The organism is Glutamicibacter sp. JL.03c (genome assembly GCF_025854375.1).
GTDB lineage: Bacteria > Actinomycetota > Actinomycetes > Actinomycetales > Micrococcaceae > Glutamicibacter.
Genome location: NZ_CP107575.1, coordinates 2,582,294 through 2,812,979, shown reverse-complemented (window position 1 = coordinate 2,812,979; position 230,686 = coordinate 2,582,294). Strand labels below are relative to the sequence as shown.

General features: G+C 61.1%; 206 protein-coding genes, 1 tRNA gene and 2 riboswitches (2 of these 209 cut by a window edge). Of the genes, 116 read left to right on the top strand and 91 right to left on the bottom strand.

The window, feature by feature from the left end; translation table 11 throughout:
* The 3 genes from OF385_RS13005 to OF385_RS12995 all read left to right on the top strand — a co-directional run.
* Window positions 1–55, top strand: the end of a protein-coding gene (locus OF385_RS13005) for a sarcosine oxidase subunit alpha family protein (RefSeq protein WP_264275733.1). 2,843 nt of this gene lie to the left of the window's left edge; only the last 55 of its 2,898 coding nucleotides appear in the window; its start codon lies beyond the left edge, outside the window; it ends in the stop codon at window positions 53–55.
* Window positions 48–650 carry a sarcosine oxidase subunit gamma gene (locus OF385_RS13000; RefSeq protein WP_264275732.1) on the top strand — a complete coding sequence of 201 codons (603 nt, stop codon included), beginning with the start codon at window positions 48–50 and terminating at the stop codon, window positions 648–650. The genes OF385_RS13005 and OF385_RS13000 overlap by 8 nt, the downstream gene beginning before the upstream one ends.
* A gap of 363 nt (window positions 651–1,013) precedes the next feature.
* The gene (locus OF385_RS12995; RefSeq protein WP_264275731.1) at window positions 1,014–2,912 is read left to right on the top strand and encodes a BCCT family transporter; all 1,899 of its coding nucleotides are present in this window, start codon (window positions 1,014–1,016) and stop codon (window positions 2,910–2,912) included.
* Between the two features lie 25 nt (window positions 2,913–2,937).
* Here the strand turns inward: OF385_RS12995 and OF385_RS12990 are convergent, their stop codons facing one another.
* Both OF385_RS12990 and OF385_RS12985 read right to left on the bottom strand, forming a co-directional pair.
* On the bottom strand, window positions 2,938–3,171 hold the full coding sequence (locus tag OF385_RS12990; protein ID WP_264275730.1) for a hypothetical protein: 234 nt from the start codon (window positions 3,169–3,171) through the stop codon (window positions 2,938–2,940).
* Window positions 3,172–3,175: 4 nt separating this feature from the next.
* A complete protein-coding gene (locus OF385_RS12985; RefSeq protein WP_264275729.1) occupies window positions 3,176–4,357 on the bottom strand; it encodes a S8 family serine peptidase in 1,182 nt (393 codons plus the stop codon).
* Between OF385_RS12985 and OF385_RS12980 the strand changes: the two genes are divergently transcribed.
* Genes OF385_RS12980 through OF385_RS12970 form a run of 3 tightly spaced genes read left to right on the top strand, consistent with a single transcriptional unit; the run spans window position 4,356 to window position 6,233 of the window.
* A complete protein-coding gene (locus OF385_RS12980; protein WP_264275728.1) occupies window positions 4,356–4,529 on the top strand; it encodes a hypothetical protein in 174 nt (57 codons plus the stop codon). The genes OF385_RS12985 and OF385_RS12980 overlap by 2 nt on opposite strands.
* 39 nt (window positions 4,530–4,568) lie before the next feature.
* Window positions 4,569–5,774 (top strand): NAD(P)/FAD-dependent oxidoreductase, encoded by a 1,206-nt coding sequence (locus OF385_RS12975; protein ID WP_264275727.1) that lies wholly within the window; start codon window positions 4,569–4,571, stop codon window positions 5,772–5,774.
* Between the two features lie 30 nt (window positions 5,775–5,804).
* Window positions 5,805–6,233, top strand: coding sequence for a universal stress protein (locus OF385_RS12970; protein ID WP_264275726.1), 429 nt, complete (start codon window positions 5,805–5,807; stop codon window positions 6,231–6,233).
* Here the strand turns inward: OF385_RS12970 and OF385_RS12965 are convergent.
* Entirely contained in the window at window positions 6,230–6,553 is a 324-nt protein-coding gene (locus OF385_RS12965) for a CHY zinc finger protein (RefSeq protein ID WP_264275725.1), read from the bottom strand. The genes OF385_RS12970 and OF385_RS12965 overlap by 4 nt on opposite strands.
* A 170-nt stretch (window positions 6,554–6,723) precedes the next feature.
* Here OF385_RS12965 and OF385_RS12960 point away from each other — a divergent pair, with 170 nt between their 5' ends.
* Together OF385_RS12960 and OF385_RS12955 are read left to right on the top strand one after the other, a co-directional pair.
* Window positions 6,724–8,103: an MFS transporter gene (locus OF385_RS12960; RefSeq protein WP_319019119.1), complete on the top strand. Its 1,380-nt coding sequence runs from the start codon at window positions 6,724–6,726 to the stop codon at window positions 8,101–8,103.
* Window positions 8,104–8,296: 193 nt separating this feature from the next.
* A complete protein-coding gene (locus tag OF385_RS12955; protein WP_264275724.1) occupies window positions 8,297–8,845 on the top strand; it encodes a hypothetical protein in 549 nt (182 codons plus the stop codon).
* Here OF385_RS12955 and OF385_RS12950 read toward each other — a convergent pair.
* Window positions 8,811–9,734, bottom strand: coding sequence for a LysR family transcriptional regulator (locus OF385_RS12950; RefSeq protein WP_264275723.1), 924 nt, complete (start codon window positions 9,732–9,734; stop codon window positions 8,811–8,813). The two genes, OF385_RS12955 and OF385_RS12950, sit on opposite strands and share 35 nt — an antisense overlap.
* A 138-nt stretch (window positions 9,735–9,872) precedes the next feature.
* Between OF385_RS12950 and mmsB the strand changes: the two genes are divergently transcribed.
* From mmsB to OF385_RS12925, 5 genes are all read left to right on the top strand, one after another.
* Entirely contained in the window at window positions 9,873–10,796 is a 924-nt protein-coding gene (mmsB, locus tag OF385_RS12945; RefSeq protein WP_264275722.1) for a 3-hydroxyisobutyrate dehydrogenase, read from the top strand.
* Between the two features lies 1 nt (window position 10,797).
* Window positions 10,798–11,892 (top strand): alcohol dehydrogenase catalytic domain-containing protein, encoded by a 1,095-nt coding sequence (locus OF385_RS12940; RefSeq protein ID WP_264275721.1) that lies wholly within the window; start codon window positions 10,798–10,800, stop codon window positions 11,890–11,892.
* Between the two features lie 16 nt (window positions 11,893–11,908).
* On the top strand, window positions 11,909–12,973 hold the full coding sequence (locus OF385_RS12935) for an ROK family transcriptional regulator (protein WP_264275720.1): 1,065 nt from the start codon (window positions 11,909–11,911) through the stop codon (window positions 12,971–12,973).
* 68 nt (window positions 12,974–13,041) lie between these two features.
* Window positions 13,042–13,851, top strand: a complete 810-nt coding sequence (ppgK, locus tag OF385_RS12930) for a polyphosphate--glucose phosphotransferase (RefSeq protein WP_264275719.1) — start codon at window positions 13,042–13,044, stop codon at window positions 13,849–13,851.
* Between the two features lie 7 nt (window positions 13,852–13,858).
* Window positions 13,859–14,674: an HAD family hydrolase gene (locus OF385_RS12925; protein WP_264275718.1), complete on the top strand. Its 816-nt coding sequence runs from the start codon at window positions 13,859–13,861 to the stop codon at window positions 14,672–14,674.
* A 22-nt stretch (window positions 14,675–14,696) separates the two neighbouring features.
* Here OF385_RS12925 and OF385_RS12920 read toward each other — a convergent pair whose 3' ends face one another.
* The 3 genes from OF385_RS12920 to OF385_RS12910 form a co-directional block, all read right to left on the bottom strand.
* On the bottom strand, window positions 14,697–15,863 hold the full coding sequence (locus OF385_RS12920) for an amidohydrolase (RefSeq protein WP_264277932.1): 1,167 nt from the start codon (window positions 15,861–15,863) through the stop codon (window positions 14,697–14,699).
* A 71-nt stretch (window positions 15,864–15,934) separates the two neighbouring features.
* Window positions 15,935–16,654, bottom strand: coding sequence for a hypothetical protein (locus OF385_RS12915; protein ID WP_264275717.1), 720 nt, complete (start codon window positions 16,652–16,654; stop codon window positions 15,935–15,937).
* Window positions 16,655–16,676: 22 nt separating this feature from the next.
* A complete protein-coding gene (locus OF385_RS12910; RefSeq protein ID WP_060702519.1) occupies window positions 16,677–17,417 on the bottom strand; it encodes a DUF5058 family protein in 741 nt (246 codons plus the stop codon).
* A 221-nt stretch (window positions 17,418–17,638) separates the two neighbouring features.
* Here OF385_RS12910 and OF385_RS12905 point away from each other — a divergent pair, with 221 nt between their 5' ends.
* The 3 genes from OF385_RS12905 to OF385_RS12895 all read left to right on the top strand — a co-directional run bounded on the left by OF385_RS12905 (window position 17,639) and on the right by OF385_RS12895 (window position 23,256).
* Entirely contained in the window at window positions 17,639–19,093 is a 1,455-nt protein-coding gene (locus OF385_RS12905) for an amidase (protein WP_264275716.1), read from the top strand.
* A gap of 235 nt (window positions 19,094–19,328) precedes the next feature.
* Entirely contained in the window at window positions 19,329–20,270 is a 942-nt protein-coding gene (locus OF385_RS12900) for an Lrp/AsnC family transcriptional regulator (RefSeq protein WP_264275715.1), read from the top strand.
* Window positions 20,271–20,535: 265 nt separating this feature from the next.
* Window positions 20,536–23,256: an aminotransferase class I/II-fold pyridoxal phosphate-dependent enzyme gene (locus OF385_RS12895; RefSeq protein ID WP_264275714.1), complete on the top strand. Its 2,721-nt coding sequence runs from the start codon at window positions 20,536–20,538 to the stop codon at window positions 23,254–23,256.
* An 81-nt stretch (window positions 23,257–23,337) separates the two neighbouring features.
* Here the strand turns inward: OF385_RS12895 and OF385_RS12890 are convergent, their stop codons facing one another.
* The 5 genes from OF385_RS12890 to OF385_RS12870 all read right to left on the bottom strand — a co-directional run bounded on the left by OF385_RS12890 (window position 23,338) and on the right by OF385_RS12870 (window position 30,568).
* Window positions 23,338–24,567, bottom strand: coding sequence for a serine hydrolase domain-containing protein (locus OF385_RS12890; RefSeq protein ID WP_264275713.1), 1,230 nt, complete (start codon window positions 24,565–24,567; stop codon window positions 23,338–23,340).
* Entirely contained in the window at window positions 24,557–26,182 is a 1,626-nt protein-coding gene (locus OF385_RS12885) for a biotin carboxylase (protein WP_264275712.1), read from the bottom strand. The genes OF385_RS12890 and OF385_RS12885 overlap by 11 nt, the downstream gene beginning before the upstream one ends.
* A 216-nt stretch (window positions 26,183–26,398) precedes the next feature.
* Window positions 26,399–27,802: an NAD-dependent epimerase/dehydratase family protein gene (locus tag OF385_RS12880; protein ID WP_264275711.1), complete on the bottom strand. Its 1,404-nt coding sequence runs from the start codon at window positions 27,800–27,802 to the stop codon at window positions 26,399–26,401.
* A gap of 163 nt (window positions 27,803–27,965) precedes the next feature.
* Window positions 27,966–29,471 (bottom strand): sodium/proline symporter PutP, encoded by a 1,506-nt coding sequence (putP, locus tag OF385_RS12875; RefSeq protein WP_264275710.1) that lies wholly within the window; start codon window positions 29,469–29,471, stop codon window positions 27,966–27,968.
* Between the two features lie 134 nt (window positions 29,472–29,605).
* Window positions 29,606–30,568: a LysR substrate-binding domain-containing protein gene (locus tag OF385_RS12870; RefSeq protein WP_264275709.1), complete on the bottom strand. Its 963-nt coding sequence runs from the start codon at window positions 30,566–30,568 to the stop codon at window positions 29,606–29,608.
* 226 nt (window positions 30,569–30,794) lie between these two features.
* Here OF385_RS12870 and OF385_RS12865 point away from each other — a divergent pair, with 226 nt between their 5' ends.
* Complete coding sequence (locus OF385_RS12865; RefSeq protein WP_413468002.1) at window positions 30,795–34,313, top strand: proline dehydrogenase family protein; 3,519 nt, start codon at window positions 30,795–30,797, stop codon at window positions 34,311–34,313.
* Window positions 34,314–34,378: 65 nt separating this feature from the next.
* Here OF385_RS12865 and OF385_RS12860 read toward each other — a convergent pair whose 3' ends face one another.
* The 5 genes from OF385_RS12860 to OF385_RS12840 form a co-directional block, all read right to left on the bottom strand.
* Window positions 34,379–34,978: a hypothetical protein gene (locus tag OF385_RS12860; protein WP_264275708.1), complete on the bottom strand. Its 600-nt coding sequence runs from the start codon at window positions 34,976–34,978 to the stop codon at window positions 34,379–34,381.
* 57 nt (window positions 34,979–35,035) lie between these two features.
* The gene (locus tag OF385_RS12855; protein WP_264275707.1) at window positions 35,036–36,208 is read right to left on the bottom strand and encodes an ABC transporter permease; all 1,173 of its coding nucleotides are present in this window, start codon (window positions 36,206–36,208) and stop codon (window positions 35,036–35,038) included.
* Complete coding sequence (locus OF385_RS12850; protein ID WP_264275706.1) at window positions 36,205–37,086, bottom strand: ABC transporter ATP-binding protein; 882 nt, start codon at window positions 37,084–37,086, stop codon at window positions 36,205–36,207. Before OF385_RS12850 ends, OF385_RS12855 begins: the two co-directional genes overlap by 4 nt.
* Window positions 37,087–37,165: 79 nt before the next feature.
* The gene (locus OF385_RS12845; protein WP_264275705.1) at window positions 37,166–37,831 is read right to left on the bottom strand and encodes a response regulator; all 666 of its coding nucleotides are present in this window, start codon (window positions 37,829–37,831) and stop codon (window positions 37,166–37,168) included.
* Window positions 37,828–39,048: a histidine kinase gene (locus OF385_RS12840; RefSeq protein WP_264275704.1), complete on the bottom strand. Its 1,221-nt coding sequence runs from the start codon at window positions 39,046–39,048 to the stop codon at window positions 37,828–37,830. The genes OF385_RS12845 and OF385_RS12840 overlap by 4 nt, the downstream gene beginning before the upstream one ends.
* 297 nt (window positions 39,049–39,345) lie before the next feature.
* On the opposite strand from OF385_RS12840, the gene OF385_RS12835 reads away from it, so the two are divergent.
* Window positions 39,346–39,897, top strand: coding sequence for an acyl-CoA thioesterase (locus OF385_RS12835; RefSeq protein ID WP_264275703.1), 552 nt, complete (start codon window positions 39,346–39,348; stop codon window positions 39,895–39,897).
* A gap of 2 nt (window positions 39,898–39,899) precedes the next feature.
* On the opposite strand, the gene OF385_RS12830 is transcribed toward OF385_RS12835, so the two are convergent.
* Complete coding sequence (locus tag OF385_RS12830; RefSeq protein WP_264275702.1) at window positions 39,900–40,511, bottom strand: phosphoribosylanthranilate isomerase; 612 nt, start codon at window positions 40,509–40,511, stop codon at window positions 39,900–39,902.
* Window positions 40,508–41,494: an acyl-CoA thioesterase gene (locus OF385_RS12825; protein ID WP_264275701.1), complete on the bottom strand. Its 987-nt coding sequence runs from the start codon at window positions 41,492–41,494 to the stop codon at window positions 40,508–40,510. Before OF385_RS12825 ends, OF385_RS12830 begins: the two co-directional genes overlap by 4 nt.
* A gap of 89 nt (window positions 41,495–41,583) precedes the next feature.
* Between OF385_RS12825 and OF385_RS12820 the strand changes: the two genes are divergently transcribed.
* The 3 genes from OF385_RS12820 to OF385_RS12810 are packed head-to-tail and all read left to right on the top strand — an operon-like array spanning window position 41,584 to window position 46,890.
* Window positions 41,584–43,326: an ABC transporter ATP-binding protein/permease gene (locus OF385_RS12820; RefSeq protein ID WP_264275700.1), complete on the top strand. Its 1,743-nt coding sequence runs from the start codon at window positions 41,584–41,586 to the stop codon at window positions 43,324–43,326.
* Window positions 43,323–45,083, top strand: coding sequence for an amino acid ABC transporter ATP-binding/permease protein (locus tag OF385_RS12815; protein ID WP_264275699.1), 1,761 nt, complete (start codon window positions 43,323–43,325; stop codon window positions 45,081–45,083). The genes OF385_RS12820 and OF385_RS12815 overlap by 4 nt, the downstream gene beginning before the upstream one ends.
* 40 nt (window positions 45,084–45,123) lie before the next feature.
* Window positions 45,124–46,890 (top strand): FMN-binding glutamate synthase family protein, encoded by a 1,767-nt coding sequence (locus OF385_RS12810; RefSeq protein ID WP_264275698.1) that lies wholly within the window; start codon window positions 45,124–45,126, stop codon window positions 46,888–46,890.
* On the opposite strand, the gene OF385_RS12805 is transcribed toward OF385_RS12810, so the two are convergent.
* The 4 genes from OF385_RS12805 to OF385_RS12790 form a co-directional block, all read right to left on the bottom strand.
* Window positions 46,887–47,951, bottom strand: coding sequence for an enoyl-CoA hydratase/isomerase family protein (locus tag OF385_RS12805; RefSeq protein ID WP_264275697.1), 1,065 nt, complete (start codon window positions 47,949–47,951; stop codon window positions 46,887–46,889). The two genes, OF385_RS12810 and OF385_RS12805, sit on opposite strands and share 4 nt — an antisense overlap.
* A 57-nt stretch (window positions 47,952–48,008) precedes the next feature.
* The gene (locus OF385_RS12800; RefSeq protein ID WP_264275696.1) at window positions 48,009–48,914 is read right to left on the bottom strand and encodes a LysR family transcriptional regulator; all 906 of its coding nucleotides are present in this window, start codon (window positions 48,912–48,914) and stop codon (window positions 48,009–48,011) included.
* A 46-nt stretch (window positions 48,915–48,960) separates the two neighbouring features.
* Window positions 48,961–49,221, bottom strand: a complete 261-nt coding sequence (locus OF385_RS12795) for a hypothetical protein (RefSeq protein WP_264275695.1) — start codon at window positions 49,219–49,221, stop codon at window positions 48,961–48,963.
* A gap of 134 nt (window positions 49,222–49,355) precedes the next feature.
* Window positions 49,356–49,832 (bottom strand): Lrp/AsnC family transcriptional regulator, encoded by a 477-nt coding sequence (locus OF385_RS12790; RefSeq protein ID WP_413468000.1) that lies wholly within the window; start codon window positions 49,830–49,832, stop codon window positions 49,356–49,358.
* A 244-nt stretch (window positions 49,833–50,076) separates the two neighbouring features.
* Between OF385_RS12790 and OF385_RS12785 the strand changes: the two genes are divergently transcribed.
* Entirely contained in the window at window positions 50,077–51,315 is a 1,239-nt protein-coding gene (locus OF385_RS12785) for an MFS transporter (protein ID WP_264275694.1), read from the top strand.
* A 54-nt stretch (window positions 51,316–51,369) separates the two neighbouring features.
* On the opposite strand, the gene OF385_RS12780 is transcribed toward OF385_RS12785, so the two are convergent.
* The 3 genes from OF385_RS12780 to OF385_RS12770 form a co-directional block, all read right to left on the bottom strand.
* Window positions 51,370–52,362 (bottom strand): LLM class flavin-dependent oxidoreductase, encoded by a 993-nt coding sequence (locus OF385_RS12780; protein WP_264275693.1) that lies wholly within the window; start codon window positions 52,360–52,362, stop codon window positions 51,370–51,372.
* A 123-nt stretch (window positions 52,363–52,485) separates the two neighbouring features.
* The gene (locus OF385_RS12775; protein ID WP_028268826.1) at window positions 52,486–52,689 is read right to left on the bottom strand and encodes a cold-shock protein; all 204 of its coding nucleotides are present in this window, start codon (window positions 52,687–52,689) and stop codon (window positions 52,486–52,488) included.
* A 293-nt stretch (window positions 52,690–52,982) separates the two neighbouring features.
* Window positions 52,983–54,500, bottom strand: a complete 1,518-nt coding sequence (locus tag OF385_RS12770) for an MFS transporter (protein WP_264275692.1) — start codon at window positions 54,498–54,500, stop codon at window positions 52,983–52,985.
* Between the two features lie 129 nt (window positions 54,501–54,629).
* On the opposite strand from OF385_RS12770, the gene OF385_RS12765 reads away from it, so the two are divergent.
* Both OF385_RS12765 and OF385_RS12760 read left to right on the top strand, forming a co-directional pair.
* Complete coding sequence (locus tag OF385_RS12765) at window positions 54,630–55,187, top strand: TetR/AcrR family transcriptional regulator (protein WP_264275691.1); 558 nt, start codon at window positions 54,630–54,632, stop codon at window positions 55,185–55,187.
* A gap of 13 nt (window positions 55,188–55,200) precedes the next feature.
* Complete coding sequence (locus OF385_RS12760; protein ID WP_264275690.1) at window positions 55,201–56,457, top strand: CynX/NimT family MFS transporter; 1,257 nt, start codon at window positions 55,201–55,203, stop codon at window positions 56,455–56,457.
* Between the two features lie 5 nt (window positions 56,458–56,462).
* Here OF385_RS12760 and OF385_RS12755 read toward each other — a convergent pair whose 3' ends face one another.
* Both OF385_RS12755 and OF385_RS12750 read right to left on the bottom strand, forming a co-directional pair.
* Complete coding sequence (locus tag OF385_RS12755) at window positions 56,463–57,119, bottom strand: trimeric intracellular cation channel family protein (protein WP_264277929.1); 657 nt, start codon at window positions 57,117–57,119, stop codon at window positions 56,463–56,465.
* A 62-nt stretch (window positions 57,120–57,181) separates the two neighbouring features.
* Window positions 57,182–57,721 carry a DUF1697 domain-containing protein gene (locus OF385_RS12750; RefSeq protein WP_264275689.1) on the bottom strand — a complete coding sequence of 180 codons (540 nt, stop codon included), beginning with the start codon at window positions 57,719–57,721 and terminating at the stop codon, window positions 57,182–57,184.
* 74 nt (window positions 57,722–57,795) lie between these two features.
* Between OF385_RS12750 and OF385_RS12745 the strand changes: the two genes are divergently transcribed.
* Window positions 57,796–59,745 (top strand): S9 family peptidase, encoded by a 1,950-nt coding sequence (locus OF385_RS12745; RefSeq protein WP_264275688.1) that lies wholly within the window; start codon window positions 57,796–57,798, stop codon window positions 59,743–59,745.
* A gap of 11 nt (window positions 59,746–59,756) precedes the next feature.
* On the opposite strand, the gene OF385_RS12740 is transcribed toward OF385_RS12745, so the two are convergent.
* Together OF385_RS12740 and OF385_RS12735 are read right to left on the bottom strand one after the other, a co-directional pair.
* Window positions 59,757–60,158, bottom strand: coding sequence for an RNA-binding S4 domain-containing protein (locus OF385_RS12740; protein WP_264275687.1), 402 nt, complete (start codon window positions 60,156–60,158; stop codon window positions 59,757–59,759).
* A gap of 40 nt (window positions 60,159–60,198) precedes the next feature.
* A complete protein-coding gene (locus tag OF385_RS12735) occupies window positions 60,199–60,504 on the bottom strand; it encodes a hypothetical protein (protein ID WP_264275686.1) in 306 nt (101 codons plus the stop codon).
* Between the two features lie 144 nt (window positions 60,505–60,648).
* On the opposite strand from OF385_RS12735, the gene OF385_RS12730 reads away from it, so the two are divergent.
* From OF385_RS12730 to OF385_RS12720, 3 genes are all read left to right on the top strand, one after another.
* Window positions 60,649–63,069, top strand: coding sequence for a Tex family protein (locus OF385_RS12730; RefSeq protein WP_264275685.1), 2,421 nt, complete (start codon window positions 60,649–60,651; stop codon window positions 63,067–63,069).
* Window positions 63,070–63,214: 145 nt separating this feature from the next.
* Window positions 63,215–63,715 (top strand): ferritin, encoded by a 501-nt coding sequence (locus tag OF385_RS12725; RefSeq protein WP_061954119.1) that lies wholly within the window; start codon window positions 63,215–63,217, stop codon window positions 63,713–63,715.
* Window positions 63,716–63,915: 200 nt separating this feature from the next.
* Entirely contained in the window at window positions 63,916–64,527 is a 612-nt protein-coding gene (locus tag OF385_RS12720; RefSeq protein ID WP_264275684.1) for an SH3 domain-containing protein, read from the top strand.
* 3 nt (window positions 64,528–64,530) lie between these two features.
* Here the strand turns inward: OF385_RS12720 and OF385_RS12715 are convergent, their stop codons facing one another.
* Window positions 64,531–65,196 carry a LuxR C-terminal-related transcriptional regulator gene (locus tag OF385_RS12715; protein ID WP_264275683.1) on the bottom strand — a complete coding sequence of 222 codons (666 nt, stop codon included), beginning with the start codon at window positions 65,194–65,196 and terminating at the stop codon, window positions 64,531–64,533.
* Window positions 65,197–65,594: 398 nt separating this feature from the next.
* Here OF385_RS12715 and OF385_RS12710 point away from each other — a divergent pair, with 398 nt between their 5' ends.
* From OF385_RS12710 to OF385_RS12700, 3 genes are all read left to right on the top strand, one after another.
* Entirely contained in the window at window positions 65,595–69,614 is a 4,020-nt protein-coding gene (locus OF385_RS12710; protein ID WP_319019113.1) for a choice-of-anchor G family protein, read from the top strand.
* 120 nt (window positions 69,615–69,734) lie between these two features.
* Window positions 69,735–70,490: a DUF5819 family protein gene (locus tag OF385_RS12705; protein WP_264275682.1), complete on the top strand. Its 756-nt coding sequence runs from the start codon at window positions 69,735–69,737 to the stop codon at window positions 70,488–70,490.
* Window positions 70,481–71,554 (top strand): HTTM domain-containing protein, encoded by a 1,074-nt coding sequence (locus OF385_RS12700; RefSeq protein ID WP_264275681.1) that lies wholly within the window; start codon window positions 70,481–70,483, stop codon window positions 71,552–71,554. Before OF385_RS12705 ends, OF385_RS12700 begins: the two co-directional genes overlap by 10 nt.
* 82 nt (window positions 71,555–71,636) lie before the next feature.
* On the opposite strand, the gene OF385_RS12695 is transcribed toward OF385_RS12700, so the two are convergent.
* From OF385_RS12695 to OF385_RS12685, 3 genes are all read right to left on the bottom strand, one after another.
* A complete protein-coding gene (locus tag OF385_RS12695; protein ID WP_264275680.1) occupies window positions 71,637–73,019 on the bottom strand; it encodes an NAD-dependent succinate-semialdehyde dehydrogenase in 1,383 nt (460 codons plus the stop codon).
* A 271-nt stretch (window positions 73,020–73,290) separates the two neighbouring features.
* Window positions 73,291–74,373: an L-glyceraldehyde 3-phosphate reductase gene (gene mgrA, locus OF385_RS12690; RefSeq protein WP_413468158.1), complete on the bottom strand. Its 1,083-nt coding sequence runs from the start codon at window positions 74,371–74,373 to the stop codon at window positions 73,291–73,293.
* Between the two features lie 298 nt (window positions 74,374–74,671).
* Window positions 74,672–74,809, bottom strand: coding sequence for a hypothetical protein (locus OF385_RS12685; protein ID WP_264275679.1), 138 nt, complete (start codon window positions 74,807–74,809; stop codon window positions 74,672–74,674).
* 156 nt (window positions 74,810–74,965) lie between these two features.
* Here OF385_RS12685 and OF385_RS12680 point away from each other — a divergent pair, with 156 nt between their 5' ends.
* Together OF385_RS12680 and hrpB are read left to right on the top strand one after the other, a co-directional pair.
* Window positions 74,966–75,751 (top strand): alpha/beta fold hydrolase, encoded by a 786-nt coding sequence (locus tag OF385_RS12680; RefSeq protein ID WP_264275678.1) that lies wholly within the window; start codon window positions 74,966–74,968, stop codon window positions 75,749–75,751.
* Window positions 75,748–78,318 (top strand): ATP-dependent helicase HrpB, encoded by a 2,571-nt coding sequence (gene hrpB / locus OF385_RS12675; RefSeq protein ID WP_264275677.1) that lies wholly within the window; start codon window positions 75,748–75,750, stop codon window positions 78,316–78,318. Before OF385_RS12680 ends, hrpB begins: the two co-directional genes overlap by 4 nt.
* Window positions 78,319–78,383: 65 nt before the next feature.
* Here the strand turns inward: hrpB and OF385_RS12670 are convergent, their stop codons facing one another.
* Both OF385_RS12670 and OF385_RS12665 read right to left on the bottom strand, forming a co-directional pair.
* Complete coding sequence (locus OF385_RS12670; protein ID WP_264275676.1) at window positions 78,384–79,616, bottom strand: acyl-CoA dehydrogenase family protein; 1,233 nt, start codon at window positions 79,614–79,616, stop codon at window positions 78,384–78,386.
* Window positions 79,617–79,714: 98 nt separating this feature from the next.
* Window positions 79,715–80,404, bottom strand: coding sequence for a TetR/AcrR family transcriptional regulator (locus tag OF385_RS12665; RefSeq protein WP_264275675.1), 690 nt, complete (start codon window positions 80,402–80,404; stop codon window positions 79,715–79,717).
* 158 nt (window positions 80,405–80,562) lie between these two features.
* Between OF385_RS12665 and OF385_RS12660 the strand changes: the two genes are divergently transcribed.
* Window positions 80,563–80,994, top strand: coding sequence for a hypothetical protein (locus OF385_RS12660; RefSeq protein ID WP_264275674.1), 432 nt, complete (start codon window positions 80,563–80,565; stop codon window positions 80,992–80,994).
* Between the two features lie 105 nt (window positions 80,995–81,099).
* Complete coding sequence (locus OF385_RS12655) at window positions 81,100–81,282, top strand: hypothetical protein (RefSeq protein ID WP_264275673.1); 183 nt, start codon at window positions 81,100–81,102, stop codon at window positions 81,280–81,282.
* A gap of 86 nt (window positions 81,283–81,368) precedes the next feature.
* Here OF385_RS12655 and OF385_RS12650 read toward each other — a convergent pair whose 3' ends face one another.
* Window positions 81,369–82,814, bottom strand: coding sequence for a DHA2 family efflux MFS transporter permease subunit (locus tag OF385_RS12650; RefSeq protein WP_264275672.1), 1,446 nt, complete (start codon window positions 82,812–82,814; stop codon window positions 81,369–81,371).
* Window positions 82,815–82,875: 61 nt separating this feature from the next.
* Complete coding sequence (locus tag OF385_RS12645; protein ID WP_264275671.1) at window positions 82,876–83,874, bottom strand: PhzF family phenazine biosynthesis protein; 999 nt, start codon at window positions 83,872–83,874, stop codon at window positions 82,876–82,878.
* A 228-nt stretch (window positions 83,875–84,102) separates the two neighbouring features.
* On the opposite strand from OF385_RS12645, the gene OF385_RS12640 reads away from it, so the two are divergent.
* Complete coding sequence (locus OF385_RS12640) at window positions 84,103–85,197, top strand: mechanosensitive ion channel family protein (RefSeq protein WP_264275670.1); 1,095 nt, start codon at window positions 84,103–84,105, stop codon at window positions 85,195–85,197.
* 89 nt (window positions 85,198–85,286) lie between these two features.
* On the opposite strand, the gene OF385_RS12635 is transcribed toward OF385_RS12640, so the two are convergent.
* Both OF385_RS12635 and OF385_RS12630 read right to left on the bottom strand, forming a co-directional pair.
* Window positions 85,287–85,931, bottom strand: coding sequence for a YqaJ viral recombinase family protein (locus OF385_RS12635; protein ID WP_264275669.1), 645 nt, complete (start codon window positions 85,929–85,931; stop codon window positions 85,287–85,289).
* Between the two features lie 64 nt (window positions 85,932–85,995).
* Window positions 85,996–86,256: a thioredoxin gene (locus OF385_RS12630; RefSeq protein ID WP_264275668.1), complete on the bottom strand. Its 261-nt coding sequence runs from the start codon at window positions 86,254–86,256 to the stop codon at window positions 85,996–85,998.
* Between the two features lie 129 nt (window positions 86,257–86,385).
* Here OF385_RS12630 and OF385_RS12625 point away from each other — a divergent pair, with 129 nt between their 5' ends.
* The 3 genes from OF385_RS12625 to OF385_RS12615 all read left to right on the top strand — a co-directional run bounded on the left by OF385_RS12625 (window position 86,386) and on the right by OF385_RS12615 (window position 89,698).
* Window positions 86,386–87,126 carry an ABC transporter ATP-binding protein gene (locus OF385_RS12625; protein ID WP_264275667.1) on the top strand — a complete coding sequence of 247 codons (741 nt, stop codon included), beginning with the start codon at window positions 86,386–86,388 and terminating at the stop codon, window positions 87,124–87,126.
* On the top strand, window positions 87,123–88,448 hold the full coding sequence (locus OF385_RS12620) for an FtsX-like permease family protein (protein WP_264275666.1): 1,326 nt from the start codon (window positions 87,123–87,125) through the stop codon (window positions 88,446–88,448). The genes OF385_RS12625 and OF385_RS12620 overlap by 4 nt, the downstream gene beginning before the upstream one ends.
* A gap of 191 nt (window positions 88,449–88,639) precedes the next feature.
* Window positions 88,640–89,698 (top strand): ABC transporter substrate-binding protein, encoded by a 1,059-nt coding sequence (locus tag OF385_RS12615; protein WP_264275665.1) that lies wholly within the window; start codon window positions 88,640–88,642, stop codon window positions 89,696–89,698.
* Window positions 89,699–89,701: 3 nt separating this feature from the next.
* Here the strand turns inward: OF385_RS12615 and OF385_RS12610 are convergent, their stop codons facing one another.
* Window positions 89,702–90,496 carry an MBL fold metallo-hydrolase gene (locus OF385_RS12610; protein WP_264275664.1) on the bottom strand — a complete coding sequence of 265 codons (795 nt, stop codon included), beginning with the start codon at window positions 90,494–90,496 and terminating at the stop codon, window positions 89,702–89,704.
* A 20-nt stretch (window positions 90,497–90,516) separates the two neighbouring features.
* On the opposite strand from OF385_RS12610, the gene OF385_RS12605 reads away from it, so the two are divergent.
* Genes OF385_RS12605 through OF385_RS12595 form a run of 3 tightly spaced genes read left to right on the top strand, consistent with a single transcriptional unit; the run spans window position 90,517 to window position 94,559 of the window.
* The gene (locus OF385_RS12605; protein WP_264275663.1) at window positions 90,517–91,566 is read left to right on the top strand and encodes a FecCD family ABC transporter permease; all 1,050 of its coding nucleotides are present in this window, start codon (window positions 90,517–90,519) and stop codon (window positions 91,564–91,566) included.
* Window positions 91,567–91,592: 26 nt separating this feature from the next.
* The gene (locus OF385_RS12600) at window positions 91,593–92,651 is read left to right on the top strand and encodes a FecCD family ABC transporter permease (RefSeq protein ID WP_264275662.1); all 1,059 of its coding nucleotides are present in this window, start codon (window positions 91,593–91,595) and stop codon (window positions 92,649–92,651) included.
* 3 nt (window positions 92,652–92,654) lie between these two features.
* A complete protein-coding gene (locus OF385_RS12595) occupies window positions 92,655–94,559 on the top strand; it encodes an SIP domain-containing protein (protein WP_264275661.1) in 1,905 nt (634 codons plus the stop codon).
* A 107-nt stretch (window positions 94,560–94,666) separates the two neighbouring features.
* Here OF385_RS12595 and OF385_RS12590 read toward each other — a convergent pair whose 3' ends face one another.
* A complete protein-coding gene (locus tag OF385_RS12590; RefSeq protein ID WP_264275660.1) occupies window positions 94,667–95,125 on the bottom strand; it encodes a MarR family winged helix-turn-helix transcriptional regulator in 459 nt (152 codons plus the stop codon).
* Window positions 95,126–95,228: 103 nt separating this feature from the next.
* Between OF385_RS12590 and OF385_RS12585 the strand changes: the two genes are divergently transcribed.
* Window positions 95,229–97,073: an ABC transporter ATP-binding protein gene (locus OF385_RS12585; protein ID WP_264275659.1), complete on the top strand. Its 1,845-nt coding sequence runs from the start codon at window positions 95,229–95,231 to the stop codon at window positions 97,071–97,073.
* Here OF385_RS12585 and OF385_RS12580 read toward each other — a convergent pair.
* Window positions 97,070–97,555 (bottom strand): MarR family winged helix-turn-helix transcriptional regulator, encoded by a 486-nt coding sequence (locus OF385_RS12580; protein WP_264275658.1) that lies wholly within the window; start codon window positions 97,553–97,555, stop codon window positions 97,070–97,072. The genes OF385_RS12585 and OF385_RS12580 overlap by 4 nt on opposite strands.
* A gap of 206 nt (window positions 97,556–97,761) precedes the next feature.
* Here OF385_RS12580 and OF385_RS12575 point away from each other — a divergent pair, with 206 nt between their 5' ends.
* Window positions 97,762–98,871, top strand: coding sequence for a glutathione S-transferase C-terminal domain-containing protein (locus OF385_RS12575; protein WP_264275657.1), 1,110 nt, complete (start codon window positions 97,762–97,764; stop codon window positions 98,869–98,871).
* Here OF385_RS12575 and OF385_RS12570 read toward each other — a convergent pair.
* Window positions 98,868–99,173, bottom strand: coding sequence for a hypothetical protein (locus OF385_RS12570; RefSeq protein WP_264275656.1), 306 nt, complete (start codon window positions 99,171–99,173; stop codon window positions 98,868–98,870). The two genes, OF385_RS12575 and OF385_RS12570, sit on opposite strands and share 4 nt — an antisense overlap.
* Window positions 99,174–99,290: 117 nt before the next feature.
* On the opposite strand from OF385_RS12570, the gene OF385_RS12565 reads away from it, so the two are divergent.
* Window positions 99,291–100,205 carry an RNase H family protein gene (locus OF385_RS12565; RefSeq protein ID WP_264275655.1) on the top strand — a complete coding sequence of 305 codons (915 nt, stop codon included), beginning with the start codon at window positions 99,291–99,293 and terminating at the stop codon, window positions 100,203–100,205.
* An 80-nt stretch (window positions 100,206–100,285) separates the two neighbouring features.
* Here the strand turns inward: OF385_RS12565 and OF385_RS12560 are convergent, their stop codons facing one another.
* A complete protein-coding gene (locus OF385_RS12560) occupies window positions 100,286–101,737 on the bottom strand; it encodes an APC family permease (RefSeq protein WP_264275654.1) in 1,452 nt (483 codons plus the stop codon).
* 263 nt (window positions 101,738–102,000) lie between these two features.
* On the opposite strand from OF385_RS12560, the gene OF385_RS12555 reads away from it, so the two are divergent.
* The 10 genes from OF385_RS12555 (at window position 102,001) to OF385_RS12510 (ending at window position 115,924) form a co-directional block, all read left to right on the top strand.
* Complete coding sequence (locus tag OF385_RS12555) at window positions 102,001–103,161, top strand: serine hydrolase domain-containing protein (RefSeq protein ID WP_264275653.1); 1,161 nt, start codon at window positions 102,001–102,003, stop codon at window positions 103,159–103,161.
* Between the two features lie 48 nt (window positions 103,162–103,209).
* Window positions 103,210–103,998, top strand: a complete 789-nt coding sequence (locus OF385_RS12550) for an SGNH/GDSL hydrolase family protein (RefSeq protein ID WP_319019112.1) — start codon at window positions 103,210–103,212, stop codon at window positions 103,996–103,998.
* Window positions 103,999–104,099: 101 nt separating this feature from the next.
* A riboswitch (glycine riboswitch) is annotated at window positions 104,100–104,197 on the top strand.
* A 165-nt stretch (window positions 104,198–104,362) separates the two neighbouring features.
* A complete protein-coding gene (gcvP, locus tag OF385_RS12545) occupies window positions 104,363–107,209 on the top strand; it encodes an aminomethyl-transferring glycine dehydrogenase (RefSeq protein WP_264275652.1) in 2,847 nt (948 codons plus the stop codon).
* Between the two features lie 12 nt (window positions 107,210–107,221).
* A complete protein-coding gene (gcvT, locus tag OF385_RS12540; protein ID WP_264275651.1) occupies window positions 107,222–108,349 on the top strand; it encodes a glycine cleavage system aminomethyltransferase GcvT in 1,128 nt (375 codons plus the stop codon).
* A gap of 60 nt (window positions 108,350–108,409) precedes the next feature.
* Window positions 108,410–108,790, top strand: coding sequence for a glycine cleavage system protein GcvH (gcvH, locus tag OF385_RS12535; protein WP_264275650.1), 381 nt, complete (start codon window positions 108,410–108,412; stop codon window positions 108,788–108,790).
* The gene (gene glyA / locus OF385_RS12530) at window positions 108,790–110,112 is read left to right on the top strand and encodes a serine hydroxymethyltransferase (protein WP_264275649.1); all 1,323 of its coding nucleotides are present in this window, start codon (window positions 108,790–108,792) and stop codon (window positions 110,110–110,112) included. Before gcvH ends, glyA begins: the two co-directional genes overlap by 1 nt.
* Before the next feature lie 187 nt (window positions 110,113–110,299).
* On the top strand, window positions 110,300–111,709 hold the full coding sequence (locus tag OF385_RS12525) for an L-serine ammonia-lyase (protein WP_264275648.1): 1,410 nt from the start codon (window positions 110,300–110,302) through the stop codon (window positions 111,707–111,709).
* A 416-nt stretch (window positions 111,710–112,125) separates the two neighbouring features.
* Entirely contained in the window at window positions 112,126–113,481 is a 1,356-nt protein-coding gene (mgtE, locus tag OF385_RS12520; protein WP_264275647.1) for a magnesium transporter, read from the top strand.
* A 62-nt stretch (window positions 113,482–113,543) separates the two neighbouring features.
* Entirely contained in the window at window positions 113,544–114,653 is a 1,110-nt protein-coding gene (locus OF385_RS12515) for an NADH:flavin oxidoreductase/NADH oxidase (RefSeq protein ID WP_264275646.1), read from the top strand.
* Between the two features lie 140 nt (window positions 114,654–114,793).
* Entirely contained in the window at window positions 114,794–115,924 is a 1,131-nt protein-coding gene (locus OF385_RS12510; protein ID WP_264275645.1) for a hypothetical protein, read from the top strand.
* Between the two features lie 77 nt (window positions 115,925–116,001).
* On the opposite strand, the gene OF385_RS12505 is transcribed toward OF385_RS12510, so the two are convergent.
* A complete protein-coding gene (locus OF385_RS12505) occupies window positions 116,002–117,174 on the bottom strand; it encodes a CPBP family intramembrane glutamic endopeptidase (protein WP_264275644.1) in 1,173 nt (390 codons plus the stop codon).
* A 165-nt stretch (window positions 117,175–117,339) separates the two neighbouring features.
* Here OF385_RS12505 and OF385_RS12500 point away from each other — a divergent pair, with 165 nt between their 5' ends.
* The 3 genes from OF385_RS12500 (at window position 117,340) to OF385_RS12490 (ending at window position 120,776) form a co-directional block, all read left to right on the top strand.
* On the top strand, window positions 117,340–118,563 hold the full coding sequence (locus tag OF385_RS12500) for a YibE/F family protein (protein WP_264275643.1): 1,224 nt from the start codon (window positions 117,340–117,342) through the stop codon (window positions 118,561–118,563).
* 69 nt (window positions 118,564–118,632) lie between these two features.
* Window positions 118,633–119,637, top strand: coding sequence for a metal ABC transporter solute-binding protein, Zn/Mn family (locus OF385_RS12495; RefSeq protein ID WP_264275642.1), 1,005 nt, complete (start codon window positions 118,633–118,635; stop codon window positions 119,635–119,637).
* 20 nt (window positions 119,638–119,657) lie between these two features.
* Window positions 119,658–120,776, top strand: coding sequence for a CDP-glycerol glycerophosphotransferase family protein (locus OF385_RS12490; protein WP_264275641.1), 1,119 nt, complete (start codon window positions 119,658–119,660; stop codon window positions 120,774–120,776).
* A 5-nt stretch (window positions 120,777–120,781) separates the two neighbouring features.
* Here OF385_RS12490 and OF385_RS12485 read toward each other — a convergent pair whose 3' ends face one another.
* The 5 genes from OF385_RS12485 to OF385_RS12465 all read right to left on the bottom strand — a co-directional run bounded on the left by OF385_RS12485 (window position 120,782) and on the right by OF385_RS12465 (window position 126,642).
* Entirely contained in the window at window positions 120,782–122,275 is a 1,494-nt protein-coding gene (locus OF385_RS12485) for a gamma-aminobutyraldehyde dehydrogenase (protein ID WP_264275640.1), read from the bottom strand.
* Window positions 122,276–122,295: 20 nt separating this feature from the next.
* Window positions 122,296–122,664, bottom strand: coding sequence for a cupin domain-containing protein (locus tag OF385_RS12480; protein ID WP_264275639.1), 369 nt, complete (start codon window positions 122,662–122,664; stop codon window positions 122,296–122,298).
* A complete protein-coding gene (locus OF385_RS12475) occupies window positions 122,664–124,109 on the bottom strand; it encodes an NAD(P)/FAD-dependent oxidoreductase (RefSeq protein WP_264275638.1) in 1,446 nt (481 codons plus the stop codon). The genes OF385_RS12480 and OF385_RS12475 overlap by 1 nt, the downstream gene beginning before the upstream one ends.
* Window positions 124,110–124,316: 207 nt before the next feature.
* A complete protein-coding gene (locus OF385_RS12470) occupies window positions 124,317–124,745 on the bottom strand; it encodes a hypothetical protein (RefSeq protein ID WP_264275637.1) in 429 nt (142 codons plus the stop codon).
* Window positions 124,720–126,642 (bottom strand): primary-amine oxidase, encoded by a 1,923-nt coding sequence (locus OF385_RS12465; protein WP_264275636.1) that lies wholly within the window; start codon window positions 126,640–126,642, stop codon window positions 124,720–124,722. Before OF385_RS12465 ends, OF385_RS12470 begins: the two co-directional genes overlap by 26 nt.
* A gap of 123 nt (window positions 126,643–126,765) precedes the next feature.
* Between OF385_RS12465 and OF385_RS12460 the strand changes: the two genes are divergently transcribed.
* The 4 genes from OF385_RS12460 (at window position 126,766) to OF385_RS12445 (ending at window position 131,370) form a co-directional block, all read left to right on the top strand.
* Complete coding sequence (locus OF385_RS12460; protein ID WP_264275635.1) at window positions 126,766–127,353, top strand: TetR/AcrR family transcriptional regulator; 588 nt, start codon at window positions 126,766–126,768, stop codon at window positions 127,351–127,353.
* A gap of 111 nt (window positions 127,354–127,464) precedes the next feature.
* Window positions 127,465–128,388 carry a helix-turn-helix domain-containing protein gene (locus OF385_RS12455; protein WP_264275634.1) on the top strand — a complete coding sequence of 308 codons (924 nt, stop codon included), beginning with the start codon at window positions 127,465–127,467 and terminating at the stop codon, window positions 128,386–128,388.
* Between the two features lie 114 nt (window positions 128,389–128,502).
* Entirely contained in the window at window positions 128,503–129,933 is a 1,431-nt protein-coding gene (locus OF385_RS12450) for an APC family permease (RefSeq protein WP_264275633.1), read from the top strand.
* A gap of 24 nt (window positions 129,934–129,957) precedes the next feature.
* Window positions 129,958–131,370, top strand: a complete 1,413-nt coding sequence (locus OF385_RS12445; protein ID WP_264275632.1) for an aldehyde dehydrogenase family protein — start codon at window positions 129,958–129,960, stop codon at window positions 131,368–131,370.
* A gap of 69 nt (window positions 131,371–131,439) precedes the next feature.
* On the opposite strand, the gene arr is transcribed toward OF385_RS12445, so the two are convergent.
* Complete coding sequence (arr, locus tag OF385_RS12440) at window positions 131,440–131,850, bottom strand: NAD(+)--rifampin ADP-ribosyltransferase (protein ID WP_264275631.1); 411 nt, start codon at window positions 131,848–131,850, stop codon at window positions 131,440–131,442.
* 140 nt (window positions 131,851–131,990) lie between these two features.
* Between arr and OF385_RS12435 the strand changes: the two genes are divergently transcribed.
* Complete coding sequence (locus OF385_RS12435) at window positions 131,991–132,803, top strand: shikimate 5-dehydrogenase (protein ID WP_264275630.1); 813 nt, start codon at window positions 131,991–131,993, stop codon at window positions 132,801–132,803.
* A gap of 93 nt (window positions 132,804–132,896) precedes the next feature.
* Here OF385_RS12435 and OF385_RS12430 read toward each other — a convergent pair whose 3' ends face one another.
* The 6 genes from OF385_RS12430 to OF385_RS12405 all read right to left on the bottom strand — a co-directional run bounded on the left by OF385_RS12430 (window position 132,897) and on the right by OF385_RS12405 (window position 138,467).
* Entirely contained in the window at window positions 132,897–133,061 is a 165-nt protein-coding gene (locus OF385_RS12430; RefSeq protein WP_264275629.1) for a hypothetical protein, read from the bottom strand.
* Between the two features lie 63 nt (window positions 133,062–133,124).
* Window positions 133,125–133,529, bottom strand: coding sequence for an HtaA domain-containing protein (locus tag OF385_RS12425; protein ID WP_264275628.1), 405 nt, complete (start codon window positions 133,527–133,529; stop codon window positions 133,125–133,127).
* Entirely contained in the window at window positions 133,504–133,980 is a 477-nt protein-coding gene (locus OF385_RS12420; RefSeq protein WP_264275627.1) for a hypothetical protein, read from the bottom strand. Before OF385_RS12420 ends, OF385_RS12425 begins: the two co-directional genes overlap by 26 nt.
* Window positions 133,981–134,168: 188 nt before the next feature.
* Window positions 134,169–135,530 (bottom strand): FAD-binding oxidoreductase, encoded by a 1,362-nt coding sequence (locus OF385_RS12415; protein ID WP_319019110.1) that lies wholly within the window; start codon window positions 135,528–135,530, stop codon window positions 134,169–134,171.
* A gap of 59 nt (window positions 135,531–135,589) precedes the next feature.
* On the bottom strand, window positions 135,590–136,957 hold the full coding sequence (locus tag OF385_RS12410) for an aspartate aminotransferase family protein (RefSeq protein ID WP_264275626.1): 1,368 nt from the start codon (window positions 136,955–136,957) through the stop codon (window positions 135,590–135,592).
* 7 nt (window positions 136,958–136,964) lie between these two features.
* Window positions 136,965–138,467 carry a CoA-acylating methylmalonate-semialdehyde dehydrogenase gene (locus OF385_RS12405; protein ID WP_264275625.1) on the bottom strand — a complete coding sequence of 501 codons (1,503 nt, stop codon included), beginning with the start codon at window positions 138,465–138,467 and terminating at the stop codon, window positions 136,965–136,967.
* 126 nt (window positions 138,468–138,593) lie between these two features.
* Between OF385_RS12405 and OF385_RS12400 the strand changes: the two genes are divergently transcribed.
* Together OF385_RS12400 and OF385_RS12395 are read left to right on the top strand one after the other, a co-directional pair.
* Complete coding sequence (locus tag OF385_RS12400) at window positions 138,594–140,111, top strand: PucR family transcriptional regulator (protein ID WP_264275624.1); 1,518 nt, start codon at window positions 138,594–138,596, stop codon at window positions 140,109–140,111.
* A gap of 72 nt (window positions 140,112–140,183) precedes the next feature.
* Window positions 140,184–141,902 (top strand): HNH endonuclease signature motif containing protein, encoded by a 1,719-nt coding sequence (locus tag OF385_RS12395; protein WP_264275623.1) that lies wholly within the window; start codon window positions 140,184–140,186, stop codon window positions 141,900–141,902.
* A 10-nt stretch (window positions 141,903–141,912) separates the two neighbouring features.
* Here OF385_RS12395 and OF385_RS12390 read toward each other — a convergent pair whose 3' ends face one another.
* The 3 genes from OF385_RS12390 to OF385_RS12380 all read right to left on the bottom strand — a co-directional run bounded on the left by OF385_RS12390 (window position 141,913) and on the right by OF385_RS12380 (window position 144,981).
* The gene (locus tag OF385_RS12390) at window positions 141,913–142,971 is read right to left on the bottom strand and encodes an ImmA/IrrE family metallo-endopeptidase (protein ID WP_264275622.1); all 1,059 of its coding nucleotides are present in this window, start codon (window positions 142,969–142,971) and stop codon (window positions 141,913–141,915) included.
* Window positions 142,972–143,137: 166 nt separating this feature from the next.
* Complete coding sequence (locus tag OF385_RS12385) at window positions 143,138–144,517, bottom strand: aspartate aminotransferase family protein (protein ID WP_264275621.1); 1,380 nt, start codon at window positions 144,515–144,517, stop codon at window positions 143,138–143,140.
* Window positions 144,514–144,981, bottom strand: a complete 468-nt coding sequence (locus tag OF385_RS12380) for an Lrp/AsnC family transcriptional regulator (RefSeq protein ID WP_264275620.1) — start codon at window positions 144,979–144,981, stop codon at window positions 144,514–144,516. The genes OF385_RS12385 and OF385_RS12380 overlap by 4 nt, the downstream gene beginning before the upstream one ends.
* A gap of 214 nt (window positions 144,982–145,195) precedes the next feature.
* Between OF385_RS12380 and OF385_RS12375 the strand changes: the two genes are divergently transcribed.
* From OF385_RS12375 to rpsN, 8 genes are all read left to right on the top strand, one after another.
* Window positions 145,196–146,422 (top strand): ABC transporter substrate-binding protein, encoded by a 1,227-nt coding sequence (locus tag OF385_RS12375; RefSeq protein WP_264275619.1) that lies wholly within the window; start codon window positions 145,196–145,198, stop codon window positions 146,420–146,422.
* A gap of 32 nt (window positions 146,423–146,454) precedes the next feature.
* Window positions 146,455–147,588 carry an ABC transporter ATP-binding protein gene (locus tag OF385_RS12370; protein WP_264275618.1) on the top strand — a complete coding sequence of 378 codons (1,134 nt, stop codon included), beginning with the start codon at window positions 146,455–146,457 and terminating at the stop codon, window positions 147,586–147,588.
* Window positions 147,585–148,487 carry an ABC transporter permease gene (locus tag OF385_RS12365; RefSeq protein ID WP_264275617.1) on the top strand — a complete coding sequence of 301 codons (903 nt, stop codon included), beginning with the start codon at window positions 147,585–147,587 and terminating at the stop codon, window positions 148,485–148,487. Before OF385_RS12370 ends, OF385_RS12365 begins: the two co-directional genes overlap by 4 nt.
* Before the next feature lies 1 nt (window position 148,488).
* Entirely contained in the window at window positions 148,489–149,283 is a 795-nt protein-coding gene (locus tag OF385_RS12360; RefSeq protein WP_264275616.1) for an ABC transporter permease, read from the top strand.
* Window positions 149,284–149,422: 139 nt separating this feature from the next.
* Window positions 149,423–149,923, top strand: coding sequence for a MarR family winged helix-turn-helix transcriptional regulator (locus OF385_RS12355; protein ID WP_264275615.1), 501 nt, complete (start codon window positions 149,423–149,425; stop codon window positions 149,921–149,923).
* A 328-nt stretch (window positions 149,924–150,251) separates the two neighbouring features.
* Entirely contained in the window at window positions 150,252–150,488 is a 237-nt protein-coding gene (gene rpmB, locus OF385_RS12350; protein ID WP_022874360.1) for a 50S ribosomal protein L28, read from the top strand.
* Between the two features lies 1 nt (window position 150,489).
* Entirely contained in the window at window positions 150,490–150,660 is a 171-nt protein-coding gene (gene rpmG / locus OF385_RS12345; protein WP_022874359.1) for a 50S ribosomal protein L33, read from the top strand.
* A gap of 3 nt (window positions 150,661–150,663) precedes the next feature.
* Window positions 150,664–150,969, top strand: coding sequence for a 30S ribosomal protein S14 (gene rpsN / locus OF385_RS12340; protein ID WP_022874358.1), 306 nt, complete (start codon window positions 150,664–150,666; stop codon window positions 150,967–150,969).
* A gap of 69 nt (window positions 150,970–151,038) precedes the next feature.
* Here rpsN and OF385_RS12335 read toward each other — a convergent pair whose 3' ends face one another.
* The 3 genes from OF385_RS12335 to OF385_RS12325 are packed head-to-tail and all read right to left on the bottom strand — an operon-like array spanning window position 151,039 to window position 154,079.
* Window positions 151,039–151,626 (bottom strand): DUF1992 domain-containing protein, encoded by a 588-nt coding sequence (locus OF385_RS12335; protein WP_264275614.1) that lies wholly within the window; start codon window positions 151,624–151,626, stop codon window positions 151,039–151,041.
* Window positions 151,623–152,141 (bottom strand): GNAT family N-acetyltransferase, encoded by a 519-nt coding sequence (locus OF385_RS12330; protein ID WP_264275613.1) that lies wholly within the window; start codon window positions 152,139–152,141, stop codon window positions 151,623–151,625. Before OF385_RS12330 ends, OF385_RS12335 begins: the two co-directional genes overlap by 4 nt.
* Window positions 152,142–152,156: 15 nt before the next feature.
* Window positions 152,157–154,079 carry an FAD/NAD(P)-binding protein gene (locus OF385_RS12325; RefSeq protein WP_264275612.1) on the bottom strand — a complete coding sequence of 641 codons (1,923 nt, stop codon included), beginning with the start codon at window positions 154,077–154,079 and terminating at the stop codon, window positions 152,157–152,159.
* A gap of 286 nt (window positions 154,080–154,365) precedes the next feature.
* Here OF385_RS12325 and OF385_RS12320 point away from each other — a divergent pair, with 286 nt between their 5' ends.
* The 16 genes from OF385_RS12320 (at window position 154,366) to OF385_RS12245 (ending at window position 171,624) form a co-directional block, all read left to right on the top strand.
* Window positions 154,366–155,391, top strand: coding sequence for an amino acid ABC transporter permease (locus tag OF385_RS12320; protein WP_264275611.1), 1,026 nt, complete (start codon window positions 154,366–154,368; stop codon window positions 155,389–155,391).
* The gene (locus OF385_RS12315; protein WP_264275610.1) at window positions 155,388–156,194 is read left to right on the top strand and encodes an amino acid ABC transporter ATP-binding protein; all 807 of its coding nucleotides are present in this window, start codon (window positions 155,388–155,390) and stop codon (window positions 156,192–156,194) included. The genes OF385_RS12320 and OF385_RS12315 overlap by 4 nt, the downstream gene beginning before the upstream one ends.
* Before the next feature lie 25 nt (window positions 156,195–156,219).
* The gene (locus OF385_RS12310; protein WP_264275609.1) at window positions 156,220–157,182 is read left to right on the top strand and encodes an ABC transporter substrate-binding protein; all 963 of its coding nucleotides are present in this window, start codon (window positions 156,220–156,222) and stop codon (window positions 157,180–157,182) included.
* On the top strand, window positions 157,182–158,267 hold the full coding sequence (locus OF385_RS12305; RefSeq protein ID WP_264275608.1) for an LLM class flavin-dependent oxidoreductase: 1,086 nt from the start codon (window positions 157,182–157,184) through the stop codon (window positions 158,265–158,267). The genes OF385_RS12310 and OF385_RS12305 overlap by 1 nt, the downstream gene beginning before the upstream one ends.
* Complete coding sequence (locus tag OF385_RS12300; protein WP_264275607.1) at window positions 158,264–159,295, top strand: LLM class flavin-dependent oxidoreductase; 1,032 nt, start codon at window positions 158,264–158,266, stop codon at window positions 159,293–159,295. Before OF385_RS12305 ends, OF385_RS12300 begins: the two co-directional genes overlap by 4 nt.
* A complete protein-coding gene (locus OF385_RS12295) occupies window positions 159,292–160,620 on the top strand; it encodes an LLM class flavin-dependent oxidoreductase (protein ID WP_264275606.1) in 1,329 nt (442 codons plus the stop codon). Before OF385_RS12300 ends, OF385_RS12295 begins: the two co-directional genes overlap by 4 nt.
* Window positions 160,617–161,588 carry a transporter substrate-binding domain-containing protein gene (locus OF385_RS12290; protein WP_264275605.1) on the top strand — a complete coding sequence of 324 codons (972 nt, stop codon included), beginning with the start codon at window positions 160,617–160,619 and terminating at the stop codon, window positions 161,586–161,588. The genes OF385_RS12295 and OF385_RS12290 overlap by 4 nt, the downstream gene beginning before the upstream one ends.
* Window positions 161,589–161,610: 22 nt before the next feature.
* Window positions 161,611–162,606 (top strand): SDR family NAD(P)-dependent oxidoreductase, encoded by a 996-nt coding sequence (locus OF385_RS12285; RefSeq protein WP_264275604.1) that lies wholly within the window; start codon window positions 161,611–161,613, stop codon window positions 162,604–162,606.
* A gap of 174 nt (window positions 162,607–162,780) precedes the next feature.
* Complete coding sequence (locus OF385_RS12280; protein ID WP_061954273.1) at window positions 162,781–163,065, top strand: HU family DNA-binding protein; 285 nt, start codon at window positions 162,781–162,783, stop codon at window positions 163,063–163,065.
* A gap of 272 nt (window positions 163,066–163,337) precedes the next feature.
* Entirely contained in the window at window positions 163,338–163,622 is a 285-nt protein-coding gene (locus tag OF385_RS12275) for an HU family DNA-binding protein (RefSeq protein ID WP_013349906.1), read from the top strand.
* A 152-nt stretch (window positions 163,623–163,774) separates the two neighbouring features.
* A complete protein-coding gene (locus OF385_RS12270) occupies window positions 163,775–164,383 on the top strand; it encodes a hypothetical protein (protein ID WP_264275603.1) in 609 nt (202 codons plus the stop codon).
* A gap of 44 nt (window positions 164,384–164,427) precedes the next feature.
* Window positions 164,428–165,036, top strand: coding sequence for a copper resistance protein CopC (locus OF385_RS12265; RefSeq protein WP_264275602.1), 609 nt, complete (start codon window positions 164,428–164,430; stop codon window positions 165,034–165,036).
* 407 nt (window positions 165,037–165,443) lie between these two features.
* Window positions 165,444–167,498: a bifunctional copper resistance protein CopD/cytochrome c oxidase assembly protein gene (locus OF385_RS12260; RefSeq protein ID WP_264275601.1), complete on the top strand. Its 2,055-nt coding sequence runs from the start codon at window positions 165,444–165,446 to the stop codon at window positions 167,496–167,498.
* On the top strand, window positions 167,491–168,234 hold the full coding sequence (locus OF385_RS12255) for a hypothetical protein (protein WP_264275600.1): 744 nt from the start codon (window positions 167,491–167,493) through the stop codon (window positions 168,232–168,234). Before OF385_RS12260 ends, OF385_RS12255 begins: the two co-directional genes overlap by 8 nt.
* Before the next feature lie 125 nt (window positions 168,235–168,359).
* Window positions 168,360–170,264, top strand: a complete 1,905-nt coding sequence (locus tag OF385_RS12250; RefSeq protein WP_264275599.1) for an NHL domain-containing thioredoxin family protein — start codon at window positions 168,360–168,362, stop codon at window positions 170,262–170,264.
* Window positions 170,265–170,373: 109 nt separating this feature from the next.
* Window positions 170,374–171,624: an MFS transporter gene (locus OF385_RS12245; RefSeq protein ID WP_264275598.1), complete on the top strand. Its 1,251-nt coding sequence runs from the start codon at window positions 170,374–170,376 to the stop codon at window positions 171,622–171,624.
* Here the strand turns inward: OF385_RS12245 and OF385_RS12240 are convergent, their stop codons facing one another.
* From OF385_RS12240 to OF385_RS12205, 8 genes are all read right to left on the bottom strand, one after another.
* Complete coding sequence (locus OF385_RS12240) at window positions 171,625–172,647, bottom strand: hypothetical protein (RefSeq protein ID WP_264275597.1); 1,023 nt, start codon at window positions 172,645–172,647, stop codon at window positions 171,625–171,627.
* 63 nt (window positions 172,648–172,710) lie between these two features.
* Window positions 172,711–174,249: a DUF853 domain-containing protein gene (locus OF385_RS12235; protein ID WP_264275596.1), complete on the bottom strand. Its 1,539-nt coding sequence runs from the start codon at window positions 174,247–174,249 to the stop codon at window positions 172,711–172,713.
* Between the two features lie 18 nt (window positions 174,250–174,267).
* Window positions 174,268–175,035 (bottom strand): amino acid ABC transporter ATP-binding protein, encoded by a 768-nt coding sequence (locus OF385_RS12230; RefSeq protein WP_319019106.1) that lies wholly within the window; start codon window positions 175,033–175,035, stop codon window positions 174,268–174,270.
* Window positions 175,022–175,687, bottom strand: a complete 666-nt coding sequence (locus OF385_RS12225; protein ID WP_264275595.1) for an amino acid ABC transporter permease — start codon at window positions 175,685–175,687, stop codon at window positions 175,022–175,024. Before OF385_RS12225 ends, OF385_RS12230 begins: the two co-directional genes overlap by 14 nt.
* Window positions 175,688–175,769: 82 nt before the next feature.
* Entirely contained in the window at window positions 175,770–176,591 is an 822-nt protein-coding gene (locus tag OF385_RS12220) for an amino acid ABC transporter substrate-binding protein (protein ID WP_264275594.1), read from the bottom strand.
* 87 nt (window positions 176,592–176,678) lie between these two features.
* The gene (locus tag OF385_RS12215; protein ID WP_264277923.1) at window positions 176,679–177,608 is read right to left on the bottom strand and encodes an AEC family transporter; all 930 of its coding nucleotides are present in this window, start codon (window positions 177,606–177,608) and stop codon (window positions 176,679–176,681) included.
* A gap of 69 nt (window positions 177,609–177,677) precedes the next feature.
* Window positions 177,678–177,748: transfer RNA gene (locus tag OF385_RS12210), tRNA-Gly, on the bottom strand.
* 95 nt (window positions 177,749–177,843) lie between these two features.
* Window positions 177,844–178,335: an SseB family protein gene (locus OF385_RS12205; protein ID WP_264275593.1), complete on the bottom strand. Its 492-nt coding sequence runs from the start codon at window positions 178,333–178,335 to the stop codon at window positions 177,844–177,846.
* Between the two features lie 111 nt (window positions 178,336–178,446).
* Between OF385_RS12205 and OF385_RS12200 the strand changes: the two genes are divergently transcribed.
* Both OF385_RS12200 and OF385_RS12195 read left to right on the top strand, forming a co-directional pair.
* The gene (locus OF385_RS12200; protein WP_264275592.1) at window positions 178,447–180,153 is read left to right on the top strand and encodes a fumarate hydratase; all 1,707 of its coding nucleotides are present in this window, start codon (window positions 178,447–178,449) and stop codon (window positions 180,151–180,153) included.
* Window positions 180,154–180,333: 180 nt separating this feature from the next.
* The gene (locus OF385_RS12195; protein ID WP_264275591.1) at window positions 180,334–180,675 is read left to right on the top strand and encodes a hypothetical protein; all 342 of its coding nucleotides are present in this window, start codon (window positions 180,334–180,336) and stop codon (window positions 180,673–180,675) included.
* A 6-nt stretch (window positions 180,676–180,681) separates the two neighbouring features.
* Here OF385_RS12195 and OF385_RS12190 read toward each other — a convergent pair whose 3' ends face one another.
* Window positions 180,682–181,548 carry a D-alanyl-D-alanine carboxypeptidase family protein gene (locus tag OF385_RS12190; protein WP_264275590.1) on the bottom strand — a complete coding sequence of 289 codons (867 nt, stop codon included), beginning with the start codon at window positions 181,546–181,548 and terminating at the stop codon, window positions 180,682–180,684.
* A 215-nt stretch (window positions 181,549–181,763) separates the two neighbouring features.
* On the opposite strand from OF385_RS12190, the gene dcd reads away from it, so the two are divergent.
* The gene (gene dcd, locus OF385_RS12185) at window positions 181,764–182,345 is read left to right on the top strand and encodes a dCTP deaminase (RefSeq protein WP_264275589.1); all 582 of its coding nucleotides are present in this window, start codon (window positions 181,764–181,766) and stop codon (window positions 182,343–182,345) included.
* 63 nt (window positions 182,346–182,408) lie between these two features.
* Here dcd and OF385_RS12180 read toward each other — a convergent pair whose 3' ends face one another.
* On the bottom strand, window positions 182,409–183,713 hold the full coding sequence (locus tag OF385_RS12180; RefSeq protein WP_264277922.1) for an MFS transporter: 1,305 nt from the start codon (window positions 183,711–183,713) through the stop codon (window positions 182,409–182,411).
* 246 nt (window positions 183,714–183,959) lie between these two features.
* On the opposite strand from OF385_RS12180, the gene OF385_RS12175 reads away from it, so the two are divergent.
* From OF385_RS12175 to mnhG, 6 genes are read left to right on the top strand one after another with little or no spacing between them, the layout of a single operon-like run.
* A complete protein-coding gene (locus tag OF385_RS12175; RefSeq protein ID WP_264275588.1) occupies window positions 183,960–186,929 on the top strand; it encodes a Na+/H+ antiporter subunit A in 2,970 nt (989 codons plus the stop codon).
* Window positions 186,926–187,375 carry a Na(+)/H(+) antiporter subunit C gene (locus tag OF385_RS12170; protein ID WP_022874324.1) on the top strand — a complete coding sequence of 150 codons (450 nt, stop codon included), beginning with the start codon at window positions 186,926–186,928 and terminating at the stop codon, window positions 187,373–187,375. Before OF385_RS12175 ends, OF385_RS12170 begins: the two co-directional genes overlap by 4 nt.
* Window positions 187,372–188,976 carry a Na+/H+ antiporter subunit D gene (locus tag OF385_RS12165; protein ID WP_264275587.1) on the top strand — a complete coding sequence of 535 codons (1,605 nt, stop codon included), beginning with the start codon at window positions 187,372–187,374 and terminating at the stop codon, window positions 188,974–188,976. Before OF385_RS12170 ends, OF385_RS12165 begins: the two co-directional genes overlap by 4 nt.
* 8 nt (window positions 188,977–188,984) lie before the next feature.
* On the top strand, window positions 188,985–189,617 hold the full coding sequence (locus OF385_RS12160) for a Na+/H+ antiporter subunit E (RefSeq protein ID WP_264275586.1): 633 nt from the start codon (window positions 188,985–188,987) through the stop codon (window positions 189,615–189,617).
* Entirely contained in the window at window positions 189,614–189,880 is a 267-nt protein-coding gene (locus OF385_RS12155; RefSeq protein ID WP_264275585.1) for a monovalent cation/H+ antiporter complex subunit F, read from the top strand. Before OF385_RS12160 ends, OF385_RS12155 begins: the two co-directional genes overlap by 4 nt.
* Window positions 189,880–190,284 (top strand): monovalent cation/H(+) antiporter subunit G, encoded by a 405-nt coding sequence (mnhG, locus tag OF385_RS12150; RefSeq protein ID WP_264275584.1) that lies wholly within the window; start codon window positions 189,880–189,882, stop codon window positions 190,282–190,284. The genes OF385_RS12155 and mnhG overlap by 1 nt, the downstream gene beginning before the upstream one ends.
* 52 nt (window positions 190,285–190,336) lie before the next feature.
* On the opposite strand, the gene OF385_RS12145 is transcribed toward mnhG, so the two are convergent.
* Window positions 190,337–190,588 carry a DUF4235 domain-containing protein gene (locus OF385_RS12145; protein ID WP_022874319.1) on the bottom strand — a complete coding sequence of 84 codons (252 nt, stop codon included), beginning with the start codon at window positions 190,586–190,588 and terminating at the stop codon, window positions 190,337–190,339.
* A 73-nt stretch (window positions 190,589–190,661) separates the two neighbouring features.
* A riboswitch (TPP riboswitch) is annotated at window positions 190,662–190,785 on the top strand.
* A 64-nt stretch (window positions 190,786–190,849) separates the two neighbouring features.
* On the opposite strand from OF385_RS12145, the gene OF385_RS12140 reads away from it, so the two are divergent.
* Together OF385_RS12140 and OF385_RS12135 are read left to right on the top strand one after the other, a co-directional pair.
* Window positions 190,850–191,470 carry an ECF transporter S component gene (locus OF385_RS12140; RefSeq protein ID WP_264275583.1) on the top strand — a complete coding sequence of 207 codons (621 nt, stop codon included), beginning with the start codon at window positions 190,850–190,852 and terminating at the stop codon, window positions 191,468–191,470.
* Complete coding sequence (locus OF385_RS12135) at window positions 191,467–193,794, top strand: ATP-binding cassette domain-containing protein (RefSeq protein WP_264275582.1); 2,328 nt, start codon at window positions 191,467–191,469, stop codon at window positions 193,792–193,794. Before OF385_RS12140 ends, OF385_RS12135 begins: the two co-directional genes overlap by 4 nt.
* Here OF385_RS12135 and OF385_RS12130 read toward each other — a convergent pair.
* Complete coding sequence (locus OF385_RS12130) at window positions 193,791–194,666, bottom strand: aminodeoxychorismate lyase (RefSeq protein WP_264275581.1); 876 nt, start codon at window positions 194,664–194,666, stop codon at window positions 193,791–193,793. The genes OF385_RS12135 and OF385_RS12130 overlap by 4 nt on opposite strands.
* Window positions 194,667–194,920: 254 nt before the next feature.
* On the opposite strand from OF385_RS12130, the gene cls reads away from it, so the two are divergent.
* Window positions 194,921–196,330, top strand: a complete 1,410-nt coding sequence (gene cls / locus OF385_RS12125) for a cardiolipin synthase (RefSeq protein ID WP_413468157.1) — start codon at window positions 194,921–194,923, stop codon at window positions 196,328–196,330.
* Here the strand turns inward: cls and pabB are convergent.
* From pabB to OF385_RS12105, 4 genes are all read right to left on the bottom strand, one after another.
* Window positions 196,317–198,332, bottom strand: a complete 2,016-nt coding sequence (gene pabB, locus OF385_RS12120) for an aminodeoxychorismate synthase component I (protein WP_264275580.1) — start codon at window positions 198,330–198,332, stop codon at window positions 196,317–196,319. The genes cls and pabB overlap by 14 nt on opposite strands.
* Window positions 198,319–198,828, bottom strand: coding sequence for a low molecular weight protein-tyrosine-phosphatase (locus OF385_RS12115; protein WP_061954316.1), 510 nt, complete (start codon window positions 198,826–198,828; stop codon window positions 198,319–198,321). Before OF385_RS12115 ends, pabB begins: the two co-directional genes overlap by 14 nt.
* A 90-nt stretch (window positions 198,829–198,918) precedes the next feature.
* Entirely contained in the window at window positions 198,919–199,542 is a 624-nt protein-coding gene (locus OF385_RS12110; protein ID WP_264275579.1) for a LysE family transporter, read from the bottom strand.
* Window positions 199,539–200,189, bottom strand: a complete 651-nt coding sequence (locus tag OF385_RS12105; RefSeq protein ID WP_264275578.1) for a MarR family winged helix-turn-helix transcriptional regulator — start codon at window positions 200,187–200,189, stop codon at window positions 199,539–199,541. Before OF385_RS12105 ends, OF385_RS12110 begins: the two co-directional genes overlap by 4 nt.
* Here OF385_RS12105 and OF385_RS12100 point away from each other — a divergent pair.
* From OF385_RS12100 to pulA, 3 genes are all read left to right on the top strand, one after another.
* Entirely contained in the window at window positions 200,183–202,312 is a 2,130-nt protein-coding gene (locus OF385_RS12100; protein ID WP_319019104.1) for an MMPL family transporter, read from the top strand. The two genes, OF385_RS12105 and OF385_RS12100, sit on opposite strands and share 7 nt — an antisense overlap.
* A 293-nt stretch (window positions 202,313–202,605) precedes the next feature.
* Window positions 202,606–204,153, top strand: a complete 1,548-nt coding sequence (locus OF385_RS12095) for a DEAD/DEAH box helicase (protein ID WP_264275577.1) — start codon at window positions 202,606–202,608, stop codon at window positions 204,151–204,153.
* Window positions 204,154–205,111: 958 nt separating this feature from the next.
* The gene (pulA, locus tag OF385_RS12090; protein ID WP_264275576.1) at window positions 205,112–208,105 is read left to right on the top strand and encodes a pullulanase-type alpha-1,6-glucosidase; all 2,994 of its coding nucleotides are present in this window, start codon (window positions 205,112–205,114) and stop codon (window positions 208,103–208,105) included.
* Here the strand turns inward: pulA and OF385_RS12085 are convergent.
* Entirely contained in the window at window positions 208,102–208,449 is a 348-nt protein-coding gene (locus tag OF385_RS12085) for a hypothetical protein (protein WP_264275575.1), read from the bottom strand. The genes pulA and OF385_RS12085 overlap by 4 nt on opposite strands.
* Window positions 208,450–208,622: 173 nt before the next feature.
* On the opposite strand from OF385_RS12085, the gene dnaK reads away from it, so the two are divergent.
* The 6 genes from dnaK (at window position 208,623) to OF385_RS12055 (ending at window position 214,531) form a co-directional block, all read left to right on the top strand.
* A complete protein-coding gene (gene dnaK / locus OF385_RS12080) occupies window positions 208,623–210,476 on the top strand; it encodes a molecular chaperone DnaK (RefSeq protein ID WP_264275574.1) in 1,854 nt (617 codons plus the stop codon).
* Between the two features lie 13 nt (window positions 210,477–210,489).
* Window positions 210,490–211,071 (top strand): nucleotide exchange factor GrpE, encoded by a 582-nt coding sequence (locus OF385_RS12075; RefSeq protein ID WP_264275573.1) that lies wholly within the window; start codon window positions 210,490–210,492, stop codon window positions 211,069–211,071.
* An 85-nt stretch (window positions 211,072–211,156) separates the two neighbouring features.
* Window positions 211,157–212,131, top strand: a complete 975-nt coding sequence (locus OF385_RS12070) for a DnaJ C-terminal domain-containing protein (protein WP_264275572.1) — start codon at window positions 211,157–211,159, stop codon at window positions 212,129–212,131.
* Between the two features lie 117 nt (window positions 212,132–212,248).
* Window positions 212,249–212,677 (top strand): heat shock protein transcriptional repressor HspR, encoded by a 429-nt coding sequence (locus OF385_RS12065; RefSeq protein ID WP_319019103.1) that lies wholly within the window; start codon window positions 212,249–212,251, stop codon window positions 212,675–212,677.
* A 1-nt stretch (window position 212,678) separates the two neighbouring features.
* Complete coding sequence (locus tag OF385_RS12060; RefSeq protein ID WP_264275571.1) at window positions 212,679–213,515, top strand: helix-turn-helix domain-containing protein; 837 nt, start codon at window positions 212,679–212,681, stop codon at window positions 213,513–213,515.
* Between the two features lie 26 nt (window positions 213,516–213,541).
* The gene (locus OF385_RS12055) at window positions 213,542–214,531 is read left to right on the top strand and encodes a proline dehydrogenase family protein (RefSeq protein WP_264275570.1); all 990 of its coding nucleotides are present in this window, start codon (window positions 213,542–213,544) and stop codon (window positions 214,529–214,531) included.
* Here OF385_RS12055 and OF385_RS12050 read toward each other — a convergent pair.
* Together OF385_RS12050 and trmB are read right to left on the bottom strand one after the other, a co-directional pair.
* The gene (locus tag OF385_RS12050) at window positions 214,528–215,154 is read right to left on the bottom strand and encodes a GNAT family N-acetyltransferase (protein WP_264275569.1); all 627 of its coding nucleotides are present in this window, start codon (window positions 215,152–215,154) and stop codon (window positions 214,528–214,530) included. The two genes, OF385_RS12055 and OF385_RS12050, sit on opposite strands and share 4 nt — an antisense overlap.
* 50 nt (window positions 215,155–215,204) lie before the next feature.
* Window positions 215,205–216,062, bottom strand: coding sequence for a tRNA (guanosine(46)-N7)-methyltransferase TrmB (gene trmB / locus OF385_RS12045; protein ID WP_264275568.1), 858 nt, complete (start codon window positions 216,060–216,062; stop codon window positions 215,205–215,207).
* 125 nt (window positions 216,063–216,187) lie between these two features.
* On the opposite strand from trmB, the gene OF385_RS12040 reads away from it, so the two are divergent.
* On the top strand, window positions 216,188–216,598 hold the full coding sequence (locus OF385_RS12040) for a YccF domain-containing protein (protein WP_413467995.1): 411 nt from the start codon (window positions 216,188–216,190) through the stop codon (window positions 216,596–216,598).
* A gap of 72 nt (window positions 216,599–216,670) precedes the next feature.
* On the opposite strand, the gene OF385_RS12035 is transcribed toward OF385_RS12040, so the two are convergent.
* On the bottom strand, window positions 216,671–217,855 hold the full coding sequence (locus OF385_RS12035) for a TerC/Alx family metal homeostasis membrane protein (RefSeq protein WP_264275567.1): 1,185 nt from the start codon (window positions 217,853–217,855) through the stop codon (window positions 216,671–216,673).
* Window positions 217,856–218,605: 750 nt separating this feature from the next.
* Window positions 218,606–219,103: a DinB family protein gene (locus tag OF385_RS12030; protein WP_264275566.1), complete on the bottom strand. Its 498-nt coding sequence runs from the start codon at window positions 219,101–219,103 to the stop codon at window positions 218,606–218,608.
* A gap of 169 nt (window positions 219,104–219,272) precedes the next feature.
* Between OF385_RS12030 and clpB the strand changes: the two genes are divergently transcribed.
* Window positions 219,273–221,861 (top strand): ATP-dependent chaperone ClpB, encoded by a 2,589-nt coding sequence (clpB, locus tag OF385_RS12025; RefSeq protein ID WP_264275565.1) that lies wholly within the window; start codon window positions 219,273–219,275, stop codon window positions 221,859–221,861.
* A gap of 69 nt (window positions 221,862–221,930) precedes the next feature.
* On the opposite strand, the gene OF385_RS12020 is transcribed toward clpB, so the two are convergent.
* Entirely contained in the window at window positions 221,931–222,599 is a 669-nt protein-coding gene (locus OF385_RS12020) for a septum formation family protein (RefSeq protein WP_264275564.1), read from the bottom strand.
* 222 nt (window positions 222,600–222,821) lie between these two features.
* On the opposite strand from OF385_RS12020, the gene OF385_RS12015 reads away from it, so the two are divergent.
* On the top strand, window positions 222,822–223,040 hold the full coding sequence (locus OF385_RS12015; RefSeq protein ID WP_060703458.1) for a DUF3073 domain-containing protein: 219 nt from the start codon (window positions 222,822–222,824) through the stop codon (window positions 223,038–223,040).
* Between the two features lie 191 nt (window positions 223,041–223,231).
* Window positions 223,232–224,122, top strand: coding sequence for a Sir2 family NAD-dependent protein deacetylase (locus tag OF385_RS12010; protein ID WP_264277917.1), 891 nt, complete (start codon window positions 223,232–223,234; stop codon window positions 224,120–224,122).
* A gap of 68 nt (window positions 224,123–224,190) precedes the next feature.
* On the opposite strand, the gene purM is transcribed toward OF385_RS12010, so the two are convergent.
* From purM to OF385_RS11985, 5 genes are all read right to left on the bottom strand, one after another.
* Window positions 224,191–225,330: a phosphoribosylformylglycinamidine cyclo-ligase gene (purM, locus tag OF385_RS12005; RefSeq protein ID WP_264275563.1), complete on the bottom strand. Its 1,140-nt coding sequence runs from the start codon at window positions 225,328–225,330 to the stop codon at window positions 224,191–224,193.
* A gap of 76 nt (window positions 225,331–225,406) precedes the next feature.
* On the bottom strand, window positions 225,407–226,930 hold the full coding sequence (gene purF, locus OF385_RS12000) for an amidophosphoribosyltransferase (RefSeq protein ID WP_264275562.1): 1,524 nt from the start codon (window positions 226,928–226,930) through the stop codon (window positions 225,407–225,409).
* A gap of 104 nt (window positions 226,931–227,034) precedes the next feature.
* Entirely contained in the window at window positions 227,035–227,361 is a 327-nt protein-coding gene (locus tag OF385_RS11995; RefSeq protein ID WP_157379059.1) for a hypothetical protein, read from the bottom strand.
* A gap of 4 nt (window positions 227,362–227,365) precedes the next feature.
* The gene (locus OF385_RS11990) at window positions 227,366–227,746 is read right to left on the bottom strand and encodes a sterol carrier family protein (RefSeq protein ID WP_081638022.1); all 381 of its coding nucleotides are present in this window, start codon (window positions 227,744–227,746) and stop codon (window positions 227,366–227,368) included.
* Between the two features lie 81 nt (window positions 227,747–227,827).
* Complete coding sequence (locus OF385_RS11985; protein ID WP_264275561.1) at window positions 227,828–228,757, bottom strand: asparaginase; 930 nt, start codon at window positions 228,755–228,757, stop codon at window positions 227,828–227,830.
* 181 nt (window positions 228,758–228,938) lie between these two features.
* Here OF385_RS11985 and purD point away from each other — a divergent pair, with 181 nt between their 5' ends.
* Both purD and OF385_RS11975 read left to right on the top strand, forming a co-directional pair.
* On the top strand, window positions 228,939–230,225 hold the full coding sequence (gene purD, locus OF385_RS11980) for a phosphoribosylamine--glycine ligase (protein ID WP_264277916.1): 1,287 nt from the start codon (window positions 228,939–228,941) through the stop codon (window positions 230,223–230,225).
* 15 nt (window positions 230,226–230,240) lie between these two features.
* Window positions 230,241–230,686, top strand: partial view of a phosphoribosylaminoimidazolesuccinocarboxamide synthase gene (locus OF385_RS11975; protein ID WP_264275560.1) — the 5' end (the start) only. The gene runs 460 nt beyond the window's last position; only the first 446 of its 906 coding nucleotides appear in the window; it begins with the start codon at window positions 230,241–230,243; the stop codon falls past the right edge of the window.

The following is a 230,686-nucleotide window of genomic DNA, read 5'->3' as shown; positions in this document are numbered from 1 at the left end:
CACCATCGCAGAAACCGTCCTCTTCGACCCGGAAGGAAGCCGTCGTGATGGCTAGCAACACCCTGATTGATTCCCGTCGTTCCCCAGCAGCCCACCTGCAGCAGCTCATGGCCGAGGCCAGCGCCGCCGGTGGATTGGCCCTGGGCGAGGTCGCCTTCACCACGCAGATCTCGGTGCGTTGCGCCCCGGGCAGCGCCGGCTACGAGGCGCTGGCCGCCGCTACCGGCGTGGGCCTGCCCAGCAAGGTTGGCCAGGTCGCCGGCGAGGTCAATGGCGTAGGCGTGCTGTGGCTCGGACCGGATGAATTCCTGGTCACCGCGCCGGAAGACACGACCCTGGTGGCCAAGCTGGAGCAGGCCCTGGGCCAGGCCCCGGGCCAGGTGGTGGACCTGTCGGCCAACCGAGCCGTGCTGGAACTCTCCGGCGCCAAAGCGCCACTGGTGCTGCGCAAGAGCTGCCCGGCCGACCTGCATCCGCGCAGCTTCGCGGTGAACCAGGCGATCACCACCTCGCTGGCTAATATCCCGGTGCTGCTGTGGCGTACCGGTGAAGAAAGCTGGCGGATCATGCCGCGTGCTTCCTTCACCGAGCACACCGTGCACTGGCTGATCGATGCGATGCTGGAATTCGCTTCGGATCCCGTTCGCTGACCCGCACGCCGCCCGCGCACCGCGCCCGCCGCCGAATACTTACCGTTTTGTTATATTCCGGTTCGTCCAGGGTGGCGGCGAGTGCGCGGGCGGCTGCGCGCATTGTTCGGCCAGGGCCGCCCGGCGGCCCGAGGCCCCAGGCATAACTCCTAGTCATAACCTGTGAATGGGCTATGGGCGAGTTGCGGCGCCCCGTCGAATCCTGACCTGTTCGCTGACCTGCCCCGAATGAGCAGGGCGGCATTGGAGGCGGCCCCGGCGGCCCGCGGCCCGCCCTCGGCGAGGGGCAGGTTGTTGCATCTGGCCTCTGAAGCAACAAGGCTAGTGCGTAGCAGAACTTTTTCTACGCGAAGGATTGAGCAGATGACGCAGGACGAAGAAGGAGTGCAGCGCGAGCAGGCCGCGGGGCTGCTCCACGAGGAGGCGCTGCTGGAGCCATCGCCCCACACGGCGCCAATCCCGGTGCACATGCACATCGCAGAGGATGATACCGATGAGCAGATCACCGCGAAGCTGCGCCGGCAGGGCGTGCGGCTGGGCAAAGGGGGGATCGCCCCGGCGGTGTTCTGGCCGGCCATGATCGTGATCGTCGCGGTGACGATCTTCGCGGTCCTGCTGCCGGACTCGGCCGAGAAGACGTTCACCTCGGTGCAAAACTGGATTGTCACCAACCTCGGCTGGTACTACATGCTGGTGGTCGGCGGCTTCGTGGCCCTGGTCATCGCCATTGGCTTTTCCAAGCTCGGACGGGTGACCCTGGGCAATGACGGCGAGAAACCCGAATTCGGCCTCTTCAGCTGGTTCGCCATGCTCTTCGCCGCCGGCATGGGCATCGGCCTGGTGTTCTACGGGGTGGGCGAACCGCTGATGTATGCCACCGTGGATCCCAAGCCCGGCTGGGAAGGCACCCAAGCCGAGCTCTCCGGCCTGGCCATGGCGCAGACCTTCATCCACTGGGGCCTTCATCCTTGGGCGATTTATGCGGTGATCGGCCTGGCACTGGCCTACGCGATCCATCGCCGCGGCCGACCGGTCTCGATCCGGTGGGCCCTGGAACCGGTGCTGGGAAGCCGCGTCAAGGGCTGGCTCGGCGACGTGATCGACGTGCTGGCGATCTTCGGCACCGTCTTCGGCGTGGCCACCTCGCTGGGCCTGGGCGTGCAGCAGATCAGCTCCGGCATGGCCGCCATCGGCCTGGTCGACACCGTGGACAATACGCTGCTGGTCATCCTGATCGTCGTCATCACCTTCCTGGCCACCATGAGCGTTGTCAGCGGCCTGGGCGCGGGAATCCGCTGGCTGTCCAATATCAACCTGTCCGTGGCGGGCCTGCTGATGATCAGCGTGCTGCTGATGGGGCCGACCCTCTTCCTGTTCCAGAACTTCGTGCAGTCCCTGGGCGTGTACCTGGCCAACTTCATGAACATGACCTTCGACGTGGGCGCCTTCCAGCGCGGCGAGGAAGCGCAGACCTGGTTCTCGAGCTGGACCATTTTCTACTGGGGCTGGTGGATCGCCTGGGCACCGTTTGTCGGCATCTTCATCGCCCGCATTTCCCGCGGGCGCACGGTGCGCCAATTCGTCACCGGCGTCCTGCTGGTGCCCACGATCGTCGGATTCCTGTGGTTCTCGATCCTCGGCGGCTCGGGGCTCTACCGGCAGTTCTTCGGCGCCGGGGACATGGTCCAGGACGGGGCGGTCTCGGCCGAGGGATCGCTCTTCCAGATTCTGCAGAACCTGCCGCTGGGGTCCATCCTCTCGGTGGTGGCGATCATCCTGGTGGCCATCTTCTTCATCACCTCCTCGGACTCGGGCTCGCTGGTCGTTGACATGCTCGCCTCCGGCGGGCACCCCAACCCGCCGGTATGGTCCAGGGTGATTTGGGCCGGACTGGAGGGCGTGCTGGCTGCCGCCCTGCTCGTGGCCGGCGGATTGCAGACCCTGCAAGCCGGTTCCCTGGCCACCGCGCTGCCCTTCAGCGTCATCATGATCCTGATGGCGGTCGCCACGATCAAGGGGCTGCGGTTTGAACACCGGAGCATGGAGCAGCTGGAACAGAAGCGGCGCCTGGCGCGCGTGACCGAGCATATTTCGGACGAGCTCTGGGGCACGCTGGAGGACCAGCCGGAGCTGCGCAAATACGTCGACGACCGGATCGACTACCGGGTCACCCGCACCCGCGGCCTGTTCGGGCGACGCGAGGAGGGGAGCGCGAAAGCGCCCTCGGCCAAGCCAGGGCACTCCCGGGACGCCGGGTCCTGATCAGCGCCGCGGACCCCCAGGCGGGCTAGTGGCCATCGCCTAGCGCCCTGTAGGTTTGCTGGGCGTCCACCGACTCGACCGCGTCCAAGGCGCGCACCGCCATGGCCGCCTGCTCGCTGCCCTCGCCAATAATCTGGCCGAGGGCAGCGAGCACCTGTTTAACCCGCAGGCCGTGGTCCTTCAGCTCATCCACGATCGATTCGGGCGGCACCGTGGCCACCACCGTGATGACGTAGATCTGCACCTGGGCACCGGACATGGTATTAGCCTTCCGTGCTGGCCGGGGCCTGGGCCAGCCCGGCTCCGGCATCCTCGGCGGGCAGCGGCACATCGCGTGCCGTGGCCACCAGCTTGTCCCACAATTCCTGGGCGCGCAGGCCGGTGGATTCGGCCAGCAGCGCGGCCACGCCGGCTACGTGCGGGGTGGCCATCGAGGTGCCGCTGATGGTGTTGTAGCGTTGCGCGCCGGGCCACGAGGAGTAGACGTCCACGCCGGGGCCGGCGATATTGACCTCTCCGCCCTCGGCCTGAAGGGCCTGTGCGGAGAAGTCCGCGACGGCCAGCGTCGAATCCAGCGCGGCCACCGCCATGATGTAGGGGCTATTGGCCGGGGCGCCGACAAATCCGGGGTTCCCGGCCGAGCGCTGGGCGTTGTTTCCGGCCGCCGCGATGATCAGCGAGCCCAGTTCCAGGGATCGGCGTCCGGCGGTGACATAGGGCGGATGCACCGTGCGCACATCGGCGCCCAGGGACATCGAGATGATCTCGCATTTGCTTTCCAGGGCCCAGTTGATGCCGGCCAGGATAGTCGAGTCGGAGCCTGAGCCGTCGGCGCCGAGCACCTTGCCGGCGAAGATATTGGCCTCGCTGGCCACGCCATAGCCGGGACCCTGGGCGGGGGTGCGCGGTCCGCAGGAGCTGCCGATGCAGTGGGTTCCGTGGCCATGGCCATCGGCGGCATCCTCGCCTTCGACGAAGGACCTGGTGGTGACGCTCCGGGAGGCGAAGTCCGGGTGGGCGGCGTCGAATCCGGTATCCAGCACCGCAACGTTGATGCCCTTGCCGGTGTAGGAGCTCAAGTCCGCGCCCACCGCCTGCAGGCCCCAGGTGAACTTGTCGGTATCCGTGTAGGAGTTCGCCTCCGAGGCGGTTTCGGGCAGGATCCGGTAGACCAGTTCCGGGACGACCGATGGCGGCAATTGATGCCCGGCGCAGCGTTGGCGGAAGTCCTCGAGCTGGTCGGCCTTGCTGGTGACCACGGCGATGCCCAGCGCCGGGTAATACTCGCTGATCGAATAGCCCTGCTCGCTCAATAGCTGCGGGACCTGCTGTTCCCGGGCCTGGGCGGCGATGCCGGGGACAGTGGCATCGGGCGCATCGAAGATGAGGACAAAACGGCCGGGGACTTCGGTGGCTGACGTGCTCGGTGCATGGGTGCTGAACATGGCTGGCTCCTTGCTGGCTCGGGGACGCGGCCCTTTCGGGTACCTCGCACCCTACCGCCGGGAGGGGACGGTATGGGTCCAAGCCGGGGGATTGCCAGGCAATTCACCCGGTGCGATGAGCGAATCCAAGGAGCATCGCCAGAGCCCTTGCCAGCGCACCCCGGCCGTGTAACGATCGGATGACAAGGACTTCATGAGCCGAGGGGCACTAATGGAATCAATAGTCGTGCTGGGTGCCGGGCTGGCCGGCGCCACGGCAGTCACCGAGCTGCGCGATCGGGGATTCACCGGGCCGATCACGCTGATCGGCGAGGAATCGGAACTGCCCTATGAGCGTCCGCCGCTCTCCAAAGGCTACCTGCAGGGCAATGAGGAGCCGGAGAGCTTCACGGTGCATGATGCCATCTGGTACCAGGAGCACAAGGTCGAGCCGCGGCTTGGCGTGGCGGCGATCAGCATCGAATCCGCCCGGCGCCAGGTGCTGCTCGCCGATGGCAGTGCGGTCGACTACGACCAGCTGGTGCTCGCCACCGGATCGCGGGCGAATCTCGGCGGCGATGCGCCTCTGGCCGGCTACGACCTGCCCGGGGTGCACACCTTGCGCAAGCTTTCCGATGCCAAAGCGCTCAAAGCCGACATCACCGACGGGGCGCGGGTCTCCATTGTGGGTTCCGGCTGGATCGGCATGGAAGTTGCCGCCAGCGCCCGCCAGCTCGGGGCGCGGGTCACCGTATATTCCACCTCCGAGGTTCCGCTGGCCGCGGTATTCGGCCAGCGTTTCGGGCGGCACCTGCTCGATCTGCATCAGCGCCACGGGGTGGATGTGCGCACCGCCAAGGTCCACGGCATCGAACAGGCCGACGGGCATTTGCAGGTGCTCTCGTCGGCCGGTTCCTCGCCGGCCGACGTGGTCCTGCTGGCCATCGGCGCCGTGCCCAATCTGCAGCTGGCCGAAACGGCGGGGCTCGACGTGGACCAGGGGGTGCTGGTGGATGCAACCCTGCGCAGCAGCGACCCGCGCATCCTGGCCATCGGCGATATCGCCCAGGCGATGAACACCCGGCTAGGACGGCGGGTGCGCGTGGAGCACTGGGATAACGCCATCCGGCAAGGCAAGCTGGCCGCCGCCACGCTGCTCGGCGGCAGCGAATCCCATGATTGGTGGCCGTACTTCTTCACCGACCAATTCGAACTGGGCATGGAGTATGTCGGGCACAGTGCCCCAGGGGACGAGACGGTGATCCGCGGTGACGTGGACAGCGGCGAGTTCCTGGTCTTCTGGCGCAATTCGCAGGTGGTCACCGCGGCGGCCAATGTGAATATCTGGGATGTCAACGATGAACTGCGCGCAGTGATAGGGCGGGAACTCTCCGCCGAGCGCCTGGCGGATCCGAAGATCGAACTCGCTGACCTGTAATCCAAGCCGAGAAAGGGGCAGGTGCCGACGATGAGTACCGTGGTTCTGGGAGTAGAGCAGGGCATGGAGCCAGGCGTGCTCACTGCCGCCGCACAACTGGCGCGCGATCTGAACGCCCGATTGATCTGCGTGCATGCGCTCAGCGGCCGATATGTGACCGAGAAACTGGCCGACGGGGACCTGCTGGACGCGGCGGAACCGGTGGGGGAGGACCTGGCGTGGGAGCTGTCGCTGGCGATCACCGGCGTGAGCTTCGAGAGCTACGCCATCGCCGGGGACCCGGCCAAGGTGCTGGCCGTGGTGGCCGAGCAGCAGGACGCGCGGATGATCGTCGTGGGCACCCGGCGCGCGGGATTGCGCCAGAAGGTCGCCGAACTCCTCGACGGCTCGATTGCCCTGGCGCTGGCCCAGAAGCAGCATCGGCCGGTGCTGGTGGTTCCGCTGCGCGATGCGGGCTAGAACTCGAAATACAGGTGCGCGTGGGCCGAGCAGCCCGGGTTGAACAGCGCCTGGCAGTGCGGGCAGCTGGCGGCGCCGCGGTACTCGTTCACGCTCAGCTCGGTGCCGCAGACCCCGCACAAAACCGCGGGCTCATCGAAGCGGCTGGCAGGCCACACCTGGGCCGGGTGGCCGGCCAGCTCGGCATGGCATTGGTGGCAGGGGTAGTAGGTATCGCAGCAGAAGTGCCTGAGCGCAATCACGTCGCGCAGCTGGTGGTAGTGCGCGCACCGGGTCTGCCCATCCATCTGCACGCCGAGCAGTTTCACCGAAGCTGTCATCAAGAATCCTGTTCGCGGTTGCCGGCATGTGCAAAAAAGCACGCCGAATGTGCACAATCTGTGTCCCACTATGCACCGTTTCGGCTATCTTTGGCGATGTGATCCGGGTCATACTCGCTGTTGAGGGCTAGTTCCAACGGGGGAACTGGCAGGGCGGAAGGAACCCCACAGTGGTCAGTGAAACGTCATCAAAGTCCGAGCGCAAGGGATTGCGCCGGGTAGTCGCGGCCTCCATGGCCGGCACCGTCGTCGAGTGGTACGAGTTTTTCCTCTACGCCACCGCCGCGACCCTGGTCTTCAACAAGATCTTCTTCCCGGACAACGGCAACGACCTGGACAACATCATCAAGGCCTTTCTGACCTATGCGGTGGGCTTCATCGCCCGGCCCATCGGCGGCATCGTCTTCGGCCACTTCGGCGACAAGTACGGACGCAAGCACCTGTTGCAGGTGGCGATCGTCCTGGTCGGCGCCACCACCTTCCTGATGGGCTGCCTGCCGACCTTCGACGCGGTGGGCTACGCGGCTCCGATCATGCTGGTCATCCTGCGCTTCCTGCAGGGCTTCGCGGTGGGCGGCGAATGGGGCGGCGCGGTGCTGCTCGTGGCCGAACACGCGCCGAACAAGGAACGCGGCTTCTGGGCCTCCTGGCCGCAGGCTGCAGTCCCCGTAGGCAACCTGCTGGCCACGGTCGTGCTGCTGGTGCTCTCCTCGACGCTCAGCGAGGAAGCCTTCCTGGCCTGGGGCTGGCGCGTGGGCTTCTGGCTGTCGGTGGTGATCGTGATCGTCGGCTACTACATCCGCACTCGCGTATCCGATGCGCCGATCTTCAAGGAAGCCAAGGCCGAGCTGGAGCAGAACGCCGCCGCCGGCTACGGTGTGGGCGAGGTCTTCAAGCGCTACCCGCGCGGCGTCTTCACCGCCATGGGCCTGCGCTTCGGTGAGAACATCATGTACTACATGGTCGTGACCTTCTCCATCACCTACATGGCTACCCAGCTGAAGATGGTGACCTCCACAATCCTGGGGCTGATGCTGATCGCCCACGTCATCCACGCGATCCTGGTGCCGCTGGTGGGACGGTTCACCGATACCCGTGGACGTCGTCGGGTCTACGGCACCGGTGTCATCCTCATGATGGTCTGGGGCGTGGCGGCCTTCCCCATGTTCAACACCGCCAACCACGGGATCATCCTTGCCGCCATCGTTCTCGGCCTGGCCGTGCACGCACTGATGTACGCCGGGCAGCCGGCAATCATGGCCGAGATGTTCCCGACCCGGATGCGCTATTCGGGAGTCTCCCTGGGCTACCAGGTGACCTCGATCGTCGCCGGTTCCATGGCGCCGATCATCGCCACCTGGCTGCTGAAGGTCTACGGATCCTGGGTTCCGGTGGCCGGCTACATCGTCTTCGCCGCGCTGGTCACCCTGGTTGCAGTCTTCTTCATGCGCGAAACCAAGGGCATGGACCTGTCGGCCATTGACGAGGCCGACCGCCTCTCCGCCAGTGGCGAGGTCGAAGCGGCCAAGCACCTGAAGATGCAGAAGTAATCACAGAGACCAGAAAACTCGACAGTGGCCAGCCCAATTGGGTTGGCCACTTTCCTGTCATGCGGCCCGGAGCAATGCCCGTTCGCACACTGCAAGACCGGGCAATAGATGTTGGCAGCTAGCCACATCTGCAGAAGTTTTGTTCCGCCATAGACTTGTCCTCAAGAGGTCGATATACAGGGCAGGAGCATCCATGCAGCCGTGCAAATTGCACATTACAGGTGGCAGCGGGAGTGGAACCACCACACTGGGCCGGGCTATCGCCGATGCCTGGGCGGTGCCTCATGCGGATTCGGATGACTACTTCTGGGCGCCAACCGACCCGCCCTACACCCGGCAGCGGAACCCGGCGCGGCGCGTTGAGCTGATGCTGGAGGTTTTTGCGCGGCGTTCAGCCTGGGTGCTCTCCGGGGGCATCAATGGCTGGGGAGACGAGATCCTGCAACGCTGCGACGCGGTGGTATTCCTCAGTCTGCACGCCACCGAGCGGCTGCAGCGAATTGAACAGCGCGAGAGGATCCGCAGGCGCGGCGAAGAGATCAATACCGAAGCCTTCGGCGAATTCCTGGGCTGGGCCAGCAAATATGATGATCCAGAATTCAGCGGGCGCAGCCGAGCACGGCACGAAGCCTGGCTGGGCACGCTGCAGCTGCCAGTGCTGCGGCTCGAGAGCTCGCGCAGCGTGCAGGCCCTTTGTGATCAGGTGCTCAGCTGGGAGCCTGGTCGGCAACGGGAAGAATGAACCAGTCGCCATGGGCCGCCGCATCATTCAGCGCCCGCACCGTGGCCTGGACCGCCTTGCTGCGCAGCGCTTCCTCGCGGCCCACGAGCCAGTATTCGGAAAGATAGCTGAACTGTTCGTGCAGGACCGGTATCAGATTCGGATAGTGCTTGGAGAGGAAGACCGGCAGCAGCCCGAGCCCGGCATGATTCATCGTTGCCGCGTACTGCACCGCAATGCTGGTGGAGGAAATCGCGCGGTGCATCGGCGGCAGGTGGCTGGTCGCCTCATCGAGCTTGTCCACGGTCAGCGCCGTGTCGATGTAGTAATTCAATCTGTGCCCGGCCAGATCCGAGAGCTGCTGCGGGGTGCCGTGGGCTTCAAGATACTCGGCTGTGGCATATAGGCGCAGTTCGTAGTCCATGAGCTTGGTGGACGCCGCCTTGCGCACATTGGGCTGCCCGATGACGATTTCCAGATCCATGCCGGTGCGGGTCTGCCGGGCGCGGGTGGTTTCCGAGACGATTTCGAACACCAGCTGCGGGTGCTTGGCCTGCAACTTCGCCAGGGCCGGCGCCGCCAAATGCGCGCTGAAAGCATCGGGAGCGGCCAGCCGCACGTGCCCGGACAGCGTTGGCGAGTCGTCTTCGGTGCTGATCGCGGCCACGGCCTGTTCGATGGCTTCCGCGCTGGCCATGGCCCGGCGGCCCAGGTCGGTCAGCTCCCAGCCATTGGGGGTGTGGGTGAGCAGGTGGCCGCCCATCGCCTTTTGCAGTGCATCAATGCGCCGGGAGATCGTCGAATGGTTCACCCCGAGGACCGCTGCCGCCGCGGTATACCGGCCCAGGCGGGCGACGGTGAGCAGGGCGATCAGGGATTCGAGGTGGCGGTAATCGATCGGGCGGTCCATGACACCAGTCTGCCATGTCGAGTGTGCGCTGGCGCACACCATGCTTGCGCAATTGGCTTGCCGTGAAGCATTGAGCGGCCGCCAGCCAAGAACCTACGCTGGCCTGAGCAGAGAAAACTCAATGGCGAGGGGACAATGATGAGCAGCTACGCATGGATCGGCTTGGGCAATATGGGCGGGCCAATGACCGCCAACCTGGTCGCGGCAGGGCACGCCGTCAGGGGCTTCGACCTCAACGAGCAGGCCTGCGCCGCAGCGGCCGAAGGCGGCGTGCAGATCGCAGGGTCCATCGCCGAAGCCATGGACTCGGTGGATGCCGTCTTCACCATGCTTCCCAAGGGCCAGCACGTGCGCTCGGTCTACGAAGGGGAGGCCGGGATCTGGGCCCATGCCACCGAACGGATGCTGCTGATCGATTCTTCCACGGTGGACATCGAAACCTCTCGCTATATCCATGAAGGATCCGCGCAACGCGGGCTGGACTTCGTGGACGCCCCGGTATCCGGCGGGATCTCCGGAGCGGCCGCCGGCACCCTGGCTTTCATGCTCGGCGGAGAAGCGAAGCTCATGGAGCGCGCCACCGGGTACATCGCCCCGATGAGCGGACGGACCATTGTCGCCGGGGCCGCCAGCATGGGCATTGCCGCGAAGATCTGCAACAACATGATGCTCTTCATCGATCTGATGGCCAGCGCCGAAGGATCGCAGCTGGCCGAAAAGCTCGGACTGGATCCCAAGGTGTTCTGGGAGATCGCCTCGGTCTCCTCCGGGCGCTCCTGGGCGCAGCAGACCTGGTACCCGGTCCCGGATATCATCGACACCGCCGCAGCCAACAAGAACTTCGAAGCCACCTTCCGCACGGACCTGGCGCGCAAGGACGTGGGATTGGCGCTGGACGCCGGCCAGAGCACCGGGGTGCGGCTGCCGGCGGCGACCCTGGCCAAGGAGCACTTCGACGAACTGATCGCGCAGGGACTGGGGGACAGGGACTGCTCGCTGATCGTCAAGAACCTGCTGCCCGATGAAAAGGTCCACGGCTGGGACCCCGAGCAGGCAGGCTAGCATGCTGATTCAGGCTGCCGTCCTCGAACAGCGGGAGAACCAGCGACCCTATGCCGAGCACCGGCCACTGGCCCTGCGTGCAGTGCAGCTTGATGGCCCCGGGCCCGGCGAGGTGCTGGTGCGGATCAACGCTGCCGGGCTGTGCCACTCTGATCTGTCGGTGATCGACGGGAACCGGCCGCGGCCGGTGCCGATGGTGCTCGGCCACGAATCGGCCGGCATCATCGAACAGGCCGGTGAGGGAGTGGATCTTGCCGTGGGGCAACAGGTCATCTCGGTGTTCCTGCCACGCTGCGGGCACTGCTCCGCCTGCGCCACCGGCGGCAAGCTGCCCTGCATCGCAGGCACCGAAGCCAATACCGCCGGAACACTGCTCACCGGCGCTCGCCGGTTGTCGATGGACGGTTCGCCGGTCCACCACCATCTGGGCGTATCGGCCTTCGCTGATCATGCGGTCATGGATGCGCGCAGCCTGGTTCCCGTCGGGCGGGACGTGCCGCCGGAAGTCGCCGCGGTGCTCGGCTGCGCGGTGCTCACCGGCGGCGGGGCGCTGCGCAATGCGGCCCACGCCGGCGGAGTCGAGGACGTGGCCATTGTAGGTCTGGGCGGGGTCGGCATGGCTGCCCTGCTGGTCGCCGTCGGGCAACGCACCACCGGCAAGATCCTGGCCATCGATGCCAATGAGGACAAACTGGCCACAGCGCTGGAGCTGGGCGCCGACGAGGCCTGCACGCCCCAGGATCTCGCCGGCCGCGGCGCGCAGATCGTCATTGAAGCGGCCGGGCACCCGCGCGCCTTCGAAACCGCGTTGTCGGCCACCGGGGTGGGCGGGACGCTGGTGACCGTCGGGCTGCCAGCGCCGGGGGCGATGAGCAGCATCGAGCCGCTGGCGCTGACCGCCGGGGCGCGCACCATTATCGGCAGCTATATGGGATCGGCCCTGCCAGCCAAGGACATTCCCTACTACGAGGAACTCTGGCGGTCCGGAAGGCTGCCGGTCGAGAAGCTGGTGCGCACCCGGCCGATGGCGCAGATCAATGAGGCGCTGGATGAACTGGCCGAAGGGCGCTCGGTGCGCCAAGTCCTGCTGCCGTGACCAGTAGGATTGAGGGGTGACTGATTCGACCGCTGGCCCACGGGCACTGGCAACTCTGACCGATATCCGGGTGTTCGACTACCTGTGCGCCGCCCCGGCCACACGCACCCAGATTTCTGCGGACCTGGGGATTTCCAAGCCCACCGCATCCCAGGCGATTTCCCGCCTGCAGGAGAATGGGTTGGCCACCGCCATCGACCGTCCGGTCGAAACCAAGCGCGGCCGGACCCCGGAACGCTATGCGCTGCGCAGCGAGTTCGGGCACCTGCTGGCTCTCTGCCTGCAGGCCGAGTCCCTTCAGGTCAGGGCCACTGATCTTTCCGGTGCCATTGTGGTGGACCGGCTTTACCCGTTGACCCCGCACAGCAGCGCCGCCGAAGTGGAGAAGATGGCGGCCACCGAAATCGCCCGGGTGCGCAAGCAATTGGGTTCCCCGCTGCTGGCGGCCGCGGTCAGCCAGGCGGCTCCGGTGCTGCGCGAAGAGGCTGAACGCGTGGTGCCCACCGTGATTTTCCCGGCCTCAGGGGCCAACCTCGCCGGGCTTTTTGCCGCTGATATCCCCGTGGTGCTGGATAACGACGTGAACTGGATGGCCGTGGCCGAAGCCGGCGATACCGACGGCTCGTTGATGATGTTGTACATCGGCGCCGGCCTGGGTGCCGGTTTGGTGATTGATGGAAAGCTGCACCGCGGACGCCACGGCACCGCCGGCGAGCTGGAGACCCAGCTGCTCGGGGATCAGAACCTGCGCGAGATTCTCGGCGAGGTCGGCATGTTCCAGACCCGCATCCTGTGGGAGCGCCTGGCCGATCAGCGGACCTGGCCGGTATTCTTGAAGCCGCTGAGCCAGGTGCTGGCCAATCTGGTCGGCTTCGTGGACCCCCAGCAGCTGGTGGTCACCGGTCCCGCGGTGACCGCTCCGTTGTGCGAAGCGCTGGCTGGCGAGGTCAATGAGCGCTTGCTGGTTCCGGTCACGGTGCGCCCGTCAACCCTGGGCGCCCAGTCTGCCGCCCATGGCGCGATTGCCGGTGCCCGAGAGATCGCCTTATCTAATCTTTGGGAAAACTACCGCGAACGTTGACCAAACGCCGGAAGCTTTATATCGTAAAGAGTCCTTAAAATTTCTTTGCAACGCTGGGGAGAATCCTGATGGCAACATCTGCCGCATCGGCATCCAAGTCGCAGTTCGCTGCCATCGGCCTTGACATGGGCGGATCTTCGATCAAGTACGCTCTGGTCGGAACCGACGGACAGCTTGTCGAAAGCACCCTGGACAAGGCGACCACTCCAGAAGGCGCTCATCCCGACGCCGTCGCCGAAGTCATGGCACAAATTATCCGCGATCTCCAGGAAGCCACCGGTGAAGACCTCGCCGGCATCCCGGCCGGCGTGACCGTGCCAGGCATCGTCATTGACGGCGTCGTGCATTCGGCTGCCAACATCGACAAGGCCTGGATCGGCCTGGATGCCACCGCCATGCTCAGCAAGGTGCTGGAGCGCGAAGTCCACCTGCTGAACGACGCTGACGCCGCCGGCGTTGCAGAGGTCTACGCGGGCGCCGGCTCCAAGAACGGCGTGCCGCTGAAGGGCAGCACCTTGCTGCTGACCCTGGGCACCGGCATCGGCTCCGCATTCTTCCGCGATGGCGTGCTGTTCCCGAACGTCGAATTCGGCCATCTGGAAATCGACGGCTTCGACGCAGAGAGCAAGGCCGCCGCGCGCGTCATGCGCGAAGAAGACTTGAGCTGGGACGAATACATCGCCCGCTTGCAGCGCTACCTCTCGCACGTGGAATTCCTGTGCAGCCCTGACTTGATTGTCATCGGCGGCGCAATCTCCGAGGACCACGAGCACTTCTTGCCTAAGCTGGACTTGCGGGCAAAACTCGTTCCCGCAGAATTCAACAACGCCGCCGGGGTGTTGGGCGCCGCACAGCGTGCCATGCATCCGGGCAATTAGGAACCACATGCATACGGTTGACCCGAACGCCCAGATCAAACTCGTTGCTGTCGACATGGACGGCACCTTCTTGGACGGCGACGGTCAAATCCCCGATGAATCCTGGGGCGTGATCGACCAGCTGCAGGCCCGCGGCATCAAGTTCGTGCCGGCATCGGGCCGGCAGTTCGCCACCCTGCGTGAACAATTCGCCCAGCTCGGGGAAATCGCCATCATCGCCGAAAACGGCACCGTGGTGATGGATGGCGAAAACGAAATCTATTCCAACATCATCGACCGGGCGTCGGTAGGCAAGGTCATCGACGCCGTGCGCCAACAGGGCGCGCTGGATGCCGGACTGGTGCTGTGCGGACGGCGCACCGCCTACGTGGAGCGCCAGGACCAGAAGTTTGCCGACGCTGTCGCCCCGTACTACCGGGCGGTGCAGGTGGTCCAGGACCTCGACGACGTCGAGGACGAAATCATCAAGATGGCCGTGAACGTGGGCACCAGCCAGGTCCGGGAAATGGCCGCAGCGCTCGACGTGCCCCTGCAGGTAGTGATCTCGGGAAGCCACTGGGTCGATGCCATGAACCACGGCGTGCACAAGGGGCTCGCCCTGGGCGCACTGCAGAAGGAGCTTGGCATCGGGGATGACGAAACCGTGGTGTTCGGCGACTACCCCAACGATCTGGAAATGATCAAGGCCGCCACCTATTCCTTCGCCATGGCCAATGCCCACCCGGAGGTGGCCGCGGCGGCAAACTTCACCGCCCCGGCCAATACCGAGCATGGTGTATTACAGGTGCTGCGCGCCTATCTTGAAGGACGCACCCAGCTGTAGCAGGCAGCGGATTTCCGGCGAGCTACCGAGCCAGGTAGTGCCCCAGACCGGCCAAGGCGGCGCGGACCCCGGTGGCCAGGGACAGCTCGTAGTCTGGCAGGAAGAAGGGCGAGTGATTGACCGGCGGAGCCTCGTCACGTGCGAGAAACCCGCCAAAGAACCAGTACACATAGGGAACCGAGATTTCGTCGCCCAGCGCGCCGAAGTCCTCCGAACCCATCGCCGCGGGCAGATCTGCGACCTGTTCGCCGCCCAGTTCGCCGATGAGCGCCTGCTTGACGCGCTGCGTGTGCTCGGGGTTGTTGTGCAGCTTGGGGAAGGAATTCAGGGCTTCGATCTGAGGTGCCGGCGCGTCCGACGCGGCCGCTTCTGCTTGAACGATGCGAGCGACTCCGTCCAGCAGCTGGGTGCGGGTTTCCTCATCGAAAGTCCTGATATTCAAGGTGAATTCCGCGCGGTCCGGAATGATATTCTCTTTCAGCCCGGCATGGAAGGATCCGCAGGTAAGCACCGCGGGAGACTGCGGGTGGCGTTCACGCGAGACCAGGGACTGCAGGCGCGCGATCGTATATGCCCCTTGGACGATCGGATCAATGGAGTCCTGCGGCTGTGAGCCGTGGGACTGCTTGCCATGCAGTATGACTTTCAACGAATCAGCCATCGCCATCGCCGGACCACTGGTCAGCCCGACTGTGCCGGCAGGGAAGGGGAAAACATGTTGCCCGAGGATGATCGATGGCTTGGGGGCCTTGTCCCATAGTCCGTCATCGAGCATTGCCCTGGCCCCGGCGCTGGTTTCCTCGCCCGGCTGGAAGATCCAGACGATGGTTCCGCTCCATGCGGCAGTTTGCTCGGCCAGCCGGGCGGCCGCGGTCAGGGCCGCTGTGACGTGGGTGTCGTGGCCGCAGCCATGCATCACAGGCACATCGGTGCCGTCGGCCAGTCGTCCGCGAGCCGACGAGGCGTAGTCGGCCCCCGTATCCTCGGCAATGGGCAGGCCGTCGGTATCGGCTCGGAAAGCGACGACCGGGCCTTCGCCATTGCGCTGGATGCCGACCACCCCGGTTCCTCCGCAGAGGAAGTTTTCGATGCCCAGGGCATCGAGCTGCTGGCCGATATAGGCGGCCGTCTGGTGTTCTTGCATGGACAACTCCGGGTGGGCATGCAGATGCCGGTACATCTGATGCATGTGCGCAGCCTGCTCGGCGGTCAGGGCGGTCTGCAAGGCAGTGGCGGATTCGGTATTCACGATGACTCCTCTTAGTCGGCAGCGGGGTTGTGGATTGCTTTGCGGTCCCGCACGATCCAGGAAACGATGATCGAAAAAAGCACCACGAGTGCCGTTCCGAACAGGGCCAGGGATGGAAGAAGCGGGATCACGACGAAGTACATGATCAGCGAGAGCGCAATGGCCACGATGGTGGGGCGAACCTGCTTCATGGCGACAATCGCCTGGACCAGCACCGCGCCCATGAGCGAGGGAAGGATATAGACGCGGGCAACTTCGATCATTTCTGTGGGGATGACCGATACGAGCCAAGAGCCGAAGATTCCGACGAACACCAGGAGGCTGGTCAGGTGCACGGTAGCAGCTCCGCCGATGGCCATCACAGCAGCCAGATCGCCGCGGCGGGTGCCAGGCTTGGCATCGATCGCGGACTGGGCCACGATGGCGGCCGGGAGCAGCTTATTGGAAATATTGCCGATCATGAAAGCCTGGTACATCGCCGCTGATCCGAGAATCGGGAAATACGTCAGCGGCTCGACAATCCAGAAGACACCGAAGGTGGCCGCGACCGCAGCCAGGGCAACCAAGAGCATCGAAGGACTGATCTGGAGCCCTGAGAAGAAGACGAGGTAGATGGGGCCGAGCAGGGAGAGGATCAATCCCGCGGTCATGGTCAGCGACCCGTAGCGCGTGGTCTGGCTCTCGAAACGGGCCATCGAGGCATCGGCGTTGGTCAATGTTGATGTGCTCATGAGTTCTGTCCTTTCATGCCGGCTATGCGGTATGCATCAGATATCCGGCGGTTATGGAGATCAGGATCGCGAATCCCAGGGCCCATTCCTTGAGCCATTTGGCATGGAGCACTTTGGCGAGGAACAGGAAGAAGGCCATTGAAGCTGCCGAGATCAGTACCAGCATCATGTGGATGCTGGACTTGGGGATTTCAGCAATGGTCAGCATGCTGAAGGCTCCAAGCAGAGCCGCCGTGGGGATCAACGCCATTGCTGCCGGATTGCGCTTGGCCAAGGATTTGCCGCCGCGCTTCAATACCGGAGTCAGCAGCAGGGTGCAGAGCATCCACATGGCGCCCGAAAGGCTCATGGCCATGAAGGCCACTGCAAAAACCTGCTGGGTGTAGTTCTCCCCGCCGAGAATGGCTCCCATGGATTGGGCCGCGAGATTAGCGCTGGCCGTTTCCGTGGAAGCCGAACCGATCAGCCCGATGCGAACGAGGACCGCTGGTGTACCGAAAAGTGCCAGCAAGGCGATAGCCACCAGGACCACTGAGAGGGAAGGCCCGATCGATGCGACGGCACCGGCACGAAAGGCTTCCTTGACTTCGCGCACTGGCATATCCACATGTGGTGCCGCGGCCTTGGCGGCTCGGACGTAGAGGATGGTTTGAATGAAGATCACCGCAAAGACGCCCAGGGCGCAGAACCACAGGAAAGGGTTGTTGGCGATAGCCAGGATGTCGGTTGATCCTGGATCTCCGGCTGAAAGCGGGAAATGCATCGGAACTCCTTAGGATTTGGTTGCTTGGCGTGATGCGCGTCTCATTTCAATCAAGGTTCCCTGCAGGGTGTTCCTTTGGCAAGGAATGTGTGAATCGGCCATATTTTTGGCCAAATACCCCAATCTGGAAAGTTTTCGCGGGATCTATTCCGTTTACGGTCAGCATAAGTGGATGATTGTGGCACAAATCGCAATATCGAAACAGCTAGGTGGAAACGGTCATGAACGAGATTCAACAGTTGAGCGCAACCGAATTGACGGGGAAGATCCGCAGCCGCGAACTTTCGGCCCGTGAAGCCCTGGAGAGCCATATCCAGGCTATTGGGGAAGTTAATGCCCAGATCAACGCCGTGGTCATCACGGATTTTGATCGCGCGAGAACACTTGCGGCGGCCGCGGATGAGGCGACTGCCAGAAATGAGCCGACGGGGGTGCTGCATGGTTTGCCCATGACGCACAAGGACACGTTCAATACTGCTGGCCTGCTCTCTACCCAGGGTTCGCTCGCATTGAAGGACAACGTCCCGGAGCACGACGATCTGCAAATCGCCCGACTTGCCGCCGCAGGTGCGATCAGGACCGGTAAGAGCAATGTCCCGGAGTTCGGTGCAGGATCGCATACCTTCAACGAGGTCTACGGCACCACCACAAATCCCTATGCCGTGGATCGATCTGCGGGCGGTTCCTCAGGGGGCGTTGCCGCCGCAGTAGCTGCCCGGATCCAGCCACTCGGAGACGGTTCTGACATGGGCGGTTCCTTGCGCATTCCCGCGAGTTTCTGCAACGTCATCGGCTTCCGCCCTTCATACGGGGTGATCCCCTTGGAAGCGCCATCCAATGGGTACTCGTGGCTAGCGCGCTCTGGGCCCATTGCACGCACCGTGGAGGACATCGCGCTATTCATGCGGGCCAGCACCGGTGATGCCCTAATATCGACCCCGAACAAGCTGGCTGCAGGTGATTTCAAGACGCCGATCCCGGATTTGCGCGGGGTTCGAATTGGCTACAGCTTCGACTTCGGAATCGGCGTCCCGGTGGAGCGCGAAGTCATCGAGGTCCTACAGCGACAGCTGTCATTGTTCGAGCTGGCTGGCGCCATTGTGGAGGAGGCCTGCATAGATTTTTCGGATGCAGACGAAGTCTTCGGCAACGTCCGCGCCTTCGACTTCGCAACCAATCTCGGTGGCCTGGTCCGCAGCCATGAATCGCTGATCAAGCCAGAAGTCCTCTGGAACGTGAAGAAGGGGCTGGATCTTGACGCTGCGGCCATGATTTCAACCATGGCGGCTCGCACCCGGCTGGAGCAGGCAGTGCAGAACTATTTCTTGCGCTACGACCTGTTTCTCTCCCCGGCCGCCCAGGTCCTGCCTTTCGATGCCACCGAGCGCTGGCCCGAGCGGATTGCCGGCACCCAGGCAGAGACTTACCTGGATTGGATGCGCTCGGCATGCCTGCTTTCAGCCACGGGTTTGCCGGTCATATCCATGCCCGGCGGTTTCACCGATTCCGGGCTTCCGGTGGGATGGCAGATGGCCGCGAATCACTACCACGATGTCCAGCTGCTCGATTGGGCCGCCGGATACGAGGAACAGGCCGGCTTTGCAGAGCAGCTGCCACGCCTGGTGGCTGATCCGGCATCGGTACCGGTCAATGAAATCAAGACCGCAACTTTCTAAGGGCAAGCTAGTGAAAGGCAGGCCGCGCGGCCAATGCACATTCCGTAGAGGGCTATTGCTGCCGGCAGGTTTCGCATGCGCGAACTGTGCACTGGTCAGCCACGACCAAGTCCAAACGTGCAAGGATTGAGCAAGTGAGGGTTTCACAAGGGCATTCTGCAAGCGCTGCTTCAAGCGGACGCTGTGGGCAATCCGCAGGCAAGGATGCCGGGAGAAGGCGAAGGGAGCAGGAGCGATGATTGAGCTCAGTACGGTTCAGCGCAGAATCATAGCTGCGCTCCAGGTGGATGGGCGCGCCACGTGGAGGAAGATTGCTACAGCCCTGGATTTGCCCGAACGCTCGGTATCCCGGCACGGTGCATGGCTGCTCGAGAACGGGCTGGTCACAGTGGCAGGCATCCGCCACCGTGAGCACTCGTTGCTCATCGCCTGCGCCTGCACTCCCGGTGCAGGCCGGATCGCGAGCGCATCGCTGTCCTCGCGGCCAGATACGAGTTTCGCCTATCAAGTCACTGGCAGGGAAGACCTCATAGCGGAAATGCACTACTCCGGAGATGTGACGGAGGTACTGACCCTGGAACTTCCTGCCACGCCCGGTGTTTCGTCGATCGTCGTATACCCGATATTGAAATACTTCAAAACCATTCGAGGATGGCGCCTGGGTTCGCTGAGGCCCGCAGAAGAAGCGGCGCTTCAAACGGGTCCAGATGTGACTAGCTGGCAGATCCAGCCGAGCCTGAACCCGAAGGACGAACAGATCATCTCCGCCTTGCAAGAAGACGGCAGAGCGAGTTTTGAATCAATTGCCCGGCGAGTAGCCATGAGCGAGACTTCGGTGGCAAGGCGTATCGACTGGCTGCTGTCAACGGGACAAATATCAATTCGTGCCCTCGTGGAGCCATCCGTGGTTGGCCTTGCCATTGAAGCAATGCTATGGGTTTCTACAACATCTGCAGATGTCGAGAGGCTGGGCCAGCATCTGGCCACGCGCCCAGAAGTGCGCTATGCGGCGGCCGTGGCGGGGGACTGCCAGCTGGTGGTTGACGTGACAGTTGCCAGCCATGCTGAGCTCTACGAATTCATATCCGGCATTGGCTGGGCAGACGCGAGGGTCCAGATCAAGACGTCTTTGGTCGTGGACGCGCGAAAACGTGGCGGACGCCTGATCGGCAAGTGATCTGGGAGCCGGAACCGAACCCCGGAGCGGGTTCGGAGTTAACCTGGATTCCAACTGCCGGTGAGTCATATTTCGCTGTTGTTCGCCGCATGTGTAAATGGCAGATGAACTTTTTGGGACGGCTATAGGCAATCTGCGTAATATGCCAATTTACGTCTTGCTACCGCCGGGTAGTGACATACTCTCGCTCTATTGAGTGCTCTGAAAACCACTCAGAGGGTTAACAACCAGTTAACCACGCAGGGTGAAAGGAATACCGGCAACCGTGAGCAAGAGGTTGACCTTCGGGAAGAACCAAGCCGTCGCTACACCAGAAAGCGCATGGCGGAAACGCAAAGACGCGTGGGAACACCTCGGCTATGTGCTGAGCGAGATATCCTCCGAACATCAGGACGCCCCTGGCCGCAAGGAACATGAATTGGAAGCAGGCCGGCTGCTGGGGCTTTTGGCTTCTATTGAACCCTATTGGGCCAACCCCGGACTGGACTATTTCAACGACGTCGCAGCTCTGATGTCCGACGGCCACTACGCGGATGCGCTGCAGCTGGTGTACCAAGCCAACCAGTCATTCAGGACCATCACCCAGTATGTCGATATGGACGGGCACGAAGGTGCCCAGACCGAACAGGAAGAGCTGGGAAGCACCACCCCGGGGGGCCCCAAGCCCTATGTGCCGATGGTGGAAATGCTCTTGCTGGATAACGGGCCAGCCGACGAGATTCAGCGATTCATCGAGGAATTGGCAGCGCAACGACAGCGTACGGACCCCTTCCATTACAACTTTGTCGTGGTGCCCAGCGTCGAGGATGCACTGGCCGCCGTGCTGATCAACCCCAGCATCCAGGGCATGGTGCTCACAGCCCGCTTTGAACTGGCCACCCGGCGCCGCCTCTCCTCGACTCTGCACAAATTCATCACCAATCGCACCTCCGGCTACTTCGAATCCACCCGGCAGATCCAGCGCCTGCTGGATCTGGAAGAGATCATGGATAAGCTGCATCCACAGATCCCGGTGTATCTGATGGCCGGTGTGGCGCTGGAATCCATTGCCCACGAAATCACCGGGCGGTTCCGCCGCATCTTCTCCCGCAACGACGGCATGGACCTGCACCTGTCGATCATTGCCGAAGTGACCGAGCGCTACCACACGCCGTTCTTCAACGCCTTGCAGAAGTACGCCAGGCGTCCCGGTGGCGTCTTCCATGCCATGCCGATTTCCCGCGCGGGGTCCGTGCAGAATTCGCCATGGGCCAGGGACTTGGTGGACTTCTACGGGAAGAACCTGTTGCTGGCCGAAACCTCGGCCACCTCAGGCGGCCTGGATTCCCTGCTCGATCCGCAGAGCTCCATCAAAAAAGCCCATGAGCTGGCCGCCCGGGCCTTTGGCAGCCACCGCACCTACTTCGTCACCAATGGAACCTCGACCGCCAATAAGATCGTGCACCAGTCGATCCTGGCACCCGGGGATATCGTGCTGGTGGACCGCAACTGCCACAAATCCCATCATTATTCGCTGGTTCTGGCCGGTGCCCACGTGAGCTATCTTGAGGCCTACCCGCTGAACGAGCACTCCATGTACGGGGCTGTGCCTTTGCGGGAGATCAAGGCCCGGCTGCTGCAGCTGCGCCGCGAAGGATTGCTGCACAAGGTCAAGATGGTGACGCTGACCAACTGCACCTTCGACGGCATCATCTATGACCCGCGGCGGGTCATGGAAGAATGCCTGGCGATCAAACCTGACCTGGTCTTCCTCTGGGATGAAGCCTGGTTCGCCTTTGCCAGCTTCCACCCGGTCTACCGGCAGCGCACCGCGATGAGCGTCGCCACCGTGCTCGAAGCGGAGATGGAAACGCAGGAGTATCAGCAGCGCTATGCGCAGCAGGTCCTGAGCCTGCCGGAGCCTGGCACCATTGATGCCCCGTGGAACGACGAAGCGTGGCTGGACGCCCGTTTGATTCCAGATCCCGGGCAGGTCCGATTGCGCGTGTACTCCACCCAGTCCACGCACAAGACACTGACCTCGCTGCGCCAGGGTTCCATGATCCACGTCTTCGACCAGGACTTCGCGATGCGCAATCTTAATGCCTTCCGCGAAGCGTACATGACCCACACCTCGACCTCCCCGAACTACCAGATCCTGGCGTCCCTGGACATCGGCCGCCGCCAAGCGGAACTGGAAGGCTATGCGCTGGTGCAACGCCAGGTGGACCTGGCGCAGTCCATTTGCCGGGCCATGGCCCGCAATTCGCTGCTGGGCAAGTACTTCAGGATCCTGGATTCCAAGGATCTGGTTCCTGTCGAATACCGTTGCTCCACCAGTGCGACGCCGGTGCGCGACGGCTTGGCCGCCTGGGATGAGGCCTGGCAAAAGGACGAATTCGTGGTGGATCCATCGCGGCTGACGCTGGATATCAGCAGGACCGGGGTGGACGGGGATACCTTCAAGCACCAGTACCTGATGGATGGGCATTCGATCCAGGTCAACAAGACCAGCCGCACCTCGGTGCTGCTGATGACCAACATCGGAACCACGCGTTCGGCGGTAGCGCACCTGATCGAGGTGCTGGTGAAGATTGCCGAAGAACTCGAGCGCAAGAAGCGACTCGACGGGCGGGTGCTGGCCATGGGCAAAACGGTGGACCAGAGCCAGGTGTGCCTGCCTGATTTCAGCTCCTTCGCTCCGGAATTCGATACCGGAGGAGGCAGCGGAGATCTGCGCAAAGCCTACTACCTGACGTATCAAGACCCTGCCACGCACTTCCTGTCATCGGCGCAGATCCGTGGCAGGATCCTTGCGGGGGAGCAGATCGTCTCGGCGGTCTTCGTGACTCCCTACCCGCCCGGATTCCCCGTGCTGGTGCCCGGACAGGTGGTCACCATGAACATTCTCGACTATATGGACCGATTGGATACCCGTGAGATCCATGGCTACCACCAGGATCTGGGATATCAGGTGTTCACACATGTTGCCTTGGCTGAACTGTAGCCTGAGGAACCATCTGCAGACGGCAAGAAACGGACAATGCACCCACACGGTGGGTGCATTGTCCGTTGGAAGAGCTGGCCGTTATTCGCGCGTTGCCAGATAGTTGGAGACCGCTTCAAAGGCCCTGATTGTCGGAAAGAGCTTTGAGGCATCCTGGGGCAAGGGCCAGCTGGAGAGCTTGACCGCAACCAGCTTGGTAGCCGGATCCATGTAGATCATCTGGCCGTGGATGCCCAGTGCCACGGCCGCATTCGTGGCCGGGTTGGGGAACCAGATCTGGTTGCGGTAGCGTCCGCCGGGCATCATGTTGTCGCTCGGCGATTGGGCGAAGGCCTGTTGCTGCAGCGGGTCTACGTCGAAGGTATCGGCCAGCCATTTTTCCGAAATGACCTGCTTGCCGGTCAGGGCCCGGCCTCCGTTGACATACATATGCCCGAAGCGGGCCAGATCGCGCAGCGTGGCATTAAAACCTCCATCGAACATGCCGGTGCCGAACTGGTCTACACCCATCACCAGGTCTTGCTGGGCACCGATTTTCGACCAGATGTAGTCAGAGAGCAGTTCCTGCATTGGCGCGCCGCCCACCGATTCGAGCACCCAGCCCAGCACGTCGGTTTCGCAGGAACGATACTCGAATGCGCCGCCGTGCTCCGACTTGGACTGCAAGGTCCGCAAGAATTCGTACATGCCGATCGGACCCACCTTTCCATGGGCCGGCGCCCAGCCGATGGCCTCTTCGAGCAGGCGGACTTCGGCGCCCGGATCAAGGTACTCTTCGGAGAACTTGATGCCCGAGCGCATATCCAGGATGTCGCGCACCCGGGCTCCGGCGTAGCCGCTGGTGGCAAGCGCCGGGACATAGGTGGTGACCTCTTGCTCGGGATCAAGCAGGCCTGCGTCGATAAGCGCACCGGCCAGGGTGCCGACCACGGTCTTGCTCACCGACATCAGCAGATGGTCCGTCAGCGAGGTCATGGTGTTGTAGTACTTTTCCCAGAGGATGCGGCCATTGTGCATGATGAGCACCGCGTCGGTATTGGTCGCATGCATCACCCCGCGCACGGTCAGCGCAGGGTCGGTGATGCTGGCCTTCGCTACTTCCAGCTTGCCCATTTTCTCTTCGGCCAAGTGCAGTTTCACTATAGGGCCATCACCGCGGGAAACCTTCACAGTGGGGTGGATGCGGGCGATGTTCTGGAAGGAGCGCTTGATGTTCTGCGGGTACTGCCAGTTGGCGATATTCAGCGCCTTGCTGGAGTCCCCGGAGGCTTGTGCCGACTGTGGCGCGGCGTCGGTGGCCTCAGTTGCCATGCTCTGCCGTTGGAACGTCAATGCCCTTGTACTGGGAGCGGATAGAGGAGATGAAGTGCTTGGCGTCGATGCTGAGCTTGGTCTTCTTCTTGCCTTCGTATTGCAGTTTGGCCTTGGTGACCAGGACCCCAAGGTCGGCCCCTTTCCAACGGTAGTCTTCTACGCCGTAGATGCGCAGGAAAAATGCTTCTTTGTGGGATTGCAGTTGGTGCCAGTCCAGGGCGGCGCGGGAGAACTGGAGCTTGCCTCGCGAGTCGAGGAAGTATTTTCCGGTGCGGGGAGCATGGGTGATGTACTGGAGAATGTCATCGGTTTCCTTGATGATCATGTGGCTCCAGACATCGGCACCGCTCATCTCCTCCCACCGTTCGTTGATTTCGTCAACATCCAGCTCGAATTCGACATCCAGGAATTCAAGAAGGTGGAAGAGGAAGAGCGGCACGTCGGCATAGGCCCCTGCGGTGACGTTGGTGATGGCGCTGGCTCCGGAGATCCGCGGATTCAGCTCCCCGAGGTAGACCTCGTCGGTGTCGGTATCCACCAGGACATCGACTTCGAAGAACCCGCGGTAGCCGGCGGATTCCAGGCCGTTGCCGACCTTGCGGACCAGATCGATGGTGCGTGAACGCTGCGAATCGGTGAGCACATCAGGGTGCATCTCGTTTCCGCACCAGCCGCCCTTGTATGGGGTCAGCTCCTTGTAGCCGGCGAGTTCGGTCAGGATCGGGCCGACTACGGTGCCGCAACCGGTGAGCACCGCTTCCACCGCGACCGGCTGGTTATTGATCCGCTTCATCACCTTGAGCTCTTCTCCGATGATGTTCTTGGAATAGTGCTTCCACTGCTGCGGTGAGTCGATGAAGAAGGTGGTCTTTCCCGAATCGCCGTACGGCGTCTGGACGACCAGATCGTCACCCAGCCCTGCTTCATCAGCCAGAGCCATGAGCTCTTCGTAGCTCGAGGCCTTGCCCAGGATGTTGGGGACTGACGGGGCACCGGCGGCGTCGCCGAGCTTGGTGGTGACAATCTTCGAGTCCAGTTCCTCCCGCAGGGCGGCGGAGGGCAGGATCAGGTCATAGCCCAGTTCCTCGCAGATGGCTTCGGTGTCCTCGTCGAAGAACACCATGGCTATTTTGGGCCGCGGCCCGCCTGGGGTGCACTGGGAGTCGATGTATTCGCGAACTTCCGGGTTTTCCAGCAGCCAGTTGTTGATCTCTTCGGCGCTCTGGAATTCGATGTAGGGTTTCTCGGCTGGAGTGAAGACGCGAGGGTGGTGGCCATCCCAGCCGTCGTAGTAGGTGATGTAGCTGAACTTGCGGACCCAGCGGTCAAGGCCGAGCAGGTTGACCGGGGTGGCACCGAGGAAGAAGATCGGGGTTTTGTTGGTGCGGAAGAAATGGCGGACTTCGCTCATGTTCTTCAGTTTGCGTTCAAAGGGCAGGACCTTGTTGGAGATCGCCTCTGGCATTTCCTGGTTGTAGGCGGCATCAACAGCCACGTTGGCGCTCAGATGATCTGTAGCGGTGCGTGCTTTGTGACGCAGCTTGTCCAGGTCGCTTGGCTTGGGCATGCGGGGACGAGAAGCCGGGGCGTGGGCTTCAAGGATATTGGCCATGATGTGTTGCTGTCCTTTGAAACTGTCCGATGGAGGTCGAGGGCACGACAGAATGCGTGACAGTTTCATGCTCAAGGCTGTTCGTGAGCAACAGAGACTTTTGCGATGAACGCGCGGTGAACATTGACCCCGCGCCGTGGTATTTGGCCTATGACCAGGCGAAAGTCCGGGGTGTGGGGTCAATGGGCAGGTAAGGTTACCGACTATTTCAACCGTCTAGCCAGCGATGGTTGCCGCGAAATCCGTTTCCCGGAATTCAAAACCGGCTTGGGCCAGGACTTCGCTGGTGACTTTTCGTCCGGTCAGGGCCACACGTGCATTGGAACCCATGGCAGCGGCGCCAATCCTGGGCAGGACGGACCCGGTTGGCAGGCCTGGCAGTCCGGCGATGGAGCGAAGGGCGGCCATGACTTCGGTGTTCCGCAATGGCCAGGGACTGGTTCCATGAACCAGGCCTGCCGGGATCTGTGGCTCTTCGAGTCCAAGCATGCAACGGATCAGGTGCAGCCAATCCTGCAAGCCGATCCAGCTGAACCACTGCTGGCCGTTGCCCATCGCTCCGCCCAGACCGGTGTTCACCAGCATGTTCAGGGGGCCGAGCAACGGAGCATCGGGGTGCATCACCAGCGAGGTGCGCAGGATGTAGCGTTGCTCGGCGTTCACCTCTGCTTCACCAAAGGCCTGCTCCCAAGCCGAAGCGACGCCGGTCATTTCGGGCAGCGCGCGGTGGTCGCTGGGGATGGGGCTGGACTCGGTCAGCTCGGCTTCGCCGGCATCGCCGAAGATCGCGGTGGTGCTCGATTGGATCCAGGTGGCCAGCTTCGGTGCCGAGGCTGCGGCCTGCGCCAGAGCCTGGGTGGAGGTCACTCGCGAGTCGGTGAGGGCCGCGATGTTTGCCGGGGTATTGCGTTTGTCCACGCGCTCGCCGGCCAAATTGATCAGGTGAACCGGGTGGTCGCTGCGCAGTGCGCCGGTCCATGGGCCTTGGTGCACGCCGTCCCAGATGAACTGTTCGGCAGGGAAATCGGCTTCCGCATTGCGGGTGAGCACCGCTACGGACATGCCTCGGCAGACCAGATCGGCGGCGAGGTTGCGGCCAAGGAATCCGCGGCCGCCGGATATCACGATCTGTGCATCGCGCTTGCGGTGGGCGGTGGGCGCAACGATCTTGTAGAGCCTTGCCGCTGCCACGGCGAAATCCTTGCACAAGGCGTTGGCTACGGTGAACTTGAACGCCGTGGTGCCGGGACCGGAGAGCCGGACGGTGAAGTGCACCAGGCAGCCATTCTCGTGTTCATCGACCTGCCAGCGCAGCGTCATCTCGCCAGCTGGCTGTGGCTGGGTGACCTCGATCATGCGCGTTTGATGATTGCGCCGGGTGATGGTTGCCGACGGTGCGGTGTTGCGGTGCAGCGCACCGAAAACCTTGCCGGGTGGCAGGAGATCCACCTTGGTGCCAACGCCCCGCTGGTCATCGTGGACGATAAAGCCGTCAAAGCTTTTCATCCAGAGGCCGGTTTGCGAGAGGTTGCCGACAATGGAATAGACAGCTTTGGGATCTGCGGCCAGGAACTGGGTTTCGGTGCGCTGCCAGTGGGTGAATTTATTCTGGGTGCTCATCGTGGTAGTTCCTTCCAGCTCGGGACATCGGGCATAGCTCAAGGCTACTGTGCCCAGGACGGTTAATCAGGTGCGACATCGAGGCCTGCGGGGTATGAAAAAAGCTTCCCGCTGCTGCGTACCAGTGCGGTGTGCAGCTGCGGGAAGCTTGATCGGTGGATTCCTAGGCGGTGACCTTCGAACCGACTTCCTTTTCCATCTCGCTGAATTCTGCGTCGATGGTCGGGTTCGGACGGTAGGTGGCTCGCGAGACGAGCCAAGCAACCACCAGGGCAACGATGAAACCTGGAACGATTTCGTACATGGCCGAGGAGAGCGGCTTGATGTTGCCCCAGATGAAGACCACGACGGCACCGGACACCATGCCGGCAAATCCGCCAACGGCAGTGAGCTTGCGCCAGTACAGGGCAAGCAGGACGATCGGGCCGAAGGCGGCGCCGAAGCCGGCCCAGGCGAAGGACACGAGCTCCAGGATCGAGGAGTTCGGGTTCAATGCCAGCACCGCGGCAATGATCGCGATCAGCAGCACGCCGGAACGGCCCAGGTTGACCAGTGCCTTCGGCGAGGCCTTGCGTCCAGCGATGTTGTACAGGTCTTCTACCAGGGCCGAGGAGCAAACGATCAGTTGCGAGGACATGGTGGACATGATCGCTGCCAGCACTGCGGCCAGCACCAATCCGGCAATCAGCGGGTGGAAGAAGGTCTGGCTCAGCAGCAGGAAGACGGTTTCGCTCGTCGACTTATCCAGTGGATTGTCGGCGAAATGGGCGACGCCGATGAACGCGGTGAGAATAGCGCCCAGGGACGTCAGGAACATCCAGCCAATGCCGATGCGGCGGGCGGTCTTGGCTTCAGCCGGGGTACGCAACGCCATGAAGCGCACGATGATATGCGGCTGGCCGAAGTAGCCAAGGCCCCAGGCGGCGGTGGAGAAGATAGCCACGGCGGCGAGGATTGCGCTGTTGTCATTGAAGGACGAGAACAGGTTGAACGCATCGGCGTTGATTTCGGTGATCTGGGACCCGATATTTCCCACGTTGCCCATGTTGATCACGGCGACGATCGGCACGGCGATCAGCGCGAGGAACATCAAGACGCCCTGGACCATGTCGGTCAGCGAAGCTCCGAGGAAGCCGCCGAACAGGGTGTAGAGCAGGGTAATGACGGCAACGAAGAACATGCCGGTGAGATAGGGCCAGCCGAAGGAGGCCTCGAAGAACTTGCCGGCGGCTACCATGCCCGAAGAGACATAGAAGGTGAAGAACACCAGGATGATTACCGCAGAGCCGATGCGCAGCAGGTGCGCGTTGTCCTTCAGCCGCTTCTCGAAGAAGCTCGGGATGGTGATGGCGTTCTCCGAGATGGCAGTGTAGGAACGTAGTCGCGGAGCGACATACTTCCAGTTCAGCCACGCGCCGATGAGCAGGCCGATGGCGATCCAAGCCTCGTGCAGGCCGCCGAGGTAGATGGCGCCAGGCAGGCCCATGAGCAGCCAGCCGGACATGTCGGAGGCGCCGGCCGACAGTGCGGCCACCCACGGTTTCAGGCCGCGGTCGGCCAGCATGTAGTCGTCAATATTGTTGGTGCGGCGATACGCGACATAGCCGATGCCAAGCATGGCGGCCATGTAAATTGCGATCGCGATCATCTGGAAAGTCTGGTCGGACATTGTTCCTCATTACCGTTGCTGTCCCGAATCGTTGACGTGATCCGGAACTCGGATTCAAGTGGTGCGAGTCACCACTATGACACGAATTCTGCGCTTTGTCGCAAGTGCCATAACTGTCTGGAGTGTGCGTTTTCCTAATCGACCGTATCGAAGTCTTTGGGTGTAGCCAAAATTACCGAGTCATCTGCATCACTCATTCCCGGCTGTGCATGCAGCATGTTGCGCACCGCCTGAATCCCGGGTGACTTGGTCGAAGAGTGGCGCATCGCGGTGAAGATGGTGCGGGCCGGGGCACCGGGCAAATCCACGGTGCGCAGCGTGTCGAAGTTCGAGCGCAGCACCAGATCAGGGAGCATGGCCACGGCATTTCCGGTCTGTACCAATTCCACGTGGGCTTGCAGATCGGCGGTTTCGTAGCGCAGATCAGGTTCGAAGCCTGCCAGGCGGCACGCTTGCAGGGCCCAGTGGCGGCTGGCTGCCCCGTCGGGCTCCACCACCCAGGGCAAGGTGGCGGCGTGTTCCAGCAGGGTGACCCGGTCGAAGTCCTCGTTGCCTTTCGCTCCGCGTGCCGGCAGGGCGAGGCGGATGGGGTCGTGCGTCAGCACGCGCCGGTCGAGGCTGGCGTAGTGCGGAGCCGAGTGCCCGGAATACTGCTCGGCCACCACCAGATCGAAGCTGCGGCTGCTGGTTTCCTGCAGGGCGTCGGCCGGTTCCTGCTGGCTCATTTCCACGCGCAGTTCCGGGTATTTTTCACGCAGTTCGCGCAGCACCGGCGGCATCAGGGCGAGCATGGCGGTTTGGAAAACGGCCAGCCGCACGGTGCCCGCGACCTTGGACATGGTGCCGGCGAGATCCGCTTCGGCGTGCTCCATGGCCTCGAGCAGGGTTTCGGTGTGGGCGACCAGCAGCTGGGCCTGGGCGGTGAGCTTCAGTGTGCGTCCCGTGCGGCGCAGCAGGGGGACGCCGACTTCGGCTTCCAGCTGGCTGAGCTGCTGGGAAACCGAGGAGGGGGAGTAGCTCAGGGAATCGGCCACTTCGGCGATGGTTCCGCGGATGCTGAGCTCCCGGAGAAGTCGAAGTCGTCGCAGTTCAAGCACCGGTTTTCCGCCGTTTCTTTGGGAGGTTTGTGACCTGCCTCAATACTTTAGCAAACCCGAACAAATATCTTCGGTTTTGTTCGCTTTTGCTTAACGCAACTTAGGTTCATACTCGAATTTGCACACAGCTTTTTTGCACGGAAATCAGCGTCCGAAAAAGCCATAACGACATCAACGTTCGGTGCCGAACCTAGACTGAATAACTTTGCATCGAAGGGACCACTAAGTGTCTTCACTCTCCACCCCGCACACCGTGCCAGCAGCAGTAGATGCTGCGGGCAACCCGCTTACTTCTCCAGCAGACCTTGCCGAAGATGTCATCGCGTTGGTGCGCCGCTGGCTCACCGAGGCATCCGACTATCCTGTTGATGCCGCGGCCGCCCGACTGGCCGGTGTGCTCAAGGATCCCAACGGCTTGGACTTCACCGTGGGATTCGTCGACGGAGTCATCCGCCCCGAAGACCTGAGCGTGGCGGCCGCCAACCTCAAGAAGCTGGCCCCCAAGGTTCCAAGCTTCCTGCCGTGGTACATGCGCAAGGCTGTGGGCCTTGGCGGTGTCATGGCACCCGTAGTTCCGCAGGTGGTTGTTCCCATCGCACGCAAGGTCCTGCGCGAGATGGTGGGCCACTTGATCATCGATGCCTCCGACGCAAAGCTCGGCGGAGCCATCAAGAAGATCAAGCGCGAAGGCGTCAACCTGAACGTCAACCTCCTGGGCGAAGCCATCCTCGGCCAGGGCGAAGCCGCCCGCCGGCTCGAAGGCACCACCGCACTGCTGGCCCGCGACGACGTGGACTACGTATCCATCAAGGTTTCCTCGACCGTGGCCCCGCACAACCACTGGGCCTTCGACGAAGCGGTGGAGCACATCGTCGAGAAGCTCAGCCCGCTCTACGAGCTGGCTGCACGCAGCCCCAAGAAGAAGTTCATCAACCTGGACATGGAAGAGTACAAGGACCTGGAGCTGACCATCGCGGTCTTCACCCAGATCCTCTCCAAGCCAGAATTCAAGGATCTGCCCGCCGGCATCGTGCTGCAGGCCTACCTGCCTGACGCCCTGTCCGCCATGATCGAATTGCAGCAGTTCTCCGCGGCCCGCGTAGCGAAGGGAGGCGCGCCAATCAAGGTGCGCGTCGTCAAGGGCGCCAACCTGCCAATGGAAACCATGGAAGCCGATATCCACGGCTGGCCACTGGCTACCTGGCACAGCAAGCAGGATTCGGACACCAGCTACAAGTCCGTCCTGGAATACGCGCTGCGCCCGGACCATGTGAAGAACGTGCGCATCGGCGTCGCCGGGCACAACCTCTTCGACGTGGCGCTGGCCTGGCTGCTGGCCAAGGCGCGCAACGTCACCGACGGCATCGAATTCGAAATGCTTCTGGGCATGGCCACCGGCCAGGCCGAGGCGGTGCGCCGCGAAGTCGGCTCCCTGCTGCTCTACACCCCGGTAGTGCACCCGCAGGAATTCGACGTGGCCATCGCCTACCTGATCCGCCGCCTCGAAGAAGGCGCCAGCCAGGAAAACTTCATGTCCGCGGTCTTCGAGCTCTCCAAGAACGAGCAGCTCTTCGAACGCGAGAAGAACCGCTTCCTCGCCTCCCTGGCAGCACTGGGCAACGAGGTTCCGGCACCGCACCGTGTGCAGAACCGCCAGGTCCAGGACCCGGCACTGGCACAGGCCATCGAAGGCTTCGCTGAAGGCTCCACCGAATTCTTCAACACCCCGGACACCGACCCGGACCTGGCGCAGAACCGCACCTGGGGCCGTGAGATCCTGGGCAAGATGGAAGCCTCGCCTCTGGGCAAGGACCTGGTGAAAGCCAATACCATCAACGCAGCGGGCGAACTGGATGAAGCCATCGCCATGGGCGTGGATGCTTCGAGCGGCTGGCAGGCACTGGGCTCGGCCAAGCGCGCCGAGATCCTGCACCGCGCAGGCCTGCTCTTCGAAGAGCGCCGTGCCATGCTGCTCGAAGTCCTTGGCTCGGAATGCGGCAAGACCATCGACCAGGGCGACGTGGAGATCTCCGAAGCCATCGACTTCGCCCACTACTACTCACTGCTGGGCCGCGAACTGGACGAGGTGGATGGCGCAAAGTACGTACCGTCGAAGCTGACCGTGGTGACCCCGCCATGGAACTTCCCGATGGCCATCCCCGCCGGTTCCACCCTTTCGGCCCTGGCCGCGGGTTCAGCTGTGATCATCAAGCCGGCAACCCAGGCTGCCCGCGTGGGTTCGATGATGGTGCAGTGCCTCTGGGATGCTGGTGTTCCCAAGGACGTGCTGCAGCTGGTCTTCGTCGGCGATCGCTCGCTGGGCCAGCAGCTGGTTTCCGATGAGCGGGTTGACCGCTTGATCCTCACCGGCGGCTACGAAACCGCGCAGCTCTTCCGCTCCTTCCGCAAGGACCTGCCGCTGCTGGCAGAGACTTCGGGCAAGAACGCCATCATCGTCACCCCGCACGCCGACTTGGATCTGGCCGCGCGCGACGTCGTGCAATCGGCCTTCGGGCATGCCGGGCAGAAGTGCTCGGCGGCTTCGCTGGTGGTCCTGGTCGGCTCCGTGGCCGATTCGCGCCGCTTCAACAACCAGCTGATCGACGCGGTGAAGTCGTTGAAGGTCGGCTATCCCTGGAACCCTGAATCGCAGATGGGCCCAATGATCGGCGAGCCGGGCGAGAAGCTCAAGCGAGGTTTGACCACCCTGGGCGACGGCGAGCGCTGGGCCATCGAGCCGAAGCAGCTTGATGATTCGGGCAAGCTCTACTCGCCAGGCGTGCGCTATGGCGTGCAGCGCGGCAGCGAGTACCACTTGACCGAATACTTCGGCCCGATCCTGGGCGTCATGACCGCGCAGAACCTGGAAGAAGCGGTACAGATCGTCAACGAGGTGGATTACGGGCTGACCTCGGGCCTGCATTCGCTGGATCGTGGCGAGATGGCCTACTGGCTGGATAACATCCAGGCCGGCAACATCTACGTGAACCGTGGCATTACCGGTGCGATCGTGCAGCGACAGCCATTTGGCGGTTGGAAGAAGTCGGCCATTGGCGCTGGCACCAAGGCCGGTGGCCCGAACTACCTGATCGGCATGGGCAGCTGGGTTGATGCCCCGGTCAAGGACACCGCGTCGCTCTCGCGCTTTGACGAGCAGCTTCTCGCAGCCGCCGAGCTGGATCAGTCGCAGGCGCAGTGGCTGACTTCGGCCCTGGGCAGTGACAAGTACTGGTGGAACACCGAGTTCAACCAGGCCAAGGATCGCTCGGGATTGATCGCCGAACGCAACGTCTTCCGCTACTGCTCGGTGGATGTCGCCGTCCGCTTCGAGCAGGCTACCAGCGGCCAGGGCCTGGCCGAGGCCTTGCGCGTGGTGGCCGCCGGTGTGACCGCCGGTTCGCGGGTGCACCTGTCCTTGGACGCTGATCTTCCACGCGAACTGCGCAACCTGCTGGCCGAGCACTCGGTCACCGTGGTGCGTGAGAACGCGGAGCAGTTCGCGGCCCATGCTGCCAAGCTGGCTGCAAAGACCGGTCCGGATTCGGCTGCCCGCATCCGTTTGATCGGCGGATCCGTGAAGGACATTGCCGAAGCCACCGACGGCAAGCCGGATGTCGCCATCTATGCTTCGCCGGTGACCGCGTCGGGTCGCGTTGAGATGCTCCCATTCCTGCACGAGCAGGCAGTGTCGATCACCGCTCACCGATTTGGCACCCCGAACCACCTGAGCGACGGCCTGGTCTAGTCGCCGGGTTAGACAGGTGCAGCCAGCATTCCTTCTCCAAGGAATGCTGGCTGCATTTTTGCCCGCTACTTCTTGGCGGTCTGGTATTTGCGTACGAGGAAATCGGCCGCGGCAGACAGCAGGGCAGGAACGAGATAGCGTCCCATAGTTGCTATGACGAAAGCCGGGAGCGATCCCTGCTCGGAGGTGATGGACGCCTGGGCGACGAATCCCATGCCGATGGCCGAGACGATGCCGGTGATCCAGCCGGCCAGTGAACGCGAGCGCAAAACGAACCAGCCCACCAAGGCGAGCAGCGGCAGCAGCAGGCCCCATACCGTGAAGTATCCGGCATACTGCCCGGTGAGGTCCAGGGCCGACACCATGAACCAGTCGCCGTATTCGACGGAGTCGATCACCGGCAGTTTCAGCACTACGTCCAGGATCTGCGAGAGCAGGACCAGGGCCATGGCAAAGATCTTGGTGTCGGTGCGTCCTGGCAGGAACCAGAAGCTGGCAATGGCCAGGACGCGGATGGCCCACAATGCCATGATGATCAGCAGGCTTCCACCGGTGATGTAGTGGGCGGTGGCCAACACGGTCGAGCCAGCGATGCAGACGATTAATAGGAGCCATACGCCGATTAGTCGGGCAGGCAATTGCAACAGTGGTTTTTCTTCGCTCACTGGGTCAAGTCTAGTAAGGGCGGCTGTGCAAGCGCTGTTTCGACGATCGCGACGAGTCTAGACTTCCAGCTTCATCGCTTTGCGCAGGGTCAGGGAACCACCGGTGTGCATCACCGCCCGGCGATAGATTTTCTCTGCAAAGAGCAATACTGCCCAGCAGGCGGCCAACAGGATGGCTAATGAAAGGATTGGCTCCCACAGGGCAACCTCGCCGGATAACAACCTGATGGGCATGGCAACGGATGAAGCGATAGGAACATAGGAGGCCGCAACCAAGAAGCCGTCCTTGGCGTACAGGCCGATGAAAAGGACCGCAATGAGCACAGTGACCACCGGGCCACTGGATTGCTGCAGGTCCTCGGTTCTCGTTGCCAGCGATCCAAGGGCGGCCCAGATGCCGGCCAAGACCAGGAACCCGCCAAAGAAAAAGACCGCAAACCATCCAGCAACCCGCGAAACAACACCGAGGAACGGGATCTCCAAGGGCGACAGATACGCTGCCAACAGACCAACGCTGAGGAAGACCAAGAGCTGGATCATCGCCAGAATGACATTTCCAACGATTTTTCCGGTCAGCAATTGGCGTAGCCGGATGGTGCTGGCGAGGATCTCCACCACACGGTTCTGTTTCTCTTCAATCACGGAATTAGCGATAGGCATGCCGAAGAGCAACGCGGCCATGTAGAAAAGGAAGGAAAAAAGGAATCCCATGGCCCTGACCATTGAATTCCGGTCGGCATCACCTTGAAGCTGGGAAACTTTCAACGCATCTGCAGAAGGCAGGCTCGCGGTATCCAGCCCCGCGGATGAAAGTACCTGATCAGTAAGTATCGTGTCGACACTATCGGCAACCAGTTGGCGAAGCTGATCATCAACTTCGTCAAAGCCGGTCAGCGAATAGGCTTGTCCCTCATTGCTGCTGGAGAGCATCGCGTCGAGATCACCGTCGCCAAGTTGTTGCCGTGCTTCTTGCTGGGTTGATTGGGCAATACGCAGCGAAACATCTTCGGGTTTGTCCTTCTGGAGTTGGGTAAGCACTTGATAGCTGGACTCATCGGTAGCTGTTACCGAGAATTCTGCACTACGGCTGCCGAGAATGCTGGAGACGACAATCGATCCGATGATGACCACCAATGTGCCAATGGTGGTGATGATGAAAGCTTTGTCGCGTAGTTTTGTTTCGACTTCTCGCAGGGCGACGATCAGCCATGCCGGGGTAGCGGTATTCATCGGATGATCTCCCTGTAGACGTCAGCCAATGAAGGACGATAGATGGAGAACTCGGTTACGGTACCGCGTTCCATGGCTCGTGCGAGTATTCGTTGTGCTGTGGTTTCGGAATCAAAATTGACCAAGGCATCGGGGCCGGAAATGTCGAGCACGCTGACACCCGGTTCGCCGCGTAGCCAGCCTGCATCGGAACCCAAAGAAATGCGGTGGCGCGAGGCCTGCGACGAGCGTAGGTCATCGGCTGAGGAGTCAGCCAAAATCTTCCCGTTCTGAATGATCACCAAGTGGTCCACTAATACGTCTAGCAGATCCAGCTGATGTGATGAGAAGAGAACGGGAACGCCACGCGAAGCGTAGTCGCTCAGGATTGAGCTCATGGCATCCACGGCAATGGGATCGAGCCCGCTGAAGGGCTCATCCAGAATCAGCACATCAGGTTCATGCAAGAGCGATGCCGCCACCTGAACCCTTTGTTGATTGCCCAATGACAGCGACTCCAGCTTGGCCTTGGCCCGGTGCTCCAGGCCGAACCGCGACAAGAGCTCCATCGCGCGCGAGCGGGCAGGGGTTCTTCCTAATCCGTGCAGCTGGCCCAGATAAACGAGTTGATCAATGACAGGCTGTTTGGGGTAGAGTCCTCGCTCTTCGGGCATGTAACCGAAATTCGGTCGTGTATCCGTGGACAGTTCAACGCCGTTGAGGGTGACTGTGCCTGTGTTGGCCGCAAGCAAACCCATGATGATGCGCATGGTGGTGGTTTTGCCGGCTCCGTTGGCGCCAACGAATCCGGTTAGGGCACCGCCGGGTACGGTGAAGCTGACATCTTCTAGTACCTGGAGGTCCGAGAACGATCGTGACACGTTGTGCAACTCAAGCATGATTTCCTCTGCCGAATAATCCTTGTACTCATCAGCTTAGAAAATGTGCCAGGCCAAATGATCAATCTGAAGGTTCAAACTATCGGATGAGTCCGGCTCGGTACGCAAAAAGAACTCCTTGGACACGATCGCGCAGGTGGAGCTTGGCCAGGAGATTCGACAGATGCGTCTTGACTGTGGCTTCGGACAACGACAACGAGGTAGCAATTTCCTGATTGTTTTTACCCTTGGCCAGTTCTCCGAGAACCTGAAGCTCGCGTTCGGTAAGCTCCCTCAACCGCCTGGATTCAGGACTTGAAGATTGTTCGGCCACGTAGGCGGCCTTGGGGGTTCGTCCTCTGATGAGCTTCAAAGTAACCTCGGGGGAGAGCAGCCCGTTGCCGGCGGCCACCTGATGCACTGCATGGATGAGCGTCTCGGGTTCACTATTTTTCAGCAGGAATCCGCTGGCTCCGGCATCCATGGCATCGAAGAGATAATCGTCGCGATTGAAAGTCGTCAGAACGATGACCTTGGTGTCGGTATGGCCGATGATCTTGGCCGTAGCCTCGATGCCGTCCATCTGCGGCATTTGAATGTCCATCAGCGCCAGTGTCGGATTCAGCGACTGGATCATTTCAACACCTGCTGCGCCATTTTCGGCAGTGCCCACCACTTCGATGCGATCGTCTGTTTCCAATATGAGTTTGAGGGACGAGACGATCAACGGCTGATCATCGCAAATCACTAGTGAAATCTTGCTCATGGCATTGTCCTTGAATCTGTTTGTGTGACAACTCGAAGCCTGGCCCTGGTGCGCCAGCCACGCGGAATACGCGGTCCGATTTCTACCAGGCCGTGGTGCAATTTCGCTCGTTCCCTGATGCCTCGCAATCCGAACCCGCTGCCAGACGACTCTGGCCGCGGGCGCCCATCGTCCGTCACTTCGACTTCAACCCACGCGCCTTCCTCATCCGATCCTGTACGCACAGACAATGTGGCCGTATGCGCCGTGGAATGCCGGCGCACGTTAGCCAGCGCCTCGCCGCTGATGCGATAGAGAGCAAGCGAGAGGCCAGCGGGCAGGTGATCAACGAAACCGGCTTCATGTTCATCGCGTGAAAGAACTACCGTCAATCCGTGAAGCTTGTTGGCAGTCACCAGTTCTTCTATACGAGCCAGGGAGGGTTCAGGGGTCCGGATTCCGCCTGCGGATTCTGCAGCGTCCTCATTTATGTCGTTTTCACGCAGCACCCCGAGCAATGAGCGGGTTTCCTGCACCGCGCTGCGCGCGGAGGCTTCGATGCCGCGCATGAGCTCCAGGGATTTTCCGGGATCCCGGTCATGTACGAGGCGCGCGGCCGAGGCCTGTACGCCCACCGAAGCGATGTGATGGGCGATGACATCGTGCAATTCGCGGGCGATGCGCAGCCGTTCCTCGTTGACTGCTCGATCAGCTAATTGCTGTGCCTGGTCTGCGATGCGCTGGGCCTGTTCCTTGACGATTTCGTTGGAGTAGGCATTGGACCAGCTGATCAAGCCGAGAAAAATTGCGCCACCGAAGTACATCAGATTCATGAGGAAGCTGTAGAGGGAATAGGCGATGTCCGCGGGTAAGAGTCCTGCAGGGTCATCGACCATCCTCATTCCGGTTGCCGCGAAGAGATCCGAGGTGAAGAGCGAAACGACAATCCACACAGCCATGGCCAAAAGCACAACGGTCATCGAGATCCATAGGGCCCGCCGGTTCTTCGCCCACGTCACTGCGGTGTAAATCCCCAAGAAGTAGGCGAGCTGGGCGCAGAGCTGCGCGCCGATAGTGTATGTCTCTGAACCGCTGCTGGCAATGAAGGCGACGGAACCGACCAGCATCATCGGAACGGGCCAGCGTCGGCGGAACATGAGGGGAAGAACCAATGCCGACAGGATGAGGAAGGCAATCGGGCGCTGAACCGCATCTTCCTTTTCGGTGAGTGACAGCACGAGCTCTTGCATCAGTAAGGCTAGAAGGAGAAATGCCAGCGCGAGAATCATGTCCCTGCGCAGGCCCTTCCCTGCCGGGGTAGGGCGTTCCCAGTCTGCTGGCGGTAACGAAGGCAGGCGCCGCTGCAATGTCTCGGGAAGTCTGCGCATCAAGTTCCTCGACGAAGTTTAGGGAGGCTGGCACTTTGACCATACCGCTTTGTCACAGTGCGGGCATGATCCGCGAGAACTACGTCAAAGGTTGAGCGGACGGAGCGCGGACTAGGCAGAAAAGTTACCGGGCGGTAATGTGATGGTATGCACATGATCTTCCGAATACTCATGGTCTTTTTGAACAGCAAAAAAGCCACCAGACTTTCCATGTTCGACACCAGCTCGGTAACGATGCGGGCCACCCTGACCGACATCGACTTCGCTGGTCATATCAACAACGGAATGTACTTCTCGATCTTCGACCTCGGCCGGTTTGATCTGATGTTCCGTTCCGGGGTCTGGGACGTCATGCGCAAGAACAAATGGACCCCGGTGGTGCAGACCGAAACCATCACCTTCCGCAAATCGGTGCGTCTGGGCACCAAGTTCACTCAAGAGACCCGACTGCTGGGACTGGATGACAAATGCATCTACTTTGAACAGCGCATAGTGGTCAACGGCGAAATCTATGCCCGCGCATATATCGCCACCCGCATGACCTCTAAGAAGGGCGCAGTATCAAACGAAGAGATCCTGGCCGCGGTGGGGCTGGACGTTCCTGAAGACCGGGTAGTTCCAGAGTGGCTTCACCAGTGGCGTGAACAAGGTGCCTTGCCAGGCTCGCGCAAGCCTGCCCCGCACAACTGGATCAGCTGAAACTAGGCGCCCTTGGCGGTGTCGACAAACTGGGCAATCAACGCAGGATCCTTGACGCCTCGTGAAGACTCCACCCCTGAGGAGACATCTGCTCCCGTCGCAGCGGAGAGCTCCAGTGCCTCCACGACATTCTGCGGGTTCAGCCCGCCAGCAACCAGCCACTGTCGCCCAGCGGCCAGATCTCGCACCGCTGCATAATCCCAGCTCTGGCCGCTGCCGGGAACCGACGCATCGATGAGCAACAAGTCTTCGCCCCAATCGGCGAAGTCTTCAGGGTTTGCATCGCGGCGCACCGCTCGGATGACTTTGAAGCCGGCATCATGAGCTAGCTTCACATCATCAGCCGTACGCTGACCGTGCAGCTGTACCCAGCCCACCTTCGCTGTCGTGGCGCGTGCGAGCACAGTCGGCAGATCCTCGGTATGGAATACCGCGACGGTGGCAACACCTTCGGGCACCAAGGCAGCGAGCTGTGCAGCCTGCTGCGGGGTTACTTCTCGGGCACTGGTTGTGAGCACAAAGCCGATAGCGTCCGCGCCATGCTGCATCGCGACCCGGACATCCTGCGCAGTGGAAAGCCCGCAGACTTTCACAAACGGCACGCGATCACTCATGAGGCGCTCGAATCTACAAGGTGCACCGGGGTGTACCCGCCAGGTGCATTCGCCCGGATGGCCACCAATTCACGGGCATGATCCCACAAGCGCTGATCCTCGGTGCTGACCGGAACCCATGGCTTCACCGGAACTGCGGTGCCGGTCTTGTCGCGGGTCACCATCACGGTCAGGCAGTAGGTGGTCAGGTTCATTTCGCGGGTTTTCGGGTCACCGGAACGCACATGGACAGCGATGTGCATGCCCTTGTTGCCGGTATAAACCAGGCGTGCTTCCACTTCTACCAGATGCCCGATGAGCAATGGACGGTAGAAGCGAATGCCGCCAGAGAAGACCGCGACCGTCTCCTGCTGGCAGTACCGCGCAGCACACAGCTCGGCGGCCTCGTCAATCCACTTCATCACCATGCCACCATGGACCTTGCCGCCCCAGTTCACATCGGTGGGCGAGGCCATGAAGCGCAGGGTCACGCGCTCAGCGGTGCCCTCATCCGTGTACTGCTGGTCCTTCATGGACGCCACGATCTGTTCACGGATATCAATGCGGGCCAACGCATTATCGCGAAGCTCGATTTCCCTAGCCGTGCCAGGGGTGAAACTCGGAACCGCGGTCGGCTTGCCCTGATCATCCACGGCCACAAAAATGACCAAGCAATTGCTGGAAGCCACGGGGCGCAACTCCCGAGGATCCTGGAAAGTCACCTCGGTTTGGATGTGCATGGAGCTGCTGCCGGTGTACACCACAGAGGCCTTGACCTCGACCAGATCACCGGAATGAATGGGATCCGCGAAATGGATATTGCCCACGTAGGCGGTCACGCAATAGTTGGACGACCAGCCCACGGCGGCCGCGTAAGCGGCCTTGTCAACCCACTCGAGAACGGTGCCTGCAGGAACGTTCCCGGTGACATCAACGTCGGTCGGGGCCGCGAGGAATCTCAGGGTGACAGAATGGGGGCGCTGTTTTAGCTCCGAAGTGCTCATGCCTTCCAGTTTCGCCTACTTCCCGCGCCACCGGCAATGTGTGACAAACACCCTGCAGGTCGAGGGCTGATCTGTCCTAGGATAGGGATGTGCGTAGGGTCTTTGGAATTTTTTCGGCAGCAACAGCAATCGTCGTGGCGCTCAGCCTGATTGCCGCGGCCGGATCCGCAGGACTCGTCGTGCTGCTGGGCCAAGGGTTTGATCGGCTGCACACCGGCGCTTCGCTCGATAGCCAGTGGTACATCGGAGTCGTTGGCGAATTACTGGCTCTGCTCGTCGCGACGTTCTTGATTCCCATCGTGATCTCCCACGACAGCCAGGCCCTGACCAGCTTCCACCGCTCCAAATTGCTCAAGCAGTACCTGTCGATCGGGCCGTTGGCCGTTCGCCGTGCGGGCGAAGGCGAGCTGGTGCACGCAGCCATGGATTCGGTGGAACGCTCGGTGAAGTACCGGTCCAGCTTCATCGGACCAGCCAGTGCCGCGGTAGCCACCCCCGTTTTGATCCTGATCTTTATTGCGCTGTTCATTGATCCGCTCAGCGCGATACTGCTGCTCATCCCCACCGCCTTCGTGCCGGTGATCGTGGTGGGCTTCCAGCGTCGGTTCGGGGGAGCGAACGGGGAATACCGCAGGGCCCAGGGCATTCTCTCGGCCACGTTCCTCGACGCGCTGCGTTCCTTGAACATGCTCAAGTTCAACGGCGGCAGCACCTGGATGGGCCAAGCCATCAACGCAGCCACCGAGCGCGTGCGCCAACAAGTGATGAAGCTGCTGGCCAGAAACCAGCTGATCCTGCTGGTCATCGATTCCAGCTTTGCTGTGCTGCTGTTGGCCATCGCCTCGCTGCTGGCCTGGTGGCGCGCCAGCAGCGGTGCCATCACCCCGGGCTCAGCCGTGGCTCTGGTCATCCTCAGCTACTTGATGCTGGCACCGGTGAACTACGCGGGCAGCTTCTTCTACATCGGCATGACAGGCAAGGCAGCCGAGAAGAAACTGGCCGAAATCGAAGAAATCCCGATGCACCCATCCATGGCCAACCCGTTGCGCGTGGACCTGGGAGCCAACGGGTTATTCATTGAGAATCTGTCTGCCAGCTATAACGGAACCGACCGGGCATTGGAGGATATCAACCTGCAGTTCCCGGCGGGATCCCGCACGGCCATCATCGGCGCCTCCGGCAGCGGCAAGAGCTCGTTGATCCGGGTGCTCCAAGGCCAGCTTGAATCCACCAGCGGGCTGATCCATGATGGCCGGCAGCCCATGGGGCCAGCCACCCTCAAAGCCAATAGCGCCGTCGTTGAACAGCACGCCACGCTCTTCGGCGTAAGCCTGCGAGAAAATCTCCAGCTGTCTGCACGGTCCGCTACCGATGAGCAATTGCGCTCGGCCATCACCCAAGTAGGGATGGACTCTTGGTTCCACGCGCAATCGCTGGGCCTGGACCAGCAACTAGGCGAAGGCGGCGCCCGGCTCTCCGGCGGCCAAGCCCAGCGGCTTTCGCTCGCGCGTGCTCTGCTGGCCAACCGGCCAATCCTCCTGCTTGATGAACCCACCAGCGCGCTGGATGTGCATAGCGAAGCGGGCATCATCCAAACCCTGCAAGACCTCGACCCATCCACCACTATCATCACTGTCACCCACCGGCTGGGATTGCTTTCCGACTATGACCGGGTGGTGGTGATGGACCACGGGCGAGTCATCCAAGCCGGGGCGCGCGAAGAACTCCTGGGCCAACCCGGCTACCTCAAAGATGCCGTAGAGAAGTTGAACCATCGCACCGCGCAGCTGCAATCCGGCGGACTGTCTTCACTCGGGGAGGGGCACGCATGAGCAGCGAAAGGAAGCACACCGTGGCGAGCGTCTTCTGGCTCATCGGAACCACCAGGGACTTGCTCGCTCCATTGGCCATGGCCAGTCTCTTCTCCTGCTTGACTCGACTGGTCTCCTTGAGCATTTTTGTCCTGGCCGGCATGGGCCTGGTGCGCGTACTGGGATTCCCGGGCATGGGCCTGCTGCAGTCAGTGGGCTGGGGTTGGCTCATCGGATTGATCTTCCTGCTCGGACTGGCCAAGGGAGTCCTGCGCTATCTGGAGCAGTATGTCGGTCACCGGGTGGCGTTCTTGTCCCTGGCGCGACTGCGCCGACGCATGTACGCGGCTTTCGAACGGCAGGCCCCCTTCACCGCGGCCACCAAGAATTCGGGAAACCTCCTTGCCCGGGCGACGAGCGACATCGATAAGGTCGAGGTGTTTTTCGCCCACACCCTGCCACCTGCCGTATCAGCGGTCGTAGTCAGCGCCGTGACCACATCGGCTGCCTGGATCCAGTTCGGCCAAGAGCCAGCACTGGTCGTGCTCGGCGCATATGTGCTGATCGGACTGGTCATTCCGGTCGTGGGCGTGCGCAGACTGCGGCACAATGCGGCGAAAACCGCAGCGGCTCGTGGCGCACAGAACCAGTTGCTGACCGAAGCCATGGCCGGCGTGGAAGTCCTGCACAACTTCCACGGAGGCAACGAGACCCTGGCGCGCCTGCGTGAGAGCACCAGCGCTGCCGGCGCCGGCGTGGTGAGCACCGGCAAGATCACCGCGGTTCGTGCCGCACTGACCCAGCTGGTGATCTGGGGCAGCCTGCTGGCGCTCTTCATTCTCTTGGGCACCCAAGGCCAGTTCGGCGCGCTGGTCGTTATGGCTTGCGCCCTGGTGCCTTCCTTTGAAGCGGTCCGCGCGGTGGACGGGTTCATTCTGGGGCTGCAAGACTCGCTGGCCAGCGCTCGCCGGCTGCACGCCACGGCTACCTTCAAACCTGCAGTTGCTGATCCCGCGCACCCGCAAGCTTTGCCCGACGCCGGAGAGCTGGTCATTGAAGATCTGTGCATCAGCTATGGACCAAACACCGTGCTGCAAGGGGTAAATCTGGCCGTGAAGCCAGGTGAAGTGGTGGCGCTGGTCGGCGCGAGCGGCTCAGGGAAATCATCGCTGGCCGCAGCCTTGGTGCGAGCTATCGAGCATACCGGCGCCATCGGCTTTGGCGGTGTCGACATCACCGAGACCAGCTTGGAAGAACTGCGCCGAAAGATCATCCTGGTCTCCCAGGACTCGGTCACCGTGCGTGGCACGATACGCGACAACCTGCTGCTTGGCCTGAAGGGGATCAGCGATGACCAGCTGGTAGCAGTGTTGGAGGAGCTGGGCCTGGGCAGCTGGCTGAGCCGGCAAAAGGCGGGCCTTGATACCCGGCTCGGGGAGCGCGGCGCCAGGATTTCCGGTGGCCAGACCCAACGCCTGGCCTTGGCCCGGGCACTGATCCGCGAGCCGGCCATCCTGGTCTTGGACGAATCTACCAGCGCCCTGGATGCACAAAGCGAACAACTGGTATTGCAGGCGATTGAACGCCGCCGCCAGGAGGCAATGGCAGTGGTGATGATCAGCCATCGCCTGGCAACGGTTGGACAGGCCACCACGATACTGGTCCTTGATGAAGGCACGGTCGCCGAACGTGGCCACAGCTCCGAGCTGCTGGCGAACACCGATTCGCTGTTCTCGCAGATGGCCATCCGCGAGGTGGATCGGATCCTCCCGGGCTAGTCGCCTGACAAGGCGGCGCTGAGCTACTAGGCTCGGCATCATGATGCGAATAGTAGTTCTCCTGTTCCTCGGCGTCCTCGCCACCGGGTTCGTCGTCACCGCGATCCTGGCCGGTACTTCTGGCGGGTGGGTCTGGTGGATCCTGGTGGCATTGACCGGACTGCTGGTACTGCTCGGGATCCGTGACCTCGTGCAGAAAAAGCATGCGATCCTGCGCAACTTCCCGATTGTCGGGCATGCCCGCTACCTCTTTGAGTTCATCCGCCCGGAAATCCAGCAGTACTTCATCGAGCGGAACACCGATGGCAAGCCCTTTGACCGGGACACCCGTTCCCTGGTGTACGCACGGGCCAAGGGCGCCGACAGCCATAAGGCCTTTGGCACCGAGCGCGATGTGAACGCCATCGGCCACGAGTACCTTTTGCAATCGGCGGCCCCGGTGGCACCGCCCACCAGCCAATTCCGGGTGAAGGTCGGTTCCAGCCAGTGCACCCAGCCCTATGAGATTTCACTGATGAATATCTCGTCCATGAGCTTCGGCGCGCTCTCGGCCAATGCCGTCTTGGCGATGAACAAGGGCGCGGAGATGGGCGAATTCGTCCACGAAACCGGTGAAGGCGGACTGACGAAATATCATCTGGAATACGGTGCGGACCTGTTCTGGGAAATCGGTTCAGGCTATTTCGGCTGCCGAACCACGGACGGCCGGTTCAACCCGGAAACCTTCGCGGCCAAGGCCAAGCACGAGAACGTCAAGGGCATCACGATCAAGCTCTCCCAGGGCGCCAAGCCCGGCCTCGGCGGCGTGCTGCCAGCGGCCAAGATCACGGCGGAAATCGCTGAAGCCCGTGAGGTGCCGATGGGGGAGGACTGCATCTCGCCGGCCAGCCATGCCGAGTTCTCCACCCCGCGCGAGCTGATGCACTTTGTCGCGCGCCTTCGCGAGCTCAGTGGCGGCAAGCCCGTGGGCATCAAATTCTGTGTTGGTTCGCGTACCGATGTCATGGCCATCTGCAAGGGCATGCTGGAGACCGGTATTGTTGTGGACTTCATTACCGTAGATGGTGCAGAAGGCGGCACCGGTGCGGCACCGCTGGAGTACGAGGACCATGTGGGTGCCCCGCTGACCGAAGGGCTGATGCTGGTGCACAATACCCTGGTCGGCGCCGGGCTGCGCGATGAAATTCGATTGGCCGCGGCAGGCAAGATCGCCAGCGGCTCGGACATCATCAAGCGGCTGATCCAAGGCGCGGACTTCACCTTCTCGGCCCGCTCCATGATGATGGCTACCGGGTGCATCCAGGCGCAGCAGTGCCATACCAACCATTGCCCTGTAGGGGTGGCTACCCAGAACAAGCGCCTCATGCGGGCCCTGAACGTGCAGGACAAGGGACACCGCGTCTACAATTACCACCGGCTGACGGTCACCGAATCCGCCCAGATCATGGCTTCCATGGGCCTGACCAGTCCGAACCAGCTCACTACGCGCATGCTCCGCCGACGGGTGAATCTGCAGTCCACCCGGTCCTATGCTTCGCTGTTCCACTGGCTGCGTCCCGGTGAATTATTGGATGATGCCCCAGGGTCATGGAAAGAGGACTGGGACGAAGCCGATGCGGACCACTTCGGCGAGCATGCACCGTTGCACTTTGCAGAACCACTGGGCGTCGGCATTGAGCCAGCCAGGGTGCGCGAGCCGCAGGATGCAATCAGCGCACCGCGCATAGAACCAAGGGAATCGGCCAAGGTCCGTCCGGTGCATTCAGATGTCACCCGGCCCGAAGGCAGGCCAGGGGCCGATAACTAGAGCTGGGACCCTTCGGCCAGGGATCGCAATTCGTACTGGTCCACCTCGCTCATTAGTGCTGGCGACCACTGCGGGTTGCGGTCTTTGTCGATCACCTGGGCGCGAATGCCTTCGGCAAGATCCGGCTGGTGCATCAGGTAGCCTGCCATGCGCAGTTCCCGGTCCAGGGCCGAACGCAGGTCTTGGTCGGAGCGTGCCTCGCGCACCGTGTAGAACGCGGAGCTGACACTGGATGGCGAGTTGGCCAACAGCGTTGCGGCGGACTGCCGGGCTGCGGGGTGCACCATCTGCTCGAGGCGTTCGAGGACCTGGGCAGGGGTATCGGCGCTGAAGGCATGATCCACCCATCCCTGGCTCAGCTCCAGGGCATAGGATTCCTGTGCGCCATGCAGCACTTCGATGGCAGAGATGATTTCACTGGCGGATAATCCCACGAATTCATCGAGCTCGTCGAGGATGCTTTGTGCGAAAGAATCTGTGACCACCACATCCGCAAATCCGAGATAGACCGCGTCAGCTCCCTTGAACGAGGAGGCGCTCATGGCGAAGTATTCGCCGAAATGCCCCGGAGCGTTGGCCAGCAGGTGGCTTCCGCCGACATCGGGGGTGTAGCCGATCTTGGCTTCTGGCATGCCCATGGTGGCGCTTTGGGTTACCAGGCGCACCGGCGCGTGGGATGCCAGTCCCACCCCGCCGCCCATGGTGATGCCGTGGGCCAAGCTGATTAATGGCTTGGGATAGGTGGAGATCAGGTAGTCCAGATCGAATTCCAGCGACAGGAGATCGAGGAACTCCTGGTGCTTTCCGGTAGTGACGGCGCGATGGAAATCAGCGATGTCCCCGCCAGCGCAGAAGGCCCGCTCGCCTCGGCCGGTCAGCAGCACCAGCGAAATCGAGGAATCCCCGGCCCAGGAGCTGAGCACGCGGGTCAGTTCCGTGAGCATCCCCAAGGTCAGCGCGTTGAGCTTCGCCGGCCGGTCCAGCTCAATGTGGCCGATGGGGCCATGGACTCGGGAAACGATATTTGTTGCCGGATCGGCGGGCGCGCTTGAGCGTTCCACGGATGGCTCCTCAATAATGTTTAGGCACCGTCGGTGCCCGACGGAAATGATTCGGGTCTACTGGGCCAGGATCTGGGCCAGCCGGTCGAGCACCAGGGCGACCTTAGGCTTCTTCGAGTTCTCTGGCTTCAACGCAAAGATGGAACGTGCCAGGCGGATTTCCGGGGCATCGATAATGCGCAGGCCTTCGGGTGCATTGGCCATGGCCAGATCAGGGACCAGGGCGGCGCCCAGCCCGGAGGAGACCAAGCTCAGCGAGGCGTTGAAGTCGTCGCAGTAGGCCGCCACTTGCGGGTGGATGTTGTACGAGGAGAACAGCCTGGAAATCAGCGTTGCATCCGAGGTTCCGGGGTGGTGGAAGATCCATGGCCACTCGGCCAGCTGGTCCACGGTGAGCTGGGAGTCGTCGGCAATCGGCCACGAAGCGGGGATCACCACACGGAATTGGTCATCGCCCAGCCAAGTGCGTTCCAATGAGGCTGGCCACGACAGTCCGCCGGGTCCTACCTGGAAGATCAGTGCCAGATCAAGGTCTCCACCGGTGCCGAGACCGGCGACGGTCTGCTGGGGTTCACCGATCCATAACCTGAGGTTGATCCCCAAGGATGCCCAATCCGGGGCTTTGAGGATTTGCGGCAAGGCGTAGGTTGCCAGCGAGGGGAAAATGCCCAGCTTGATTTCTTCGAGGTCTGTGGCGTCGGTGGAGATGGTGGCGACGTCAGCCATGAGCGCGTCGAGGTCGGTGAGCACGCGCTTGGCGTGGCGCACCATGCGCAGGGCTCCCGGTGTGGGGGTGATCGAGCGGGCGCCGCGGACAAAGAGCGTGGTCCCTGTGCTTCGTTCCAGTGCTGTCATCTGCTGGGATACAGCACTGGCCGTGTAGCCGAGGCGGGTAGCGGCCGTGGCAAAGGAGCGATGCGCCACTACTTCGAGCAGAGTGCGCAGATGAACTGGATTAATCACTTCTAAAGTCTATGGCCTTTAGCCCAAGTTTTGCTTAGCCGGGAGGCTAGTCTTCATCATCGGGGTCGTACAGGTCTTCGTCCTCGTCTTCTGAATCATCGCCGCGGAATTCATTATCGAGGTCGTCTTCGGTTTCCAGATCGTCATCATAGAGATACTGGCGCTTGGCTAGCGGGTCCTTGTTGCGCATGGTCTCGGGCATGTCGCTGGAGCCTTCGTACGCTTGGGAGTCGCGGCCATCATCTGGCTCATAAATGTCGTTGCCGAATTCCGGAGCGAACTCTGTCGGTTCAAAATCTCTGCTCATGACGTACTCCTTCGCTGATACGAGGGATCCGCCGTCGAAGTCGGGGGATTCTCCTCGTGACTTCTCGTAGCACCAGCGTAGGACCGTAAAACTCTAAACGAAAGTCTTGTTTTATTGGGCAGGAAGTGAATGGCTTATTGATGATCATGCTCGGAATAGTGCTCCAACAATGGAGAGGCACGGTAGGCCAAATGCGTGTGCAACGCGAAGGTCGTTTCCGAACGAGTGACTCCCTTGATGCGCAAGATCTGGCGCAGCGCGGACTGCAACTGGTGGGTGTCGGTGGCAATCAGCCGGACCCAGACATCTCCGCGTCCGGAGGTTTCATGGATTTCCAGGACGTTGGGGATCTGCCGCAGCGCGGTGATCACGGTATCTAGGTCCCGGTGATTGACTTCCAAGGTGACAAAGGCAAGCACGTCATAGCCCAGCTTGCCGAGGTCGATATCGCGGCCGCCATCACGCAGGATCTCCGAACGCTGCAGCCGGCGCAACCGGGACTGCGCCGTGTTGCGGGCAATGCCGACTTCATCAGCCAATTCAGAGATCTGGATGCGCGGATCCTTGATGAGGGCGAGCAGTACTTTGAGGTCTACGTCGTCTAATCGCACTATATGCTCACTCCTGGTGCTCTCGAAGGCCAGTATTTTGACCAAACTGCTCAAATCCTAACAAGAAATCACACGGCTTGCTTTGGGAGGAGGGATATTAGTGGAAGAACGATCTGTTGCAGTAGACAAACTCAAGCAGAACGCTCAAATCACCGGTGGGGCAGCGAGTGGCCCCACCGGTAAAAAACTTCTCAGGACGATCCTGGACGCCAAGGCCTCACCTACTTTGAAACCGGGAGTGAACGTGTCTGTCATCAGTGAACTGCGCATGCAGCCCATGCAGCATCGCGCCCTCTCCTGGAATCCGGGATTGACCACACGACTGGTTATCACCGTAGCGGTAAGCTTCCTGCTATTGGTCGGCGCCAACCTCGCCACCCCGCTGTACTCGGCCTTGCAAGCAGAACTGCACCTGGGCGCGATGGGAACGACCATCGCCTTCGCCAGCTACGTGTGCTCGCTGATGTTCTTCTTGTGCACCGTGGGCCACTGGTCCGATCACATCGGACGCCGAGCCGCGCTCGTGATCGCGGTGCTGGTCTCCTTGGCCGGCACCTTCGTCTTCGGCTCGGCCTCCAATCTCATTGAGTTGTGCCTGGGCCGTGGACTCCAGGGAACCGGTGTGGCACTGGCAACCGGTGCCAGCGCAGCGGCCCTGCGCGAGCTGCTGCCTTCCAAGCCAGAGTGGGCCTCTAGATTCACGCTCCTTGCTTCCTCCGGCGGCGTGGCTTTCGGCCCGGTCTTGGGCGGCTTGCTGGCCAACCTGCCAGGCGGACGCAGCACTGTCTTCATGCTGCAAGCCGTGCTGCTGGTTTTGGTGATGGTTCCGCTGACCACCCTCCAGGCCCGGCCGGCGATCGCCATCGCAGAACGCGGCCAGCGCGGCAAGGCCCTGGCCCCGCGACGCTTGGGTATTCCCAGTACTGCACGCTCGCAGTTCTGGCTTGCTGCCTTGGTGGGTTTCTTGAGCTTCTCAATCTTCGGGTTTGTGCTCTCCCTTGCCCCCGGATACCTTGCCCAGGCCTTCGACCTGGATGCCCCGTGGGTCATCGGACTGATTGCCGGCCTGCCGCTGGGAATCTCCGCGCTTTCGCAGGTGGTGGTGCGTGGCGGCGCGAAGCTCTTGCCGGTAGGGCTGGGTCTGATGGCCATTTCCACCGTGCTCTTGGCGGTAGCCGCCGAACAGAAGCTGCTGGTTCTGGCTTTGCTGGCCATGGTGCTTCTTGGCCTGGGCCAGGGGATGAGCTTCCGGACCGCTTTCGCCACTGCAGTGGACGCCGTCAGCGACCGCCAGCACGCACAAACCGTATCCACCATCTATCTGGTGACCTACCTGGGCAGCGCGGTTCCCGTGATCGCCTTGGGCTGGGCGGTTGGAGTCTTCGGCCAAGAGATCAGCATCCTGGTTTTCGCCATCTGCTGCTCGGTTTTGGCTGCCGTCCTCGGATTGTGGGCTGTCATGTCCCAGCGAACCAAGAACTAGCCTTAATGCAGTTGATCCCGGCACCATGTGCCGGGATCAACTGCATTATGGACTTTACTTGGCTGCTGCCAGTGCGCTGGCTTCAGCGGTGATCTTGACCGAAGCGAGTCGATCCTGCTCTTCGGTCGGGTAGTGGATGGTGATCAGTTCATCCGCCTGGGCTGCCGTGGCGAAGTGCCGAAGGTAATCAGCCACCTGCTCTCCAGTGCCTACGGCGGTGTAGCGCATCATGTCCAGGATCTGCTCCGCCTGTGGAGTATCCATGAGCATATCGACTTCCGCTTCAGTGAATTCCTTCTTGGCGTTGCGGCCGAGGAAGCTGGCCACGCGATGGCGCTTGGCCACGTTGAGAACCTCGTGGGCCTTCTCGGCGGTTTCCGCTGCGGCGACACCCACACCGGCAATCACATACGGCTCGGAGAGCTGGTCCGATGGGGTGAACTCGTCGCGGTAGACGCGAATCGCTTCATGCAGCGCGGCAGGTGCGAAGTGCGAAGCGAAGGAATAAGGCAGGCCGAACTGGGCTGCGAGCTTAGCGCCGAAGAGCGAGGATCCCAGAATGTACAGCGGAACGTTGGTTCCGGCACCCGGGGTAGCCTGGACCGTGGGCACGCGGGATTCGCCAGCCAGGTAGGCTTGCAATTCCAGCACGTCGTGCGGGAAGGAGTCAGCGGCCGAAGGCTCACGGCGCAAAGCGCGCAACGTGGTCATGTCGGTGCCCGGCGCGCGGCCCAAGCCAAGGTCAATGCGATCACCGTAGATGGAGGCCAGGGTGCCGAACTGCTCGGCGATCACCAGCGGGGAGTGATTTGGGAGCATGACGCCACCGGAGCCCAGTCGGATGGTTTCCGTGTGGTGAGCTACGTGGCTGATGACCAGCGAGGTGGCGCTGGAGGCGATGGTCGGCATGTTATGGTGCTCGGCGTACCAGACACGCTCGTAGCCATGGCGCTCAGCAGTTTGGGCCAAACGGACGGAGGACTTGAATGAGTCGGAGATTGTCTGCCCGGGAGCGACCGGGGCAAGATCCAGAATAGAAAGCTTCACGTTTAATGTAACCAGCGTGTGCAACGAAGTATTCCGGACGTGACCCCCTGAAAGCAAAAAGATGGTCACCCGCGGTGCGGATGACCATCTTTTGAAAAGTCAGGCGTTAGCCAAAGACCTTCTTTAGAGAGCGCGGATGTCTGCAGCCTGCAGACCCTTTGGACCCTCTACAACTTCAAACTCAACCTTCTGGCCTTCGTCCAGGGTGCGGAAGCCCTGGGTCTGGATGGCGGTGAAGTGAGCGAAGACATCTGGATCTCCGCTGTCTGGAGCGATGAAGCCGAAGCCCTTTTCAGCGTTGAACCACTTTACGATTCCGGTTGCCATATTACTTTTTGGTCCTTTCAGACGTTTCTCGCCGATGGTGTTAGCGAGCTTGGTTGTAATCTACGCAATTGCTGGCATCCATGGCGGATGACAATCCTTGCGAAGCAGCCAAGTCATTCACTTCACGTCTAGAAGGGGCTCGCGTCAACCGAGGTGGTTCGACATTCACAAACTTCTAACGGGTACTTCGCGAATTACTTTGGAACTACAGTGCCTAGCCTACGTGTTTGCCGTCAACAATTGAATAACTTTGACTCAATTAATCAAAAATTTGGGTAAGTGCTTTGCGTAGTTCACCGAATTGCCGGTTTGATGACGCGAAATACGAGAACTGCGGCCACCAATGACAAGGCGGCGGCGATACTCGAAGTAAGCAGTACGCCATGATCGAAGGCTTGCGCGGCCGACTCGATGAGTGCCTGGGCATCACTGCCGCCCAGAGAAGAAGCCACCTGATGCGCTCCGCCCAGGGTTTCGCCAGCCAGCTCGGCCTGTGCCTGGCTCAACGAACCAGGCACCAGCAGCCGCGCGGAGTATACGGAGTTCAAGATGGTGCCCAGCACGGCAACACCCAGAACCGAACCGATCTCGTAGGCCGTTTCCGAGATGGCCGAAGCGGCACCAGCCTTCGAGGCGGGAACGGCTGCCAGCGTCATGTCATTGGACAAGGTCTCGGTCATGCCGATCCCGGTGCCCAATACTGCGAAGGCCACCATGAGCATAACTGCGTTCGAACCTTCGCCCGCCACCATGACCAGGGTGTAGGCGATGGCGGAGAAGATCAGTCCCACGGCCATGATGTTCGGTGATCCGAAGCGGCGCGAGAGCCCTACCGCGATCAATCCGAAAAGCATGGTGAGCACCAAGCCCGGCGTCATCCATAGCCCCGCTTCAATCGGGCTCAGCCCGGCGATCAGCTGCAGGTGCTGGGAGACGAAATAGATGAAGCCGACCAGCGAGAACACGCCGATCAGGTTCACCATCAGTGCGCCGGAGAATGCTGCGTTCTTGAACAGGCGCACATCAAGCATCGGGGTTCCCTGCTTCAGCTGGCGCTGGACGAAGGCGACACCGCTGATCCCGGCCACCGCCACGGAACCGAGAACGACAAACCACGGTGCGGTAGCGAAGGTCTTGATAGCATAGGTGAAAGGCAAGAGGGTGAGAATGATCAGCACGATGGACAGCGGATCAACACGCCCCGGATCCGGGTCCTTGGATTCGGGAACCAGGATCAGCCCGCCGATGAGCAGTGGCAGGAGCATCGGCACGGCCATCAAGAAGACCGAGCCCCACCAGAAATGCTCCAGCAGCAGTCCGCCGACAATCGGGCCGAGGACCGCACCGCCGGAGAAGGCTGCCGCCCAGACGGCGATGGCGGTGCGGCGTTCGGTGGCGTCGGGGAAGATGGTGCGGATCAGCGACAGGGTTGCCGGCATCAGCATGGCGCCGAAAATGCCCAGCAGGGCACGTGCTGCCACCAGCTGGTTGGCGTCGGTGGCGAAAGCGGCGACCGCTGAGACGAGGGCGAATCCCGTGGCGCCGATCAACAGCAGGCGGCGTCGCCCGATGCGGTCGCCGAAGGATCCCATGGGGACCAGCAGGCCCGCGAGAACGAGCGGGTAGATGTCGATGATCCACAGCAGCTGGTTGCCGCTGGGGGAGAGCGCGGAGGTAATTGCGGGCACTGCGAAGGACAAGACGGTATTGTCTACGGAGATCAGCAGGACCGGGAAGATGAGAACAGCTAACGCCGCCCAACGGCGCGGCTTGCTGAGAACCGTGGCGCGTTCGGAGATGTTTGAGCTCATGACTTTCACCCTTGGGGTTTCGTAATTGGACGGTGGTGATGACCACCTCCGTTAACTGTACCGTCTGGACGGTACAGTTACAATTGACGATAAGGTTAATTCGATCACCACCTAACGGAACGGAGAGCCATGGCCCGCCCACCTGCTGCCCGCGGCAAAGTGCTGGACGCTTATATTTCGCTATTGTGCGAAGAAGGGGAGCGCGCAGCCACGCTCGATGCCACCGCAGCACGCGCCGGAGTCTCGAAGGGAGGCCTGCTCTATCACTTCGCTTCCAAGGATGCCTTGGCTGATGCCGTCATCGAAGCCGCCGAAGTGCATATCGCCAGGGATGTGGAAGCCATGTGCAGTGCCACCGAAGGCGGCGCCGCCTACTTCATCCGCACCAGCGCAGAAGTCGATACAGAGCTGGACCGCCACCTGGTGGCCCTGCACCGGCTGGCCCAGGCCGGTGTCAAGAATGCCACCGAGAAAATTGAAAGCACCAATGAACGCTGGTACCGGGGAATTCTCGATGATGTCGGAAGCAAGGACCTGGCGCATCTGGTCATGCTCACCGGCGAGGGGCTCTACGCCGAGCTCTCTCTTCCGGGCACGTGGTACCAACGAAATTTTGATGGTGAGCTCGATCGGTTACTACAGTTGGTCTCGACACTAAAAAAGTTGGGGAATCTCAACGAACACTGAGCAGGAAGATTCAATGGCGAAAGACAGCGTTGCTACCCCCATCCGCGGACGGATAGGAGCGCTTCTGGGCATCCTGCTGTTGGCCCTTTCCCTGCGAGCTGCCGTGGTCTCAGTGTCGCCCTTGCTGGCCCGCATTGAAGCCGACATTCCTTTTACGGAGTTCACCACGGGCCTTCTGGCCATGCTCGCCCCGATCGCCTTTGCGGTCTTCGGATTGCTCACCCCGCGCCTGATCAAATCCTTTGGCCTGGAAAGGACCCTGATCATTTCGCTCGCGCTGGCCGTGGTGGGCCAGCTGGCCCGGGTCTTCATGCCAGAGGTGTATTCGTTCCTGGCCTTGTCCATCGTCACCCTCGCCGGCTACGGCATGGGCAACGTGGTGCTGCCGCCGTTGGTGAAGAAATACTTCCCCGAGAAAATCGGCTTGGTCACCAGCGGCTACGTCACGATGCTGGCCATCGGCACCTGGATGGCACCACAGTTCTCCGTGCCCCTGGCCAACCTGAGCAACTGGAAGATCTCCATCGGGTCCTGGGCTGTGCTCTCGGGCATTGTATTGATCCCGTGGATGGTGCAGCTATTTGCTGATCGCGGTATCACCCGCGCGGAACACCCGGTGAACGCCAGCGGCGACGCACATCCCATCGCCAAAATCAATCCGTGGAAGTCTAAGGTCGCCTGGGGCCTGGCCATCTACCTGGCAGGCAACTCGGCACAGACCTACGTGTACTTCACCTGGCTGCCGCCTTATCTGCAAGACCGCGGTCTGGACGAACTGGCCGCAGGCAATATGCTCGCCCTGTTCGCCATCCTCGGGTTGCCCGTGAGCCTGCTGGTTCCGCTGTGGGTCCCACGGCTGAAGAACCCGATCTTCGCAGTGCTGATTTTCACCGCCTGCTGGATCACCGGACACCTGGGCATCTTCCTGTCGCCAACCCACAACACCGCCCTCTGGGTCTGCGCCGCAGGCCTGGGCCAGGGGACTTTCGCGATCGCGCTGCTGATGATGAACCTGCGTTCACGCACCACCTACGGCTCCGGCGTGCTCTCCGGCTTTGCCCAGGGTTTGGGCTACGCCGGCGCTGCTATCGTGCCGATGCTCTTCGGCGTGGTGCAGAAAGCCACGGACTCCTGGGGCGCGGCCTTTTCCATGTTGGCTGGCTGCCTAGTAGTCATGCTCATCGGCGCGGTTATCATCAACTCGCCGCGCACCATCGAGGATGATTCTCCAAGTACCGAAGACCTCGGCAAGCTCGAACGCATAGACTAGGCGGTTCAGAAGTGGCGCTGCGGCCCATCGGGAGCCGGTGGGTTCTGCTTGGCGCGATGCCAGTGGCCTGCCGCCAACGGCACTGACCAGCCGAACCGCAGCGACAGCACACGAATGAGGAACGCGAGGCCGGCGATTCCGGCTCCCAGTCCAACACCCATGATTCCCGCATGCCAGGCAATAACCGTCAGCCCGGAACCCACCATGGCAGCGAGCACGTAGATATCGCGCGGGTTGAACAAATCCGGAGTCACGTTGGAAATCACGTCTCGCATCAAGCCTCCGCCAACACTGGTGATTACTCCCAGCAGCACCGCGGTCACTGGATTGAACTGATGCTCCAAGGCCTTCAGCGTTCCGGTAACGCAAAACAGTCCGAGTCCGGCAGCATCAAATAGCTGGACCAGGCGATGCAATTTCTGGACTGCTGGCGTGAATGCGTAAACGCACAGGGCCGCCAGGACCGGCGGGACAAAGTAGATGGGGTGTTCAAAGGTCGCGGGCGATTCATTGAGAATCAAATCGCGGACCACGCCGCCGCCCAAGCCGCACACCCCTCCCAAGAAGGCTGACCCCAGGATATCGAACCCTCGGCGGGCCGCCATCAACGATCCCGCCACGGCAAAGAAGAAGATGCCGACGAGTTCAATCATGATGTACATTCCAGTGCCCCAAGCGGGTCGGCGACGTGTGGTCAATGCCCAATTATCACCCGAAATGGCAGCTAGCGAAGAATCTTCGCGATTCTGACCATGGTGTTGTGGTTGCGCGTGGTCAGCACCCGCCGCTTGGCCTGGGCTTGCACCAGTTTCGCGACCTCATTGGCAGTGCTGGTCCCTTTGGCGACGATCCACTGCACTGCGCGCCCCGTGACCAGGTAAGGGTACGGCACGTCCAAGCCAGCTATTGCCTCCCCGAGTTCCCGGGCGTCCAGCGGACTGGCGCACAGCGTGAGATATCCGTGATGCTGTTCGACTGGTTCAGGCAATGGCAGGCCAAAGGGCCCGGCCAATTCCTCAATCTCTTCCTGGGTGAAAACCAGGGTGGGGATCTCCCGATGGTAGTGCTCACGCAGCAGCCCATTGCATTGCTCTTGGACGACCGAGGGATCATCATCCGCGGAGTTGAGGACTGCATTCCCGCTGGCCAGCAGGGTGGTGACCTCGCTGAAACCGCCCTGCTCAAGCAGCTGGGTGAGGTCTTTCATCAGGACCTTCACGCCACCGACATTAACGCCTCGAAGAAAGACGGCATACTTGTTCATCGTTTATCCCAGCTCTACTGAATCATTCTTCGGAAGGGTCGTTCTCGAACTCAAAGATCGCTAGGATCAAGAATATGCCTATGCACTTGCCTTTCGGATCCTGGCCATCATCAATCTCCGCTCAAGACGTAGCAGCAGGGACAAAGCCATTGGGAGGCGCCTGCTTCTATCAAGACCACATCATTGTCCAAGAAGGACGGCCAGCCGAAGGCGGGCGCATTACGCTCGTCGAATACAGCACCGATGGCCAGCAGGGCAAGGAACTGATCCCTGCACCGTACAACGTGCGCTCGCGCGTCCATGAATATGGAGGCTCCAGCTGGAAGCTCATTGATTCGCACACCGGCATGATCGTCTTCGCCAACTTCGCAGACCAGCGCGTGTACACGGTGCACCTTGGCCAAGGCGAGCCAACCCCGGTGACCCCCGAAAGCACCGTTGAGGGCGATCCGAAATTGCGCTTCGCGGAATTCACCCGTGGACCCGAAGGCAGCGTGCTGGCCATCATGGAAGATCTGCGAGAAGAGCCCGTACGCCATATCGTGCAGATCCCGCTTGACGGCAGCGCGGCCCAAGACGCTGCCAACATCCGGATCCTGAGCGAAGCGGCACGATTTGTGGCCGCTCCGCGGCTGAACCCCAGCGGTGACAAGCTGTCCTGGATCAGCTGGGATCACCCGAATATGCCGTGGGACTCCACCTACCTGCACTTGGCCGAAGTTACCGACACCGGGATCCTGGCCAGCAAGATCATTGCCGGCGGCGCAGAAGAGTCGGTGATGCAGCCGGAATGGCTGGACGATGATCGGCTGGCCTTCATCTCCGATGCCAGTGGCTGGTGGAATCCCTACGTATACCAAGACGAATCATCCCGCACTACCCGCCTGGTCGACCGCCCTGCGGAATTCGCCGGACCCCTATGGCAGGTCGGCACCAGCTGGTACTTGGTGGAAAACCCCCACACCCTGCTGTGTTCCTACGGGACAGGGACGACCTCGCTGGCCCGAGTGCATTCAGATACCGGGGGACTTGATGACCTTGACTTGCCTTTCACCCGGGTTCGGCCATTTGCAATCAGCAACGACTGGCTGTTGGCAGGAACCTCGTCGATGACCCACGGCGAAGAGATCACCCTGATCAATCTGGAGACCCTTGAACACCATGCGGTGACCCGGTCCATTAGCGACCTTCCGGACCCTGCCATGCTGCCCTCCGTCGAGGAATTCGAATGCAAGAATCTCGCCGGGCAGTCTGTGCACGCCCTGCTGTATCGTCCAGCCCAAGATGGCTACGCCTGGTCGGAAGATGAACTGCCGCCGTTCGTGACCTTCGTCCACGGAGGACCAACGAGCCAGGCTTCTGCAACTCTGAGCGCCACGGTGGCCTATTACACCTCGCGTGGCATTGGCGTAGTGGACGTGAACTACGGCGGTTCCACCGGCTACGGGCGCGAGTACCGCAACCGCCTGCGTGGAGCATGGGGCGTCGTGGACGTCTCTGATACCGTGGCAGTCATCGACGCACTGGTAGCCCAGAAGATCGCTGACCCCGCACGCATTGGCATCGAAGGCGGCAGCGCCGGCGGCTGGACCGTGCTATGCGCGTTGACTTTCTCGGATGTCTTCACCGCTGGCATCAGCCGCTACGGGGTTTCGGATCTGGTCGGACTGGTCCAGGACACCCACGACTTCGAATCCCAGTACATGTTCTCCTTGGTAGGCCCGTACCCCGAGGCCGCCGACCTCTACGAGAAGCGCGCACCGATCAACCACGTTTCAAAGATCTCCTGCCCGGTACTGCTGTTGCAGGGAGACGAGGACAAGGTGGTGCCTCCGGCCCAATCCCAGGTAGTCGCTGATGCGCTCGCCGAACGCGGAATCGCCCATGCGTACATTCTTTTCGAAGGCGAACAGCATGGCTTCAGAAAGTCGGAAAATATCGTGCGGGCGCTGGAAAGTTCCCTGGCTTTCTATGCGCAGATCTTCGGTTTCGAGACGGACGTGCCCGCTATCGATCTGTCCTAGGACGCGGGGAACTACAGCTCGGTGTCCGGTCCCTGCCAAGAGGTACGCAGGCGATCCATTTCGCGGCGGTCCTTCTTGGTGGGGCGCCCGGCGCCGCGTTCGCGCACCGGTACTTGCGGAATGATGACCCGTTCGCGAGGCGGCGTGTGGTCCAAATAGCATTTGGTTGCTACCGGCGCTGAGACGCGTTTGGAAAGAAGCCCGGTGACTTCCAGATCGCGGTCAAAACCGTCCTTGCGGACACGGATGCGGTCACCGGCAACAACGGTCTGTGACGCTTTGACCGGGTCACCGTTTAAACGAACATGTCCGGCACGACAGGCCGCCGTTGCCGCGGAGCGCGTTTTGTAGATTCGCACGGACCACAACCAGGCATCAAGCCGGACCTTGCCGCTGGTAGGAATTTCAACCATATGAAAAGTCTAGAACATCACAAAGGTGGCCAGATTCCTCTTAGTTCTCGCCCGCGGTGGCGTTGTCGCAGGATTCCTTGAGGCGGTCCTGCAAAGCCACGGGAGCCTGGTCACCGGCGTCGGCCAGATCATTGAGCACCTGAACCATCTCGTCAGGCAACCCGCCGCCGTCCACGGATTTCACAATGGAAGACAGAACGCGAAGCTCGCTGGAATCAATGGTGCCATCCTGCACCGGAGCGCAGGCCTGGCGGACAATTTCCTTGCTGGCTGCATCGGTGAGCTGGTCGGCTGCATTCGACGCGGTGTCCTGGACGACCGAGCATCCGGCGCTGAGAAGCGCCACCGATGTGATTGCAAACAGCGTTGCTGCTTTTCGAACTTTAACTTTCCCCATGGAACTAAATCCTAACCATTAATGATGAATTTCTGCTGAACGCCAACCGAGTCGATCATCTGAACTTCGCAGCCCGTGAGGCACAATGGTTCGGTGAGTAGCGAGCAGAAGAACACCGCCAATGACCGTGCCACCCAAGAGCGGATTATCGCCCAGCTGGCGCAGGAACTTTCCACTGAATCCACGGTTGCCACATGGCAGATCGAGGCGGCCGTAGAACTGCTCGACTCGGGATCAACTGTTCCGTTCATCGCTCGTTATCGCAAAGAAGCCACTGGCATGCTCAGCGACAGCCAGCTGCGCTTGCTCGAAGATCGCCTGCGCTACCTTCGCGAGTTGGAAGAGCGCCGGGCCGTCATCCTCGAAGCCATTATCGAAGGCGGCAAGCTCACCGATCAGCTCTCCACCGCCATCGCGGCAGCCAGCACCAAGGCCGAACTTGAAGACATCTACCTGCCCTTCAAATCCAAGAGGCGAACCAAGGCGCAGATTGCCCGAGAAGCAGGATTGGAACCACTGGCAGACTTGCTGCTTTCCGTTCCCGACACCGACCCGCTTCAGGCATCAGCCAGTTACCTCAATGCCGAGGCAGGATTCGCCACCGAATCAGACGTGCTTTCCGGGGCACGCTCCATCGTGACCGAACGCGTCTCCCAGGACGTTGTGCTCGCAGGCGAGCTGCGCGAGCGACTGTGGCGCAACGGAAAAATCAGCGCCAGTGTTTCCAGCACCGCCAGCGCGGAGGGCCAGGGCAAGTACTCCGACTACCTCGACTATGTAGCCAACCTGGACCGCCTGCCATCACACCGTGTTCTGGCACTGCTGCGAGGCGAGCGCGAAGGCGTGCTGAACCTGCAGCTGGCTGAAGCAGATCCCCGCGATGAAGACGCCTTGGCCCAGGCACGCCAGGGCTATGAAAACGCGATTACCGCATCTCTGGGCCTGAACGTGCCTGCCGGCGCGGCAACGGCGTCCTGGATTTCCCAAACCGTGCGTCTGGCATGGAAAGCCCGATTGCTCACCCGCTTCGAATCTGACCTGCGTTCACGGCTCTTTGAATCCGCGGAAGATGAGTCGGTGAAGATCTTCGCAGCGAACCTGCGCGACGTCCTGCTGGCTGCTCCGGCGGGCAACAAGGCAGTTCTTGGCCTGGATCCGGGCCTGCGTACCGGCGTGAAGGTAGCGGTTGTTGATCTGACTGGAAAGTCGGTAGAGACCGCCACGATCTATCCGCATGCCCCTGCCAAGAAATGGGATGAGTCAGTAGCGATCTTGGCCCAGCTGGCCAAGAAGCATGGAACAACGCTTATCGCCGTTGGCAACGGCACCGCGGGGCGTGAAACCGATCGTCTGGCTGCCGAAGTCATCAAGGTCCTGGGCGGTCAGGGCATCAGCAAGGTCATCGTATCGGAGGCCGGGGCATCTGTGTACTCTGCATCCGAGCTGGCCAGCCAGGAACTTCCGGACATGGATGTTTCCCTGCGCGGTGCGGTGTCGATTGCCCGCCGCCTCCAGGATCCACTGGCAGAGCTGGTCAAGATCGATCCGAAGTCCATTGGCGTCGGCCAGTACCAGCACGACGTCACTGCTTCGAAGCTGGACCGCGCTCTGGATGCCGTGGTGGAGGACTGTGTGAACGCCGTAGGCGTGGACGTAAATACGGCATCTCCTGCATTGCTCGCCCGCGTCGCTGGTGTTGGTCCGCTGTTGAGCCGGAACATAGTGGACCACCGCAATGCCAACGGACCCTTCGCAACGCGCAAGGACCTGCTGAAGGTGCCACGTTTGGGAGCCAAGGCTTTTGAGCAGTGTGCTGGCTTCTTGAGGATCACCGGCGGCAAGGAAACGCTGGATGCATCTTCGGTCCACCCGGAGGCCTACGCTCTGGCGAAGACGCTGCAGCAGACCGCTGAGGCACAGGGACGCCGGCTGGAGGAACTGAAGCCCCAGGACTTTGTCACTGAGCAGTTCGGCGAGCCAACCATTCGTGACGTGATTTCTGAATTGCGCCGTCCGGCACGAGATCCACGAGGCGAGTTTGTCACCGCTTCGCTGAAGGAAGGCGTGGAAACCATCAGCGACGTCAAGCCGGGCATGATCTTGGAAGGCACGGTTTCTAACGTCGCGGCCTTTGGCGCCTTTGTTGATTTGGGTGTCCACCAGGACGGTCTGATTCACGTTTCTGCCATGAGCACCAAGTTCATCTCTGACCCGCGTGAAGTTGTCAGCTCAGGACAAATCGTCAAGGTCAAGGTCTTGGAAGTCGACACCGCGCGCAAGCGCATTTCACTGACCTTGCGTTTGGATGATGAATTGCCAGTGGCAGGTGAACAACCTTCCAAGGGCGGCGCTTCGCGGGAACGACGCAATGCCAATGGCGGGGGATCCAGCGCGCATGTCGCGCACAACCGCAACGGACAGAATCGCAAGCAAGGTGGATCAGAGCGCAAGCCGGCGGCTCCTGGAAATACGGCTATGGCTGAAGCACTGCGTCGTGCAGGGCTGAGCCGGTAGAGTGCGGCTTGTTCGGTTTACCTAACCTTCTTTAGCATCGGCTGGGTTAACCTGCAGTCAACGTGGGATGATTCCCTAATTCGGGTTGGACTAAGTGTGTCCAAACTTCGGTGACAAGTTGGCAAAAGAGTCCTAGTCTAAAGACATGGAACTTACAGGAAAACTGGCAGAAGCCTTCAGCACCCAGGTAACTCTCGAACTAACCGCAGCGACGGTGTACCGTCAGCTGGCAGTTGAAATGGACGTCATGAGCCTTCCCGGCATCGCGGGCTGGTTCCGTGCGCAAGCTGGCGAGGAAATCGTCCACGCGGAAAAGTTCATCACCCACATGACCGACCGTTCGGCTCACCCGAAGATTGGCGAGCAGCCAGCACCGGAAGTGAACGTCAAGAACGTCGCCGACGCTTTTGCCGCTTCGCTGGCCCACGAGCAGAAGGTCTCCGAAGCAATTCGCGAGCTGTACCGCCTGGCTCAGACCGAAGGCGACATCGACTCCCTTCCATTGCTGCACTGGTTCATCGACGAGCAGATTGAAGAAGAGGCAACCGTCTCCGAAATCCTGGATCGTGTGAAGCTGATTGGCAACGACGGAAGCGGCCTGCTGCGCCTGGATGCAGAGCTCGGCTCGCGTTCTTCCGACGACTAATAGACAACGAAGCACGCATCTTCTAAAAATGGAATAAACTTAGGGAAGCAACCGGTGGTTGCTTCCCTAAGTTTTTTATTGAGGTGGTCGTGAACCAAGTGGGCTTACCACAAAAATCGGCATTAGCGTCGTCTGTAACCCTGACACACCGGACGACTGCCTCGCTCAAACTGCGCACAGGCGCAGGCCGGCACTACGTAGTGCAGAGCAACCTCGCCCACGGTACGGAACTTGCCCTCATCGAAGTCAACGGCTCATGGGCGCATGTGTTCGTTCATGGCACCTACGGATGGCTGCCGAATATCTACCTGGAACCGATTCCCGCCGTCTTTGATGAACCAGTCGTTGCCGACGAGGAACACGAATACGCTGAGCCTGTGCTCTCGCGCTATTCGCTGATCGAGGCCACTCACGTTACGACGGCTACGCTCAACCTGCGCAAGGGGAGCGGAACAGGCTACCCGGTACTCAAGGTGATCGACCAGGGCAGCAAGGTCCGTTCGATGCTCCAGCAGGGACTATGGTCGCAGGTCCAAGCGGGCAAGCTCCTGGGCTGGGTCCCGAGCATGTACCTTCAGGAAATTCCAGCGCGTCCAGCCCGCGGAGGTTTGATTGCGGTACCTAATCAGCGCGCGCTGACCACCATCCGGCTTAACGCCCGTCGAGGTCCAGGGGACCACTATTCGCTGGTGCGCATTCTGCCGGCTGATACTGCTGTGGTGATTGTGGCTCGACAGGGCGCGTGGCGGCAGATTGACCGTGATGGCGAGGAAATGTGGATCCCCGCCAGCCAGCTGCGTACGGTTTATTAAGGCTTATGCAATCTTGAGGTCCGCCGAAGTCACGAGGCCCGATTCAGCAGCGATAACGGCCAATTGAACCCTATTCTTAACCCGCAGCTCATCCATGACCCGTGCCAAGTGGAGTTTGACTGAACCTTCAGACAAGTGCGCGAGTCGCGCGATCTGACCATTGGTCAATCCTGCTGCAACGAATCGAACTAATCCAAGATCACGTTCTCCAAGCCTGCGGAATGCCTCTTGATAGATCGATCTCCGGGATATTTTCGACGTTGGCTCCCAACCATCCGTAGGTGGTGCGAAAAGTTGGTACCCTGCGACCAGCATACGAAGGGCACTTGGCAATTCTGAGCTGATCGAGCTCTTGGAAATCATTCCAGAGCATCCAGCCTCATAGGCGTGTGCGATTTCATTGCGGTTGTAGCGCGCTGCCATGACAACTACTTTGGTTTCTGGCGTCTGCCTGGAAATCTCGTTGACTGTGCCATAGAGATCGAGCCCGTCAAGAGCTGCCTCAAGGAGAACGATCTCGGGTTGCATTTCCACGGCCGCCGTCAAAGCCTCTCCGAGGCAATTGGTGACTCTCTCAAGCTCAAAATCGTCGGCTTCGGCTAGTACCCCAGAAATACCTACGCGTGAAAAGTAGTCACTATCGGCAAGATGAACGCGGATACGCGACATTAGTTATTCCTTCTCCTAAACGCGGAATTTGACCCTTTAATGCATTAGCCGTGCAAAATAGTTGCCGGTAATCAACTGTTGAGCTCAGTTTATATCCAGTCAGCCAAGTTGGTTGGCCTACTAGGTAACATATGACACCTTGCATCCAGTTTCAATGAGCAAAAAAAGTAAATAATTAGGTCAGAAAGCAAATTGCCTTGGATTTCTGCAGAACTTGGATAATAAATTACTGCCCAGTATGACCTAATGGCCAAGAATATTGGCCGCGAGGTCAGGAACTCTGACCTGAGTATGCAAAGAAATGGCTGAAAGAAACCTGTGAGGCATGCTGAGCGCTCCATAGAGTCGAAAGTGGACTTAATTCAAGGGTTCTAGACCACAATCAACATTGGAGGACAGTGGTGCAAGCTAGTAAATTGCCACCATCTAAAGGAACCAGCCGTCGCACGGCGCGTCGAGTTCTTTCTGGAGCGGTAGTGGCCAGCCTATTCGTGGCTCCGACCGTGACAGCTGCTTATGCGGCACCTAGCGATGACGCCGAGGCTCTTGGGCGAGTTCTCGATCTAAATCTTCTAGATATTCCAGTTGCCGATGCGGGGTTCGCATACGCGGGAAATCCTAGTTCGCCGGCTGCTAAGTACAACCCGCTCAATGCGCAGGCCTTGGGTGCATTGAGCCTGGACCTGGGTTCGGGGCTTAGTAGCCTTCCGCTTATCAATGCCGATGGCTCAGGTCTTCTGACCTTAGGTGATGCTGGATTGCTCAACTCATACGCTGAGGCACCAAGTGCCACAAGTGCGAAGTCTGCAGCCGGTGCAGTTAGCTCCGACGGTACGATTGCGGTCGATTCGTCAAACACTGGTGATTTGACCGCAAACGTTGATCTGACCAGACTATTGGATCAGCTTCAGGTTAGCGGTCTCACCGACCAGCTTGTAGACGAAGCATCTCTGGAAATCGGAGCTCTTGGCTCGAAAGCTGACAAGACCGACGGTACTTTGTCTACTGATTACTTGGTCGCCGGCGCCACCGCTACTGTTAGCAGCCCTGCAGTAGGCGGTCTCACCAGCTCGCTCGGAACTGTCGTCGATGATCTGGGAACTACTCTTAACACTGCGCTGTCCTCCGACGGCGTGCTTGGCACAATTACCTCGGGGCTTGGTGCAATCGATATCGATCTGAGTCCCCTTGCTCGTATCGGTGTAACTGACTCGACCGTCGCTCTTAATGGCGTTGATGCTGCGCTGCAGCAAGTCAAGGATGACGTGCTTACGGGCGTAATTACTTCCGATACAGGCTTGGTTAGCATCGATCTTGGCACCGGGGACATCAGCGTTGACCTTTCTAAGATCACAACCGGTGGACTCAACGGTAAGCCCGCGAATTACGAAGTTCTAAGCACGACCGCGGTTCAGGAAATCTCGGACGAGATTACTCTCGCCTTGGGCAATCTGGTTACAGATCTTCGTAACAGCCTGGTTGCAGCACTCGATCAGATCGACATCGTGGTGAACCTCGGTTTGGAAGCTAGCTTGCTAGTGCCACTTGCCGACGGTACCGCAACTGTCGAGGGCAGCGTTGCAAGCTTCTTGGGTCTAGTATCTGCACAGCCAACTACAAACGTTGATTTGGATTTGGCAGGCCTGAACTTAGGCTCGTTGATCACACCGCTAACTGCAGGCGTCGTGGATGTCGTCGGTGATGCATTGGGTACCGTTGTGAACCCGGTTATCGACGGGTTGCCAGCAGTTATCACCGGCGTCGTTGATGGTGTCACCGATCCGCTGGAGCCGGTAGTTGAAGGTGTGCTCAATGAAATCGTTGAGATCACCGTCAACGAGCAAGGCACGACGGCTATTGATGATCCAGATAGCGATCCTGACTCCACTGAGGAAGGGGATTTTGTTACCGCACTCTCGGTAGAACTACTGCCAGCAATGGGCGACGCAGCGAACAAGGTATCTTTTGCTCGCTCGGAAGTTCGTGCATTGGACGAGGCACCTACTGAAGCTGCGGTAGTCATTGAGACTCCGACCGAGGGACAGGAATTCACCGACGGTGATCCAGTCGTTGTATCCGGTACTGCAGAGCAAGGCAAAACTATTACCGTGACTATCGACGGAGACGCCTCGACAGCTCAGGAAGTCATTGTCGGTGATGACGGTAAGTGGTCTGCTACGTTCGAAGGTTTGACTGAAGGTACTCATACTGCTGTAGCAACTGACGGTGATGACGATGCAGAGTCCACCGACGAAGTTACTTTCGAAGTGGTCCCGGCCAACACGGCCGACAACACAGCTGAGAACACTGACGCAAACACGGATGCGAATACTGACGCAAACACGGATGCGAACACTGACGCAAACACGGATGCGAATACTGAGGTGAACTCGGCTGAGAACACTGCAGAGAACACTGACGCAAACACGGATGCGAATACTGACGCAAACACGGATGCGAATACTGAGGTGAACTCGGCTGAGAACACTGCAGAGAACACTGACGCAAACACGGATGCGAACACTGACGCAAACACGGATGCGAATACTGAGGTGAACTCGGCTGAGAATACTGACGCAAACACGGATGCGAATACTGACGCAAACACGGATGCGAATACTGACGCAAACACGGATGCGAATACTGACGCAAACACGGATGCGAATACTGACGCAAACACGGATGCGAATACTGACGCAAACACGGATGCGAATACTGAGGTGAACTCGGCTGAGAACACTGCAGAGAACACTGACGCAAACACGGATGCGAATACTGACGCAAACACGGATGCGAATACTGACGCAAACACGGATGCGAATACTGAGGTGAACTCGGCTGAGAACACTGCAGAGAACACTGACGCAAACACGGATGCGAATACTGACGCAAACACGGATGCGAACACTGACGCAAACACGGATGCGAATACTGAGGTGAACTCGGCTGAGAACACTGCAGAGAACACCTCGGATAACACGAGCGACAACACCTCGGACAACACCGAGCACCCAGTGGTGACGGTGCTGCCGAACGACGTTACTGAGGGTGATGACGTCAGCGTTATCGGTGACAAGTTCACACCAGATGGAAACGTAAAGATCATCGTGCGTGACCCGAACAACGGCGAAGAGTCCGTGCGCGAGGGCGAGGCAATTGTCGACGATAAGGGCCACTTTGATTACAAGTTTGATACCAAGGGCTTGCCAGAAGGTATCTACACCATTGAGGTCACGGATGAAGAAACTGGAAAGACCTTTACTGAGTACTTCCAGGTAAAACCGCAGGATGCCGTTGAGAACCAAGTTAACATCGACATCACGCCGAACCGAATCATCAAGGGTGAACGAGGAACCGTAACTGGTAAGGAGTTCACTGCAAACGGCGAAGTCAAGATCGAGCAGACCCCACTGGGCGAGACAACGTCAACCCTGGCCAAGGCTTTGGCCGCATCGCTACCGGACAATGCTACTGCCGACGACAACGGCGACATCAGCTTCGAGGTCGATTCCACTGACCTTGAACTTGGTAACTACCTGATCGTAGCTACTGACGTTGAGACTAACGCCTACAGCTTCACCACGTTCACGGTTGTGGCTGACGATTCGACTGAAGCGAATACTGCAGACAACACCGCAGAAAACACGGATGCGAATACTGACGCAAACACGGATGCGAATACTGAGGTGAACTCGGCAGAGAACACTGCAGAGAACACTGACGCAAACACGGATGCGAATACTGACGCAAACACGGATGCGAATACTGACGCAAACACGGATGCGAATACTGACGCAAACACGGATGCGAATACTGACGCAAACACGGATGCGAATACTGACGCAAACACGGATGCGAATACTGACGCAAACACGGATGCGAATACTGACGCAAACACGGATGCGAATACTGACGCAAACACGGATGCGAATACTGACGCAAACACGGATGCGAATACTGACGCAAACACGGATGCGAATACTGACGCAAACACGGATGCGAATACTGACGCAAACACGGATGCGAATACTGACGCAAACACGGATGCGAATACTGACGCAAACACGGATGCGAATACTGACGCAAACACGGATGCGAATACTGACGCAAATACGGATGCGAATACTGACGCAAATACGGATGCGAATACTGACGCAAATACGGATGCGAATACTGACGCAAATACGGATGCGAATACTGACGCAAATACGGATGCGAATACTGACGCAAACACGGATGCGAATACTGACGCAAACACGGATGCGAATTCGACCGACAACTCCGAGAATGACAATTCCAAGAACGGCGGCCTTGCGGACACCGGTTCTAACGGAGCTCTCTGGATTGCTGGAGGCGCACTGGTTCTGGTACTGCTCGGAGCCAGCGTTGCTGCGATCGCTCGAAAGCGTTCGGCATAGTCAAAACGACGCTGTAGTCAGAAATAGGAGGGGCATCATTGCGATGCCCCTCCCATTTCGTATTCGTGTCGCAATCGTAAGAAGACGCACGAATGTTGAAGATTCGGAGACAATGGCCTGATGAGGCAACAAAAAACTAAGCCGAAACTGTTTACAGTCTTCGTGTTACTTATTGCGGGATTGGCTGCGCTAGGACATATTGGTGCTACTTTGGCTTTCACAGGCCCTTCGACGCCAATAAAAACGTCGCTACAACCGCAATTGAATAAATACTTCCTCGGTCCTTTAGATCAAGGGTGGAGCTTGTTTGCTCCGGGACCTTATTCGCAAGACGAATACTTCACAATGAGAGCCTGTCTTTCTTCGGCCGAAGTCTGTGCCAAAGGCAGCGCGGGCGGCGCAGAATTCACAGAATGGCGTGATGTCACGGCAGAAGAAATGAAAAGCCGTGCTGGAAATATGTTTGCTAACCGTGAAACGAAGCAATCCAAATCGATCCACGGTCGATTGTGGAGCGCGGCCTCAGATCTCAGTTCAAGCGCTCGCAAACAGATCGGCAACCCGTATGTTCTGGGCACGCCGGTCTTCGGGGTTGACCTTAATTCAGCTGAAGCACGGAAAAAGTACTCTTCCTCTGAACTGAGCAATCTTCGATCTTATAAAAGAATGGAAGATACTGCAGTCGGATTCGCATCCTTATACGCAATTGAACAATGGGGCGGTGCATCTATGGTGGAGATCAAGCTGCGTCGTGAACCGATAGTTCCATTTGCACAACGGCATGATGATCAAGCCACGACGAAGACTCGCGAAACCTACATCGGTTGGCGCGACGCTAAGAAATTTGATGAATCGACGGTGTCAGTATGGAGCTAAAACAACAGCAGGTGGAAAGCCCATCGATACGAGCTTGGGTAGCGAAGAATAAACGCTTCGGTACTGATGCAGCGGGTTGGATTTACCGATGGTTTACTGAAATCCGACAGGCATCCTACGGTTTGGCAGTGATGAGAATTGCTTCAGGACTGTTTATATTGGGCTGGCTGCTCTTCAACATTCCCGTGGCCGCAAAGATTTGGGGGCCTGGCTCGGCCTACTTAGAGCCTTATCGTTCAGTCCTTGGGTATAAGTGGCCGTTAGATATTCTTCGCGACGCTGGTGTCGGATTTTTTGTTTTCTGGTACGCAGCGGCAATTTTTCTGGCTATCCTATTTGTTGCTGGTTGGCAGACCCGAATCGTCACACCACTATTCTTCATTTTTTATACCGCGATCAATGCCCAAAATACTCCGATTTCTGATGGTGGAAACTACTTCATCAGGATCATGCTGATCTACCTAATTTTTGCTGATCTATCTAAGCGCTGGTCGATTGATTCATGGCTGCGCCGACGTAGAGGCAAGAAGAGGCGTGAATTTGAAGTCGTTACGGTGCTTCATAACGTTGCCCTGTGCATGATAGTCGCGCAGCTTTGCCTCGTATATCTTGAAGCTGGGCTTTACAAGGTCCAGGGTGATCTTTGGCAAAACGGAACCGCTATGTACTATCCCGTGAATTCCGAAGCTTACGGAATTTTTCCTTGGCTCAGCGGGCTGATCACCGCCAACTCTTGGATTGTTTCACTGATTACCTACGTGACAGTTATTGCTCAGATCGCATTCCCGTTCATGCTATTCCACAAGATTAGTCGACGTATTGCCTTGGTGATGATTCTCGGTATGCACATCGGAATTGCAGTGGTCATGGGTCTACCGTTCTTCTCGGGAATCATGGCTTCAGCAGATGCAGTGCTCGTATCTAGCGCCACGTGGATAATTATTCAGAAGTGGCTTGCAGCTAGATGGAAGTCGATTTCTCCCTTCAAGAAATCGCCTCAGCCGGTGCAAGAGCTGGACGAAATCGCAGATGATGAATCTGAAAAGGCATCAGCAACAGTTTGATGAACGAACAAGCAGCTGGGAGCCAGTCCAAATTGGACGGGTCCCCAGCTGCTTGTCATCAAGGCCTAAATGCTTCAGAACATTATTCGCCTACGTAGAACAGGCGCTTGTTCACGAATTCGTCCATGCCCAGCGGGCCAAGCTCGCGGCCAAAGCCTGAGCGCTTGACGCCGCCAAATGGCATTTCAGCACCTTCGGCGCTGGCCACGTTGACGTTGGTCATGCCGGACTGCAACTTCTGGGCAACCTTGGAAGCGCGCTGCACATCGGTGGAGTGAACGGAGCCACCCAGGCCGTAAATGGTGTCGTTAGCCAGTTCGGTTGCTTCCTCGTCGCTGCTTACCTTGTAGACCACTGCTACTGGGCCGAAGAGCTCTTCGTAGTAAGCGCGCATGTCCTTGGTGATGCCGGTGAGGACTGCAGGGGAGTAGTAGGCCGATGGTCCGTCGTGCAGTACGCCGCCGGCGTGCAAGGTCGCACCCTTGGAGACAGCATCCTGAACCTGTTCATGCAAGGACTCTGCTGCCTGGCGCGAGGCCAGGGGAGCGAAGGTGCCTTCAGCCTCTTCCATTGGATTGCCTGGCTTCAATCCATCGGCACGCTTTGTCAGTTCTGCAACGAACTCGTCGTAGATGTCTTCCATGACGATCATGCGCTTGTTCGAGTTGCAGGCCTGACCGGTGTTATCGATGCGGTAGCCCCATGCGGTATCTACGATGCCTGGGACGTCATCAGAATCCAGGACAACGAACGGATCGGAACCGCCCAATTCCAGCACAGCCTTCTTCAGGTTGCGGCCAGCCTGCTCACCGATGATAGCGCCAGCACGCTCGGAACCGGTCAAGGAGACACCCTGGATCCGCGAATCGGCAATGATGGTGGAGATCTGGTCGTGGGTGGCGAAGACGTTGTTGTAAACGCCTGCTGGCACGCCTGCCTCTTCCATGATTTCCTGGATGGCCAATGCAGAACGAGGGCAGGACTCCGCATGCTTCAGGATGATGGTATTGCCCAGCATCAGGTTAGGAGCTGCGAAACGAGCTACCTGGTACAGCGGGAAGTTCCAAGGCATGATGCCCAGCAGTGGACCAACTGGGCGCTTCTGTACGACAGCCTTGCCTCCGGAGAACGACTTGATCTCCTGATCCGCAGCGAGGGTTGGGCCCTCGGTTGCGAAATATTCGAAAATCTCTTGGCAGAACTGCGCCTCGCCCACTGCTTCAGACAGCGGCTTACCCATTTCTGTGGTCATGATCTTGCCAAGTTCATCAGCGCGCTCGGCGAAGAGTGCTCCGACCTTGGAAACAATCTTAGCGCGTTCGTTGATGTCGACGTCCTGCCATGACTCGTAGGCGGACTGAGCGGCGGCCAGCGCCTGCTCAACTTGTTCGTCGGTTGCAGCGTCGAATTCCTCGACGACGTCGCCGGTAGCCGGGTTCAAGACCTTATAGGTTGGGGCGCTCATCAATGCTCCTGTCGTTTGTGCAGATTGGTCAGCGTAAGCCTGTATCTTGACGCTATCGAACTTGAATCAATAAATGAATGTAATTCACTTCATTATGCGTCTTCTTCGAGCTTATCCTCAGAAACGACTTTGAGCCAGTATGAAGAAGCAATCTTCGCCCGCGGAAAACAAGCTGTGGTTTCAAGCAAAAGCAAAGCCGTGGTCTTCCCATTGAAACGTGGGAAGACCACGTTTGGTGCAACCCCGTCAGTAGGCTGGATTCACTGCATCATCAGCTGATTGCCGAGGCGCGCCACCAGTCGATGCCCGCATCGCCCTGGGTGATTTCGGTAATCTCGGACAGTTGCGCTTCGCTGAATTCCAGGTTGCCCAGAGCGCCCAAGTTTTCATCCAGCTGCTTGGTGGATGAGGCACCGATCAGTACCGAGGTTGCAGCGCCATCACGAAGCAACCAGGCCAGTGCCATCTGGGCCAACGATTGCCCGCGCTTCTGTGCGACCTCGTTCAGGCGGCGTACCTTGGTCAGGTTCTCTTCGGTCAACTGGCTTTCCAGCGAGCGACGGCCGCCCTGGCGTTCAACGTTCGTGGTCGAAAGGTACTTGTCGGTGAGCAGGCCCTGAGCCAATGGGGTGAACGCAATCGTGCCCATGCGTTCTTTCTCCAGGGTCTGCAGCAAGCCGTGCTCAACCCACGGATTGAGGATGTTGTACGAAGGCTGGTGAATGACCAGTGGCGTACCGAGGTCATCAGCGATCGCCTTGGCCTGGGCGGTTCGTTCTGCCGAATAGGAAGAAATGCCAACGTAGGTGGCCTTGCCCTGGCGCACTAGGGTGTCCAAGGCTCCTATTGTTTCTTCCAATGGTGTCTTGGGGTCAAAACGGTGGGAGTAGAAGATGTCCACATAGTCCAGGCCCATCTTTTCTAGTGACGCTTCGCAAGAAGCCAGCAGATACTTCCGGGAACCGAAGGTGCCGTACGGGCCTGGCCACATGTCGTAGCCCGCCTTGGAAGAGATGAGCAGCTCGTTGCGGTAGGGCTTGAAATCCTTGCGCATCATGCGCCCGAAGTTCTCTTCCGCAGAACCAGCCGGTGGGCCATAGTTATTGGCCAAGTCGAAGTGGTTGATGCCGTTATCAAAGGCATGGCGGAGAATTTCACGCTGGCTGTCGAACGGCCGGTTATCTCCGAAATTCCACCACAGGCCCAACGACAGTGGAGGAAGGCGCAGGCCCGAATCTCCAACGCGACGGTAGCCGAAGTGTTCATAGCGATCGGCCGCAGCGGTATATGGACGGTGCAATTCCTTGGTAGCTGGCATTCGTTCGTATTCCACGAGACACCTTTCTGGCAGCATCAGTGCTGACTGAGTGGAGGTCAAAGGGCTTCCACCTCAGAATATGCCAGAAAATGACTCGGCCAACGTTACGTCTGGGCAAATCTGCTATGTGCGTAACGCGAAAACAATTACAAGGAGCCGAAGCTGATTAGCGGAAATTTAAATGAAGAACCGATCCGTCAGGCCAAGGAGGTAACGCCTGTGCGGATCGGTTCTTCTAGATCACTCGCACCTTGAGAAGGTATTAACCACACTAGGAGCCGAGCCTTGAAACAAGCTGAGTGCGCCGTGTGTGGTCGCCTAGGAAGTTGATTGCCTAGTAATTCGACGGAGGATCGGACGCGGGAAATGACTCGTCTTCCCATTCTTCGACAAGTGCTTCGTCGTGCTCGTCGCGGAGCTTCTTCTCTTCGTCGGGATCTACCGGCTGCCCATTGGTTGCTTGTGCGTTCATGATCTTCCCCCTTTGGAGCTATCCAGACCACTTTTGATGGCGGTGGCCTCTTCGCATGCTTTCAGTCTTCACCCATAATCGGGCATTGTCGATAGCTTTGGGCGAACTAAGATTTCACCTTCGTGATGGATAAGGGATTTAATCAGAAACATGCCGATGATCAATAATCCCCTTGATGGTTCCAACATCTTTTTCGATGATGACCGAGCCGACGGGGAGCCCATCCTGTTCCTTCACGGATCAGCCCTGTCCCGTTCTATTTGGCGAGGTTTGGGCTACACCAAGGTGCTGGGCGAGGATCATCGGACGATTCGCATGGACTTGCGCGGTCACGGCAAGTCGGCGAAGTCGCATGACGTGGCCGATTACACCATGGACAAAGTGGTCAGCGATATCCAGGCAGTCTTGGAACATCTGGGCCTTGAACGGGTGCATATCGTGGGCTATTCCTTTGGCGCCCGCACGGGCTTGCATCTGGCCATGACTCATCCAGAGCAAGTGATCTCGCTGATCATGCTCGGCGGAACTTTTGAAATTACCCCGGGTGAAATCGGCAAGCTCTTCTTCCCTGGATATCTGGAGGTCTTGCGTCGTGGAGATATTGAAGGATTCGTCTCCGGTCAGGAGGCCAACGGCAAGCTGGACCCGGCAACACGACTCGCCTTCAAGTCCAATGACCCGCTGGCGCTAGCCGCTTACTACGAGGCGGCTGAGACGCTGCAGAATATTGATCTCGCAGACCTGGCCAAAATCAGGATTCCAACGCTGATGCTCATTGGCACACGCGATCAACCGAGATTTGATCAGAACAAGATCATGGTCAGGGCCATGCCGAAAGCACGCATGGTCGCGCTGCCGGGGAGGACCCATGGCAGCACCTTGTACCCGATCGAGCCGATTGTCAGCGCTATCCGCTCGTTCTGGTCCGGACGCCAGGCATGAGCAAGGAAGCATTCGATCTAGACTGGATCTCCGCCGGGCTGGCCTTCGGGCCTAGCCGGGATGACCTGTACAAAGCTCTCGTCGAAGATCCCTCGGGCCCGTTGGTCATCCAGGCTCCGCCGGGGTCCGGCAAAACCACCGTCGTCCCTCCAACGGTGGCCAATGCGCTAGAAGAATCAGGACTGACCGGAAAAGTCATCGTCACCCAGCCACGCCGTGTGGCCGCCCGAGCCGCCGCCCGACGACTGGCGTACCTGGATGGGTCGGAACTTGGCGAGCACGTCGGTTTCGCAGTGCGCGGGGAACGCAAAAGCTCGGCAAGTACCCGGGTTGAATTTGTCACCGCGGGCTTGATGCTCCGCAGGCTGCTGGCAGACCCGGACTTGGATGGTGTTAGCGCTGTCATCATCGATGAAGTACACGAGCGTTCCATCGACACTGATTTGCTGCTGGCGATGGTCAAGCAAGTCAGCGAACTGCGTGATGACCTCTGCCTGGTTCTGATGAGCGCAACGCTGCATGCCCAGGAGCTGGCGGAATTTCTTTCGACAGAAAAACCGGCGCGAGTCTTCAGCGCGCAAACTGCCCAGTACGATGTCGAAGAAATTTTTGAGAGCTACTCATCAACGAGAGTCACTGAATTCGGAATCAAGGACGACTACCTGCGTCATGTCGCCGCTGTTAGCGTGCAGCATTCGGCAAGAGCCAATGCGGCAAGCCAAGATCCCGTCGATACCTTGGTGTTTGTGCCGGGCGTGCGAGAAGTCGAACGAGTCTGCGCACAGATCAACGCCAGCGGACTGTCCGCTCAGGCATTGCATTCCCAGATCTCTTCAGCGCAGCAGGATGCGATTCTCAATGAACCAGCCGCTGGCAGTCCGCCTCGAATCATCGTCTCGACGTCCGTCGCGGAATCCTCGTTGACGGTACCTCGCGTCCATCTGGTCATCGATGCCGGCTACGCGCGCGAACCACGGCGCGACACCTCGCGTGGAATGTCCGGGCTGGTCACGGTGGTGGCCAGTCGTGCCACGGCAACCCAGCGAGCCGGCCGTGCCGGACGACTTGGCCCGGGACTAGTGGTGCGCACCTTGGATCCGAAGGCCTTCGCCGCGGCCCCTGCCCATGCCACTCCGGAAATCCGCACCGGTGACCTGATCTCGGCCGGACTTGCTTTGGCGGCGTGGGGAACCCCCCGGGGAGAAGGGCTGGATCTTTGGGAAGTTCCGCCAGCGTCCACTATGGCCAGCGACGAGCTAGTGCTCAAGAGCCTGGGTGCCGTTGACGGCTCGGGACGTATTACAACCTTGGGCGAGCAAATGGTCAAGATTCCCTCCGACCCACGAGCCGCACGCGCGCTGCTGGAAGGCGCGCCGCTCTTCGGTGCGCGGCCGGCAGCACAGGCGGTAGCATTGCTGGCCAGCTCCGAGCGCATTAGCAGCGCGGACATGCAAGAACTCTTTGCCGCGATACGCAAGGCATCCCACCCGGGGCATCGTGCCTGGAAGCAGGAGGCAGAACGTCTGGAGAGGATGGTAGCCAGCCAAGTGCAAGGCCAGCGGGGTGCCTCTTCTCCAGTGGTCGCGCCAATCGAGGCTCTATCCGGCATCAGCGCTCTTGCATATCCGCAATGGGTGGCCCGCCAGGTTGGACACAATGAATACCTCCTGGCGTCGGGAACGCGAGCGGTACTTCCGCGCGGGAGCCAGCTGGTCCACGAGGAATACCTGGCTGTTGTCGAAGTGGCCAGGACAGGTAGCAAGGCGACAATCCGGCGGGCCATCGGCATCGACTTGCCCATGGTGCTTGAGCTCCTCCCGCAGCTGCACGAGAGCGAAGAAACCGCCGAGTTCATGGACGGAAAAATCAGCGCCCGGAAAGTCGACCGCTTTGGCGCAATTGAACTGTCTTCCCGTCCCATCAAGGCAACTGAAGAACTGGGAATGAAAGCAGTCCAGCTAGCGGTACAGGACCAAGGGCTGGAATTCTTCGGCGAGCAGGAAAGCTTTGAGGCCTTGCGCCGCCGCATGGCAGCGGCCTATCGCTTGCTGGGGGAGCCGTTCAGAGCGGTTGATGAGCAGGCCTTGATAGAACGGGCGCAAGAGTGGCTGCAACCTATTTTGCGCCAAGTCGCCCAGGGCAAAAATGCAGCCAAGACTGATCTGTATTCTGCCTTGCGCACGTTGTTGCCATGGGAGCATGCCCACGATTTCGATTCGCTGGTTCCACAGCGTCTAGAGGTTCCATCCGGGTCCAGGATCATGATTTCCTACCCTGCCGTTGGAGAGGCCGGCCCAGCGGTCGTGGCCGTCAAGCTCCAGGAGTGCTTCGGCTTGGCTGAATCACCGCGTCTGGTTCGAGGGAAACTGCCTGTGCAATTCCACCTCCTATCACCCGGCGGTCGTCCACTGGCGGTGACCGATGATCTGGTGTCTTTCTTCAATGGTCCGTATGCCCAGGTACGCTCCGAAATGCGTGGGCGCTATCCGAAGCATCCTTGGCCGGAAAATCCGTGGGAGCACGTGGCCACGGCGAAAACGAAAAGCCGCCTCAACCAGCAGTCATGAGTAACGAAGGGTGTGGTCCCGGCCAACGGCCGGGACCACACCCTTCAAGCTGTGCCTAATGTTCATTAGGCGAAGGCGGAGAACCCGGTGATGTCACGGCCCATGATCAATGCCTGGACGGTCTCGGTCCCTTCATAGGTGTGGATCGCTTCCACATCAGCGAAGTGGCGGGCTACACGGTTGCTGGTGAGAATGCCGTTGCCGCCCAGCAGGTCGCGGGCATTGGAAGCAATGGTGCGGGCCGTACGGGTAGCGGTGTACTTGGCCAGTGATGCCTGCGGCCCGGTTAGCTCTCCGGAGGTCTCGCGCTTGGTCGCTTGCATCACGAGCACCTGAATGGTGGCCAGCTCGGACTGCATCCGGGCCAGGCGTTCTTGGACAATCTGGCTGGCGGCCAGCGGGCGGCCGAACTGCACGCGCTGCTTGGCGTAGTTCACTGCCGACTCGTAGCATGCGGTGGCATGTCCGACGGCGGACCAGGCGACGCCGAGACGGGTGGCGAACAGGACTCGGGAGGTGTCCTTGAAGCTGGTGGCCTGTGGCAGCACGTCCTCGTCGGGAACGAAGACGTTCTCCATGCGGATATGCGCTTGCCAAATGGCGCGCAGCGATAGCTTGTTCTGGATGGTGGTAGCGCTATAGCCTTCAGCATCCTGATGCACCACGAAGCCGCGGATCTTCCCTTCATCATCACGTGCCCAGACGATCGAGATGCCGCCGATGGAGCCGTTGCCGATCCATTTCTTTTCGCCGCTGATCCGATACCCGCCCTCGACTTTCGTCGCGCGGGTTTCCAATGACACCGAGTCGGAGCCATGGGTTGGCTCGGTCAACGCAAATGCGCCAGGCAGTTCTCCAGCTAGCATCGGCATGGCGTACTTCTGGATCTGTTCCTCGTTGCCGCAGAAGAGGACAGAGCGCAGAGCCAAGCCGCCCTGCACGCCAACGATGGTGGCGACGGATCCGTCACCACGCGCCATTTCCATATTCACCAGACCGGCAGCCAGTGGAGTCATCTTTTCGTAGGAATTCAGGTTCATGCCGTCACGCAGCAGGTCTGCCTCGCCGAGCTTCTTGATCAAATGGAGTGGGTAGTCTGCCCTATCCCAGTATTCGTGAATGTCCTTTTTGACTTCTCCCACGACGAATTTGCGGGCCTTGTCACGCCAGGCAAGATCCGCGGCATCCATGTCGGCAAAGATTCCTGTGGGGTCAATGTTGACCTCTTCTGCCCATAGGTCGTATTCCGGTTCAACTACACCGCTGGGAAATTCCAAACCGGTAGACTGCTCGGTCATCTCAGGCGCTCCAAATTGGCTAGAGTGAAAACTTTCATCTCCAGCCTAATGGAACGCAGTTTCATGTCAAGAGACTAGGTTTCATTTCTCGTGGGTGCCTACCTACTGCGGTCCTTCAAGGCCGCTGAAACGGCCTGCAGAATCGCCTGCTCATCGGCACCCGAATCCAAGACTGAAACAAGTACCGTGGGCGCAGGGGAAGCGGCTTCCATGCCAGCGCCCTCAGTGCCCAGCAAATCGGCAAAGCGTTCCAGGAACAGGCGGACATCATGTGCCAGCTTGCTGCGATCGGTGATATTCGGATCCTTGATCCACGTTCTCAGGTGGTCATTGTGGATGGCCACGAGCCCTGCGCTGACACCGAGACACAAGGACTTTTCCGACGCGGTGCTGGCAAGGTTGCGACGGGCCAGGAAATCATAAAAAGCTCGTTCGTACCGGTGGGTCGAGACCAGTTCGCGTTCCCGCAATGACGGAACAGAGGAAAGCAGCTTGTGGCGCAGCCGGGCGCCTTCCGGGTTGACCGTGTACTGGTCGAACACGACATGGGCGGCGTCAATCAAGGTGGAGATCGCATCAACGGAAGAAGCTGCCAGCGTGGTCTGAACGTGGGTGATGATCATTTCCTGGTCCGCAAAAACCATGTTCTCCTTGGAACCGAAACGGCGGAAGAACGTGGAACGCGAGATCCCTGCCGCAGCTGCCAGCTCATCAACACTGGTGGCATCAAAGCCCTGGGAAATGAGCAGATCAAGTGCGGCCGGAGGTACAGCGGAAGAGGCGATCATGATTCACGAATTTAGCACGATTCTCAGCTCCGGAATCTTGGCGAGCGCTGAGCGCGCCGCTGAAATGATTGTGAACTACCACCGCCATGACTACGCTGAACAGCAGGGCGTTCTTTTCCAGAACGCGTTTTTACCATTGGAAAGAGAAGTGAGGGCCCATGGGAATCTCGATCGCAAACGCCGCACTCCGATTAGTCAGCGGCGCATTCATTCTCAACAGCGGAATTAACAAGCTGCGCATTGATGAGGCCAGCGCGGCCGGCCTGCAGCAGATGGCATCCAATGGCGTGCCGCAACTGGGCGAACTAGAGCCAGCAGTCTTCGGCAAGCTCCTGTCCGTCTCGGAAATCTCCCTGGGCAGCGCGCTGCTACTGCCTTTGGTTCCATCGCGCTTGGCAGGTATCGCATTGGGCGCTTTCTCTGGCGTGCTGCTTTCCTCATACCTGCGTACACCGGGCATGACCGAGTCCGACGGCGTCCGCCCAACTGCTGATGGAACTGCGTTGGCCAAGGACGCATGGCTGGCCGGCATCGCCGTGGCACTGATTTTTGGCCGCAAGGCAGCAAAGAAGACCAAAAAAGACAAGTAATCTTTGCGCCATGGCCTAGCCCAGCACGCAGACCGAAGTAAGTTGATCCTGAAGACTGCGGTTTTCAGTGGTCGAATTTTGATAACAAGCTAAAGGGAGAACCACATGAGTTTCTTGGATGACGCAAAGAAGAAGCTGGGCGAAGCAGTCGAGAGCGCCAAGGAGTTCGCTGGCGACGCTACGGAGAACATCAAGGAACTTGCCGCTGATGCTCAGGAGAAAATCGGCGAGAAGGTCGATGAATTCAAGAACAACGACGACAACGACGGCCCTGCCGACCAGGCCTAAATAGCTAGAATGAACCCTGGTTTGGTCAGTTCAACTGAACTGACCAAGCCAGGGTTCTGGCGTATCTGGCGTCTGGAAATGCGCTGCTAGGCCCTTTTGCCGGGGCTCAAGAACGCCACAACGATCACCGCGGCGACAGCAACGAAGCCAGGCAGAAGCAGTGCCTGTCCAAGACCAACCGACGTCGCTTCCATCATCGTTGCGGGGTCCTTGGAGCCAGCCTTTTCGATTTGCGCCTGGATGCGCGAATCCATCATGACGGCGATGAGCGCGGAACCTAGCACTGAACCGATCTGGCGGGTGGTGTTGTAGATGCCGGATCCGGCACCCGCATCGCGTGGCGTCAGATCCCGGGTGGCTGCCAAAGACAGCGAAGGCCAGATCATGGCCGAGCCAATACCCTGAACGGCCGATGGAATCAGCAAGGTCCACAAGGCGATGTCTGCATGCATCATGAAGGCATAGACCACAGTGGCGCCGCCAAAGAGCAGGAAGCCGGGCACCGCCAAGACGCGAGGGCTGAGCTTGTTGACCATCTTGCCCAAACGCGGAGCGATGAAAATACCGACCACTGCCATCGGGGAAATCATCAAGGCCGACTCTGTCGGGGTCAGGCCGCGCACGTTCTGCAGGAAGAACACCATGGGCAAGCTGATGGTGGCGATAGTCAATCCCATGAAGGTGATGGCCACATTGGCTAGCGAGAAATTGCGCACCGTGAATAGGCGCAGCGGGACGAGCGGTTCCGACTTCGTCTTGCTCTGCCACCAAACGAAGACAGCCAGCAACAGGATGCCGCCGATAATCAGGTGCCAGGATCCCAAGGGGCCAATGAATGGCTCCCAATTCGTCGAGTCGCCTTCCTGGATGCCGAAGACGAGGCAGAACATGGCCACCGCCGACAGGGCAACGCCAACCCAGTCGAAGGAGTGCGCCTGGGGTTCCAAGCGCGGAACAAACTTGAAGACCATCACGAGGCTGAGCACGGCGATGGGCAGGTTGATGAAGAAGATCCATTCCCAGCCCACTGAGTCCACCAGCAGGCCGCCGGCAATCGGGCCGATCAGCGACGCGATACCAGCGACCGCGCCCCACAGGCCCATGGCCGCGCCACGGTGCTGGTAGGGGAACAGGCGGGTAATCATGGTCATTGCCTGGGGCGAGATCATCGATGCCCCCAGGCCCTGGACTGCGCGAGCGGCAATCAGGGATCCCAGCGAATCCGACAAGCCGCACCATAGCGAGGCCAAGGAGAAGATCACCATGCCGATGAGGTAGATGTTGCGTGGGCCGAAGCGGTCACCCAATCGGCCGGTGACCAGCAATGGCACGGCGAAGGTAAGCAGGTAGGCGCTATTGACCCACAAGATGCCGGAAATATCGGCATCAAGCGAAGCCATGATTGAAGGCATCGCGGTGGACACAATCGTGGTGTCCAAGAGGATCATGAAGAATCCGATGACCAGCGCCCAAAGGGCACGCCATGCGGCTCTCTTATCAAAGTCAGTGGTGGGATTTGCAGTTTCAGGCACTGACCAAGGTTAGTTCCTGTTCGGCTCCAGGGGAATGGATAGGACGCCTATGAACGGCGAATCAGTCGAAGCTCACATTCCCCGAGATGCGGGTTTCCACGTCGCCACTGACCCAGACTCCCTTTTCGGTGGCTTCGATATGCAAGATGGCGTTTCGGCCAACCCGGGTTCCCTGGCGCACCGTATAGCGTTGCGGGGCGTAGCCGGACTGGGTCAGCCAGATGCCAAAGGCGGCATTCAGCGACCCGGTGGCCGGATCCTCGGAGACGGCTTCGCCGGCCACGAAGGCGCGCACTTCGAAGTCGGCTGGAGGCTGCATCACCACAGAACCGAAGCGTTCTTCGGAGCGTTCCAGATCGGAGGAATCCAGCGGCCGCAGTTCCTCGCGCGTGCCTGAAACCCTTGGCAACAGCGAACCGCGCGGCTGCCAGACGCCATGGGCTACGCTCGATGCCGTGTAGGGTCCGATGACGCCCACCTCAAGACCTTGAAGCGCCTCGTAGTCAGGTTCGATTCCCAGCACCACGTCAGCGTCACGCAGGACCAAGCCGGCCGGCTGCGGGCCGTTGACCAGCCACTGGTGATCAACGACGTCATCCTCGTGAATCCCCAGTCCGCTAATCGCCCACTGGAGGACGTCCGGCTCCAACGGGCCGGTGCGAGTCAGCGGGGGAGCCAGGAAAGCGAGCCGGCGTGAATGGCTGTCGGTGCTTTCGCGTTCCACTCGAACAGGAATGAGTCCGGCTTCGCATTGCTGGATCAAATGGCCGGCCGGGCCAGGCACCCCACCGGATTCCAGCCACGCGTGCGCAGCACCCAGCGTCGGGTGTCCCGCAAAGGACAATTCCGTGCTGGGAGTGAAAATGCGGATGGCGTAGTCGGCCTCTTCGTGGGTGGGGCCGACGAAGAATACTGTCTCAGCCATATTCAGCCACTGGGCGAAGTGCTGCATCTGATTATCAGACAGGCTGTCAGCATTGAATACGACTCCGAGCCCATTGCCGTTAAACGCAGTGGGCGCAAAGACATCAACCTGCTGATAAGCAAATGTTCGGCTCATACTTAGCATGGTGGCACATTAATCATCAGGTTGATCGGGTGTTACGCACAAGGACACGCAAAACGCCATCCGCCTGCCCACGAACCTGCGGCAGGCGTCGATGTAGTTCTTCCTGCTTTCAGCGTAGCTAATCCACTGTGATCAGGACCGCTTGAATCCGCGCTGTTTTCGGGCTTGGGACAAGGTCCTGCACAGCATTTATCTAGTGCCATATGACATCCTTTAAGCATGTCACCAAACCCCGTTGAACCTCTAAACGAGACTGTCGAGGAAGTCATCAGCGTTTCCAGCTTCCTGCCCGTGTCGCTGCAATTCTGGGCCGTGCTTCTGGCCGGCGCGGTCTTCGCGGCGATCCTGGCTTTTGTATTCAGTGCCATCGCCCGCCGCACCCTGCGTCGAATCGGCGTGGACGAGGCGGATGTGAAGGCCACCCGCCTTCCATTTTTTGGACTGATCACCTCCATCGTTGCCAAGTCCGCTTTCGCGTTCTTCTATCACAACCGTGACTGGTACAACCCATGGCAATTCGTCATCCTCATCATCCTGGTGATGTTCTTGACCTGGTTCATCATCAAATTGGTCCGCGTCATCGAAGCCGGCATGATCTCCCGCTTCGAAGCGAAATTCGGCCCCGGGCGACGACTGGCCAAGGTGCAAACCCAGGTTGGCCTGATGCGCCGGGTGCTTATCGCAGTGCTGTGCATCCTGGCCGTGGCAGCCGTCCTGCTGACAATCGAACAGGTCAGGGCCTTGGGCGCCGGACTGCTCGCCTCAGCTGGTTTGGCTTCGGTGGTGGTCGGTTTGGCTGTCCAGTCCACGCTGGCCAATGTCTTCGCTGGACTGCAGGTGGCTTTCACCGATTCCATTCGCGTGGATGACACCGTGGTGGTTGAAGGCGAGCGTGGCACCGTAGAGGAAATCACCTTGTCCTACGTGGTTGTCCTGCTCCTTGACGGCCGCCGGATGATCCTGCCTTCCACCTACTTCACCACGACTCCATTTGAGAACTGGTCACGGCGCAGCACGGAGATCTCCGGCAACGTGGCCCTGCAACTCAAGCTCAACGCCCCGATTGACTATCTGCGTCAGCGCACCACTGAGCTGCTGGAGTCCTCGGATTTGTGGGATGGCCGCGACAACGAGCTGCTCGTTACCGACGCGCAAAACGGACTGCAAACGGTGGCCATTTACCTCTCTGCCCGCAATGCTGGGGACCTGTGGGGCTTGCGGAATATGATCCGCGAAAAGCTGTTGGGGGAGTTGCTCGAAAGCTACCCCGAATGCCTGCCTGATCCACGGATCGTACCCACCACTCCTGCCTAGCCAGGTCCGTTGACGGCAACGCAAAAAATCCTCGGAAACCATCATTCGACGTTGATGGTTCCCGAGGATCTTTGCGGTTATCGAAGAATCTAGAGGCGCAGGGCGGCAGGCCCGTAATCGTTATAGCGCTCTTGCCTCGCGGTCGCCTCGCGCAAAGCGGTGATCAGGGCTTCAGCCTTGTCGATCAAGTCCTGGATCAAATCATCATCCCGCTCTACCCACAGGTACTCGGGAACGGCGCGGACCGGTACAAAATCCTGGTGCTCTTCCCAAACGAACAGCGTGCGTTCAGCGCCAATGACATGTTGCTGCCAGAGGATCTGGCGCAGGTAGTTCTTGGGGATCTTCTTGAAGGGTTTGTTGGTGGTTTTGATTTCCGACAAAACCGGAGCCCCTGATGCGTCAAAGCCCAGGCCGTCGGGGGTAGCCAGGTGAAGTCTGGAATGCTGTGCGTGGAACAGCTGGGAGGAAGGAAAGATATTGAAGTTCTCTTGGACCCATGCCGCGATGACCGGTTCGCGTTTGCGGCCGTGGTCGGTGTAGGGATTGCCGGAGAATCCATTGCCGTAGAGCTTGTCCCAGGCGGCGTTCTTGATGGACTTCTCGGTGGAGAGCTTGGCGACGTCGGTGGCCGTGATGCCCTGCGCTCGTGCCCTGAGCCATTCGATGCGATTGGATGAGTCAGCTAAGACACGCTGGAAACACTCATGTTCAACACCTGGCACAGTTATCACTTGATCTATTCTTCCCCATAAACACGGCAGAGCCGTGCATCTCGGGTTCTGGATTCACGTGAGACTAGTCGCTGGCGCGGGCAATGGCCGTCAAAAGCTGGGGCAGCGTGGGCGTATCGCTGGCCCGGAATTTTTCGGTTTCACCTTGCAGCAACCTGATCACCGGGGTGCTGGTGATGCCCAATTCCTCGCCGCGCTCAACCTGCTCAACCACATTGACTTCCTCCACCTGCAGATCAGGCAGGAGCTTCTGGGCACGCGCCACGGTTTGCCGGGTGCGGATGCACCCAGCGCAGAAGGGCTGCGTATACAGTTCCAATTTCATGGGCTGTTCAAGAACTCCTGGAGTACTGGTTCGAGACGGCGGCGCTCCTACCATGGGATGACCCTGACCAGGAGCGACTTCGCCCTGCGCGCCGATGTGCGCGGGGGACCATATTGAAAACATTGAAGCATGCTTGAAAATTCCTTTGGTCATCCACCGGTCCTCCATGCCCAGAACCTGTGCCGGAGCTTCGGCTCCACCACCGCCTTGAACGGCGTCAACCTCGACATCTCCTTCGGCGAATCCCTGGCGATCATGGGCCCGTCAGGTTCCGGCAAATCAACCCTGCTCCATGCGCTGGCCGGCATCGAGCTTGCTGACGCGGGAAGCCTGATGCTCAGCCTGCCGGGAACGCAGCCGGTAGACATCCAACAGCTCGCCGACAAGGCGCGGACCAAGCTGCGACGCCAGAGTTTCGGGTTCGTCTTCCAATCGGGCCTGCTGATTCCAGAACTCACCGCTGAAGAAAACGTGGCCATGGCGTTAATGATCAACGGCACCCCGCGCTCAACTGCCATCACCCACGCTGGCCAGGCACTGGCCGCGCTGGGACTGGCGGGCCTGGAGCAGCGGCGCATCGGACAGCTCTCCGGCGGGCAGATGCAGCGAGTAGCCATCGCCCGAGCTCAGGTAACCGGCGCCATGGTGGTCTTTGCCGATGAACCCACCGGCGCCTTGGATTCCGCCACCGGCACCGAGGTGCTTGATACCCTGCTGGATTGCACTGTCGGCCAAGGCAAATCCCTGGTCATGGTGACCCATGACCCTTCGGTGGCAGCCAAGTGCGACCGTGTGGTGAAACTGCATGACGGCCAGTTGGTCAGCGACAGCCGCCGTGGCACCAGCGCAATGGGCGGGGAAGTGCGATGAACATCCTGCATCTTGCCTGGCTGCTCGGACGGCCTGCCAAATCCCGACGGGCTCCGCAGATCCTGACCGTCAGCGCCTATGCCCTGGTCAGTGCGATCCTGCTGATTGTCCTGGGCGGCGCCTACTCATTCACCAGCTTCGAGGCAGAAGCGCAGGGCGCCTATCTGCCCCTTGCCGGGTTGGCCGTGGTGCTGCTGGTTGTGCCGCTGATGGTCCTCGGCTCCGCCGCCGCCCGGCTCTCGGCGCGAGCCAATGATCGGGCGCTGTCCTCGCTGCGCCTGCTGGGTGCCACCGGTCCACAGATCAGCCTGGTGGCCATCACGCAGGCAGCCGGGACGGCCTTGGCTGGCGCGCTCGCCGGCGTGGTTCTCTACTTGGCGTGCGCTCCGGCGGCATCACTGATCCCATTCCAGGGTGCGCCTATCGGAATGGCCATCTATCTGCCGGTCTGGGTCCTGGCGATTGCAGTAGTCGCAGTCATTGTGCTCTCGGCGCTCAGCGCGGCAGCCGGCCTGCGCAAGCTCATGATCACTCCCTTGGCAGTGGCCACGCGTCGCCGTGTCCCCGTGCCTAGCTGGCTGCGCGCGGTGATCACCGTGGGCGGCGTCCTGCTCCTGTGCCTGGTCTTCTCCAATCTCGGAATGGTGGCCCAGGGCATCGCGACGATGCTGGCGGTGATTATCATCGGTTTCGGCCTTGGCTTGCTGGTGCTGAATCTTGTGGGACCGTATCTGGTGTCCAAGGTGGGGCAGAGCAAGCTCAAAAAAGCCGAGACTCCGCAACAGCTGCTGGCCGCCCGGATGATCCTGGAAAATCCTGCAGAGTCCTGGCGGCAGGTCTCCGGTGTGGCAATGGCTTCCTTCGTGGCTGTGGTTGGCGGCAGCGGGGCGGCAATGATGAAGGGCTCTCCGGCCCAGGAATCCAGCAACAGCTGGTATGACTATCTGCCTGGCGATATCTTGACCGGCGTTCTGGTGACCCTGGCAATCACCTTCATCTGCGTGGCCGCGTCTTCGGCCATTGCGCAAAGTGCGGGCACCTTTGACCGCGCTGAACTCTATTCCGGCCTGCATCGTTTGGGCATGGAGTGGGGGACCATGAACACGGCGCGAATCAAGTCGCTGATGATTCCGGCGCTGGCGGCGTCCGTTGCTTTTGCCGTCGCCTCCACCGTTCTGGTCCTGCCGCTGGCGGGCATGGCCGTGATCTTCAGCCCGTTGACCGTGATCACCGTTATTGTCGTCGTGTTACTTGGAGTAGCACTGGTGCGCGCGTCAATTACGGTGGCTAATCCGGGTCGATTGCTAGCGACTAGAGAATAAAATCCGAGGTCAAAACGGCTGGAAGTGGCCCATGTGTGGTTAGCTTCACTTCTGGATCGGTGATTAGATACGTTCCGTGTTGCGTATTGATGGGCCCACCGCGTATTGTGGCATACGGCTCGGATAGGTAAACCTAACCTATTCAGGCCGACATGTTTACAGAACCTCGCATAGTCTGGAATCACCGACCCATGAAAATTTCACGTCGCGCCGGGATCTTCGCCGCGTCCACCGCAATCCTCGCGTTGAGCCTGACCGCCTGCGGTTCAGCCAGCAACTCCGCAGATTCCTCGGCGGATGCATCGGCCAAGTCCGCAGCGGACTTCACCCCGGTCACCATCAAGAACATCTATGGTGAAACCACCATCGACAAGGCCCCAGAGCGCGTCGCCACCATCTCGTGGGTCAACGCCGACACCCTGCTGGCCCTTGATACCGTGCCGGTCGGCATGGACACCGACGCCTACGGCCAGAACGAGAACAACTCGACTGCGTGGAAGGATGAAGCGCTGGCCAAGCTGGACGCTTCCATCGGCTCCGAAAAGGCGCCAGTGCAGTTCGCCACCGGTGATGATCCCGACTACACCGCGATTGCCAAGACCAAGCCGGATGTCATCTTCGCCCCTTACTCGGGCCTGAAGAAGGAACAGTACGAGAAGCTGCAGGAAATCGCCCCGGTCGTCGGCCCGATTGAGCCGAACTACCTGACCAGCTGGCAGGACGTCACCGAAGCCGCCGGCCAGATGCTGGGCAAGGAAGAAGAAGCCGACGCGCTGATCGAAAAGATCGAGGGCGATTTGGCCAAGGTGGGCGAAGAGAACCCAGTGCTCAAGGACACCAGCTTCATCGCCGCCGACCTCTCGGCACCGGATACCGCCTACGTCTACTCCGAAGGCGACACCCGCCCGCGCTTCCTTACCGCACTGGGCATGACGCAGGCTGACTACGTGCAGAAGAACGCCGCCAAGGACACCTTCTTCTTCACCGTTTCCCCGGAAAAGGTCAACGAGTGGGATTCTGACATCGTCTTCTCCTCGGCCATCGCCGGAAACACCACCAAGGACATCGTGAAGTCCCAGCCGCTCTACGGGCAGATCCCTGCCGTGAAGAACGACGCGCTGGCCCTGCCAGGCACCGATGAAGCCACCCTGGCCATTTCGGCAGCTTCGCCGCTGTCCCTGGAATGGTCCTTGGACACCGTGGTTCCAAAGATCGTGAAGGCTGCTGAAAACGCAGCAGCGGCCAAGTAGCCGCTAGCGATTCGACGCTAGATAGTGCAGCTGCGCTTCCAACGATCGGCTCGCCGCGCCCACCAGGCGCGGATCCAGGTCGGGGTAGACGAACTCCAGCAATTGGGCTGGGGTCGCGTCCGCCCCGGCCTTGCCGAGTTTCTGCAGGGCAGCACGCACTTGATCCAGCCTGGATTCCCGATGCTCCAGATAGGCGCGCAGCAGCTGATGCGAGGTTTCATGCTGCTGCCCGTGCGCTGGATGCAAGGGCATATCCGGCAGGCCCAGCAGCCGGTGAAGCGAGTCGAGGTAGTCGGCCAGCGTCCCGTCCGGATGCTCCAGAATGGTGGTGCCGCGGCCCAGCACGGTATCTCCGGTGAACAGATGCGGCCCATCCACGGTGAAGCACACCGAATCCGAGGTGTGGCCCGGGGTGCAATGCACCTGGATCTGAACTCCGGCGGCCGTGATGATCTCGCCGTCGGACAGGGGATGGGCATCCCGGCAGTGCTCGGCGAGCTTGGCCCGCACCGGGGCGGCGGCCAGCTGGCGCAGGCGGTCGATGCCGCCGGTGTGGTCCGCATGGCGGTGGGTGATCAGCACCAGCTGGATCTCGAACTGGGCCAGCGCCTGCAGGTGCGACTGAAGCTCGGGTCCGGGGTCGATGAGCACCACGTCGGTGCCCGGCTGCAGCGTCGAAGATGCCGGGTCGAACAGCAAATAGGAATTAGTCCCATCCAGCGTCATTTCCGAGGGATTATCGGCGGTGAGCACCGCGATGCCGGGAGCGATGACGGTGGGCGAGGAAAGATGTGCCATAGCAATGAGTGTAGGAACCAATGACCGCGACTGAAAGTACGACGCGCCAAACCCCGGCGGGCGCAGGCCCCCGGCTGCCGCGCAAGCTCGGCGCCTTCCTGGTCCTCTCGGTGCTCTTGGTCCTGGCCGTGGCCGCGTCGCTGCTCTTTGGCGCGCGCCCGGTCTCGCTGTCCACCGTGGGGGACGCCCTGTGGCATTTTGATGCGAATAACGGGGACCAGGGCGTGGTGGCTTCGCGCTTCGCCCGCACCGTGGGCGCCCTCGTGGTCGGCGCGGCACTGGGCCTGGCCGGAGCCGGGCTGCAGGGCCTGACCCGCAACCCGCTGGCCGATACCGGCATCCTGGGATTGAACGCCGGCTCGGCCATGAGCGTGGTGCTGGCGATCGCCTTCTTCGGGGTCAGCTCGCTGACCGGGATCATGATGGCCGCCTTTATCGGTGCCGCCGTGGTGATGACCCTGGTCTACCTGGTGGCCAACGTCGGGCGCGACGGAGCCACCCCGATCAAGCTGGCGCTGGGCGGCGCGGCCATGGCGGTCGGCGTCGGGGCGATCACCAACGCGATCCTGATGGTTTCGGATTCCACCTTGGACCGCTTCCGCAAATGGCAGATCGGTTCGCTCTCCAGCACCCCGATCGACACCTTCCTCGGTGCCATCCCGATGGTGGCCATCGGCGCGCTGATCCTGCTGTCCACCGCACGGGTTTCCAATGCGGTCTCCATGGGCGATGACACCGCCACCGCCCTGGGCTTCAACCTGGGCCGTGCCCGGCTGCTCGGATCCATCGGCGTGGTCATCCTGGCTGGCACCGCCACCGCGGTGGCAGGACCCATCGCCTTTGTCGGCCTGATGATCCCGCATGCGGTGCGCCTGCTGGTCGGATCCGACTACCGCTGGCTGATGCCCGGCAGCCTGCTGGCCGGGCCGGTGCTGCTGCTGGTCGCTGATACCGTGGGACGTGTGATCGCGCCGCCGAGCGAAATCCAGGTGGGCGTAATGTGCGCGATGATCGGCGGACCACTGTTTATCCTGATGATGCGCAGCGGCATGAAGTCGGTGAGCCTGTGAGCACGAGCGAAATGACACGAGCAGCAATGAGCCAGCCAACCGAGCCTGAAGTGACAGCGGCGCCACAGCCTGCCCAGGGCAGAGTTGCCGTGCGGAAAAACCGGGTGGCGCGCACCGTGCTCTGGATGTCCCTGGTCCTGGTCCTGGCCATTGCCGCCTACCTGTTCTGGGGCCGGGATCGGCTGCCGGCGGCCGAAGTGCTGCAGGTGCTGGGCGGGCAGAAGGTCCCCGGCACCAGCTTCATCATCATGTCCGACAGGCTCCCGCGGGTGGCCGTGGGAGCCTTGGCCGGGGCAGGGCTGGGCATCTCCGGGGCCCTCTTCCAGCGCTGGCTGGGCAACCCGCTGGCCAGCCCGGATGTGATCGGCGTGGGCTACGGCGCATCGGCTGCGGCGGTGCTGGCCATGATCACCCTGGGCTACACGGACTGGAAGCTCAACGCCTTTGCCTTGGCCGGCGGACTGGTGGTCGCGGCACTGATCTATTGGCTCTCGGCCTCCGGCAAGCGCACCGGGCCGCGGTTGATCCTGGCCGGTCTGGCCATCGGCGCCATGCTCCAGGCCCTGATCCAGTACCTGCTGACCCAGGCCGAAGTGAATACCGCCAGCGATGTGATGCACTGGCTGACCGGTTCGCTGTCCTCCAGCAACTGGAACAGCGCCCTGGTTCTCCTGATCACCCTCGGTGCCCTCGGGGCGTTGCTGCTGCCTTTCGTCCTGCGCCAGCTGAAAATGCTGGAGCTGGGGGAGGACTCCGCGGCCGCCCTGGGCGTGAACGTGCCCTGGGCCCGGGTGCTGCTGGTCTTTGTCGCTGTCGCCATGGGGGCGTTGCCCATTGCCATTACCGGCCCGCTGGCCTTCGTGGCGTTCCTGGCCGGGCCGATCAGCGCTGCGCTGAGCCGCGGGCCGATCAACATCCCGCTGGCCGGACTGACCGGGGCTGCCCTGGTCATCGTTGCCAACTTCTTCGCCGCGAACTTGTTCGCAGAGACTGCACTGCCGGTAGGTGTCATCACCGGCGCATTCGGCGCACCCTTCCTGATCTGGATTCTGGTGCGCGCCAACTCAACTGGAAACGGGGCGTAACCCATGGCCACTTTGCAGGCTAGCGATCTGACCTTGGCCTACGACAAGGTCACCATCGTCGACGAGCTGTCGCTGGATATCCCCACCGGGCAGGTGAGCATCGTCGTCGGAGCCAACGGCTGCGGCAAATCCACGCTGCTGCGCGCCCTGTCCCGGCTGCTCAAGCCCGCAGGCGGCCAGGTGCTGCTCGATGGCGCCGATATCCATTCCAAGCCGGCCAAGGAAGTCGCCAAGACCCTGGGGTTGCTGCCGCAGTCGCCTACCGCGCCGGACGGGATCACCGCCCGCGAGCTGATCAGCCGCGGCCGCTACCCGCACCAGGGCCTGTTCAAGCGGTTCTCCGCCGAGGATGAGGCGGCGGTGAATCGCGCCATGGAACTGACTGGAACCACCGAGCTGGCCGACCGCGCGGTCGACGAGCTTTCCGGAGGACAGCGCCAGCGCGTCTGGATCGCCATGGCACTGGCCCAGGAAACCGACTTGTTGCTGCTCGATGAGCCAACCACCTTCCTGGATGTCGCCCATCAGCTCGAAGTACTGGATGTGGTCAGCGAATTGAACCGCAGCCGAGGCATCACCGTGGTGATCGTGCTGCACGATTTGAACCTCGCTGCCCGCTATGCCGACTACCTGGTGGCCCTGCGCCACGGCAAGATCTACGCGGCCGGGCACCCGAATGAAGTGGTCACCGAGAAGACGGTCAAGGATGTCTTCGGCATGCCAAGCCGCGTGATCCCCGACCCGGTCGGCGGCACTCCGCTGGTGCTGCCCATCGGCCGGCACCGTGTGCTGCGCACCGAAGAAGTCTTGGCTTCCAAGGGGATTTTCCGCAGCGCACCGCAGGCACTGGAGCCTGCCGCGGACGCGGCAAGCGCTCCGGCGGATGGCAACCAGTCCGCTTCCGATGCCGCCAAGGACGCCCGCCCGGCCTATGAGCATGTGCCAACCCTGGCCTTTGATACCACCGTGGTCAAGCGCCAGGAGCTCTCGCCGTCCTTCCGCCGCCTGACCGTCAGCGGCAAGGACCTGGACTATTTCGGGACCAATAGCCATCCGCTGGATATGCGCATCAAGCTGTTGCTGCCGCCAGCTGGCGGCAGCGCGCTGACCGAGGAAATCGCCTCCATGCGCCCGCAGGCGATGACCAGCCCCGCGGAGCAGGAAGGCTGGTACAAGCGCTGGCTGTCCATCGATCCGGATACCCGCGGCTACATGCGCACCTACACGGTGCGCGCCTTCCGCGAGGCCGGGCACCGCGATAACAGCGGGCTCACCGCGGAACTGGATATCGACTTCGTGATGCATGGCCATGTGGTGGATGGGAAGCTGCAGGGCGGACCGGCTACCGAATTCGGCGACCGCGCGCAGGTCGGAGACCAGCTGCTGCTGCTGGGCCCGAACAAGTTCCTGAATGATGCCAGCTATGGCGGCATCGAATTCCGTCCAGGCGAGGCAAGCCGCATCGTGCTGGCCGGAGATGAAACCGCGGCCCCGGCCATCTGCGCGATCCTCGAATCCCTGCCTTCGCATGTCACCGGGCACGCGCTGATCGAGGTCCCGGAAACCACCGACATCCTCGGCGCCTCGACCCGTTCAGGGGTATCCGTGCAGTGGCTGACCCGAGGCAGCCATCCGCACGGCGAGCTGTTGCGCACTGCGCTGAGCCAGGTGGTGGCCATTCCGGCGGCCGGCGTGGTGCATACCAATGCCGAGCCGGAAGATATCGACGTTGACGCGCAGATCCTGTGGGAGACCGGGCAAGCCGACAAGGCACCGTTCTATGCGTGGGTCGCTGGCGAAGCGGGCACGGTCAAGGAAATGCGCCGCTACCTCGTTCGCGAGGCGGGCATCGACCGCAAGCAAGTAGCATTCATGGGCTACTGGCGCCACGGAAAAACCGAGAACTAAATACCCATTGCGCCTCGGCGCAGAACGAAGGCGACGGCCGGGTCAACCACTTGGTGATTGACCCGGCCGTCGCCTTGTGCCTGTGGACCTGTGCCGGTGGCCCCGGGCTATTTGCACCCGTGGCGCGGCTGGCGGGGATTTTCCTGGTCGAGGATTTCGAGCAGCCGGGTGAGTTCTTCGCGGTCTGGGGCTGAGAGCTTTTCGAAGTATCCGGCCATGCTGTCGCGGCGCAGCTGGGACATTTCTCCGAGCTGTGCCCGGCCGCTGGGGCTCAGCGCGATCAGCGTCGCGCGGCGGTCTGCTGGATCCGGGGTGCGGACCACCAGCTGCTTGGCCTCCAGCTGGTCGACAACTTCGGTTGTGGAGCGGGCAGCGATGTGCAGGCGCTCGGCGAGCTGGGAATTGCGCAGGCCTTCGTCTTCGGCATGGCCCAGCAGGCTCAGCACTCGCGACTGGTGCGGGGTGATTCCCATCGGGATCAGGCTTTCCCTCCAGCGGCCTCGAATGACGCGTGATGCGCGGAGGAAAAGATCTGCCAAGTCAGGCTTGGACTCATCGTTCTGCATGGTGTTAAGAATAGTGTGTTCTTCGGAACAATTTCAAGATGGAACCACATAGTGAGGTAGCCTCTGTTATTCTTTGGGTGAAGAGAATGGCGAAGGAGGGTCCATGAGTGTGAATTCAATGCCTGGACATCCAGGCGGTGGAGCCGGTTCAGGGCGAATGAAAGATGCCGTCCAGGACAAGCAATGGCTGGCCGAGCATCCGGTGTCCCTCAAACGCGTCGCATCCCTGTTCCGCCCGCACCTGGGTTCCGTGATTGCCGTGGTGCTGCTGATCGTCGCCTCGTCCGTCATCGGACTGGCGCAGCCCTTCATCGTCCGCGAACTCATTGATGTCGCGATACCGCAGTCCAATTTCCGACTGTTGGTCTTCGGCGCCGGGGGGCTGGTGCTGATCGCGCTGGCTACCGCCGTGCTGGAAGTCCTGCAGACCTGGCGGGCCACCCTGATGGGCCAGCGTGTCATGCACCGGTTGCGCACCGGGCTCTTCACCCACCTGCAAAAGCAATCGCTGGGATTCTTTACCAACTCGCGCTCGGGGGATGTGCAATCGCGGCTGATCAATGATGTCGGGCAGATGCAGTCGGTGATCACCAACTCGGCAACGAGCATCGCCTCGAACCTGACCACCGTGGTGGCCACTGCGGTGGCCATGGTGGCCATTTCCTGGAAGCTCAGCCTGATCTCCCTCATCGTCTTCCCGCCAGCGATCCTGCTGGCCAAGCAAACCGCGAAGCTGCGCCGCGCGGTTACCGGCAAGCGCCAACGCGAAATGTCGACTCTGACATCCCTGATCGAAGAACGCCTGAGCATCTCCGGGGTTCGCCTCTCCAAGATCATGGGCACCGGTCCTGCCGATGCCGAAGCCTTCGCGGATTCCAGCCACAAGCTCATTGACCTTGAAATGAAAAGCGCGCTGGCAGGCCGCTGGCGCATGGCCACCATGAGCATCATCTTCGCGGCCATTCCGGCAGCGCTGTATCTGGCTGCCGGGCTGCCGGTCACCGGCGATGGCATGAGCATCGGCACCCTGGTGGCCTTCACCGGCCTGCAGGCCGGCATCTTCCGCCCGGTGATGGGGCTGATGCAGCTCTCGGTGCAGTGGGTTTCGGCCATGGCGCTGTTCAGCCGGGTCTTCGAATACCTTGATACGGACCAGGAACTGCCGGTAGCAGCTGACGCCAAGCATATCGATCCAGCCCGTGCCATCGGGGAAGTCCAGCTGCTCGATGTCAGCTTCCGCTACCCGCAGGCGGGAAAGGCTACGCTGGATCAGCTGGATCTGACCCTGAAGGCCGGCACCATGACCGCGGTGGTCGGCGCCACTGGTTCGGGCAAGTCGACCCTCGGCTCGCTGCTGCCGCGATTGCTGGATCCGACATCCGGGCAGGTGCTGCTCGACGGCGTGGACCTCAAGGAATATGACCCGCAGGGCATTGCCTCGGTGGTTTCGGTGGTGGCCCAGGAAAGCTATCTGCTGCACGACACCGTGCGCGCCAACCTGTTGTGGGCAGCACCCGAAGCAACCGAAGAGCAATTATGGAAAGCCTTGGAAGCGGCACAAATCGCTGATCTGATTCGCGGCTTGCCGATGGGGATCGACACCGAAGTCGGGCAGCGAGGCCACCGCTTCTCGGGCGGCGAGCAGCAGCGCCTGGCCATTGCGCGAACGATGCTGCGCGAGCCGAAGGTCCTCGTGCTGGATGAAGCCACCAGCGCGCTGGATACCGTGACCGAGGCGCTGGTTCAGCAAGCCTTGGATGAGCTCGCGGTTGGCCGCACGACCCTGCTCATAGCCCACCGCTTGAGCACGGTGATGCGAGCGGATCATATCGTCGTGCTGGAGGACGGGAAGATCGCCGAGGCTGGCACCTTCGATGAGCTGGTGTCCCTGGGCGGGCGCTTCGCCCGGTTGGTGCAGAACAGCGAGCTGGCCTCACAAGCCGGCTAGCAGCTGGTGTCCTTGAAGCCGTGTTGCTCGATGGATTCAAGAATCTTGGGCAGCGCGGTTTCCAATGCGCGGCGCTCGGTGGCATTCAAGGAATCAAAGAGGGTTTCGCGCACGAACGTCACGTGGCTTGGCGCCGCGTTTTCGATGGTTTCCCTTCCGAGATCGGTCAGCGCGATTTGATGTCCGCGCCCGTCGGTTTCATCGGAGCAGCGGCTGATCAGGCCCTTGCCTTCCATGCGTCGCAACAGGTGGGAGAGGCGCGAGCGATCCCAGCGCAGCACCTGGGCGACGTCGGCAGGCCGTAGACTTGGATCGGATGCTTCGGAAAGCACTGCCAGAACAGAGTATTCCCCGGATTGCATCTGGGAATCGCGCACCAGCTGGCGGTCCATTGCGCTGGGGAACAGCCAAAGGAATTCGCGGATGGTGCGCCAGAGGTCCTGCTCGCTCTCGGTCAGCCAGCGGGTCTCATCGCTCTTCATGTTCTTTTCTCACCTTTTGGAATCCTGTGGATCAACAAATTTTGTTGACGCATCAATCATCTCGTGTAGAGTTGAATTTTGCAATATATGGTGACGTGTCAATCAGATCCTTTATCTGGCGGCCATGTTCAACCGCCGGCACTTGCCATAGGGTCGGTAGGGGAGCACGTGAGCGTATTCGGCATGACGGATCATGGAGGGAAAAGATGAGCGAGGATTATTCGACCAAGGGTGCCTATGTCACCGGCGGAGAATTCACCCGGGATACCAACTACATCCAGGACCGGATCGTTGCGGATACCAACCCGGCCAGATACAGCAGCGAGAACAACAACAGCAAAATCGGCCACCCGGATGCCGGAGTCTCCGAAGGCGCCCAGCTCTGGCCAGTTGAAGCCGGACGCTACCGGCTGGTCGCAGCCCGTGCCTGCCCATGGGCCAACCGCACGCTGATCGTTCGCCGGTTGCTGGGCCTGGAAGACGCGCTGTCTATCGGCCTGCCCGGCCCGACCCATGATGCTCGCAGCTGGAGATTCGATCTGGATCCCGAAGGCAAAGACCCGGTGCTTGGCACCGAACGCATCCAGGAGAACTACTTCAAGCGCTTTGCCGACTACCCGCGCGGAATCACCGTCCCGGCCATCGTGGATATCCCATCCGGCGCAGTCGTGACCAACGACTACCCGCAAATCACCTGGGATCTTTCAACCCAGTGGAAGCAATTCCACCGCGAGGGGGCACCCAACCTCATCCCGAGCGACCAGCTCGAAGAAATGCTGCCGCTGATCAAGCGCATCTTCACCGAGGTCAATAATGGGGTCTATCGCGCTGGCTTCGCCGGTGGCCAAAACGCCTACAACGACGCCTACAACCGGCTCTTCGAGACCTTGGACTTCCTCGAAGAACGCCTGTCCACCCGCCGCTTCCTCATGGGCGATCACATCACCGAAGCGGATGTGCGCCTCTTCACCACCCTGGTCCGCTTTGACCCGGTGTACCACGGGCACTTCAAGGCCAACCGCAACAAGCTCATCGAGATGCCCAACCTCTGGGGCTACGCACGAGATCTGTTCCAGATGCCAGGCTTCGGCGACACCATCGACTTCGAGCAGATCAAGGCCCACTACTACGTGGTCCATGAAGATATCAATCCAACGCAGATCATCCCGCAAGGCCCGGCGCTGGAGAACTGGCTCGAAGCCCCGGAACGCGAGCAGCTAGCCGAGACCGGTCCATGGCTTGATGGCACCGCGCCGGATGAAGTGCGTCCCAAAGAGCGCGTACAGGCCGGGCATAACCCGATGTACCCGGCCTAGTAGTCGAACCCCTGGGCTTCACAAGCCTCCTTGAACCCATCAAGGTCTGTGATCCCAGGGGTTTCCGTCTTTTGAATGTCAACGACGGCCCGCAGCTGCGCGGTGGCCGATTGCGCGGCATGAGCCGCCGCCTTCTGGAGATTGGTCTCGCCCACCCCTTGCGCAGCGTCCAGCCCGCCGCCCAGATGGATGCACGCGGCGTAGCCTTCGGGATCTTTCTCCCGCAGCTCATCGGTGGAAGGACCAGAACAGGCGGTGAGCATCAGGGCCAGGGACGCTGATAATGGCAAGAAATTCTTCACGCCACCCATGGTAGCCAGTGTGCTTCGGCAGCTGGTGCGAAGACTGCCATGGATCCGGTGGCGACATGGCCTGATCGAAGAACCAATCAAGGGCCTGCACCATGGCAGGATTAAACCATGACGATCATTGCTGCTGCAGATGGATCCGCCCTCGGCAATCCGGGACCGGCCGGCTGGGCCTGGTACGTGGATGAAGAGAACTGGGCCGCAGGAGGCTGGGACCACGGAACCAACAACATGGGCGAACTCCAAGCCGTCCTCGAGCTCTTCCGTTCCACCGCGCACCTGCCAGATGAAGAACTGAAAATCCTCTGCGATTCGCAGTACGCCATCAACTGCATCAGCAAATGGATGCCCGGCTGGAAGAAGCGCGGCTGGAAAAAGGCCGACGGCAAGCAGGTGCTCAACCAGGACATCCTCAAGGAACTCGACGCCGCGATCCAGGGCCGGAAGTACACCTTTGAATGGGTCAAGGGGCACGCAGGCCACGAGCTGAACGAAGCCGCCGACGACCACGCTCGTGCCGCAGCCACCGCCCATCAGCAGGGAACCAGACCAGATGCAGGCCCTGGCTACACCGGCGGCGCCCGCCCAGCTGCTGCCGCCCCCGCCAAGGCTCCGGCCGCCGAAGCCGAGGCGCCAGTCCCGGCCGCACCGGCCGCCGCAGCTCCAGGAGCTGACCTAGCGGCCACCGTGTACGAGCTGGAACTGGGGTTCCTCGACCCGCAGATCCGCACCAATTTCACCGAGCTCAAGGACTTTTTGCACCCGAGCTATCAAGAAGTGACCCGGCACGGCGGCCTGCTTGATGTCGCCAGCATCTCAGCCCTTCTGGATGCCGGATCCGCCCTGCCCAGCACCGGGGACATGCAGGTCTTGGCCACCCGACAAATCAGCGACGAAATCATCCTGCTGGCCTACCGCATGACGCAGGCCGACGCCCGGGTGCTCGTGGTCTCCTCATGGTGGCAATCAGGCGCCAATGGCTGGAAGCTGCGCTTCCGCCAGGAGACCTTCCAGCAGCAGGCCTAGCGGCCAACGCCGGAATCACGATCAAAAAAGCTGTGGTCCACCGGGAATTCCCGATGGACCACAGCTTCGTCTGCTACTACTTATTCGTAGTGCCCAGGGCGCGTTTCGATGTTGCCCTTCTTGTAGTTGATGCGGTTGACCAGCCAGGTCACTGCCCAGAGGACCACGCCGATCACCAGCAGCAGGCCGGCAATTTCGTACTGCACCCAGTCGGCGCGGGAACGTGCCCACGGACCGGCGAGGAACAGGCAGAAGACCACGCCCAGAAACGGGATGATGGTCGGTGCTCGGAAGGCGTCGGCGGGCGCCTTCTCGCGGCGCAAGACCAGCAGCGAAACGTTGACTACCGCGAAGACGCAGAGCAGCAGCAGTGCGGTGGTGCCACCGAGGGAACCGACAATGCCGTTCTCGCTATCCAGGTTCACATAAGCCACCAGGGCAATCGCCAAAGCGGTGCTGAACAGGATCGCTACCCAAGGGGAGCGTCGAGTGGAATGCACCTTGCCCAGGAACTGCGGCAGCACTCCCTGGCGAGCCATGCCGTAGAGCAAGCGGCTGGCCATGAGCATGTTCATCAGCGCGGTATTGACCACCGCGAAGACGGTCACGAACGGGAAGATGGTATCGATCGGGATGTTCGGAGCGCCAATGCGCACCACGTCCAGAAGGATGCCGGCATCCGGGTTCTTCGGATTCAGCAGGTCGCCGGTGGGGATCACCATGATCACGGTGATGGCCACCAGCATGTAGATCACCGCGCACAAGCCCAAGCCGATGAGCATGATCTTCGGGAAGATCTTGTTCGGGTTCTTGGTCTCTTCCACCAGGTTCACCGAGTCCTCGAAGCCGACCATTGCGAAGAACGCGATGGCGGTACCCATGGTCACCGCGGCGAACAGGCTGCGGTCCGACGGGGTCTCGAAGACCACCAGGCGGCTGATATCACCCTGGCCGGAAGCGATCACAGCGAAACCGATGCCGATGATCACGGCCATGATGGCCAGCGAAACGATCGTCAGCACCAGATTGAACTTCACGCTCTCGCCCACGCCACGCAGGTTGATCAGGGCAAGGATCACGATGATGATAATGGCTGCCCACATCCCCGCCTGAGGGGTGGTTGGCACACCGTCAATGAACTGGCCGAAGCCGATCAGCAGGTTTTGCCCCACCAGGGTCGCCGATGTGGCGGCACTCGTGATGCCAGAACAAGCCACGGTGAAGGCCACGATGAAGGTGACAAAATGGATGCCGAAAGCCTTGTGCACATAGAGTGCAGCGCCGGCGGCATGGGGGTATTTGGTCACCAGTTCCAGGTAGCTGAATGCGGTGAGGGTTGCGATGGCGAAGGCAACCAGGAAGGGCAGCCATGCTGCGCCGCCGACCTGTCCTGCCACCTTGCCGGTAATAGCAAAAATGCCTGCGCCGATGATATCGCCCATGATGAGGAACAGCAGCAGCTTGGGGCCGATCACCCGCTTGAGTTCTGCATCCTGGCTCTTGGGTACTGGCGTGTCACTATCCACAGTCATGCGATCGAGATCATCTCCTTCAAATATTGGTGGCAAGCATGACAAATTTAGTTGTTGCACCTTAGGTCGGCAAACCGCCTTCTGGGTTGGCTCACAGTATCACGAGTCGAACGGCATCAATCAGGAGATAAGCGGTCAAAGCGCCCTGAACCTGTGACTTGACGTACGGATATGCTGGAAGGGATGTCGAGTCGCGCCGATCGAGATTCGCGTGAATTACGACTAGGGTTGGTTGAAAAGCGGCAAGCAGTTTAAGGATGTAGATGGACTCGGTGATCAGCGAAGATTTCGCGCCATTGGCCCAGGCGCTCGAAGCCCGGGCTGCCGAAGAGGAAAACTATTCGGCCCAGCTGGCGATCTATCACCGCGGGGAACTGGTCCTCCGCCACAGCGTGGGCGAACACCTTTCAGGCAATGCGCTCACCTGCGTCTTCTCCTGCACCAAGGGGCTGGGCGCTCTCGTTGTCGCACTGCTTGTCCAAGACGGGCTGATCGACCCGAGCGCACCCATGGCCACCTACTGGCCCGAATTCGGCGCCAGCGGCAAGAGCGCGCTGAGCGTCGGCGAAGTGCTCAGCCACCAGGCCGGCGTGCTCGGCGTCCCCGGGGGAGTGCCCAGCCAGATCCTGCTGGACTCCGCCGAATACGCCAAGATCCTGGCTTCCATGCCAAGCATCTGGCCGCTAGGGCAGAACATCGTGGGCTACCACGCCATCACCATGGGCGTGCTCATGGAAGAACTGGTCCGCCGCGTCACTGGCAAGGAACTGAAGGAAGTCTTCGAAGAGCGCATCCGCAAGCCGCTGGGTGTCGATGTTTATATCGGACAGGATCCCTCGCTGGAATCCCGCTACCGCGACGTCTTGCCCGCAGTCGATGCCCCGGCCGAATTCTTCGACCCGTTCTCCCCGGCCGGCCTGGCCGTGAACTCCGCCTCCGGATTCGCGCTGGCCGATGGCCCGGTTTACAACTGGCATGAACTGGCCAATGCAGCGCAGGTGCGCGAATTGGGGCCGGCCTCCATGGGCGGGGTCGCCAACGCCCAGGGCCTGGCCGCCATCTACGCCGCATCCTTCGGCACGGTGCCATCCTTGGGTGCCGCCAGCGGGTTCCTCAATGCCGACACCTGGGCGCAGGTCTCCACCGAACTGGTCTACGGCCACGACCGCACCAGTGGGTTGCTGCAGGCCTTCGCCCTGGGCTTCATGAAGGCGACCGCCCGCAACAACTACGGATCCATCTTCGCCTACGGGCATGACGGGGCGAACTCCTCTCTGGCTTTTGCCGACCCCGCCTACCAGCTGGGCTTCGGCTTCATCCCTTCACGCAATGAGGGACCCAAGGACACCTCCACCGGGGTGCAGCTGAGCCAATTGGCGCGCCAGCTGATCCTGGCGAAGAACGCCAGGGCGAAATCCAACTAGCCCCACCAGGGCAACGCACGAACAGCAGAAATACGAAGTGGGATTGAAGTGAAGAAATTTCTGGCATTGGGTGATTCATTCACCGAGGGCGTCGGCGATGTCGACGCTGCCCGCCCCAACCAGGTGCGCGGCTGGGCCGACCGCGTCGCCGAGGTGCTCAGCGCTGAAGGGGACTGGGAGTACGCCAACCTCGCGGTGCGCGGCAAGAAAATCGGCCAGGTCATCAACCAGCAGCTGGACCAGGGGCTTTCGCTGGCCCCGGACCTGGTGAGCATCTACGCCGGCGGCAATGACATCCTGCGCCCCACCGCTGATCTCGATGCCCTGATGCACGGCTATGAAGGCATGGTCCGCCGCTTCGCCGAGGCCGGCAGCACCGTCATGCTGTTCACCGGTTTTGATACCGTCGAGTCCCCGCTGTTCTCCAAGACCCGTCCGCGCACCGCGATCTACAACGAGAAGGTGCGCGAGATCGCCGACCAGCACGGGGCGATCGTCGCCGACTACTGGCGTTGGCGCGAATTCTCCGACCCGCGCTACTGGGCGGCGGACCGCCTGCACATGAACGAGCTGGGCCATGCGCTGATGGCCGCCAAGGTGCTCAATGTGCTGGGCGAGCACCGGGTCACCGAGGGCAACTGGGCCGAGAGGATCCTGGCGCCGGTTCTGCCTGACCTGGCCGTGAACTCCCGGGGCGAAAAGCTCAAGGAGGAACTGGGCTGGGCCACCGAGCATTTGGTGCCGTGGATCAGGCGCCGATTGACCGGAACCTCCTCGGGAGATTCCTTGTCAGCGAAGTATCCCCAGTACGTGCAGCTCTCGGCCGACGCTCACTAGAAGTTTTGTGACGGCTTTTCTGCCGGGGCGTCTTTGATGTTCTGCGCGTGGCAGGTAACATGGTCGTGTGCTGCAGGTCTCCGGCCGGCAGTGCGCGCCATAGACGGATGGCGGGAGAGTCCCGTTCACACCATGGACGGGCGCCGTAGGAGCAATTCCTCCCCAGGAAACTCTCAGGCCCCCGTACCGCCATCACGAGGCAACTCTGGAAAGTAGCCGGCCAGACCCGGCTCACCGAAGGTGCAAGCGCCCGGCTTAGTTGGCCGGACGTGTAAAACTCTCAGGTTGTGCAACAGGGATGGGGAGGCAAAGCGTCCTTCCTTTGGCATGCGCCAAGACAGATCCCCGTGGAGACTCCAGCACCATGACCATCATGCAGACTTCGGCTCCTACGAATAGCGAATTCGTGGCCCGCCATATCGGCCCGCGTCCTTCCGACGTAGACACCATGCTTCAGACTCTGGGCTACACCAGCCTTGAAGACCTGATCGACACCGCCGTTCCGGCAGACATCCGCCAAGACTCCATGCTGGATATCCCAGCGGCCCTGAGCGAAACCCAAGCGCTGGCCCACCTGCGTGAACTGGCCTCCAAGAACGTCATGAAGACCCAGATGATCGGCCAGGGCTTCTACGACACCATCACCCCAGCGGTGATCCGCCGCAACATCGTGGAAAACCCGGCCTGGTACACCGCCTACACCCCGTACCAGCCGGAAATCTCCCAGGGCCGCCTCGAAGCCCTGCTGAACTTCCAGACCATGGTCATGGACCTGACCGGCCTGCCGATCGCCAACGCCTCGCTGCTGGACGAATCCTCCGCTGCGGCCGAAGCCGTGCTGATGATGCGTCGCGCCAACAAGAAGAAGGCCGCGGGCAAGACCGTCCTGGACTCCAACATATTCCCGCAGACCATCAAGGTCGTGCAGGGCCGCGCCGACGCGCTGGGCTTCGAGGTCGAGGTCGCTGACCTGTCCGCCGGCCTGCCAGAGGGCGACATTTCCGGCATCGTGCTGCAGCAGCCAGGCAGCAACGGCTCCATCGCCGAGCACGAGGGCATCATCGCCGCCGCCAAGGAAGCCGGCGCCATGGTCACCGTGATCGCCGACCTGCTGGCACTGACCATGATCACCCCTCCGGGCGAGCAGGGTGCCGACATCGCCGTAGGCAACACCCAGCGCTTCGGCGTTCCGCTGTTCTTCGGCGGCCCGCACGCAGCCTACATGGCGGTGGCCGATGGCCTGACCCGCTCCATGCCGGGCCGCCTGGTCGGTGTTTCGGTGGATGACGCCGGCGTGCCAGCCTACCGCCTGGCCCTGCAGACCCGCGAGCAGCACATCCGCCGCGAGAAGGCCACCTCCAACATCTGCACCGCGCAGGCCCTGCTGGCCATCTGCGCCTCGATGTACGCGGTCTACCACGGCCCGGCAGGCCTGAAGCAGATCGCCACCCGAGCCAACAACCACGCCCGCGTGATCGCCAGCTCGCTGGTCTCCGGCGGCTTCACCCTGGCCTCGGACACCTTTTTCGACACCGTCGTGGTGAACGTGAAGAACGCCGAAGAGATCATCGCGAAGGCCATCGAGGCAGGCATCAACCTGCGCAAGGTCAGCGACACCCAGGTGGGTGTCTCCACCGACGAGACCACTACCTCGGACATCGTGAAGTCCCTGCTGGCCGTTTTCGGCGTTGAGCTCTCCGCTCCGGAAGGCTTCGAGATCCCGGCGTCGCAGCAGCGCACCAGCGACTACCTGACCCACCCGATCTTCAACACCATCTCCTCCGAGACCCAGATGATGCGCTACCTGCGCCGCCTCTCGGACCGCGACCTGGCCCTGGATCGCACCATGATCCCGCTGGGCTCTTGCACCATGAAGCTGAACTCGGCCGCCGAGATGGAATCCATCACCTGGCCGGAATTCGCCTCCATCCACCCATACGCTCCAGCCGAGCAGACCGAGGGATGGCGCGAGCTGATCACCGACCTGGAAGGCCGCCTCACCGCGATCACCGGCTATGCTGGCGTTTCCATCCAGCCCAACGCCGGATCCCAGGGCGAATACGCGGGCCTGCTGGCCATCTCGGACTACCACGCATCGCGCGGCGAAAGCCAGCGCATCGTCTGCCTGATCCCGGCCTCGGCCCACGGGACCAACGCCGCCTCGGCAGTGCTGGCCGGCATGAAGGTCGTGGTCGTGAAGACCGCAGCCGATGGCACCATCGACGCCAATGACCTGGATGCCAAGATCGAGGCCAACAAGGACGTGCTGGCCGCCATCATGATCACCTACCCATCCACCCACGGCGTCTACGATGCCGACGTGCGCGAGGTCTGCGACAAGATCCACGCAGCCGGTGGCCAGGTGTACATCGACGGCGCGAACATGAACGCCATGGTCGGCCTGGCCCAGCCAGGCAAGTTCGGCGGAGACGTGTCGCACCTGAACCTGCACAAGACCTTCTGCATCCCGCATGGCGGCGGCGGCCCGGGCGTCGGCCCGATCGGCGTGGGCGAGCACTTGCTGCCCTTCCTGCCAGGCGATGCCTCGGGCACCTACACCGAGCGTGACGGCGTGCCGGTAGTGGCCACCGCCTTCGGCTCGGCCGGCGTCCTGCCGATCTCCTGGGCCTACATCGCGATGATGGGCGGCGAAGGCTTGACCGAAGCCACCAAGCACGCGATCTTGAACGCGAACTACATCGCCAAGCGCCTGAACGAGCACTTCCCGGTGCTGTTCACCGGCAACAAGGGCCTGGTAGCCCACGAGTGCATCCTGGACTTGCGCGAACTGACCGCCAAGACCGGCGTCACCGCCGAAGACGTGGCCAAGCGCCTGATCGACTTCGGCTTCCACGCGCCAACCCTGTCCTTCCCGGTGGCCGGCACCCTGATGGTAGAGCCAACCGAGTCCGAGGACCTGGGCGAAATCGAGCGCTTCATCGAAGCGATGATCACCATCCGCCAGGAAATGGAAGAAGTGCTCTCGGGCATCTACAGCATCGAGCAGTCCCCGCTGCGCAACGCACCGCACACCGTCTCGGCCGTGGTCAACAGCAGCTGGGATCGCAAGTACTCGGTGGAGCAGGCCGCCTTCCCGGTAGCCCGCCTGAAGACCGACAAGTACTTCCCGGCCGTGGGCCGCATCGACGGCGCCGGCGGCGACCGCAACCTGATCTGCTCTTGCCCTGCACCTGAAGCCTTTGAAGACTAGGAAGACCTTGAGATGACTGAGACCACCCAAGAACTCAAGCACACCGCCCTGCATGCCCAGCATGCAGAACTCGGTGCGAACTTCACCGACTTCGGCGGCTGGGATATGCCGCTGAAGTACGGCTCGGAACTGGCAGAGCACAAGGCCGTCCGCTCCACCGCAGGCCTGTTCGACCTGTCCCATATGGGCGAGGTATACCTTTCCGGTCCACAGGCTGGCACGGCGTTGAACACCGCGCTGGCCGGCAACTTCACCATCATGAAGGTGGGCAAGGCCAAGTACTCGCTGATCCTCAACGATGAAGGCAAGATCATCGATGACTTGATCGTGTACCGCCTGGAAGAAGAAAAGTACCTGGTTGTCCCCAACGCCGGCAACGCCGAGGTCGTGGCAGTGGCCCTTCAAGAGCGCGCCGCCGGATTCGACGTCGAGGTGGATAACGCTTCGGAACGCCAGGCCCTGATCGCGGTCCAGGGACCGAATTCCGAAGCCATTGTGGGCAAGCTCGCCGCCGATGAGCGGACCGCCCAGAGCGTCACAGAACTGAAATATTACGCAGCGGTGAATCTGGTGCTCGGCGGTATCAACGTGCTGCTGGCGCGCACAGGATACACCGGCGAAGACGGCTTCGAATTGATCATCGAAAACGAAGACGCCGCTGAACTGTGGAGCAAGATCATCAACATCGGTGCGGATCACGAGCTGGTTCCGTGCGGCCTGGCCGCCCGCGACTCGCTTCGCCTGGAGGCCGGCATGCCGTTGTACGGCAACGAGCTGAGCCTGGAACGCACCCCATTTGATGCGGGATTTGGCCCTGTGGTCTCCTTCAAGAAGGAAGAAGACTTCGTGGGTCGAACGGCCTTGGAAGCCCTGAGGGAACAGACCCCGGCACGCAAGCTGGTTGGTTTGAAGGGCCTGGGCAAGCGCGCCGGACGCGGTGGCTACGCCATCGTCAAGGATGGGGCCGCTGTTGGTGAAATCACCTCAGGACAGCCATCTCCGACCCTCGGCTACCCGGTAGCCCTGGGGTATGTGGATGCAGAATACAGTGAAGTCGGCACCGAGCTAGAGGTTGATCTGCGCGGTAAGACTTTGCCATTTGTCGTCGTCGAACTGCCGTTCTACACGCGAGCCAAGTAACGTTAAACATCAGTAGGGCCAAGCCATTCGCCCGCTTATTCCCTTGGGAGAGGAAATACCGTGAGTAAAGTTCTTTCGTCATTACGCTACTCGGCAGAACATGAGTGGATCGACGCATCGTCCCCCGCCAAGGTCGGCATCACCCAGATCGCTGCAGACGCCTTGGGCGACGTGGTCTACGTGGACCTGCCTGAGGTTGGCGATTCCGTCAGCGCCGGCGAAACCTGTGGCGAGGTGGAATCCACCAAGTCGGTTTCCGACCTGTACTCGCCAGTGACCGGCACCGTGGTTGCCGTCAATGATGAGGCCGTTGACAACCCGGCAATCCTGAACGAAGACCCCTACGGTGCCGGCTGGCTGTTCACCGTAGAAGTGACCGAAGAAGGCCCGCTGCTTTCGGCAGTAGACTACGCAAGCGCAAACGGTGGAGACGTCCAGTAATGAGCAACCAGACTTTTGAATCCCTAGCACCAGCATCCCTGACCCAGTCGCTGGCATCCCTGGACCCGGAGGTGGCGCAGCGCATCGACGCCGAACTGGCCCGCCAGCAGCGCGGCCTGGAAATGATCGCCTCGGAGAACCACACCGCCCAGGCCGTCATGCAGGCCCAGGGCTCGGTACTGACCAACAAGTACGCCGAAGGCTACCCGGGCCGCCGCTACTACGGCGGCTGCGAAGAAGTCGACGTCATCGAGACCCTGGCCATCGAGCGCATCAAGGAACTGTTCGGCGCGAACTTCGCCAACGTCCAGCCGCACTCCGGCGCCCAGGCCAACGCCTCGGTCTACCACGCACTGGTCCGCCCCGGCGACACCGTGCTCGGATTGAACCTGGCTCACGGCGGGCATTTGACCCATGGCATGAAGATCAACTTCTCCGGCCGCCTGTTCAACATCGTTCCCTACGGCGTGAACGAGGAAACCAACGTGGTGGACATGGACGAGGTCGAGCGCCTCGCTGTGGAGCACCAGCCGAAGATGATCGTGGCCGGCTGGTCGGCCTACCCGCGCCAGCTGGACTTCAAGCGCTTCCGCGAAATCGCTGACAAGGTCGGCGCATACCTGTTCGTGGACATGGCCCACTTCGCTGGCCTGGTCGCCGCAGGCCTGCACCCATCGCCAGTGCCGCACGCCCACGTGGTCACCTCGACCACCCACAAGACCCTTGCCGGTCCTCGTGGCGGCATCATCCTGTCCAACGATGCCGAGATCGCGAAGAAGCTGAACTCCGCAGTCTTCCCGGGCCAGCAGGGCGGCCCGCTGGAGCACGTGATCGCAGGCAAGGCCGTGGCCTTCAAGATCGCCGCCTCCGAAGAGTTCAAGGAGCGCCAGCAGCGCACCCTGGCTGGTGCCAGGATCCTGGCCGAGCGCCTGACCCAGGACGATGTGGCGGCCAAGGGCATCAGCGTGCTGACCGGCGGCACCGACGTGCACCTGGTCCTGGTGGACCTGCGCAACTCGGAGCTCGATGGGCAGCAGGCCGAAGATCTGCTGGCGCAGGTGGAGATCACGGTGAACCGCAACGCGGTGCCATTCGATCCACGCCCGCCGATGACCACCTCGGGTCTGCGCATCGGCACCCCGGCGCTGGCAACCCGCGGCTTCTCTCAGGCAGCGTTCGCTGAAGTTGCCGAGATCATCGCCCAGGCGTTGATCGCTGGCGCTGATGGCAATACTTCGGTCTTGCCAGAGCTGAAGGACCGGGTGCTGACGCTGGCTGAAGCCCATCCGCTGTATCCGGATCTGGCCAAGGTTTCCGAGTAGCGCCATCTTGTGGCGATGGGGCCCGGAAGGCGGAAACATTCGCTTTTCGGGCCCGCAGTCTTTCATCCGCAGAAGTCCACCCCACGCTGTGCGGATGCCCCGATGCAAGGATGATCCCTTTGCACACCACACCATCTTTCCGGCAGCTAGCTCCCGGATTGCCGACGTTCTAAGGATGTGACCCGCCATGGCGGTAAGCGTATTCGATCTTTTCTCGGTTGGCATTGGACCTTCCTCCAGCCACACCGTGGGGCCAATGCGTGCGGCGCACGCGTTCATCGCCCAAGTACTCCGTGAAGAGAAGATGGATGCCCTGGATAGTATCCGGGTCGATGTCTACGGCTCTCTGGCCGCGACTGGTCGCGGGCACGGAACTTTCACCGCCATCATGCTGGGTCTCGAGGGATTCGAACCCGAAACGGTTCTGCCTTCCCAGGTCGATGAGCGACTGGCTCAGATGGAAAGCACCGGCGTTCTGCGGCTGGCAGCCCAGCTAGGGCAGCGCAAAGACCTGGACTACTCGGTGAACGACATGATCCAGCACCCGCTGACCGTGCTGCCGCGCCACACCAATGGCGTGAAGTTCGTTGCTGTGGATGCCCAGGGCAATGAGCTGGTCAATGAGACGTTCTTCTCCGTCGGCGGCGGCTTCATCGTGCGTGAAGGTGCCGAGGAGCGCATCGAGAAGAACCTGGAGGAGAAGCTGCAGCAACAGCCTTATCCCTTCACCACCGCAGCCCAGTTGCTGGAACATTCGCAGTCCACCGGCAAATCCATTGCAGAGATCATGATGGCCAACGAGCTGGCCTATCGCAGCCGCGAAGAGATCCGTTCAGGCCTGATCCACATCTATCAGGTGATGGAAGACTGCAAGGATTCGGCTTTGGAGCGTACTGGCGTTTTGCCCGGCGGGCTCAAGGTGCGCCGTCGCGCGCCGGAATGGCATGAGCGCCTGCGCAAGGAGGACAAGGACCGTGATCCTGTGTATTGGCAGGAATGGATCAACCTGGTCGCCTTGGCAGTGAACGAGGAAAATGCTTCCGGCGGCCGCGTAGTTACCGCGCCGACCAACGGAGCTGCTGGCATCATCCCCGCAGTCTTGTTCTACGCTACCCACTATGCCCCTGGTGCCAAGTACTGGAATGAAGAAGAGAAGCACGATGCTGTCGTGAACTTCCTGCTGACCGCCGGCGCGGTGGGCGTGCTTTACAAGGAGCAGGCTTCTATTTCCGGTGCGGAGGTCGGCTGCCAGGGCGAAGTGGGCTCAGCCTCGTCGATGGCCGCTGCCGGCCTGGCTGAAGTCCTGGGCGGAACCCCGGCTCAGGTAGAGAATGCCGCTGAGATCGCCATGGAGCATAACCTGGGTTTGACCTGTGATCCCATTGGCGGCCTGGTGCAGATCCCATGCATCGAGCGCAATGCTATTGCTGCGTCCAAGGCTGTAAACGCCGCGAAGATGGCCCTGATGGGTGACGGTGAACATCACGTCACCCTCGATGAAGTGATCATCACGATGCGTGAAACCGGCAAGGATATGAGCGACAAGTACAAGGAGACCGCGATGGGCGGATTGGCCGTCAACGTGGTCGAATGCTAGCCGCTGGCTAATGCCTGGGGCTTCGGGAGGTCGGAAGATCCGGCCTCCCGAAGCCATTTAACGTGAGATGTGCCCTTGTTGTTGGCTATTCGGATCGGGTTTCTGATAGAACTGGCACTGTACGAAGCATGAATCCATGTTTTCGGATTCCTAGGAGGTGAGCTACATGGACGGCAGTTCTGGTCGATCTATCTATCTGCGAGCTCACCAGATCATCTTTTCGCGCGCCAGCTGATTTCTCCTGCACCGGGACAACTGCACATTCGGCGAGTTCGTAGCCTACCCGCTATTGGCATGCGCATTTTCATGCACGCAAACACTGACTGATTTATCATCCAATTAATGGGGTGAAGAACGGTGGGCAGTTGCTTGCGAGCACTTGAATCTGCGTACAACGAACCGTTTGGACGATAATCATGTTCACCTTCGAATACGTAGACTTTTCAACTACTTCTCAGGAAATCCGCCACTGCCTCGCAACAGGGGATTTCCAGCGTCTAGCGACCACCTTGCGGGGCCTGGAACTGGGGCGGCTCATCGAGCAGTTTGAAGCCATGGAAATCGCCGACGCCGCGAAGCTCTATCGCATGCTGGACAAGGACCGCTCCTTGGAGCTCTTCCAGAACCTCGATGCCCCGGTACAAGCAGAACTTATCGAGACCCTCCAGCAGGCAACCGTGATCGAGGCTTTCGCGGCGCTGGAACCCGTGGATAGGGTGTCCCTGCTCGATGAGCTGCCAGCGGCCGTCGCCACTCGGCTGCTTGCCGGGTTGGACAAGCAGCAGCGCAAGGCGACCGGGGTGCTGCTTGGCTATCACGATTCAAGCACGGGACGGGTGATGTCCACCCAGTTCATTACCACGCATCCCGAACTGACCGTCGGGCAGGCCCTGAACCGCATCACCCCGCAGCTGAGAGCAACCGAACACTGCCACCTCATCATGGTGGTTGACCGCACCCGTCGATTCATCGGTGCAGTGCGGCTAGCTGATCTCATCGGACAGCCACAGGACCTGCTTATCTCGAGCATCGCTTTTGAGGTTCCCACCGCCCAGGCATCACAGCCAGACACCGAGGCAGCTCGCCGCGCTGTTGAGCGCCCTCTGGATCTCATGCCAGTGCTTGACAACGAAGGACGGCTGATTGGCGTATTGCCACTGGGCGAAGCCATGGATCTGCTGCAAGACGCTGAGGAATCACGCACCGCGAGAAGCGCGGGCTCCGAGCCGTTGTACCGTCCTTACCTCGGAACTCCGCTGGTCAAAATGGTGCGAGCACGTGTGCTCTGGCTGCTGGTCCTTGCCATAGGGGCCATCCTCACCGTGCAGGTGCTGGCCACTTTCGAGCAGACCTTGGAGTCCATGGTGGTTTTGAGCTTGTTCATCCCGCTGGTTGTCGGCATTGGAGGGAATACCGGCAATCAGGCGGCGACCACCGTCACTCGGGCCTTGGCCATGGGCGATGTCCGGGTGAGCGATCTGGGCCGCGTCTTGTTCAGGGAAGTGCGCATTGGATCGATGCTTGGACTGTGCCTTGGAACTATCGGTTTCCTCGTTACCAGCGTGGTCTTTGAACTGGAAGTCGGAATAGTCATCGGGATGACGCTCGTGGCGTTGTGCAGCATCGCTGCCGGCGTCGGGGGAGCCATGCCGATCCTCGGGAAGTTCTTCAAAGCCGATCCGGCGGTGTTTTCCAATCCCTTTATTTCCACCTTTGTCGATGCCGCGGGATTAATCGTCTACCTGTCGGTGGCAGTGCTCGTTCTCGGCTAGTGAGCTGAACGGATGAAGTTGCCGGGCGGAATAATATTGGCGGCTTCAACGTCGTACTAGGTATGCCACAAAGCAAGTTATTCAGCCCAGTAACCATCCCGACCAAGAGCGGCGAGGGACTTCAGCTTCGAAATCGGGTCGTGCTGCCGCCCATGTGCCAGTACGCCATCAATGATCGCAATGGCGTTCCAACCTCGTGGCATCTAGCCCATTTGGGATCCATGGCCCACGGAGGTTTCTCGCTGGTCATCGCCGAGGCGACTGCGGTAGCCGCCGAAGGCCGGATTTCTGATCGCGACGCTGGATTGTGGAACGACGAGCAGGTCGAGGCATGGAAGCCCATCACTGAATACATCCGCTCCCACGGGGCAGCGGCCGGTGTCCAGCTGGCCCACGCTGGGGCGAAAGCATCCACCTACGGATGGCTCAAGGAGCTGGAAGAAGCTGGAAAGCTCGGCAGCATCAGCGAGGACGACGGCGGTTGGGAGACCTTTACTTCCACGCCGAGCGATCTGTTCGATTTGAAGCCGGCAACGGAAATGAGCACCGGGCAAATCGCTGCTTCGGTCAAGGATTGGGCCGCTGCCGCACAGCGTGCCGATGCTGCAGGTTTTGATCTGATCCAGATCCACGCGGCCCACGGCTACTTGATCCACCAGTTCCTCTCTCCGCTGACCAACAAGCGCACCGACGACTATGGCGGCAGCGTCGAGAATCGCACCCGATACCTGCGCGAGATCGTCCAGGCCATCTCGGCTGTTTGGCCGGCCCACAAGCCGCTGGGAATCCGCTTCTCCGGCGAGGACTGGGTCGAAGAAGGCTGGGGCATTGCCGATACGGTCAGGCTTGCCCAAGAATTGTATGAGCTTGGTGTCCGTGCCTTTGATCTTTCCAGTGCGGGCATCGGCGCATTCCATGGCCCAACCGGGCCCGGCTACCAGGTGTCGCTGGCGCAGGCGGTCAAGCAGGCGCTACCTGAAGACGCGTTTGTCACCGCGGTAGGAGTCATCACCGACGCGATCCAGGCCGAACATATCGTGGTTTCGGGCCAGGCCGATGGCGTGAGCATTGGACGGGCCGCCCTGGGCAATCCGCAGTGGCCAAATCACGCCGCCGGGCTGCTTGGAGCAGAGAAATCGCACCCTCCGCAGTACTGGCGCGGCCGCTGGTAAATTGCTACCGCCATGCTGATTTCTTCCAAATCACGAGTTAGTTTCTGGTTAACTCTTCCAGCCGCTGAATAGTGATGTTAGGTTAGTCCCACGGATCTAGTCGCAACGCGGCCAAGGGTCGCGTGCGGAAGGGAGTCAGCATGGCACTACGCGCGGATTCTAATGGAATCGACGCTTCGCTCTACCGAAGGAATGGTTCATGGAGCACCGCTCTCGTGGATGCTTCACTGGGCACGACAGGAGCCCAAGAAGCAGCTGACCGGCTTCCCGACGACGTCGCCAAATTGCTTAAATCCCAGCAAGCCCAGGCCGCAGATGTCCAGGCCCTGACAGGAGTGCTGGAACCTGCTGAAGGACTCAGGGCACCGGTTGCGCGCTTCGTCGCCGTCCACGATGGTGAAGTGGTACTGAACGAAATCATTCCAGGTCTCAAGGTCCAGAGCCCATCGGTGGATGTTGGACCTTTCCCGAATTTCACGGCGTTGGCCCGCGCACGCGGAGGCTCCTTCTCCTACCTCGTCGCGGAGGTCGGCAAGGACGGGGGCGAAGTGCACCTGTACAACACGACGTCACGTGAGCGCATCGCCAGCCAGGGGATTGTTGGCCTCCCGGAGGAAATCCACCACGCCCGCAAGGTTCCTGGCGAATATGACCAGCCCAAGGCCCAGGCGGCCGCCGATGAAATGGTGCGCAGGAACGCAGATGAAGTCGCCGAGCTGATCAAGAAGATGTCCGCTGAGAATTACGTTCGCCTGATAGTTATCTCGGGGGATATCAAGGCTCGCGAGGCTGTCATCGCCCAGATGCCAGCGGCCTTGCGCGATTACGTGGATGTCATCGACTCGCACACCAGGACAGGCGGTGCAGATTCAAAGCAGGTAGACGCCCAGATCAGCAAGATGGTCGAAGATGTGAAATCCAAGGCGCTGGCCGACTTGGAAGCCAAGGTCGCAGCCCAGTCCGGCAACGGACGATCGCTGTTGGCAGTGGGTCTCGACGAGGTGGTGACCGCGTTGCAGTCGGCGCAGGCTGAAACGGTGCTCGTGGGCCAGTACCAGGACGAGCACACCCTGCGTGCGCTGAGGGCGGAACCGTGGATCGCTCATCAGGAAGGCGATGACCATGCGGAGCTGGTGGCCGGTGAATGGCCGGCGCCGGAAGTGCTCCTGCGGGCCACAGCCCTTACCGATGCGACGATCCGGTATGTCCCTGATTCGATGATTCCGGACGGCGCGGGCATTGCGGCCCTGTTGCGCTGGGAGAAATCTTAAAAAGAAATCGAGAAGACTAGGGGTTCTCGCCACGACAAGATCGTGGCAAGAACCCCTAGTCTCGTCTCAAGTCATGGCTATCGGTCGCTGCTGTCTCCGGCGTTCGGTGATGGGTCAGCTGGAGGCGCTGGAGGGTACCCGTCGGCTGGCGGGAAACCCTGGGGGTACGGCGCTGGAACTGGCGGCGCGGCGGCATCCATTGGCGGAGCCCAGTAGGCCTGGTTCGGGTGGTAGATCGGATGAGCCATCGGCCACGGCTGCAACAGGGGCGGTTGTGCAGCTGCGGGAATTGGACCGGCAATACGTGCAACATTCTTCTTGTCGGCCAGTTTCACCAAGACAAACGTCAGAAGCGCCGTGAAGATCACAGAGAAGGCTAGCGACATCGGTCCAGACCCGGTCGCGTTCAAATCAATCTGGCCCATGGCGCCCAGCAGGAACAAGAAGGTGTTGTTGATAATGTGCATCGCCATCGCTGCTTCCAAGCCGCCGGTGCGCCAAGTGAGGTACCCGGCAGCGATGGCAAACGCCGTCACATCCAGCAACCCGTACACGTCGTAGAGATGGCCAAAGGTGAATAAGGGCACCGGCAGGAGAATGGCAAAGAGTGGATGCTTCAGCCAGCTGCCGATGATCTGCATCAATGCTCCGCGGAAGACCAGTTCCTCGGCCGCGCATTGAAAAGGCGTCAGAAGAATAACCAGCAGCGCGAAGAACAATGGATCCGCGGGCGGTATGATAGGCGCCGAGTCTGCCGGCTCTCCCACGCCAGCTGCGGACAGCGCGAAGCTCAAGGCGAAGTACCCGGCGAAGAGCAACGCGCTAGCGCCAATGGCCAATCCGAACCATCGCCAACGCAATTTTCCGGCCACGGAAACCAACTGGCCGACGGGCTTTGAGCCCAGCAACAGATACGCCAGATAGACCGCCGGAATCATGATGATCAATGACGCCATGGTTATGGAGAAGTCGATTGGCGAGGTCATGTCGAGGTCTGCCTCGGCCAATACAGCGTCAGGCGAGCCACTGGCATCGGCCGCCCACGTAGCCGGATTGAGCATGGCCACGATGAAGATCATCAGCATGACGACGATGAATGATGCGACAAAAAATCCCAGCCCGGTTCCGGCGAAGGCCAGCGGGCGCCACCACCGGTAGTCGAGGTTTCGGCGCATGAGCCGATGGAAAGCAAAAGACTGCTCCTGATCGGCTCCGGGCGCAGGGGGAGGCAAATAGTGTGGCGAGCTCATAGCTCAATTCTCTCGCTGATCGCCCCGGGCGACATGAACCTTGCGGAGGATTTATCGATCATCCCAAGGTTGCCTCCGAAGTGCTCTTAGACTTGATGCAGACGATTCGCCTTTATTGATTTGGAGCAAGACCCAGTGGGCCACCATCACCATGACGAACCGATATTGCAAGATCCCAGGCGCCGGCGTCGCGCTTCGATAATACTGTGGGCCCTGCTCGCACCGATTGGCGTGCTGGCCCTGGTCATGGTCATTGCCTTGTGGCCTAAGGGAACCTACGACAAATTCGCCCTCGACGGCTCGATGGATACTGCCGGAGGCGCCACCATGGCCACAGGCACGGTCACCCGCAGCGGCATGGAAACCTGCCCTTCCTCCGAGGGATTGGCTGATGTCGGGGGCAAGACGCTGGAATGCACTGTCACCTACGTCATGCCGGTCTCTGGCGGAGCGGAAATCCAGATGGAGATTCCGCCGGAAATGCTGCAATCGCGAGATGTCCGCCCGGGTGATACCTTGCGCTACCTGGATCTTTCGAAGGTCGATACCACCAGCGGAAGCCCCTATGTTTTTGTTGACTTTGTCCGGACACTGCCGATGACCCTACTGGCCATTGCCTATGGGGTGGTTGTGGTGCTAGTGGCTGGCTGGCGTGGCGCCCGCGCGGTGATCGGCCTGGTCGGCGGCATCGCCTTCATGATCTTCTTCATGGTTCCCGCGCTCATTGAAGGCGGAAATCCGGTGGTGGTCGGCCTGACCGGTGCCACGGCCATCATGTTCGTGGCCTTGTATTTTGCCCATGGTCTTAATGCCAAGACATCCACCGCGCTGCTGGGCACGCTGTTCGGTTTGGGAGTTACCGCGGCCCTTGCCCTGTGGCTGACAGATGCCGCGGCGCTCACCGGCGCCAATGACGAATCGTCGATGACCCTGGCCACCGTGGCCCCGCAGATCTCCCTGCCTGGCTTGCTGATCTGCGGTGTGCTCGTTGGCGGCATGGGCGTGCTCAATGATGTGACCATTACCCAGTCCGCCACGGTGTGGGAGTTGGCTGAAACCTCGCCTAAGGCATCGGCGAAGGAATTGTTCTTCCGCGGGATGCGCATCGGCCGCGACCATATCGCCTCCACGGTGTACACCATTGCCTTCGCCTACGCCGGTGCTGCCTTGCCGATCTTGGCGATTGCGGCCATGAGCAACCAGGGATTTGGTGTGACCTTGAGCTCCGGGGAGATGGCTGAGGAAGTTATTCGGATCCTGATTGGTTCTATTGGATTGGTACTGGCTATTCCGGTGACCACGGCTATAGCAGTCATGGTGGTCAAGGCAACCGGTACCGGCGGAGCGCACGGCAAACGATCCCTGTTTGCCGCCAACGCAGACGCCTAGGTGCGAACGGTTCTCAAAAGTAATGTAGAATTGTTCTCAATAGCAATCTTGTTTGGATGGAGAACCAGAATGAAGAAGTATCGCTCATTGCTTGCCATGGCCGTTGCCGTACCAGCGGCGGGCATGATCCTCGCCGGTTGTGCGAGCACCGGCAGCGAAGCAAGTGAAGGCGACACCTCTGCCGTCAAGGTGGTAGCAACGACCAACGTCTATGGTCAGGTTGCCCGTGCCGTGGGCGGCGATAAAGTCAGTGTTAGCGAGATCATCACCTCGGCTGCCCAGGATCCGCACTCCTATGAGCCAACGACTCGTGACAAGCTCACCGTGTCAGAAGCGAACGTCGTTCTCGCCAACGGCGGGGGATACGACCAGTTCATGGACTCGCTGGTCCAGTCCCTGCCCAGTGACCAAGCCTCGAATGTCCAGCTGATCCACGCCGTGGATACTTCGCCTATTGCCAAAGAGCATGAGGATGAAGAGGCGCATGAAGGCGAAAGCGCTGAAGAGCACGCTGAGCACGCTGACGAAGAAGCGCATGAAGGCCATGATCACGCCGGCTACAACGAGCACATCTGGTATGACCTGGACTCGATGTCTGCACTCGCTGATGAACTAGCGGACACCTTTGGCAAGGCTGATGCGGCCAACGCCCAGCAGTATGCAAAAAACGCCGATGAGTTCAACGCAGGGATCAAGCAGCTCCAGACCCAGCTCAGCGACGCCAAGCTGGAAGGCAAGAAGTTCGTGATGACCGAGCCTGTCCCGTTCCATCTGCTCGATGACGCCGGCATGGAGAACACCACTCCAGAGGGGCTGAGCGAGGCTATCGAAGAAGGCGAAGGCATTGCACCAATGACGTTGAAGAAAGCCCAGGACCTACTGGTCAACGGCCAGAGCGACATCCTGGCCTACAACATCCAGACCGAGGGAAATGAAACCAAGGCTCTGAAGAAAAATGCAGAATCCGGCAAGGTGCCAGTCGTCGACTTCTCAGAAACCATTCAGGATGATTCCAGCTACTTGGATTGGATGAAATCCAACATTTCGAACCTGGGTTCCGCGGTCAACGGCTAAGAGGTACGTAGACTACACGTATGGCATTGATTCCTTCCCAACTGACTCAGGCGACAGGTAAAGCACGCTCATTAATCGCAGAGCGATCGGTGCGAGCCGAAATCGTCCAGAACCAACGGGAAATACAACAAGCCGACCATGTTCTCTTCTTTGCCGAAGGCCCCGGCCAGTTCTACCAATTAGGCGTCTGGCTGGGGACCTTTGAGCGTATGGCCCGACAAGGCCTGCGCATCGGCCTGGTGCTGATGGATTCACTCAGCGCGCGGCAAGCGCTGGGCGCCAGCACTCTGCCGGTATTATTCACTCGTTCCATGGAACACATCGAATCCAAGCTCCGCGAGTGGAACACCCAATCGATCAGCTACGTGAACAATGCCCAGCGCAATTTCACCATGCTGCGCTTCAACGGCCCAGCGCATATACACCTGAATCATGGCGAGAGCGAAAAAGCCTCAATGGTTTCAAACCAGCTCAAAGCCTATGACTACGCCTGCGTCGCCGGGCCGGCAGCGGTAGAGCGCATCATGGAAAACATTTCGCGATTCGATGCCTCCCATCTGGTGCAGATCGGTCGCCCCCAGCTCGATTCCCTGGAGCTGGAAGGACCATCGGAAAAAATCCGAGTCCTCTATGCCCCAACATGGGAGGGCGACTCCGAAGCGATGGCCTACTCCTCGGTCATCAGGCTGGGCGAGCGGATCCTCGCGCAGCTGGTTAATGATGACCGTTTCGAGGTGCGCTTCCGTCCCCATCCCAAGACGGGCGACATCTCGGCCGAAGCGAAAAAAGCTGTCGCCTCCTTGCAGGCACGATTTGAATCGACCATTGACCCGGTCAAGGATGCTTCACAGTCGCTGGTCTGGGCAGACGTTGCCATTTGCGACACCTCAGCCATGGCCTATGACGCTGTCGCATTGAATATCCCGCTGCTGCTCGCTGCCGAGCGACCCAGCAAGCTGCGCGATGGACTGCCCGGTGAACAGCACTTGGGCAACGCCAACGGGCTGGCGGAGCGCGCCGCGAAACTGGCAGCCAGCGGCGTCGCCGGGCAGCAAAAACAGCTGGCCCTCTACTTCTTCGCCACCACCGAACCCGGGATGGCTACGAAGAAACTGAACCAGCTGCTTTCAGGCCTTTAAGCGATTTACGACCGCTCTTTGAATATAGTGTCCTGCCACTGCCGATGAGGCTGCGGATCATGGGAGATCATCACGTGCTTCACGTTGGTGTATTCATCGAAGGAATACTGGCTCATATCCTTGCCCATGCCTGAGGCCTTGTAGCCGCCATGAGGCATATCGGAAACGATGAGGATGTGCTCATTGATCCACACGCAACCGGCCTGGATCTGGGCGCTGGCCCTCATCGCCCGGTCGACGTTCTTGGTCCAGGCGCTCGCTGCCAGCCCGTAAGGCGTGTCATTGGCCAGCTCAATGGCCTGATCATCCGTTTCAAACGGCAATGCCACCAATACCGGACCGAAAACTTCGTTCTGCACGATCTGCGAATCCTGGGCGGCCCCCACAATCAGCGTCGGCCGATAGTAGAAGCCGGCCCGATCCTCGTGGCGTCCGCCGGCTAGCACTCGGGCCCCATCCTGCCGGGCCCGATCCACCATCGCGGACACCTTCTGAAGATGCGCCTGGCTGATCAGTGAACCCATATCGGTCTGCGGATCACTTGGATCACCGACAACCATGGCATCCATCAGCTGCGCCACGCGGTTGGTGAACTTCTCGAATACAGAGGAGTGCACGTAGGCACGGGTCGCGGCCGTGCAGTCCTGGCCCGAATTGATCGTGGACCCGGCTACCGCACCATGGGCTGCGGCCTCGATATCCGCATCGTCGAAGACGACAAACGGCGCTTTGCCGCCCAACTCCAGATGAACACGATTGCCTCGCTCGGCGGCCATCGACATGATCTTCAGGCCGACTGCGGTGGACCCGGTGAACGAGGTCATCTTGACCAGCGGATGGCGTACCAAGCTGGTTCCGACGACCGGCCCATCGCCGCAAACCACGTTGATGACTCCGTCGGGCAGGCCCGCATCCGTGGCAGCTTTGGCGAAGAGCATCGACGTGCCGGGGGTGAGTTCGCTGGGCTTGAGCACGATGGTATTGCCAGCGGCGATGGCAGGAAGAACCTTCCACGCGGCCATTTGCAGCGGGTAGTTCCAGGGGCTGATGGAGCCGATCACGCCAATGGCTTCACGGCGGATCATCGAGGTGGTGTTGCCTGCATAATCACCGGCAGCCAACCCCTGCAGGTTCCGCGCCGCGCCAGCGAAGAAGTTCACATTGTCGATCGTTCCGGGGACATCAAATTCCGTGGACATGCGGATGCTCTTGCCGGTTTGCGCGGTTTCCACTTCGGCAAGCTCATCGGCATGCAGCTGCAGTTCGCGGGCGAAGGCCAAGAGGTGGTCCGAACGCTCGCCAGGGGTCAACGCGGACCAGCTGGTGAAGGCGGCGGCTGCGGCCTGCACCGCTTGATCCACCTGTTCGATGCTGGCGGTATCAACGTCGAGCAGCGGTTCACCCGTGGCAGGGGAGACCCGTTGAATTTTCGGACCCTGGCCCAGCACTTGCTGGCCATTGATGAATTGGTGCCCGGAAGATGGGTTGTAGAAATCCATGATGATTCTCCTGCGGAAATTCAGAGGGTGAAGTAGATCTTGCGTAAAGTTTCGGCCACCGTCCACCGGGTGCGCATTCCCGAAGCCAGCCGCAGGGACGTGCCAGCAGCCAGCGTGATGTCCTGGGCCACGGTACCGTCGTCGGCCAGGATCTGCAGTTTCCCGCGGCCGCACAGCACGGCAAAGTACTCGTCGGCTTCGATGTCCTGCATGGCGCCCGGCGACATTTCCCAAACGCCGATTTCAGCTTCTCCGAGGGTGCTGAGCTGTTGGAACCCGGTGGTTGCCGGAACCTGGCCTTCGATGCGTTGCGCTGTGTCTATCGGATGGTGGGTGATCGGAAGCTCCAGCAGTTCGTCGCTGGTGGGCTGGGAGTCAAAGCCGGTCATCAGGAATCGAACCCCATTCCGATCTTGTCCATGAGCTTCAAGAAGGCCGAGCGTTGGCCTTCGTTGTGATCGGCCTTGACCAGATGGTCTGTCATGATCTTGACGCCCAGCCATGCTGCGGGCTCGGGCGGGAAGGCGATGGGCTTGGTGCGTACCAATTCCAGTTCTGTCAGCTCGGTCTTCTCTCCGGAGAGCAGATCCAGCATGACCTTCGCTCCGAATCTGGTGGCCCCGACACCCAGCCCGGTGAACCCAGCGCAGTAGGCGACCTTGCCGCCATGGGTGAGGTCGAAGAAGGAGAAGAATCGGGAACAGGTATCAATGGCGCCGCCCCAGGCATGCGAAAACTTCACGCCGGTCAGCTGCGGGAAGCTGCCGAAGAAGTGCGCGGCCAGCTTCTCGAAAGTGGCCTGGTTGCTGTCGTAGCTTGAACGGACTTTTCGGCCGAAATGGTAGATGGCGTCGTAGCCGCCGTAGAGGATCCGGAAATTCCCGTCGGCATCGATGGTGGGCCGCGAATAGTGGAAGCGATTATTCATATCGGCCAGCCCGACCATCCGGTCCCAGCCGATGGCTGTGCGTTGCTCCTCGGTCAAGGGCTCGGTCATCAGGGCGTAGTCGTAGACCGGGACGATGCGCGCTCGGTGGCGCTTGAGCAAGGATGGGAACACGTTGGTTGCCAAGGCGACTCGGTCTGCGAGGATCCGCCCGTCGGCGGTGAGGATCTCGACCTTGCCAGCGGCATCGGAGATTTCTACCGCCTGGGTGTGCTCGTAGAATTCCACGCCCAGCTCCCGGCAAACCCGGGCAAGCTCCCACGCCAATTTGGCGGGATGCACCAGCGCTGTGGACTTACTGTCCAGGGCCCCGGCGAGGAAATCCGGTGAGTTGATGACCGCCTTGACTTGATGCTCATCAAGGTAATCCACGCCGGAGGCTTCGGCCTCTTCGGCAGCCCAGGCCACCTGGTGGGATTCGGTCGCGACGCTCACGGCTCCTTCGCGGACAAAGTCGACGTCCATCGAGTACTTAAGGACGGTGGCTTCGAATTCATCGAGGTTCTGCGCGCCGAGTTCGGCGAGCAAGGCATTCTCCTTGGGGAGGTGGTTCTCCCCGTTGGCCTCGCCGTGGACGAGGGACGCTTCGCAGAATCCTCCGTTGCGACCGGATGCTGCCCACCCGATGCGCTGGCCTTCGATGAGGACAACGTGTCGCTGCGGGTCGCGTTCCTTAGCCTGCAAGGCTGTCCATAAACCGGTATAGCCGCCGCCGACGATGAGCAGTTCTGCGGTGATCCTCCCGTGCAGCGCGGCGTGGGGTTGCGGGCGATCTTCATTGTCCAGCCAGTAGCTGGTGTGCTTTGCGTTCTTCAGCGATTCGGCGATGAGGGCCGAGGGGACTTCTGCTTCGTGGCGGTCAAAGGTGATTTGATGCTGGGTGCTCATGGGTGTTTTCCTGTGTCGATAGCCAAGCGGTCAGGGTGCTATCAAGCCAATGGAACAACCATGGGTCCTTGGGGTCTTGCGGTGAGCTGGGCACACAGGATGCCAGTTGAGAGCCAGGCGGCGATCAAGGCTTATCCCTCTTCTCAGCAAGAGACCCGAAAATTGAATGTAATTCATTACATATCTAATCTTGCGGGTATTCCCCTGTCAATAGCTGGGAGAAAAGGATGATTTCTGGCGCTGAATATGACAAAGGATGGCCGCCCAGAACATCAAGGTGAATTCAGCGCACGCCATGAGCAGCATGGGAAGTCCGTGCGCCGCTGAATGCCCGCCGGCCGTGTGGTGATGCTCGCCCAGCCACGGCATGCCCACAGCCATGACAACATGGAGCATGCCCATCACGGCACTCATGATCAGCAGCTTTTGCGCCGGTGCCCCGTGCCACACGCCCCAAGCGCATTTGGTGCACCAGAGGGCCATGAGAAGCAAAGTGAGCGTCCAACCCAAAGGATGCGCCGTTGCCACCAAGCCGAGGACGTGCGCGAAAGCCAATCCCAAGGCGGCCAATCCGAGCACACGATGTGCAGGGATCAGCCGCCGGGTAGCGCTAGGCGTTATTGCCGCAGCAACCATCGGATGCCTTGGTTGAGCAGCAACCATGCTGGGCCGGTGCCGGGACATCGAGTACCGGGGAGCGGTCGAAGAATCCTTCGGGGCGAAGGGTGAAGCCCACGGTATCCACCGGCATCATCGGCCAGTCCTCGGTGCGCGGGAAGTGGGTCAGTGCGAAAGTGTGCCAGAGGCTGATCTGCGCGCCGTCGATATTCTTGTCGTCTTCAATCCATGAGCCAATGCCATCGGCGCCGGGGTTCTGGTTCACGAAGTCGCCGGTGGGGTAGCGGTGCGCTGCATCGCGCTGCGTGACCCAGAGTGCTTTGGAAGCGAATTTTGCGCGACGGTGGATCGATGAGCCCTCCGCGGCCAACAGGGTTGGCAGTCCCTGGGACATGAGCTTGTAGCCTACCGGCTTGCCGAGGTAGTTCTTGGACTCGGGGTTGGTGACTACCCAAGTGCGCCCGGCGGAAAGGTTGTTATCACGCACCGCTTGCTGCTCGGTGGACAGGACCGTGTGGCTGCGGGTGAAGGCGTTTCCGCGCGGGTTGTCCTTGCTGATGGGAAGACGCACGGCCTCTTCTTCGATGACTCGGCTAGGGCCGGAATCCAGGGCGAAGTCCAGACGCGCGCCGAAGATGTGCTGGTGGAATGGAGCGCCCAAACCCGGTGCCATTTCGGAGGCGAAGCGATCGTCGAGCATCGCCGAGGTGAAGACGATGCCGGTGGCCTTCGCTTCGAATTCGATGGTGCCATCGAGGTAGAGGTACCAGTAGAAGCCGTAGTCGTAGTTGCCCACGGTGGTGAAGAAGCTGATCACCAGGCGGCGGTTGCGTCGGGTGTACTTGACACCGGACCAGTCATCGGCGTGCTTGGAAAGGATGGATGCGTCTTCCTCGTGCATGCAGATGCCGTTGGTGATCGTCTGGGCATTGCCGTCCGCGTCGGTGACGACGGGGGAGATGTAGTGGATTTCGCCCAGGCAGTCGCAGCCGAGTTCGAGCGAGTTCGCGAGCCGGCCGATGAGGTATTCGCCGGTGTCGAAGTAGTTTTGCCAGCTGCGCACCGGTGACGGGTCGCCGTAGGGAACCACCATTTCCGCGATGGATGCCCGGTCCAGAATGCGGCGGTCAACACCCTTGTCATTAAACGCGATGTTGTAGAGCACCAGGCCTTCGCGCATATCAAAGCCGATATCCAGCGTCCACTTCTCCCACTGGACATGGTTGCCTGCATCGACGGTGAAGCTGGCTCCTTCAGGCTGCGTGATTTCAATTGGCTTCTGCGTGGTGCGCACCGGCCCGGTGAGCTCCGGGTCGGTGTAGTTGCCGTGGGATTCGGGAACTGGAACGATCTGCAGATCAAGGAGACGATCGACCTTCTGGGCGATGGTGTCGATGTAGACCACGAGCCCATCCACCGGGTGGGCCCATGCGGAGTCCTCGGCGAAGTCCTGTCGGAAAGCCAAGCCGCGCAAAATGCGCCGTCCCGATTCTTCAGGGTACTCGTCTTCGTAGACGCCAGCGGACAGCGGGGCCACGCGGACCTGCTCCGGTGCGAGGCCGCGCTTGGCCAGGGCTTCCTTCCACTGGGGATCGCTGGCCAGGATCGACTCAACCATCTCGAATTCCTCTAGCAGCACCGGCATTTGGCCGACTTTGGATGGATCGATGTCGAGTGCCGACACCACGCTTCGATTACTGAGGTCCAGCACGATATCTCGCGGTGAGTTGGAGAGCTTGTCCAAAAGCATGACGCGAACAAAGCGTCCCGGACGTGAAAGCTGCGGGTCTTCGAGTCCCAGGTAGGCCATGCGGGTGTTCTCGCCGAAGAGTTCATTCTCCACCAGGAGCTCTTTGGCCAAAGCGATTTCTTCTTCGGTGAGCAAGGTGAAATCAGTGGTCGCCGTGCTGGTCATCAGTCGGGCTCCTTTGGGTGTGATCTACATCAATTATTATTCTATGAGTGTAGAGAATACGGAGCGGTGCACCGTGGCGCAACCCTTTGAAGCGAAATAGATAAAAATCGATACTCTTGAGGCATGCCGAAAATCGTTGATCATGACCAGCGCCGCCGAGAGATTGTAGAGGTCACCTGGCGATTCATTGCCAGGGAGGGCATTGAGAAGCTGAATCTGCGTGACTTGGCAGCCACCGCGGGCTACGCCAATGGAGCATTGAAGCCCTACTTCCCAACGCGTGATGCGCTCTTGACCGCGACCTTCAATTTTGTTGCCGATGCGACGAATCAACGAATCTACAAGAAGGCCAATGGCCTCCAAGGACTGGATGCGATCGAAGCCTTCGCCCGCGAGGTTCTCCCGCTCGATGAGCTCCGGCGCAACGAAGCCCGCATCGCCGTTCATTTCTGGCACCTTGCCCTGGGGGATTCCAAGCTCGCGGACGTCAATGCGTCGACGATGGATCAATGGCGCACCATGCTCGATGGATGGCTGCGGGAAATCCTTGATGACAGCGATGCACGCACTCAAATGGCGCGGGACTCCATGATCAACTTCCTCATGGGAGCCCAGGCCAGCAGCGTCCTGGATGCCGAGGTTAACACGGCGCAACGGCTGGAACAGCAGCTTAAATACCAGCTGGATTTGCTCGCAATCCTGATGCGGTAGCGGGTTCAAGGTTATTCTCGGCTTGCAGAAAATAGTGACAATCCGCGCGGCCGAGCGTACCCTCAGGTGTGATGCCTTGCACAATCAAAGGCATTATGGGGGAGGGAACGCATGTATCAAATCCAGCACGTCGACTCGTTTACCGCGTGGTCACGGCTCATCTCTGACGCCTTCGTTCAGCTGCGCAGTGAACAAGTGACCGGCGGCCACTTCGCCGCATCCCTCGGAGTCAACATGCTCGGCGACATAGGCTTGATGCGCATCCATGCAAGGCCTCATGCCGTGCAGCGAACCATGGACCTGACCAATAGCGGAGACGGCGAGTTCTACAAGGTCTCCTACCAGATCGAAGGCTATGGACTGCTGATACAGGACGGGCGTGAAACCGTGCTGTCACCCGGTGACCTTGCCATCTATGACACCCAGCGCCCCTACACCTTGGCCTTCGACAAGCCGGCCACCGTCGTCGTTGCGCTCATTCCGCATCAACAGTTCAAGCTTTCACCCCAGCAAGTCGGACAAGTCACGGCCTTGGCGCTCAAGGGCAATCATCCGCTCTCCGGCACTGTGGCTCCGCTCATGGAACACCTCGGCGCCAATCTCCCGCAATGGGACGAACACGGGGGATACCCTTTGGCGCGCAACACTGTGGACCTGCTGGCCACCGCGCTCGGCGGAGTCCTGGGAACAGAAAGCACCGGCGACACAAAAACCCGGCAACGCGAAAAGATCACCAGCTACATCGACGCCCACCTCGGCGATGCCGACTTGGGGCCAGCGCAAATCGCCGCCGCGCATTTCATCTCGGTCCGCAGCCTCCATGCTCTGTTCGAGCGCCAGCCCCGTAGCGTCGCGGCATTGATCCGACACCGCCGCCTGACAGAGGCCTCGCGATTGCTGCGCGACCCGTTGCTCTCCACACTCTCAGCCCAGGCCATCGGTGCCCGAGTGGGTGTCGCCGACGCGGCGGGATTCAGCCGCATGTTTTCCAAGGAATTCGGCCGTACTCCAGGCAAGTACCGAGCAGAGCAGTGAGATCTGGCGCACAGCTGTGCGCAGGGGAACAATGAGCCTGCACCCAATGACAATGCGAATCCACCCGCAGCGTAGATCCTGAAGAGAGCACAATCTATTTCTCTGGGGGAACGAATGGCACTGGAACAACGCACGCTCACCGTGCCAGCTTTGGTGGTAATGATCATTGCCGCAAGCGCGCCCTTGACCGCAGTTGCCGGCGGCGTCACCACCAACTATGCGGTGACCGGCATGAGCTCGGTACCGCTGTCCTTCTTGCTCATCGGCGCGGTGCTCCTCATCTTCAGCATCGGCTACACCGCCATGAGCCGGCACATTCCCAATGCCGGAGCCTTCTACGCCTATGTGGCCGAAGGGCTCGGGCGCATCGCGGGAGTCGGCGCTGCGATGGTGGCTTTGGTGAGCTACAACCTCATGCAAATCGGCATCTATGGGATGTTCGGATTCGCGGCTTCGTCCTTCCTCAACGCCACCTTCGATACAGCCATGCCCTGGTGGGTCACGGCCCTGGTCGCGTGGGCGGCCGTCGGATTCCTCGGCCTGAACCGCGTGGATTTCTCCGTGAAAGTCCTCGGGATTATCGTTGCCGCCGAATTCCTTGTGGTCATCGTCTATAACATCATGGCCTTTGCCCTGGCCCCCCAGGCCCCGCAACCCGAAGCCGCTTTCAACCTCTCCGATGCCCTTGCCCCGGGCATGGGCGCAGTCGTGGCATTCACCATCGCGGCGTTCATGGGCTTCGAATCCGGGACCATCTACAACGAAGAGGTCAAGGACCCGCAGCGTACCGCCCGACGCGCCACCATGATCGCGATCATCATCATCGCGTGCTTCTACGCCTTCTCCGCGTTCGCCGTCGCCGTCGGGGAAGGAGCGGACAACGTCATCGCAGCATCAGCCGAAAACGGTCCAGATCTGCTCTTTGTCTTCTTCGCGGCCCATGCTCCCACCTGGTTTGTGGACCTGTCGAACATCCTATTCATCACCAGCCTCTTCGCGGCATTGCTGGCATTCCACAACGTCATCGCCCGGTACTTCTACTCCATGGGACGCGGCGGCGCGCTGCCGAAATTCCTGGCCGTAACTTCCCGGAGGACTCACGCGCCCATCGCCGGATCACTGGCCCAGTCCTTGCTCGGGCTGATCGTGATCGTGGCCTTCGCCGTGGCATCGCGCGGGCAAGAGCCCATGTACATCGTGTTCACCATGTTCACGTGGATGACCAACTCCGCTGCTTTCGGTCTGGTCCTGCTCATGGCCCTGACGTCCTTCGCGGTCATCGGGTATTTCGCTCGGCACGCAGCGAATGACTCGCTGATCACGCGCGTGATCGCGCCATTGATTTCGGGCATCGCGTTGTTCTACGTATTCGTCCAGATCATCATCAACTTCGATATCCTGCTTGGCGTGGAGGACCCAGGAGTTCTGGGCTTCGTCCTTCAAGGCATCGTGATCGTCCCGGGATTGCTCGGATCATTGGCCGCGGCCGTTGTCCGACTAGGCCGGCGAGAAAGCCAACCAGCATCAGAATTGTCCGTTTCATAAATAGCTGCACAAAGGAGTTGCACCATGGCATTCGCCAACGCCCAAGAACTGCTAGCCGCCATCCAACCCGCAACCGGCGGAACCGAAATCCACGATCCGGCCACCGGAGAACTCGTGGGCCGGGTCGCCGAGCAAACCGCCGAGGACCTCGATGCGGCCGTGGCTTCGGCCAAGGCAGCGCAACCAGGCTGGGACAAACTCGGCCATGAAGAACGCAAGCGCTTGCTCAACGCCGCGGCCGACAATATCGAAGCCAACGCCGAGGCCCTGGCCGAACTGCTCTCGCGCGAACAGGGCAAACCGCTGAACGGGCCCAATGCCCGATTCGAAGTAGGAAGCGCCGCTGCCTGGCTGCGGGCTGCCACCGCCTACGACGTGGAACCCGAAGTCGTCGTGGATGACGGCGAAACCTATGCCGCCAAGCACTACCGTGCCCTGGGTGTTGTCGGCGCGATCGGGCCGTGGAACTGGCCCATGATGATTTCCATCTGGCAGCTGGCCCCGTCCCTGCGCATGGGCAACACCGTGGTGATGAAGCCCAGCGAATACACTCCGCTATCGGTTCTCGCCTTGGTGCACATCCTCAATGAGGTCCTGCCCGCCGATGTCCTGCATGTTGTCGCCGGTGGACGCGAGGTCGGCGAGAAGCTTTCCAGCCATCCGGATATCGCCAAGATCATGTTCACCGGTTCCACCCGGACTGGCAAGGCGATCATTCGATCTTCAGCCGATACGGTCAAACGGCTGACCATGGAACTGGGTGGCAACGACGCAGGCATTGTGCTGGAGGATGCCGACCCGAAAGCGATTGCCCAGGACTTGTTCTGGGGCGCGTTCATCAACACAGGCCAGACCTGCGCCGCGTTGAAGCGTCTCTACGTCCCGGAGGCAATCTACGACGAGGTGTGCACCGAGCTCACCGCGGTAGCCAAGGCCATGCCGATGGGCAACGGCCTGGACGAAAACAATGTCTTGGGCCCTCTGCAGAACAAGGCACAGTACGACATCGTGGCCGAGCTGGTCGCAGACGCTGTGGACTCCGGTGCTACGGTTCTGCTCGGCGCGAACCCTGATGAACAGGCCAAGGGATACTTCTATCCCACCACCCTCATCGCTGACATCGCTGCGGATAATCGTTTGGTGACCGAGGAGCAATTCGGACCGGCACTGCCGATCATCAAGGTCAGGGACAGCGCGGAAGCCGTCGAGCACGCCAACGCCTTGGAGGTGGGCCTCGGCGCTTCGGTCTGGAGCAGCGACCGGGCCAAGGCCTTGGAAGTCGCAGCCCAGATCGAGTCCGGGACCGTGTGGATCAACTCCCACGGCACCATCGATCCGCGCATTCCATTCGGCGGCGCCAAGCAATCGGGCTATGGCCTGGAATTCGGCATTGACGGGCTGAAATCCCTGGCCCAGCCCCAAATCATCAAGGGCTAAGAGCCCATGAAATCGGCGGTGTCCACGGTCCCTTTCCGGGTCCTTGGGCACCGCCGATTCCCATTGGCCCTAATTGATGATTTCGCCTTTCGGGGTAGCTCTGATGGCCGCGATGCGGTCTCGCCAGCCTTGCAGCTCCTGGGCCGGCAGCCGCTTCCAATCCTGGATTTCGCGGACGACTCTGAGCGGACTGGCACTGCGGTACGATCTGGTGGGATTGCCCGGGAACTTCTTGTCCGTGACATTCGGATCATCTTCGAAATCGCCCGTCGGCTCCACTTCATAAACATGAGGCGTTCCATCCAGTGCCGCGATTTCAGCGGCTAATCCCGCACCGTCAGGCAAGGCCGTGAAATAGATATGGTTCATGATGACTTCGGGGCGATAGTTCGAGGGAAATCCTGCAGATAACAAATCACCGGGGCCCAGCTCCGCTTTGGTGCCGTGATAGAAGGGTCCTGCTTCCAAATCCATGCTCATGGAACCCGAGCTTATCGAAATGGCCAGGACAGCAAAAGGGGCGCTCGTTACGATGTCATCGAGCGTGCATGTGAACAATTTCTAGAACTCGGACACGTATATTGGGTGGTGAACTGCGAACTAGATTTGGAGAAATATTCGTGCCGATCTTGAATAAAGACATGTCCCTGTGCATCTCGCTGTCGGGGCGACCTTCAAATATCGGGACCCGCTTCCACAATTACCTCTATGAAGAACTCGGGCTGAACTTCATCTACAAGGCCTTCTCCACCGAGGACCTTGCTGGAGCAATTGCCGGTGTTCGCGCCTTGGGCATTCGCGGATGCTCGGTGTCCATGCCTTTTAAAGAGGACGTGATGAAGCTGGTTGATGAGATCGAGCCTTCGGCCGCTGCCATCGACTCGGTCAATACCATCGTGAACACCGAAGGCCGGCTGGTGGCCTCGAATACTGATTTTGAAGCAATCGCGACGCTCATCAAGCGCCACGAGCTGGATGCGAGCTACAGCGTCTTGGTCCGCGGATCCGGAGGAATGGCCAAGGCCGTTGTCGCAGCGTTCCGGGATGCTGGCTTCGAAAATCTCACCGTGCTGGCCCGGAACGAAAAAGCCGGTCAAGAGCTGGCCCAGAAATACGGCTATGAGTCTGTTGTCTCAGATCCAGCACCTGGCCACCAGATCCTGGTGAACGTCACGCCGTTGGGCATGGATGGAGTGCAGGCCGAGGTGCAGTCATTCTCCGACGAGCACATCGCTGCTGCCGACGCTGTTTTTGATGTTGTCGCTTTCCCCAGCCAGACCCCGCTGATCCTTGCCGCCCAGAAGGCAGGCAAGCCGGTGATTACCGGCGCTGAAGTCATTGCCTTGCAGGCCGCGGCCCAGTTCGAGAAGTACACCGGGCATTCATTGAGCGATGAGCAGGTGGCTCGCGCTTCGGAGTTCTCGCGCCAGTAGCCGCATATTGGCGTGATTCTTCTGCGTCATGAAACAAGTGATGCCAGCACCAATAATTTGGTGCTGGCATCACTTTTCTTAAGTTTCCAACGGCTACTCGTCGTTCGCCTCGTGCTTGTCATCTGATTCGAACTCAAAGGAAGTCGACTTTCGCGTGTGGGCAATGAAGATGATCGTGAAGGTTAGCCCCACGACAAAGAGCACCGGAACGATATAGAAAACGATGAGTTCGAACGCGTTTGGTTCTAGCGGGTTCATGAGCGATCTGGTTCTTGTATACGTGAAAGTTTCTAAGCCGCTGGCTTCAGCTGTGGGAGCTGATCAGCCGCGAAGGACTACTTCAAGGTCTTCGAGCGCCTGGCCCGCTGGGTACTGTCCGTTGAACAACTGCGAACCGGCTTCGGTGAGCACCGCAGAGAAGCGGGTCTTGACCAAACCGAATGCCCGTGAGACGGCGGTTTCGGTCAGTTCGGCAATGGCAACACGGCCAGTGGCGGTTCCAATGGTCAGCGTGATGGTTTCATCATGGTTTTCCACGCGCGGTTCGATCAGGTCGAGCTTCATCATGCCTCCGTGCCCGGAGAATGAAACCTGTCCATTGAACCAGACCTCGTTATCGGGAACATCCGTGGCCGGGGAAGCAGGGAAGACCAGCGAGTTGCCCGCCTGCCAAACACCATTGCTCGCTTCGATGCGTCCATCAGCGAGGGAAGAAATATAACCCACGAACGAGGCCTTCAGACCCCATTCCAGATGCGGCTGGAACGGATCGCCAACTGGCGCACCATTTCCCGTCATTATTGTTGTCCTCCCATAAGCTAACGGCAGTAAATGCTCTGTTGATCAGTATTTCATACCTCCGTTCACTACTGGTGTCCGGGTTCACTGGAAGCTGATCATTACGTCGCGCTTCATTGATCACCGGCCGATAGCCATCCTCCAGCGAAATGGTGCCCGGTTCATCGCTTGAGCCATCGGGCCACGAAATCTTTGCCACCGCCGAAAACCCAGTCCAGAAGCGGATCTCCACCTCGGTGGGGGAGAGCTCGCGCTTGACATGGGCCGGCAGGTTAACCATGGCCCGGTCGTGGCCGCTGGGCCCGGCAACGAGGCAGGCCACCAGCAACTTCGCGGCCAGGGAAGAGATGATCAGTCCGGTTCGGGCGGACGAGCGCACGGAACATGTTTGTCCGCCATCCGCAGGAACGAAAATTTCCGCCTTCGGATCAGGCCGTGGATGAGCAACGGGATGCAGAGCAGGAAAAAGATGACTGTAACACCCGGCAATATGGGGGAGCACTAGGATCAGTCTTCAGAAACCCCTCCATGTAATTGACCTACACAAGCCAGTAGATCGTGGACAGGCTAAATCGCCTTACCTGGATTCAAGATTCCCTGCGGGTCGAAGACCGCACGCAGCCGACGCTGCAGTTGCAAGGAGGTTTCGCCTACTTCCTCTGGCAACCAATCCTGCTTGAGCAGGCCGATACCATGTTCGCCCGTCAAGGTGCCACCAAGGTCCTTGGCCAGATAGAACATGTCGGCCAAGGCAGCCTTGGGACTTGCTGACGTGATGGACTGCCCCTCGGGCACAACGATGATGGGGTGCAAGTTTCCATCAGCGGCGTGCGCGATGACAAAAATTGAGACACCGCGTTCGGCCTCGATCCGTTGCAGTCCCGCAATGGCTTCGGCTAGCCGGTTTCGTGGCACTCCGATATCGCAGATGGACACGGTGCCGAGCTTTTCCATGCTCGGGATCGCCTGGCGCCGCGCCTCGACCAGGGCTTCGGCATGCTGCGGGTCTTGGGCCAGCTCGCTGTGCCCGGCCAGCGGCTCGATGGCGACTTGCAAGGCCTGCATTTCCAGGTGGGCGCCGTAGCCATCGGTTTGGGCCAGCAGCAGTGCCCCGCCACGGCTGTGGTGGTCGGTGCCAAGCGCCGAATCCACCGCTCCCAGGGTCTTGCCATCCATCAGCTCCAGGACCGAGGGAGTCAGCCCGGCCGCGATCACTGCCGAAGCAGCCGATGCGGCGGCGGCCTCATCCGGAAAATAGGAAATGAGGGTAGCAGTGTGTATCGGTCTCGGGCGCAACCGGAGCGTGGCTTCGACCACGATGCCCAGGGTCCCCTCGGAACCGATCAACAGCGCATTCATGTCGTATCCTGCCACGCCCTTGATGGTGCGCCGTCCGGTGCGCAGCAATTGCCCATCAGGCAGGACCACCAGCAAGCCGAGCACCGATTCGCGGGTGACCCCGTACTTGGCGCACCACATGCCACCGGCATTGGTGGCGATGTTGCCGCCGATGGAACAGATGGCGGTGCTGGCCGGATCCGGCGCGTAGAACAGCCCGTGCTCCTGGGCCGCCTGGTTGACGGCCGCATTGATGACTCCGGGCTGGACCACTGCGATGCCTTGCACCGGGTCCAGCGAAAGGATCCGGTTCATCGCCGACAGATCCAGCACCACCTCGCCAGCCTGCGCGCAGGAACCCGCGGCCAACCCGGTGCCGGCCCCGCGCGGAACGATCTTTACTCCATGCTCGGAAGCCAGCTTCATGGCCAACACGACGTCATCGATGTCCTGGGCGAAAATCACCCCGTCGGCAAAGCTTTGCGGGATGAACCCCGAGCGATCCACGCTGGCCCGGGCCCGATCATCCGGAGCTGTCGAAGCCCGTGGATGGGTGGCCAGCAGCTGTTCGCTGGTTGGTGAAGTCATCATTGTCCTCCCGCAAAAAGAGAACTGGCAGGATGGCTTGCGCCATCCTGCCAGCATGGTTGCTACTCGACGAAGCTATCGGCCACGATCAGCGCTTGCTCCAGCCGATCCAGTGCTTCGATGAGCACCTCGTCCTCGATATTCATCGCCGGAACCACGTGCAGCCGGTTGAAGTTGGCAAACGGCAGCAGGCCAGCCTTCTTCGCCGCACCGATCACCTGGTTCATTTCCGGGCTGCTGCCACCGTAGGCGGCCAGCGGTTCACGGGTTTCACGGTTCTTCACCAGCTCGATTGCCCAGAACACCCCGGTGCCGCGCACCTCGCCCACCGATGGGTGATCGGTGGCGAACTGCGCCAGGCGCGGGCCGATGATTTCTTCACCCAGCCGCTTGGCGTTCTCCACCATCCCCTCGTCCTCCATCGCGGTGATGGTAGCCGCCGCGGCGGCGCAGGCCAGCGGGTGGCCCGAGTAGGTGAGCCCGCCAGGGTAGACGTTCTCGCGGAAGGTCTCGAAGATCTCCGGGCTGATGGCCACTCCGCCCAGTGGTACGTAACCGGAGTTCACGCCCTTGGCGAAGGTGAGCAGATCCGGGACCACGTCAAAGTGGTTCACCGCGAACCATTCGCCGCTGCGCCCGAATCCGGCCATGACCTCATCGGCGATGTACACGATGCCATGCTTTCTGGTCAGCTCGCGCACCCCCTGGAGGTATCCGGGAGGCGGCAGGTAGATACCGGCAGTGCCCGGAATGGATTCCAGGATGATCGCGGCGATGGTGCCCGGGCCTTCGAGCAGGATCGTATCCTCCAGGTGCTTCAGCGCCCGCTGCGTCTCCTCCTCCAGCGTGCTGGAGTTGAAGTAGGAACGGTACGGGTAGGCAGGGAAGAAGTGCACGATGCCGTCGCTGGCATGATCCGAGGCGAAACGCCTCGGGTCCCCGGTGATATTCACCGCCAGGTGGGTGCCGCCGTGGTAGGAGCGGTAGGCCGACAGCACCTTGTGCTTGCCGGTGTGCAGGCGGGCCATGCGCACCGCATGCTCCACCGCATCCGCTCCGCCATTGGTGAAGAAGATCTTGTCTAGCTCGCCGGGGGTGTGCTCGGCGATCAGCCGGGCCGCCTCGGACCGCGCGTCATTCACATGCTGCGGCGCGATGGTCGCCAGCTTGCCCGCCTGCTCCTGGATGGCGGCGATGACCTTGGGATGCTGGTGCCCGATATTGGTGTTCACCAGCTGGCTGGAGAGGTCGATCAGCCTATTGCCCTCGCCATCCCACACATAGGAGCCCTCGGTCTTCAGGATGGTCATCGGGGCAAAGGGGCCCTGCGCCTGCCAGGAATGGAACACATGCTCCCGATCCAGTTCATAGGCGCGCTTGCCGGCGGCGATCTGCTCGCCGGTGATTTCTTCGGTCATTTGCTCGCTCATGATGCTCCTAGTCGTTCTGCGGGAAGCCGAGGTTGATGCCGCCGTGGCTTGGATCCAGCCAGCGCTTGGTGACCACCTTGTTGCGGGTGAAGAACTTGAAGCCCTCCGGGCCGTAGGCGTGCTGGTCCCCGAACAGCGAGGCTTTCCAGCCGCCGAAGGAGTGGTAGCCCACCGGCACCGGGATCGGCACGTTCACGCCGACCATGCCCACCTGGATCTCGTCCTCGAAGCGGCGGGCGGCGCCACCGTCGTTGGTGAAGATCGCGGTGCCATTGCCGTAGGGCGAGGAGTTGATCAGGTCGATGCCCTCGTTGAAGGACTCGACGCGGACCACCGAGAGGACCGGGCCGAAGATCTCATCGGTGTAGATGCTCATGTCGGTGCCGACACGATCGAACATGGTCGGGTGCAGGAAGAAGCCTTCGCCCTCGGCATCCACGGTGCCGGCGCGGCCATCGATGACCAGCTCGGCTCCGGCGGCAACGCCGGCCTCGATGTAGCCGGCCACCTTGGCCTTGTGCTCGCCGGTGATCAGCGGGCCCATATCGCAGCCGCGGGTGCCGTCGCCCACGCGCAGCGATTGGGCGCGCTCGGCGATCTTGGCCACCAATTCATCGGCGATCGACTCCAGCGCCACGACCACGGAGATCGCCATGCAGCGCTCGCCGGCCGCACCGAAGCCGGCGTTCACGGCCATGTCGGCGGCCAGATCCAGATCGGCATCGGGGAGCACCAGCATGTGGTTCTTGGCTCCGCCGAAGGCCTGGACGCGCTTGCCGTGCGCGGTGCCGGTCGAGTACACGTACTGGGCGATCGGGGTGGAGCCGACGAAGGAGACCGAGCTGACGCGCGGATCGGTGAGCAGGGTGTCCACCGATTCCTTGTCGCCGTGCACCACGTTCAGCACGCCGTCGGGCAGGCCGGCCTCGGCGAAGAGCTGGGCGAGCCAGATCGCTGCGGTCGGGTCCTTCTCCGATGGCTTGAGCACCACCGCGTTGCCGGCGGCGATGGCCACCGGGAAGAACCACAGCGGGACCATGGCCGGGAAGTTGAAGGGGGAGATGATCGCGCTCACGCCGACCGGCTGGCGCAGGGACTGCACGTCCACGCCGGTGGAGGCGTTCTGCGAGTATTCGCCCTTGAGCAGGTAGGGCGCGTTGCAAGCCAGTTCGACGACTTCCAGGCCGCGGGCGACCTCGCCCAGCGCGTCGTCGAGCACCTTGCCGTGCTCGGCGGTGATGATCGCGGCCAATTCGCCCTTGCGTTCGGCCAGCAGCTGGCGGAAGTTGAACATGATGGCGGTGCGGCGGGCCAGCGAGGTGTCGCGCCACTTCGGGAAGGCCTCGGCCGCGGCGGCGATGGCCAGTTCGGTGGTGGCCTTGGAGGCCAGCTGCACGGTGCGGGTGACCTCGCCGGTGGCGGGGTTGTAGATCTTGCCGGTGCGCTCATCAGCGCCGTAGGCGGCGTTGTTAATCCAGTGCTGCAGGGTGTCGGTCAGCGTGGTGCTCATCGCGGGTGTTCCTTTCACGGTCTTTCATCGGGCTTGTATTCATCATGGGCCATAGCGGTGACCTGGAACACCAGCACTATGTCATGATTTAAGGACGATCGATGACGGAGTGTAAAAATGCTGACGGTGAACGAGGTCCTCCAGCTGCCCGTGGTGCAGGCCGGCGACCCGCAGGTGCTCTGCGCCGAAGGGCTGGAAGCCGAACTGCGCTGGGTGCACGTGACCGAATCCAGCGAGAACACCGAACTGCTGCTGGGCCGCGAACTGGTGCTCACCACCCTGCGCAATGTGCACGATGTCCCGGGGTTCATCACCGCATTGCGCGCCGCCGGCGCCTCCGGGGTGATCATCGAGGACACCAGCGGAAGCGTGCTTGGCGTCGAAGATCTGGGCCTGCCGGTGATCGTGCTGCGCCGGCGCACCCGCTTTGTGGCGATCACCGAGGTCATCCACCAGCTGCTGGTGGCCCAGCAGCTCGAAGCGGTGCAATTCTCGCGCTCCGTGCACGAAATCTACACCGAGCTTTCGCTGACCGAAGCCGACGAAGCCCAGATCGTCTCGCGCACCGCCGGCTTATTGTCCGCCCCGGTGGTGCTCGAAGATGTCCGCCACCGCGTGCTCGCCCACGCCGATGCGCACCTGGAAAACTGGATCAACCGCTCCAAATTTGTCGGCTACCTGGAGCACACGGGGCGTGCCACCGGGACGGAGAACTGGCTGCAGACCCCGGTGGGCGCCGCCCGCCGGCGCTGGGGACGGCTGATCGTCCCGGCCGAGCTGGCCGACGATGACCGGGCCGCGCTGATCCTCGAACGCGCCGGCCAGGCACTGACCATCGCCCGGCTCTCCGGGCGCGACGAACGCGAACTGCTCTACCAGACCCGCACCGCCACCCTGCACGAACTGGCCGCCGGACACAGCTACAGCGACAAGGAGCTCGCCATCCGCACCCAGGCCCTGGGCTTGGCCCCGGCCGCCTACTATGCCCCGGTGGTCATCTCCACCTCCGCGGCCGCCAGCGCCACCGAAACCCAGCTGGCGGACCGCGCGCTGCTGGAGGAGCTCGATCAGCTCGCCGACTCGCTGCACCTGGGCATCCTCGCCGGCCTGCTCAAACCCGGCTACCTCTCGCTGCTGCTGCCGGTGCGGGCCCGCGAACTGGTGGACTCCACCCTGCAGGGCTTCACCCGGCGCCTGGCCGAACAGCTCACCGCGCCGGTCGCCATCGGCGTGGGCCCCGAAGGGCCCTTGGGTGCCGCCATCACCGGGCTGGAACAGGCCGCGCAGGTCGCGGAAATCGTCCCGAATCTGCCCACCCGCGCCCGGCCCTATTACCGCTTCGCCGACCTGCGCCTGCGCGGGGTGCTCTCGGCCATGGGCAGCGACGCCCGGATGCGCGCCTTCGCCCACGCGGAGCTCGCCTCGCTGCTGAACCCCATCGATGAACCCGCACTCGACCTGCTCGAGCTCTACCTCGCGCACAGCGGCAACAAGTCCGCGCTGGCCAAGGCCGGCTACCTCTCGCGCCCCACCCTGTACGCCCGGCTGGCCAAGCTCGAAGCCAAGCTCGGCGTGGTGCTGGACTCCGCTGAATCCCGCGCCAGCTTGCAAGTGGCGCTGCTCTGGTACCGCATGCACGGATAGGCCTGCGCCGGCCTATCCACAGTTCGATCCCGGCACCGGTCCACCCTGCGCACCAGAGTGCACGCTGGGTCCATGAGCACAGCAACCGCCCAAGCCCTGGCCAATCTGGCCGCCGCGAGCGAACTTCTCGCCGCGGCTACCGCTGCGCTCAGCGACCCGGGACTCTCCGCCGGCCATGCCGCATGCTTCGGCCTGCTGCTCGAAACGCTGGGTGCCGGGCAATCCCGCGCGCAGATCGAGGCCGCCCATGCGCTGCGCCGCACCGGTGCCCACAAGCTCGACCAGCCCTCCTTGCACGCCGCCGCCCAGGCCGGCGCCGATCCCACCATGGACCACTTCGCCGCCGCTGAAGGCCGCACCACCGCAGGGCGCACCGCCTTCCGCTCGGCCCGCTCCTTCATGCAGGACTGGCTGGATATTCCGCGCAGCACCGCCCACGACCGGCTCATCCAGGCCGACTGCCTGATCGGCGGGGTGGATGAGTCCGGGGCGCCCACCGAACCCTGGCTCGAGGATCTGGCCGAGGACTTCGCCGATCCCGCCCTCGATCCGCGTCTGTTGGCCGCCACCGCGCTGAAGCTGCACTCCACCCGCAAGGACCTGCCGGCGGGTGCGGCCGGCGCCGAACAAAAGCAGCGCCTGCAGTCCGACGCCCGCCAGCTGATGCACAGCGAACCGAAATCCGCGCGCAAGCACATCGCCACCATGGTCGCCCAGGTCAAGGCCGGCAAGCGTCCGCTCAAAGCGCTGCTGGACGAGGTCGGCCTGTTCCGCCGGGGCACCCGCCGCGGGCTGATCGAATACATCCTGCGCGTTCTGCCTTCCCAAGCCGCGGCGATCGAGGCCCATTTCGCCAGCACCGGCAACCCGGCCACCCAGGCCGGGGACCGCCAGGGGCTGCAGGAAGCTGAGGGTGAATTCACCGGCGATCCGGGCGAGGGCTGGGACGATGAAGCCACCAAGCCCGACTGGGCTCGCGAGGGCAATACCGACCCGCCCGGCCCGGATCCCGACCTCGGCGCCGAACCTGACGCCGACGCACAACCCGACCCCGAGGCCGGTGCCGAACCGGATGCCGCCGGAACCGCAGGTGCTGCCGGCGAACCAGCCCCCGCATGGGAAGACCTGAAACCCGAACGGCGCCGGCTGATCGGCCTCATGGCACTACTGCTCAAAGACCACCGAGCGAACAACGCAGCGGAGTCCAACCGCGCCGGCCTGGCCACCGCTCAAGTCAGCATCATTCTGGACTACGAGAAAATGCTCAGTGGCGCGCCGCGCTATGCCGTCAGCTCCTCGGGCCTCGGCTTCTCGCCGGGCGAACTGCGCGCCGCCATGTGCAACGCCGGAATCTACCCGGTCATCCTCAACGGCCGATCCCTGCCACTTGACTTGGGCCGAACCCAGCGCCTGTTCACCAAGGCGCAGGGCCGGACGATCCGCGCCGCCTACCGCGGGTGCGCCTACCCGGGCTGCGCCATGCCCGTCGAACGCTGCGAACTGGACCATCTTGACGCGTGGGAGAAGGGCGGATGCACCGACATCCATTCGGCATCCCTGTGTTGCCCGGTCCATCACGTAGAACGCCACTGCGGGCTCTTCCACGCGGTGAAAATCCCGGGCTGCCGGCCCATGGTCTTGCTCCCGCCGGATCTGGACCCCGACCAGCAATTGCGGATCAACACCTATTTCATGACGCCGGAAGAGGCTTTGGCCGCCGAGGACCTGGCACAGCGGATGACCGCGCAATGGCGCGCAGGGCAGCTCGACGTTGACATCGTCGAGCCCTGAAGGGCGCTGGCTACAACGCGCGCAGGTGCCCGCGATGGATTTCGCCGGGCTCCTGCTGGTTCTGGCCGCCCAGCACGACGAAGGCCTGCCCAAACGTCAGCTCATGGATGTGCTCCTCGCGCAGTCCCAGCTCGCGGGCGATCACCGAGGTGCTGGCCCGATGCTCCAGCTGCAGCGAAGGGAAGACCAGCGAGAAGACCCGGGAGGTGACCGGCTCTACCGGTGCCGGCGCTTCGAACGCGATCTCCTGTGAGAGCCAGCAGTAGGCCTTTTCGCCCAGCAAGCCGCTGGCCCGGCTATGAGCCAGGATCACCGTGGCTGGCACCCCGAAATGTTCTTCGAGCGTGAGCAGCTGCGGGATCTGCAGGGAATTGGAAATCCGCATCTGCAAGGATAATGCCGGCAGCAGGAGCTGGGCGGCAAAGTGATCGGCTTCCAGTTCCGCGGCCGCTACCTGTTCGCTGCCTGCTCCCAGCGATGAATGCAGCAGCAAGTGCCCCAATTCGTGGGCGAGGGCAAAACGGCGGGCCTTCGCGGACCCGGAGGCCAGGAAGATGTAGGCCTGGGAATCCTCCCAGAAGCTGAAGGTCTTCACCGCATCGAGTTCAGGCGGCAGGCTCAGCACCCGCACCCCGCGGGATTCGAGCAGGTGCAGCACATCGGGCAGCACCCCGCAGCCCAGGCCCCAATCCAGGCGCAATTGCCCGGCCGCATCAACCGGCGAAAATCCGGACAGATCCGGCACCTCGGTGGCTGGCAAGGCGAAGTTCTGCGTGATCAGGCGGTAAAGCTCCACGCCGGTGCGGCCGACAGCGGCAGCGGCCCGCTTCTGCGCGGTGCTGGTTCGCCGGGGACTGCGGAAGAAAATGCGTTCGGTATCGATGCCATTGGCAGCAGGCAGGTGGAAATAACGCGGGGTGCATCCGAGCGCGTCAGCCAGGTCATTGCCCAGCCGCTCCGGCGCCCGGGCCAGTTCCCGCTCGCAGATGCCCAAGGACGCGGCCAGGGCAGACCGGCTCAAAGCCGCGCGTTCCCGCGCGAGCCTGATTCTGGTCGGTTCCAAAGTCATGAGCTTCCTGCCATCTTCCCAAGGCGATCTACATCGCCCTAGACCACAGAGTAGTGGCCTATGACACAAAGCACCAATTGAGCGAAAAAACGTGAAGATAGGGTGCTTCATATGACGCTGACTTGCAGATTTATGGCCCGCAGGTTGCACCCGCGGGCCATAAGCACTAGATCTTGCTGGCTGCCTCTTTCAGCACCGTGCGCAGGATCGACTCGATCTGATCGAACTCCGGTTGCCCGATGGTGATCGGCGGCGCCAGCTGGATGACCGGGTCTCCGCGATCGTCCGCACGGCAATACAGCCCGGCCTCCCATAGGGCAGGGGAGAGGTAGCCGCGCAGCAGCCGCTCGGACTCCTCGTCGTTGAAGGTCTGTTTGGTGCTCTTGTCCTTGACCAGTTCGATCCCGTAGAAGTAGCCAGCCCCGCGCACATCGCCAACGATGTCCAGGTCGGTCAGCTTGCCCAGCGTCGCCTTGAAGGCATCGGCGTTGTTCTTCACGTGATCGTTCAGGCCCTCGCGTTCGAAGATATCGAGGTTGGCCATCGCCACCGCGGCAGCGACCGGGTGGCCGCCGAAAGTGTAGCCGTGGTAGAAGGTGTTATCCCCCTTGGTGAAGGGCTCGAACAGCTTGTCGGAGACGACCATCACGCCCAGCGGGACATAGCCGCTGGTCAGCGCCTTGGCGGAGGTGATGATGTCGGGCACGTAGCCGAAGTCATTGCAGGCGAACATCGAGCCGATGCGCCCGAAGGCGCAGATGGTCTCGTCGGAGACCAGCAGCACGTCGTATTCGTCGCAGATTTCCCGCACCCGATCGAAGTAGCCCGGGGGAGGCGGGAAGCAGCCGCCGGAGTTCTGCACCGGTTCCAGGAAGACCGCGGCCACGGTATCGGGGCCTTCGAATTCGATGGCTTCGCGGATGCGCTCCGCAGCCCAGAGGCCGAAGTCCTTCTCGTTCTCCGCGAACATTTCAGGTGCCCGGTAGAAGTTGGTGTTCGGCACGCGGAAGGTGCCTGGCACCAGCGGCTCGAACGGGGTCTTCATGTCAGGCAGCGAGGTGATGGCCAGGGCTCCCTGCGGGGTGCCGTGGTAGGCCAGAGCGCGCGAGATGACCTTGGTCTTGCCCGGCTTGCCCTTCATCTTGAAGTGCTGCTTGGCCAGCTTGAAGGCCGACTCCACCGCTTCGCCGCCACCGGTGGTGAAGAAGACGCGGTTCAAATCGCCCGGCGCGTAGCTGGCCAGGCGTTCGGCCAGGTCGATGGCGGGTTCGTGAGCGTAGGACCAGAGCGGCATGAAAGCCAGCTTCTCGGCCTGCTTCGCCATGGCCTCAGCTAGTTCGGCGCGCCCGTGCCCAGCGTTGACCACAAACAGGCCGGCGAGCCCGTCGAAGTATTCGCGGCCGGCGTCGTCATAGATCTTGTGCCCGTCGCCGCGCGCAATGATCGGAACCTGCGCGCCTTGGGAGATCCCGGAGTGCCGGGCCATGTGCATCCAAAGGTGATCGCGAGCGGCCTGCTGGCGATCGGTACCACGTGGTGTGTTCATCGTGTTCCCCAGTTGTATTCCTGTTTTTTCAGTGAAAGGTAGGTGAAGGTATTGGTGCTGAGCACTCCGTCGATCCCGCGGATCGCCCCGATCACGCGCAGCAGGTCTTCATCGCTTGAGCAGATGACCTCGGCGAGGATGTCGGCGGTTCCGGTGGTGACCAGGCAGTAGTCCACTTCGGGCAGTTCGGCGATGCGATCGGCGGTGCCGCTGATGTCGTCGTTCGCGACGACGCTGATCATGGCCTGGCGGGTGAACCCCAGCTCCAACGGGTTGGTGACTGCGACGATTTGCATAACGCGACTCTCGACCAGCTTCTGCACGCGTTGGCGTACGGCTGCTTCACTCAGTCCGACTGCTTTGCCGATGGCGGCATAGGAACGGCGCCCGTCTTCCTGCAGCTGCTCGATGATCTCCTTGGAAATTTCGTCGATGGCCTGTGCTGAGTGCGAGGGTAACGTCATATCGACCTCCTAGGTCTGTGGGCTTTGAACCGACCCTACAGCCACTGATTCAGTTGCGAAAGGGGTATTTTTGTAAGTTTCTCGTTTCTGATTCGTTAAATATCTGGGGAATCTTTTGTTCAGGTCTTGTTTGGCTTTTGCATTGCTGACAGGATGAACGACATCACTTTCCGTATGTGCCAGCTCACATTTCGCAAATGTTAGGACGGATGCCATGTCGCACTCGCAACGACGTCTACCCCAAGATCCACAAATTCGCGCACTGGTCCAGGCCATGGGCCAACGAAGCTTTTCCCGCCGATCTGTGCTGTCCACCGCCGGTGCCCTGGGATTGACCGGACTGCTGGCAGCCTGCGGCACCGGCGGCTCCAGCGGCACCAAGTCCGAGGTATCGGTGACCGACGTTTCCGAGTCCGACCCCACCGTGAACTGGGCCAACTGGACTTTGTACCTGGACTACGACGACAAGAAGAAGACCTACCCGACCCTGGACGCCTTCACCAAGCAGAGCGGCATCAAGGTCAACTACGCCGAAGACATCGACGGCAACGACTCCTACTACGGCAAGGTCCAAGGCCAGCTGAAGTCCGGCCAGGACATCGGCCAGGACATCATCACCCTGACCGACTGGATGGCCGGGCGCCTGATCCGCCAGGGCTACACCCAGGAGCTGAACCTGGATAACATCCCGAACTCGGCCAACCTGCTGCCCAGCCTGCAGAATGTCGACTTCGATCCAGGACGCAAGCACTCGCTGACCTGGCAGACCGGCTACGCGGGCATCGCCTGGAACAAGAAGGCCTTCCCGAAGGGCCTGAAGAGCGTGGAAGACCTCTGGGATCCGGCGCTGAAGGGCCGCGTGACAGTGCTCGACGAAATGCGCGACACCATGGGCCTGCTCATGCTGCAAAACGGCGTGGACCTGGCAGGAGAGTGGGGCGAGTCGGAATTCGGCGCGGCCGCGGACGTGCTGCGCCAGAACATCGACAACGGCCAGATCCGCCAGGTCAAGGGCAACTCCTACAAGCAGGACTTCATCTCCGGAGACGCGATCGCCGGCATCGTGTGGTCAGGCGACCTGGTGCAGATGAACTTCGAGAACGACGACCAGTGGGAGTTCGTGATCCCGGAGGCCGGCGGCACCCTGTGGAGCGACAACCTGATGGTTCCGGTAGCCTCCCCGCGCAAGACCAACGCGGAGAAGCTCATGGACTTCTACTACGATCCGGCCGTGGCCGCCGAGGTCGCCGCCTATGTGAACTACATCTGCCCGGTGGCCGGCGCCAAGGAGGAGATGGAGAAGATCGACCCGGAGCTGATGGAAAACCCGCTGATCTTCCCGACCGACGAGGACCTGGCCAACGCGCACGTCTTCCGCTCGCTGGATGCAGATGAGGAATCCACGCTGAGCTCGCAGTTCCAAGACGCGATCGGCGCCTAGGCCAGAGCGAATTTTCAGGAAGTGATAGGGGTATGACTACATTGGCAGAACGAACTGAGAATACCGCGACCGCGGGGGCTGATCTGCACCTTTCGGGCCTTTCGAAGCGGTTCGCCAGCTTCACCGCGGTCGAGGAGCTGGATCTGCTGGTTCCCTCCGGCACCTTCTTCGCGCTGCTCGGCCCCTCGGGCTGCGGCAAATCCACGACCCTGCGCATGATCGCGGGCCTGGAGGCGCCCAGCGAAGGCAGCATTTCGATCGGCGGGCAGGATGTGACCGCGTTGCCGAGCCACCGCCGCCCGGTCAACACGGTCTTCCAGTCCTACGCGCTATTCCCGCACATGTCGGTACTGGAGAACGTGGCCTTCGGGCTCAAGCGCACAAAGGACAAGCAGGCGATAGCCAAGGCCAAAGCCGGACTGGAACTGGTGGAGCTCATCCATCTGGCCAACCGCAAGCCGGCACAGCTTTCCGGCGGCCAGCAGCAGCGCGTGGCCCTGGCCCGCGCGCTGGTCAACCGCCCGCAGGTGCTCCTGCTTGATGAGCCGCTGGGCGCGCTGGATATGAAACTGCGTCGGCAGATGCAGCTGGAGCTGAAAAAGATCCAGACCGAGGTGGGCCTGACCTTCATCCACGTCACCCACGACCAGGAAGAGGCGATGACCATGGCCGACGTGGTTGCCGTCATGAACGGCGGGCGGATCGAGCAAATGGGTCCGCCGCGCGAGCTGTATGAACTGCCGCGCACCGCGTTCGTAGCCAATTTCCTGGGCAAGTCCAATCTGATGCGCGGCACGGTCACCGGCGAATCCAGCGGCCTGCTCAGCGTGGATGTCTCCGGGCGAACGATCCTGCTTCCGGCCGAGCGCGCGGTGCAGAAATCCGGGGAGGTGGTGGTTGGGGTACGCCCGGAGAAGATCACCATCGACCGGGTCGCCGCGGCCGGGGAAAACCAGCTCTCGGGCAAGGTCATCGACGTGTCCTTCACTGGTACCACCACCGAATACCTGGTTGAGGTGGAGCAGATCGGGCTGATCGGCACCTTCTCGCAGAACCGCGGGCAGCAGCCGGCGCACGAGGGGGACATCGTGTACCTGGCCTGGGACGCCGAGCACTCTTTCGGGCTGGCCGGGGACGAAAGCGTGAACGCGGGAGTCGAATCATGAGCGTCGATCTGCGCAGCAAGGACGAGGTGCGCGCGGAGAGACGCAAGAACCGCACCGGCATCTACCTGATTTCACCGGGCCTGCTGGTGCTTGCCCTGTTCTTCGCGTTGCCCGTGGTCATCCTGTTGGCGATGAGCTTGTACGTCAAGCCGCCCGGGGCGGAGATCGGCGAATTCGTGCCCGGCTTCGAACTGGGCAACTACGCCACCGTGCTTTCGGCCTACTGGCCCGAATTGCTGCGTTCCTTCTGGTTCGCGCTGATCGCCACGGTGCTGGCGCTGCTGATCGGCTTCCCGATGGCTTATCTGGTGGCGGTGCGGCTGCGTGAGCGCACGCTGCTGCAGGGCATCTTGCTGGTGCTGCTGATCGCCCCGTTTTTCTCCAGCTTCATCCTGCGCACCCAGGCGTGGAAGCAGATCCTGGCCGACGAGGGCTTTGTCGCGCAGGCTCTGAAGTTCATCGCGATCCTGCCGGCCGACGGGCACCTGACCGCCACGCCTTTCGCGGTGGTCGCGGGCCTGACCTATAACTTCCTGCCCTTCATGGTGCTGCCGATCTACGCGAACCTGGGCCGGCTGGACACCCGGCTGCTGGAAGCCTCGGGGGACCTCTACGCCAGCCCGATGACCTCCTTCGCCAAGGTGACGCTGCCGATGAGCGCCCCGGGCATTTTTGCCGGCACCCTGCTGACCTTCATCCCGGCCGCCGGCGACTACGTGAACTCGGCGCTGCTGGGCAATAACAGGGATACCACGATGATCGGGCAGGTGATCGACTCGCGGTTCTTCAAAGTCATCGACTACCCCGGTGCTTCGGCATTGAGCTTCATCCTGATGATCTCGATCCTGATCCTGGTCACCATCTATATCCGCCGTTTTGGCACCGAGGAGCTGATGTAGCGTGAAGAATATTGGACGCTGGCTGATCCCTGTCGTTGGCGGCGCGGCCTTCATCTACCTGCTGGTGCCGATCGCCTACATCTTCGTCTTCTCCTTCAATGATGGCGGACGAGCCAACCTGCAGTGGCAGGGATTCACCCTTGATAACTGGCTCAACCCCTGCGGCGCTCCGGCGGTGTGCGAATCGCTGGTCCATTCCCTGCAGATCGGCAGTGTCGCGACGATCATCGCCACTGCCTTGGGCACCGGGATCGCGATCGGGCTGGTGCGCTACAAGTTCCGCTTCCGCAAACTCACCGATGTGCTGATCATCCTGCCGTTGGCCACACCGGAAGTTGTGCTCGGCGCCTCGTTGCTGGCGCAGTTCCTGAACCTGGGTTGGGAACTGGGGTACACCACCATCGTGATCGCCCATGTGGTCTTCTGCATGTCCTTTGTGATCGTGACCGTGCGGGCCCGTGTCTCCTCGCTGGATTCGCGCTTGGAGGAAGCCGCCGCCGATCTTTATGCCTCGCCGCGGGCGGCCTTCTGGAAGATCACCTTCCCGCTGCTGCTGCCGGGCATCGTGGCCGCGGCGCTGCTGTCCTTCGCGATGAGCTTTGACGATTTCATCATCACCAACTTCAACTCCGGGTCCTTCCAGACCTTCCCGAAGTTCATCTACGTTTCGGCCACCCGCGGCATCCCGCCACAGGCCAACGTGATCGGCTCGGCCATGTTCATCGTGGCCCTGCTGGTGGTGATCATCGGACAGGTGCTCAGCTATCGCAAGAAGAAGCAGCTGGAAAACGCCTAGACGCCAACGGGCCCGCACATTTTTGTGCGGGCCCGTTCTCTTGCGGGCTTTCGGCGAATACCTAGCTTTACAATGTAGTGTCAACGAAACTGGTACCTTGATGCCCTGTTTTGGCAGGCCTTGAACGATTGGAAACTCCATGAGCGATCAGCCCGTGTGGCTTACGCAGTCCGAACGCGACGCATGGCTGGGATTGCAAACCGTCATGACGCTGCTTCCGGCGACCTTGGATTCCGATCTGCAGGGCCTGGAAGGCATCACGCTGTTCGACTACCACATGCTGGCCATGCTCTCCGAGGCCGAGGACCGGAAGCTGTCGATGACCTCCCTGGCATCCCATACCAGTGCTTCGCTTTCGCGCCTGTCCCACGTGGTGAAGAAGCTGGAAAGCCGCGGGTGGGTCGTGCGCGAGCAATCCGATGAAGATGCCCGTGTGAAAATCGCCTCATTAACCGACGCCGGCTGGGACGCGGTGGTCAACATGGCGCCTCATCATGTGGCTACGGTTCGGGCGCTTCTGTTCGATCCCCTTGATGACAAGGACGTTAAGAATCTGAGTGCGATTATGCGCAAGGTGACCGCCACGCTGGATCAAGACCACTGGATCCTGAAGCCGGGCGCGACCGATTTGGAACACTGAGGATTTCTCGATAAGCTAATCAGGCGTTAATCGCGTGTGTTGTTATGCCGTCTAACGGCGGAACAACGACGCGTTGCCCGTAATACCGAATATCGTGGCCAACTGAGTACGGGGAAATTGCTCGACCGGTTGCGAAGTTCACCGACTTACATACTTTAAGGCTCTTCGGTTGGTTCTCACCCAGCCTGGTTACCTTCCTAGTGTGCAGTATTAACGGTGTTTCACTGGTTGGCGGGACTCATAACGCATCAAGCGGTGTCGATATTTAGGTATGGGCACTGTGCGCGAGTACCGCCGAATTTTACTACTAACTAACTGAGGAGTGATCATGGCAGCTGTTTGCCAGGTAACCGGTACTACTCCGGCCTTCGGACATAGCATCTCCCACTCGCACCGTCGCAATAAGCGTCGTTTCGATCCGAACATCCAGAAGAAGACCTACTACGTGCCTTCGCTGCGCCGCAAGGTGACCCTGACCCTCTCGGTCAAGGGCATCAAGCTCATCGATGCTCGTGGAATCGACGCTGTTGTTGCAGACCTGATTGCGAAGGGTGTGAAGCTCTAAGATGGCAAAGAAGGATAAGGACGTACGTCCGATCATCAAGCTGAAGTCCACTGCTGGCACCGGTTTCACTTACGTAACTCGTAAGAACCGTCGTAACGACCCAGACCGCATGGTTCTGAAGAAGTACGATCCAGTAGTCCGCAAGCACGTTGAATTCCGAGAGGAGCGCTAAGACATGGCCAAGAAGTCCAAGATCGCAAAGAACGAACAGCGCAAGGTCATTGTCGAGCGTTACGCTGAGAAGCGCCTCGAGCTGAAGAAGACTCTTGTTGACCCAAATGCAACTGACGAGGCTCGTGAAGCCGCCCGCGTAGGCCTGCAGAAGCTGCCACGCAACGCTTCGCCAGTGCGCGTTCGCAACCGCGACTCGATCGACGGTCGCCCACGCGGCACCTTCCAGAAGTTCGGTATCTCCCGTGTTCGCTTCCGCGACATGGCACACCGTGGTGAGCTTCCGGGCATCACCAAGTCTTCCTGGTAAGACCTGCAAGTCATCTGGCTTAGCGAAAGCCGCCTTCCCTTCCGGGGAGGCGGCTTTCGCCGTTAAGCACTAGTTCTTGCGCTGCCACCAACGGCGCTTGGCCGGGACGGCAGGGGCGGGCGAGCTGACGCTGGCGCGGCGCTGCTGCCAAGCCAGCACCTCAGCGGTGGCGTCACGAATGGCCGTAATCACCGGAGGGCCACCGAGCAGCTGGCGCCGGGCCTCGATAATCCGCTGATTGAAATCCTCGATGTGCTCGCGCACAGCTCGATCGGTGGGCAGGCGATCCAGGGTCTGCTCCATCTGCTCGTCCTCCACCCGCAAGGTCAGGGCCGGGGGACCCAGGCCGGTGATCTGCTCGCGGCGCATCATCGATTTGAGCCACCAGTCCGGATCGTCATTGCTGGTGATATGGTCGATCTTCTGCCCTGCCAGGGCCAGATGATCGAAGTCTCCGCGGGCAAAGGCCTCATCGAGCACCGAATTGGCCACTTCCCAGGCTTCGTCCTCCGCATGAAGCTGCAGCGGCGTCTTCTGCTTGGCCACCGGAGCCATGCCCGTGGCCTGCGCATACTCATCCACCGGCAACGGCTCGTCGCCGGCCTGCTCCATCTGGTACCGTGCGGCGTTCAGCGCGGCATCCTTCTTGTCCTTCATACTCCTATCGTGGCATCACCACTGATGGCCGGCAACTGTTTGGTGAACGGCAGGTGCCCGATGCTCTCTGGATCGGCGGCCAGATCAAACTGGGGCTGGTAGCCGGCGTTGAGATACAGGTTCAGCGCCTCTGGCTGCCGCGGGCCGGTAGTGAGGTAGAGCTGTGTATAACCCAGGTCGATCGCCGCGCGTTCCAACTCGGCTAGAACCCTTCGGGCAAGCCCGCGTCGACGATGATCTTCGTGGGTCCAGATGCGCTTGAGCTCGGCGGTGTGCTGGTCATAGCGTCGAAGTGCACCACCTGCAACGGTCTGGCCGGCTTCTTCGAGAATGACAAAACGGCCTAGCGGATCAGTGAATTCGTGTGAGGGGAAGCGGTCGAGTTCCTGGGCCACCGATCCGTTTCGATCCCCATAACGCTGGGTATATTCCTCGGTGAGCCCGGCAAAGAGCGGGGCGAGGCGCGGGTCGCCGATCAGAACGGCGTGGGCGGTGAGCGCGGGGGCTTGTGTCATGGCGAATCCTCGATTCTAGGCGATGCTCTGGTGGGCTTGTGTTACGGCACCGGCCAATTCCCACTGGTCCATGGTTGCCGGAGCTGAGAGCAGCTCGCGGGCCAGTGCGTCGCTATCGGCAAAGGGTGCGGAGTTGGACTGCGGGCGGGAGAATGCTCCGGCTTGGAACCTGCCTACGGCGGCTCCGGTAGCAAAGAGCCAACGCTGGATGCGACCTTTGCGGCCAATGGCTTGGCGCAGTGAAGTGATGTGCATTTTTCCTGAACCTCCGGGTTCTTCGGTGATCAGTCCTTGGCGTAGGAGCGAGGCCAGCAGGGGATCGGTGCTAGTTGAAATGCCAGTGGCCGGCAGCCTGGCTTCAATCAACCGCGGGGCATGCACGGTACCGGACAGGGTGTGCGCGCTGAACAGTTGGCGCCCGGCATCAAATCCGAAGCTGGTTTCCGGGCCTAAGAACTCGATGAATCCGGCCTCGTGCAAGGCCAGCAGTTCGCGTAGGCGATGTGCTGGCGGACCAGAGTCGACAAAGCTGAAAAATCCTTGCCACCAGGTGGCCAGTTGGGCTCGCCCGGACTGGCTGAGCTTGTCGTGGACGAGCGGGAGGGTGACAAAGCAGCGCAGCAGACCAAAAAACAGGGCGTGAAACTGGGGATGATCCGGCGAATCGCGCAGCCGCAGATCCTGGCGAATATGATCGCGCACCAGCATGTCGAGTTGTGCACGATCGCCGTGGGCAGGCAGCGGGCGGGGGATAGGCAGCGGGAACTCGAGCTCCTCGAATTCCAGCCGATCATCGGGGGCGACAAACCGGGCCACGAGACTTGCTCGTTCGGGCGAATACCACGCGATCGAATCGTAGGCGGCCAGGAAATCATCCCACCCGCCGCGCAGCCGTTCGGGGCGTGTGGCAAAGAGCTCGCGGTAGTAGAAGTGTCCGGTTTCTTTGGCGAGCAACGGCCAAATATGGGCAAAGAAGTCCAGCTGGCCGTAGCGCTGGTGCAACCTCGCCACCGCGTCCTCGGTGAAGTAGCGGGTGGTCAGCTCGGCAGTTGCAGTGCTTCGGATTTTGCTGTGATAGGGCACCCCGCGCCGGGAACCGGCCAGGAGTTTTGGTTCCCGGCCACTGGGAATGTACCGCAAGGCCCCGGATTCGGCGTGCTCGAAGCGGCCACCACGACCTTCAAAAAGCAGGACAAAGAGATCGGTGAAGGCCAGGCCCATCCCCGAGACGAGCGCTGTCGTGCCCGGCAGCAGGTCATCGAAGTTGATGTCGTTGGTATAGCCCGGCGGGGTGTAACCCAGATGATCGGCGCTATCGGCATGCGCGGAGAATTCTGACGCTCGGACATCGGCGTGAAGCGCGGCATCAAGGTGGCCCTGGACAAGAACCACCTGATCGGCGACGATTACTTCGCCGGAAGCCAACAGCACTTCATGAGTGTTGGACCCCGGGATCAGATCCACCGCGGTATCTTCATGGACCTGAATGGAATCGGGAGCGGTGAAAGAAGCCTGGACCCGGGCGAAAAACCAGCGCAGGTAGCAGGACTGAAGCCGGCGGGTCGGGAAATCCTCTGGGCCCAAGGATGCGATTTCGGCCTCCAGCAGCGGGTCGGCCAGTACCAGGGCTGGTACATCGGGCAGCTGTCCGTCTCGAATCAGCCGTACCCACTGATCCAATGCTGGGCCGTCCTTGCTCGGACCCAAGCACTGCACCGAGTCATCGGTGAACATCGTGACATCAGCGGCGCGCGAATTCAGTTTGAGCAGAGGACTCTGATCTTCGCGCCAGATGCGTCCGGCGCCAACCGGGAACGGGTCGACGATATGGAGGTGAAGCTCGGTATTTTCCAGCAAGGCCCGGTTGGCGCTGATGCGCTCCAGAATTATCGAGGTCCGGGGTCCGCCGCCGATGAAAACAATGTGCTGCTTGGTCATTTCTCTCCTTGGGCCGGCCTGACGCGTAGGGAATCTGTTGGTTAGCGCCAGATTAGAAGTGTGAGAAGGTGCGTATCCAGCACCCCGACTCACAACGTCGCAGAGGTCGTCGCCGGGGCCATGCAAGGACATAATTCGAGATAAAAATGTCCCGGACAGCTGTCACAAATTGTCACTTCGACACATGGTGTCCTTGGGTGAACGAGCGTGAATCTCCCAGATGCATCGGCTCTGATTTCGGTTCTAACGTGAGGTCAACAGAGTCGAACTCACGAAGGAGGAACCGATGCCGTCGGCAACCAACGTCACCGAATCGCAGGCTGTACAGGAACCCGCCGCAGTGCCCACCCAGCAGCTCGCGGTCGCTGATCCAAGCCGGGAAGCAGCGCAGAATTACGCAGACTACGCCGTGGTCGCCGCGCGCCATCCATGGCGTTGGGTGGGCACCGTGGTTGTCGCTGCCCTGGCTGCTGCGGTGCTGTACTCCCTGCTGACCAACCCACGGTGGGAATGGGGCGTGGTGGCTCAATGGTTCACCGCTGAATCCATTCTTCGAGGTCTAGGCCAAACACTGAAGTTGACCTTGATCTCCGGCAGCTTGGGCTTTGCGCTTGGATTTGTTCTGGCGTTGATGCGGCTTTCCAGCTCGCCGCTATTCAGCTCGGTGTCCTGGACCTTCTCCTGGATTTTCCGTTCCACCCCGTTGCTGGTGCAGCTGCTGCTTTGGTACAACCTCGGCTACCTGTATGAAACGATCCGCCTCGGCGTCCCGTTCACCTCGCTGACCTTTGCCGAATTCCAGACGACCAGCCTGATCAGCCAGTTTGCTGCTGCGGTACTGGGATTGACGCTGAACCAGGCGGCCTACAGTGCCGAAATCATACGTGGTGGCATCCTTTCGGTAGACCAGGGCCAGATCGAAGCGGCCACGGCCCTAGGTATTCCACGCTGGCGCCGATCAACCAAGATTGTGCTTCCACAAGCGATGCGCGCCATCTTGCCGACCGCCTTCAACGAAATCATCGGCTTGGTAAAAGGCACCTCGATCGTTTACGTGTTGGCCTATTCGGAACTGTTCTACACCGTGCAGGTGATCTACAACCGCACGCAGCAAGTGCTGCCGATGCTCTTGGTGGCCACTATCTGGTACATCGTGATCACTTCGGTGCTCAGCGTCGCCCAGTACTACATTGAGCGTCACTATTCACGCGGCGCACTTCGCACTCTTCCACCCACACCACTGCAAAAACTGCGTGCCTTCTTCAAGATCCACGCCAACGCCAAGATCAACACCTCGAAAGGACAGCCATGAGCCTGGCAACTAAGGAAGCCACCACGCGCGGAGCGGTGACGGTGCGTTCGGTCGATAAAAGCTACGGCAACCAGCAGGTGCTGCACGAGGTGGACCTCGACGTTGCCGAAGGCGAAGTACTGGTCATCATTGGGCCCTCGGGCTCAGGAAAGTCCACCTTGCTGCGCACTATCAACCACCTTGAAAAAGTCGACCGCGGAACGATCAGCTTGGATGGGGAACTGATCGGCTACAAGGTACGCAACGGCAAACTTCATGAGCGACCAGAATCAGAGATTCTCGTACAGCGCACCGAAGTGGGCATGGTGTTCCAGAACTTCAACCTCTTCGGCCACCTCACCGCGCTGCAGAACATCATTGAAGCGCCAATCCATGCCCGGAAAATTCCCAAAGCCAAGGCCGTAGCACGAGCCAAGGACCTATTGGACCGTGTGGGATTGGCGGATAAGGCCGACGCCTATCCGCGTCAGCTTTCTGGCGGACAACAACAACGCGTAGCGATCGCCAGGGCGTTGGCCTTGGATCCCAAAGTGGTGCTTTTTGATGAGCCAACCAGTGCCCTGGATCCCGAGTTGGTCACCGAGGTACTAGAAGTCATCAAGGATCTTGCCAAATCCGGAACCACGCTGATCATAGTCACCCACGAAATCGGTTTCGCCCGAGACGTCGCGGACCGAATCATCTTCATGGATGGCGGACGAGTAGTCGAGCAAGGAACCCCGAGCGAACTACTGACCAATCCTCAGCACGACCGCACCAAATCGTTCCTCTCCAAAGTCATTGAACCGGCTTTCAACATCTAAAGTTTCGTCAACAAGGACTCGCACCATGAAAAAGTACGCAGCTGCATCTGCCCTAACAGCTCTCAGCCTGATCGGCTTGGCCGGATGCGCCGACCCAGGAGCCGCCGCTCCGGCAGCGTCATCGGATTCTGAAGCCCAGGGCACTACCTACAACACCTCACCCGACCAAGATCGCATCCGCGCCACCAAGGATGTCAAGCTGGCCGACGCGGTGCCTGAAAAGATCAAAAAAGATGGCAAATTGACCGTTGCCACCACCGCAGGTTCGGTACCTCTGTCCTTTCACGCCACCGATGAAAAAACCGTGATCGGTACGGAAGTGGACCTGGCGCAGATCGTCGCGGACAAGCTGGGCCTAGAACTGGATCTACAGGTCACCAGCTGGGAGAACTGGCCCCTGAAAACTGAATCGGGCGAATTCGAAGCGGTCTTCTCTAATGTCGGGGTGAACGCTGATCGAGTTAAGAAGTTCGACTTTTCTACCTACCGGGCGGCCTACATGGGATTTGAGGCTCGTGCCGATAGCGGCATTTCAGTGAAATCCGCGGATGACATTTCGGGCAAGAAGATCGCGGTAGGTTCTGGAACCAACCAGGAGAAGATCCTTCTGGCCTGGAACAAGGAGCTAGAAGGCAAGGGCGAGGCTCCGGCAGAACTGCAGTACTACTCCAGCGAAGCCGACACCATTCTGGCGCTCTCCTCAGGACGCATTGACCTGAACATCGCGCCGTATCCCTCCACCGTGTACCGCCAAAACCAACGTGATGACTTGAAGGTGGTCGGCAAGATCAACGCCGGTTGGCCTAATGAGACGCTGGTCGCCGCAACCACTAAAGCGGGCAACGATCTAGCCGAACTGATCACTGCGGCGTTGAACGAAACCATCGAGGATGGCACCTATGCCAAGGTGCTAGATCGCTGGGCGTTGAGCGAAGAGGGCCTAGCAAAATCGGAAACCATCAACGCGTCGAACTACAAGGGCAAATAATGCGTTTCCAGGTGCTAGACATTATTCCTCATCAGGATGACCCGATCACCGGTCTGCAGATAGGCACCGCACAGCGCTTTGAACAGGTCGTTCAGACGGCCGTGCGGGCAGAAGAACTCGGATTCGATTCCTTCTCCGTAGGGGAGCGTCACGCCGGGGCTTTCATTTCCTCATCGCCAGCAGTGGTCCTTGGAGCCATTGCGGCGCGGACCACGAGAATTCGCCTGCATACCGGTGTTGTTGTCCTTTCCATCCTTGACCCGGTGCGCGTGGCCGAGGACTTTGCCACCGTGGACCAACTGAGCAACGGGCGCCTGGAACTAGGAATCGGCAAGGGCAACGAGGTCGCGCATTTCCCGCTCTTCGGCCGAAAAGTTGAAGACCAATGGGATTTGCTGGAAGAGAACTATGAGCTGCTCAAAGCACTGTTCGGCGATCTGCCGGTGGACTTCGCCGGAAGGTTCCGCAGCAGCTTTGAACAGGTCACCACCACCCCGCGTCCGTATCAGTCATCGATACGGATTTGGCACGGTTCGGCCACCTCGCTTCGTTCGGCAGAACTGGCCGCGAAGCACGGTGACCCGCTGTTCTCCGCCAATGCGATCCAGCCCAAAGAGAATTACAAGGTGCTGATCGACCACTACAAACAAGCCTATGAGCAAGCCGGACATGATCCGGCAGGCAGGTATGTCGGATCAGGAAGCGGGGCCGGCGGGGTGTATTTGGCTGACAGCACCAAGCAGGCGATCAAGGAATTTGGGCCGGTGTATGAAGCGCTGACCGATCGACGTGACGTGCCAGGTAATAACACCCCGTATCGCAGCATCGAACACGCAGTCGCTGAAGGCCCGCTGTTGGTGGGCAGCCCGGAAGATGTGGCTGCGAAGATCCTGGATTACCACCAGAGCTTCGGCCACGACCTGCAATCCATCTCCCTGCCCGCAACCCAGCCCTACGCGGCTCAAATGGAAACCCTGGAACGCTTCGCCCAAGAAGTCATTCCACTGGTCAACACACCGACCACCCTGTGGACCGCACAGGATCCGCAAGCGGACAAGAACCTACGAAAGGAGTACGCACTATGAGCGAACGCTCAGTGCTACTGGCCCTGAATCTCGACGGTGCCGGAAACGATCCCAAGCACACTGCCTATCAAGCGTTGCGCGCTGAATCAGCCGGTTTCCATGCCGTGAGTTTTTCCAGCGACGGGTTGCTCGATGCCGTGCAGCGAGCTAGCTACACGGCGGCCCAAACGCGCCACATCGGTGTGTTGCCGGTGATCGATGCCCTATTCACCGAACCCTTCCACACCGCTACCCAATTGGCCAGTTTGGACATCATTTCCCAGGGCCGTGCCGGCTGGATCCTGGAGACGCATAACGACTCGGTACAGGCTCAGGCCGTGGGCCGCACCGTGTTAGCTGAAGATCAGCTCAGCAGGGAAGCCGCCGATGTGGTGACCACCCACCGCCGGCTCTGGGATAGCTGGGAAGATGGCGCGGTCATCCGCGATGTGGCTACCGGGCGCTATTTGGATGCGAACAAGTTGCACTACGTGGATGTTGCAGGCAAGGACTTCTCGGTGAAGGGACCGGCAATTACTCCACGCCCACCACAAGGGCAGCTGCCGATTATCGCCCCCGCCGACCTGCTGAGCGAATCAGGCTTGCAGCACTGCCGGCTTAATGGCACGGACGTTGTGCAGGTCAATAGCTCGAGCCTTCGTACCTTGTTGGCCCAAGCAACGGCTTCCAGTACCTCGGGAGCAGTGGCCATTGAGCTCGGCGTATACCTGGACGCCGCGGGGCAGACCGGGGCACAACGCGCGGCAGAAGTAGGGATCCACAGCAGTGATCGTGCGGTCTTTGCCGGTAGTGCCGAGGCGTTGATCAACTTCCTGAGTGATTTTGCTGAAGCAACGGCTAACCCGGCGGACCAGCGCCGCCACCTTGTGCACGTGTATCCCGGGGATCTTCGGATCGACGGATCGGTGCTGATCGACGAAGTACTTCCACAACTGAAGTCCAGCAATGTGCTGGCACCCATTTCAGCAACCTTGCGCGAGAGCTTCGCGTTGCCAGTAGCCCAGAACCGCTTCCAGGAGGCATCATGAGCACCCAGCATCAACTACGATTCGGCGTCTTCTACCAAGGCGTGAACTCATCCACCGTTTGGCGCAGCGAAGCCTCGGGATCACAAACCGACTTCGCCTCCTTCCGCCAGATCGCGCAAACCGCCGAGCGCGGCCTGTTCAGCGCATTTTTCCTCGGCGAAGGGCTACGACTGCGCGAACACTTGGGAAGGATCCACGACCTTGACGTGGCAGGCCGCCCTGATGCGCAAACCATGCTGGCGGCCCTTGCCGCAGTCACCAGCAAGATCGGTTTGGTCGCCACCCAAAACACCACCTACAACGATCCTGCAGACTTGGCTCGTCGGCTCTCCTCCTTGGATCTGATTTCTGAGGGGCGTGCAGCGTGGAATATCGTCACCACCCACAACGCCTGGACCGGCGCGAACTTCCGTCGCGGTGGTTACCTTGAGCACCACGAGCGTTACTCGCACGCTGAAGATTTTGTGCGTACCGTCCGGCAGATCTGGGACGGCGCCCCGGTGCATCACCGAGGTAATCACTACAACGTCGACTACACCGGCACCGTTCCGGCCAGCGCACAGCATCGTCCGGTGCTCTTCCAAGCCGGTGACTCAGCCCAGGGGCGCGACTTCGCCGCCCGCCAAACGGATGTCATTTTCTCCGCTCACGTAGGGCTGGAGGATGCTCTGGAATTCCGCAAGGACATCAACGCTCGGGCAGCGAAGGTGGGACGTGCGCAGAATTCGGTGAAGATCATGCCGGGCGCCGAGTTCATCGTCGCCCAGACCCCTGCGGCAGCCGAAGAAAAGTACCATTGGGTCCGCGAACGCCAGATTGGTCCGCAGCAGGCGCTGGCCTATCTCGAACAATTCTGGGGCACCCGGCTAGAGAGCGTGGATCCCTACGGGCCACTGCCGGAGTTTGATCCAGTCGTCGAGCAGAGCTCGGTCACCCGAGGTAGCGGCTTCCAGGGGGCCAAATCCCTAGAACTGGCAGCCGCTTGGCGTGCCGAAGCTAGCCAGAAGGGACAGAACATCATCGAGTTTGTCCGTTCCCGCTCACACCGTGCAGATCACACCTTTACCGGTTCCTATGACCAGGTCGCAGATCGATTGGCACAGTATGCAGAACTCGGCGCGGTAGACGGTTTTAATATCACCCCATGGCTGATTCCCACCGGACTGGATGACATCGTCAACCACCTGGTTCCTCGCTTGCAGGAGCGGGGCATCTACCCAGAATCCTACGCCGGAACCCTCCGCGAAAACCTGGGTCTGAGAATTGATGAAAACCACGAACAGCGCGCCTTGAAGCCAGCACTCGTAGAACAGGAAGTGTCATGAAGCAACAGCGAACTCGTATTGCCGTCACCATGATGGCGCTGATCGGGCTGGCGTCCCTGAGCGCTTGCGCCGACCCATCACAGGCAACCGAAGATACCCCATCGGCGACTGCCACCGATAACGCAACATCAGCCTTGAGCAGCCCCAAGCAGGTACGGCCACAAGTTGAGCTTAACAAGAGGGCCCAAGCTCTGGTTCCGGAGAAGATCGCCGCCGATGGCAAGCTGAGTGTGGTGACCGCACCGGGTGCTGCACCTTTGAGCTTCTACGCCACGGATAACACCACCCCGGTAGGCAACGACGCTGACATTGCCGCGGCGCTCGCCGATGCGTTGGGATTGGAACTGGACCTCGTCCCGGTCTCTTGGGCCGATTGGCCCTTGGGAATTGAATCGGGCAAGTATGAGGCTGCCGTCAGTAACGTGACGGTCACCGAGGAACGCAAGAAGAAGTTTGATTTCGCCACCTATCGCGAGGATTTGCTCGGCTTCTACGCCGACAAGGATTCCAAGATCGGCCCCATCACGAAGGCCGAGGATGTGGCGGGTCTGAAGATCATCGTCGGTTCGGGCACTAACCAGGAGAAGATCTTGGTTGATTGGGACAAGGCTAACCAAGCCAAGGGCCTGAAGCCTGTTGACTTCCAGTACTACGACGATGATTCAGCATCCACTTTGGCCCTATTGTCTGGCCGTGCTGATGCAAGTTTCGGGCCCAACGCCACCGGTGCCTATAAGCAGGCAACAGCCGGAGAGCTCAAGCAGATTGGCTTGTTCCCCGGAGGGTGGCCGGACACCGCGCAGGTAGCAGTGACCACCAAAAAGGGGAATGGATTGGCTCAGGCCGCGGAAGTAGCCTTGGACGGTCTGATCGAATCGGGCGCCTATCAGCAAATCCTCGACAAGTGGTCACTGAGCGAGGAAGGTATTACCGATTCACGCTTGAACCCTGAAGGGTTGGCGGGGTAGCAGTTGTAGTACCGTGGGGGTCATGAATCGTGCAGTGCGTTTGGGGTCCCTGGAACAGCTGGGGCAGGGATTGCCTCAAGCCAATATTCACGGCAATCGTGATCGCTGGAAGTCGCTAGGAGATGGCAAAACTGCTGTAGTCACGGGTGCCAACGCCGGTCTGGGATTTTTCGCTTCCCTAGGGCTGGCGGCCGCAGGTGCTCATGTGGTTTTGGCCTGTCGTAACCAGTCACGCGCTGAAAGGGCCATGGCAGCTATCCGTTCCCGGGTGCCGGGAGCCAGCGTTGAATTTATGCAGTTTGACGCCGATTCATTGATGTCTGCCATGGCTTTGGCCGCGGAACTTCGCGGCCGCCAACTCGATATCTTGGTGGCCAATGCGGGAATGATCCGACCCCCATCAGCAAGGGAAACAGGACTGTTGGGTTACGAGCGAACCATGACCGCCAACGTCCTTGGACACGCCCGACTTATCGGAGAATTGGCTGAGAAGTTCCGCCAAGGTTCGTTGCGTCTCATCACCCTGGGGTCGATGTCCACGCTGCTATTGCGTACCGATGCCTTTAACCTCAAGCTGGAGGTCGATTACCACCCCTACCGTGCCTATGTTCAGTCCAAAGCGGTCCTTCAAAGCCTCGGCATAGGACTCGATCACCGATTGCGCCAATTGCAGTGGCCAGCCAGATCCATCGCGGTGCATCCTGGATATTCGGTGTCCGGGCTCACCCCGCAAGTCGAAGGAATCAACGAACCCGGCTTTGCCAAACGTCTAGCCGGGCGATTGCAGGCCGGTTTCGCGCAGGGCAAACATGAAGGTTCGGTGGCGATTGTCGAGGCGGCGCTGACTAAGGGCTTGGACCATTGCGCGCCCGGGACATTCTTCGGGCCGCAACTGACAGCCAAAGGCCGGATATCGCTAGCCAGACCGGCAAGCATCACTCGGAGCAAGAAGCTCCAGGACGCCGCATGGGAGATTTTCGTGAAGGCCAATGAGGGCCTCGATCCCTTTGCGCTATAGCGTCTTGGTGAGCTTTCACACCTCAAGTCTTTAGAGGAATTCGGCGGAATCCGCGAGACGATGCCCTTTTTGTCGCCCATAACTGGTAAGTTCATCACTGATAAGTCCGTGCGACCGCGCGGCATTCGAGGCCCGGACATGGGTTTTGGATCACTAGTCCAGGAGGACCATACATTGGCTATGAACCGTAGCGAACTTGTTGCAGCCGTTGCAGCGAAGACCGAAAACTCCCAGGTTGCCGTCAACGGTGTTCTGGATGCCGTATTCGAAGTATTCGTCGACCAGATTTCCAAGGGCGAAAAGGTCACCATCCCGGGCTGGCTGGCGGTAGAGCGCACCGATCGTGCAGCACGCACCGGTCGCAATCCGCAGACCGGCGAAGCAATCCAGATTCCGGCTGGCCACTCGGTCAAGCTGACCGCTGGTTCGAAGCTGAAGGCAGCTGTTGCCAAGAAGTAGGCTTCTCTAGGCTTGGACAAGACCCATCTTTCCTCGACCGGGAGATGGGTCTTGTTGCATCCAAGGGCGTATCAGATCTGGTTGTTGAACCCAAAAATGATGCCGTTAGACCCAGAAATCTGTAAGAAGATGAAAAAATCCCGGTATTTCGCCTGTTTTCGGGCATTTCGCGGCTCAAGGTTTGATATGTTCTCACTGATAAGTCCGTGCGACCGTGCGGCGTTCGAGGCCCGGAAGCGGGTTTTGGATCACTAGTCCAGGAGGACCATACATTGGCTATGAACCGTAGCGAACTTGTTGCAGCCGTTGCAGCAAAGACCGAAAACTCCCAGGTTGCCGTCAACGGTGTACTGGATGCTGTGTTCGAGGTTTTCGTCGACCAGATCTCCAAGGGTGAGAAGGTGTCGATCCCAGGTTGGCTGGCTGTAGAGCGCACCGATCGTGCAGCTCGCACCGGTCGCAATCCGCAGACCGGCGAAGCAATCCAGATTCCTGCTGGCCACTCGGTCAAGCTGACCGCTGGTTCGAAGCTGAAGGCAGCTGTTGCCAAGAAGTAAGCTTCTCCAAGCTTGAGCAAGGCCCGACCAGCTCCGGAATCTTCCGGGGACAAGGTCGGGCCTTGCCGCTTTACAGCAGGTTTGAGCCGATCTTCTACTTCGCGTAGAATCAGGCGTGCTTGATGACCAACCAGAAGAGTAGGCTGAACCTCGTGCCACAGAATCCCGCAACCCGCGTCCTGCGCGGCTGGTTGGCGGCGAGCGTGTGCACCTGGACGGCTTTCGCGGCGCACGCGCATAGCGCGCCGACAAAAATGTCGCTGGTCGCCATGGGCCTGATCACCTGCATTTCCGCGATGATCGCCCTGCTGCTGGTGGGGAAGAGGTTCTCCGTGTGGGCCACCAGCCTGGTGGTGATGGCCAGCCAAGGCCTGTTCCACCTGAGCTTGTCGGTGATGAGCCACGATGGTACCGGCATCTCGGGCATGGAGCACGTGCAGCACACCGGGCGCAGCATCGAGCTCGCCCACAACATCAGCACCCACTACGCCGACGTGCACACCGAGTCGATGCTCTACGCGCACGTGCTGGCCGCCGTGGCCAGCATCCTCGTCTTGAACCAGGGTGAACGACTGCTGAACCTCTTGGGTTCATACCTCACCCTGTCCTCGGCCCGGCGCATCCTCGCGTTGATCCGTATTCAGGTTCCCGACGTCCCGGTCCTCCCGGCCTACTGCCCGTTGCGTTTTCAACTCAAGCTGGCGCAATTGGAAAGACTGCCAGAGCGCCGGGGCCCGCCTTCCTTCGTTCTTGCCGCCTAAGACAATAACGAAATGCCCCATGAACGGGGATTGGAAGGACAACCATGAAGAACCTGACCCTGCCCGCAATGAACCTCACCCGCCTGGCCGCCGTGATCACGCTGTCAGTCCTGGCCCTGTTCACCTCGATCACCGCCGCCAGCGCCCATGATGAATTGGTCAGCTCCACGCCCAAGGACGGAGCGAGCCTGAAGACCGCGCCCAAGGAGCTGGTCCTGACCTTCTCCGGCGAGCTGCAGACCATCTCCGGCGTGGATTCCACGAAGGTCGTGCTCAAGCAGGACGGCACCGTGGTCGACGCCAAGGCGGAGACCAAGGGCACGACCGTGACCGTCACCCCCGCCGAGGAACTGGGCAATGGCGAATACGATCTGGCCTTCCGGGTGGTCTCCTCGGACGGGCACCCGGTTGAGAACAACCTGGGCTTCACCATCAAGAACGATGCCAAGCCGACCCCATCGATGATCAGTGCTCCAAGCGACTCGGCTGCGCCAACTGATTCGGCTGCGCCGAGCGAGTCTGCCTCGTCGAGCGAGACCCCGATGCAGGATGCCGGCCGCTCCATGAGCCCGATCATGTGGGTCGTGATCGGCGTCGTCATTCTCGGCGGTGTGATTGGCGTGATGGCCAAGTTCATGCGCAACACCAAGTAGCACCCGCTGTCATTCCGGTGCCCAGGGGCCACCTCGGCCACTTCACGAAAGCTTGGGACGAGCAAACGCCAGTGCTGCCCGCAGTGAAGGGGACGCGAGCCCCGGCGCTGACCGCCCTCGACACCTGGGCCTGAGCCTGCTCAACGTGCTCGGGCAGATGGGTCTGCTGATCCAGTGCTGTTCGCAGGACCCGGCGCCGCTTCGTGCAGACCGGCTTCGTGCGTGCCACACCCGGTGATGGGTCCTTCAGGAATCTGTCCGGTCAGCTGGACGGGATCAGCACCCCCGCCAGGTGATCGACGAGCCCGAAGCCTGTGCCCGCCGCTGTGTGAGATGCGCCGTAGCGGGGTGCCGCCGGACCCATCCGGCCTGACGGGGCGGGGCAAAAATGAGATGATAAGAAGGATATGGATACAGCACAGCGCACGGTTTCAGTCACCCGCTTCATCCTGCCCGGGCTGCTCGCTTCGGCGGTGGCTTTCCTGGCCGCCGTGATGTTCACCGGCATCGCCCGCCCGGCCGAATTGGCCGACCCGGGCGCCTTTGTGCGCTGGAGCCTGCCGATCGCCCGCGCGATCCACCATTCGGCCATGTCAGTGGCCATTGCCTCGCTGATTTTCGCTGCCGCGATTCTGCCGCGCAGCATCAAGGTCACCCGCGGTGCCTCCGGCGGGGACCATCCGGCCTTCACCCGCGCGATGAATATCGCTGCCGGGTCGGCGGTGCTCTGGACCCTGTCGGCGGCGTCCGTGATGGTGCTGACCTTCTGGGATCTGGCCGGGCTGCCGATCAATCTGGACGCGCAGTACTCGGCGGCCATCCTCGACTACATCCTCTCCATCACCACCGGCCGGGCCTGGGCCTGGATGGTGGTGATCGCCGCCGTGGTCAGCTCGCTGGCCCTGGCGGTCCGCTCCAAGACCGGGGTGGGCGCCACCGCCTTCTTCTCCCTGTTCGGCATCCTGCCGCTGGCCTTCATCGGCCACGCCGCCGGGGGAGATGACCATTTCGCCGCGGTGAACTCCATCGGCCTGCACCTGCTGGCCGTGGTCCTCTGGTTTGGCGGGATCATCGTCCTGGCGCTGCTGGCCCCGACCCTGACCGGACAAGCACCCGGGCGCCAGCGCGGCCAGGTGCTCGCCGGAGTGGTGCTGCAGCGCTATTCGGCGCTGGCGCTGTTCGTGGTGTTCCTGATCATCGGCTCCGGGCTGGCCTCGGCGGTCATCCGCATCACCAGCTGGGAGCAGTGGCTGACCCCGTACGGAACCCTGGTGGTCGTGAAGCTGGCGATCACCCTGGTGCTGGGCCTGCTGGGCCTGGCCCACCGCCGCTTCGTGATCCCGAAGCTGTTGGCCGGGCAGTACAGCGCCCTGCGATCGGCCTGGCAGATCGTGCTGGGCGAAGTGATCCTGATGGCGTCGGTGATGTCGGTGGCCGCCGTGCTGGCGCGCACCGCCCCGCCGACCTCCGATGAGGCCCCGGCCGAAACCACCCCGGCGCGGCTGCTGACCGGCTACGACCTGCCGCCGGCCCCGGATACCGCCAGCTGGTTCACCACCTGGCGGATGGACTGGATCTGGGTGGCTGTGTGCCTGTTCGGGCTGGCCGCCTACCTCTGGGCCTTCATCACCCTGGCCCGGCGCGGGGACAAGCCCAGCGTGGTGCGCCTGATCAGCTGGTTGATCGGCCTGTTCGCGCTGTTCTACGTGACCAGCGGCGCCGTGGCGGTGTACGGCAAGATCCAGTTCTCCACCCACATGGTCGACCACATGTCGCTGACCATGATCGTGCCGATCTTCCTGGTGCTGGGCACCCCGATCACCCTGCTGCTGCAGGTGCTGCCGGCGCGCACCGACGATACCCGCGGCCCGCGCGAATGGATCCTCTTCCTGGTGCATTCGCGCTACTCCAAGGTCATCACGCACCCGATCTTCGCTGCCGTGAACTTCGCCGGTTCGATCGTGATCTTCTACTTCACCCCGGTCCTGGAACCGGCCATGCTCTACCATGCGGGCCACGAGCTGATGAACCTGCACTTCCTGCTCACCGGCTACCTCTTTGCGCTCTCGCTGGTGGATGCCGATCCGATCCCGAAGCGCTACCCCTACCCGATGCGCCTGGTGGTCCTGCTGGCCACCGTCGCCTTCCACGCCTTCTTCGGCGTGGCCCTGATGAGCACCGAAACCCTGCTGGCCCCGGACTACTTCGGCAATATGGGCCGCACCTGGGGCGGCACCGCGCTGGAGGACCAGGTGGTGGGAGCCGGGGCGATGTGGGCGATCGGCGAAGTGCCCACCTTGGTGCTGGCCATCCTGGTGGTGGTTTCCTGGCTCAAGCAGGACAAGAAGGACACCAAGCGCTATGACCGGCAGGCCGATCGCGACAACGACGCCGAGCTGGAAGCCTACAACGCGATGTTCGCCCGCTTCAACCAGGCCGATAAGAGGAACCCGAATGCCTAAACGACTCACCGTTTCCCTGGCTGTATGCGCCGCGCTGGCCTTGAGCGCCTGCTCGTCCGCCCAGTCCCAGATGCCTGACGACCAGACCCACAAGATCGCCGCCGAAGGCACCGCCAGCCCGAGCCCCAGCGCCTCGCCGCAGGATCTGACCACCGCCGAAGTGGCCACCACCGCCGGCGCGGTGCTGGCCAGCCAATTAGGCTTCCCGAGCAGTGCCAAGATCCAGGGCAAGGACCTCCAGGCGCTGTCCACCCCGCCCACCGATACGCTCAAGGACATCGTGGTCCTGCCGGCCCAGTGCTCGGCGCCGATCAACGATCTGAACTGGTCGCCGGTGCAGCTGGGCACCGAAACGGCCCGCACCGACTTCACCAACGAGAACCAGTCCATCACCGGATCGGTGGAGGTGGCCAAGCTCGGCAAGGACGGTGCGGGAACCGTGGCGTCGCACAACGAGAATGTGCGCACCATCCTGGATCAGTGCACCTCTGTGAAGCTCAACGGGATGGACTACACCGAGACCCTGAAGTTCTCGGACCCCGAGGTCGACTCGGTGGATTCATCCTTGTACTACAGCCGCGATGGGCAGTACGCGCAGAATTCGCTGGTGCTGATCAAGGCGACGAAGGAGTATGCGGTGATGGTCTCCTTCCTCTCCGCCAACCCGCTGTCGGACCCAAAGTTCAACCAGGTGGCCGGCAGCGTCATGGACGCGGCCATCGCCCAGCTGCCCTAGCGGAATAGATGCCGGCCGGCGCCTGTTGCACCTCAATGTTCCTTAACACCGTTTAGTACTGCACCGGGCCGTGGCCGATAATGAAGTTCTACCTGCCGTGCCACGGCAAATGCGAAAGGATGAGAATGAGCGCAACAGAATCCGTCCGCGCCAATTACAAGGTGCGCGCCAGCGAACTGCTGGGCCGCAACTGGCTGAATACCGGCGGCAAGCAGCTGGACCTTGAAGCCCTGCGCGGCAAGATCGTGCTCCTGGACTTCTGGACCTTCTGCTGCATCAACTGCCTGCATGTGCTCGACGAGCTGCGCCCGCTGGAGGAGCAGTACTCCGACGTGCTGGTCACCGTGGGTGTCCACTCGCCGAAATTCGAGCACGAAGCCGACCCGGATGCGCTGGCCGCAGCCGTGGAGCGCTATGAAATCCATCACCCGGTGCTCGATGATCCTGAGCTGGTCACCTGGCAGGCCTACGGCGCCCGCGCCTGGCCAACCCTGGTCGTGCTGGACCCGGAAGGCTACATCGTCGCGCACCTCTCCGGCGAAGGCCACGCCCAGGGCCTGGGCTCGCTGGTCGAAGAACTGATCGCCGAGCATGAAGCCAAGGGCACCTTGCACCGCGGCAACGGCCCCTATGTGGCTCCCGCAGCCCGCGAAGGCGACTTGCGCTTCCCGGGCAAGGCCATCGCCTTGGCCAACGGCAACTTCCTGGTCGGCGACTCGGGCCACCACCGCCTGGTGGAACTGGATGCAGGCTTCGAAGTGGTGCGCACCATCGGCTCGGGCATCAAGGGCTACGCTGACGGGGATGCTGGCACCGCGCAGTTCAACGAACTGCAGGGCCTGGCCGCGCTGCCTGCAGAACTGGCCGCCGAGCTGGGCTACGACGTGATCGTCGCCGACACCGTCAACCACCGCCTGCGCTCGGTCAACCTGGCCACCGGCGCGGTGGGCACCCTGGCCGGCAATGGCGTGCAGCGCCTGCTGGATTCGGAGAATGCGCGGAAGGAAATCCAGCCGACCGAACTGGGCACCGACGCGCTGAACATTTCGCTTTCCTCCCCATGGGATGTGCTCTACCACCCATCGGGCAAGGTCATCATCGCGATGGCCGGCACCCACCAGATCTTCGCCTTCGACCCGCGCACTTCTGCCGTCTCGGTCTTCGCCGGAACCGGCCTGGAAGGCCTGAACGACGGCACGCCTCACGAGGCCTGGTTCGCCCAGTCCTCGGGCCTGGCCCTGGATGGCGAGAACCTATGGATCGCCGACTCGGAAACCAGCGCCCTGCGACGGATCGAAGTCCAGGACGGCGAAGCAACGAGCGTGAACACCGCGATCGGCACCGGGCTGTTCGACTTCGGCTTCCGCGACGGTGACGCGCAGCAGGCCCGCCTGCAGCACCCGCTGGGCGTAGCAGTCCTGCCTGACGGCTCGATCGCGATTGCCGACTCCTACAACGGGGCCGTGCGCCGCTTCGACCCGGCGACCAAGACCGTGTCCACCCTGGCCAAGGGCCTGAAGGAACCAGCCGACGTGCTGGTGGATGCCTCCGTGGACGGCGATCCGGTGCTGCTGGTCGTGGAGACCAATGCCCACCAGCTGGTGCGCATCCCGATTCCTGCCGAGGCATTGGTTCTCGACGAGGGCGCCAGCCAGACCAAGCGCCCCAAGACCAAGGTCCAGGCCGGCAACCACGAGATCGTCGTGCGCTTCGCCGCTCCGAAGGGGCAGAAGCTCGATGACCGCTGGGGCGACCCGACCCAGCTGAAGATCTCTTCCAGCCCCGAGGAGCTGCTGCTTGAAGGCAGCGGAACCTCGGTGGGCCTGACCCGCACCCTGACGCTGAACCCCGAGGTGGCCGACGGCGTGCTGCACATTACCGCCCGCGCTGCGGCCTGCGACGGCGAGCCCGGCGGCGAGATCCCGGATCATGCCGCCTGCCACCTGTACCAGCAGGACTGGGGCATCCCGGTGGTGCTGGATGCCGAGGGCGAGAACGAGCTGCTGCTCGATTTGCGCGGAGTGAACTAGCGCGTTGCCATGATCCGCACAGCGGGGAATGCAGAGGAAACCTCAGCATTCCCCGCTGTGCCGCATTAGACTGAATTGCGGGAGGCACCGGAGGGATCCGGTAGAAGCTATGGCTACGAAGATGTTCAGGGCGCTGGAAATACCCAACTACCGGCTGTGGATCGTTGGGGCGTTGGTTTCCAACATCGGCACCTGGATGCAGCGCGTGGCCCAGGACTGGCTGGTGCTGACCGAACTGACCAACCACGACGCCGTCGCCACCGGCATCACCACCGGGCTGCAATTCCTCCCCGTGCTTCTCCTGGCCCCCTACGCGGGCCTGATCGCCGATCGTTTCAACAAGCGCCACGTGCTGATGGTGACCCAGAGTTTCATGGGACTGTGCGCGCTGATCCTTGGTCTGCTGGTGGTCACCGACTCGGCCGAGCTCTGGCACGTGTACGTGCTGGCGGGGCTGCTGGGCATCGGCGCCTCCTTCGACGCCCCGGCCCGCCAGGCCTTCGTCTCCGAAGTCGTCCCCGGCTCCCACCTGCCCAACGCCGTCGCCTTGAACAGCGCCAACTTCAACCTGGCAAGGCTGGCCGGACCGGGCATTGCCGGGGCAGTGATCGCCCTGGTCGGCACCGGGCCGGCCTTCCTGCTTAACGGCGGCTCATTCCTGGCGGTGATCACCTCGCTGCTGTTCATGCGCAAGGACGCATTGCACCCGTCCAAGCCCGTGGCCCGCGGCAAGGGCCAGGTGCGCGAGGGATTCAGCTACGTCAAGAGCCGCAAGGACCTGCTGTTGATCTTCTTCCTGGCCTTCATCATCGGCACCTTCGGCCTGAACTTCCAGCTGACCAACGCGCTGATGGCCACAGAAGTCTATGGAGTGGGTGCGGGCGAGTACGGAATCCTGGGCAGCATCATGGCGGTGGGAACCTTTGCCGGGGCGCTGCTCGCGGCCCGGCGCTCGGCACCTCGCTGGCGCTATCTGATCGGCGGCGGGGTATTCTTCGGGGCGGCAGCGCTGGCCAGCGCCTGGATGCCCAACTACCTGCTCTTCGCCATCATGCTCATCCCGGTGGGCTTGGGCGCCTTGACCTTCCTCAACAGCTGCAACACCATGGTGCAGATGTCGGTGCCCTCGCAGTATCGCGCCCGGGTGCTGGCGCTCTACCTGATGGTGGTGCAGGGCGGAACGCCGATCGGCTCGCCGCTGGTGGGATGGTTCGCCGAACTCTTCGGAGCGCAGATCGCCGTATCCATCGGGGCGGTGCTGTCCCTGGGCGCCAGCCTGCTGGCGCTGTTCACCTGGCAGAAGTTCAAGACCAATGCGGTGCCGTTGCGCAGCCAGTTGCGCGAACTGCTCGGCCGCTAGCTACTGCGCGGCCTGTTCGCCGCCGGCCACCGGAACCACCGAGACCTCCGTGGTGCTCGTGGTCAATTGCGCGGTGAAGGAGTAGGTGTCCTTCACGGTCTTGTTTTCCTTGGCGCCGGTGCGCAGGTCCTGCTCGGTCAATCTCAGCGAGGCACTGGTCGTCAAGGGGGAGAGCACCCAGGCGCCGTTGTAGTAGCTGACGTCGATCTTCGGGTACTTGGTGATGTCCCACTTGATGCTGGACGAATCAACACGAGCCGAGGTGTTGTACGCGAAGGGGCAGCCCGAGGGCATCAGGACCTGCTGGCTGGCGCAGCCATCGAGGTACTTCTTGACCTTGGAATTGATCGAGGAGATGAAGGCCTTGGTCGGCTTGGTCTTCAGCGCGATCTCCACCGGATCATCAGCCGGCGCGGTCACCACCACGCCACGGGTGTCGGCGGCGAAGTTCTTGGTGCTGAAGCTGGCGTCGAGTACTGAAGGGTAGAAGACCGGCAGGGTGGAGACACCGGCCTCCAGCGGGATCTTCTGCTCGTTCACGCTGACCTCATTGACCGTGTTGGCCTTGATCTTCACGGTGGGCAGGGTGGAGGGCTCGAACTCCCACCGATCGAAGAACAACCACGACTTGCCGGCATGGCGCAGCGTGAAGGTGGACTGCTGATCCACGCCCGTGGCCTTGTAATGAGCGGTCACGGTGCGCAGGTCGCCATCCCTTTGCACCGGCTGCGGCTTGTCGGTGCTGAAATCCGTGATGCCCGACTGGGTGCGCTTGAGCACCTCGCCGTCCAGCGCCACCGCGTCACCCTGCGGCACCTGGGCCTTGAGCAGGCCCAGCGCCTGGGCGCCCTCGCCATTGGCGAGATGGCGCTGCAGGACCTCGACCTCATGGGCAGGGGAGAACAGCGTGCGATTGGCGATCATTATGCCGGCAACCGCCAGAACGAGCACCGCCACCGCGGCAAGGGTCCAGCGGAGGGCCAAGCGGGTGGCGGTGATCGGCGTGGAGCTAGGAGTCTTCATCAGTAGCTAGGCTATCTGGTTTCGGGCTCCAGACTGTAACTGGCCGGCAAAAATCGGCGGGTCTTACCAACGGCGGCGGCGCTTGCGGTTGCCGAACATTCCGCGCAGCAGTTCGCGGCCGATCATCGACGCGGCATCCATGGCCATATCCATCATCGGGTTCGGCTGGGCCGGGGCCTGGCGTTCGCGAGGAGCCTCGGCGCGCTGGGATTCAGCCGGTGCTTCTTGCCGTGGCGCGTCGGCGGGGGCCGGGACGGCCTTGGCTTCGAGCAGTTCGCGGGCCGACTCGCGATCCACCGCGGTGGCGTAGCGCGCGGCCAGCGGCGATGCCAACAGATTCGCTTCCATCGCTTCAGCGGAGGCCGGACCGATGTTCGAACCTGGCGAGGACATCTTGGTCCACGCCACCGGGGTCGGGGCGCCGTTCTCGCCGAGCACGGTTACCACCGCTTCGCCCACACCAGCCTGGGTGAGCGCCTCTTGCAGGTCCACCCCGTTGGCCGGGAAGGTCTTGATGATCTGCTTGAGCGCGCTCTGGTCCTTGGCGGTGAACACGCGCACCGCATGCTGGATGCGGTTGCCGAGCTGGCCGAGCACCTCGTCGGGAAGGTCGGCCGGGGACTGGGTGATGAAGAACAGCCCCACCCCCTTGGAACGGATCAGGCGCACCGTGTTGATGATCGCGTCGGTGAAGGCCTTGGTGGCGTCCTTGAACAGCAGGTGCGCCTCATCAAGGAAAAACACCAGCTTCGGCTTATCCAGATCGCCGGCTTCAGGCAGGTCCTCGAACAGGTCGGCCAGCAGCCACATCAGGAAGGTGGAGAAGAGCAGCGGCTGCTGGTTCACCGACGGCAGTTCCAGCACATTGACCACGCCGCTGCCTTCGCGCACCTGCAGGAAGTCGGCGGTATCGAACTCGGGCTGGCCGAAGAACTGGTCCAGGCCCTGGGACTGCATGATGGTGATGCCGCGCAGGATCACCGAGGCGGTCGCAGCACTCACCCCGCCGATGCCCTTCAGTGCGTCGGCGCCTTCCTCACTGACCAGGAAGCTGATCACGGCCTTCACGTCATTGAGGTCGTCAAGGGGCAGCTTGTTGGAATCGGCGTAGTGGAAGATCAGCTGCAGGCATTCCTCCTGCGTTTCATTCAGTTCCAGCACGCGGGCCAGGAGGATCGGGCCGAAGGCATCAACGCTGGCGCGCACCGGCGTGCCGTGCGTTCCCTCGCCCAGGGAGAGGAACTCCACCGGGTTGGCGCGGGGCGAGAATTCCTTGCCCATTTCCGCTAGACGCGCGGTCAGCTTCTCGGAGCCTTCGCCGGCCTGGACCAGTCCGGAGAGATCGCCCTTGATATCGGCGAGGAAGACCGGAACACCGGCCTGGCTCAGCTGTTCCGCCATCAGGTGCAAGGTCACCGTCTTGCCGGTGCCGGTGGCGCCGGCGACCAGGCCGTGGCGGTTGAGCATCTTCAGCGGCAGCCGGACCGGTGCCGCGGGTTCAGGCTTGCCGTCGATCAGGGCGACCCCGAGATCGAGGCTCTCGCCGGGGAAGTTGTAGCCTTCGATGAGGCTGGCCAGCAATGCATTTGTGTCCTGGGTCATAGCCTTACTCTATGCTGTCTAGAACGGGTGCAAAAGACGTTGGACGAAGGCTTGTGTCCGGGGATTTGCCGGAGCGGACAGAACCTGGGCCGCCGCGCCGGTTTCCACGACCACCCCGCCGTCCATGAAGACCACGGTATCGGCCACATCGCGGGCGAAGGCCAGCTCGTGCGTCACCAGGACCATGGACCAGCCCTCCTGGGCCAGCTCCTTGATCACGCTGAGAACTTCGCCAACCAGTTCGGGATCCAGCGCGCTGGTGGGTTCATCAAAGAGCAGCAGATCCGGCTGCTGCATCAGCGCGCGCACAATGCCCACGCGCTGCTGCTGTCCGCCGGACAGCGAATTGGGATAGGCATCGGCCTTAGATCCCAAACCCACGCGATCCAGGAGCTTGCGTGCTTCCTCCAGGACCTGGGCTCGGGCGCGCTTTTGGACTTCGATCGGCCCGATGGTGACATTCTGCAGCACCGTGAGGTGCGGGAAGAGATGGTGTCCCTGGAACACCATCGCCGAACGATCGCGCAGGATCTGCGCCGACTTGGGCCTGGTCTTGGCATCGAAGTCCACCTGCGGTCCGCCGTCGAAGCCGACGGTTCCGGCATCGGCGATTTCCAGCCCGTTCAGGCAGCGCAGCGCGGTGGTCTTGCCGGAGCCCGAGGGGCCGATCAGGGCCACGACTTCGCCGGAGTGCACGGAGAAGTCGATGCCCTTGAGCACCTGGTTCTCGCCGAAAGCCTTGTGCAGGCCGGTGACGCTGAGCAGGGTCGAATTACTTGGCGACATACTTTTCCAGCCTTCCTTCAACAGAGTTCTGCAGGGCCGAGAGCAGCAGGCAGATGACCCAGTAGATCGCGGCCGCCTCGCAGTACAGGAGCATGAACTCGTAGGTCGAGGCCGTGATTTCCTGGGCCTTGCGGAACATTTCGGTGACCAGAATGGTCGAAGCCAATGAGGTGTCCTTCACCAGGGAGATGAAGGAGTTGGACAATGGCGGGATGGCCACGCGGGTAGCCTGGGGCAGGATCAGCCGGTACAGGCTGCGCGTGCGCGACATGCCCAGGGTGTATCCGGCTTCCCACTGCCCGGCCGGAACCGAGAGGATCGCGGCGCGGATGATTTCCGCGGCGTAAGCGCCGATATTCAGGCTGAAGGCGATGATCGCGCTGGGCCACGGGTCAATGGTGATGCCCAGGGTGGGCATGCCGTAGAAGATGACGAACAGCTGCACCAGCAGGGGAGTGCCGCGGATGATCGAGATGTATACCCGTGCGATGCCCGAGAGCACCGGGTTCTTGCTGATCCGCATCAGCGCCATGAGCAGGGCGATGACCAGTCCGAGGGCGAAGCTGATCAGTGCCAGCGGAATGCTTGCGGTGATTGCGCCCTTGGCCAAGGGCCAGAGCGAATCGATAAATAACTGCCAATTCGAATCCATGAGCTACCTTCGAGACAAACGAGACTGGCCCCACGCTGGGTACGTGTGGAGCCAGTCTACTGTTTCACTTGGGATACTGCGGTTATTTGCTGACGTCTTCGCCGAAGTACTTCTCGGAGATCGAGGCGAGTTCGCCATCCTCGCGCAGCTCGTCCAGCGCGTTATCGATGGCTTCCTGCAGGTCCTCGGAGCCCTTGCGCAAGGTGACCGCGGATTCGCTCTTGTCCTCGGATTCGGCGGCGATCTTGATGCTGTCATCCGGGTTGGTCTTCTGCGCGTCAAGGAAGGTCAGCTTGTCGTTGACCGTGGCATCAACGCGGCCCTGCTTGAGCAGGGTGACCGACTGGGCCCATCCTTCAACCGGTTCGATGGTGGCGCCGGCGGCCTTGGCTGCCTCATAGAAGCTGCTGGTCAGCGATTGCGCGGTCTTCTTGCCCTTGAGCGATTCGAAGGAGGTGATGTCGGTGTTATCGCTCTTGGTGACAACCACGCCTTCGGAGACGGTGTAAGGCTGCGAGAACAGGTACTTCTTCTCGCGTTCCGGATTGATGGCCACCTGGTTGGCGATGACGTCGAAGCGCCCGGCATCTAGGCCGGCGAAGATCGCGTCCCACTGGGTTTCCTGGAACTTGACCTCGACACCCATTTTTTCGCCGACGGCCTTGATGACCTCGACGTCGTAGCCGGTCAGGTCGCTGCCCTCATGGAAGGAGAAGGGGCGGTAGGTGCCCTCGGTGCCAACGGTTAAAACGCCGGCATCCTTGACCTTCTGCAAAGCCGAACCGCTCTGCTCGGATGCGGAGGATTCAGCGGAGCCGCCCGAAGAGCCGCCGGACGAGCCGCAGGCACTCAAAGATAGGGCAAGAATCGCGGCAGTAGCCAGCAGGGGAATGGTGCGCTTCATGGTGACCTCATTCAAAGGGGATTGATATTGCTCTAGTCCTAACAACAGTCTAGGGACTTCCACTTATTCCGAAGCTCGAAAGTTACACTAAATTCCCAGCAACAAGGCGAGCACCATCATCAAAGGGATCGCGCAGATGGTGGTGATGAGCACCGTATCCTTGGCCACGGTCACGCCTTCGTTGTAGCGGGAGGCAGTCACGAAGATATTCTGCGCGGTAGGCAGCCCCGCCATGATCACCGAAGCGACCAGCATTTCCCCGCGCAAGCCGAAGACCAGGTAGGCCAGAACCCAGGCCAGCGCCGGGTGGATCAGCAGCTTGGCCGCGGTGCCAACCAGCACGTCGGCACGGCGGCCAGACTTCTTCTCCAGCGGCTTGGATCCGACCAGCGAGATGCCGAAGGCCATGAGCATGCAAGGGATCGAGGCCCCGGCGATCAAGTCGATGGGCTCGAGCACGATCGAGGGAAGCTTGAATCCGGTCAACGCCACGACCAGGCCCAGCATGGAACCGATGATCATCGGGTTTTTCGCGGTGGCCACCAGCAATGCCAGCGGGGTGGTGCGGTGGCGCGAGGTGGAGGCGTCGAGCATCGCCAGATTGATCGGCTGGTACAAGGCCAGCTGGAACAGGATGATCGGTGCGGCGAAGGACGCATCGCCCAGCACATACAGCGCAATGGGCAGGCCGAGGTTCGCAGAGTTCACGGTGGAGGCGGACATTGCGGCGATGATCCGTTCCGAGGCTGAACGCTTCAGCCAGCGCGCGGTCACCAGGTAGTACAGTACCGCGGTGAGGGCTGCGGATATGGCTGCCACCCACAACAGTGGTCCGAGCACTGCGACCGGATCGGACTCGGCCAAGGTGGTGAACAGCAGGGCCGGGCTGGCCACGAAGAAGGTGACGCGGCTCAGGACATTGCGTCCCTGGTCGCCCAGCACTCCGGTGCGTCCGACCAGGTAGCCCACGGCAATGACCACCCAGATGATGGAGAAGCCTTCGAGGACTCCGGTCATCATGCTCCTTGGGTTGGCCTGATACAAATAAAACGCCGGGGCACCTGGTGGTACCCCGACGTCAGTGCGAGCGGGCGACGGGAATCGAACCCGCGTATCGAGCTTGGGAAGCTAGCGCTCTACCATTGAGCTACGCCCGCAGGTGCACCGAGCGGCCTAATGACGGCTCGGGCAACAAAAGCATATCCCACGAATCGGGCCGGCCGGTAAACGGCGCGAATAATCGTGGGGAAAGTTACGCCTGCTCGCCAGAATTCTGGTTCAGCATCTGCTGCTTCAGGATGGCCACGCCATCCGCGGGTACTTCGAAGCTCAGCTCATCTCCCGGGTTCACCACGAAGCCGGTGTTCTCCAGCGCGCGGACCACGGTGGCGCCCTGGACCTTCACGCCGTACGGCGCCATGTCGATGTAGCTGGATGGGATGCGCTCCAAGGTGGTGAACACGGCCACCACTGCTTCGCCAGCCGGGTTGGTCAGCAGCATCGGCTGGGCATTCTGGTTCTCTTCGGTGACCTCTTCACGTGAGAGGAAGTACACCTCGGCGCTCATGAAGGCGCCGATGACCGAGCCGGAGAGCTCCGGTTTGTTAAGACCGGCCTGCAGCATCATTTCGAAGTGGGTTTTCGGCTTGGCGCGGTGCTGGTCCATCGGGGTTTCAATGATCGCATCCGGGGTTTGGGCTGGATCTTGGCCATCGTGCGCAGCTGGGGTGTTCTCGGTGCTCATGTACTACAGCATGTCGTGATAAAGCCTGTGGTGCAAACGCCGAATGCGGGAAAATCGGGGTGAAGGCATAACATGGCAGATGAGCATCCACGATTGAATCAAGGACAGAGCATGCCTGAATTCCGTTATGAGGATCTTCTGCCAATTGGCGAAGATACAACCCCATACCGCAAGATTTCCTCCGAAGGCGTCGAGGTCGTCGCCGGTCCGGATGGGAAGAACTTCCTGAAGGTCGCGCCAGAGGCGTTGGAGCAGCTGGCCGAGACCGCACTGCACGACATCTCGCACTACCTGCGCCCAGCCCACCTGCAGCAGCTTCGCAACATCCTCGACGATGAGGAAGCCAGCCCGAACGACAAGTTCGTCGCTCTGGACCTGCTGAAGAACGCGAACATCGCCGCCGGCGGCATCCTGCCTATGTGCCAGGATACCGGTACCGCGATCGTCATGGGCAAGCGCGGCCAGCGCGTGCTCTCCGAAGAGCAAGACGAGATCTCGCTCTCGCGCGGCATCTACAACGCCTACACCAAGCTGAACCTGCGCTATTCGCAACTGGCTCCGATCACCACCTGGGAAGAGAAGGCCACCGGCAACAACCTCCCAGCGCAGATCGACCTGTACGCCAATACCAAAGACGGCGCTGACACCAGCTACAAGTTCCTGTTCATGGCCAAGGGCGGCGGATCGGCCAACAAGTCCTTCCTGTACCAGGAGACCAAGGCCATCCTCAATGAGAACTCGATGCTGAAGTTCCTCGATGAGAAGCTGCGTTCGCTGGGCACCGCCGCGTGCCCTCCGTACCATCTGTCCATCGTCATCGGCGGCACCAGTGCCGAAATGGCGCTCAAGACCGCAAAGTACGGTTCGGCCAAGTATCTGGATTCGCTGCCCACCGAGGGCGCCATGACCGGCCGCGGCTTCCGCGACACCGAGCTGGAAGACAAGGTCCTGGAACTGACCCGACACTTCGGCATCGGCGCGCAGTTCGGCGGCAAGTACTTCTGCCACGACGTGCGCGTGGTGCGCCTGCCTCGCCACGGCGCCTCGATGCCGGTGGCCATCGCCGTGTCCTGCTCGGCTGACCGCCAGATGCTGGCCAAGATCACCGAAGAAGGGCTGTTCGTGGAGCAGCTGGAAACGGATCCGGCCCGCTTCATGCCAGATGAGAATCACCCGGCCATCGCCGCCCACGATGATGAGACCGATGGCGTCTCCGGCACCGGTGGCAGCTCCGTGGTGAAGATCGACTTGAACAAGCCGATGAATGAGATCCTGGCCGAGCTGACCAAGTTCCCGGTCAAGACCCGCCTGTCGCTGACCGGTCCGTTGGTGGTGGCTCGCGATATCGCGCACGCCAAGATCAAGGAACGCCTGGACGCCGGCGAAGAAATGCCGCAGTATCTCAAGGACCACCCGGTCTACTACGCTGGTCCGGCCAAGACCCCAGAGGGCATGCCTTCGGGTTCCTTCGGTCCGACCACCGCAGGCCGCATGGACTCCTACGTGGATCAGTTCCAGGCTGCAGGCGGTTCGATGGTCATGCTGGCCAAGGGCAACCGCTCCAAGCAGGTCACCGATGCCTGCAACACCCATGGTGGTTTCTATCTGGGTTCCATCGGCGGCCCGGCAGCGCGCCTGGCCCAGGATTGCATCAAGAAGGTCGAGATCCTCGAATACGAGGAATTGGGCATGGAAGCGATCTGGAAGATCGAGGTCGAGGATTTCCCGGCCTTCATCGTGGTTGACGACAAGGGTGAGGACTTCTTCGCCGAGACTTTGAAGCCAACCTTCACCGGCATCCCGGTTCGCGCCAAGTAGGCTTCGACAGCCACGCCAAAGGACTGCCAGCGGTATCGCACTGCTGGCAGTCCTTTTGCGATTCCCAGCCGATGCACAGGCGCAGATCGCGGCGAAGAACGGAATTCGCCCGGTTGCCTTCGGTAGAATTCATGATGCTTTTCAAGCGCAGAAGCCATTACCGGGATGAAGGGCAGGACTGTGAGACGACTCCTCGTCGTGAATGTGCTGCTGGGCATCCCGGGGATTATCTACTACTGGATGCTCAGCCTCATGGTGCTCAGCGACCCCTTGACCACATGGGGCCGGGAAGCCAAGGATTTCTACGAAGCCCATTCGCTCTTGCCGGTTGAAGTAGTGCTCGGCCCGCCCCTGGCCATCGGCACCATGATCTGGGTGCTCTCCAACGTGAATCTGATTTACCGCTGGAAGCAAACCGGGGCCCGGAAGAGAACCAGTGGCAAATTCCTGCACTGGGCTGTGGCTCTGGTGGCATCGATGATTCCGACCGCAGCGTTCCTGGCCCTGGCCGCTCTCTTCTAAGTGCGCTTATTTCTCGGTGAAACCGAAGCTCCAGTCACGGTAGGGCGGCAAGAAGCGGAGGACCAGAAGGTCATCTTCCTTCATCACGCCGTGCCCCGATTCCTTGGCGCCCTTCTCTGAATCCTTGCCAGCTTCCTTGGGTGCTTCTTCTTCCTCGGCTACCGCCGAGGCTTCCGCCTTGGGCGCCTTGAGGGATTCGCTGAGCATTTGCACGTATTCTTCGTACGTTTCAGCACCTGATTCAGCCATCGCCTCGGCATGCTCTTTGCCGATGTAGCGCACATGCCAGGGCTCGTACTTGTAGCCGGTGATCTCTTCCTTGCCTTGAGGGTAGCGAATGATCAGGCCGTAATCGTTGGCATGCTCGGCGATCCAGATGCCGGCTGGTGTCTGGCCGAATGCTTCCTTCAGTTCCGCTTGGCTGCTGGTGTATCCAAGGTCGACAGCCAAGCCCAGCTGGTGCTCGCTGGTGCCCGGGCGCGCGGAAATCCGTTCAGCATATGCGGTGCCGTACTTGGATTGGTACTGGTTGAACAGTGCTGCCTGCCGCGAATAGGAGCGGTAGGCGCTGAGCAGCTTGATGGAATGCCCCGCGGCACGGGCGTCCGCGATGAGCTCTTCCACGGCGTCTGCCGCTTCAGGCCGAAGAGTCAATCCGGTGCTGCCAACGCTGACAAGGTTGGCCGGGGTGTAATCGACCGGCGAAAGCTGGGTCGTCGGGTTGATCAGCGCCAGCAGGCTCGAAGCGTCCGAAAGCTCAGAGCTTTCAACCGCAGGCAGATCATCGGCAGGCGCAGCCAGCGCTGCCGGAGCAGCGGTGAGCAGCAGTGCCGAGGCAAGTACGGTGCCAGTCAGCGCAGAGCCTAGACGCATGATGAAGTGAACCCTTGTGTTGCGAAGTGGTGAAAAAGGGGCGAACCCTAAATCAACGATAGCCCGGATTACTGGGGAAGTGATGGGAAATCGATCACTGCCAAGGTGAATATAACGTGGCATTTCGAGAATCGGGAGGTTACCGAAGATAAGAAAACCTACATATTTGCCCGAGGAGTTCAGTGATTGGGCCTTCACACGATAAATTTGAAGGCGTGTTGTATTCAGATGGTGACATTCGTCGAGAAATAGCGTCCGGTGAGATTGGGCTTGAGCCCTTTGACCCGAAGATGGTCCAGCCCGCATCCGTGGACGTTCGCATTGACCGGTTCTTCCGGCTTTTCGACAACCACAAATATGCGCACATCGATCCTTCCGTGGAACAAGATGAGCTCACCCGTCTGGTCGAGGTCGACCCGGACGAGCCATTCATCCTGCACCCGGGCGAATTCGTGCTCGGCTCGACCTACGAAGTCGTGACCCTTGGGCATTCCGTGGCCGCACGCCTGGAGGGCAAGAGCTCGCTAGGCCGCCTAGGCCTGCTCACCCACTCCACCGCAGGGTTCATCGACCCGGGTTTCTCCGGCCACGTGACCTTGGAGCTGTCCAATATGGCGACCTTGCCGATCAAGCTGTGGCCCGGTTCGAAGATCGGTCAGCTGTGCTTCTTCAAGCTGACTTCCGCCACCGAGCACCCCTATGGCTCGGGTCCTTACGGCAACCGCTACCAGGGGCAGCGCGGGCCAACGGCTTCACGCAGCCACCTGAACTTCCACCGAACGGACATCGAGAGCTAAACGAACCGATGGATCGGCCCCGACGAGGGGCCGATCCATTGTTTTAAGCTTGGCGCGAGAAGCTCAGGCCTCGGCCTTCTGCGGTGAGCGGATCGGCAGCAGCAACAGCAAGCCAAGTGCCAGCACGAAGAGGATGCCCAGGATGCCGAAGCGCTGGGCGCTGCCCGAAGCGACCAGGGGAGTGGCCAAGGCGATGGACAGGCCGAACAGCCCGGGAGCCAGGAAGGAAACAGCCCGGCCGGTGGTGGCATACAAGCCGAAGAGCTCGCCTTCGCGTCCCTCGGGGATCAGCCGCGAGAGATAGGAGCGCGAGGCCGCCTGGGCAGGTCCGACAAACAGGCACAAGAGCAGGCCGAAGATCCAGAATCCGCTGGCTTCGGGGGAGAAGAAGACTCCGGCCCCGGCGGCCAGCAGCCCGATCAGCGAACCGCAGATCACCATCTTGGGGCCCAGCACATCGTCCAGCCGTCCGCCCAGGACCGCGCCGAGCGCAGCCACGAGGTTGCCGACGATCGCGAAGATGATCACTTCGGAGGGCGCGAATCCGAAGGTCCCGGCGGCGATCACCCCGCCGAAGGTGAAGATCGCGGCCAACCCATCGCGGAAGACCGCAGATGAGCACAGGAAGAAGAGCAGGTTCCGGTCGCTGCGCCATAGGTTCTTGATGGTCCCGAACAGCACCTTGTAGGAATCCTTCAGCGGAATCTTCACCGCGCTGGCCGCAGGGGATTCAGGGATGATGAAGAACAGCGGCAAGGCGAAGACCAGGCACCAGGCCGCCGAGAAGATGGCAATCAGCCGCAGGTTCAAAGAGTTCTCGGTGGAGGCGCCGGGCCACTGCACAATGGGTTCGACAAAGCCGAAGAGCACCAGCGCCAAGGCAAGGATGCCGCCAACGTAGCCCATGCCCCAGCCGAAACCGGAGACCTTGCCGACCGTGGCCTTGGTGGAGATCTGGTTCAGCACGGCGTTGTAATTGACCCCGGCGAACTCGCTGACCACTGACATCAACGCAATGAGGATGGCTCCGAACCACAGGAACGCCGGATCCGGGTAGACGAAGAAGCAGGCCGCGCAAATGGCGACGAGGAGCAGCGTATTGACCACGATCCACAGCTTGCGCCGGCCTGCGGCATCCGCGCGCAGCCCGGTGACTGGCACCAGGAAGGCGATGGCCAGCCCGCCCACGGTCAAAGCCTGGGAGAGCACCAGCGAGGCGTGGTCCTTGTCGCCGAAGAGGTCGCTGGTCAGGTACACGGTGAACACGAAGGTGATCATGACCGCGTTGATGGCTGCCTGGCCCCAGTCCCAGCTGGCCCAGGCCCACGTGTACTTGTTGAGCCATTTTTCGCTGACCGGCGGTGACATCGGCTGATTGATCGACATGCTCGAATGGTACCCGCTGCGCGCGAACCCTGAGTGAACTCCACGCACTCAAATACGACATTCCTGTGTAAAAGCCCAAAATCAGCTGATCGCGGAAACTGCGGAAAATGTGCCCGGAACGACACATTCCACGGGATCGGCCACCGCCCGGCTGATAAAATTGCAGGTGCAGACTATTTTTTCGTGGTCATCGCACTCTGCCCAGCCCCCAGTCGACAGAGGAGACACGTGCTAGTAATTCTCACTGCGCTGTTCGTGACCGCATTGTTGTGCCCCATGCTCTTCCGGGCACTGAAGCGAAACGCCTTTTATGTGGTGGCGGTCGTGCCTGCAGTGGGATTCATCTGGCTGTTGACCCAGCTTCCCGCAGTTCTTGCCGCCGATAATTCCCTGGCCAATGGCGCGCCCAACGCCCCGCCGTCCATCAGCATCCAGTGGATCCCTGGGCTGAACATCGGATTGAACTTCCGCATGGACTCCCTGGCGGCCACCATCTTGCTGCTGATCCTGGGCGTGGGTGCCTTGGTGCTGTTCTATTGCGCCCGCTACTTCAAGAACGATGACCCGCAGATCGGCGGCTTCGCCGCCAAGATGGTCGCCTTCGCCGGAGCGATGACCGGCCTGGTCACCGCCGACGACGTCATCGTCATGTTCATCTTCTGGGAAATCACTTCCGTCCTGTCGTATTTGCTGATCGGCTTCAACCAGGCGCTGATCACCGCCCGCCGTTCGGCGATGAACGCGCTGATCATCACGACCCTTGGCGGGTTGGTGATGCTGGCCGGCATCCTGATGCTTGGCACCAGGACCGGAAGCTACCAGCTTTCGGACATCATGGCCTCCGCGGACCAGCTGGCCGCCCTGGGCGCCTACACGGATGTGGCGGTGGCGCTGATTATCGTGGGCGCCATTTCCAAGTCGGCCCTGGTGCCATTCCACTTCTGGCTGCCCGGCGCCATGGCCGCACCGACCCCGGTCTCCGCCTACCTGCACGCCGCCGCGATGGTCAAGGCCGGGGTCTACCTGATTGCGCGCCTGGCTCCGGGCTTCGCCGAGACCAGCCTGTGGGCGCCGATGACCGTGGGCATCGGCATCCTGACCATGCTCATCGGCGGCTTCCGGGCGCTCAAGCAGTACGACCTCAAGCTCATCCTTGCCTTCGGCACCGTCTCCCAGCTCGGATTCATCATCGCCATCTTCGGCTTCGGCACCCCGGAAGCCGCTTTCGCCGCCCTGGCCATGACCCTGGCCCACGGCCTGTTCAAGGCGACGCTGTTCCTGAGCGTGGGCATCATCGACCACAACACCGGTACCCGTGATATCCGCAAGCTCAGCGGACTGCGCCGGGCCATGCCCATCCTGACCGGGGCTGCCGGAATCGCGGCAGCCTCCATGGCCGGGGTCCCGCTGCTCTTCGGCTTCGTCGCCAAGGAAGCGGTCTACGAATCAGCGCTGCACCTGCACACCGGGTGGGGGCCGCTAGCCGTGGCCGGGCTGGTGCTGGGCGCAGCGTTGACCATGGGCTACTCGCTGCGCTTCTTCTTCGGTGCCTTCGGCGTGAAAAAGCGGTCGGTGCCCGCCCTGAACTGCAAGGCGCCGACGCTGATCTTCTTGGCGCCGCTGCTGGTGCTCTCGGCCCTGACCCTGTTCCTCGGCGTGTACCCGCAACTGGTCGAACCGCTGATGCTGCACTGGTCCGCGGCCCAGGGCGGACCGGGCAAGATGCACCTGTTGCCTTTTGCCGGGCTCAACCCGGCACTGGGTTTGAGCGCCATCTCGGTGAGCCTGGGTGTGGCCTTCTACTGGATCCGCCGCCGAACCGACACCGGCGCGCCGCTGCGCCGCTTGATGACCTCGGCCGAAGAAATCTACCGCATGTCGGTGAACGCACTGGATATGGCCGCGATTTGGATCACCGGTCGCACCCAGCGTGGTTCGCTGTCCTTCTACCTCGGCGTGATCCTCGGCGTGGTGCTGGTGATCCCGCTGGGCATCGCGCTGACCGTGGCCACCCCGTGGCCATCGAACTGGATCATTGCCGATCATCCGGCGCAGATCTTGATTGGCGCCATCATCATCGCCGGAGCCGTGGTGGCCATCATCGCTCCGAAGCGTTTCATGGCCGTGCTGATGGTTTCGGTCACCGGCTACGGCATGGTCGCGATCTTCGCGCTGCAGGGCGCCCCGGATCTGGCGCTGACCCAGCTGCTGGTGGAGACCATCGTGCTGGTGTCCTTCGTGCTTGCCCTGCGCGCCCTGCCCAAGCGCCTGTGGGGCGGGGTGGCCCGGATCAAGTGGGGCCGTGCCGTGATGGCGATCGCCCTGGCGGTGATGGTGATCTACATTGCCATCGCCATGATGGGCGCCCGGCAGGAATCGAGCATCTCGCTGGCCTGGCCGGAGCTGGCCTACCACGAGGGCTACGGCAAGAACATCGTGAACGTGGCCCTGGTCGATATGCGCGTGTGGGACACCTTCGGGGAAATCACCGTGCTGGCCGCGGCAGCCACCGGCGTGGCCTCGCTGATCTTCGCCGGCCGCAGTTTCGGCAGCCGGGTGCGTGCCCAGGATGTGGCCCCGGGAAGCATCGACTCGGGCTCCGAAGCCATGGGCGGCAAGGAATCGAAGGAAGTGGAGCTGCGGATCGCCCGCCGCTTCGCCTCCAGCGGCAACCAGGACTGGCTCATGGCGGGCAGCACCTTGGTGGCAGAACGCCGTTCCATCATCTTCGAAGTGGTCACCCGGCTGATGTTCCACTCGGTGCTGGTCCTCTCGGTCTACACGCTGCTCACCGGGCACAATACCCCCGGCGGCGGATTTGCCGGCGGCCTGATCGCCGGGCTGGCGCTGACCATCCGCTACCTGGCCGGCGGGCGCATCGAGCTCTCCGAATCGATCAGGGTCGCTCCGGGCATGCTGATCGGCGGCGGAATCGCCCTGGCAGGCGCGGCAGGGATCGTGCCGCTGCTGCTGGGCGATGAAATCTTCACCACCTACGCCATGGAATTCTGGTTCTTCGGCGAGCACAAGTTCGTCACCTCCACCGTCTTCGACATCGGCGTGTACCTGGTGGTGCTGGGCCTGGTGCAGGATGTCCTGCGTTCCCTGGGCAGCGAGATCGATTCGCTCTCCGAAGGACGCAGCCCGGTGGACCGCCATGACTTTGTTGAAGCATCACGGACAGGAGTTGGACGATGAGCGTGAACATCACCTTCCTCGTGATCACCGGGGTGCTGCTGGCTGCCGGATTCTATCTGGTGCTCGAACGCACGCTCACCCGCGTGCTGCTGGGCATCATGCTGCTGGGCAACGGCATCAACCTGCTGATCCTCACCAGCGGAGGACGGCGAGGGGTCGCCCCGCTCTTCCAATCGGGGCTGGCGGCCGAGGAATACTCGGACCCGCTGCCGCAGGCGCTGATCCTCACAGCCATCGTGATCACCTTCGCGGTCACCGCCTTCCTGCTGGCGATGATCTACCGTTCGTGGACGCTGACCAGCGCCGATGAACTGGCCGATGACACCGAAGATATCAAGGTCTCGCAGAAAACCGCTTACGATGAAGAGGAAGACTCGCCGGTGGCAGAGGACACGACCGAATTCGTCGATGAAGAAGGCCGCCCAGTGCGCGAGGGGGAAGAGTGAATTTTCTGGACTTGGCACCCCTTGCGGTCGTCCTGCCGATTATCGGCGCCGGAGCCGCGTTCCTGGCCCGCCGCCAGGTGCGCACCCAGCGGCTGATCACCATCGGCGTCCTGTGCCTGACCCTGATGCTGGAAGCCGGGATGCTCGCGGCGGTGTGGGGCGGGGAAAGCTACGCCATCCACATCGGCGGCTGGTATTCGCCCTTCGGCATCGCGCTGATGGTTGATGGCTTCAGCTCCTTCATGCTGCTGGTTTCCACCCTCGTCTCGCTGGCCGTGCTCTTCTTCGCCACCAGCCAGGGCTTGGCCGACGGCGAAGAACCCGGCCCGGTCTCGGTCTTCCACCCGGCCTACCTCATCCTGCTGGCCGGAGTGTCCAACGCCTTCTTGGCCGCCGACTTGTTCAACCTGTACGTCGGGTTCGAAATCCTGCTCACCGCCAGCTACGTGCTGCTGACACTGGGCGGCACCGCCGAACGCATCCGCGCCGGTACCACCTATGTGGTGGTGTCCGTGGTGTCCTCGGTGATCTTCCTGATGGCCATCGCCATGACCTATGCCGCGACCGGCACGGTGAACATGGCCGACCTGGCGGTGAAGCTGCCGGAGCTGGATCAGGGACCGCAACTGATTTTGCATGTGCTGCTGCTGATTGCCTTCGGCATCAAGGCCGCGGTGTTCCCGCTGTCGCTGTGGCTGCCTGACTCCTACCCGACGGCGCCAGCGCCCGTGACCGCGGTGTTCGCCGGCTTGCTGACCAAGGTCGGCGTCTACGCGATCGTGCGTACCGAAACGCTGCTCTTCCCGGGCGGGGTGGTCAATGCCGGGCTGCTCGTGGTCGCGGCATTGACCATGGTCATCGGTATCCTCGGCGCGCTGGCGCAGACGGACTTCAAGCGCATGCTCTCCTTCACCCTGACCAGCCACATCGGCTACCTGATCTTCGGAGTGGCCGTCGGGGGACCGCTGGCCATCGCCGCGACCATCTACTACGTCGGGCACCACATCATCGTGCAGACCTCGCTGTTCATGGTGGCGGGATTGATTGAGCGGCGTGCCGGAAGCTCGAATGTCACGAAGCTCGGATCGCTGGCCAAGCTCTCGCCGGCCCTGTCGCTGCTCTTCTTCATCCCGGCCATCAACCTGGGCGGCATCCCTCCGTTTTCCGGATTCCTCGGGAAGTTCGGCTTGCTCCATGCCGCGGTGCAGGATGCGGATCCGCTGACCTGGGCTGTGGTGGGCGCTGGCTTGCTGACCAGCCTGCTGACGCTGCTGGCGATCATTCGCGTGTGGGCCCGCATCTTCTGGCGTCGCGCCGCTGATGCCGAGGTGCCCAACCAGGAACTGGTGGATGAAGCAGCCGCGGTAGCGGCCGAAACTGCCGCCGGAGGGGCGCAGAACCCTGCCCTGGGCTTGAAGCTCGCGCGGGAATTGGAGGCGAAGTCCTTGCCGTGGGGCATGCGCTACGCCACCGGGTCGCTGGTTGCCGCAGGCATTGCGCTGACCATTTTCGCCGGGCCGATTTTCGATTTCTGTGAACGAGTCGCCGCGGAGCTGATCGCCCGTGAAGCGTACATCACCGCGATCTTGCCACTTGGATAGGGGGGACGATGCCGACTAAGAATTTGAAACCCGGCGACCAGCGTATTGATGACGCGCTGGATACCTCTGGCGTGCGCCACCGGGCGACACTCAAGCAGGAATGGCCGCTGCTGGCCCTGCTGCTTTTCGTGTGGTGCGCCCTGTGGCAGGACTTCTCGCCGGCGAACCTGATCTTCGGCGCGATCATCGCGCTGCTGATCGTCACGCTCTTCCCGCTGCCGCCGGTGGTGCTTTCGGGGCGCATGAACCTCTGGTACTGCCTGCAGCTGTTCATCTGGTTTATTGGCCAGGTGTTCGTGGCCAGCTTCGAAGTGGCCAAGCTGGCGGTATTCCGCGGGAAAAGGACCCGCAGCGGCGTGATCGCGGTTCCGTTGCGCACCGACTCGGATCTGATCGTGACCACGGTCGGCCATGTGCTGACCTTGATCCCGGGGTCCTTCGTCATAGACGTGGATCGCAGCTCCTCCACCTTGTACCTGCACTACATCAACATCGAGTCGCAGCAGGATATGGACCGCGCCCGCGAGGCGGTGCGTGACATCGAACGCCGCATGATCATGGCGATCGGCAGCCGTGATGAATTCGATGCGATCAAGCACGAATGCGGACCCAACCTGATGCGAATGAGGGGCAAAAAATGATGGAAATCGTGATGTGGATTTGCGGCATCATGCTCGGCCTGGCCACCCTTGCTTGTGTCATCCGCGTAGCCAAGGGGCCCTCGATCCTGGATCGCGTGCTGGCCCTGGACGTGATGCTGCTGATCATCTCCGCGGCCCTGTGCCTGGAGATGGCCTTCAACCGGCACACCGACTATTTGCTGTTCGTCATCGCCGCCTGCACTCTGGGCTTCATCGGCTCGGTCACCGTTTCGCGCTACGTTTCCGATCAGAGGAATGCCTGATGGAGATGTTCTTGGATATTCTCGTCGCGGTGCTGCTGATCCTGGGCTGCCTGATGTCGCTGATCGCCGGGATCGGCCTGCTCACCTTCCCCGACATGCTCACCCGCATGCACGCGGCCACAAAACCGCAGGTCCTTGGATTCCTGCTGATCTTCGCCGGGCTCGCGATCCACCTGCGCAGCTGGGCAGTGGTGCCGCTGCTCCTCCTGGCCTGGGGCATGCAGCTTCTGACCGCACCGGTATCGGCGCACATGATCGGTCGTTCGGGCTACCGCACCAAGCACGCGGCCAAGGACTCGCTCTACGCAGATGAGCTCAAGCAGGTCGTTGACAAGGTCGGCAGCACTCCGGGCACCGGCGCCATCGACATCTCGTCGAAGGAAGCGGAGAAAGCCGAAGACTAGAGAGCAGAAAGGCGGCGTCCCACCCATGGTGGGACGCCGCCTTTCTCGAGAACTACTTGCTGAAACGCGCGACGACCTTGTTGGTGCCACGGTCTGCCAGCACCTGGATGGTGGCGGCAACAATGGATGAGAAGATCGCAAATCCCAGAGCCTGGCGCAATGAGGCCTCAGCCGCTTCTTCGCTGCCCTTGCGAGGAGCCTTGTTTCCGGTAAAACCCTTCCACAGCTGATCAACCAGCTTGCTGCCGACAAAACCGGCGCCGATAGAAATACCTGTGGTGGCAAGTTTCTGCACTGTATTCATTTTGCCCTCGCTTCAATGTCGCGACTTATCGTTCCTCTGCCCAGCATACCTGCGGTATGGTAGGTGGGCAGTAATTTTCCGACAGGGGAGCGTCAGACTTCGAAGCTGGAGTCGCAAGACGCTGAGAGTGCGATAGATCGCAGACCCTCGAACCTGCTCCGGCTAGTACCGGCGAAGGAAGTCGAGCATCTCGGATGCGGACGTGGGCGCAGCGCGCCTTCAGCCCGTACATCTCCCCTCCTTGATATAGGAGGACCAACAATGAATCCAGCAGCAGCAAAGCCCCGCCAGGGCTGGCGCGTCGTCGACATCGTCACCGCATCGGTGATCGCCGTCGCCTCGGGCGTCATTTTCTGGGCCTGGAGCGCAGGCTACGGGCTGTTCTCCCTGGCTTTCGCAGCATTCCCGCCAGCAGCCGCACTGTTGACCGGTGTCTGGCTGTTCCCTGCAGTGCTCGGCGCGCTGATCATCCGCAAGCCGGGTGCTGCGCTGTACTGCGAACTGCTGGCCGCGGTCATCGAAGCGCTGCTCGGATCCCACTACGGGCTCACCGTGCTGATCTCCGGACTGGTCCAGGGACTGGGCGCGGAACTGGTCTTCGCGGCCTTCCGCTACCGCAAGTGGAATCTGGGTGTTTCACTGCTCGCTGGCCTGTTCTCCGGATTGTTCGCCGGTGTGTCCGAGGCCTACATCCTGGCGTACTACGTTGAATACACCCCGGCGCTGAAGCTCTTCCATGTGGTTGCCACCGGCGTCTCCGGCCTGGTTGTTGCCGGCCTGCTCTCATGGCTGGCCACTCGCGGCTTGGCGAAGACCGGCGCCCTGGGCGCCCTGGCCAGCCGCCGCGCGCATCTGGAAACCGGAAAACTGGCCGCAAAATGAGTTCGGTGGCCAATACCGGTGCCGCTTCTGCCACCCGCCGGGGCACCGAGATCATAGCCCGCGGATTCGGCTGGCACCACGCCGAACGCGACAAGCCAGCCATCGCGTCACTGGATCTGGAAATCCCCGCGGGTCAAAAGGTCCTGCTGGTCGGTCCTTCCGGGGCCGGCAAGTCGACCTTGTTGCATGCCCTGGCGGGCCTGCTGGAAGCCGATGACTCCCAGCAGTCCACCGGGCAGCTGCTGATCGACGGATCCGATGCCTTCGCCCGGGAGCATCCCGTCGGCCTGATGCAGCAGGATCCGGAAACCCAAGTGGTGCAAAGCCGGGTGGCCGACGATGTGGCCTTTGGCGCCGAGAACCTGGCGGTGGATCCGGCGATCATCCGCCAGCGCATTCCCGAGGCGCTCGACGCGGTCGGCTTGGGCATGCTGCCCTTGGACCATCGCACGCAAGAGCTCTCCGGCGGGCAGAAGCAGCGCCTGGCCCTCGCCGGGATCCTGGCCATGCAGCCGGGAGTGATGCTGCTGGATGAACCCACTGCCAACGTCGACCCCGAGGGCATCGAGCCCTTGCGCGATGCTGTGCTGAACGCCGCCGAGGTTTCGGGCGCCACGCTGCTGGTGGTCGAACACCGGCTGGATGCCTGGGCCGGGCATATGGACCGGGTCATCGTGCTGGAACCAGGCGGCGGCGTGGCCCACGACCTGGATCCGCGGCGATTGATCGATGATGAAGAACTGCGCTCTGAATTGTCGGCGGCCGGATTATGGGTGCCGAATTATCTGCCGCAGGTGCCAACCGCCGTCACCGAATCTGGCGAGCCGCTGCTGGAAGCACGGCAACTGGTCAGTGCCCGCTCTGGCGACGCGCCGCGGACCCAAGCCGTGGATCTGTCGGTGCGCGCTGGCACCGCCACGGTGATCCGCGGCGAGAACGGCGCCGGGAAATCAACCCTGGCCTTGACCATGGGCGGCTTGCTGGTCCCGGCGGCAGGCCAGTTGCAGGCTGCCCGGGGGCTGGCCAACGGGCTGGATGCTTCACCCTTCAGCTGGAAAGCAGGAGCGCTGATCGGGCGGATCGGCTCGGTCTTCCAGGAGCCGGAACACCAGTTCGTCACCCAGAGCGTGCGCGAGGAATTGGCCTTCGCCCCGCTGCGCGCCAAAGCCAGCGCAGGCCACGAGCTGAAATACGATCCGGCCGAGGTGGATGCCCTGGTCGACTCGCTGCTGGCGCGCTTGGGACTGGGACATCTTGCCGACGCGAACCCTTTCACCCTCTCGGGAGGGGAGAAGCGCCGCCTGTCGGTGGGAACCGTGCTTGCCGCAGCTCCCCAGGTGCTGATCCTTGACGAGCCGACCTTCGGGCAGGATGCCAATACCTGGCGGGAACTGGCCGGATTGCTGGTGGAGCAGCTGGAGAAGGGCACCGCCATCATTGCGGTGACCCACGATGAGCATTTGGCCAGTGTCCTGTCCGCAGGGGAGATCCGCTTGGCGGCCGGCGCGCCTCAGATGCCTGCTAGTGCGCGGGGACCGGTGCTTGATGCGCCGGTGGGCCGTAGCTGGCTGGCCAAGATCAATCCGCTGGCCAAGCTGGGCGCGGTGGCCGCGGCCACCTTGCCGCTGATCACCACCCTGGACTGGGTTTCCGCCGTGGTGATTGTCGGCGCGACCTTGCTGGCCTTTCCGCTGGCCGGGTTGGGCGTGGGACGGTTCTTCAAGCGGGCCTGGCCCTTGCTGGTGGCCGGGGTCATCGGCGCGTGGGGCATTGCGCTGGTGGGCCAGGACAGCGGAGCGGTGTATGCGCAGTTCGGGATCTTCAGCATCACCGAAGGCTCGGTGCACGGGGGCATCGCCACCGGGCTGCGGGCCTTCGCCTTGGCACTGCCCTGCATTTTGCTGCTGGCCACTACAAATCCCAGCGATCTGGGTGGGGCGCTGTCGCAGCAGCTGCGGGTGCCGCACCGCTTTGTGCTCGGAGCGCTCGCTGGCATGCGCCTGCTGGGGCTGATGGTGGAAGAATTCTCCACGCTTGGCTTAGCGCGCCGGGCCCGCGGCGTGGGCAGCTTCGGTACGGTAGCCCAGCGCATCGGGGCGAAGCTGGGGCAGTGCCTGGCATTGCTGGTCCAGGCGCTGCGGCGGGCCGGACGGCTGGCAGTGACCATGGAAGCCAAGGGCTTCGGCCTGGGCGAGCGGACCTGGATTCGCACGGCAAGCTTCACCGGCAAGGATGCCGCCGTGCTTGCGGCTGGCATCGTTTTGGGAGCAGTGGCTATCGGTGCGGCCGTGCTGGCCGGCACCTACAACCTCGTCTGGGGCTAGCGGATTGCGTCGCTGAGGGCGCTGAGCTCGTCATGCAGCTCGGCGTCCAGTCGCAACGGCTTGGCATCGATGGTGCGCACCGGGGTGAGCAGCCGGATGGAGGAAACCAGCCAGACACCGTCGGCCTGGTAGAGATCCTCGGGGCGCAGCGGGCCATAGCCCAGTTCCCAGCCGTTCTGGGCTGCCGCGTCGAAGATGGCGCTCTGCGTGGTGCCTGGAAGGATGCCGGTTTCCAGCATCGGGGTCAGCAGGCGCTTGGTCTCGCCATCACGCTGGGCTACCAGCACCGTGGAGGTCGGTGCTTCCAGGATGATGCCGTCGGCCGAGGTGAAGATGACGTCGTGGGCGCCGTGCTTGCGGGCGTAGCGCAGGGCGGCCATGTTCACCGAGTAGGAGAGCGTCTTCGCACCCATCATCAGCCACGGGGCGCGTTCTGCCAGTTTCGAGTCGTAGCCGCGGTCCAGCAATAAGACGTCGACTCCGGTCTCGCGCTGTTCCTTGCCCAATGCGGGGGCGGGGGTGACGGTCACCCAGCAGATCGCTGGATCCTCATCGTGTTCACCGCGGGCTGCGATGAGCTTGACCACGGCTTCTTCGGCACCGCCGGTGGCATCGAAATCGGCGACGGCGGTATCCACGGCGGCATACCAGCTGCGCGCGTCGGGGATGTTCAGGTCGGCCAGCTCTGCCGAGGTGGCCAAGCGGGCCAGGTGGGCCTCGAATTTCCTCACGGCCTGGTTGGTGTAGAGCATCGATTCGAAGACCCCGTCGCCGCGGGTCACTCCCTGTGCGGTGACGGGAAGCTGGGGTGCTGCAATGTCGGCCAAGTAGCCTGCCGGATAGGCCGGATCCAAGAATACTAGTGAGCTCATACCTACAGATTATCGAACCGACGCCACATCCGTGACCTTTGAGTTCAGGGATGTTCAGACATTGCGGGGAATCTTAGATAAGCTAGGCGAAGGAATTTGAGCTGTCATGCGCAGATCAGAGCCGAAAATAGCGACGATCATCGTGCGTAGCCAAGGGGTGTGCCATAGTGTTGCCGAGTAATGAAGTGCTGGTGCAAATCGGTGGCGTGCTGTGGAGCATCCTGGTTGCCATCGAACTTGCTGTGCGGTACTTCATGATCGGCATCGTGCCCGGCAACCGCCGTCCCACCACGGCGATGGCCTGGCTGCTGGCGATTTTCTTCATTCCGGTGGTCGGCTTGCTGGCCTATTGGCTTTTTGCCAACCCGCGCCTGTCCCGCCGCCGGCTGGAAAAGCAGCAGCGGGCCCATGAGCGGATCATGGACGCCACCGAGCACATGCAGATGCCCGAAGAATTCCACTCGCAGGAAGAATGGGTTGAATCCGCGGTGGAGCTGAACCGCAACCTGGGCGCCATGCCGCTGGAAGGCGGCAACAGCGTCAAGGTCATTTCTGACTACCGCTCTTCGATGGAATCGATGCGGGAAGAAATCGACAAGGCCACCCGGTACGTCCACATCCAGTTCTACATCATGGGTGATGACGAGGAATATGTGGGACCGGTCCTCGAAGCCCTGGAACGCGCCGCGCAGCGCGGGGTCCATGTGCGCTTGCTCTTCGATCACCTCGGCACCTTGCGGGTCAAGGGCTATGGAGAGTTGAAGAAACGCCTGAAGAAGTCGGGCATCAACTGGCGCCCCATGCTTCCCATCGACTTGATTGGCCGCCGCTGGCGCCGCCCGGATCTGCGCAACCACCGAAAGATCCTGGTCATCGATGGCGAAGTCGGATTCACCGGCAGCCAGAACCTGATCGAGCCGGGCTACAAGCGCAAGTCCTCGCACAAGATCGGGCGCGAGTGGGTCGAAATGATGCTGCGTGTCGAGGGCCCTCTGGTACGAAGCCTGGATGTCACCTTTGCGACCGACTGGTGGCAAGAGGATGACGACCAGGAGGTGCTGTTGGATATGAACGAGGCACGACACCCGCTGGCCTATGAAGAGCGCCCGGGGTCAACCCTGGCCCAGCTGCTTCCCAGCGGTCCTGGCTACGGCACGGAAAACAACCTGCGCCTGTTCAATACGTTGATCTACTCGGCGTCCGAACGCCTGGAAATCACCAGCCCCTACTTTGTTCCCGACGATTCGCTGCTCTATGCGATCACCACGGCGGCGCAGCGTGGCGTGGAAGTCGAACTGTTCGTCTGCGAAGAAGGGGACCAGTTCCTGGTCCACCATGCGCAGCAGTCCTACTACCAGCAATTGCTGGAAGCCGGCGTGAGGATCCACTGCTACCCGGCCCCTATGGTGCTGCATACCAAGTGCTTCACCGTGGATGATGATGTCGCCGTGGTCGGTTCCTCGAATATGGATATGCGTTCATTCAGCTTGAACATGGAAATCTCGGTCATGCTCTTGGGCAAGGACATGGTCAATGCCGTGAATGAGGTGCAGAATCACTACCGGGAGATTTCCTCGGAAATCACCTTGTCGCAGTGGCGCCGCCGCCCGCGCATGCAGCGGTGGATCGACAACGTGGCACGATTGACCGCTACCTTGCAGTAGTGGCAGGGAATCTGGTTCCCAGCGCCTGGAGCACTCCGCGCGATTTGGTGATGACCTCATCCCATTCATCTTCGGGCAAGGAGTCCGCGGTGATCGCTCCGCCCAGGCCCAGCGACAGGCGCCACGACCCATCCGGCAGCTTGTCGCACACCAGGGTGCGAATGACCACGGAAAAATCCGCGGCGCCATCGGCCCCGAGATAGCCCACCGCTCCCGAGTACAAGCCACGTGCCCGCTGGTCCTCCAATTCGTCCAGGATGTTCATGGTCCACAGCTTGGGCGCACCGGTCATCGAGCCCGGCGGGAATGCTTCCCGCAAGGCATCGGCAGCATGCTGAGGGGCCTGCAAGGTCGCGTCGATGGTGGAGACCATCTGGTGCACAGTGGCGTAGGATTCCACGGAGCAGAGCCGGGTCACGCGCACCGATCCTGGCACCGCGTGATGGGAGAGATCATTGCGCAACAGGTCGACGATCATAATGTTCTCGGCCCGGTCTTTGGGATGCGTAGCCAAATCGTGTTTGAGGGCCAGATCCGTTTCCTCATCGATTCCCCGCGGGCGGGTGCCCTTGATCGGCTCGGCGCGCAGGTGCCCATCCCTGGACAATGCAAGGAATCGTTCAGGGGAGATGCTGGCGACCTGGAGATCGACAAGCCGCAGATAGTGGGCGAAGGGTGCTGGACTGGATCGCCGCATGCGGCAGTACGCTTCGTAGGGGTCGAATTCTTCGGCATGGGCCGTCAATTCGGTGGTCAGGCAGACCTCGTAGGTGTTGCCCTCGTAGATTTCGTGTTGGGCGCGGCGGATCTTCTCCTGGTATCCGGTGGCGGTATCGGCGCAGTGGAAGTCGGGAACGGGCAAGTGCACGCTGGCACGATGCTGGGGCGGGTTGCCGAGCAGGATGGTTGTCTGCGCCTCTGGCTTGTTGATGCTGTGCAGGTGCATCCGCGAGAGCTCATGGTCGATGACCACGATGGTATCGGGGGCGAAGAACTGCGCGTCGGGGCGGTGCCGTCCGGGCGCGATTTCTGCACTGAGGCTTGCCGCGCCGACTTCACGTTTCAGCTCGTACCCCAGGTAGCCAACCCAGGATGGCAGCGGGTATTGCGTATCCATTGGATTCCTCGGGGGCCAGAGCCCGGCAAGCGAATCAAAAAAACTGTGGCCCAGGTTCACTCGTGCTCCGGGCAGCTGCACGCGCGTTTCGTTGGCATCGGCGGTCAGCAGCGGTGGCTGGTCAGCGGTGGAGAAGGCCATCAGGGAATACCGGTTGCGTCCTAGCGGATCCTGGAGATGCTGGCTGGTGGATTCGAGCAGGGCCGCGTAGGGGAACCGAACGGTGAGCGCGTCGAACAGCGCGGCGACATCCGCCGGTGCCTGGTAGCTCTGGCGCGCCAGCGGAACGAGGCTGGCGCCAGGAGCAAGGAATCCCAGCGACTGGATGCTCGCTGGCAGGAAGCGGGAAGCTGCCTGAAGCGTGGAGAGCAGGTCAGGTGTTTGGGCGGTCTCCATGACCAGCGTGGCGTTCTGCTGGGGTGAATTGCTGGCCAGATATTGCAGCTCTTGATCCGCCCAGGTGCTCCAGAACGGCGTGTAGGTTTCACCGTCTCGGGCCAGGGCGCGATCGCGGCGAAAGGATTCGGGCGCTTCAAGCCAGATGCCGAAATCAATGAATTCTCTGGCCTGGTCATTGAGCGCGCCCACGCCTTCGATGATCACAAACTGCGCAGGGGTGAAGACCCGTGGCGCGCCCACGGCATCAGCGTCCCAATTCCAGGTGGGGTAGGTGACGGGTTCCGCATCGGCCAGTGCGGGCAGCAACTGGGCGTAAAGTTCGCAGGCACGGTTCAGCCCGTGCCAACCGTGGTAGAGATCTTCCAGGCGCAGAACAGCCACAGTTGCTGTGGCTGCAAGATGTTGCGCTAGATCTGTTGCGAAGGTGCTTTTGCCTGAACCGGAGCGTCCGTCAATGGCAATGAAAGTTGGTCTAGCGGTTTCCACGAGAAGCGATATTACTCCGCACGTAATCTACAAGGGCTGGCAGGGAAGCAGAGATGAGTTTCCAGGTCTCGCGGAAGTCGCCGGCGTCGCCGTACCAGGGGTCGTAGACTCCTTGGCGTTCGTGCGGGGCGCTGGCTGTTTGCGGATCAAAGGATCGGAACATGCGCAGCTGCGGGCGTTGCGAGGGATCGATGTCGGCCAGCTCGGGGACCAGTTCTTCGAAGTGATCGGTGTCCATGGCCAGCACGAGGTCCATGTCGGCTAGTTCCTCGGAATCGATTTGGGCAGCAACGTGCTCAGCAGCGTCCAGGCCGTGGCTATGCAGGATGCTGGCGGCGCGCTCGTCAATCGGGTTGCCGACTTCGCCGTCGGTGATAGCGCGTGAGAGTACCTGTACCTCGTTGACGTCGGCATTAACCAATGCGTCTTTGAGCATGTACTCGGCCATGGGGGAACGGCAGATATTTCCCGTGCACACGATCATTATCCGGAACATGGCATCAGTCTATGGGCACAAGGGCTTTGGTGCGATAGCTACGCGCCCGAAAGTCGGGCATAAATTGGTAACGATTCTTCTGCGCAGCAATTAGTGCATGAGCAGCAGGAGGAGTGCTACGAGAATGAACAGGACTCCGAAGAGGATGTTCAGCATCTTTGCTCCACGGTAGGTGGCGGTGAAGCGCTGGAAGGTCCTGGCGGTGCCCGCAAAAAAGAAGTACATCACCAGGATGTCCACGGCGATGACCGTACCGATATACAGCGCGTACTGGACTAGGAGCGGCTGGTCGGAGTTGATGAACTGGGGAGTAAATGCCAGGAAGAACACGATGGCTTTGGGGTTCAGAAGATTAACCAGAATGCCCCGGTTGAGCATCGCCCGGCGGGTCAGTTGCTGCCCTGTGGTGATTCCATCCGAAGCCACTTCTGGTTTGGAGAGCAGCATGCGGATGCCCAGATACACCAGGTAGGCCGCGCCAGCGTAGCGGATGATGGCGAAGAGCGTCGGGCTGTTGGCCACGAGTATTCCAACGCCAGCTGCCACGATCACAACGTGGATGAGCAGGGCGATCTGCTGTCCGAGGATGCCCCAGATCGATGTTCGCCATCCTTGGCGCATCGAATTGTTCATGGTGTTGATGGCGCCGGCGCCCGGGGTGAAGCTGATGATGATGCAGGCGCTGAGCAGGGAAAACCATAGTGAAAGTGTCACTGGTCAATGTTATGGCCTGCTGGTGGGTTACGAGGATTCGCGGGACTCTGCATGACGGCTTCTTCCCGAGCGCTGTCCACTCCCGCGATGGCATCTGTCATGAAGCGGGTGATGATCTGCAATTCGTTGTCGTTGTAGTTGCCGATGACTTCCATCATTTTCAGACCGAGGGGCATGAACATCTGACGACCTTTGGTCCGGGCTTTCTCTGTCGGTGAGATGCGAATGACTCGTCGGTCTTGGTCGGAGCGAAGTCGCTCAATCAGGCCGAGCCGGGCGAGCCTGTCCAGCATGGCGGTCGTGGCCGGGGAACTCAGTTGCAGTTCGTTGCTGAGGTCCTTGGGAGAGGGCAGTGCGCCACGTTGCTGGTACTTCACGATGATGGACAGGGCATTCATGTCCGTTCGATGGGTGCCGAATTGCGCTCCCGTGGATTCAACATAGCGGTCGCTTGCTTGGCTGAATTCCTGAAGGAGCACCACCAGATGCTGGTAGTTGCTTGCAGTCATAGCCGCAATCCTAAACCGTTTTGGCGTCCTGCGGGCAGGAAATACTTCGATGATGGAAGTACTTAAGGTATGGTTGTAGGTGTATCGAGCCTCGGTGCACAGTGATGGATGATGAATGAGGATGAGCGATAGTGCCACGACAGAAACACCTCAAGAGCGAAATGGCTGCTGCCAATGGGCGAAAGAGCGTCTGGCTCAGGGCGTCCATCTATGCTGTATTGCTTCTGCTGTGGCTCGGTGTTGCCGGTGTCGGCGGGCCGACGTTCGGCAAGCTTTCCGATGTCCAGACCAATGACCAGACGTCCTTTCTTCCCGCCACGGCCGAAGCCACCAAGGCACTTGAGTGGCAGAACAAGTTCCAGACCTCCGAAGCCATACCTGCAGTTGTCGTGCTGACCGGAGCGGCGGAACTCGACGGCGCAGCCGTCAAGGACCTTGCCGAAGCTGTGGCTGATTTCAGCTACCTCGATGGCAAGGTGATTGGCCCCTTCCTTTCCGAGGACCGCCAGGCCGCTGAGCTGCTGGTGCCGATTTCGGGGGAGGTTGAAGCCAAGGAAGGCGTCGAGGAACTGCGATCATTGCTTGATGCGCAGAAACCCGCGAACAGCACGGCATATGTCACGGGACCCGCTGGATTCAGTGCCGACCTGAGCGAAGCATTTGGCGGAATTGATGGGGTGTTGCTCGGGGTGGCCCTGGTTGCGGTGCTGGTGATCCTGCTTGCGGTTTACCGCTCGCTGATCCTTCCTATCACGGTGCTGATGACCTCAATGGTGGCCCTGTGCGGGGCGATCCTCTGTGTGTATTTCATGGCTTCCGAAGGGTGGATACGCCTGGACGGCCAGGCGCAAGGCATCCTGTCCATTCTCGTCATTGGCGCGGCAACGGACTACTCATTGCTCTTTGTGGCCCGGCATAAGGAGGCATTGATAGCTGGTGCGGACAAATGGCAGGCGGTTTCCGCGGCCTTCAAGAGTTCGCTTGAGCCCATCGTCGCATCAGGTGGCACCGTCACGGTGGGCCTGCTTTGCCTGCTTTTCTCGGACCTGAATTCAAACAAGGCGCTGGGGCCAATCGGTGCATCGGGCATTATCTTCTCGATTATCGCCGCCTTGAGCTTCCTGCCGGCGGCATTGGGACTGCTGGGCAAGGCGGCCTACTGGCCGTTCGTCCCCAAGGCACAGGCCCAGCAGCAGGCACAGAGCGCACTCGGACTATGGGGCAGGATCGCCAAGTTCGTCGCCCTCCACCCAAGGCCGATCTGGATCATCACCATTGTGCTGCTATCCGCCGGAGCACTCGGCGTGACTCAGCTCAAGGCCCACGGCGTACCGCAAAGCGAGTTGGTGGTGGGCGGATCCGAAGCACGTGACGGGCAACTAGCCCTGGGGGAGCACTTCCCGGGTGGCACTGGTTCTCCGGCAACGGTCATCGTGGATGAAGCAGATGCCCAGCTCGCCTTGGAAAAAGTTCTCAACGTCGAGGGGGTCGACTCAGCCTACCTGCAAGCTGAGGACGGTGGCCCTGCAATCATTGAACGCGGTGTGCAGCCCTATGGAGTGCAGGGACGGAATCTCATTTCCGTCACCCTCTCCGACGCTGCAGATTCAGACGAAGCCAAGGACAGCATCATCCAATTGCGCGAAGCGGTGCACCAGGTCAACCCGGAGGCGCTGGTTGGCGGCACCACCGCCACGCAGCTTGATACCAACTCAACGGCTCAGGCCGACCTGTATAAGATCATCCCCACGACCTTGGCTGCGATCTTTGTGATCCTGATGCTGCTGCTGCGCTCCGTGCTCGCACCGTTGCTGTTGATGCTGAGCACGGTGTTGTCCTATGGAACGGCGATGGGCGTCAGTGCATTGGTCTTCAACAATGTATTCAACTATGTTGGCGCTGATCCTTCCGTGCCACTATTCGGTTTCGTGTTCCTGGTAGCGCTCGGTGTGGACTACAACATTTTCCTCATGACCAGGGTGCGCGAGGAATCATTGAAAGTTGGAACCCGCGAAGGCATGCGCCGCGGGCTGCAAGTCACTGGCGGCGTGATCACCTCTGCTGGTGTTGTTCTCGCGGCGACCTTCGCTGCCCTCGGGGTGGTTCCCATCATGTTCCTGGGGCAATTGGGCTTCATCGTGGCCTTCGGTGTGCTTCTGGATACATTTATCGTCCGCAGCCTGCTGGTGCCCGCTCTGGTCGAGGAAATTGGGTCAAAGGTCTGGTGGCCCTCCAAATTGGCGCATGAGAAGCGCGATTGAAGACAATGCCAAAGTGGCGAAAATCTCCGGTTGATCAAGGCCAAATCGGGGATAGCCGCAGCACTGCCGACGTCGGGCATGTACAGTAGATACTTGTGCAACTCCGGAAATGACCAGTTGCATGCGTCGACAGTTTAGATTTCCCCTCCAGTTGATTCCCGGAAACGATTCCGTTCAGATCCACCGGTGGTTGCAGGCCGCAATGCAGGCCTTGCGCGGTGCGGACTTCCTCCTGGCTCGGCGAGACCCAGCGCCTTGGCTTAGGGCGTGCGAATCAGAGAGAAAGCTTGAATATGTCCGTAACTTTTGGCGCCCTCGGCGTGCCTGGAAACCTCGCGAACGTCCTTTCCGAGAGCGGAATCGAAACCCCCTTCCCGATCCAGGAAGCCACCTTGCCATCAACCTTGGCTGGTGGCGATGTCCTCGGACGCGGACAGACCGGTTCCGGCAAGACCCTGGCATTCTCGCTGCCACTGGTTGCTCGTTTGGCTCAGCGTCCCCAGCGTCGCAAGGCGCGTTTCCCTCGCGCGCTGATCATGGCGCCAACCCGCGAATTGGCCACCCAGATCGCCAAGACCGTTGACCCATTGGCCAAGGCCAGCAGCCTGCGCACCACGGTCATCTACGGCGGCGTCGCTCAGAGCCGCCAGGAAAAGGCCATGAACGACGGCGTTGACATCGTCATCGCCTGCCCTGGCCGCCTTGACGACCTCATCAAGCAGAAAATCGTTGATCTGTCCCAGCTGGAGATCTCCGTGCTGGACGAAGCGGACCACATGGCCGACATGGGCTTCCTGCCAGTCGTTCGCCGCATCATGGACCGCATGCCAACCGGCATCCAGCACATGCTGTTCTCCGCGACCTTGGATAACGGTGTCGACAAGGTGGTCAAGCGCTACCTGAGCAACCCGACCGTCCACTCGGTGGATGCACCGGAAGCGGCAGTGAATACCATGGAACACCATGTCTTCGTGGTTCCCAGCGATGACAAGAAAGAGCTCATTCGAGTCCTGGCCCAGGGCACTGCCCGCCGCATCATGTTCATGCGCACCAAGCATCACGCGAAGAAGATGGCCGTCACCCTGTCCAAGGCCGGCGTTCCAGCAGTAGACCTGCACGGCAACCTCTCGCAAAATGCCCGTGACCGCAACCTCGCGGCTTTTGCCTCAGGCGAAGCGAAGGTCCTTGTCGCGACCGACGTTGCCGCTCGTGGCGTGCACGTTGATGGCGTGGAACTGGTCGTCCACATTGATCCACCAGCAGAGCACAAGGCCTACACCCACCGCTCGGGTCGTACCGCCCGCGCGGGCTCGGATGGCACCGTCGTGACCATCTGCACCCCCGACCAGCAGGGCGACGTCGCCTCGCTGCTGAAACAGGCAGGCCTCAAGGTTCCTTTTGAAAAGGTCACCCTCGACTCGCCTGTGGTTGCCGCGGTTGTTGGCGAAGTTGCCGAGCACGTTCCTTACGTTGCTCCGGTGCAGCAGAAGCGCAACCCGGCCAAGAAGAAGCCTGCTGGCGAATCTTCCAACGCACGCGGTGGCCGCAACGGAGGACGCCATGCACGCGGCGGCAAGCCTGCAGCCGAAGGCCAGGCTCGTGGCGGTGAACGCCGCAGTTCGGATCGCGCTAGCGCTCCAAACCGGTCGGAACGTCCAGCTCGCGAAGCGCGCAACTCCAACGGGGAGCGCCCAAGCCGCTCGACTCGTGGCGCGAATAGCGAGCGCCCGTCGAACTCGTCGCGCTCGGCCCGTTCGGGTGGACGCAACACAGGTTCGGCTGCGGGCTCCCGCTCTCGTGGCCCGCGTCGTGCATCTAGCCCGTCAACTAGCGGTCGCTAAAAACTCGATATCAAGTAGAAGCCCTGTGCAGCCCTAGGCTATTCAGGGCTTCTGCCGTTGATGGGTGTAGTCAATGGCCCAGCGATCAGGGGACTTTCGATTTTCAATCTGACCTCTGGGCTCGCCGGCTGGGGAGGGTTCTAATCTGCACGCATGAAGTCGCATCGCATGTGCGGCAAACAACGCCACCATTAATTCGTGGTGTTGGATTCGTCCCGGCCTCCGTCGAAGGCGAGCCGGGTTAGTGCATCGTGATCGAGCTAACGGAACGTTTTCACCTCTGAAGCGACGTAGGGGTTCGGATCAGTCGCTGAATTCTGCGGACAGAACCTTGTGGGAAACGTGATCGGTTTCCTCTCGTGCGGATGCCGAGGCGCGAATATCCGCTTGATCTTCCACTGCTTTCACTACGTGTCCGTAGAACTCTGGGGAGACAACGATTGCATGCCGCCGAGTGAGGCGATAAATGAACACAACTGGATCGCGCGGCGCAGCAACAATGAGGTTTGGCGGGGTGCTACCGAAATTGTTGTGGGATACCGAAGCCAAAGCTCTCAGGCAACCCCCGAACAAGGCGGCGCCAATGGCTTGGAGGGGCCTCTTTCTGGCAAGCGCTGTGATGCTGCGGATACGTCCAGTTCGCTCTGGTACTGCAAACGCTTACTAATCTTAAATACCCAGTATTTCTGTAAATATTGGAAAGTTGTCCTCAAGAAAATGTAAATGTTGGAAACGCTTGCACTTGATGGAATGCGCTGAGTAATGTGGTTTGGATCACTGACGTGCAACTTATCCTGGCCCGTCATCAGCATCCTCGAACTCAATGGAGCATTTCTTGAACAGCTACAACGCTGCGTCCTCTGCGTGCAAACAATATCCACCTCCCGATTACCCAGGGCGCAGTTGGCGTCGTTGGCTGACGTCTCTGGCCGCTACTCCCATGTTGATCCTGGCGCCAATGGCTCCACTGGTAGCGACCCCCGCATCTGCCGAGGAAATAGCGGTCACACTCGTTGGCAACTTCCAGGACGAGTTGGGGTGTCCCGGCGAATGGGACCCAAGCTGCGAGTCCACCATGATGGGCGACGCCGATGGGGACGGCACCTGTGAATTCACCACGGACCAGCTACCAACTGGCAGCTACGAGTTCAAAGTCGCCCACGACGGCGGGTGGGACGAAAACTATGGCGTAGATGGCAAAGCCGGAGGCGCTAACTACAACCTCTCGGTCAATTCCGGCGACCAGGTGGAATTCACCTACGACTCGGCAACGCGCATCGTCCAGGTTGCGGGCACCAGCGACTCCATCGCCGGAGTCGGGCAAAGCCAAGCGCAATGGATCTCCGCCGATACCATCGCCTTGCCCCGGGACCTGGGCAGGGGAGAGCGCTACGCGCTTTATGCCTCCGATGATGCTGGCCTGAGCTTGGATGGCGAAGAGATCTCCGGGGCCAGGCCGATAGAACTCAAGCCGAACATTGGCGGGCTCACTGAACAGCAAAAGAAGAAGTTCCCCCATCTGGCCAATTACCACACGGTGCGAGCTGAGCTGACGCGCGAAGAAACCACGGCTGCCCTGCGCTCGCAGCTGGCGCTGGCGCGCTTCGAAGACCAGGGTGAAGCCACGAAGCTAACCGCCTTCACCGGAGTGCAAATCCCAGGCGTGATTGACGAGCTCTACAGCCGAGGGCTTGAGAAGGTCAAGCTCGGGGTGAGCTTCACCGGAAAGGCCCCGACATTCAGGCTCTGGGCCCCCACTGCGCGTCAAGCAACGCTTCTGGTTTCTGATGAAAATCAGAAGACTTCACGGCATGCCGCCAATTACGACAAGGCCAATGGCGTGTGGACCGCCAAAGGCAAGCCGCAATTCACCGAGGCGAAATACCGCTGGGAAGTCCAGGTGTTTGTGCCTGAAACCGGCAAGATTGAAACAAATATCGTCACCGACCCCTATTCCGTAGCGCTGACCACCAACTCTGCTCAATCGGTGGCGGTCAACCTGGAAGACCCCAAGCACCAACCTAAGCTGTGGCGCAAGGCGCAGGCAAAGGATGTCCAAAAAGATGTGGACCGCAGCATCTACGAACTGCAGATCCGCGACTTCTCCATCTCTGACTCCACGGTGCCACAAGACCAGCGCGGGCGCTACGGGGCCTTTGGCGCAGACGGTGCCGGCAGCAAGCAGCTGAAGGAGCTCTCCGAAGCGGGATTGACGACAGTCCACCTGTTGCCGACTTTTGATATTGCAAGCATAGAAGAGGATGAAAACCAGCGGGTCGAAACCGGCTGCGAGCTGGAATCACTGCCTGCCGCCTCATCCAAGCAGCAAGAATGCGTGAACGCCCATGCTGACGAAGATGGATTCAACTGGGGCTACGACCCATTCCACTTCATGGCGCCGGAAGGCTCCTATGCCACGAACCCCGAAGGTGCGCAGCGCGTAGAAGAGTTCCGCGGCATGGTTGGTTCACTGCACGGCATGGGTCTGGAAGTCGTCCTGGACCAGGTCTTCAACCACACTGCCGCCTCCGGGCAGTCGGATCAAAGCGTGCTGGATCAGATCGTTCCCGGCTATTATCACCGGCTGGATGCCACGGGCAGGGTCGAGACTTCCACCTGCTGCCAGAATCTGGCGACCGAGCATGTTGCGGCACAGAAGCTGATGGTTGATTCGCTAGTGGTCTGGGCCAAGGACTACAAGGTTGACGGTTTCCGATTCGTTCTCATGGGGCACCACTCACGCGAAACCATGGAAGCGGCACGTGAAGCTTTGGATGAACTGACGCCAAGGCGTGATGGGGTCGATGGCAAGTCCATTTACCTCTACGGCGAGGGGTGGAACTTCGGGGAAGTCGCGGACAATGCCCGCTTCTACCAAGCGACCCAAGGCCAATTGAACGGCACCGGAATCGGCACCTTCAATGATCGGCTGCGTGATGCGGTCCACGGTGGCAGCCCGGTGGAATCATCCTCCACCTTCCGGCAAGGATTCGGCACCGGTTTGGGGACAGATCCCAACGGCAACGACGTCAACGGGAGCACCGAGGAAGCACTGAAAGATCTGGGCCACGAAACCGATCTCGTGCGCCTGGGCTTGGCGGGCAACCTGGCTGATTACCAGTTCCTGACGTCGGCTGGCACGGTGCAACGCGGCGATGAAATGGACTACCGCGGCGCTGCTGCAGGGTACGCTTCGCAGCCTGGCGAGGTGATCAACTATGTTGATGCGCACGATAACGAGACGCTTTATGACCTGACCGTATTCAAGCTGCCCCGCGATACGTCGATGGACGACCGGGTGCGGATGAATACGCTGTCGCAGGCCACGGTCATGTACTCGCAGGCTGTTCCCTTCTGGCATGCCGGGACCGAATTGCTGCGGTCAATATCCGTGGATCGCAACAGCTATAACTCGGGGGACTGGTTTAACCGGATCGATTTCTCCGGCCAGGTGAATACCTTCGGATCCGGTCTACCGCCGAAGGCCGAGAATGGGGAGAAATGGGATTTGATGGCTCCATTGCTGGAAGATCCCGAGCTGAAGCCAGATGCCCAGGCGATGTCCCAGGCTGAAGGCGCAGCGCTTGACCTGCTGCGCACCCGCCGGGAAGTCGGACTGCTGAGGTTGGGCTCGGCTGACCTGATCGAGCAGAAAGTGAGCTTCCCGCTGAGCGGCCCAAGCGCCCAGCCGGGAATCATCGTGATGCACATTGATGACACGGTGTGTGCAGACGCCGACAGCGAGCATGACGGAGCCCTGGTGGTCTTCAATGCTTCGCCGGAGGATCACTCGCAAACCGTCGCGGAGCTGGCCGGGCACGACTATGCCCTGGCTAAAGCTTTGGAAGAGGGCAGTGATGAGCGGGTGAAATCCACGTCCTTCGACAGCGCTTCCGGCACGCTGACGATCCCAGCGCGGACCGCAGCCGTTCTCGTGGCGGCAGAGAACTAGCAGGCCACGCTCATAGCGAACAACCCACTCTCGTATTGGCGAGGGTGGGTTGTTTTTTTGGCTCGAAATCGACGGGAAACCTGCTTGCGACGGCCGACGGTGAAGTAGGAAATCGAGCCGAGGATGTTGAGGCAAGAGATCACGGCCCAGAGCGGTTTCGGTCCTCGGACCAATGCCCCTGGACGCTTACTAAGATCCCTTAACGCTGCAATCATCAAGGTCAGCTCCAGAATTCCAAAGACGACGACAGCGGCTTGGGTGCCACGGGATAGCTCGTTGAACGACCGCTTCTTGGGTAGCGCAGGACGTCTGTTGACCTGTGACTGGAAATTCCTTGTTGTCATGGGAATCATTCTTGCACTTTGTCCGTTGAAGAAGGCAGAACGCAAAGTTGAGTGAGGTTGGCTCAAGTTAATTTGACAGTCGAATGCGGCCGAGTAAACTTGAGTCCAGAACGCTCAAAGGGGATAAGAATCCTCAGCGTTAGCACTTTCAACCAAGGCAAAGGAGAGCCATTATGTCGCGTGCCGTAGGTATCGACCTAGGAACCACCAACTCCGTAGTTTCCGTGCTCGAAGGTGGTGAGCCAACCGTTATCGCAAACGCGGAAGGCAACCGTACTACCCCGTCGATCGTTGCTTTCTCGAAGAGCGGCGAAGTTCTGGTTGGCGACATCGCCAAGCGCCAGGCCGTCAACAACATCGACCGCACCATCTCGTCGGTCAAGCGCCACATGGGCACCGACTGGACCATCAACGTTGACGACAAGAAGTACACCGCGCAGGAAATCTCCGCACGTACCCTGATGAAGCTGAAGAACGACGCCGAGGCCTACCTGGGCGAAAAGGTCACCGACGCAGTGATCACCGTTCCTGCCTACTTCAACGACGCTGAGCGCCAGGCCACCAAGGAAGCCGGCGAAATCGCTGGCATGAACGTACTGCGCATCGTCAACGAGCCAACCGCAGCAGCGCTGGCCTATGGCCTGGAAAAGGGCAACGAAGACGAACTCATCCTGGTCTTCGACCTCGGTGGCGGTACCTTCGACGTTTCCCTGCTCGAAGTCGGCAAGGACGACGACGGCTTCTCCACCATCCAGGTTCGCTCCACCGCTGGTGACAACCGCCTTGGTGGCGATGACTGGGATCAGCGCATCGTCGATTGGCTGCTGGCCCAGGCCAAGGCCAAGGGCGCAGACCTGTCCAAGGACAAGATCGCCCTGCAGCGCCTTAAGGAAGCTGCTGAGCAGGCCAAGAAGGAGCTGTCCTCGGCTACCAGCACCAACATCTCCCTGCAGTACCTTTCGGTCACCCCAGAAGGCCCAGTGCACCTGGACGAGCACCTCTCGCGTGCCAAGTTCCAGGACCTGACCAAGGACCTGCTGGAGCGCACCCGCAAGCCATTCAACGACGTCATCGCAGAAGCAGGGGTCAAGGTTTCGGACATTGCCCACGTGATCCTCGTTGGCGGTTCCACCCGTATGCCAGCCGTTGCCGAACTGGTCAAGGACCTGGCCGGCAAGGAAGCAAACAAGGGCGTGAACCCAGATGAGGTTGTCGCCGTTGGCGCAGCTCTGCAGGCAGGTGTGCTGAAGGGCGAGCGCAAGGACGTTCTGCTCATCGACGTCACCCCGCTGTCCCTGGGCATCGAGACCAAGGGCGGCGTGATGACCAAGCTGATCGAGCGCAACACCGCAATCCCAACCAAGCGTTCGGAGACCTTCACCACGGCTGAAGACAACCAGCCATCGGTATCCATCCAGGTCTTCCAGGGCGAGCGCGAGTTCACCCGTGACAACAAGGCTCTGGGCACCTTCGAGCTGACCGGTATCGCACCGGCTCCTCGCGGCATCCCACAGGTCGAGGTCACCTTCGACATCGACGCCAACGGCATCGTGCACGTCTCCGCCAAGGACAAGGGCACCGGCACCGAGCAGTCGATGACCATCACCGGTGGTTCCTCGCTGTCCAAGGAAGACATCGAGCGCATGGTCCAGGAAGCAGAAGCACACGCCGAAGAGGACAAGGCACGCCGCGAGGCAGCTGAGACCCGAAACGCCGCTGAGCAGGCTGCCTACTCCGTAGACAAGCTGATCAAGGACAACGAGGACAAGCTGCCAGAAGAGGTCAAGACCGAGGTCCAGGCCGACGTTGACGCGCTGAAGGCAGCCCTCGAGAAGCAGGATAACGACGACGAGGTCAAGGCCGCGTTTGAGAAGCTGCAGGCATCGCAGACCAAGCTGGGCGAGGCAATCTACGCCAACGCACAGGCTGAAGGCGCTGCTGCTCCGGAGGGCGAGCAGGCTCCAAACGCTGATGAAGACATCGTCGACGCCGAGGTCATCGACGAAGACGAAGCCGACAAGAAGTAGGGAGTTAGGGAATATGCCCGAGGCAAATGACCAGAACGAAAACTTCGACGCTGAGTCGGAGAACCAGCCAGAGGCCGCCAACGAGCAGCCAACCGCTGACGCCCTGGGGCAGGCCGAGGCGATCCTGAACGAGGCTGGCGCCGAAGTTGATGAAACCGAGGCAGAACAGGGCGAAGCCAGCGCGACCGAAACCGAGCTGCGCAACGACCTTCTGCGCCTGCAGGCTGAATACGTCAACTACCGCAAGCGCGTTGAACGTGACCGGGCAGTGGCACGAGAAAGCGCAGTTCAGTCGGTGTTGACCACCATCCTTCCGGTACTCGATGAAATCGATGCAGCCCGGGCGCATGGTGATTTGACCGATGGACCGTTCGCTGCGATCGCCAACAAGCTGGATACCATTTTGGTCCAGCATGGCCTGGAGCGTATCAACGAGGCTGGTGTGGAATTTGATCCGAACATCCACGAAGCATTGCTTCGCCAGGCTGTTCCGGAAGTTCCTGCCGACCACGTGGGCCAGGTGTTGCGCAACGGTTACCGCAAGGGAACCACCGTCCTGCGCGCAGCGCAGGTACTGGTAGCAACCGGCGAATAGCCACGAATAACACAATTGAAACTGCCCACTGCCGAGAAATCGTCAGTGGGCAGTTTCGAATTGGCATTGAAAGGACGGGGCCCTGATGGCAAGTCAGGACTGGATCGAAAAAGACTTCTACGCCATTTTGGGCGTCGCCAAGGACGCCAGCGAGGCGGACATCAAGAAGGCGTACCGCAAGCTTGCGCGCAAGTACCACCCGGACACCAACCAGGGTGATGCGGCCGCAGAACAGAAATTCAAGGACATCTCCGAAGCCCATTCGGTGCTGGCGGATAGAGAGCAGCGCGAGCAGTACGACGCGATCCGTGCCATGGGTGGCGGAGCACGCTTCTCCGCCGGCGGACCCGGTGGGGCACCAGGCGGACAAGCCGGATTCGAGGATATCTTCTCCAACCTCTTTGGCGGCGGGGGCGGGGCCCGTGGACGCGGCGGACAGCCGGACTTCTCCGACCTGTTCGGCGGGGGCGGATTTGGCGGCGGTGCCGGGGGCTTCGGCCAAAGCGCGCCACCGCGCAAGGGGCAGGACCGCACCGCGAACACCTCGATCTCCTTCGCTGGCTCCATCAAGGGAACCACCATCGGCTTGCGCGAGCAGAACGGCGAAGTCATTGACGTGCGCATCCCTGCGGGCATCAAGGACGGACAGTCCGTTCGCGTGCGTGGCAAGGGGCACCCCGGCGCAGCCGGCAATGGCGACCTGCTGGTCAAGGTGAAGGTCAACGAGCATCCCTTCTTCAAGCGCGAAGAGAACAACATCCGAATCCACGTGCCGGTCACCTTTGACGAGGCCGTGCTGGGCGCAAAGATCCATGTGCCCACCCTGGATGGCGAAACGGTAGCGATGAAGGTTCCCGCCGGATCGAATTCGGGCCGCACGCTGCGCCTGAAGGGCCGCGGCGTGAAAACCTCCAAGGCCACCGGTGATCTACTGATCATCCTGGATGTGGTGATTCCGCAGAATCTCTCGGATGCCGCGAAGAAGGCCGTGGAGGACTTCGCCGCAGCAACCGAAGGCGAAGATCCACGTGTGGATTTGGCTGCCAAGGCCAAGCTCTGAAACAAAGAGAGTTCTATCATCCCTGTCGTGTCCTCGAAGTGGCACGGCAGGGAAGCTAGACTCAATGACTAGAGGCTGCAGAGCAGTGAAGCCATGTAGAAAGGTGGTTGAAGCAACGTGAACGGGGAGTACCTGCGACCTGTCTTCGTCATTTCCGTCGCCGCTCAACTGGCAGATATGCACCCGCAGACGCTACGCCAGTATGACCGGATCGGCTTGGTGTCGCCGAGCCGCCAATCGGGCAAGCAGCGCCGCTACTCGCAGCGCGATGTGTCCCTGCTCCGCCAAGTCCAGGCGTTGAGCAAAGATGGTGTCTCCCTCGAGGGCATCAAGCGGATCCTTGATCTGCAAAACCAGGTCGCCTACCTGCAAACCGAGGTCAACGACCTGCGCAACGAACTCAGCGCAGTGCGCCAAGGCCAAACCCGAATTTTCGCCGCCGGAACTTCCGGTGGCGACGTGGTGTCCTTGGCTCGCGGCATGCGTCCGGAACGACGCGAACCAACCGTCACGCTGTTCACCGCCCGCCGCGCGATCGGCCGCTAGATTGGCAGCCAATCTGCCAATCCCGGACGACTCCGAATTCTGGCATGACCCTCAGTTCCCGGAATTGGAGTCGCGGCGTTCGTGCCAAAAAATTTCCTGCTACCGGCCGCATGCCCATCAACGTTTTTCAATCGGGATCATCGACGAAGGCGAAACCGATTTCTCCGGGCATGACGGGCAGCAGGCAACTCTGGTCCCTGGTGACGTGATCGTCATTCCGCGCGATCACCTCCATGCCTGTAATCCGAAAAATGGCTACTGGCGATACCAGATGATTCATGCAGACCAATCATGGATTTCCCGGCTTGCACCAATCTCAGCGCAGGATCTGTTCTGGGGCATCCGGATATTCAGGGCGCCGGAGCTCTATGAATTGATGAACGCCTTTAACCAGCAGCTGTTTGCCGGGATGGGAAAGCGGTCCGTTGAGCAGTCGCTGGGATCCATGCTTTCCGTCGTGCAGTCCCTGGCCCCGGTCTTCGAGGCGCTCCCGCCGGGGACAGGGCCCCGCGATGCGCGGTTGCTTCCGGTCCTGCACCGATTGGGCAACGATGCTGCGGCCCCGAAGCTGGACGAGCTGGCACTGCTCGCCGGCTTGAGCAAGTATCAGCTGATACGTCTCATGCACAGCAGTACCGGCTTCACCCCAATCGCGTGGAGGCATAACCAGCTGGTGAACCGTTCACGCGAACTCTTGCGCTCGGGAGCCTCGATAGCGCAAACCGCGGCAGAACTGGGCTTCTCAGACCAGAGCCACTTTCACCGAGTCTTTCGCTCGCACGTCGCAGCGGCCCCCGGAAAGTACCGGGCACCGCTGCAATATCGTTCAAGACCGTAGCATCAGGCGTGCGAAATGATCGTCCCATGCTCATTCCACCTGAAGAACTCGAATTGGCCGCAGATAATCTGCGTGCATTGGCTTTGGACGAACGGCTCAAGGCACAAGTCATGGCTACGCCGGCTTTGGCCAGGATTGCGCACCGGATCTCGCAACGATACCTGGCCGGGGACACCATCGACTCTGCCTTCGCCCAGGTCGCCCAGATCACGGCGCGAGGGCATCGCAGCAGCATCGAATGCGTGGGCGAATCGATTCGGGATAGCGACGTCGCCGAGGCGGAAACCGGAATATTTCTGGGCATCGCGGAACGCTTGAAGAGTTCGAAAACCAGTACGACCTTGAGCTTCGATCTCTCGCATCTCGGTTCCGCTATTGATCCCGAGCTGGGATTGCGCAATGCATTGCGCGTCGCCCGAGCCGCGCGCGAAGCGGGAACCTACCTGATGATTTCGGCGGAAGGATCGGATCGCACCGACCTGGTGCTGGAGCTCTGGGAGAGGCTGACCTGCGATTTTCCGGAAACGGGCATTACCTTGCAGGCTCGCCTATCGCGAACACCGCAGGATCTCGTGCGCGTCCTGGAGCTTCAGGCAGGCCCCGTCCGGCTGGTCAAGGGGGCCTTCCAAGAGCCGCTGGACACGGCCATGGCGCGCAACGATCCAGGCCTGGCCGACAGGTACGCGCAGCTGGCCGGAGCGCTAATCTCCTCAGGCAGGCGGACAAATATTGCCACCCACGATGCGCGGCTGATCCGCAGGCTTCAAGAGGAACACGGAGCGGCGTTGCTATCGCCGCAGTTGGAATTCGAGATGCTCCAGGGCCTCGGTACGCAGCAGCTGGACGCGTTGCGCGAGGAGGGTTTCTCCACACGGGAATACGCGGTTTTCGGGCCAGAATACTGGCTGTACGTGCTGAACCGGCTGGCTGAAGATCCACAGCGAATTATGCTGGCAGTGGCAGATCTTCAGCTCTCGCAGATGGCCGCCCAGGGATCCTCTAGGAGCGCGAACTAGCAACGACCATGGCGTTCCAGCCGCGCCAGCAAATTGGTGCGCACAGCAGGCCACTCGTGCAGAAGAATCGAAAAGATGACGGTGTCGCGCAGCGTTCCGGTGTCGGGATCATATTTGTGATTGCGCAGCACCCCATCCTGCTTCGCGCCGAGCCGCGCGATGGCTGCCCGTGAGGCCTCATTATGCCAGTGCGTGCAGAACGCCACGGAAAAGCAATCCAATTCCTCGAAAGCCCGCCGCAACAGCAGGAACTTAGCCGCCGGGTTGATCCCTGTGCCCTGGACGGCCGGGGACAGGTAGGTAGAGCCGATTTCAACGCGCTTGCTCGGTTCATCAATATTCAAGTACGTCGTTGCTCCCACAGCCTTGCCCGTGGAGAGATCAATGATGGCAAACGGCGCCATCGCTCCCGCTTCCTGCCAAGTCAAACGCTTCTTGATATCGCTGGCCATATCCTGCGCCGAGGGAATCGAGGTGTACCAGATTTCATCAAGGCGCCCTGCTGCGACTATCTCGGCGAGGTCTTCGGCATGGTCGAATGAAAGCTGCTCCAGTCGCACGCCGGCATATTCCATCGTGGGTGCTTGGGCGTAGCTGCTGATCTTGGATGAAGGAAGGGCCATGGAACCCATCCTATGGATTCCATGGCCCTTCCGGAGCTTTGACACCGATATTATCCGATGCGAGTGTACGCCAAATCGAAGACGAGACGACCGGCCTTCAGCGCCTTGCCCTCGAAGCTGGTGAGGATACGTCGCTCAAAACGTGGCGCCCAGCCACCCTGCTCATCGGTGAACTCAGGCTCGGGATCAAATCCTTCCATGCCGCCACGGCGAACCTTGGTCAGGTTGCTTTCTTCGCCGGCCAAATTGCCTGGATGCTGATTCTCGAAATCCGCGTGCACGTCAAGTACTTCACGCATCTGCTCGGCATAGTTCGACCAGTCGGTGGCAAGACGCAGGGTTCCACCCGGCTTGAGCACGCGGGAGACCTTGTCGAGGAATGACTTCTTGATCAGGCGGCGCTTGTGGTGGCGCGGCTTGTGCCATGGGTCGGAGAAGAAGATCCAGATTTCATCGGCACTGTTCTCGTCAAGCATGACGTCCAGGACCTCCGGGGCGTTGGCCTGAACAGCGCGGACGTTGGTGATGCCAAAGGACTCGACCTTGAGCATGAGCTGCGCGAGGCCAGGCCGGTAAACCTCAACGGCCAGGTAGTTGCGCTCTGGTTCATCCTTGGCGGCGTTGGCGATGCACTCGCCTAGGCCGGTACCGATTTCCACGACCAATGGAGCGGTGCGGCCGAAGGCTTCTGCAGGGTCAAGCTGGAAGTCATCGGCTACCGAGGTATCGGCAATCTTTCGCGGCGGTTCGATGACATACTGCTCGGCATTGCGTTCCCACGCGCTGGCACGGCGGCCCTGGAGGCGGTTGCCGCGGCGTACAAATGACACTGGCTCGGCGCGGAAAAGATTCGGGTCCTTGGGGGCAGCGCCAGGGGCTGGGCGCTGCTGATCGCTCGATTCGCTCATGATGATTAATCCTAGCTGAGCCAAGGCGGGTGCTGCTTGCCTGAAAGTAGGGGATTGGACACCCTAGGGGATAATCCGGGGGATCACCTATGGCGCAAAGACAGGCGGGGCTGAAGAATGAAATCATGACTGATTTAGTGCGCGGTATTCTCAACGTTATTTGGTTGGTGTTTGGCGGGCTGTGGCTGGCCTTGGGATACGTTCTGGCCGGCATCATCTGCTGCCTGTTGATCGTGACCATTCCCTTCGGTATCGCGTCCTTCCGCATTGCAGGCTATGCGTTGTGGCCTTTCGGACGTACCGTGATTGATCGCGGACCGGTAGGCGCATTCTCGACTTTGGGCAATGTCATCTGGCTGATCTTCGCAGGCATCTGGATCGCCATCGGGCACGTGCTGACCGCTATTCCGATGTTCGTCTCGATAATCGGTATCCCACTGGGCATTGCGAATCTGAAGATGATCCCGATTTCCTTGATGCCGTTGGGCAAGTCCATTGTTCCTTCGGACTATTACATTGCGGGCATCAAGCGTTAGCCACCGCGAAACAAGCACCGGCCGCCATCCTAATTGGAGGATGGCGGCCGGTGTCATATGCTCAGCAGAAAACTAGCTCTTGAGATACTCATCGTGCTGGCGATGGGCCTCTTTGACTTCTTCGCGGATCTTGTCCACGTCCTTGGCCTTGTCGCGGTATTTCTTCTCCATGGTTTTCACGAGCTCTTCCTCAGCTACCAGGGCACGGTAGATGCGTTCGCGTTCACCTGCGTCAGCGGTGTAGGTCAAGTCGTTGTAGCTGCTGGCGTGACGGCGAAGATTGCCTATGGCTGTCTGCGCCTTGCCAGCTTTGCTGAACAGGGAAGCCAGCACGGTAATCACCAGCACACCAATAATCACGCTCAGGGATAGGCCGGTACTGATTTCGATCACGTGGACTGGCTCTCCGCCGTTGACAAATGGCAGGTTGTTCTCGTGCAGCGCGTGCAAGATGAGCTTGACACCGATGAATGCCAGGATGGCTGCCAACCCGTAGGAGAGGTAGATCAACCGGTCAAGCAGACCATCAAGCAGGAAGTAAAGCTGCCGCAGGCCCATCAGCGAGAAAGCCGTAGCGGTGAATACGATGTAGACGTTCTGGGTCAAACCGAAGATGGCGGGAATTGAATCCAGTGCAAAGAGGATATCCGTGCCACCGATGGCCACCATGACCAGCAGCATCGGAGTCAGGACCTTCTTGCCGTCGACCTTGGTGAAGAGCTTGTCACCGTCGTAGCTATCGGTGGTGTGGAATAGCTTCTTGGCAATGCGGATGATGAAGTTGTTCGCTTCATCAGATTCGTCATCCTTTTTCAGCAGGTTGCCTGCGGTGAGCAGCAGGATCAGGCCAAAGAGGTAGAACACCCAAGCAAACTGGTTGATCAACGCGGCGCCGACGAAGATGAACGCCGTTCGGGCGATGAGCGAGAACACGATGCCGAATAGCAGCACCTTCTGCTGGTCTTCGCGCGGAACCCGGAAGCTGGCAATGATGATCAGGAAGACAAAGAGATTGTCTACGGACAGCGCCTTCTCGGTGATGTACCCGGCGAAGTACTCGGCGCCCATATCCGCACCCCCGAAGATGAGCACAATGACGCCAAAAACTATTGCGATCCCGACATAGATACTCGACCAGATGGCGGCTTCCCGCAGGCTAGGAACATGGGCCTTGCGAATATGGAAGAAATAATCGAAAGCGAGAAGTGCGAGGATGATGGCCACGGTAATGGACCAGATTAAAGGCGAAACTTCCATAAGGGTTTCCTACTTTCGTAAGGCGCGCAAGCACGCTGTCGAGTAAGTCTCTTCGCCCGCACGATGGCTGGCCGCAAAACCCGGTGGATCCATGAAGATCTACGTATTGACGGGTCAAGCGCTTAGGAATACTCCCTTACGTGCTTCCAGCCTAACTTGATCGGGGTTCTGGGGAAAGTTCTAGTCCTTAAATGTCGTTGTGATCTGTAATGTACTTCGTTACCGATCCCTTGGGTAGGCACTGAAGGCAATTTAATTCGTTGCTACGTCGTGCGGATCCCGATGGCCATGGTTTCGTAGTCCAGGGCTCAGTCCGGCCCGCGGTAGGCTGCAGTAGCTTGGAGCCCACCAATACGAGGGCTTACCCGCTGCGGACTTGACCGAAAGTCTTCCCGGAGCAGGGCTTGACGCCCGAAGTCATGGCCAGGAGGTTCGGCACCGACGGGTCTGCCCGATACCGTCGAGCGGTTGGGAGTCACGCAGGGTCTCCATTGGACCCCGGCCCAGCTGACGTTGCCCGGAGCCGGGTGCGTCAAGGTAAATACCCATTCTTTGGATCTGGCAGAGCATTGCGTCGGGGCTCCCCATTGCATCGTCGGCATCTGCGCGCGTGATGCTCCATGGCCATGGTGCTGGAGAGGCCTGGACAGCTGCCTGCTGTGTTTCTCTTCAGCCACGCCGGCAGATGTTTCGTGGCAAGTGGGGAGTGCAGCCGAGGACCTCTTCGAAGTCCAGCTCTGGCTTCTGGTACTACTGCTTTCGTGAAGTCAAGATCTGTTCCCGCAGGATATCCGCGTGTCCGCAGTGCTGTGCCAACTCACGCAGCATATGCAATAACACCCAACGGACAGGCAACGACCCCCGGCGGTTTCCCTGGAAGACGTCGTCTCCCGTCTTGTCGTTCAGTACTTGGCGGGATTCTTCGACGGCCAGCGCATAGTCGAATTGCACGGATTCGATGGTGTCCGTGGTCTTCAAGGCAAACGAGCTGTCCGGGGTTGCCGCGATACCCAATTGCGAACGGTCCCTGCCAGTAGCCGCTTCTCCGAACCAAACTCGTTCGACGAACGTCGCGTGCTTGACCAATCCGAGCAGCGTGGTCTTGGATTCAACCAGGTTCGCCCGTGCTTCCTCTTCGGTCAGGCCGTCAAGGCACGTCATGAGCATCTGCCGGTGCTGGTCGATAAACACCTTGGCCATGCTGTCGTAATCGAGCTGATAGATGTCCTGTGAATCTGGGTTCGGCATGCCTCATCCTAACGCGGTGAACAGCGTGTATGCAGAGTTATCCCGGCATGGGCCAAGGATCAAAATAATCACCAGAAATCTGGCTCTAGGCGGAATAAGATGACTGCGAGTAGAGTTGAGTTAAGTACACTCAAGTTTATGGGTTCACCCAACAAGGGAAAGGATGCGCGTGGACACCAAACTCACCACCAAGAGCCAAGAGGCCCTCTCAGCTTCCGGCATGAACGCCTCAACGGCAGGCAACCCGCAGATTGAACCTGCGCACCTGTTGAAGGCACTGCTGGACCAGCGCGACTCGGTCGCTGTTGCCTTGCTGAAAACGGCGGGGCTTGATGTTGATGCGCTCTCAGTCAAGGCCAGCGCCGCCATCAACGCGTTGCCTTCAAGCTCAGGCAGCTCCGTAGCCCAGGCGCAGTTCTCGCGCCAGCTTCTGCAGGTGGTCAGCAATGCCCAGGAAACCGCCACCGAAATGGGCGACACCTACGTGTCCACCGAGCATCTGCTCATTGCCCTCGCTGCCGACCAGACCAAGGCCGGCGAAGCCATGCGCGAATTCGGAGCCACCCGCGAACTGCTGGTAGGGACCCTGCCTACCATCCGGGGCGACCGCAAGGTCGATAATCCGAATCCTGAGGCAACCTTCCAATCTCTGGAAAAGTTCGGCACGGACATGACCGCACTGGCGCGCTCGGGCAAACTGGACCCGGTTATCGGACGCGACCGCGAAATCCGTCGTGTGGTCCAGGTGCTTTCTCGCCGCACGAAGAACAACCCCGTGCTCATTGGCGAACCCGGTGTTGGCAAGACCGCCGTAGTCGAGGGCCTCGCCCAGCGCATGATCGCTGGCGACGTGCCGGAGTCGTTGCGAGGCAAGACGCTGATTTCCCTGGATCTGGGAGCGATGGTTGCCGGCGCGAAATACCGCGGCGAATTCGAGGAGCGGCTCAAGGCGGTGCTGGAAGAGATCAAATCCTCCGACGGCCAGATCGTGACCTTCATCGATGAGATCCACACGGTGGTTGGCGCTGGCGCTTCAGAAGGAGCCATGGACGCAGGCAATATGCTCAAGCCCATGCTGGCCCGAGGCGAGCTTCGCTTGATCGGTGCCACCACCTTGGACGAGTACCGGGAGAACATCGAGAAGGACCCGGCGCTCGAACGCCGCTTCGCCCAAGTGTATGTCGGGGAGCCTAGCGTGGATGACACCATCGCCATCCTCCGCGGGCTCAAGGAACGCTACGAAGCCCACCACAAGGTGTCCATCGCCGACTCCGCGCTGGTCGCAGCCGCGTCGCTGTCCAACCGCTACATCTCCGGACGGCAGCTGCCGGACAAGGCCATTGACCTGGTCGACGAAGCGGCAAGCCGACTGCGCATGGAGATCGACTCCGCCCCGGAGGAGATCGATGAGCTGCGCCGTGAAGTGGACCGGCTGACCATGGAAGAACTGGCCCTGTCTGATGAGACGGATCCAGCCTCGGTGGAACGCCTGGAAGCCTTGCGCAAGGACATGGCCGACAAGAAGGAAAAGCTCGATGCGATGAACTCGCAATGGGAATCCGAAAAGGCCGGACTGAACCGTGTCGGTGATCTGAAGGTCAAACTCGATGAACTGCGAGGCCAGGCAGACAAGGCCCAGCGTGAAGGCGACTTGGAGAAAGCATCCCGCCTGCTCTATGGCGAGATCCCGGCGTTGCAGAAAGAACTCGAAGCCGCGGCCCAGGCCGAAGCGGACCGCTCTGCGCAGCCGAGCATGGTTGCCGAGGAAGTGACCGCGGATGACATTGCCGAGGTGATATCGGCATGGACCGGAATCCCAGCTGGCCGCATGTTGCAAGGCGAGAGCCAGAAACTGCTGGACATGGAAGAGATCATCGGCCAACGGCTGATGGGGCAGAAGCAAGCCGTGGCTGCCGTATCTGATGCCGTGCGCCGCACCCGGGCCGGCATCGCAGATCCGAACCGCCCCACCGGTTCCTTCCTGTTCCTTGGCCCAACAGGCGTGGGCAAGACCGAGCTGGCGAAGTCCCTGGCGGACTTCCTCTTTGATGACCCGCGCGCCATGGTGCGCATCGACATGTCTGAATACTCCGAGAAGCATGCGGTCTCCCGACTGGTCGGTGCCCCTCCCGGCTATGTAGGCTACGAGGAAGGCGGACAGCTCACCGAGGCGGTGCGCCGCCGCCCCTACTCGGTGATCCTGCTCGACGAGGTGGAGAAAGCGCACCCCGAGGTCTTCGACATCTTGCTGCAGGTACTCGACGATGGCCGCCTCACCGATGGCCAGGGTCGCACCGTGGACTTCAGGAACACCATCCTGATCCTCACCTCCAACCTGGGGTCGCAGTTCCTGGTGGATGCGGCCTTGGAAGACGAGGCCAAGAAGAGCGCGGTGATGAACGTCGTCAACGCTTCGTTCAAGCCGGAGTTCCTGAATCGTCTCGACGAGGTGATCCTCTTCGATCCGCTGAGCATTGAAGAGCTGGGAAACATCGTGAAACTCCAGATTGATCTGCTCTCCGAACGCCTGACAGAACGCCGGCTGACCTTGGATGTGGATCAGGCGGCCAGCGAATGGCTGGCCTTGACCGGCTACGATCCTGCCTATGGCGCCCGGCCGCTGCGCCGGCTGGTTCAGCGCGAGATCGGTGACCGGCTGGCCAAGGAAATCCTTGCTGGCACCGTGCAAGATGGGGACACCGTTCACGTGACTCTCGATGAGCTGGGTGACCAGCTGAAGGTCCTGAAGAAGGGCTAGTCCAAGGCAAGAGAAGGGCATGAACAGAAAAACCTGTTCATGCCCTTCTCCCGTAAGCTCTGGAACTGATCAGCTTTCAGTGGTCTCTTCGGCCTTGGAGCTCGATGCCTCATCGCCCTGGTCCTCAGGCTTAGCCACATCGCCGTCAGCAGCATCATCGGTGGCTTCCGGTGGCAACAGCGAGGATCGCACGTTCCCTTCCTTCAAGCTCAAGAAACAGGACACGGCGCGGTCGCCCTGGTCCCAAGTGCTCTCCGAAGGACGCGAGAAGTGATACGTCCAGGTGGAATCCAGCCCGGCGCTCGGATCGAGCGAGACTGACTTGCACAGATCCTCGGACTGCGTCAGCAATTCGCCAGCGCCCGGGTAATCGGTGCCAGTCACTTCGAAGGACCCGATCATCTGGGCATTATGCGCCGAATCGCAAGTGACCACGGTTTGCGGATCCAACGGCGAGTTGAAGCCACGCAGGCAATCACCGAGCTGCAATTGGACAGGGGGCATTTCCGTGGCGATGATGCCATCAAGGCCGGGGTTTTCATTGCGTTCCACATTGTTCGCAACGGGCGAAGCGGGGGGATCTATGATGCGCAACACCAAGAAGACCACGGCAGCAGCCAGCGCCAAAACAGCAATGATCATTAGGGCCCATTGGCCACCATGCCGCTTGGGCTTTTCCGGTTCGGGCTGCAATGGCGGTAAAGCCGCCTGCGGCTCGGGCAGATTCTCTTCCACCACCTGCTGAGCTCCTTCGTCGTTGGGGGCAAACAGTTATTGGCCAGCTCAATACATAGTCGTTGGACTAATTGACAGTCTAGCGGTATCGACGAGTGTTGCGTTCAGCGCTCGCCGGTGAATCATGTTAACCTTTAATTACGAAAGAACTGATCACATATTCGGGGGCCTTCATCTAATTAGATGGACCACCTCCCGACTCTACTGAAAAGAGGGGGTCACGCCATGGGGCGCGGCCGTCAAAAGGCTAAAGCACAGCGTCAGGCGCGAGATATCAAGTACTACTCGCCGTCCACTGACCTTTCGGCACTTGAACGCGAATTGGGCGTTCAGTCCGATCATCATGCTCAGAACACCGAGCGTAATGATTCATCGTATGACGAAGAATATTCGGATTACGACGAGCTGACTAAGAAGTACTCGCGAGACGACGACGAGGATTAAGATCCTTTTCTGAGACCGGGAGTTCTTGGCTCGGAGTGCCACACCTTGAGCACGCAGTGGTACAGCTCTTCAGTACATTTTGCGACATGCCGCAGCGACTAAGCTAGATTAGCTTTAAGTCGTTGCGGCCTTTGTCGTGTCCAACAAGCATGAGGTGGAACGTGAGTACCAAAGAAGAGCTAGCCATCCAGATGGCCCATCACTCAGCGATCCGCTCGATGCAGCGCATAGTGGAGGAACAGGCCCCCGAGTCACCACAAGACGAAGCGCGTGCCGGTGTCCAGCAAATGCTCGACGCAGGCAACGTTTTGGTAGTCACCGGTGCGGGCGTCTCCACGGACTCCGGCATCCCTGACTACCGCGGCCCCCATGGCTCGCTGCAACGGCATCGCCCGATGACCTACCAGGAATTCCGCTACCGCCCCGAGGCTCGCCAACGCTACTGGGCCCGAGGCTACGTCGGCTGGCGCCATATGGACAAGGCAGAGCCCAATCAGATCCACCGCCGGCTGGCGCGCTGGGAGCACGAAGGAAAAATCACCGGCATCATCACGCAGAATGTGGATGGCCTGCATCAGCAGGCCGGTTCGCAACGAGTGATCCCGGTCCATGGTGACCTCTCAACGGTCCGCTGCCTGAACTGCGGCTTCAGCGAAGACCGCCGGGACTTCGACGTACGCCTGGAAGCAGCCAATGAGGGCTACCTCGAAGCGGTGGAGATCGACCCCTCTGCGGTGAACCCGGACGGCGACGTGGAGCTCCCGCAGCATCTGATCGACCAGTTCGTCATGGTCCGCTGCCTGAACTGCGATTCCTTCGCGCTGAAACCCGACGTCGTGTACTTCGGCGAGAGCGTCCCCGCCGAGCGCAAAGAGCTCATGTCCGCACTGGAGGCCGAATCCAGCTCCCTGCTGGTCCTCGGATCCTCTCTGGCAGTGATGAGCGGCTACAAGGTCCTGCTGAACTTCGTGAAAAGGGAACTGCCGGTAGCGCTGATTACCAATGGGCATGTGCGCGGGGAGCAGAAGGCGACCTGGCGCTGGCGAGTTCCGCTGGAGATGGCGCTGAGTCTACTGGACTAGATTAAATTAGCAATGCACCGCACTGGATTCCAGCGCGGTGCATTGCTGCGTACGGGAAAGAACTACTACTACTTGGCGTAGGCTCCGGTCAGCAGCACAGCGCCACCGTCAACGCCCTTGGCGCCCTGGACAAAGTCCAAGCCGGCATCGGAGGCCGATGGATCCAGGTTCTCAACCTGTCCCATGACCCATGCGCCCATGCCAGCGCCGTTCAGCAGCTGCACGGCGCGGTCTGCCACGGTCTGGTCCACGATGGCCACCATGCCAACGCCCAGATTCAAGGTGCGCTCCAGATCCGGCTGCGGCACGTTGCCCAGCTGCGCAATGGTGGAGAAGACCGCAGGCAGGGCCCAGGTGGAGCGATCCACGCGAGCCATCAGGCCCTGTGGCAGCACGCGAGCAAGGTTGGCAGCCAAGCCGCCGCCGGTGACGTGGCTGAAGCCGTGCACGCCGAAGTTCTCGCCGTCGTTCAACTCGCCAATCAGATCCAGGCAGGCGCTGGTGTAGATGCGGGTTGGAACCAGCAGCTCCTGGCCCAGGGTCTTGCCGAACTCGGCCACCTCGCGGTCCAGTTCCCACTGGGCGTGGGCGATCACGCGGCGCACCAGCGAGTAGCCGTTGGAGTGGATTCCCGAGGAAGCCATGCCGATGACGACGTCGCCAGCCTTCACGCGCTCCGGGCCCAGCAGCTGATCCGCTTCGATGACACCGGTGGCGGCACCGGCAACATCGTATTCGTCCTCGGCCAGCAGGCCTGGGTGCTCAGCTGTTTCTCCGCCCACCAGCGCGGTGCCAGCGAGCTTGCACCCCTCGGCGATGCCGCGCACGATGTCGGCGATGCGCTCGGGGACAACCTTGCCGGTGGCGATGTAGTCGGTCATGAACAGCGGCTTGGCGCCCACTACGACGATGTCATCAACCACCATGCCGACCAGGTCCTGGCCGATGGTGTCGTGGATGTCCAGCTTCTGGGCGATGGCCACCTTGGTGCCCACGCCATCGGTGGAGGTCGCCAGGTAAGGCTTCTTGTAGCCGGTCAGGAAGGAGACATCGAAGAGCCCGGCGAAACCGCCCACGCCTCCGACAACACCCGAAGTATGCGTCGCCTTGATCGCGCCCTTCATCAACTCAACGGCACGGTCACCGGCCTCAACGTCAACGCCGGCACCGGCATAGGTGATGGAAGTTGGCTGATCATTGCCGCTCATGGCAGAGGGTTCCTTTTCTGTCGTGAGCACCGGTTCTCCGGTGCCGCTTGCAACGAGGTAAGTGGGGAGAAGGGGATTAGCTGACGTTTTCGAATTCGGAATCCGGGCCGGGCTCGCAACCTGGCTGGTTGCCGCGCTCCAGCAGGTTCTTGCCGCGGCGTTCCTCATGCGGCAACGCGATCGGGTAGTCACCGGTGAAGCACGCGGTGCACAGACGCTCGCGTGGCTGGCGGGTGGCTTCGATCATGCCGTCTTCCGAGATGTAGGCGAGCGAGTCCGCGCCGATGGAGGTCGCGATCTCGTCCACGGCAGCGCCATTGGCGATCAGCTCGGCGCGCGAAGCGAAGTCGATGCCGTAGAAGCAAGGCCACTTCACTGGAGGCGAGGAGATCTTCACATGCACCTCGGAGGCGCCGGCTTCCCGCAGCATGCGCACCACGGCGCGCTGGGTGTTGCCGCGCACGATCGAGTCATCCACGACCACTACGCGCTTGCCGCGCAGCACGGTTTCCAGGGCGTTGAGCTTGAGCTTGATGCCCAGCTGGCGCAAGGTCTGCGACGGCTGGATGAAGGTGCGGCCCACATAGGCGTTCTTCACGAAGCCGTGGGTGAAGGGAATGCCGGATTCCTCGGCGTAGCCGATGGCCGCCGGGGTGCCGGATTCTGGAACCGGGATGACGATGTCGGCTTCCGCGTTGTTCTCGCGGGCCAGCTGCCGGCCCATTTCCACGCGGGACTCGTACACCGAGCGGCCGGCGATAGCGGCATCCGGGCGAGCCAGGTAGACGTACTCGAAAACGCAGCCCTTGGGGGTGGCTTCGGCGAAGCGGGTGGAGCGCACGCCGTTTTCATCGATGGCGATCATTTCGCCTGGCTCGATTTCGCGGATGAACGATGCGCCCACGGTAGCCAGTGCCGGCTGCTCGGAGGCGACCACCCAGCCGCGGTTCAAGCGGCCCAGGACCAGCGGGCGCACGCCGTGAGGATCGCGGGCTGCGTAGAGGGTGTCTTCGTTCATGAACACGAAGCAGAAGGCGCCGTGGATCTTCGGCAGCAGTTCCAGCGCGGTTTCTTCCAGCGACTGGCCCTCGACGCCGGCCAGCAGCGCGGTGACCAAAGCGGTGTCGGTGGTGTTTCCCTGGGCGATTTCGCCACGGACCTTGCCGCCTTCGGCCTGCTGCTTGGCAAGAACCATGTCAGCGAGGTCGGCAGAGTTGGTGAGGTTGCCGTTGTGGGCCAAGGCCACGGTGCCGGTCTGGGTCGGGCCCAGGGTAGGCTGCGCGTTGGCCCAGTGGCTGGCACCGGTGGTGGAGTAGCGGCAGTGGCCGACAGCCAGCTGGCCGTGCATGGAGTTCAAGGTGTTCTCGTCGAACACCTGGGAGACCAGGCCCATGTCCTTGTAGACGTTGATACGGGCACCATCACTGGTTGCAATGCCAGCCGATTCCTGCCCGCGGTGCTGCAGTGCATACAGACCGTAGTAGGTCAGTTTGGCAACCTCTTCGCCGGGAGCCCAAACGCCGAAAACGCCGCATTCATCCTGCGGCCCCTTCTCGCCTGGAAGCAGGTCGTGATTTAAGAATCCATCGCCACGCGCCATGTCAGTTATTCTCTCATGTTCTGGTTTGGTCGACACCGACCGTTTGTGTGGTGGTGGCGGCCAGGTGCGCGGCCGCCCGCTTTTCAGTGGAAGGGAAAAGCTGCCTAGCCTGGTTGTCCGCTGGTGTCAGTGTCCTCGGCCAGAGGAACTGCCAGATGCTTGGTGGATTTGCGCGAGGTGAAGCGATCAATGATCACGAACACCAGCGCACCGATACCCACACCTAGTCCAGCTCCGAACATCGCGAAGAATCCGGAAGCTGACGCACGGGTGTACTCCTGCGAAGGCTCGCCGAGCAAGCCAATGACCAGGCCAACCAGCGCGCCGAGTACGGCGAAGGTCAGAATGAATGGCCAGAATTTAGGTGCCGAGTGAATTTGCACTTCGACACTTTGATCTGCAGATGTCGGGGTAGCGGGGTGTTGCTCCATACCCTTAAGCGTACTCAATAAGTGGTAGGTGCGCGGACAAGTCTGCCCTAAGTCCAGAGGCATGCAATTGCCCAGTTTGCAGGGCATCCGCCCATGAGGTTCGCCCGGTCGCCAGGCAAAGCCATAATTCAGCAGGCATTTCGACCACATTCGGCGGGGTGCCTCGGGTGTGCCGGGGGCCGGCTATGCACTGAGTCACACCAAAGGGAGGGATGCGCACCTCGACCGAATTGCCCTCGGCACGAGAAGCTAATTCCTCCAGCAGGTAGCGAACTGCCATGGCCAACACCGGACGGGCTATTTTTCCTTGTCCTTGCGTAGTTCCAGCCCACTCGCGGACCGCTGCACGACCAGCGCTTTCATCAACGCGTCGCTTGATTGCCATTTAGTGATTCATCTCTTTCCTTCGATGACATAAAACTGTCACATTCACCTGTTGGAATGGCTTGAAGCCAGGCAGTGAAAATCAGAAATCTGTCCCAGCCAACTGTAGTCCAGCAGCACGTGCCCCGGCAGTGGCGCCCGCTGGCTGCAATTGCGCGCGCAATTCGCGGTAGGCAGTTTCCTCGATGGCGTCGAATTTGCGCAAGAGCGACAGGGCCAGGAGATCGGTGCCGCGGGCGGAGCCGTCGAGCATCTTGATGGCTACGGTCACCCCGCTGGGCGCCGCCACGGCCAGCACGCCCTCGGCACCCAGCTTGGCGATGGCCCCGGTCCGCTTGATGACTTCCGTATTGGGATGGCCTTTGCCTCTAACGGCCCAAGGGTGGTGTCGCATCGCGTCGACAACGCGTTGCGCCTCCGCCAGCTGTGACACGACAAGTTGCCTGAAGCCCTGGGCGAGGCTCTGCAACGACATTTGGACAGCTGGGGCCCCGCAGCCATCGATGCCCGTGAAATGGATCGGCCCGCAGAACTCCTCGAGGACCGCGTGGGCCGTCTGCTGGACCGGATGAACCGGATCCAGATAGCTGGCAGTCTCAGCGCCCAAGGCTTTTGCGGCGAGCAGGAATCCTGCGTGCTTGCCCGAGCAGTTGAAAGCCAACGCGGATTTGGGCCAGTGCTCAAGGGTCATTTGGGTTCTGGTTGCCGAATCAACGGGCCAGGATTGCGGGCATTGGAGATCAGAAGCATCCAAACCACCGGCCTGGAGCATCGCGCGGGCCACATCCTGGTGCTCGAAAGTGCCGACGTGGCTTGCGCAGGCCAGGGCCACCTGCACGTCCGTGAGTTCGGCGCCGCATCGTAATGAGGCAATCGCCTGGAAGGGCTTCACGGCAGATCGCGGGAAGATCAAAGCGTCAGGGTTTCCCAGCGACAAAAGTGCTAAGCCGTCCGGATCCAAGACCACCGCGACCCCATAGTGCCGTGACTCGGTGACTCCATTGCGGCTCACTTGCACTAACTGCGAGCAATCGGAAATATCCACGGATCGGTCCATTCCCCCAGTTTATTCGTCTGGGATGTCCCTTGCCCATCGGCACGGCGCTGAGCTGTTGCCGGTGGGGTTCACAGCACAGGTTCAATGGATGTCACAGACGGCATCCGCCCGCGAATTCTCCGGTAAACTCGGCCGGGTGAAGGTACTGGTTATTGGCCCAGGCGGCCGTGAGCATGCAATTGTCCGAGCACTGAGTGCAGACCCCTACGTCAAAGAAGTCCATTGTGCCCCCGGCAACGCCGGCATCGAACAGGACGTCACCACCCACAACATCGACGCGCAGGATCCTGCCGCGGTTCTCGCGCTGGCCCGCGAACTGGCCAGCGACCTGGTAGTTGTCGGTCCGGAAGCGCCACTGGCAGCCGGTGTCTCCGATGCCCTGATCGAAGCCGGCATTCCGGTCTTCGGTCCTACCAAAGCTGCAGCGCAGCTTGAGGCATCAAAGGCTTTTGCCAAGAACGTCATGGCTGCGGCAGAAGTGCCCACCGCCATGGCCCACGTGGCCACCAACCGCGAGGAAGCAGCCAGCGCACTGGATGACTTCGGCGCACCGTATGTGGTCAAGGACGATGGCCTGGCCGCCGGCAAGGGCGTCGTGGTCACCTCGGACCGCGACGAAGCACTGGAGCATGCCGAAGCCTGCTTCGCAGCCGGTGGCACCGTGGTCATCGAAGAATTCCTCGATGGCCCAGAAGTTTCCCTGTTCGTGATCTGCGACGGCAAGCACGCCGTTCCGCTGTCGCCTGCGCAGGACTTCAAGCGCATATTCGACAATGACGAAGGTCCGAACACCGGCGGCATGGGCGCCTACTCGCCGCTTGAGTGGCTGCCAGAGAACTTCGTCGACGAAGTCATGGAACGCGTCGCCTACCCGACCCTGCGTGAAATGGAAAAGCGCGGCACCCCGTTCACCGGCGTACTCTACTGCGGCTTGGCCGTGACCAAGCGCGGTATCCGCGTCATCGAATTCAATGCACGCTTCGGCGACCCGGAGACCCAAGCAGTCCTTGCCCGCCTGAAGACCCCGCTGGGCGGCGTATTGCTCGCCGCTGCCAAGGGCCAGCTCGATGATGCCGAACAGCTGAACTGGTCGCCGCTTACCGCCGTTGATGTTGTCATCGCCGCTGAGAACTACCCGGACAGCCCGGTGAAGGGCGCCGTGATTTCCGGGCTGGATGCTGCGAACGCGTTGGAGAACGTGCACGTGATGCACGCCGGCACCTCCGCCGATGCAGACGGCAACATCGTCGTTTCCGGCGGACGCGTGCTTGCCGTCGTTGGCCTGGGAGATGACCTGGCAGCTGCTCGCAAGGCGGCGTATGCGGGCGTCGCCGAGATCAGCTGGGATGGTGCCCAGTCGCGCACCGATATCGCGCTGAAGGCCGAACGCGGCGAAATTGTCGTCGCTGATCAAAGCAAGTAAGAGGACCAGATATTTATGGCAGGATTCCAGACCGAAGTTCTCGACCTTGAAGGTTGGGACCACTTCTACTCGGGCAAGGTTCGAGACCTCTACGTGCCGGCAGGCACGAGCTTCGAGGACACCGACCGCGTGCTGGTCGTCGCTTCGGACCGCATCAGCGCCTATGATTTTGTGCTCACCAGCGAGATCCCGGATAAGGGCAAGGTCCTGACCCAGCTGAGCCTGTGGTGGTTCGAGCAGCTGGGCGGCTTCGCCAACCACGTGATCTCTACCGACGTTCCAGAAGCCGTGGCCGGGCGTGCCATGGTCTGCAAGAAGCTGGAAATGTACCCGATCGAATGCATCGCTCGCGGATATCTCACCGGTTCGGGCCTGGCTGAGTACAAGGTCTCCAAGACCGTGTGCAGCCTGCCATTGCCTGGAGGCCTGGTGGATGGCTCCCGCCTGGAGCCTGCGTTGTT

Excerpts from the sequence above, each read along its gene's own strand:
- OF385_RS13000 (WP_264275732.1), top strand. The coding sequence starts at position 48 with ATGGCTAGCAACACCCTGATTGATTCCCGTCGTTCCCCAGCAGCCCAC.
- OF385_RS12995 (WP_264275731.1), top strand. The coding sequence starts at position 1,014 with ATGACGCAGGACGAAGAAGGAGTGCAGCGCGAGCAGGCCGCGGGGCTG.
- OF385_RS12990 (WP_264275730.1), bottom strand. The coding sequence starts at position 3,171 with ATGTCCGGTGCCCAGGTGCAGATCTACGTCATCACGGTGGTGGCCACG.
- OF385_RS12980 (WP_264275728.1), top strand. The coding sequence starts at position 4,356 with ATGGCTGGCTCCTTGCTGGCTCGGGGACGCGGCCCTTTCGGGTACCTC.
- OF385_RS12985 (WP_264275729.1), bottom strand. The coding sequence starts at position 4,357 with ATGTTCAGCACCCATGCACCGAGCACGTCAGCCACCGAAGTCCCCGGC.
- OF385_RS12975 (WP_264275727.1), top strand. The coding sequence starts at position 4,569 with ATGGAATCAATAGTCGTGCTGGGTGCCGGGCTGGCCGGCGCCACGGCA.
- OF385_RS12970 (WP_264275726.1), top strand. The coding sequence starts at position 5,805 with ATGAGTACCGTGGTTCTGGGAGTAGAGCAGGGCATGGAGCCAGGCGTG.
- OF385_RS12965 (WP_264275725.1), bottom strand. The coding sequence starts at position 6,553 with ATGACAGCTTCGGTGAAACTGCTCGGCGTGCAGATGGATGGGCAGACC.
- OF385_RS12955 (WP_264275724.1), top strand. The coding sequence starts at position 8,297 with ATGCAGCCGTGCAAATTGCACATTACAGGTGGCAGCGGGAGTGGAACC.
- OF385_RS12950 (WP_264275723.1), bottom strand. The coding sequence starts at position 9,734 with ATGGACCGCCCGATCGATTACCGCCACCTCGAATCCCTGATCGCCCTG.
- mmsB (WP_264275722.1), top strand. The coding sequence starts at position 9,873 with ATGAGCAGCTACGCATGGATCGGCTTGGGCAATATGGGCGGGCCAATG.
- OF385_RS12940 (WP_264275721.1), top strand. The coding sequence starts at position 10,798 with ATGCTGATTCAGGCTGCCGTCCTCGAACAGCGGGAGAACCAGCGACCC.
- ppgK (WP_264275719.1), top strand. The coding sequence starts at position 13,042 with ATGGCAACATCTGCCGCATCGGCATCCAAGTCGCAGTTCGCTGCCATC.
- OF385_RS12925 (WP_264275718.1), top strand. The coding sequence starts at position 13,859 with ATGCATACGGTTGACCCGAACGCCCAGATCAAACTCGTTGCTGTCGAC.
- OF385_RS12920 (WP_264277932.1), bottom strand. The coding sequence starts at position 15,863 with ATGCATCAGATGTACCGGCATCTGCATGCCCACCCGGAGTTGTCCATG.
- OF385_RS12915 (WP_264275717.1), bottom strand. The coding sequence starts at position 16,654 with ATGAGCACATCAACATTGACCAACGCCGATGCCTCGATGGCCCGTTTC.
- OF385_RS12910 (WP_060702519.1), bottom strand. The coding sequence starts at position 17,417 with ATGCATTTCCCGCTTTCAGCCGGAGATCCAGGATCAACCGACATCCTG.
- OF385_RS12905 (WP_264275716.1), top strand. The coding sequence starts at position 17,639 with ATGAACGAGATTCAACAGTTGAGCGCAACCGAATTGACGGGGAAGATC.
- OF385_RS12900 (WP_264275715.1), top strand. The coding sequence starts at position 19,329 with ATGATTGAGCTCAGTACGGTTCAGCGCAGAATCATAGCTGCGCTCCAG.
- OF385_RS12890 (WP_264275713.1), bottom strand. The coding sequence starts at position 24,567 with ATGGCAACTGAGGCCACCGACGCCGCGCCACAGTCGGCACAAGCCTCC.
- OF385_RS12885 (WP_264275712.1), bottom strand. The coding sequence starts at position 26,182 with ATGGCCAATATCCTTGAAGCCCACGCCCCGGCTTCTCGTCCCCGCATG.
- OF385_RS12880 (WP_264275711.1), bottom strand. The coding sequence starts at position 27,802 with ATGAGCACCCAGAATAAATTCACCCACTGGCAGCGCACCGAAACCCAG.
- putP (WP_264275710.1), bottom strand. The coding sequence starts at position 29,471 with ATGTCCGACCAGACTTTCCAGATGATCGCGATCGCAATTTACATGGCC.
- OF385_RS12855 (WP_264275707.1), bottom strand. The coding sequence starts at position 36,208 with ATGAATACCGCTACCCCGGCATGGCTGATCGTCGCCCTGCGAGAAGTC.
- OF385_RS12850 (WP_264275706.1), bottom strand. The coding sequence starts at position 37,086 with ATGCTTGAGTTGCACAACGTGTCACGATCGTTCTCGGACCTCCAGGTA.
- OF385_RS12845 (WP_264275705.1), bottom strand. The coding sequence starts at position 37,831 with ATGAGCAAGATTTCACTAGTGATTTGCGATGATCAGCCGTTGATCGTC.
- OF385_RS12835 (WP_264275703.1), top strand. The coding sequence starts at position 39,346 with ATGCACATGATCTTCCGAATACTCATGGTCTTTTTGAACAGCAAAAAA.
- OF385_RS12830 (WP_264275702.1), bottom strand. The coding sequence starts at position 40,511 with ATGAGTGATCGCGTGCCGTTTGTGAAAGTCTGCGGGCTTTCCACTGCG.
- OF385_RS12825 (WP_264275701.1), bottom strand. The coding sequence starts at position 41,494 with ATGAGCACTTCGGAGCTAAAACAGCGCCCCCATTCTGTCACCCTGAGA.
- OF385_RS12815 (WP_264275699.1), top strand. The coding sequence starts at position 43,323 with ATGAGCAGCGAAAGGAAGCACACCGTGGCGAGCGTCTTCTGGCTCATC.
- OF385_RS12810 (WP_264275698.1), top strand. The coding sequence starts at position 45,124 with ATGATGCGAATAGTAGTTCTCCTGTTCCTCGGCGTCCTCGCCACCGGG.
- OF385_RS12795 (WP_264275695.1), bottom strand. The coding sequence starts at position 49,221 with ATGAGCAGAGATTTTGAACCGACAGAGTTCGCTCCGGAATTCGGCAAC.
- OF385_RS12775 (WP_028268826.1), bottom strand. The coding sequence starts at position 52,689 with ATGGCAACCGGAATCGTAAAGTGGTTCAACGCTGAAAAGGGCTTCGGC.
- OF385_RS12770 (WP_264275692.1), bottom strand. The coding sequence starts at position 54,500 with ATGAGCTCAAACATCTCCGAACGCGCCACGGTTCTCAGCAAGCCGCGC.
- OF385_RS12765 (WP_264275691.1), top strand. The coding sequence starts at position 54,630 with ATGGCCCGCCCACCTGCTGCCCGCGGCAAAGTGCTGGACGCTTATATT.
- OF385_RS12760 (WP_264275690.1), top strand. The coding sequence starts at position 55,201 with ATGGCGAAAGACAGCGTTGCTACCCCCATCCGCGGACGGATAGGAGCG.
- OF385_RS12755 (WP_264277929.1), bottom strand. The coding sequence starts at position 57,119 with ATGTACATCATGATTGAACTCGTCGGCATCTTCTTCTTTGCCGTGGCG.
- OF385_RS12750 (WP_264275689.1), bottom strand. The coding sequence starts at position 57,721 with ATGAACAAGTATGCCGTCTTTCTTCGAGGCGTTAATGTCGGTGGCGTG.
- OF385_RS12745 (WP_264275688.1), top strand. The coding sequence starts at position 57,796 with ATGCCTATGCACTTGCCTTTCGGATCCTGGCCATCATCAATCTCCGCT.
- OF385_RS12740 (WP_264275687.1), bottom strand. The coding sequence starts at position 60,158 with ATGGTTGAAATTCCTACCAGCGGCAAGGTCCGGCTTGATGCCTGGTTG.
- OF385_RS12725 (WP_061954119.1), top strand. The coding sequence starts at position 63,215 with ATGGAACTTACAGGAAAACTGGCAGAAGCCTTCAGCACCCAGGTAACT.
- OF385_RS12715 (WP_264275683.1), bottom strand. The coding sequence starts at position 65,196 with ATGTCGCGTATCCGCGTTCATCTTGCCGATAGTGACTACTTTTCACGC.
- OF385_RS12705 (WP_264275682.1), top strand. The coding sequence starts at position 69,735 with ATGAGGCAACAAAAAACTAAGCCGAAACTGTTTACAGTCTTCGTGTTA.
- OF385_RS12700 (WP_264275681.1), top strand. The coding sequence starts at position 70,481 with ATGGAGCTAAAACAACAGCAGGTGGAAAGCCCATCGATACGAGCTTGG.
- OF385_RS12695 (WP_264275680.1), bottom strand. The coding sequence starts at position 73,019 with ATGAGCGCCCCAACCTATAAGGTCTTGAACCCGGCTACCGGCGACGTC.
- mgrA (WP_413468158.1), bottom strand. The coding sequence starts at position 74,373 with ATGCTGCCAGAAAGGTGTCTCGTGGAATACGAACGAATGCCAGCTACC.
- OF385_RS12685 (WP_264275679.1), bottom strand. The coding sequence starts at position 74,809 with ATGAACGCACAAGCAACCAATGGGCAGCCGGTAGATCCCGACGAAGAG.
- OF385_RS12680 (WP_264275678.1), top strand. The coding sequence starts at position 74,966 with ATGATCAATAATCCCCTTGATGGTTCCAACATCTTTTTCGATGATGAC.
- hrpB (WP_264275677.1), top strand. The coding sequence starts at position 75,748 with ATGAGCAAGGAAGCATTCGATCTAGACTGGATCTCCGCCGGGCTGGCC.
- OF385_RS12670 (WP_264275676.1), bottom strand. The coding sequence starts at position 79,616 with ATGACCGAGCAGTCTACCGGTTTGGAATTTCCCAGCGGTGTAGTTGAA.
- OF385_RS12665 (WP_264275675.1), bottom strand. The coding sequence starts at position 80,404 with ATGATCGCCTCTTCCGCTGTACCTCCGGCCGCACTTGATCTGCTCATT.
- OF385_RS12660 (WP_264275674.1), top strand. The coding sequence starts at position 80,563 with ATGGGAATCTCGATCGCAAACGCCGCACTCCGATTAGTCAGCGGCGCA.
- OF385_RS12655 (WP_264275673.1), top strand. The coding sequence starts at position 81,100 with ATGAGTTTCTTGGATGACGCAAAGAAGAAGCTGGGCGAAGCAGTCGAG.
- OF385_RS12645 (WP_264275671.1), bottom strand. The coding sequence starts at position 83,874 with ATGAGCCGAACATTTGCTTATCAGCAGGTTGATGTCTTTGCGCCCACT.
- OF385_RS12640 (WP_264275670.1), top strand. The coding sequence starts at position 84,103 with ATGTCACCAAACCCCGTTGAACCTCTAAACGAGACTGTCGAGGAAGTC.
- OF385_RS12630 (WP_264275668.1), bottom strand. The coding sequence starts at position 86,256 with ATGAAATTGGAACTGTATACGCAGCCCTTCTGCGCTGGGTGCATCCGC.
- OF385_RS12625 (WP_264275667.1), top strand. The coding sequence starts at position 86,386 with ATGCTTGAAAATTCCTTTGGTCATCCACCGGTCCTCCATGCCCAGAAC.
- OF385_RS12620 (WP_264275666.1), top strand. The coding sequence starts at position 87,123 with ATGAACATCCTGCATCTTGCCTGGCTGCTCGGACGGCCTGCCAAATCC.
- OF385_RS12615 (WP_264275665.1), top strand. The coding sequence starts at position 88,640 with ATGAAAATTTCACGTCGCGCCGGGATCTTCGCCGCGTCCACCGCAATC.
- OF385_RS12610 (WP_264275664.1), bottom strand. The coding sequence starts at position 90,496 with ATGGCACATCTTTCCTCGCCCACCGTCATCGCTCCCGGCATCGCGGTG.
- OF385_RS12605 (WP_264275663.1), top strand. The coding sequence starts at position 90,517 with ATGACCGCGACTGAAAGTACGACGCGCCAAACCCCGGCGGGCGCAGGC.
- OF385_RS12600 (WP_264275662.1), top strand. The coding sequence starts at position 91,593 with ATGAGCCAGCCAACCGAGCCTGAAGTGACAGCGGCGCCACAGCCTGCC.
- OF385_RS12595 (WP_264275661.1), top strand. The coding sequence starts at position 92,655 with ATGGCCACTTTGCAGGCTAGCGATCTGACCTTGGCCTACGACAAGGTC.
- OF385_RS12590 (WP_264275660.1), bottom strand. The coding sequence starts at position 95,125 with ATGCAGAACGATGAGTCCAAGCCTGACTTGGCAGATCTTTTCCTCCGC.
- OF385_RS12585 (WP_264275659.1), top strand. The coding sequence starts at position 95,229 with ATGAGTGTGAATTCAATGCCTGGACATCCAGGCGGTGGAGCCGGTTCA.
- OF385_RS12580 (WP_264275658.1), bottom strand. The coding sequence starts at position 97,555 with ATGAAGAGCGATGAGACCCGCTGGCTGACCGAGAGCGAGCAGGACCTC.
- OF385_RS12575 (WP_264275657.1), top strand. The coding sequence starts at position 97,762 with ATGAGCGAGGATTATTCGACCAAGGGTGCCTATGTCACCGGCGGAGAA.
- OF385_RS12565 (WP_264275655.1), top strand. The coding sequence starts at position 99,291 with ATGACGATCATTGCTGCTGCAGATGGATCCGCCCTCGGCAATCCGGGA.
- OF385_RS12560 (WP_264275654.1), bottom strand. The coding sequence starts at position 101,737 with ATGACTGTGGATAGTGACACGCCAGTACCCAAGAGCCAGGATGCAGAA.
- OF385_RS12555 (WP_264275653.1), top strand. The coding sequence starts at position 102,001 with ATGGACTCGGTGATCAGCGAAGATTTCGCGCCATTGGCCCAGGCGCTC.
- gcvP (WP_264275652.1), top strand. The coding sequence starts at position 104,363 with ATGACCATCATGCAGACTTCGGCTCCTACGAATAGCGAATTCGTGGCC.
- gcvT (WP_264275651.1), top strand. The coding sequence starts at position 107,222 with ATGACTGAGACCACCCAAGAACTCAAGCACACCGCCCTGCATGCCCAG.
- glyA (WP_264275649.1), top strand. The coding sequence starts at position 108,790 with ATGAGCAACCAGACTTTTGAATCCCTAGCACCAGCATCCCTGACCCAG.
- OF385_RS12525 (WP_264275648.1), top strand. The coding sequence starts at position 110,300 with ATGGCGGTAAGCGTATTCGATCTTTTCTCGGTTGGCATTGGACCTTCC.
- mgtE (WP_264275647.1), top strand. The coding sequence starts at position 112,126 with ATGTTCACCTTCGAATACGTAGACTTTTCAACTACTTCTCAGGAAATC.
- OF385_RS12515 (WP_264275646.1), top strand. The coding sequence starts at position 113,544 with ATGCCACAAAGCAAGTTATTCAGCCCAGTAACCATCCCGACCAAGAGC.
- OF385_RS12510 (WP_264275645.1), top strand. The coding sequence starts at position 114,794 with ATGGCACTACGCGCGGATTCTAATGGAATCGACGCTTCGCTCTACCGA.
- OF385_RS12505 (WP_264275644.1), bottom strand. The coding sequence starts at position 117,174 with ATGAGCTCGCCACACTATTTGCCTCCCCCTGCGCCCGGAGCCGATCAG.
- OF385_RS12495 (WP_264275642.1), top strand. The coding sequence starts at position 118,633 with ATGAAGAAGTATCGCTCATTGCTTGCCATGGCCGTTGCCGTACCAGCG.
- OF385_RS12490 (WP_264275641.1), top strand. The coding sequence starts at position 119,658 with ATGGCATTGATTCCTTCCCAACTGACTCAGGCGACAGGTAAAGCACGC.
- OF385_RS12485 (WP_264275640.1), bottom strand. The coding sequence starts at position 122,275 with ATGGATTTCTACAACCCATCTTCCGGGCACCAATTCATCAATGGCCAG.
- OF385_RS12480 (WP_264275639.1), bottom strand. The coding sequence starts at position 122,664 with ATGACCGGCTTTGACTCCCAGCCCACCAGCGACGAACTGCTGGAGCTT.
- OF385_RS12475 (WP_264275638.1), bottom strand. The coding sequence starts at position 124,109 with ATGAGCACCCAGCATCAAATCACCTTTGACCGCCACGAAGCAGAAGTC.
- OF385_RS12470 (WP_264275637.1), bottom strand. The coding sequence starts at position 124,745 with ATGGTTGCTGCGGCAATAACGCCTAGCGCTACCCGGCGGCTGATCCCT.
- OF385_RS12465 (WP_264275636.1), bottom strand. The coding sequence starts at position 126,642 with ATGACCAGCACGGCGACCACTGATTTCACCTTGCTCACCGAAGAAGAA.
- OF385_RS12460 (WP_264275635.1), top strand. The coding sequence starts at position 126,766 with ATGCCGAAAATCGTTGATCATGACCAGCGCCGCCGAGAGATTGTAGAG.
- OF385_RS12455 (WP_264275634.1), top strand. The coding sequence starts at position 127,465 with ATGTATCAAATCCAGCACGTCGACTCGTTTACCGCGTGGTCACGGCTC.
- OF385_RS12450 (WP_264275633.1), top strand. The coding sequence starts at position 128,503 with ATGGCACTGGAACAACGCACGCTCACCGTGCCAGCTTTGGTGGTAATG.
- OF385_RS12445 (WP_264275632.1), top strand. The coding sequence starts at position 129,958 with ATGGCATTCGCCAACGCCCAAGAACTGCTAGCCGCCATCCAACCCGCA.
- arr (WP_264275631.1), bottom strand. The coding sequence starts at position 131,850 with ATGAGCATGGATTTGGAAGCAGGACCCTTCTATCACGGCACCAAAGCG.
- OF385_RS12430 (WP_264275629.1), bottom strand. The coding sequence starts at position 133,061 with ATGAACCCGCTAGAACCAAACGCGTTCGAACTCATCGTTTTCTATATC.
- OF385_RS12415 (WP_319019110.1), bottom strand. The coding sequence starts at position 135,530 with ATGATGACTTCACCAACCAGCGAACAGCTGCTGGCCACCCATCCACGG.
- OF385_RS12410 (WP_264275626.1), bottom strand. The coding sequence starts at position 136,957 with ATGAGCGAGCAAATGACCGAAGAAATCACCGGCGAGCAGATCGCCGCC.
- OF385_RS12405 (WP_264275625.1), bottom strand. The coding sequence starts at position 138,467 with ATGAGCACCACGCTGACCGACACCCTGCAGCACTGGATTAACAACGCC.
- OF385_RS12395 (WP_264275623.1), top strand. The coding sequence starts at position 140,184 with ATGAGCACAGCAACCGCCCAAGCCCTGGCCAATCTGGCCGCCGCGAGC.
- OF385_RS12390 (WP_264275622.1), bottom strand. The coding sequence starts at position 142,971 with ATGACTTTGGAACCGACCAGAATCAGGCTCGCGCGGGAACGCGCGGCT.
- OF385_RS12385 (WP_264275621.1), bottom strand. The coding sequence starts at position 144,517 with ATGAACACACCACGTGGTACCGATCGCCAGCAGGCCGCTCGCGATCAC.
- OF385_RS12380 (WP_264275620.1), bottom strand. The coding sequence starts at position 144,981 with ATGACGTTACCCTCGCACTCAGCACAGGCCATCGACGAAATTTCCAAG.
- OF385_RS12375 (WP_264275619.1), top strand. The coding sequence starts at position 145,196 with ATGTCGCACTCGCAACGACGTCTACCCCAAGATCCACAAATTCGCGCA.
- OF385_RS12370 (WP_264275618.1), top strand. The coding sequence starts at position 146,455 with ATGACTACATTGGCAGAACGAACTGAGAATACCGCGACCGCGGGGGCT.
- OF385_RS12365 (WP_264275617.1), top strand. The coding sequence starts at position 147,585 with ATGAGCGTCGATCTGCGCAGCAAGGACGAGGTGCGCGCGGAGAGACGC.
- OF385_RS12355 (WP_264275615.1), top strand. The coding sequence starts at position 149,423 with ATGAGCGATCAGCCCGTGTGGCTTACGCAGTCCGAACGCGACGCATGG.
- rpmB (WP_022874360.1), top strand. The coding sequence starts at position 150,252 with ATGGCAGCTGTTTGCCAGGTAACCGGTACTACTCCGGCCTTCGGACAT.
- rpmG (WP_022874359.1), top strand. The coding sequence starts at position 150,490 with ATGGCAAAGAAGGATAAGGACGTACGTCCGATCATCAAGCTGAAGTCC.
- rpsN (WP_022874358.1), top strand. The coding sequence starts at position 150,664 with ATGGCCAAGAAGTCCAAGATCGCAAAGAACGAACAGCGCAAGGTCATT.
- OF385_RS12335 (WP_264275614.1), bottom strand. The coding sequence starts at position 151,626 with ATGAAGGACAAGAAGGATGCCGCGCTGAACGCCGCACGGTACCAGATG.
- OF385_RS12330 (WP_264275613.1), bottom strand. The coding sequence starts at position 152,141 with ATGACACAAGCCCCCGCGCTCACCGCCCACGCCGTTCTGATCGGCGAC.
- OF385_RS12325 (WP_264275612.1), bottom strand. The coding sequence starts at position 154,079 with ATGACCAAGCAGCACATTGTTTTCATCGGCGGCGGACCCCGGACCTCG.
- OF385_RS12320 (WP_264275611.1), top strand. The coding sequence starts at position 154,366 with ATGCCGTCGGCAACCAACGTCACCGAATCGCAGGCTGTACAGGAACCC.
- OF385_RS12315 (WP_264275610.1), top strand. The coding sequence starts at position 155,388 with ATGAGCCTGGCAACTAAGGAAGCCACCACGCGCGGAGCGGTGACGGTG.
- OF385_RS12310 (WP_264275609.1), top strand. The coding sequence starts at position 156,220 with ATGAAAAAGTACGCAGCTGCATCTGCCCTAACAGCTCTCAGCCTGATC.
- OF385_RS12305 (WP_264275608.1), top strand. The coding sequence starts at position 157,182 with ATGCGTTTCCAGGTGCTAGACATTATTCCTCATCAGGATGACCCGATC.
- OF385_RS12300 (WP_264275607.1), top strand. The coding sequence starts at position 158,264 with ATGAGCGAACGCTCAGTGCTACTGGCCCTGAATCTCGACGGTGCCGGA.
- OF385_RS12295 (WP_264275606.1), top strand. The coding sequence starts at position 159,292 with ATGAGCACCCAGCATCAACTACGATTCGGCGTCTTCTACCAAGGCGTG.
- OF385_RS12290 (WP_264275605.1), top strand. The coding sequence starts at position 160,617 with ATGAAGCAACAGCGAACTCGTATTGCCGTCACCATGATGGCGCTGATC.
- OF385_RS12285 (WP_264275604.1), top strand. The coding sequence starts at position 161,611 with ATGAATCGTGCAGTGCGTTTGGGGTCCCTGGAACAGCTGGGGCAGGGA.
- OF385_RS12265 (WP_264275602.1), top strand. The coding sequence starts at position 164,428 with ATGAAGAACCTGACCCTGCCCGCAATGAACCTCACCCGCCTGGCCGCC.
- OF385_RS12260 (WP_264275601.1), top strand. The coding sequence starts at position 165,444 with ATGGATACAGCACAGCGCACGGTTTCAGTCACCCGCTTCATCCTGCCC.
- OF385_RS12255 (WP_264275600.1), top strand. The coding sequence starts at position 167,491 with ATGCCTAAACGACTCACCGTTTCCCTGGCTGTATGCGCCGCGCTGGCC.
- OF385_RS12250 (WP_264275599.1), top strand. The coding sequence starts at position 168,360 with ATGAGCGCAACAGAATCCGTCCGCGCCAATTACAAGGTGCGCGCCAGC.
- OF385_RS12245 (WP_264275598.1), top strand. The coding sequence starts at position 170,374 with ATGGCTACGAAGATGTTCAGGGCGCTGGAAATACCCAACTACCGGCTG.
- OF385_RS12240 (WP_264275597.1), bottom strand. The coding sequence starts at position 172,647 with ATGAAGACTCCTAGCTCCACGCCGATCACCGCCACCCGCTTGGCCCTC.
- OF385_RS12235 (WP_264275596.1), bottom strand. The coding sequence starts at position 174,249 with ATGACCCAGGACACAAATGCATTGCTGGCCAGCCTCATCGAAGGCTAC.
- OF385_RS12230 (WP_319019106.1), bottom strand. The coding sequence starts at position 175,035 with ATGTCGCCAAGTAATTCGACCCTGCTCAGCGTCACCGGCCTGCACAAG.
- OF385_RS12225 (WP_264275595.1), bottom strand. The coding sequence starts at position 175,687 with ATGGATTCGAATTGGCAGTTATTTATCGATTCGCTCTGGCCCTTGGCC.
- OF385_RS12220 (WP_264275594.1), bottom strand. The coding sequence starts at position 176,591 with ATGAAGCGCACCATTCCCCTGCTGGCTACTGCCGCGATTCTTGCCCTA.
- OF385_RS12215 (WP_264277923.1), bottom strand. The coding sequence starts at position 177,608 with ATGACCGGAGTCCTCGAAGGCTTCTCCATCATCTGGGTGGTCATTGCC.
- OF385_RS12205 (WP_264275593.1), bottom strand. The coding sequence starts at position 178,335 with ATGAGCACCGAGAACACCCCAGCTGCGCACGATGGCCAAGATCCAGCC.
- OF385_RS12200 (WP_264275592.1), top strand. The coding sequence starts at position 178,447 with ATGCCTGAATTCCGTTATGAGGATCTTCTGCCAATTGGCGAAGATACA.
- OF385_RS12190 (WP_264275590.1), bottom strand. The coding sequence starts at position 181,548 with ATGCGTCTAGGCTCTGCGCTGACTGGCACCGTACTTGCCTCGGCACTG.
- OF385_RS12180 (WP_264277922.1), bottom strand. The coding sequence starts at position 183,713 with ATGTCACCGCCGGTCAGCGAAAAATGGCTCAACAAGTACACGTGGGCC.
- OF385_RS12170 (WP_022874324.1), top strand. The coding sequence starts at position 186,926 with ATGAGCGTGAACATCACCTTCCTCGTGATCACCGGGGTGCTGCTGGCT.
- OF385_RS12160 (WP_264275586.1), top strand. The coding sequence starts at position 188,985 with ATGCCGACTAAGAATTTGAAACCCGGCGACCAGCGTATTGATGACGCG.
- OF385_RS12155 (WP_264275585.1), top strand. The coding sequence starts at position 189,614 with ATGATGGAAATCGTGATGTGGATTTGCGGCATCATGCTCGGCCTGGCC.
- mnhG (WP_264275584.1), top strand. The coding sequence starts at position 189,880 with ATGGAGATGTTCTTGGATATTCTCGTCGCGGTGCTGCTGATCCTGGGC.
- OF385_RS12145 (WP_022874319.1), bottom strand. The coding sequence starts at position 190,588 with ATGAATACAGTGCAGAAACTTGCCACCACAGGTATTTCTATCGGCGCC.
- OF385_RS12140 (WP_264275583.1), top strand. The coding sequence starts at position 190,850 with ATGAATCCAGCAGCAGCAAAGCCCCGCCAGGGCTGGCGCGTCGTCGAC.
- OF385_RS12135 (WP_264275582.1), top strand. The coding sequence starts at position 191,467 with ATGAGTTCGGTGGCCAATACCGGTGCCGCTTCTGCCACCCGCCGGGGC.
- OF385_RS12130 (WP_264275581.1), bottom strand. The coding sequence starts at position 194,666 with ATGAGCTCACTAGTATTCTTGGATCCGGCCTATCCGGCAGGCTACTTG.
- cls (WP_413468157.1), top strand. The coding sequence starts at position 194,921 with ATGATCGGCATCGTGCCCGGCAACCGCCGTCCCACCACGGCGATGGCC.
- OF385_RS12115 (WP_061954316.1), bottom strand. The coding sequence starts at position 198,828 with ATGTTCCGGATAATGATCGTGTGCACGGGAAATATCTGCCGTTCCCCC.
- OF385_RS12095 (WP_264275577.1), top strand. The coding sequence starts at position 202,606 with ATGTCCGTAACTTTTGGCGCCCTCGGCGTGCCTGGAAACCTCGCGAAC.
- pulA (WP_264275576.1), top strand. The coding sequence starts at position 205,112 with ATGGCTCCACTGGTAGCGACCCCCGCATCTGCCGAGGAAATAGCGGTC.
- OF385_RS12085 (WP_264275575.1), bottom strand. The coding sequence starts at position 208,449 with ATGACAACAAGGAATTTCCAGTCACAGGTCAACAGACGTCCTGCGCTA.
- dnaK (WP_264275574.1), top strand. The coding sequence starts at position 208,623 with ATGTCGCGTGCCGTAGGTATCGACCTAGGAACCACCAACTCCGTAGTT.
- OF385_RS12075 (WP_264275573.1), top strand. The coding sequence starts at position 210,490 with ATGCCCGAGGCAAATGACCAGAACGAAAACTTCGACGCTGAGTCGGAG.
- OF385_RS12070 (WP_264275572.1), top strand. The coding sequence starts at position 211,157 with ATGGCAAGTCAGGACTGGATCGAAAAAGACTTCTACGCCATTTTGGGC.
- OF385_RS12055 (WP_264275570.1), top strand. The coding sequence starts at position 213,542 with ATGCTCATTCCACCTGAAGAACTCGAATTGGCCGCAGATAATCTGCGT.
- OF385_RS12050 (WP_264275569.1), bottom strand. The coding sequence starts at position 215,154 with ATGGCCCTTCCTTCATCCAAGATCAGCAGCTACGCCCAAGCACCCACG.
- trmB (WP_264275568.1), bottom strand. The coding sequence starts at position 216,062 with ATGAGCGAATCGAGCGATCAGCAGCGCCCAGCCCCTGGCGCTGCCCCC.
- OF385_RS12040 (WP_413467995.1), top strand. The coding sequence starts at position 216,188 with ATGACTGATTTAGTGCGCGGTATTCTCAACGTTATTTGGTTGGTGTTT.
- OF385_RS12035 (WP_264275567.1), bottom strand. The coding sequence starts at position 217,855 with ATGGAAGTTTCGCCTTTAATCTGGTCCATTACCGTGGCCATCATCCTC.
- OF385_RS12030 (WP_264275566.1), bottom strand. The coding sequence starts at position 219,103 with ATGCCGAACCCAGATTCACAGGACATCTATCAGCTCGATTACGACAGC.
- OF385_RS12015 (WP_060703458.1), top strand. The coding sequence starts at position 222,822 with ATGGGGCGCGGCCGTCAAAAGGCTAAAGCACAGCGTCAGGCGCGAGAT.
- OF385_RS12010 (WP_264277917.1), top strand. The coding sequence starts at position 223,232 with ATGGCCCATCACTCAGCGATCCGCTCGATGCAGCGCATAGTGGAGGAA.
- purM (WP_264275563.1), bottom strand. The coding sequence starts at position 225,330 with ATGAGCGGCAATGATCAGCCAACTTCCATCACCTATGCCGGTGCCGGC.
- purF (WP_264275562.1), bottom strand. The coding sequence starts at position 226,930 with ATGGCGCGTGGCGATGGATTCTTAAATCACGACCTGCTTCCAGGCGAG.
- OF385_RS11995 (WP_157379059.1), bottom strand. The coding sequence starts at position 227,361 with ATGGAGCAACACCCCGCTACCCCGACATCTGCAGATCAAAGTGTCGAA.
- OF385_RS11990 (WP_081638022.1), bottom strand. The coding sequence starts at position 227,746 with ATGGCAATCAAGCGACGCGTTGATGAAAGCGCTGGTCGTGCAGCGGTC.